The organism is Methylobacterium sp. Leaf456, assembly GCF_001425465.1.
Classification (GTDB): domain Bacteria; phylum Pseudomonadota; class Alphaproteobacteria; order Rhizobiales; family Beijerinckiaceae; genus Methylobacterium.
The window spans coordinates 225,040-455,725 of the sequence record NZ_LMQV01000001.1 but is presented as its reverse complement, the minus strand read 5'-3'; the positions used below and the strand labels follow the sequence as shown (position 1 = coordinate 455,725).

184 protein-coding genes, 2 tRNA genes and 2 pseudogenes (1 of these 188 cut by a window edge) are annotated in these 230,686 nt (G+C 70.2%); 107 read left to right on the top strand and 81 right to left on the bottom strand.

Translation table 11 applies throughout. The features are described 5' to 3' along the window. Positions 1–404: 404 nt before the first annotated feature. The 6 genes from ASG52_RS01950 to ASG52_RS01925 all read left to right on the top strand — a co-directional run bounded on the left by ASG52_RS01950 (position 405) and on the right by ASG52_RS01925 (position 5,925). Positions 405–2,060, top strand: coding sequence for a porin (locus tag ASG52_RS01950; protein ID WP_056238244.1), 1,656 nt, complete (start codon positions 405–407; stop codon positions 2,058–2,060). 229 nt (positions 2,061–2,289) lie between these two features. Next, positions 2,290–3,201 (top strand): amino acid ABC transporter substrate-binding protein, encoded by a 912-nt coding sequence (locus tag ASG52_RS01945; RefSeq protein ID WP_056238241.1) that lies wholly within the window; start codon positions 2,290–2,292, stop codon positions 3,199–3,201. 25 nt (positions 3,202–3,226) lie between these two features. Beyond that, complete coding sequence (locus tag ASG52_RS01940) at positions 3,227–3,949, top strand: amino acid ABC transporter permease (protein ID WP_056238239.1); 723 nt, start codon at positions 3,227–3,229, stop codon at positions 3,947–3,949. After that, positions 3,950–4,642 carry an amino acid ABC transporter permease gene (locus ASG52_RS01935; RefSeq protein ID WP_056238236.1) on the top strand — a complete coding sequence of 231 codons (693 nt, stop codon included), beginning with the start codon at positions 3,950–3,952 and terminating at the stop codon, positions 4,640–4,642. 146 nt (positions 4,643–4,788) lie between these two features. Next, positions 4,789–5,517: an amino acid ABC transporter ATP-binding protein gene (locus ASG52_RS01930; protein WP_056238403.1), complete on the top strand. Its 729-nt coding sequence runs from the start codon at positions 4,789–4,791 to the stop codon at positions 5,515–5,517. Between the two features lie 177 nt (positions 5,518–5,694). After that, positions 5,695–5,925, top strand: a complete 231-nt coding sequence (locus tag ASG52_RS01925; RefSeq protein WP_056238232.1) for a DUF6894 family protein — start codon at positions 5,695–5,697, stop codon at positions 5,923–5,925. A 496-nt stretch (positions 5,926–6,421) separates the two neighbouring features. On the opposite strand, the gene ASG52_RS01920 is transcribed toward ASG52_RS01925, so the two are convergent. Then, entirely contained in the window at positions 6,422–7,066 is a 645-nt protein-coding gene (locus ASG52_RS01920) for a TetR/AcrR family transcriptional regulator (RefSeq protein WP_082552295.1), read from the bottom strand. 171 nt (positions 7,067–7,237) lie between these two features. On the opposite strand from ASG52_RS01920, the gene ASG52_RS01915 reads away from it, so the two are divergent. The 10 genes from ASG52_RS01915 to ASG52_RS01870 all read left to right on the top strand — a co-directional run bounded on the left by ASG52_RS01915 (position 7,238) and on the right by ASG52_RS01870 (position 22,269). Continuing rightward, positions 7,238–8,398, top strand: coding sequence for an efflux RND transporter periplasmic adaptor subunit (locus tag ASG52_RS01915; protein WP_082552302.1), 1,161 nt, complete (start codon positions 7,238–7,240; stop codon positions 8,396–8,398). Positions 8,399–8,595: 197 nt separating this feature from the next. Continuing rightward, positions 8,596–9,660 (top strand): efflux RND transporter periplasmic adaptor subunit, encoded by a 1,065-nt coding sequence (locus ASG52_RS01910; RefSeq protein WP_056238399.1) that lies wholly within the window; start codon positions 8,596–8,598, stop codon positions 9,658–9,660. Positions 9,661–9,682: 22 nt separating this feature from the next. Continuing rightward, positions 9,683–12,739 (top strand): efflux RND transporter permease subunit, encoded by a 3,057-nt coding sequence (locus tag ASG52_RS01905; RefSeq protein ID WP_056238229.1) that lies wholly within the window; start codon positions 9,683–9,685, stop codon positions 12,737–12,739. A gap of 340 nt (positions 12,740–13,079) precedes the next feature. Beyond that, complete coding sequence (locus ASG52_RS01900) at positions 13,080–13,403, top strand: rhodanese-like domain-containing protein (protein ID WP_056238228.1); 324 nt, start codon at positions 13,080–13,082, stop codon at positions 13,401–13,403. A gap of 133 nt (positions 13,404–13,536) precedes the next feature. Continuing rightward, positions 13,537–14,676, top strand: a complete 1,140-nt coding sequence (locus ASG52_RS01895; protein ID WP_502691014.1) for an efflux RND transporter periplasmic adaptor subunit — start codon at positions 13,537–13,539, stop codon at positions 14,674–14,676. Positions 14,677–14,830: 154 nt separating this feature from the next. Continuing rightward, positions 14,831–18,025, top strand: coding sequence for an efflux RND transporter permease subunit (locus tag ASG52_RS01890; RefSeq protein ID WP_056238223.1), 3,195 nt, complete (start codon positions 14,831–14,833; stop codon positions 18,023–18,025). Between the two features lie 80 nt (positions 18,026–18,105). After that, a complete protein-coding gene (locus tag ASG52_RS01885; RefSeq protein WP_056238219.1) occupies positions 18,106–18,981 on the top strand; it encodes an MBL fold metallo-hydrolase in 876 nt (291 codons plus the stop codon). Between the two features lie 504 nt (positions 18,982–19,485). Further along, a complete protein-coding gene (locus ASG52_RS01880; RefSeq protein ID WP_056238216.1) occupies positions 19,486–20,946 on the top strand; it encodes a methyl-accepting chemotaxis protein in 1,461 nt (486 codons plus the stop codon). Between the two features lie 401 nt (positions 20,947–21,347). Beyond that, positions 21,348–21,533 carry a hypothetical protein gene (locus tag ASG52_RS01875; protein ID WP_056238213.1) on the top strand — a complete coding sequence of 62 codons (186 nt, stop codon included), beginning with the start codon at positions 21,348–21,350 and terminating at the stop codon, positions 21,531–21,533. A gap of 88 nt (positions 21,534–21,621) precedes the next feature. Beyond that, positions 21,622–22,269 carry a DedA family protein gene (locus ASG52_RS01870; RefSeq protein ID WP_056238210.1) on the top strand — a complete coding sequence of 216 codons (648 nt, stop codon included), beginning with the start codon at positions 21,622–21,624 and terminating at the stop codon, positions 22,267–22,269. A 224-nt stretch (positions 22,270–22,493) separates the two neighbouring features. On the opposite strand, the gene ASG52_RS01865 is transcribed toward ASG52_RS01870, so the two are convergent. The 6 genes from ASG52_RS01865 to ASG52_RS01845 form a co-directional block, all read right to left on the bottom strand. Continuing rightward, positions 22,494–25,316, bottom strand: a complete 2,823-nt coding sequence (locus tag ASG52_RS01865) for a bifunctional transaldolase/phosoglucose isomerase (RefSeq protein WP_056238206.1) — start codon at positions 25,314–25,316, stop codon at positions 22,494–22,496. Between the two features lie 277 nt (positions 25,317–25,593). Next, positions 25,594–26,313 (bottom strand): tRNA (guanine(46)-N(7))-methyltransferase TrmB, encoded by a 720-nt coding sequence (gene trmB / locus ASG52_RS01860; RefSeq protein ID WP_056238201.1) that lies wholly within the window; start codon positions 26,311–26,313, stop codon positions 25,594–25,596. A gap of 13 nt (positions 26,314–26,326) precedes the next feature. Further along, positions 26,327–27,502 carry a methionine adenosyltransferase gene (metK, locus tag ASG52_RS01855; RefSeq protein WP_056238199.1) on the bottom strand — a complete coding sequence of 392 codons (1,176 nt, stop codon included), beginning with the start codon at positions 27,500–27,502 and terminating at the stop codon, positions 26,327–26,329. Positions 27,503–27,737: 235 nt separating this feature from the next. Further along, complete coding sequence (locus ASG52_RS01850) at positions 27,738–28,145, bottom strand: helix-turn-helix domain-containing protein (RefSeq protein WP_056238197.1); 408 nt, start codon at positions 28,143–28,145, stop codon at positions 27,738–27,740. Between the two features lie 88 nt (positions 28,146–28,233). Then, entirely contained in the window at positions 28,234–28,497 is a 264-nt protein-coding gene (locus ASG52_RS25835; RefSeq protein ID WP_156383749.1) for a hypothetical protein, read from the bottom strand. 90 nt (positions 28,498–28,587) lie between these two features. After that, positions 28,588–28,664: transfer RNA gene (locus ASG52_RS01845), tRNA-Arg, on the bottom strand. 147 nt (positions 28,665–28,811) lie between these two features. On the opposite strand from ASG52_RS01845, the gene ASG52_RS01840 reads away from it, so the two are divergent. Both ASG52_RS01840 and ASG52_RS01835 read left to right on the top strand, forming a co-directional pair. Further along, the gene (locus ASG52_RS01840) at positions 28,812–30,101 is read left to right on the top strand and encodes an MFS transporter (RefSeq protein WP_056238194.1); all 1,290 of its coding nucleotides are present in this window, start codon (positions 28,812–28,814) and stop codon (positions 30,099–30,101) included. 156 nt (positions 30,102–30,257) lie between these two features. After that, entirely contained in the window at positions 30,258–30,683 is a 426-nt protein-coding gene (locus ASG52_RS01835) for an organic hydroperoxide resistance protein (protein WP_056238192.1), read from the top strand. Positions 30,684–30,750: 67 nt separating this feature from the next. Here ASG52_RS01835 and ASG52_RS01830 read toward each other — a convergent pair whose 3' ends face one another. After that, positions 30,751–31,314 carry a CoA-binding protein gene (locus tag ASG52_RS01830; RefSeq protein ID WP_056238189.1) on the bottom strand — a complete coding sequence of 188 codons (564 nt, stop codon included), beginning with the start codon at positions 31,312–31,314 and terminating at the stop codon, positions 30,751–30,753. Between the two features lie 42 nt (positions 31,315–31,356). Between ASG52_RS01830 and ASG52_RS01825 the strand changes: the two genes are divergently transcribed. Continuing rightward, positions 31,357–31,800: a PaaI family thioesterase gene (locus tag ASG52_RS01825; protein WP_056238187.1), complete on the top strand. Its 444-nt coding sequence runs from the start codon at positions 31,357–31,359 to the stop codon at positions 31,798–31,800. Position 31,801: 1 nt separating this feature from the next. On the opposite strand, the gene ASG52_RS01820 is transcribed toward ASG52_RS01825, so the two are convergent. Then, positions 31,802–33,115, bottom strand: a complete 1,314-nt coding sequence (locus ASG52_RS01820) for an MFS transporter (protein ID WP_056238184.1) — start codon at positions 33,113–33,115, stop codon at positions 31,802–31,804. Positions 33,116–33,359: 244 nt separating this feature from the next. Here ASG52_RS01820 and ASG52_RS01815 point away from each other — a divergent pair, with 244 nt between their 5' ends. Next, the gene (locus ASG52_RS01815) at positions 33,360–34,880 is read left to right on the top strand and encodes a sensor domain-containing diguanylate cyclase (protein WP_056238181.1); all 1,521 of its coding nucleotides are present in this window, start codon (positions 33,360–33,362) and stop codon (positions 34,878–34,880) included. A gap of 17 nt (positions 34,881–34,897) precedes the next feature. Here the strand turns inward: ASG52_RS01815 and ASG52_RS01810 are convergent, their stop codons facing one another. Further along, complete coding sequence (locus tag ASG52_RS01810) at positions 34,898–35,254, bottom strand: CsbD family protein (protein WP_056238179.1); 357 nt, start codon at positions 35,252–35,254, stop codon at positions 34,898–34,900. A gap of 239 nt (positions 35,255–35,493) precedes the next feature. On the opposite strand from ASG52_RS01810, the gene ASG52_RS01805 reads away from it, so the two are divergent. From ASG52_RS01805 to bchI, 11 genes are all read left to right on the top strand, one after another. Continuing rightward, on the top strand, positions 35,494–35,868 hold the full coding sequence (locus ASG52_RS01805) for a ComEA family DNA-binding protein (RefSeq protein WP_056238178.1): 375 nt from the start codon (positions 35,494–35,496) through the stop codon (positions 35,866–35,868). Between the two features lie 85 nt (positions 35,869–35,953). Further along, positions 35,954–36,580, top strand: a complete 627-nt coding sequence (locus tag ASG52_RS01800; RefSeq protein WP_056238175.1) for a ribonuclease D — start codon at positions 35,954–35,956, stop codon at positions 36,578–36,580. A 207-nt stretch (positions 36,581–36,787) separates the two neighbouring features. Then, positions 36,788–37,522, top strand: a complete 735-nt coding sequence (lptC, locus tag ASG52_RS01795; RefSeq protein ID WP_056238172.1) for an LPS export ABC transporter periplasmic protein LptC — start codon at positions 36,788–36,790, stop codon at positions 37,520–37,522. Next, the gene (locus tag ASG52_RS01790; protein ID WP_056238169.1) at positions 37,519–38,241 is read left to right on the top strand and encodes an LptA/OstA family protein; all 723 of its coding nucleotides are present in this window, start codon (positions 37,519–37,521) and stop codon (positions 38,239–38,241) included. The genes lptC and ASG52_RS01790 overlap by 4 nt, the downstream gene beginning before the upstream one ends. Before the next feature lie 16 nt (positions 38,242–38,257). Then, on the top strand, positions 38,258–39,124 hold the full coding sequence (lptB, locus tag ASG52_RS01785) for an LPS export ABC transporter ATP-binding protein (protein ID WP_056238397.1): 867 nt from the start codon (positions 38,258–38,260) through the stop codon (positions 39,122–39,124). 123 nt (positions 39,125–39,247) lie between these two features. Then, entirely contained in the window at positions 39,248–39,535 is a 288-nt protein-coding gene (locus ASG52_RS01780; RefSeq protein WP_056238165.1) for a GIY-YIG nuclease family protein, read from the top strand. 418 nt (positions 39,536–39,953) lie between these two features. Beyond that, on the top strand, positions 39,954–41,495 hold the full coding sequence (rpoN, locus tag ASG52_RS01775) for an RNA polymerase factor sigma-54 (RefSeq protein WP_082552293.1): 1,542 nt from the start codon (positions 39,954–39,956) through the stop codon (positions 41,493–41,495). A gap of 238 nt (positions 41,496–41,733) precedes the next feature. Continuing rightward, positions 41,734–42,342 carry a ribosome hibernation-promoting factor, HPF/YfiA family gene (gene hpf / locus ASG52_RS01770; RefSeq protein WP_056238160.1) on the top strand — a complete coding sequence of 203 codons (609 nt, stop codon included), beginning with the start codon at positions 41,734–41,736 and terminating at the stop codon, positions 42,340–42,342. 116 nt (positions 42,343–42,458) lie between these two features. Further along, positions 42,459–42,926 carry a PTS IIA-like nitrogen regulatory protein PtsN gene (gene ptsN / locus ASG52_RS01765; protein ID WP_056238158.1) on the top strand — a complete coding sequence of 156 codons (468 nt, stop codon included), beginning with the start codon at positions 42,459–42,461 and terminating at the stop codon, positions 42,924–42,926. A gap of 1 nt (position 42,927) precedes the next feature. Continuing rightward, entirely contained in the window at positions 42,928–43,257 is a 330-nt protein-coding gene (locus ASG52_RS01760) for a hypothetical protein (protein ID WP_056238155.1), read from the top strand. A 135-nt stretch (positions 43,258–43,392) separates the two neighbouring features. Further along, positions 43,393–44,403 (top strand): magnesium chelatase ATPase subunit I, encoded by a 1,011-nt coding sequence (gene bchI / locus ASG52_RS01755; RefSeq protein WP_056238154.1) that lies wholly within the window; start codon positions 43,393–43,395, stop codon positions 44,401–44,403. A 115-nt stretch (positions 44,404–44,518) separates the two neighbouring features. On the opposite strand, the gene ASG52_RS01750 is transcribed toward bchI, so the two are convergent. The 4 genes from ASG52_RS01750 to ASG52_RS01735 all read right to left on the bottom strand — a co-directional run bounded on the left by ASG52_RS01750 (position 44,519) and on the right by ASG52_RS01735 (position 47,614). Continuing rightward, positions 44,519–45,157, bottom strand: coding sequence for a 2,3-bisphosphoglycerate-dependent phosphoglycerate mutase (locus tag ASG52_RS01750; RefSeq protein ID WP_056238151.1), 639 nt, complete (start codon positions 45,155–45,157; stop codon positions 44,519–44,521). Between the two features lie 146 nt (positions 45,158–45,303). After that, positions 45,304–46,101, bottom strand: a complete 798-nt coding sequence (gene dapB / locus ASG52_RS01745) for a 4-hydroxy-tetrahydrodipicolinate reductase (protein WP_056238148.1) — start codon at positions 46,099–46,101, stop codon at positions 45,304–45,306. 61 nt (positions 46,102–46,162) lie between these two features. Then, positions 46,163–46,870 (bottom strand): MarC family protein, encoded by a 708-nt coding sequence (locus tag ASG52_RS01740; protein ID WP_056238146.1) that lies wholly within the window; start codon positions 46,868–46,870, stop codon positions 46,163–46,165. 9 nt (positions 46,871–46,879) lie between these two features. Continuing rightward, a complete protein-coding gene (locus ASG52_RS01735; protein WP_056238143.1) occupies positions 46,880–47,614 on the bottom strand; it encodes a class I SAM-dependent methyltransferase in 735 nt (244 codons plus the stop codon). Between the two features lie 253 nt (positions 47,615–47,867). Between ASG52_RS01735 and gloB the strand changes: the two genes are divergently transcribed. The 5 genes from gloB (at position 47,868) to ASG52_RS01710 (ending at position 53,576) form a co-directional block, all read left to right on the top strand. Then, entirely contained in the window at positions 47,868–48,647 is a 780-nt protein-coding gene (gene gloB / locus ASG52_RS01730; RefSeq protein ID WP_056238140.1) for a hydroxyacylglutathione hydrolase, read from the top strand. Between the two features lie 143 nt (positions 48,648–48,790). After that, positions 48,791–48,943, top strand: a complete 153-nt coding sequence (locus ASG52_RS01725; RefSeq protein ID WP_056238137.1) for a hypothetical protein — start codon at positions 48,791–48,793, stop codon at positions 48,941–48,943. Next, positions 48,940–49,911 (top strand): site-specific tyrosine recombinase XerD, encoded by a 972-nt coding sequence (locus ASG52_RS01720; RefSeq protein ID WP_056238135.1) that lies wholly within the window; start codon positions 48,940–48,942, stop codon positions 49,909–49,911. The genes ASG52_RS01725 and ASG52_RS01720 overlap by 4 nt, the downstream gene beginning before the upstream one ends. Before the next feature lie 103 nt (positions 49,912–50,014). Then, positions 50,015–51,175 carry a GGDEF domain-containing protein gene (locus ASG52_RS01715; RefSeq protein WP_056238133.1) on the top strand — a complete coding sequence of 387 codons (1,161 nt, stop codon included), beginning with the start codon at positions 50,015–50,017 and terminating at the stop codon, positions 51,173–51,175. Positions 51,176–51,323: 148 nt separating this feature from the next. Continuing rightward, a complete protein-coding gene (locus tag ASG52_RS01710; protein WP_156383748.1) occupies positions 51,324–53,576 on the top strand; it encodes a glycoside hydrolase family 3 N-terminal domain-containing protein in 2,253 nt (750 codons plus the stop codon). Between the two features lie 4 nt (positions 53,577–53,580). On the opposite strand, the gene ASG52_RS01705 is transcribed toward ASG52_RS01710, so the two are convergent. From ASG52_RS01705 to ASG52_RS01695, 3 genes are all read right to left on the bottom strand, one after another. Beyond that, positions 53,581–54,783, bottom strand: coding sequence for an ABC transporter permease (locus ASG52_RS01705; protein WP_056238128.1), 1,203 nt, complete (start codon positions 54,781–54,783; stop codon positions 53,581–53,583). A 36-nt stretch (positions 54,784–54,819) separates the two neighbouring features. Continuing rightward, the gene (locus tag ASG52_RS01700; RefSeq protein ID WP_056238394.1) at positions 54,820–55,224 is read right to left on the bottom strand and encodes a DUF4112 domain-containing protein; all 405 of its coding nucleotides are present in this window, start codon (positions 55,222–55,224) and stop codon (positions 54,820–54,822) included. Positions 55,225–55,383: 159 nt separating this feature from the next. Then, positions 55,384–56,544, bottom strand: a complete 1,161-nt coding sequence (locus tag ASG52_RS01695; protein WP_056238392.1) for an aminotransferase — start codon at positions 56,542–56,544, stop codon at positions 55,384–55,386. A 423-nt stretch (positions 56,545–56,967) separates the two neighbouring features. On the opposite strand from ASG52_RS01695, the gene ASG52_RS27760 reads away from it, so the two are divergent. From ASG52_RS27760 to hflX, 11 genes and pseudogenes are all read left to right on the top strand, one after another. Then, a complete protein-coding gene (locus ASG52_RS27760) occupies positions 56,968–57,141 on the top strand; it encodes a hypothetical protein (RefSeq protein ID WP_200945550.1) in 174 nt (57 codons plus the stop codon). 195 nt (positions 57,142–57,336) lie between these two features. Continuing rightward, complete coding sequence (locus ASG52_RS01690; RefSeq protein ID WP_056238127.1) at positions 57,337–58,752, top strand: MdtA/MuxA family multidrug efflux RND transporter periplasmic adaptor subunit; 1,416 nt, start codon at positions 57,337–57,339, stop codon at positions 58,750–58,752. 25 nt (positions 58,753–58,777) lie between these two features. Continuing rightward, positions 58,778–59,023: pseudogene (locus ASG52_RS28730) on the top strand (hypothetical protein); the annotation flags it as partial. A 60-nt stretch (positions 59,024–59,083) separates the two neighbouring features. Beyond that, on the top strand, positions 59,084–62,224 hold the full coding sequence (locus tag ASG52_RS01685; protein ID WP_056238122.1) for an MdtB/MuxB family multidrug efflux RND transporter permease subunit: 3,141 nt from the start codon (positions 59,084–59,086) through the stop codon (positions 62,222–62,224). 331 nt (positions 62,225–62,555) lie between these two features. Continuing rightward, a complete protein-coding gene (locus ASG52_RS01680; protein WP_056238119.1) occupies positions 62,556–65,876 on the top strand; it encodes an efflux RND transporter permease subunit in 3,321 nt (1,106 codons plus the stop codon). A 182-nt stretch (positions 65,877–66,058) separates the two neighbouring features. After that, positions 66,059–67,534, top strand: a complete 1,476-nt coding sequence (locus ASG52_RS01675; protein WP_056238389.1) for an efflux transporter outer membrane subunit — start codon at positions 66,059–66,061, stop codon at positions 67,532–67,534. Between the two features lie 78 nt (positions 67,535–67,612). After that, positions 67,613–69,112, top strand: coding sequence for a glucose-6-phosphate dehydrogenase (gene zwf, locus ASG52_RS01670; protein ID WP_056238114.1), 1,500 nt, complete (start codon positions 67,613–67,615; stop codon positions 69,110–69,112). 243 nt (positions 69,113–69,355) lie between these two features. Further along, positions 69,356–71,725 carry a sensor histidine kinase NtrY-like gene (locus tag ASG52_RS01665; RefSeq protein WP_056238112.1) on the top strand — a complete coding sequence of 790 codons (2,370 nt, stop codon included), beginning with the start codon at positions 69,356–69,358 and terminating at the stop codon, positions 71,723–71,725. Beyond that, complete coding sequence (gene ntrX, locus ASG52_RS01660; protein WP_056238111.1) at positions 71,722–73,092, top strand: nitrogen assimilation response regulator NtrX; 1,371 nt, start codon at positions 71,722–71,724, stop codon at positions 73,090–73,092. The genes ASG52_RS01665 and ntrX overlap by 4 nt, the downstream gene beginning before the upstream one ends. Positions 73,093–73,290: 198 nt before the next feature. After that, complete coding sequence (hfq, locus tag ASG52_RS01655) at positions 73,291–73,545, top strand: RNA chaperone Hfq (RefSeq protein WP_003600267.1); 255 nt, start codon at positions 73,291–73,293, stop codon at positions 73,543–73,545. A gap of 274 nt (positions 73,546–73,819) precedes the next feature. After that, the gene (gene hflX / locus ASG52_RS01650; protein ID WP_056238108.1) at positions 73,820–75,220 is read left to right on the top strand and encodes a GTPase HflX; all 1,401 of its coding nucleotides are present in this window, start codon (positions 73,820–73,822) and stop codon (positions 75,218–75,220) included. Between the two features lie 103 nt (positions 75,221–75,323). Here the strand turns inward: hflX and ASG52_RS01645 are convergent, their stop codons facing one another. From ASG52_RS01645 to ASG52_RS01635, 3 genes are all read right to left on the bottom strand, one after another. Continuing rightward, positions 75,324–76,886 (bottom strand): SulP family inorganic anion transporter, encoded by a 1,563-nt coding sequence (locus tag ASG52_RS01645; protein WP_056238104.1) that lies wholly within the window; start codon positions 76,884–76,886, stop codon positions 75,324–75,326. An 11-nt stretch (positions 76,887–76,897) separates the two neighbouring features. Next, the gene (locus ASG52_RS01640) at positions 76,898–77,602 is read right to left on the bottom strand and encodes a carbonic anhydrase (RefSeq protein ID WP_056238101.1); all 705 of its coding nucleotides are present in this window, start codon (positions 77,600–77,602) and stop codon (positions 76,898–76,900) included. Positions 77,603–77,932: 330 nt separating this feature from the next. After that, entirely contained in the window at positions 77,933–78,247 is a 315-nt protein-coding gene (locus ASG52_RS01635) for a hypothetical protein (protein WP_056238100.1), read from the bottom strand. A gap of 333 nt (positions 78,248–78,580) precedes the next feature. Between ASG52_RS01635 and ASG52_RS01630 the strand changes: the two genes are divergently transcribed. Further along, positions 78,581–78,658, top strand: a tRNA-Pro gene (locus ASG52_RS01630). Between the two features lie 180 nt (positions 78,659–78,838). Here the strand turns inward: ASG52_RS01630 and ASG52_RS01625 are convergent. The 6 genes from ASG52_RS01625 to fabZ form a co-directional block, all read right to left on the bottom strand. Continuing rightward, positions 78,839–80,527 carry a hypothetical protein gene (locus ASG52_RS01625; protein ID WP_056238097.1) on the bottom strand — a complete coding sequence of 563 codons (1,689 nt, stop codon included), beginning with the start codon at positions 80,525–80,527 and terminating at the stop codon, positions 78,839–78,841. 176 nt (positions 80,528–80,703) lie between these two features. Then, on the bottom strand, positions 80,704–81,174 hold the full coding sequence (locus ASG52_RS01620; protein WP_056238094.1) for a YaiI/YqxD family protein: 471 nt from the start codon (positions 81,172–81,174) through the stop codon (positions 80,704–80,706). Continuing rightward, complete coding sequence (gene lpxB, locus ASG52_RS01615; RefSeq protein WP_056238092.1) at positions 81,171–82,334, bottom strand: lipid-A-disaccharide synthase; 1,164 nt, start codon at positions 82,332–82,334, stop codon at positions 81,171–81,173. The genes ASG52_RS01620 and lpxB overlap by 4 nt, the downstream gene beginning before the upstream one ends. Then, positions 82,331–83,179 (bottom strand): LpxI family protein, encoded by an 849-nt coding sequence (locus tag ASG52_RS01610; RefSeq protein ID WP_056238090.1) that lies wholly within the window; start codon positions 83,177–83,179, stop codon positions 82,331–82,333. Before ASG52_RS01610 ends, lpxB begins: the two co-directional genes overlap by 4 nt. Positions 83,180–83,181: 2 nt before the next feature. Then, a complete protein-coding gene (gene lpxA / locus ASG52_RS01605) occupies positions 83,182–83,988 on the bottom strand; it encodes an acyl-ACP--UDP-N-acetylglucosamine O-acyltransferase (protein ID WP_056238086.1) in 807 nt (268 codons plus the stop codon). 5 nt (positions 83,989–83,993) lie between these two features. Beyond that, entirely contained in the window at positions 83,994–84,467 is a 474-nt protein-coding gene (gene fabZ, locus ASG52_RS01600) for a 3-hydroxyacyl-ACP dehydratase FabZ (RefSeq protein WP_056238082.1), read from the bottom strand. Positions 84,468–84,876: 409 nt separating this feature from the next. Here fabZ and ASG52_RS01595 point away from each other — a divergent pair, with 409 nt between their 5' ends. After that, on the top strand, positions 84,877–86,031 hold the full coding sequence (locus ASG52_RS01595; protein ID WP_056238072.1) for a hypothetical protein: 1,155 nt from the start codon (positions 84,877–84,879) through the stop codon (positions 86,029–86,031). A gap of 323 nt (positions 86,032–86,354) precedes the next feature. Here ASG52_RS01595 and speG read toward each other — a convergent pair whose 3' ends face one another. The 3 genes from speG to zigA form a co-directional block, all read right to left on the bottom strand. Continuing rightward, complete coding sequence (speG, locus tag ASG52_RS01590) at positions 86,355–86,903, bottom strand: spermidine N1-acetyltransferase (RefSeq protein ID WP_056238068.1); 549 nt, start codon at positions 86,901–86,903, stop codon at positions 86,355–86,357. Positions 86,904–86,983: 80 nt separating this feature from the next. Then, positions 86,984–87,277, bottom strand: coding sequence for a hypothetical protein (locus ASG52_RS01585; RefSeq protein WP_056238386.1), 294 nt, complete (start codon positions 87,275–87,277; stop codon positions 86,984–86,986). Next, entirely contained in the window at positions 87,277–88,491 is a 1,215-nt protein-coding gene (zigA, locus tag ASG52_RS01580) for a zinc metallochaperone GTPase ZigA (RefSeq protein ID WP_056238067.1), read from the bottom strand. Before zigA ends, ASG52_RS01585 begins: the two co-directional genes overlap by 1 nt. A 214-nt stretch (positions 88,492–88,705) precedes the next feature. Here zigA and ASG52_RS01575 point away from each other — a divergent pair, with 214 nt between their 5' ends. The 8 genes from ASG52_RS01575 (at position 88,706) to ASG52_RS01540 (ending at position 108,686) form a co-directional block, all read left to right on the top strand. After that, complete coding sequence (locus tag ASG52_RS01575) at positions 88,706–89,332, top strand: TetR/AcrR family transcriptional regulator (RefSeq protein WP_056238065.1); 627 nt, start codon at positions 88,706–88,708, stop codon at positions 89,330–89,332. Between the two features lie 87 nt (positions 89,333–89,419). Then, a complete protein-coding gene (locus ASG52_RS01570) occupies positions 89,420–89,899 on the top strand; it encodes a DUF2852 domain-containing protein (protein ID WP_056238059.1) in 480 nt (159 codons plus the stop codon). 243 nt (positions 89,900–90,142) lie between these two features. Further along, complete coding sequence (gene treZ / locus ASG52_RS01565) at positions 90,143–91,948, top strand: malto-oligosyltrehalose trehalohydrolase (RefSeq protein ID WP_056238057.1); 1,806 nt, start codon at positions 90,143–90,145, stop codon at positions 91,946–91,948. An 11-nt stretch (positions 91,949–91,959) separates the two neighbouring features. Then, complete coding sequence (locus ASG52_RS01560) at positions 91,960–96,867, top strand: malto-oligosyltrehalose synthase (protein WP_502691010.1); 4,908 nt, start codon at positions 91,960–91,962, stop codon at positions 96,865–96,867. A 59-nt stretch (positions 96,868–96,926) separates the two neighbouring features. After that, positions 96,927–100,304: a maltotransferase domain-containing protein gene (locus ASG52_RS01555; protein WP_056238048.1), complete on the top strand. Its 3,378-nt coding sequence runs from the start codon at positions 96,927–96,929 to the stop codon at positions 100,302–100,304. A gap of 134 nt (positions 100,305–100,438) precedes the next feature. Continuing rightward, positions 100,439–103,705 (top strand): maltose alpha-D-glucosyltransferase, encoded by a 3,267-nt coding sequence (gene treS, locus ASG52_RS01550; protein ID WP_056238044.1) that lies wholly within the window; start codon positions 100,439–100,441, stop codon positions 103,703–103,705. Between the two features lie 138 nt (positions 103,706–103,843). After that, positions 103,844–106,201 (top strand): 1,4-alpha-glucan branching protein GlgB, encoded by a 2,358-nt coding sequence (gene glgB, locus ASG52_RS01545; protein WP_056238042.1) that lies wholly within the window; start codon positions 103,844–103,846, stop codon positions 106,199–106,201. Between the two features lie 322 nt (positions 106,202–106,523). Further along, on the top strand, positions 106,524–108,686 hold the full coding sequence (locus tag ASG52_RS01540) for a molybdopterin-containing oxidoreductase family protein (protein WP_056238041.1): 2,163 nt from the start codon (positions 106,524–106,526) through the stop codon (positions 108,684–108,686). Between the two features lie 167 nt (positions 108,687–108,853). Here the strand turns inward: ASG52_RS01540 and ASG52_RS01535 are convergent, their stop codons facing one another. Then, positions 108,854–111,175 carry a Tex family protein gene (locus ASG52_RS01535; protein ID WP_056238039.1) on the bottom strand — a complete coding sequence of 774 codons (2,322 nt, stop codon included), beginning with the start codon at positions 111,173–111,175 and terminating at the stop codon, positions 108,854–108,856. A 73-nt stretch (positions 111,176–111,248) separates the two neighbouring features. Next, complete coding sequence (locus ASG52_RS01530; protein ID WP_056238036.1) at positions 111,249–111,986, bottom strand: hypothetical protein; 738 nt, start codon at positions 111,984–111,986, stop codon at positions 111,249–111,251. A gap of 237 nt (positions 111,987–112,223) precedes the next feature. On the opposite strand from ASG52_RS01530, the gene ASG52_RS01525 reads away from it, so the two are divergent. From ASG52_RS01525 to ASG52_RS01510, 4 genes are read left to right on the top strand one after another with little or no spacing between them, the layout of a single operon-like run. Beyond that, on the top strand, positions 112,224–112,439 hold the full coding sequence (locus tag ASG52_RS01525; protein WP_286158906.1) for a hypothetical protein: 216 nt from the start codon (positions 112,224–112,226) through the stop codon (positions 112,437–112,439). Then, entirely contained in the window at positions 112,436–113,044 is a 609-nt protein-coding gene (locus tag ASG52_RS01520; RefSeq protein WP_056238030.1) for a TetR/AcrR family transcriptional regulator, read from the top strand. Before ASG52_RS01525 ends, ASG52_RS01520 begins: the two co-directional genes overlap by 4 nt. Beyond that, on the top strand, positions 113,041–114,264 hold the full coding sequence (locus ASG52_RS01515) for an efflux RND transporter periplasmic adaptor subunit (protein WP_056238028.1): 1,224 nt from the start codon (positions 113,041–113,043) through the stop codon (positions 114,262–114,264). Before ASG52_RS01520 ends, ASG52_RS01515 begins: the two co-directional genes overlap by 4 nt. A gap of 43 nt (positions 114,265–114,307) precedes the next feature. Then, positions 114,308–117,406 carry an efflux RND transporter permease subunit gene (locus ASG52_RS01510; protein ID WP_056238024.1) on the top strand — a complete coding sequence of 1,033 codons (3,099 nt, stop codon included), beginning with the start codon at positions 114,308–114,310 and terminating at the stop codon, positions 117,404–117,406. A 98-nt stretch (positions 117,407–117,504) separates the two neighbouring features. Here ASG52_RS01510 and ASG52_RS01505 read toward each other — a convergent pair. From ASG52_RS01505 to ASG52_RS01495, 3 genes and pseudogenes are all read right to left on the bottom strand, one after another. After that, positions 117,505–118,408, bottom strand: a pseudogene (locus ASG52_RS01505) (sigma-70 family RNA polymerase sigma factor). After that, positions 118,395–118,859: a carboxymuconolactone decarboxylase family protein gene (locus ASG52_RS01500; RefSeq protein WP_056238022.1), complete on the bottom strand. Its 465-nt coding sequence runs from the start codon at positions 118,857–118,859 to the stop codon at positions 118,395–118,397. Before ASG52_RS01500 ends, ASG52_RS01505 begins: the two are co-directional and overlap by 14 nt. Positions 118,860–118,887: 28 nt before the next feature. After that, positions 118,888–119,325 (bottom strand): cupin domain-containing protein, encoded by a 438-nt coding sequence (locus ASG52_RS01495; protein ID WP_082552290.1) that lies wholly within the window; start codon positions 119,323–119,325, stop codon positions 118,888–118,890. Positions 119,326–119,502: 177 nt separating this feature from the next. Between ASG52_RS01495 and ASG52_RS01490 the strand changes: the two genes are divergently transcribed. Further along, positions 119,503–121,230: an adenylate/guanylate cyclase domain-containing protein gene (locus ASG52_RS01490; protein ID WP_056238012.1), complete on the top strand. Its 1,728-nt coding sequence runs from the start codon at positions 119,503–119,505 to the stop codon at positions 121,228–121,230. 292 nt (positions 121,231–121,522) lie between these two features. On the opposite strand, the gene ASG52_RS01485 is transcribed toward ASG52_RS01490, so the two are convergent. After that, positions 121,523–122,692, bottom strand: coding sequence for an L-dopachrome tautomerase-related protein (locus ASG52_RS01485; protein WP_056238008.1), 1,170 nt, complete (start codon positions 122,690–122,692; stop codon positions 121,523–121,525). Positions 122,693–122,766: 74 nt separating this feature from the next. Beyond that, positions 122,767–123,858 carry a catalase family protein gene (locus tag ASG52_RS01480; protein WP_056238005.1) on the bottom strand — a complete coding sequence of 364 codons (1,092 nt, stop codon included), beginning with the start codon at positions 123,856–123,858 and terminating at the stop codon, positions 122,767–122,769. A gap of 174 nt (positions 123,859–124,032) precedes the next feature. Between ASG52_RS01480 and ASG52_RS01475 the strand changes: the two genes are divergently transcribed. After that, a complete protein-coding gene (locus ASG52_RS01475; RefSeq protein WP_056238003.1) occupies positions 124,033–124,275 on the top strand; it encodes a hypothetical protein in 243 nt (80 codons plus the stop codon). A gap of 131 nt (positions 124,276–124,406) precedes the next feature. Here ASG52_RS01475 and ASG52_RS01470 read toward each other — a convergent pair whose 3' ends face one another. After that, positions 124,407–126,539, bottom strand: coding sequence for a sodium-translocating pyrophosphatase (locus ASG52_RS01470; protein ID WP_056238001.1), 2,133 nt, complete (start codon positions 126,537–126,539; stop codon positions 124,407–124,409). A 359-nt stretch (positions 126,540–126,898) separates the two neighbouring features. On the opposite strand from ASG52_RS01470, the gene ybeY reads away from it, so the two are divergent. The 4 genes from ybeY to ASG52_RS01450 all read left to right on the top strand — a co-directional run bounded on the left by ybeY (position 126,899) and on the right by ASG52_RS01450 (position 131,193). After that, positions 126,899–127,384: an rRNA maturation RNase YbeY gene (gene ybeY / locus ASG52_RS01465; protein ID WP_056238380.1), complete on the top strand. Its 486-nt coding sequence runs from the start codon at positions 126,899–126,901 to the stop codon at positions 127,382–127,384. 45 nt (positions 127,385–127,429) lie between these two features. Continuing rightward, entirely contained in the window at positions 127,430–128,578 is a 1,149-nt protein-coding gene (locus tag ASG52_RS01460; RefSeq protein ID WP_056237998.1) for a hemolysin family protein, read from the top strand. Positions 128,579–128,600: 22 nt separating this feature from the next. Next, positions 128,601–130,289: an apolipoprotein N-acyltransferase gene (gene lnt / locus ASG52_RS01455; RefSeq protein WP_056237996.1), complete on the top strand. Its 1,689-nt coding sequence runs from the start codon at positions 128,601–128,603 to the stop codon at positions 130,287–130,289. 172 nt (positions 130,290–130,461) lie between these two features. Then, a complete protein-coding gene (locus ASG52_RS01450; protein WP_056237992.1) occupies positions 130,462–131,193 on the top strand; it encodes a BA14K family protein in 732 nt (243 codons plus the stop codon). A 137-nt stretch (positions 131,194–131,330) separates the two neighbouring features. Here ASG52_RS01450 and ASG52_RS01445 read toward each other — a convergent pair whose 3' ends face one another. After that, a complete protein-coding gene (locus tag ASG52_RS01445) occupies positions 131,331–132,920 on the bottom strand; it encodes a catalase (RefSeq protein WP_056237990.1) in 1,590 nt (529 codons plus the stop codon). 145 nt (positions 132,921–133,065) lie between these two features. Between ASG52_RS01445 and ASG52_RS01440 the strand changes: the two genes are divergently transcribed. After that, a complete protein-coding gene (locus tag ASG52_RS01440; protein ID WP_056237987.1) occupies positions 133,066–134,016 on the top strand; it encodes a LysR substrate-binding domain-containing protein in 951 nt (316 codons plus the stop codon). A 9-nt stretch (positions 134,017–134,025) separates the two neighbouring features. On the opposite strand, the gene ASG52_RS01435 is transcribed toward ASG52_RS01440, so the two are convergent. Continuing rightward, positions 134,026–134,910 (bottom strand): LysR family transcriptional regulator, encoded by an 885-nt coding sequence (locus tag ASG52_RS01435; RefSeq protein ID WP_056237984.1) that lies wholly within the window; start codon positions 134,908–134,910, stop codon positions 134,026–134,028. 91 nt (positions 134,911–135,001) lie between these two features. Here ASG52_RS01435 and ASG52_RS01430 point away from each other — a divergent pair, with 91 nt between their 5' ends. The 3 genes from ASG52_RS01430 to ASG52_RS01420 all read left to right on the top strand — a co-directional run bounded on the left by ASG52_RS01430 (position 135,002) and on the right by ASG52_RS01420 (position 136,921). After that, positions 135,002–135,445, top strand: a complete 444-nt coding sequence (locus ASG52_RS01430; RefSeq protein WP_056237980.1) for a PACE efflux transporter — start codon at positions 135,002–135,004, stop codon at positions 135,443–135,445. 73 nt (positions 135,446–135,518) lie between these two features. Then, positions 135,519–136,580 carry an AbrB family transcriptional regulator gene (locus tag ASG52_RS01425; protein WP_056237978.1) on the top strand — a complete coding sequence of 354 codons (1,062 nt, stop codon included), beginning with the start codon at positions 135,519–135,521 and terminating at the stop codon, positions 136,578–136,580. Continuing rightward, a complete protein-coding gene (locus ASG52_RS01420; RefSeq protein WP_056237974.1) occupies positions 136,577–136,921 on the top strand; it encodes a diacylglycerol kinase in 345 nt (114 codons plus the stop codon). Before ASG52_RS01425 ends, ASG52_RS01420 begins: the two co-directional genes overlap by 4 nt. 7 nt (positions 136,922–136,928) lie before the next feature. Here the strand turns inward: ASG52_RS01420 and ASG52_RS01415 are convergent, their stop codons facing one another. Both ASG52_RS01415 and murI read right to left on the bottom strand, forming a co-directional pair. Next, entirely contained in the window at positions 136,929–137,699 is a 771-nt protein-coding gene (locus ASG52_RS01415; RefSeq protein WP_056237970.1) for a DUF6065 family protein, read from the bottom strand. Between the two features lie 80 nt (positions 137,700–137,779). Further along, positions 137,780–138,661 carry a glutamate racemase gene (murI, locus tag ASG52_RS01410; RefSeq protein WP_056238377.1) on the bottom strand — a complete coding sequence of 294 codons (882 nt, stop codon included), beginning with the start codon at positions 138,659–138,661 and terminating at the stop codon, positions 137,780–137,782. Between the two features lie 203 nt (positions 138,662–138,864). Here murI and egtB point away from each other — a divergent pair, with 203 nt between their 5' ends. The 3 genes from egtB to ASG52_RS01395 all read left to right on the top strand — a co-directional run bounded on the left by egtB (position 138,865) and on the right by ASG52_RS01395 (position 141,737). Further along, positions 138,865–140,127: an ergothioneine biosynthesis protein EgtB gene (egtB, locus tag ASG52_RS01405; RefSeq protein ID WP_056237967.1), complete on the top strand. Its 1,263-nt coding sequence runs from the start codon at positions 138,865–138,867 to the stop codon at positions 140,125–140,127. Between the two features lie 50 nt (positions 140,128–140,177). Continuing rightward, a complete protein-coding gene (gene egtD, locus ASG52_RS01400; RefSeq protein ID WP_056237965.1) occupies positions 140,178–141,152 on the top strand; it encodes an L-histidine N(alpha)-methyltransferase in 975 nt (324 codons plus the stop codon). Between the two features lie 156 nt (positions 141,153–141,308). After that, entirely contained in the window at positions 141,309–141,737 is a 429-nt protein-coding gene (locus ASG52_RS01395; RefSeq protein ID WP_056237961.1) for a DUF992 domain-containing protein, read from the top strand. A gap of 141 nt (positions 141,738–141,878) precedes the next feature. Here the strand turns inward: ASG52_RS01395 and ASG52_RS01390 are convergent, their stop codons facing one another. After that, a complete protein-coding gene (locus ASG52_RS01390; RefSeq protein ID WP_056237958.1) occupies positions 141,879–142,319 on the bottom strand; it encodes a DUF779 domain-containing protein in 441 nt (146 codons plus the stop codon). A 237-nt stretch (positions 142,320–142,556) separates the two neighbouring features. On the opposite strand from ASG52_RS01390, the gene ASG52_RS01385 reads away from it, so the two are divergent. The 3 genes from ASG52_RS01385 to ASG52_RS01375 all read left to right on the top strand — a co-directional run bounded on the left by ASG52_RS01385 (position 142,557) and on the right by ASG52_RS01375 (position 147,765). Continuing rightward, entirely contained in the window at positions 142,557–145,241 is a 2,685-nt protein-coding gene (locus tag ASG52_RS01385) for a nitrate reductase (protein WP_056237952.1), read from the top strand. Positions 145,242–145,457: 216 nt separating this feature from the next. Beyond that, positions 145,458–146,915 (top strand): siroheme synthase CysG, encoded by a 1,458-nt coding sequence (gene cysG / locus ASG52_RS01380; protein WP_056238374.1) that lies wholly within the window; start codon positions 145,458–145,460, stop codon positions 146,913–146,915. 256 nt (positions 146,916–147,171) lie between these two features. Continuing rightward, positions 147,172–147,765, top strand: coding sequence for an SCO family protein (locus ASG52_RS01375; RefSeq protein ID WP_056237950.1), 594 nt, complete (start codon positions 147,172–147,174; stop codon positions 147,763–147,765). Here ASG52_RS01375 and ASG52_RS01370 read toward each other — a convergent pair. After that, positions 147,716–149,545 carry a glycosyltransferase gene (locus ASG52_RS01370; RefSeq protein WP_286158905.1) on the bottom strand — a complete coding sequence of 610 codons (1,830 nt, stop codon included), beginning with the start codon at positions 149,543–149,545 and terminating at the stop codon, positions 147,716–147,718. The two genes, ASG52_RS01375 and ASG52_RS01370, sit on opposite strands and share 50 nt — an antisense overlap. 171 nt (positions 149,546–149,716) lie before the next feature. On the opposite strand from ASG52_RS01370, the gene ASG52_RS01365 reads away from it, so the two are divergent. Then, a complete protein-coding gene (locus tag ASG52_RS01365) occupies positions 149,717–150,559 on the top strand; it encodes a transporter substrate-binding domain-containing protein (protein ID WP_502691013.1) in 843 nt (280 codons plus the stop codon). Positions 150,560–150,719: 160 nt separating this feature from the next. On the opposite strand, the gene cobT is transcribed toward ASG52_RS01365, so the two are convergent. From cobT to ASG52_RS01345, 4 genes are all read right to left on the bottom strand, one after another. Continuing rightward, positions 150,720–152,630 (bottom strand): cobaltochelatase subunit CobT, encoded by a 1,911-nt coding sequence (cobT, locus tag ASG52_RS01360; RefSeq protein ID WP_056237944.1) that lies wholly within the window; start codon positions 152,628–152,630, stop codon positions 150,720–150,722. A 5-nt stretch (positions 152,631–152,635) separates the two neighbouring features. Further along, positions 152,636–153,133: a DUF29 domain-containing protein gene (locus ASG52_RS01355; RefSeq protein ID WP_056238368.1), complete on the bottom strand. Its 498-nt coding sequence runs from the start codon at positions 153,131–153,133 to the stop codon at positions 152,636–152,638. A gap of 17 nt (positions 153,134–153,150) precedes the next feature. After that, positions 153,151–154,134: a cobaltochelatase subunit CobS gene (gene cobS / locus ASG52_RS01350; protein WP_056237942.1), complete on the bottom strand. Its 984-nt coding sequence runs from the start codon at positions 154,132–154,134 to the stop codon at positions 153,151–153,153. Between the two features lie 251 nt (positions 154,135–154,385). Then, positions 154,386–155,093 carry a J domain-containing protein gene (locus ASG52_RS01345; RefSeq protein WP_056237939.1) on the bottom strand — a complete coding sequence of 236 codons (708 nt, stop codon included), beginning with the start codon at positions 155,091–155,093 and terminating at the stop codon, positions 154,386–154,388. A gap of 140 nt (positions 155,094–155,233) precedes the next feature. Here ASG52_RS01345 and ASG52_RS01340 point away from each other — a divergent pair, with 140 nt between their 5' ends. After that, positions 155,234–155,512, top strand: coding sequence for a BolA family protein (locus tag ASG52_RS01340; protein WP_056237937.1), 279 nt, complete (start codon positions 155,234–155,236; stop codon positions 155,510–155,512). A gap of 23 nt (positions 155,513–155,535) precedes the next feature. Beyond that, complete coding sequence (gene arfB / locus ASG52_RS01335) at positions 155,536–155,961, top strand: alternative ribosome rescue aminoacyl-tRNA hydrolase ArfB (RefSeq protein WP_056237936.1); 426 nt, start codon at positions 155,536–155,538, stop codon at positions 155,959–155,961. 4 nt (positions 155,962–155,965) lie between these two features. Here the strand turns inward: arfB and ASG52_RS01330 are convergent, their stop codons facing one another. Together ASG52_RS01330 and ASG52_RS01325 are read right to left on the bottom strand one after the other, a co-directional pair. Then, entirely contained in the window at positions 155,966–156,724 is a 759-nt protein-coding gene (locus ASG52_RS01330) for a YoaK family protein (RefSeq protein WP_056237933.1), read from the bottom strand. A gap of 88 nt (positions 156,725–156,812) precedes the next feature. Further along, positions 156,813–157,775 (bottom strand): class I SAM-dependent DNA methyltransferase, encoded by a 963-nt coding sequence (locus ASG52_RS01325; protein ID WP_056237931.1) that lies wholly within the window; start codon positions 157,773–157,775, stop codon positions 156,813–156,815. A 48-nt stretch (positions 157,776–157,823) separates the two neighbouring features. Here ASG52_RS01325 and ASG52_RS01320 point away from each other — a divergent pair, with 48 nt between their 5' ends. From ASG52_RS01320 to ASG52_RS01310, 3 genes are read left to right on the top strand one after another with little or no spacing between them, the layout of a single operon-like run. Then, positions 157,824–158,882 (top strand): ligase-associated DNA damage response exonuclease, encoded by a 1,059-nt coding sequence (locus ASG52_RS01320; RefSeq protein ID WP_056237928.1) that lies wholly within the window; start codon positions 157,824–157,826, stop codon positions 158,880–158,882. Further along, a complete protein-coding gene (locus ASG52_RS01315; RefSeq protein WP_056237925.1) occupies positions 158,879–160,774 on the top strand; it encodes a cisplatin damage response ATP-dependent DNA ligase in 1,896 nt (631 codons plus the stop codon). Before ASG52_RS01320 ends, ASG52_RS01315 begins: the two co-directional genes overlap by 4 nt. Next, positions 160,771–161,241 carry a secondary thiamine-phosphate synthase enzyme YjbQ gene (locus ASG52_RS01310; RefSeq protein ID WP_056237922.1) on the top strand — a complete coding sequence of 157 codons (471 nt, stop codon included), beginning with the start codon at positions 160,771–160,773 and terminating at the stop codon, positions 161,239–161,241. Before ASG52_RS01315 ends, ASG52_RS01310 begins: the two co-directional genes overlap by 4 nt. An 11-nt stretch (positions 161,242–161,252) precedes the next feature. Here ASG52_RS01310 and ASG52_RS25815 read toward each other — a convergent pair whose 3' ends face one another. From ASG52_RS25815 to ASG52_RS01290, 5 genes are all read right to left on the bottom strand, one after another. Continuing rightward, positions 161,253–161,417, bottom strand: a complete 165-nt coding sequence (locus tag ASG52_RS25815; RefSeq protein WP_082552287.1) for a YqaE/Pmp3 family membrane protein — start codon at positions 161,415–161,417, stop codon at positions 161,253–161,255. Positions 161,418–161,536: 119 nt separating this feature from the next. Then, on the bottom strand, positions 161,537–163,741 hold the full coding sequence (locus tag ASG52_RS01305; RefSeq protein ID WP_056237917.1) for a 3-hydroxyacyl-CoA dehydrogenase NAD-binding domain-containing protein: 2,205 nt from the start codon (positions 163,739–163,741) through the stop codon (positions 161,537–161,539). Between the two features lie 88 nt (positions 163,742–163,829). After that, on the bottom strand, positions 163,830–164,315 hold the full coding sequence (locus tag ASG52_RS01300) for a hypothetical protein (protein WP_056237916.1): 486 nt from the start codon (positions 164,313–164,315) through the stop codon (positions 163,830–163,832). Between the two features lie 198 nt (positions 164,316–164,513). Then, entirely contained in the window at positions 164,514–165,722 is a 1,209-nt protein-coding gene (locus ASG52_RS01295) for an acetyl-CoA C-acetyltransferase (protein ID WP_056237914.1), read from the bottom strand. Between the two features lie 188 nt (positions 165,723–165,910). Then, positions 165,911–167,701 carry an acyl-CoA dehydrogenase C-terminal domain-containing protein gene (locus ASG52_RS01290; RefSeq protein WP_056237913.1) on the bottom strand — a complete coding sequence of 597 codons (1,791 nt, stop codon included), beginning with the start codon at positions 167,699–167,701 and terminating at the stop codon, positions 165,911–165,913. A gap of 306 nt (positions 167,702–168,007) precedes the next feature. Between ASG52_RS01290 and ASG52_RS01285 the strand changes: the two genes are divergently transcribed. Beyond that, the gene (locus ASG52_RS01285) at positions 168,008–171,334 is read left to right on the top strand and encodes an SEL1-like repeat protein (RefSeq protein ID WP_056237910.1); all 3,327 of its coding nucleotides are present in this window, start codon (positions 168,008–168,010) and stop codon (positions 171,332–171,334) included. A 246-nt stretch (positions 171,335–171,580) separates the two neighbouring features. Here ASG52_RS01285 and ASG52_RS01280 read toward each other — a convergent pair whose 3' ends face one another. Continuing rightward, positions 171,581–172,525, bottom strand: coding sequence for an alginate O-acetyltransferase AlgX-related protein (locus ASG52_RS01280; protein ID WP_056237909.1), 945 nt, complete (start codon positions 172,523–172,525; stop codon positions 171,581–171,583). 116 nt (positions 172,526–172,641) lie between these two features. Here ASG52_RS01280 and ASG52_RS01275 point away from each other — a divergent pair, with 116 nt between their 5' ends. From ASG52_RS01275 to ASG52_RS01265, 3 genes are read left to right on the top strand one after another with little or no spacing between them, the layout of a single operon-like run. Further along, entirely contained in the window at positions 172,642–173,160 is a 519-nt protein-coding gene (locus ASG52_RS01275) for a 2'-5' RNA ligase family protein (protein ID WP_056237906.1), read from the top strand. Next, positions 173,157–173,999 (top strand): phosphatase PAP2 family protein, encoded by an 843-nt coding sequence (locus ASG52_RS01270; RefSeq protein WP_056237903.1) that lies wholly within the window; start codon positions 173,157–173,159, stop codon positions 173,997–173,999. Before ASG52_RS01275 ends, ASG52_RS01270 begins: the two co-directional genes overlap by 4 nt. Before the next feature lie 35 nt (positions 174,000–174,034). Continuing rightward, positions 174,035–175,363: a Gfo/Idh/MocA family protein gene (locus tag ASG52_RS01265; protein WP_056237901.1), complete on the top strand. Its 1,329-nt coding sequence runs from the start codon at positions 174,035–174,037 to the stop codon at positions 175,361–175,363. 193 nt (positions 175,364–175,556) lie between these two features. Here ASG52_RS01265 and ASG52_RS27755 read toward each other — a convergent pair whose 3' ends face one another. The 12 genes from ASG52_RS27755 to ASG52_RS01215 all read right to left on the bottom strand — a co-directional run bounded on the left by ASG52_RS27755 (position 175,557) and on the right by ASG52_RS01215 (position 184,493). Then, on the bottom strand, positions 175,557–175,703 hold the full coding sequence (locus ASG52_RS27755) for a hypothetical protein (RefSeq protein WP_200945549.1): 147 nt from the start codon (positions 175,701–175,703) through the stop codon (positions 175,557–175,559). A 121-nt stretch (positions 175,704–175,824) separates the two neighbouring features. Next, positions 175,825–177,120: a M16 family metallopeptidase gene (locus tag ASG52_RS01260; RefSeq protein ID WP_056237898.1), complete on the bottom strand. Its 1,296-nt coding sequence runs from the start codon at positions 177,118–177,120 to the stop codon at positions 175,825–175,827. Between the two features lie 6 nt (positions 177,121–177,126). Then, positions 177,127–178,536, bottom strand: coding sequence for a threonine synthase (gene thrC, locus ASG52_RS01255; RefSeq protein WP_056237894.1), 1,410 nt, complete (start codon positions 178,534–178,536; stop codon positions 177,127–177,129). A 235-nt stretch (positions 178,537–178,771) separates the two neighbouring features. Next, positions 178,772–180,535, bottom strand: a complete 1,764-nt coding sequence (locus tag ASG52_RS01250; RefSeq protein WP_056237893.1) for an ATP-binding protein — start codon at positions 180,533–180,535, stop codon at positions 178,772–178,774. Further along, entirely contained in the window at positions 180,525–180,875 is a 351-nt protein-coding gene (locus ASG52_RS01245; protein ID WP_056237890.1) for a circadian clock KaiB family protein, read from the bottom strand. The genes ASG52_RS01250 and ASG52_RS01245 overlap by 11 nt, the downstream gene beginning before the upstream one ends. Beyond that, positions 180,872–181,240 carry a circadian clock KaiB family protein gene (locus ASG52_RS01240; protein ID WP_056237886.1) on the bottom strand — a complete coding sequence of 123 codons (369 nt, stop codon included), beginning with the start codon at positions 181,238–181,240 and terminating at the stop codon, positions 180,872–180,874. The genes ASG52_RS01245 and ASG52_RS01240 overlap by 4 nt, the downstream gene beginning before the upstream one ends. After that, complete coding sequence (kaiC, locus tag ASG52_RS01235; protein ID WP_056237882.1) at positions 181,237–182,937, bottom strand: circadian clock protein KaiC; 1,701 nt, start codon at positions 182,935–182,937, stop codon at positions 181,237–181,239. Before kaiC ends, ASG52_RS01240 begins: the two co-directional genes overlap by 4 nt. 169 nt (positions 182,938–183,106) lie before the next feature. Next, complete coding sequence (locus tag ASG52_RS01230) at positions 183,107–183,325, bottom strand: hypothetical protein (RefSeq protein WP_056237880.1); 219 nt, start codon at positions 183,323–183,325, stop codon at positions 183,107–183,109. A 4-nt stretch (positions 183,326–183,329) separates the two neighbouring features. Continuing rightward, positions 183,330–183,557: a hypothetical protein gene (locus ASG52_RS01225; RefSeq protein WP_156383745.1), complete on the bottom strand. Its 228-nt coding sequence runs from the start codon at positions 183,555–183,557 to the stop codon at positions 183,330–183,332. A 140-nt stretch (positions 183,558–183,697) separates the two neighbouring features. Next, on the bottom strand, positions 183,698–183,820 hold the full coding sequence (locus ASG52_RS28115; protein WP_286158904.1) for a hypothetical protein: 123 nt from the start codon (positions 183,818–183,820) through the stop codon (positions 183,698–183,700). Positions 183,821–183,887: 67 nt separating this feature from the next. After that, positions 183,888–184,244 carry an MmcQ/YjbR family DNA-binding protein gene (locus tag ASG52_RS01220; protein ID WP_056237873.1) on the bottom strand — a complete coding sequence of 119 codons (357 nt, stop codon included), beginning with the start codon at positions 184,242–184,244 and terminating at the stop codon, positions 183,888–183,890. 6 nt (positions 184,245–184,250) lie between these two features. Beyond that, the gene (locus tag ASG52_RS01215) at positions 184,251–184,493 is read right to left on the bottom strand and encodes a hypothetical protein (RefSeq protein ID WP_056237870.1); all 243 of its coding nucleotides are present in this window, start codon (positions 184,491–184,493) and stop codon (positions 184,251–184,253) included. A 197-nt stretch (positions 184,494–184,690) separates the two neighbouring features. On the opposite strand from ASG52_RS01215, the gene ASG52_RS01210 reads away from it, so the two are divergent. Continuing rightward, entirely contained in the window at positions 184,691–184,900 is a 210-nt protein-coding gene (locus ASG52_RS01210; protein WP_056237867.1) for a hypothetical protein, read from the top strand. A gap of 7 nt (positions 184,901–184,907) precedes the next feature. Here the strand turns inward: ASG52_RS01210 and ASG52_RS01205 are convergent, their stop codons facing one another. From ASG52_RS01205 to ASG52_RS01200, 3 genes are all read right to left on the bottom strand, one after another. Then, positions 184,908–187,895: an AMP-binding protein gene (locus ASG52_RS01205; RefSeq protein ID WP_056237865.1), complete on the bottom strand. Its 2,988-nt coding sequence runs from the start codon at positions 187,893–187,895 to the stop codon at positions 184,908–184,910. A gap of 263 nt (positions 187,896–188,158) precedes the next feature. Beyond that, complete coding sequence (locus tag ASG52_RS26810) at positions 188,159–188,317, bottom strand: hypothetical protein (protein WP_156383744.1); 159 nt, start codon at positions 188,315–188,317, stop codon at positions 188,159–188,161. 181 nt (positions 188,318–188,498) lie between these two features. Then, positions 188,499–189,176 (bottom strand): thermonuclease family protein, encoded by a 678-nt coding sequence (locus ASG52_RS01200; RefSeq protein ID WP_056237862.1) that lies wholly within the window; start codon positions 189,174–189,176, stop codon positions 188,499–188,501. A gap of 162 nt (positions 189,177–189,338) precedes the next feature. Here ASG52_RS01200 and ASG52_RS01195 point away from each other — a divergent pair, with 162 nt between their 5' ends. The 10 genes from ASG52_RS01195 to ASG52_RS01155 all read left to right on the top strand — a co-directional run bounded on the left by ASG52_RS01195 (position 189,339) and on the right by ASG52_RS01155 (position 200,687). Beyond that, positions 189,339–189,638, top strand: coding sequence for a PepSY domain-containing protein (locus ASG52_RS01195; protein WP_056237861.1), 300 nt, complete (start codon positions 189,339–189,341; stop codon positions 189,636–189,638). A 159-nt stretch (positions 189,639–189,797) separates the two neighbouring features. Then, positions 189,798–190,469: a response regulator transcription factor gene (locus ASG52_RS01190; protein WP_056237859.1), complete on the top strand. Its 672-nt coding sequence runs from the start codon at positions 189,798–189,800 to the stop codon at positions 190,467–190,469. After that, positions 190,466–191,812 (top strand): ATP-binding protein, encoded by a 1,347-nt coding sequence (locus ASG52_RS01185; RefSeq protein ID WP_056237856.1) that lies wholly within the window; start codon positions 190,466–190,468, stop codon positions 191,810–191,812. Before ASG52_RS01190 ends, ASG52_RS01185 begins: the two co-directional genes overlap by 4 nt. A 210-nt stretch (positions 191,813–192,022) precedes the next feature. After that, a complete protein-coding gene (locus ASG52_RS27750; protein WP_200945548.1) occupies positions 192,023–192,169 on the top strand; it encodes a hypothetical protein in 147 nt (48 codons plus the stop codon). 104 nt (positions 192,170–192,273) lie between these two features. Continuing rightward, on the top strand, positions 192,274–192,654 hold the full coding sequence (locus ASG52_RS01180) for a hypothetical protein (protein WP_056237853.1): 381 nt from the start codon (positions 192,274–192,276) through the stop codon (positions 192,652–192,654). A gap of 279 nt (positions 192,655–192,933) precedes the next feature. Continuing rightward, entirely contained in the window at positions 192,934–193,305 is a 372-nt protein-coding gene (locus ASG52_RS01175) for a hypothetical protein (RefSeq protein WP_056237846.1), read from the top strand. A gap of 42 nt (positions 193,306–193,347) precedes the next feature. After that, positions 193,348–194,754: a PepSY-associated TM helix domain-containing protein gene (locus ASG52_RS01170; RefSeq protein WP_056237844.1), complete on the top strand. Its 1,407-nt coding sequence runs from the start codon at positions 193,348–193,350 to the stop codon at positions 194,752–194,754. An 86-nt stretch (positions 194,755–194,840) separates the two neighbouring features. Beyond that, positions 194,841–197,108, top strand: a complete 2,268-nt coding sequence (locus tag ASG52_RS01165; RefSeq protein ID WP_056238364.1) for a TonB-dependent receptor family protein — start codon at positions 194,841–194,843, stop codon at positions 197,106–197,108. A gap of 86 nt (positions 197,109–197,194) precedes the next feature. Then, on the top strand, positions 197,195–199,021 hold the full coding sequence (locus ASG52_RS01160) for a tetratricopeptide repeat-containing sulfotransferase family protein (RefSeq protein ID WP_056237841.1): 1,827 nt from the start codon (positions 197,195–197,197) through the stop codon (positions 199,019–199,021). A gap of 478 nt (positions 199,022–199,499) precedes the next feature. After that, positions 199,500–200,687: a Hint domain-containing protein gene (locus ASG52_RS01155; RefSeq protein ID WP_502691012.1), complete on the top strand. Its 1,188-nt coding sequence runs from the start codon at positions 199,500–199,502 to the stop codon at positions 200,685–200,687. A 71-nt stretch (positions 200,688–200,758) separates the two neighbouring features. Here the strand turns inward: ASG52_RS01155 and ASG52_RS01150 are convergent, their stop codons facing one another. From ASG52_RS01150 to ASG52_RS01135, 4 genes are all read right to left on the bottom strand, one after another. After that, entirely contained in the window at positions 200,759–201,364 is a 606-nt protein-coding gene (locus ASG52_RS01150; RefSeq protein ID WP_502691009.1) for an ABC-type transport auxiliary lipoprotein family protein, read from the bottom strand. Positions 201,365–201,485: 121 nt separating this feature from the next. Next, entirely contained in the window at positions 201,486–202,568 is a 1,083-nt protein-coding gene (locus tag ASG52_RS01145) for an MlaD family protein (protein ID WP_056237834.1), read from the bottom strand. Positions 202,569–202,750: 182 nt separating this feature from the next. After that, the gene (locus ASG52_RS01140) at positions 202,751–203,602 is read right to left on the bottom strand and encodes an ABC transporter ATP-binding protein (protein WP_502691008.1); all 852 of its coding nucleotides are present in this window, start codon (positions 203,600–203,602) and stop codon (positions 202,751–202,753) included. 18 nt (positions 203,603–203,620) lie between these two features. Further along, a complete protein-coding gene (locus ASG52_RS01135; RefSeq protein WP_056237831.1) occupies positions 203,621–204,763 on the bottom strand; it encodes an ABC transporter permease in 1,143 nt (380 codons plus the stop codon). Positions 204,764–204,974: 211 nt separating this feature from the next. Between ASG52_RS01135 and ASG52_RS01130 the strand changes: the two genes are divergently transcribed. From ASG52_RS01130 to ASG52_RS26805, 3 genes are all read left to right on the top strand, one after another. Next, the gene (locus tag ASG52_RS01130) at positions 204,975–206,150 is read left to right on the top strand and encodes an efflux RND transporter periplasmic adaptor subunit (RefSeq protein ID WP_082552284.1); all 1,176 of its coding nucleotides are present in this window, start codon (positions 204,975–204,977) and stop codon (positions 206,148–206,150) included. 37 nt (positions 206,151–206,187) lie between these two features. Continuing rightward, entirely contained in the window at positions 206,188–209,331 is a 3,144-nt protein-coding gene (locus tag ASG52_RS01125; RefSeq protein ID WP_056237828.1) for an efflux RND transporter permease subunit, read from the top strand. Positions 209,332–209,671: 340 nt separating this feature from the next. Then, complete coding sequence (locus ASG52_RS26805) at positions 209,672–210,031, top strand: hypothetical protein (RefSeq protein WP_156383743.1); 360 nt, start codon at positions 209,672–209,674, stop codon at positions 210,029–210,031. A 352-nt stretch (positions 210,032–210,383) separates the two neighbouring features. Here the strand turns inward: ASG52_RS26805 and ASG52_RS01120 are convergent, their stop codons facing one another. Then, positions 210,384–211,562, bottom strand: coding sequence for an MFS transporter (locus ASG52_RS01120; protein WP_056237825.1), 1,179 nt, complete (start codon positions 211,560–211,562; stop codon positions 210,384–210,386). Between the two features lie 150 nt (positions 211,563–211,712). Between ASG52_RS01120 and ASG52_RS01115 the strand changes: the two genes are divergently transcribed. Together ASG52_RS01115 and ASG52_RS01110 are read left to right on the top strand one after the other, a co-directional pair. Next, on the top strand, positions 211,713–212,975 hold the full coding sequence (locus tag ASG52_RS01115; protein WP_056237823.1) for a hypothetical protein: 1,263 nt from the start codon (positions 211,713–211,715) through the stop codon (positions 212,973–212,975). Positions 212,976–213,309: 334 nt separating this feature from the next. Then, positions 213,310–213,750, top strand: a complete 441-nt coding sequence (locus ASG52_RS01110) for a DUF1489 family protein (RefSeq protein WP_056237820.1) — start codon at positions 213,310–213,312, stop codon at positions 213,748–213,750. Positions 213,751–213,977: 227 nt separating this feature from the next. On the opposite strand, the gene ASG52_RS01105 is transcribed toward ASG52_RS01110, so the two are convergent. Further along, positions 213,978–222,227, bottom strand: coding sequence for an apolipoprotein A-IV repeat region-like domain-containing protein (locus tag ASG52_RS01105; protein WP_056237819.1), 8,250 nt, complete (start codon positions 222,225–222,227; stop codon positions 213,978–213,980). A 343-nt stretch (positions 222,228–222,570) separates the two neighbouring features. On the opposite strand from ASG52_RS01105, the gene ASG52_RS01100 reads away from it, so the two are divergent. Next, on the top strand, positions 222,571–222,912 hold the full coding sequence (locus ASG52_RS01100; RefSeq protein ID WP_056237816.1) for an Hpt domain-containing protein: 342 nt from the start codon (positions 222,571–222,573) through the stop codon (positions 222,910–222,912). 129 nt (positions 222,913–223,041) lie between these two features. Continuing rightward, positions 223,042–223,362, top strand: a complete 321-nt coding sequence (locus ASG52_RS01095; protein WP_056237814.1) for a 2Fe-2S iron-sulfur cluster-binding protein — start codon at positions 223,042–223,044, stop codon at positions 223,360–223,362. 127 nt (positions 223,363–223,489) lie between these two features. Here the strand turns inward: ASG52_RS01095 and ASG52_RS01090 are convergent, their stop codons facing one another. After that, positions 223,490–224,665, bottom strand: a complete 1,176-nt coding sequence (locus tag ASG52_RS01090; RefSeq protein WP_056237811.1) for a vWA domain-containing protein — start codon at positions 224,663–224,665, stop codon at positions 223,490–223,492. Positions 224,666–224,847: 182 nt separating this feature from the next. Here ASG52_RS01090 and ASG52_RS01085 point away from each other — a divergent pair, with 182 nt between their 5' ends. Both ASG52_RS01085 and ASG52_RS01080 read left to right on the top strand, forming a co-directional pair. Further along, positions 224,848–225,267, top strand: coding sequence for a hypothetical protein (locus tag ASG52_RS01085; protein WP_056238359.1), 420 nt, complete (start codon positions 224,848–224,850; stop codon positions 225,265–225,267). A 336-nt stretch (positions 225,268–225,603) separates the two neighbouring features. Further along, positions 225,604–226,128 carry a Ros/MucR family transcriptional regulator gene (locus ASG52_RS01080; protein ID WP_056237806.1) on the top strand — a complete coding sequence of 175 codons (525 nt, stop codon included), beginning with the start codon at positions 225,604–225,606 and terminating at the stop codon, positions 226,126–226,128. Between the two features lie 161 nt (positions 226,129–226,289). Here ASG52_RS01080 and ASG52_RS26800 read toward each other — a convergent pair whose 3' ends face one another. From ASG52_RS26800 to ASG52_RS01060, 4 genes are all read right to left on the bottom strand, one after another. Beyond that, on the bottom strand, positions 226,290–227,840 hold the full coding sequence (locus ASG52_RS26800) for a calcium-binding protein (RefSeq protein ID WP_156383742.1): 1,551 nt from the start codon (positions 227,838–227,840) through the stop codon (positions 226,290–226,292). Positions 227,841–228,058: 218 nt separating this feature from the next. Continuing rightward, the gene (locus ASG52_RS01070; RefSeq protein ID WP_056237801.1) at positions 228,059–228,793 is read right to left on the bottom strand and encodes a sigma-70 family RNA polymerase sigma factor; all 735 of its coding nucleotides are present in this window, start codon (positions 228,791–228,793) and stop codon (positions 228,059–228,061) included. A gap of 297 nt (positions 228,794–229,090) precedes the next feature. Next, a complete protein-coding gene (locus ASG52_RS01065; protein ID WP_056237800.1) occupies positions 229,091–229,864 on the bottom strand; it encodes a class II glutamine amidotransferase in 774 nt (257 codons plus the stop codon). A gap of 105 nt (positions 229,865–229,969) precedes the next feature. Beyond that, on the bottom strand, positions 229,970–230,686 hold the 3' portion of the coding sequence (locus ASG52_RS01060) for a hypothetical protein (protein WP_056237796.1). Its footprint extends 447 nt past the window's final position; 717 of the gene's 1,164 nt are visible here — the last part of the coding sequence; the start codon falls outside the window, past its right edge — the gene reads right to left on this strand; the stop codon is at positions 229,970–229,972.

Genomic DNA, 230,686 nt, shown 5'->3' with positions numbered 1-230,686 from the left:
CAAGGCTCCTCAGGGTGGTCCGTCGATCTTAGCTCAGGCGCCCCAACGCCCGATGGCCCGGATGCCAACAAGGCGACGGATCGGCTTCATCGAACCGCAACGGATCGGGCACGGCCGGGCGCTGCGCCACATCCCCGCGCGGAGCGGGGAAAGCACAACGCCGGCAAAAAGATCACACTCCGGGATGCACGCCTGTGGACCGCAAGATCAGACTTGTCTTCGCCGATCCGCCCGGCCACGCTTCGTCTATCGAACGACCGTCAAGTCCTGCATCAGCATCGATCAACTTGCACCGTCGCTGTGCAAGTCGAGCCCCGGAGCGCCGCGCGAGACGGCGGTCAGGGCAGCGATCCTGCGCGGGCGCGCTCGGGGCGGCGATGCGCCGGACTCGGCTGGGGGCAGGCATGGACCGACTCGCGAAAACACTCCTCTCGGGTACGGCGCTCCTCGTCGTCGTCGCTCCCGCGGCGCGAGCCGCCGACCTGCCGGTGAAGCGGGCGGTACCGATCGAGTACGTCCGAGTCTGCTCCGCCTCCGGGGCGGGCTTCTTCTACATCCCCGGCACCGACACCTGCCTGCGGGTCTCGGGCCGCGCCCGGTTCGAGGCCGGCTACATCCCGGTCAACAACCGCTACAACTCGTCCGGCGACCTGTCGCAGTATCGCGGGCTGATGCGCATGAACTTCGATGCGCGCACCCAGACCGGCTACGGCACGCTGCGGGCCTTCCTGCGGGTCGAGGCGGCGAGCCGCACCGGGGTGTTCATGACCTCGGGCACGCAGCAGCGCATCGCCAACGCCTTCCCGGCGGTGGGCCAGGACCAGCTCGGGCGGGTGCAGAACTTCATCGTCGCCGAGAAGGCCTTCGTGCAGTTCGCCGGGCTGACGGCAGGCCGCGCCTCGTCGTTCTTCGATTTCTACGCCCACGATTACGAGCTGATCAGCTCGACCGCGGGCTCGAACGTCGCCTCCACCAACCTGCTCGCCTACACCCAGAAGTTCGGCGAGAACTGGTCCGCGACCCTGTCGATGGAGGACCCGAACTTCCGCAAGAACCCGTTCTACGCCGCCTCGTTCGGCGCCCCGGCATCGGGGCCGGGCCAAGCCGGCGTCAACAACGTGTTCAACACGGCGCCGAGCCCGGTCATCCTCGGCACCAACGCCGACGGCACCGCTAACACCGTGGCCTTCCTCGACACGGTGCAGCGCTCGCGCATGCCCGATTTCGTCGGCGCGCTGCGCTACGACGCGCCCTGGGGCTCGGCGCAGCTCTCGGCGGCGGTCAAGGACGTGAACATCGGCGGCTTCATCGCCAACTCGGCGGTCTCGACCCTGACGCCCGTGCCGGGCTCCGCCACCGGGCCGGTGACGGCGGGCACCGCCGCCGCCCTGCTCGCCGCCCGCGGCCTCAACTCCGGCGCGCAGACCGAGTACGGCTGGGCGGTGCAGGGCGGGCTCAAGCTCAACCTGCCCTGGATCGCCCCCGGTGACGGGCTCTACCTGCAGGGCGCCTACGGCGAGGGTGCGCTGATCTATACCGGCTTCTCGATCTTCACCGGCACCTATGCGAGCCAGCTCGGGCCGGTGCAGGGCGCGCCCTTCGTCCATGCGCTGGCCGACGCGGTGGTGAACCCGCTGACCGGCCGGATCGCCCTGTCGCAGAGCTTCACGGCCTCGGCCTCCTACCTGCATTACTGGGCGCCCGAATGGCGCTCGGCCTTCTTTGGCAGCTACGGCGAGGTCAGCTTTCCGCGTGGCACCCGCGAGGCCTTCAGCCGCGTCAGCGGCATCATCGGCGCCTCCGCCCCGGCGCCCGGCGCCGCCTTCGGGTTCAGCCCGATCCTACGCGACAACTATCAGATCGTCGCCGGCACCAGCCTGATCTGGTCGCCGGTCAAGGACCTCGATATCGGCATCGAGGGCACCTACATCGGCACCGGTCCGCTCAGCGGTCGCATCACCGATCAGACGCGACCCGTCACCGTGGGCGGCCTGCCGGCCTACGCCGAGAAGCGCTACGACACGACGCAGATCCGCATGCGGGTGCAGCGGGATTTCTGATCTTCTTTTCGGGGTGATCGCGGAGGGCCGAGCGCATCCCCCCGCACGGCGGGGCGAGGGGATGCGCGGGACCCTCGCGATCGAACGAAAGTGTGTGACGGGCTTACACGGCACGAGCCTTGCCATGACAATGAAGCCGGTCGGCGGATGACAAGTGTCGCGCCTGGCTTCACTATGGCCTCATCCGGCCGCCATTGGCCGTCCGCGACAATAAAAAAAGGTCCGCCGCATGCGCCTGAGAGATGCGTTCCTCCTCGCCGCCATCGCCGCCCTGGCGTCGGGCGCGCCCGCGCGCGGCGAGGAGCTGACCGGGACGCTCAAGAAGGTGAAGGAGACCGGCGCCATCACCATCGGCACCCGCGATTCCTCGGTGCCGTTCTCCTATCTCGACGGCAGCCAGAAGCCGGTGGGCTACGCCTTCGACATCTGCCTCAAGGTCGCCGACGCGGTCAAAGCCCACCTCAAGCTCGACAAGATGGAGGTGAAGCTCAATCCCGTGACCTCGGCCACGCGCATCCCGCTGATCGCCAACGGCACGATCGACCTCGAATGCGGCTCGACCACCAACAACGCCGACCGGCAACGCCAAGCCGCCTTCACCAACACCCACTTCCTCACCGCGACCCGGTTCGTCGCCAAGAAGGACAAGGGCCTCGACAAGACCGACGATCTGAAGGGCCGCACCGTGGTCTCGACCTCGGGCACCACCAACATCCGCCAGATCAACGAGATCAACACCGCCCGATCCCTCGGCATGAAGATCCTGCCGGCCAAGGACCACGCCGAGGCGTTCCTGATGGTCGAGACCGGCCGCGCCGACGCCTTCGTGATGGACGACGTGCTGCTCGCCTCGCTGGTGGCCGGCTCGAAGACGCCCGACGCCTACACGATTTCCTCTGAAGCCCAGTCGAAGCCGGAGCCCTACGGCATCATGCTGCGTAAGGACGATGCGCCGTTCAAGGCGGTGGTCGATGCCGCGACCGCCGCGCTCTACAAGAGCCCGGAGGGCAAGGCGCTCTATGAGAAGTGGTTCACGCAAGCCATCCCGCCGCGGGGCATCAACCTGAAGCTCCCGATGAGCGAGGCGATGCAGAAGGCGCTCGCCAACCCGAGCGACAGCCCGGACCCGGCCGCCTATTGAGGCGCCGGGCGGGGGCAAGGCTGCGATGAACTACAACTGGAACTGGGGCATCTTCCTCGAGCCCTCGCCGGAGGGCGTCGGCACCTACGCCGACATGCTGCTCTCGGGGCTGTCGTGGACGGTCGCCACGGCGCTCTGCTCGTGGGTGATCGCGTTCAGCCTCGGCTCGGTGATCGGGGTGCTGCGCACGCTGCCCTCCAAGGCCGCGAATGCGGTCGGCACGGCCTATGTCGAGCTGTTCCGCAACGTGCCGCTGCTCGTGCAGATGTTCCTGTGGTACTTCGTGCTGCCGGAAGTGCTGCCGACCGAGATCGGCACGGCAGTGAAGCAGTTGCCCGACGCGCCGTTCTACACGGCGGTGCTGTGCCTCGGCTTCTTCACCGCCTCGCGGGTGGCCGAGCAGGTGCGGGCGGGCATCCAGTCGCTGCCGCGGGGGCAGGCGATGGCCGGCACGGCCCTGGGCTTCACCACGGCCCAGACCTACCGCCACGTGCTGCTGCCCAACGCCTACCGCATCATCCTGCCGCCGCTGACCTCCGAATTCCTGAACAACCTCAAGAACACCTCGGTCGCCCTCACCATCGGCCTGTTGGAGCTGACGGCGCGGGCCCGCTCGATGCAGGAATTCTCGTTCCAGGTGTTCGAGGCCTTCACCGCGGCGACGATTCTCTACGTCCTGATCAACCTCGTGGTGATCGCGGGCGCCACCCTGTTGGAGCGGTACGTCGCCGTGCCGGGGGGGCGCTAGATGTTTGCCAATTTCGACGTCTCGGTCATCGCCTCCTCGCTGCCCTACTTGTTCGGGCAGGGCATGGTATTCACGCTGACGCTGACGGCGCTGGCGGCGAGCGGCGGCATCGTCTTCGGCACAGCGCTGGCGATGATGCGGCTGTCGGGCATCCCCGGCGTGACGCATGCCGCCAAGATCTACGTCGAGACCATGCGCTCGCTGCCGCTGGTGCTCGTCATCTTCTGGTTCTACTTCCTCGTCCCGTATATCGGCGCCTGGGCGACGGGCTCGGCGACCCCGATCCAGGTTGGCGCGTTCGCCTCGGCGCTCGTCACCTTCACCCTGTTCGAGGCGGCCTATTTCGCCGAGATCATGCGGGCCGGCATCCAGTCGATCCCCAAGGGACAGACCGCGGCGGCCTCGGCGCTCGGCATGAGCTACGCCCAGACCATGCGGCTCGTGGTGCTGCCGCAGGCGCTACGCAACATGCTGCCGCTGCTCCTGACCCAGACCATCGTGCTGTTCCAGGACACCTCGCTCGTCTACGTCCTGTCGCTGACCGACTTCATGGGCGCGGCCTCGAAAGTCGCCCAGCGCGACGGGCGCCTCGTCGAGATGTACCTGTTCGCGGCACTCGTCTACTTCGCGGTCTGCTTCACCGCCTCGTGGCTGGTGCGGCGGCTGCAGACCCGCGTCGCCATCATCCGCTGAGGTTTTGTGAGCCGATGACCTCGACCCCGATGCCCGCGCCCGCCGCCGCAACGCCGACCGCCCCCACGAGCGAGGCCCCCGCGGATGCGGGCCTGCGCGCCGGCCCGCTCGTCACGCCCCCGCCCGCCACCGCCACGGCCGGGCCGATGATCGCCATCGAGGCGGTCTCGAAGTGGTACGGCGAGTTCAAGGTGCTGACCGACTGCACCACCCGCGTCGCCCGCGGCGAGGTGGTGGTGGTGTGCGGCCCCTCGGGCTCGGGCAAGTCGACGCTGATCAAGTGCGTCAACGCGCTGGAGCCGTTCCAGGAGGGCCAGATCACGGTGGACGGCACCCGCGTGAAGGACCGGGGCACCAACCTGCCCAAGCTCCGCGCGCGCGTCGGCATGGTTTTTCAGCATTTCGAGCTGTTTCCGCATCTCTCCATCACCGACAACCTCACCATCGCTCAGCGCAAGGTTCTGGGACGCCCCGGCGAGGACGCGCGCAAGCGCGGCCTCGATCTGTTGGAGCGCGTCGGACTCTCGGCGCATGCGAAAAAATATCCGGGCCAGCTCTCGGGCGGGCAGCAGCAGCGGGTGGCGATCGCCCGCGCACTCGCGATGAACCCGGTGGTGATGCTGTTCGACGAGCCGACCTCGGCGCTCGATCCCGAGATGGTCGGCGAGGTGCTCGACGTGATGGTGGGCCTCGCCCGCGACGGCATGACCATGATGGTCGTGACCCACGAGATGGGCTTCGCCCGCAAGGTCGCCGACCGGGTGATCTTCATGGATCGCGGCGAGATCGTCGAGGACGCCACCAAGGAGGCCTTTTTCGGCCAGCCCCGCAGCGAGCGGGCTCAGCAATTTTTGTCGAAAATCCTCGCGCATTAGCGTGGGGTTTCCCTGCCCGGCCCCTGCCAAGCATGATCATAATTGTATACGTCATTTTGGACGCAGCGTCCGAAACCGTACAAATTCGCGGGCGTTGTCTTTGTGTTGCCTCCACTCGGCTGCGTTCGTCGGTGCGCCCCCCCGAGGCGGGATTTTATCAAGAAGTTATTCCTCCCGATGCCACGCTATTTCTTCGACATCCACGACGGCGCCGACCTCCGGGACGAGGTCGGCCGCGAGATCGGCGACCCGCTCGCGCTCAGGCGCGAGGCTCTGCGCGTGATGACCACCCTGATGGCCGCCGAGGCCGAGGACAGCCAGGACTGCACCCTGGTGCTCACCGTACGCAACGAGACCGACGACGGCGTCATGAAAATCCGCCTCGTCTGCCAGATCGACGACCGTTGAGGCGCACCCGCAAAAATTGCATCGTCGCGGGATAATCTTACAACATCGAATTCCTTGATGTGATTTTCGTAGCGAAAACATCGTGACGGTTATCGACTTGAGGTTGATGCCGGTATCGTCGAGGGCGCTCAAGGCCGTTTTTGCCGTAGGGCCGGCTTCGGCTCGTAAGCGGGGACGGTCCGCTCCCGTGTAGGAGGCTCCTGGCGGCCGAGTTCGACGAGAACCATGTCGAGCAGGACGCGTAGTCGGTAGAAATCCGTCTCGGGAAGGCGCCCGCGAGCCTCGTTACAGAGCCGGGCCAGTTCGGCCAGGGCTTCGGCATCCAGTGGAGGCATCGTCATATCCCGCGCAGTCGACGGTCCATACCCGCAGAAGTATGCGGCGCCAGGCCCGTTTCGTTCCGTCTCTCCCCTAAAACCTGTAATCGATTCCGAAGGCTTCCGCGGCCTCGTTCGACCGGGGCTTTTACGCCCGAGACCCTGGAGCGGTTCCGCCGTCATCCCGCATCTCCGGTGGGCGCCTCCTCTCCCGGGCGCCGGGCCGGCCCCGAAGCGCCTGCGGCCTGCCCCAAAGCGCCTGCGGCCTGCCCCAAAGCGCCTGCGGCCCGCTCCAGCGCGCCGAACAGCGCCTCGGCCTGCGCCCCGCCGATATCGTGGAAGCCCAGCGTCCGGCCCATGATCAGGCCGAGGATGGCGAAGAACAACATCGGCCCCGCGCCGGGTGGGTCGGCGCTCTCCAGCCGCTCCAGCCGCTCGGCGACGAAGGCGCGGTAGCCGGCCAAGGCCTCCGGGTTCTCGGCCGCCGCGATCAGCAGCGCGCGGGAAAAGTCGTCGTCCTCGCAATAGGCCTCGCGCAGATGCGCCACCATGGCGAGCGCGAGCCCCGCGGGCCCCGGTTGGGAGCCTGCCTCGCAGGCCGAGATGCCCTCGCGCAGTTCCGTCAGCTTGCGGGCGACGAGCGCCAGGATCAGCGCGTCCTTCGAGGCGTAGTGGTGCAGCACGCCGCCCTTGCTCAGACCCGCCTGCGCCGCCACCGCGTCGATGGTGAGCGCCCGCCCGCCGCCCCGGCGCAAAACCGCGCCGGCGGCGTCGAGGATCGTCTGCGCCCGGTCGTCGCGCCGGCTGCGCGTCCTCTCCGTCATCGCTCCCTCGTTCGCATTCGCGAAAAACCGTCCGGCAGGAACCGCCCGACAAGAAACCGTCTGGACGGTCGGTAAGATAGACGATAAGTCTGCGCCGCGATAGCGCCCATCCCGTCCGTCGTCCGCGACGGCGAGCCCGGCGCCCGGAAAGCTCAGGCCGCGATGTCCCGCATGGCTTCCCTCTCGGTATCCCGCCCGTCGGCGCGTCTCCCACGCGCCCTCCTGCTCCTGGCCCTCGCGCTGGCGCCGACTTCCGTCCGCGCCGCGGGGGAGGTGCGAGGGGAGGCGCGAGGGGATGCGGCGGTGCTCGACGATCCGACCGTGGTGCTGGTGCGCGTCGTCCAGGCACACAAGAGCCTGGTGGCAAGCGACGTGGTGCTGACCGGCGACATCCAGGCCCAGGCCCAGACCAACGTCGCCTTTCGCACCAACGGCAAGGTGGCCGAGCGCCGGGTCGAGGTCGGCGACCATGTCGCCGCCGATCAAGTGCTCGCGGTGCTGGAGCCGCTGGTGCAGCGGGCCAACCTCGACAACGCCCGCGCCGCGCTCGTCTCGGCGGAGGCGCAGTTGACTCAGGCCAAGGTCACCTTCGAGCGCCAGAAGCAGCTTCTGGCCGGCGGCTACACCACGCGCCCGACCTACGACAACGCCGAGCAGCAACTGCGCACCAGTCAGGCCGCGGTCGATTCGGCAAAGGCGGCATTGGGCACCTCGGAGGAGCAGCTCAGCTACACCGAGCTGCGGGCCGGCGTGTCCGGCATCGTCTTGAGCCGCACCTTCGAGGTGGGGCAGGTGGTGCAGGCCGGCCAATCCGTGATGGTGCTGGCCCAGGACGGCCCGCGCGACGCGGTGTTCAACGTCTACGAGGCGCTCACCGCCAACCCGCCCGAGGCCAAGGCGATCCAGATCATCCTCCAGTCGGACCCGTCGGTGACGGCGGTCGGCCGCGTGCGCGAGATCTCGCCGACCGTCGATCCGCAGAGCGGCACGGTGCGGGTCAAGATGGGCCTCGATTCGACGCCGCCGGCGATGACGCTCGGCGCCGTGGTGATCGGGCGCGGGCGCTTCGGCGGGCGCGAGGCCGTGGTGCTGCCCTGGTCGGCCCTCTACCGCTTCGACAACCGGCCGGCGGTGTGGATCTACGATCCTTCTGCCGGGACGGTCTCGGTGCGCGGCGTCGAGATCGACCGGTACGGCGGCACCGACATCGTGCTCAAGGGCGGCGTGCAGCCGGGCGAGTCGGTGGTGGTCGCCGGCATCCAGTTCCTGCGTCCGGGCCAGCGCGTCGCGGTGGCGCCGCGTTCGGCCGCCGCGGGGGAGGGCGGACGATGACGCTTGTGCCGATCTCCGCGACATCGTCGCCCCAAACCATCCCCCTCATCCTGAGCTGCGGAGCGCAGCGGAGCCTCGAAGGAGGGCTCCAGGGGTCGCGCGCTCCGCTGGAGCCCTCCTTCGAGGCCCGCTCGCGCGGGCACCTCAGGATGAGGGCGTGGGTGGGAGGCGGAGTGCAGCGCTTCGCCCTGCTCGCGATGCTGCCGCTCACGCTGGCCGCCTGCCAACCCTCCCAGGAAGAGCCCGGCCCGCCCCCGGTCCGCCCGGTCCTGACCACGCGCGCCGAGCCCACCGAGAGAGTGATCTTCGGCCCCTTCGCCGGCACGGTGGAGCCACGCTATCAATCGCAGCTCGGCTTCCAGATCGGCGGCCGGGTGGTGGCGCGCGACGTCACCGTCGGCGACGTGGTGAAGAAGGATCAGCGGCTCGCGGCTTTGGACCCCATCGTCTCGCGCTTCGACCTGACCCGCGCCGAGGCCGAACTCGCCGACGCACGGGCGCAATCCGAGAACGCCGCCGCCACCGAGGCCCGCACCCGGCGGCTGATGGATGGCGGCAACGTCACCCAGGCCCAGCTCGACGCGGCGGTGGCCCGGCGCGACACCGCCCAGGCGCGTCTGGCGCAAGCCGGCGCGAGCCTGCAGAAGGCGCGCGACCAGATCGGCTACACCGAGCTGCATGCCGACTTCGACGGCGTCGTCACCCAGCGCCTCGCCGAGATCGGTCAGGTGGTCAGCCCGGGGCAGGGGATCGTGACGCTGGCGCGCCCCGAGACCCGCGAGGCGGTGGTGGACATCCCCGAAACGCTCGTCGGGGCGATGCCGCAGGACGGCGTGTTCACGGTCTCGCTCCAGAGCGCGCCGGAGATCACGGCGCGCGGCCGGGTGCGCGAGGTCGCGCCGTTCGCCGACACCGGCACCCGCACGCGCCGCATCCGCATGACGCTGGAGAATCCCGGCCCGGCCTTCCGGCTGGGGGCCACCATCACGGTCTCGCTGGTGCGCCCGACCCCGCGCCGCTTCCTCCTGCCGGCAACCGCGCTCTTGGAGGCCGACGGCCGCCGCTCGGTCTGGATCGTCTCGGACGCGGGCGAGGGCCGGCAGCAGGTGACGCGCCGCGACGTGACGCTCAGTGCCGAGCCCGACGGCGGGCCCCGCATCGCGGTCGGCGGCGGGGTGCAGCCGGGCGAGCGGGTCGTGGTGGCCGGCATCCATTCCCTGAGCGACGGGCAGCCCGTGCGCCTGCCCGACGAACCGCGCTGATCAGCGGAAGAAGGCTTTTCCCGTGAAGGACTTCAACCTCTCCGACTGGGCGCTCTCGCACCGCTCGCTCGTCTGGTTCCTGATGCTGGTCAGCTTGGCGGCCGGCGCGATGGCCTATTCGCGGCTCGGCCGCGAGGAGGACCCGCCGTTCGCGATCAAGACCATGGTGGTGCAGGCGACCTGGCCCGGCGCCACCATCAAGGACACGCTCGATCAGGTCACCGACCGGATCGAGAAGGAATTGCAGCAAATCAGCGTGCTCGATTACGTCCGCAGCTACACGACGCCCGGTCAATCGACCGTGTTCGTGCAGTTCCGCGACACGACGAGCAAGAACGAGATTCAGCCCGCCTTCTATCAGGTGCGAAAGCGCCTCGGCGACATCCAGCACACCTTCCCGCAAGGGGTGCAGGGGCCGAGCTTCAACGACGAGTTCGGCGACGTCTACGGCAACGTCTACGCCTTCACCGCCGACGGCCTGACCCACCGGCAACTGCGCGACTACGTCGAGGGCGTGCGCACCGAAATCCTGAAGGTCCCCAACATCGGCAAGACCCTGCTGATGGGCGTGCAGGGCGAGACCATCGACCTCGATTTTTCCACCCGCAAGCTCGCGGGCTACGGCATCGACATCCAGGCGCTGATCAAGGCGCTGCAATCGCAGAACGCAGTCGCGGCCTCCGGCGTGGTCCAGGCCGGACCGGAGCGCGTCTCCCTGCGGGTGAGCGGCCAGTTCACCTCGGAGGAATCGCTGCGCGACGTGAACCTGCGCTTCAACGACCGCTTCTTTCGGCTGGCCGACGTCGCCGACATCTCCCGCGGCTACGAGGACCCGCCTGCCGCGATGTTCCGCGTCGACGGCAAGCCCGCCATCGGCCTCGCCATCGCCATGCGGCCCAACGCCAACCTGCTGAAGTTCGGCGAGGACCTGAAGGCGCGCATGCACGTGATCGAGGGCAAGCTGCCCATCGGCGTCGGCATCCATCTCGTCTCGGACCAGCCCAAGATCGTCGAGGAGGCGGTGGGCGGCTTCACCAAGGCGCTGGTCGAGGCGGTGGTGATCGTGCTCCTCGTCAGCTTCGTCAGCCTCGGCCTGCGCGCCGGCCTCGTGGTGGCGATCTCGATCCCGCTCGTGCTCGCCATCGTCTTCGTGGTGATGCAGGTGATGGGTGTCACGCTCCAGCGCATCTCGCTCGGCGCGCTCATCATCGCGCTCGGCCTGCTCGTGGACGACGCGATGATCACCGTCGAGATGATGGTGGCGCGGTTGGAGCTCGGCGACAACCTCAAGAAGGCCGCGACCTTCGCCTACACCTCCACCGCCTTCCCGATGCTGACCGGCACGCTGGTGACCGTGGCGGGCTTCCTGCCGATCGGCTTCAACGGCTCGTCGGCCGGTGAATACACCTACTCGCTCTTCGTCGTGATCGCGGCCTCGCTGCTCGTCTCCTGGGTGGTGGCGGTGCTGTTCGCGCCGCTGCTCGGCGTGACGATCCTGCCCAAGGCCATGAAGCACCATGCCGAGAAGCAGGGCCTGTTCACCCGCATCTTCATGGCCGTCTTGCGCGTCGCGATGCGGCTGCGCTGGATCACGGTGGTGCTGTGCGTCGCCCTGATGGGGCTCGCCATCGTCGGCATGGGCCACGTGCAGCAGCAGTTCTTCCCGTCCTCCGACCGCTCGGAAATCCTCGTCGATCTGACCCTGCCGCAGAACGCCACCATCCGCGAGACCAAGGCGCAGCTCGACCGGTTCGAGGAACACCTTAAGGGCGATCCCGACATCGACCGCTGGTCGTCCTACGTTGGCCAGGGCGCGGTGCGCTTCTACCTGCCCCTCGACCAGCAGCTCGCCAACGCGTTCTACGGCCAGATCGTGATCGTGACGAAATCGCTGGAAATCCGCGACCGGGTGATCACGAAACTGCAGAAGATCGGCCGGCGCGACTTCGTCGGCACCGACGTGCTGGTGCAGCCCCTAAACCTCGGCCCCCCGGTCGGGCGCCCGATCCAGTATCGGCTCTCCGGCCCGGACATCCAGGAGGTGCGCCGCCTCTCGCTCAAGCTCGCCGACGTGGTGGCGACCGACACGCGCGTGGCCGTGCCGACCTTCGACTGGAACGAGCCCGGCAAGGTGCTGCGCGTCGAGATCCTTCAGGACAAGGCGCGCCAGCTCGGCGTCACCAGCCAGGACATCGCCGGCATCCTCAACGCCGTCGTCGGCGGTCAGGCGATCACGCAGGTGCGCGATTCGATCTACCTCGTGAACGTGGTCGGCCGGGCGCGCGCCATCGAGCGTAGCTCCCTCGATACGCTCCAGAGCCTTCAGGTCACGCTCTCGAACGGCTCGGTGGTGCCGATCCTGGCCTTCGCCAAGATCGACTACGACCTGGAGCAGCCCATCGTCTGGCGCCGCGACCGGGTGCCGACGGTGACGGTGCGGGCCACCATCAACGACGCGACCCAGCCGCCGACCATCGTGGCCGCGCTCCAGCCCGCCATCGATGCCTACGTCAAGGCGCTGCCCGAGGGCTACACGCTGGCCACCGGCGGCGCCGTCGAGGAGGCCGGCAAGGGGCAGGGGCCGATCGCGGCGGTCGTGCCGGTGATGCTGCTCGCCATGGCGCTCTTTTTGATGATCCAGCTCCAGAGCTTCCAGAAGCTTTTTCTGGTGTTCTCGGTGGCGCCGCTCGGGTTGATCGGCGTGGTACCGGCCCTGCTGCTGTTCGACAAGCCGATGGGGTTCGTGGCGATCCTCGGCATCCTCGCGCTCATCGGCATCATCGTGCGCAACGCCGTGATCCTGGTGAGCCAGATCGAGGAATGCGAGGCGGACGGCATGGCGCCCTGGGACGCCGTGGTCGAGGCCACGCGCCACCGCATGCGCCCGATCCTGCTGACGGCGGCCGCCGCCAGCCTCGGCCTGATCCCGATCGCCCGCGAGGTGTTCTGGGGGCCGATGGCCTACGCGATGATCGGCGGCATCCTGGCCGCGACGGGGCTGACGCTGCTGTTCCTGCCCGCCCTCTATGTCGGCTGGTACCGGATCAAAGCACCGCCGCGGGGTACGGCGAAGGGCTGATATCGCTATCGCAGGCTGTGTCCCTTGTGGTGGTGTAGCTGAGGGGTGGTCATCGGCGGTTGCCGGGTAGGGTCGGGTTGCGACAACCAACCTCGAACCCGAGAGACCTCCGATGACCGATGAGATGATGGCCCTGCGCGGGCTGATGGTTCTGCAAAGGGTCGGAAGCAGTCCCTCGTATGGTCAAGCTGACTGCGTTTCGACCCTGAGCCCACGGCGGGGGCGGCGATTGCCAGGTGGCCGAAATCGGCCTTAGAAGTCACGGTGTCCATCCGGCATCGCGATCGTCGGCTCGCTCGAAGCCGTCGCGGTGCCTCCTCTCCAAGAAAGTCTCGCCACGATGCAGGTGATCGATCTCGACCGAGACACGGTCAAGCGGGGCCTTGCGGACGGCACGCTGCTGCTCATCGACGTGCGGGAGGACTATGAGTTCGACCGCGGCCACATCCCGGGCTCGGTCTCGTTCCCGCTCTCGACCTTCGATCCGCAGGCGCTGAAGGCGCTGGTCGAGGCGGATGGGCGGCGGCCGGTGTTTTCCTGCGCATCCGGCGTGCGCTCGGTCAACGCGCTCGCCGCCGCGCAAGGCGCGGGGCTCGACATCACCGAGCATTACAAGGGCGCGTTCAAGGACTGGTACGGCGCGGGCGAGCCGATCGAGACCTAAGGGGCCCGCGGGGTGCGAGGCGTTTGGCCGCCGGAAACCTACGGTTCTGAACGAATTGTGAAGGCCATGTGCGCGAGCGCACGCCCGATCCTGCTCTGCCCGGATTAGGCCGCGCCATGCAGGGAACCGAATGATGCGCAGCCTCCGGCCTCTTTTCCTCGCCTCGCCGCTGATCGCCGCCCTGTTCGGGGCGGGCCCAGCGCTCGCGCAGGCCCCCGGCGCGCCGCCGCCCGGCGTGACCGTGGCCAAGCCCGTGGTGAAGGAGATCGTCGAGCAGGACCAGTATACCGGCCGCTTCGACCCGATCGAGTATGTCGAGGTGCGCGCCCGCGTGACCGGCTACCTCGACAAGATCCTGTTTCAGGACGGCGCCAACGTGAAGAAGGGCGAGACGCTCTTCCTCATCGACCGCCGGCCCTACAAGGCGGCCCTGGAGCAGGCCCAGGCCGCACTCACCTCGGCCAAGGCGCGCCTCTCCTTCACCCAGACCGATCTGGAGCGCGCGCAGGTGCTCGCGAAGGGCGGCAACATCTCCGAGCAGGTCACCGACCAGCGCCGCCAGGCCTCGCAGACCGCGCAGGCCGACGTGGACAGCGCGGAAGCGGCGCTGCGCAACGCCCAGCTCAACTTCGACTTCACGGAAGTGAAATCGCCGGTGAACGGGCGCATCAGCCAGCGCCTCGTCACCGAGGGCAACATCGTCATCACCGACCAGACGATGCTGACCACGATCGTCTCGCTCGATCCGATCTATTTCGGCTACACCGTCGATGAGAAGTCGTTCCTGAAGTACCAGGGCACGCTCGGCATCGGCATGGGCGTGACCCAGCGCGGCAAGGGCGCGCCGATCAAGATCGCGCTCGCCGGCGAGGAGAAGCCGACCCGCAAGGGCACGCTCGACTTCGTGGACAACCGCGTCGACAACCAGACCGGCACGGTGCTGCTGCGCGCCACCGTCGAGAACCCGGACGGCTTCATCAAGCCGGGCCTGTTCGGCATCGTCTCGATGCCGGCGACCAAGCCCTATCAGGGCGTCCTGATTCCCGACGAGGCGGTCTCGGCCAACCAGGACAAGCGCATCGTCTACGTGCTCGGCGAGGGCGACAAGGTCGCGGCCAAGACCGTGAAGCTCGGGCCGATGGTCGACGGCTACCGCGTGGTCGCCGAAGGCCTGAAGGGCGACGAGCTGGTCGTCGTCAACGGCGTGGCCAAGGTCCGCCCCGGCGCCCAGGTCAAGCCCGAGACGACCGAGCTTCCGCCGACCAAGAAGTAACGGCCGCAACCGTCTCGGGGGCGAGGGGCGCGGTCGCATTAAAGAGATTTTCGAGCGCGGGCGCTTCCGGAGCAATCTGAGGTGCCGGCCTGAACGCAGACGGCAAGCCGCACGGGTGGCGTCCCACGCGTCACGGCGGCGAGAGGTTTGAACGATGCGTTTCGCCCACTTCTTCGTCGACCGGCCGATCTTCGCCTCGGTGACGTCGATCATCTTCCTGATCATCGGCTTCGTCGCCTACGAGAAGCTGCCGGTCTCGCAATATCCGGAGATCGTGCCGCCGACCGTGACGGTGCGCGCGAGCTTCCCCGGCGCCAACGCCGAGACGGTGGCGGCCACCATCGCGACGCCGCTCGAGCAGGAGATCAACGGCGTCGACAACATGCTCTACATGACGTCGCTGTCGACCAACGACGGCGCGATGCTGCTGACCGTCACGTTCAAGGTCGGCACCAACCTCGATATCGCCAACGTGCTGGTGCAGAACCGCCTCTCGGTCGCCCAGCCGCGCCTGCCGCCGGACGTGCGCAACCTCGGCGTCATCGTGCGCAAGGCCTCGCCCGACCTGATGCTGGTCGTGCACCTGCTCTCCCCGAACAAGACCTACGACCAGAACTATCTGGCCAACTACATCTACCTCAACATCCGTGACGAGATGCTGCGCCTTGAGGGCGTCGGCGACATCACGATCTTCGGCGGCAACGAGTATGCCGAGCGGATCTGGATCGATCCGCAGAAGATGGCCGCCTACGGCCTGACCACGACCGACATCACCACCGCGCTGCAAGAGCAGAACGTGCAGGTCGCCGCCGGCCAGCTCAACGGCCCGCCCGCGGCACCCGGTGCCGCCTTCCAGCTCGTGGTGCAGTCGCAGGGCCGCTTCCAGTCGCCGGAGGAGTTCGCCGACGTCATCGTGAAGGCGAACCAGGGCCGGCTGGTGCGCGTGCGCGACGTCGCCCGCGTCGAGATGGGCCAGAAGGACTACACGACGAACTCCTTCCTCAACGCCACGCCCGCGGTCGGCATCGGCGCGTTCCAGCGTCCCGGCACCAACGCGCTCGACGCCGCCGCCACGGTGAAGGCGACGATGGAGCAGCTGAAGACGAAATTCCCGCCGGACGTCGAGTACCGCATCGCCTACAACCCGACCGAGTTCATCGAGGAATCGATCCACGAGGTCTACAAGACCCTGTTCGAGGCCGTGCTCCTCGTCGTCATCGTGGTGCTGGTGTTCCTCCAGAGCTGGCGCACGGCGCTGATCCCGGTGATCGCGATCCCCGTGTCGCTGGTCGGCACCTTCGCGGTGATGTCGGCGCTCGGCTTCTCGCTCAACAACCTGACCCTGTTCGGGCTGGTGCTCGCCATCGGCATCGTCGTCGACGACGCCATCGTCGTGGTGGAGAACGTCGAGCGCAACATGGCCGAGGGCCTGTCGCCGGGCGAGGCCGCCCACAAGACCATGGACGAGGTGGGCTCGGCGGTCATCGCCATCGCGCTGGTGCTGGCCGCGGTGTTCATCCCGACCGCCTTCATCCCCGGCATCTCGGGCCAGTTCTACAAGCAGTTCGCGCTCACCATCGCGGCCTCGACCATCATCTCGGCCTTCAACTCGCTCACCCTCTCGCCCGCGCTCTGCAAGATCCTGCTGAAGCCGCACCACGAGCACAAAAAGCCGAAGTTCTTCCTCACCCGCTTCGTCAACTGGCTCGCCGACCTGTTCAACCGCGGGTTCGACAAGCTGTCGAACGGCTACGGCCACACCGTCCGCTTCCTCACCGGCACGGCCGTCGGCACCATCGCGATGCTGATCCTCTACGCGGGCGTCATCGCGGGCACGCTGCATCTGGCGCGCACCACGCCCACGGGCTTCATCCCGGATCAGGACCAGGGCTATCTCATCGGCGTCGTGCAGTTGCCCGCGGGCGCCTCGCTCGACCGCACGACGGCGGTGGTGAACCGCGCCGCCGAGATCGCCCGCGGGGTCGATGGCGTCACCAACACCGTCATCATCGCCGGCTTCGACGGCGCGACCTTCACCAACACCACCAACGCGGCGGTGATGTTCCTGACGCTGAAGGGCGCCAAGGAGCGGGCCGCGCAGGGGCGCAGTGCCGCGGTCATCACCGGCGACGTGCTGAAGGCCACCGCGGGCATCCAGGAGGCGCGCGTCATCGTCATCCCGCCCCCGCCGGTGCGCGGCCTCGGTCAGGGCGGCGGCTTCAAGATGCAGATCGAGAGCCGCCAATCCTCGGAGATCGGCCCGCTGCTGGCGGCCGTCGGCGAGGTGCTGGGGCAGGCCAACCAGAGCAAGGAGGTGCAGCGGGTCTTCACGACCTTCGCCAACGACACGCCGCAGCTCTACCTCGACATCGACCGCACGGTGGCCCGGATGCTCAACGTGCCGCTCGCCAACGTCTTCTCGACGGTGCAGGCGGCGCTCGGCGGCACGTATGTGAACGACTTCAACACCTTGGGCCGCATCTATCAGGTGCGCGTGCAGGGCGACGCGGTCTACCGCATGTCCAAGCGCGACATCGAGCAGCTCAAGGTCCGCTCGTCCACCGGCGCGCTGGTGCCGATGGGCACGCTCGCCACGATCCGCGAGATCAGCGGCCCGCAGATCGTCCAGCGGTTCAACCTCTACTACTCGGTGCCGGTGCAGGGCGTGGCGCAGGCCGGCATCTCCACCGGTCAGGCGCTCGACGCGATGGAGGCGATCGCCCAGAAGGCGCTGCCCGAGGGCTACGCCTACGACTGGACCGAGATCGCCTACCAGCAGAAGGCGGCGGGCGACACGGCCATCTACGTCTTCGCGCTCGGCGTGCTGCTCGTCTTCCTCGTGCTCGCGGCACAGTACGAGTCGTGGGCCCTGCCGCTCGCGATCCTGCTGGTGGTGCCGACCGGCGTGCTCTCCGCCCTGTTCGGGGTGCAGCTCAGGGGGCAGGACAACAACATCCTGACCCAGATCGGCCTGATCGTGCTCATCGGCCTGGCGGCCAAGAACGCGATCCTGATCGTCGAGTTCGCCAACGACATCGAGGAGAGCGAGCACAAGGGCCCGGTGGACGCCGCGGTCCAGGCCTGCCGCTTGCGGCTTCGCCCGATCCTGATGACGGCCTTCGCCTTCATCCTCGGCGTGCTGCCGCTCGTGATCGCCACCGGCCCCGGCGCCGAGATGCGTCAGGCGCTCGGCACCGCGGTGTTCTTCGGCATGATCGGCGCGACCTTCTTCGGCCTGTTCCTCACCCCGGTCTTCTACGTCGTGATCCGCAGGATCGTGATCTGGATCGGGAAGAAGCGCGGCAAGGGAACCGAGTCCGAGCCGCACGGCGCAGCCGCCCACGGCTGACCATTTGCCCCGCAGGGGATGCGAACGCGGCCGGAAGCCCTAGCTTCCGGCCGTTGTCATTTGTCGCGACAGGATCGCCCGTGCCCGGTTACCTGCCCTTCGCGGGCGCCCTGAAGCTTCCCGCCTACACCTGCGACAATTGCGGGTTCTGGCAGCGCCATTTCGCGGCCCCGCCCTCCTGCCCGATGTGCCTCGACGCCCGCCACGTCGTGCCGCAGGACGGCTGGCGCTTCCGCTCGGAGCGGGAGGCGCAGGACGCCTTCCCCTGCCACTGGCAGGAGCTGGAGCCGGGCGTCTGGCGCTTCTGGAACGAGCCGGTCTCGGGCATCGGCCCGAGCGCCTACCTCGTCCAGACGGAGCACGGGAACATGGGCTTCGAGGGCTGCCCGGTCTTCAGCGAGGCCGCGCTCGACCAGATCGCGCGGCTCGGCGGGATGCAGGTGCTCTCGTCCTCGCACCCGCATGCCTACGGCGCGCTGGTGCAGCTCCAGGACCGGTTCGACCCGGAGCTGTGCCTGCCGGCCGCCGACTTCACGTGGAGCGCCGCGCTTCAGGTCTCCTGGCCCTACGACGATTTTCTGGAACCCTTGCCGGGTTTGGAACTGCACCGGACGGCGGGCCATTTCGACGGCCACGCGGTGCTGTTCGACCGCAAGCGCAAGATCTGCTTCTGCGGCGATGCCCTGAAGTTCGAACTCGACCCGAACGATTTCCGGCGGGCGACGACGATCTCGGCGCACAAGGCCTTCGTGCGCGGCGTGCCGCTCACCGTGAACGAGCTGCGCCATTACCGCGACGTGTTCGAGCGGCTCGACTTCACCCAGACCTGGACCCCGTTCGAGCCGGCGGCCAATGTCGGCCGCACCGAGGTGCTGGCGCTGATCGACGCGATGCTCGGCACCCGGCCCCATGCCGCCCCGGTGCCGCTCGACCAGTTGCCCATCGCCAAGCGTTGAGAGCTCGTTTGACGGGCCCATCCCACCCAATTCCTCATCCTGAGGTGCCGCGTCTGCGGCCTCGAAGGAGGGCTCCAGCGGATCGCCGAGACTTCTTGGGCCCTCCTTCGAGGCTCCGCTTCGCGGAGCCCATCAGGATGAGGGTGAGGATGGGATCGATCGCAGAATCGAACCGTTCCCGGCCTGAGCCGCATGGACATCGTATCGACTTGCGCATTCGGACTAGGCCATCCGGCCAAAGAGCGTCCGGCCCTCTGCATTCCGCCACTCAGTCAATTCCTTCAGAGACTTGGCCGAGCGCACTTTCGAAAACATCAAATGCTAATTTTACCCGATTCTCCCGGCACTTAATTGCCTCTTAACCCGCATGATCAAACATTCGTGAGGAGGCGGCGAACACGTGACTGACCCCGAAAGCAGCGTCAGTGGCTTCGGCGCCCCATGATCGACAGGTGATCCTCGACGCGACGACGTGCGGGGCTCGCCGCTGCAGGGGCTGAGCGGATGTTCCGGAAACCGACCTACAACGAGGCGCAGGCGAGGCTCGACGCGCTCGACCGATCACTCGCCACCATCGAGTTCGCCATGGACGGCACCGTCTTGAACGCGAACCGCAACTTCCTCGCCGTGGTCGGCTATTCGCTCGAGGAGATCAAGGGCAAGCATCACCGCACGTTCTGCGACCCCGATTACGTCGCGGGCGCCGAGTACGATGCCTTCTGGGCGAAGCTCCGGAACGGCGAATACGCCTCGGGCGAGTTCGCCCGCCGCGACAAGGCCGGCCGGCGCGTCTGGCTGGAGGCGACCTACAACCCGGTCCTCGGCGCCACGGGCAAGCCGGAGCGGGTGGTGAAGTTCGCCGCCGACATCACCACCAAGAAGAACGAGACCAGCCGGCTGATGACGATGATCGACGGCATGCCCGTCGCCGTCATGACCGCCGACCCGAAAGACGACTTCAAGATCAACTACCTCAACAAGACTTCGCAGACGACGCTCGGCTCGATCGAGCAGCACCTGCCGATCAAGGTCGCGCAGATGCTGGGCTCGTCCTTCGACGTGTTCCACAAGAACCCCCACCACCAGCGCACCATGCTGGCGGATGCGAGCCGCCTGCCGCACCGGACCAAGATCAAGGTCGGGCCCGAAACGCTGGATCTGCGCGTCTCGGCGATCAACGGACCGGACGGGCGCTATGTCGGGCCGATGCTGACCTGGGCGGTGGTGACCGCCGAGGTGCAGATGGCCGCGGAAGTGAAGCGCGTCGTCGAGGCCGTCGGCACGGCGGTGGGCGAGATGCAACGCTCCGCCGAGGGCCTGACCCGCTCGGCGGAGGAGGCGCGCCATCGCGCCTCGTCGGTCGCCGCCGGCTCCGAGCAGATGACCGCCTCGATCCAGGAGATTTCCGGCCAGGTCGGCAGCGTCTCCGAGCGCGCCAAGCGCATCGCCACCCAGGCCGAGGCCACCGACACCACCGTCCGGTTGCTCGCCGAGAGCGCTCGCAAGGTCGATGCGGTGGTCGCGATGATCAAGTCGATCGCCGACCAGACCAACCTTCTGGCGTTGAACGCCACCATCGAGGCGGCGCGTGCTGGCGCCGCCGGCCGGGGCTTCGCCGTGGTCGCCACCGAGGTGAAGGCGCTGGCCGAGCAGACCGCGCGGGCGACCGGCGAGATCGGGGGCCAGATCGCGGCGATCCAGAGCGCGACCGGCGAGGCGGTCGAGGCCATCGGCGGCATCACCGCGGCGGTCTCGGAACTCTCCAACCTTACGGTCGCCATGGCGAGCGCGGTCGAGGAGCAGGCGGCCTCGACCCACGAGATGTCGGGCAACATCGGCGGCGTGTCGGCCGCGGCCAACGCCACCGGCGAGTTCGCCGAGTCGGTGCGCGGCATCGCCGACAACCTCGCCGGCCATTCGGTCAGCCTCGGCGGCAGCGTCGAGCGCTTCCTCAAGGCGAACTGAGAGTCTGTCGGATCCGGCGATCCGATCAAATCCCCTCATCCTGAGATGCCGCGAAGCGGCTTCGAAGGAGAGCTCCGGTGTATCGCGCGATCCGCTGGAGCCCTCCTTCGAAGCTCCGCATCTCAGGATGAGGGTGAGGATGGGAGGAGTCGCAGAATCGACCGATCATGAAGAGCCACGTCGAACCGGCTCTGAGCCGAGAACCGATCAGGGCGAGCGCCGCCGGCGATGGCCCGAACCGCGTGCCCGGCGGCACGCGATTCGACCACGTGGTGCAACCGACGGCCCGGTCGCGACTTGATGTCTCGGAAGCGCCCCGCGCGTCCGCCTATTGAGCCGGCGGCGGGGCACCATTCGCGACATCCTTCCCCCCACGCTGCGGGACCGGCACCCGTCACGCCATGATCGACACCGTCAACCTCCTGCCGCCCGGCTTCGGCCCCAGGGCGAACCCTCTGCTCTTCGGCGTGTCCGAGGGGCTGATGCATCTGTTCCCGCTGCCGACCGCCGATCATCCGGCCGTCGTCGCGAGCGAGCCGTCCGTCGAGCCGGCACCGGCACCGGCGCCCCTGGCCGCGGAGGCCTGACGGTCGCGGGCGCCGAAGAAGTGTGCGCCCTGTTGCGGCCACGTTCATCACAACAGTGCCGCGTACGAATCGCGGAGAGTTTTCATCCATGTCCTTCCTGCAAGGGCTGCCGATCGGCGACCTGATCGCGCATTACGGCTACCTCGCCGTCTTCGTCATCATCACCCTGGAAAGCGCGGGCCTGCCCCTGCCGGGGGAGACGATCCTGCTGACCGCTGCGATCTATGCCGGCAGCACCGGCGGCCTGAACATCGTCCTTGTGGTGGGCGCCGCCGCCGCCGCGGCGATCCTCGGCGACAACCTCGGCTACTGGGTCGGGCGCCGCTGGGGCATGCCGCTGCTGCTCCGCTACGGCCATCTCATCGCCCTCGACCACGGGCGGCTGAAGCTCGGACAGTACCTGTTCCGCGAGCACGGCGGGAAGATCGTGTTCTTCGGTCGCTTCACCGCGATGCTGCGCGCCTACGCCGCCGTGCTGGCCGGCGTGAACAAGCTCGATGCCCGCCGCTTCTTCATCTTCAACGGGCTGGGCGGCGTCGCCTGGGCCTCGATCATGGGCTTCGGCGCCTATTGGTGCGGCCGCTCCATCGAGCACATCATCGGCCCGATCGGGCTGGGCCTGCTCGCCTTCGTGGTCTTCGGTGGCCTCGCGCTCTGGCTCTTCATGAAGCGCCACGAGGAGCGCCTGCTGATCAAGGCCGAGGCGGCGATTCCGGGACCGCTCACCACGCACTGAGTGGTGCACCAACATGAAAAAGGGCGGTGCACTGCACCGCCCTTTTTTCGTTTCACCCCCCGCCGTCATTCCGGGGCGCCGAAGGCGAACCCGGAATCCACGACTGGGCGCGACGGTGTGAGTCGCCGCGCATCACGGGTGGATTCCGGGTTCCGCTGCGCGGCCCCGGAATGACGGCGGTCGAGGATGCGAATCCCCATTCCCCCGAGAGAAGCCGAGCCGGCCTACGCCACCGCGCCCTTGATCGCCGCCGCGACGCGCTTGACGCCGCTTGCGACGTCGCCGCCCTTGAGGTGGATGCGCAGCGCCCGGCGCTTGCGCTCGGACAGCACCGCGAAATCGCCCCGCGCCTGCGCCGCGATCACCGTCTTGAACCCGAGCTTGCGGCCGGGAATCGCGAGGTCGGCCGACGGGTCGGCGGTGATCTGGAGGAACACGCCGGAGGCCGGCCCGCCCTTGTAGGCCTGCCCCGTCGAGTGGAGGAAGCGCGGGCCGAACTCCAGGCAGGTCGCCACCTGCCAGGCGTCGCGCACGGCGAGCCGCGCCTCCTGCAACGCCGCGTGATGCGCCGCGTTGCGCTCGACATAGGCCAGCACGGCGACGTAGTCGCCGGCCTTCACCCGGCCGAGATGGGCCGCGACAAGCGCCTCGAAGCCCTCGCCCTGGCGCAAAGCCTCGGCGTTGGCGGCGTCCGCATAGAGGGCGACGGTATCGTCCTCGAAGATCGGCGTCTCGACGGGGAGCGCGCCGGTCTCCTCGGCGCTGGCAAAGAGCTTCTTGGTCTCGACCTTGCTGGCCTCCACGTCCGGCTGGTCGAACGGGTTGATGCCGAGCACCGCACCCGCGACCGCCGTCGCGATCTCGAAGCGGAAGAACTCCTGCGGCAGTTGCTCGACCTTTTCGAGGTCGATGCGCACCACCGGCTGGGCCTCGCTCTCCAGGATCTTCACCGCCTCGTCCTGGCGCGCATCGGCGCGGCTCGTCAGGCGCAGGTACACGAACAGCCGATCCTCGCCGTAGACCGCCGGCACGCCCACCGGTTCGCCCTCGACCGGGATGATGCCGTGGCCTTCCTTGCCGGTCGATTCGGCGATGAGCTGCTCGGCCCAGGTGCCGAAGGTGTCGAGGCCAGGCGAGGCGATGAAGGTGATCTTGTCGCGCCCGAACTCCTTGGCCGCAACGCCCATCGCCGCGCCGAGCCGCACGCCGGGATTGGCCGCCGGCGGCACCGCCGGCCCGCAGGAGCGCACCATCATCCGCGCCGCGTCAAGGAACTCGCGGATTTCGACGCCCGCCGCCGCCGCCGGCACGAGCCCGAAGGCGGACAGCACCGAGTAGCGCCCGCCGATCTGCGGCACGCCCAGGAAGATCTTGCGGAAGTTGTCGTCCTTCGCCGCCTTCTCCATCGCCGAGCCCGGATCGGTCACCGCGACGAAGTGGCGGCCGGCCCTGTCGGCGCCGACGACCTCCTTCATCCGGCCGAGGAAGTAGTCGCGAAACACGTTCGGCTCCAGCGTCGAGCCCGACTTCGAGGCGACGATGAAGAGGGTCTTTTCGAGGTTCACCGCGGCCTCGACGGCGCGCACCTCGTCCGGGTCGGTTGAGTCGAGGATGCGGAGCTTCGGAAAGCCCTCGCGATGGCCGTAGGTGGCCGCAATCACCTCCGGCCCGAGACTGGAGCCGCCCATGCCGAGCACCACGACGTCGGTGAAGCCCTCCGAGCGAACCTCGTCCGCAAAACCTTCGTAGAGATCGACGCGCTCCAGCTCGTCCTCGACGATGCGCAGCCAACCGAGCCACTTCGCCTCGTCGCGGCCGGACCAGACGGTGGCGTCGTGCGCCCACAGGCGACGGATCGCGCCGCTCGCGCGCCAGGACTCGATCGCCTTGTCGGTCGCGCTCTGCAGCGCGTCGCCGAGCTTGCACGACTGCGCATTGAGGCGATGGTCGAGCAGAGCCGCGCGCTTGCCCGCGACCGCGCCGAGCAGCGCGTCGGCGGCATCGACGAAGAGCCCGACGCCCTCGTCCACGAGCTGGCGGCCCACCGCCTCGATGTCGATGCCGGCCTGTGCCAGCCGATCCATCACGGCTTGCGCCCCCTCGACGTCCTCTTCCAGCGAGGCCCGCACCGTCCCGTGGTCGCGGAAGGCGTCCATGGTCGCGGGCGGCATGGTGTTGACGGTGTTCCTGCCGATCAGTTCCTCGACATAGAGCACGTCGGAATAGGCCTTGTTCTTGGTCCCCGTGGAGGCCCAGAGCAGCCGCTGCGCCTTCGCGCCCTTCGCCTCCAGCGCCTCCCACTTGGCGCCGGAGAAGACGCGCTTGTAGCGTTGATAGGCGAGCTTGGCGTTGGCCACCGCGACCTTGCCCTTCAGCTCCTCGTAGCCGCCGACCTCGTCGAGCTTCTTGTCCACCAGCGTGTCGATGCGGCTGATGAAGAAGCTCGCGACCGATGCAACCTTCGACACGTCGCCGCCCTTGGCGCCGAATTCGGTCAGCCCGTCGATGAAGGCGTGGGCGACGGCTTCGTAGACGTCCTGCGAGAACAGCAGGGTGACGTTGACCGAGATGCCCTCGGACGTGAGCTGGCGGATCGCCGGAATGCCAGCGGGGGTGGCCGGCACCTTCACCATCAGGTTGTCGCGCCCCACCGCCTTGTGCAGGCGGCGGGCCTCCGTCAGCGTCTCCTCAGTGTCGAGCGCCAGATACGGCGAGACTTCGAGGCTCACGTAGCCGTCGGCGCCGTCGCTGGTGTCGTAGACCCGGCGCAGCACGTCGGCGGCGGCCTGGATGTCGACGATGGCGAGCCCCTCGTAGAGGTCGATCACGCGGGCGTCGGACTGGTCGAGCGCGGCCTTGAGGCTGTCGTCGTACTCGTTCGAGTGGCCGATCGCCTTCTCGAAGATCGACGGGTTGGAGGTGACGCCGCGCAGGTCGTCGCGCTCGACCAGCGCCTGCAACTCACCCTTCGCGACGAAGCCGCGGGCCACGAAATCGAGCCAGACCGCCTGCTCGTGCTCGGTGAAGAGGGCGTTCAGCGCGTTCATCTCGGTCGTCCTCGCGTGTTTTGTCCCGCACCCCGTAAATAGGGCGGCCTCGCCCGCGCAACGCCCCCTTCCGGGCGCGCAGGAGCATCCGGCGCAGCGCAGGTCCAAGCGTGACGGTGATGGTGCCCGGAGGGCGCTTCGGCAAGACGGTCAGCGAGGCTTTGTTGGATGAGCCTACGTTCAGAACCCATTTGGCCAACTTTTCCCACCCATCCCCCTCATCCTGAGGCGCGCAGAACGCATCGCGCAGACCTCAAGCAGGTCCGTCAAACGATTGTCAGACGCGCTCGAAGGTCAGGTAGCTCGGCAGCCGACCGGCGGCCAGCGCCTTGGCCTCGTAGCGGGTGCCGGGCCAGCCGGGGAACGGCGTGCGCCAGTCGTCGGCGGTCTGCGCCGTCCAGTGCAAGGACGGGCAGCGGGCGGCCCGCACCAGGGTCCAGCCGGCATAGTCGTCGATGTCGGAGGCAAACCGAAAATGACCGCCGGGGCGCAGCACGCGGGCGATCTCAGCGAGCGAGGCGTCCGACACGAAGCGGCGCTTGCGCTGGCGGCGCTTCGGCCACGGATCGGGATAGAGCAGGTAGACTCGCGTCAGGCAGGCGTCGGGCAGCGCGGCGAGGAGGGCGGTGGCGTCCTCGTCCCAGACGCGGACGTTGCGCAAAGCCCCGTCGTCCACCGCACGCAGCAGCTTGACCACGCCGTTGACGAAGGGCTCGCAGCCGATGATGCCGGTCCGCGGATGCGCCGCGGCCTGGGCGGCGAGATGCTCGCCGCCGCCGAAGCCGATCTCCAGCCACACCTCGTCCACCGGAACGGGAAACAGGACAGGGGGATCGAGGGTGTCGCCGCGCTCGGGCAGCGCGACGCGTAAATCGGGGAGCAGCGATTCCAGCCGCTGTTCCTGGCCCGGCCGCAGCCGTTTGCCCTTGCGACGCCCGTAGAAGGCGCGCTCGTCGCTCCCGCCCGCCTCGGGAGGGATGGTCTCATCCCTCCCCATGGCGGTTCGGGCCTTAGAACGCCGACTTCAGCCGGTCGGCGAGATCGATCTTCTCCCAGGAGAAGCCGCCATCGGCATCGGGCTCGCGGCCGAAATGGCCGTAGGCCGAGGTGCGGGCGTAGATCGGCTTGTTGAGCTGGAGCGCCGTGCGGATGCCGCGGGGCGACAGGTCGAGGGCGTCCATCAACACGCTCTCGAGCCGGGCCTCGTCGACGGTGCCGGTGCCGTGCAGATCGACGTAGATCGACAGCGGCTTGGCCACGCCGATGGCGTAGGAGAGTTGGATCGTAGCGCGGCGGGCCAGCCCCGCGGCGACGACGTTCTTGGCGAGGTAGCGGGCCGCGTAGGCCGCCGAGCGATCGACCTTGGTCGGGTCCTTGCCCGAGAAGGCGCCGCCGCCGTGGGGCGCCGCGCCGCCGTAGGTGTCGACGATGATCTTGCGGCCGGTGAGGCCGGCATCGCCGTCGGGGCCGCCGATCACGAACTTGCCGGTCGGGTTGACGTGCCACACCGTCTTCTCGGTGATCCAATCCTGCGGCAGGGCCGCGCGGATATAGGGCTCGACGATGGCGCGCACGTCGGCCGAGTCGAGCGACTCGTCGAGGTGTTGGGTCGAGAGCACGATCTGGGTCGCCTCGACCGGGCGGCCGTCGGCGTAGCGCACGGTCACCTGGCTCTTGGCATCGGGGCCGAGCTTGGCGGCATCGCCCTGCTTGCCCTTGCGGGCGTCGGCGAGGTCCTTGAGGATCTTGTGGGCGTAGTAGATCGGGGCCGGCATCAGGGCCGGGGTCTCGTCCGACGCGTAGCCGAACATGATGCCCTGGTCGCCCGCGCCCTCGTCCTTGTTGCCCGCAGCGTCCACGCCCTGGGCGATGTCGGCGGACTGCGCGTGCAGGCGGATGTCGATCTGGTTGTTCTTCCAGTGGAAGCCGGACTGCTCGTAGCCGATGTCCTTCACGGCCTCGCGGGTCAGCTCCTCCAGGTCCTTGAAGGTCACAGAATCGGGGCCGCGCACCTCGCCGCCGATCACGATGTAGTTCGTGGTGGTCAGCGTCTCGACGCCGAGGCGGGCCTCGGGCATCGCGGCGAGGTAGGCATCGACCACGGTGTCCGAGATGCGGTCGCTCACCTTGTCGGGGTGGCCCTCGGACACGGATTCGCTGGTGAACAGGAAGTCTGAGCGCGGCATCGGATGAGAACCCCCGAGCGTCGGGCACGCGCCTTCGCGGCGTCGCTTGACCCGTCATAACGGAACCCGGCTTGTCGCACCGCCGAAAGGGACGGTCAAGGCGGAATGGCGAACGCGTCCGTTATAACGAACGACAGGCGGAGGAATGGTCTCCGCCGGCCTGTCGCTTCGGGCCCCGCGCCTCGCAAGGACGGGGAGGGGTCTTCGGAGGCCGAGTGACCGCCCAAGGGCCGCGTCAGTTCTTCAATTCGCGGCCGAACGCCTCGATCGCGGCAGAAAGATCCCGCCGTTGCGCGTCGCTAAAGCTCTCGCTGATCTGGCGGGCGAAGGCGCGGGCGAGGTCCGACCACGGCTCGGCGGCGAGCGGCTGCTGCGGGGTGTCGGCGAAACCCCGCTCGGTCGCCGCGTCCGGGTGCGGGATGCCGTCGAGGAACTCGGAGACCGGGGTGCCGGTCATCCGGCTGAGGATGGCGAGGTGGATCGCGCTGATCCGGTTGACGCCCTTTTCGTATTTCTGGAGCTGGGCCGCCGACATGCCGAAGCTGTCGGCGACATTGCGCTGGGTCAAGCGCGAGCGCTTGCGCTGCTCGGCGATGCGCTGCCCGAGGATGACATCGCGCTCGTCGGTCTTCTGCCCCGCCATCTGGTCCCGCACGGCTCCGCTTGCACGATCTGGTTCGACCGAATCGGCCGAACGCGCAAGCCTCGCCGGCCGGGACCCACAGAAAATCTCATTTGTTACAAAGTCGGGAGGTTCTGCCCGAAGACATGTCGGCTGGCAATACGTCTCCGGCGGCGGGCTCCTCGTCGCGCGGCGACGGCTCGTAGCCGCACCAGACGCAGGTGCCGAGCGCGGCCATCCGCTCGCCGTTGCGCTGCGAGCAGAGCGGGCACACCAGAAGCGTGAGCCGTCCGGACGCGCGCAGGCCGAGGCCGCGCCCAAGGAAGGTGACGGGGCGGGACGGTGATGTGAGCGTGGCCGTATCGTCGTCCATTCCGGTCCCTACCCGGCGACGCGATACGGTGCCGGATCGGAGGACCAACCGCCGAGCCTGCAACCGGTTGCACCGGGGGAGGGCGGCCGATGGCGTCCCCGGGAGGAATCGAACCTCCGACCCCAGGTTTAGGAAACCTGTGCTCTGTCCGGCTGAGCTACGGAGACGTGGCGAAACACCTACCATCGTTGCGGGGCAGCGCCAACCCGATCGGCGGGCGCGCATTGCCTTGCGCGCGCCGCTCCCGCAAAGCCGGGGCGCCTGAATGTAGACTTCGAGCCGAGAAACCTTGGAGCCGAGAAGCCTTGGAGCCGATGACCGCCGCTTCGACTGCCCCTTCGCCCCCGCCGTCCGCCCGGCGCATCCTGATCGCGAGCTTCGTCGGCACCGCGATCGAGTTCTACGACTTCTACATCTACGCCACCGCCGCCGCGCTGGTGATCGGGCCGATCTTCTTTCCCGCCGGTCAGCCCGGCGTGCAGACGCTCCAGGCGTTCGCCACCTTCGCCATCGCCTTCGTGGCGCGCCCCGTGGGGGCGGCGGCGTTCGGGCATTTCGGTGATCGCGTCGGGCGGAAAGTCACGCTGGTGGCCTCGCTGATGATCATGGGCGTCTCGACCGTGCTGATCGGCTGCCTGCCGGGCTACGCCGCCATCGGCTGGTGGGCGCCGGCGCTGCTCTGCCTGCTCCGCTTCGGCCAGGGCCTCGGCTTCGGCGGGGAATGGGGCGGGGCCGCCCTGCTCGCCGTCGAGAACGCGCCGCCGGGGCGGCGGGCGCTGTACGGCATGTTCCCGCAACTCGGCGCGCCGGTGGGCTTCATCGCGGCCAACTTCCTGTTCCTGGGTCTCAGCGTCGGGCTCAGCCAGGAGGCGTTCGAATCCTGGGGCTGGCGCCTGCCGTTCCTCGCCTCGGCGGCGCTCGTCGCCGTCGGGCTCTACGTGCGCCTCAAGCTCACCGAGACCCCGGCCTTCCGCGCCGCGCTCGCCGAGGCGCCGCCGGAGCGCGTGCCGCTCGCCACGATCTTCACCGAGCACCTGCGCCCGACCCTGCTCGGCACCTTCGCCATGGCGGCGGCCTATGCGGTGTTCTACCTCGCCACCGTGTTCGCGCTGAGCTACGGCACCGCGACGCTCGGCTACCCGCGAAAGACGTTCCTGCTGCTCGAATGCGTGGCGGCCCTGTTCATGGTGCTGGCGATCCCGCTCTCAGGGATCGCCGCCGACCGGTTCGGGCGGAAGCCCGTGATGCTGTCGGGCCTCGCCTTCACCGGCCTCGTCGGCTTGACCGTCGGGCCGCTGCTCGGGGGCGGGGGCGGCCTCATACCGGTGCTGGCCTATCTCTGCCTGTCGCTGCTGGCGATGGGCTGGATCTTCGGGCCGCTCGGCGCGCTCCTGCCCGAGCTGTTTCCGACCCGCGTGCGCTACACCGGCGCTTCGGTCAGCTACAACCTCGCCGGCATCCTCGCGGCCTCCGGCGCGCCCTTCGCCGCGCAGTGGCTGACCGGCTGGGGCGGCGTCGGCTGGGTCGGGCTCTACCTCACGGGCGCCGCCGCGATCAGCCTCGTCGCCGTCGCGCTGATGCCGGAGACCGGACGCAGGGCGTGACCCTGGCGGCGGCAAGGCCGGGATCGGGCGGGGCGACATGCAGGAGGCGCATATCTCTCCGAGACATCTAGATTGCGCGCAATCCGGCTGTCGTCTATCTCCATCGCAAGCCGAACGGATCGGCCTTCCCGACCCTTCGAGACGCGAGGACAGACCATGACCGTCGATGTGAAGTACCGCACCACCGCCTCCGCCACCGGCGGCCGCGACGGCTCCGCCCGCACCGAGGAGGGCAATTTCGAGGTCAAGCTCTCGACCCCGAAGGAGCTCGGCGGCGCGGGCGGCTCCGGCGCCAACCCCGAGCAGCTCTTCGCCGCGGGTTATTCCGCCTGCTTCATCGGCGCCCTCAAGGTCGCGGGCGGCCAGCTCAAGCTGAAGGTCCCGGCCGAGACCCAGGTCACCGCCACCGTCGGCATCGGCCCGCGCTCGGAAGGCGGCTTCGGCATCACCGCCGACCTCACGGTCGATCTCCCCGGCCTCGACCGCGCCGACGCCCAGCGCCTCGTCGATGCGGCGCACCAGATCTGCCCGTATTCCAACGCCACGCGCGGGAATGTGGATGTCGGGCTGACGCTGGCCTGATCGTCTTTGCAAACCTCTCGAGAGCGCCTCCGGCTTCGGCCTGGGGCGTTTTCGTTGGCTCGGGCCGCTACGGCGTATCGATCGTCCGCTTCTGCACCCCGCCCTTGGCCATCACCGGCTTCCGGGCCGAGATGATCCGCGAGTTCACCCCGGTCCAGCCGATCTCGCCCGACAGCCTTCCGTACTCGATCTTCGGGCAGCGGTTCATGATGACGGCGACCCCCGCGGCCTCCGCGCGGGCGGCGGCCGCGTCGTCGCGCACGCCGAGCTGCATCCAGATGACTTTGGGCGGCGTCGGCAGCGCGAGCGCCTCATCGACCAGCGGTCCGGCGGCGGCGGAATTGCGAAAGATTTCGACCATGTCGACCGGGCCGGGGAGGTCGGCGAGTCCAGCCACCACCGGACGGCCGAGCAGGGTCTGACCCGCGAGACCGGGATTGACCGGAGTCACCGCGTAGCCGCGCTCGGACAGGTATTTGAACACGATGTAGCTCGGGCGCGCGGGATTGGCCGAAGCGCCGACGAGTGCAATCGAGTGGGTCGCTTTGAGTATCTCACGAATCCGCGCGTCCGCGTAGCGGTCGTGCCGCGTCGAGAGACCGTCCGGGGCGCCGTCGAGGGTCGGGATCATGGGCCCTTGTCGGCCAAGCCGGGCCGTGCTGCAAGGCGGAGCATGAGCACCCAAGACACATCGCTCGCCATGACGTTGGAAGAGACGATCGCCTTCCTCGACCGCGACTTCCCTCAGATGAACGCGGGCGAGCGCGCCTACCATCTGGAGGCGGTCGGCCCGCTCTCGGCACGAATGCGGCTCGATGGCGACGAACGCCATCTGCGCCCCGGCGGCACCGTCTCGGGTCCCGCCATGATGGCGCTGGCCGATTACGCGCTCTACGCCGCGATCCTGGCCAATATCGGTCCTGTGGGCCTCACGGTGACAACCAGCCTGTCGTTCAACTTCCTGCGCAAACCCGGCCCCGGCGCGCTGTTCGCCGAGTGCCGCCTGCTCAAGCTCGGACGCCGCCTCGCGGTCGGCGAGGTGGCGCTCCGCAGCGCGGGCAGCGAGCACATCGTCTGCCACGCCACCGGCACCTACTCGATCCCGCCCGAGCGCTGACCTACTCCGCGGGCACGACCTTGGGCGGGACGACCGGACCGTTCGCGCTGCCCTGCTTCGGCTCGTAGCCGTAGGTCTCGGGCATGAACAGCAGGTAGACGGCAAAGCCCGCCGCCGCGACCGCGGCCAGCACGAGGAAGGCCGCGGAATAGCCCGCGCCGACGATGATGACGCCGGCCAGCGTCGCGCTGAACGAGGCGCCGAGCCCCTGCGCGGTCGCGACCGCGCCCTGCGCGACGTTGAAGCGCCCGGTGCCGCGGGTCAGGTCGGCCACCACGATCGGAAAAAGCGCGCCGAAGATGCCCGCGCCGATGCCGTCGAGGCACTGCACCGCCACCAGCCAGAACGGGCTGTCCGAGACCGTGTAGAGCACGCCGCGCAGGGCCAGAAAGCCGAAGGCCGCCAGGAAGATGGGCTTGCGGCCGAACTGGTCGGCCTTGCGCCCGACCATCACGGCGATCGGCACCATGACGAGCTGGGCCGCGACGATGCAGATCGCGATGAGCGAGGTCGCGTAATCCTTGCCGACCACCTTGGTCAGGAGCTGGCCGACGGAGGGCAGCATCGCCGCGTTGGCGAGGTGGAAGGCGGCGCACAGCCCGGCGAACAGCATCAGGTGCCGGTTGCGCAGGAGCAGGCCGAGGCCCGACGGCTGCTCGCCGCCCTGGTCCTCGGCATGGTCGAGGCCGCGGGCGAGGTCGTCGTCGATGTCACGCGCCGGCACCATCAGCATCGCGCCGATCGAGGCGGCGGCCAGGATGCCCATCAGCCAGAACACGACGATCGGCCCGAACAGGTAGGCGAGCCCGCCCGCCAGCATCGCCGAGACGGCGTTGCCGGCGTGGTTGAAGCCCTCGTTGCGGCCGATCTGCTTGGCGAAATACTTGGGCCCGACGATACCGAGGGTGATGCCGGCGAGCGCGGGCGGAAAGATCGCCCCGGCGATGGCGGAGACCGACTGCGTCGCCGCCACGAGCGCGAAGTTCGAGATCCACGGCAGGACGAGGCAGCTCAGCGTCACCGCCACCGCGGCGGCGATGACGATGGCGCGCTTGTTGCGGCTGCGGTCGATCAGGGCGCCGGCCGGCGTCTGGGCGATGAGGCCGGCGATGCCCGCGATGGTCATGACGAGGCCGATGGTCGCCTCGTTCCAGCCCTGCTCGGGCCCGCGCACCGCCAGCAGGTAGATCGCCAGATAGGGCCCGAGCCCGTCGCGCACGTCGGCGAGCGTGAAGTTGAGCGCGTCGAGGCCGCGCAGGGCCGCGCGCGCAGGGGTGCGCTCCGGGGTGGCGGAGGATCGCGGATCGGGCACCATCGGCGGTCTCGGGGTGGGAGAGGAGGGGGCCGGACGGCGCCGGTTGTCGCTGCGCCGCGCTAAACCGCACCGGGGCGGAGGGTTCCGCGCCGGGCCGCCCCGTCATCCCGCGGCGACCTTCACATTCTCGTGTCCGCGCCGGGACACGCGAGGGATGTGGTGTCACGCCATCATTCGCCGGCGAAAGGGGTTCTTAAGCCGTCCGTGGGCGAATGCGGATCACGAAACGAGGGGCAATACCCCGATGATCCGCCCGCCGAGCCTCGCGCCAAGGCTCCGCTCCGCCCGAACCTGGATCGTGCTGGGCGTGCTCGCGCCGCTCGGCATGCTGGCCCTGTCCGCCTCGATGCTGCTCGACATGCGGCGCGACGCCTGGGAGCGGGCGGAGCAGACGTCCCAGAACCTGCTGCAGGTGATCGAGCGCGACATCGCCCGCAATTTCGAGCTGATCGACCTGTCGCTGCGCGCCGTGATCGACAACATGAAGGCGAGCGGCCTGAACGAGACGAGCCCGCACCTGCGCCAGCTCATCCTGTTCGACCGGGCCGGGACCACGCGGGACATGGGCGCGCTCATCGTCCTCGACGAGAACGGCGACAACGTCATCGACGTGAGCGGCCTGCCCGCGCGCCGGATCAACAACGCGGACCGGGACTACTTCAAGGCTCACCGGGAGCGGGCCGACCTCGGCCTTCAGATCAGCCCGCCGCTGACCTCGCGCGTGCTGGGCGTGCCGGTGATCGTGCTGAGCCGCCGGATCGACAAGCCGGACGGCTCCTTCGGCGGCGTGGTGCTCGGCAGCCTCAAGCTGTCCTACTTCAGCGGTCTGTTCGAGCGCGTGTCTGTCGGCGAGGACGGCGGGATCAACCTCTACCTGCGCGACGGCACCCGCCTGATGCGCCATCCCCTGCGGGAGGGCGACGTCGGCTCCAGCATCGCTGGGCGGTCGAACCTCGCGAAATATCTGGTCGCCCGCACGGGCAGCTTCACCGGCCGCTCGGGCCGCGACGGGATCGAGCGCGTCTACAGCTTCACCCAGGTCGGCGACCTGCCGCTGATCCTCAACGTCGCGGCCTCGGTGCGGGAGATCGAGGCGGAGTGGCGCGACAAGGCGCTCGTCGTCGGACTCGCGGTGCTGACGCTGTGCGGGCTCGCCATCGCGCTGTCGCTGCTGTTCGGGCGCGAACTGCGCCGCAGCGGTGCGATGCAGGCCGAACTCGAGCGGTTGTCGCGGACCGACGGACTCACGGGGCTGGCCAACCGCCGCCGCTACGACGAGATGCTGGCCCTGCGCTGGGCCGAGGCGCGGCGCTCCGGCGCGCCGCTGGCGCTGCTCGTGGTCGACGTCGATCACTTCAAGCGCTGGAACGACCGCTGCGGCCACAGCGTCGGCGACGTCCTGCTGCGGGGGCTGGGATGCCGGCCGGCAGACGCCGTGCGGCGGCCGGGCGACCTCGTCTGCCGGATCGGCGGCGAGGAATTCGCGATCCTCCTGCCCGGCACCGACGCGGCCGGTGCCGCCCGCATCGCCGCCGGGCTGCATGCGGCCGTCGCCGGCCTCGCCATCCCCGAGGCCGGGATCGAGGCGGGCACCGTGACGGTGAGCATGGGCCTCGCCCTCGGGGCCCAGGACGCCTCGGACACCGCCGACGCCCTCTACCGCCGAGCCGACGCGGCGCTCTACGCGGCCAAGGCCGGCGGCCGGAACCAGACCCGCAGCGCGCCCCGACCGGCGCCGGAGGCGCTGCGGCTCGTCGAGGCGTGACGCCCCAACGAGGGCCCTCAATCGCGCCGGGCGGCGACCAGCAGGCCGAGGCCGAAGCCGACGAGACCGGCCACCACCAGCGAGACGTGCGGCCACTCGGCCGAGCGGTCGTGGCCCTCGCGCACGGCGTGGCGCCCGCGCTCGTAGGCGTCCTCGGCGTAGTCCTGAGCCTCGTCCACGTAATCGTGCGCCCGGTCGGCGGCGTGACGGACGGCGTCCTTGGCCTGCCCGTAGAGGTTCTCCGCGGTGCCTTGGGCCTCGCGCAGCCGGCCTTCCGCCGAGTCGCGGTGCGAGCCGGTCAGGTCGCCGACCGCGCCCTGAATCCGGCCGCCGAGGTCGCGCGCGGCGCCGGTGATCCTGTCGGTGTCGACCATGTCGTTCTCCTGTCTCTGAGACGAAGTATCTTGGGGCCGGGCGGCGTCTCGTCGATCCGCACATCCGGCGGCGGTGCCTGAACGACCCGCATCCGGCCCGGTTCCGATCGAGCCGTGACAAAGCCCTCGCCGTCCCCGTTCAAGGACGGTTCAACCGGCCGGGCCTAACCGTGGCGTTGCCGGCGCGACGCCGGCAGTCATCCGCCGGCCCCGCCGGGGCCGGATGTCGGGAGATCGACATGCGCGCGTCCCGTATCGCCACCCTCGCCACTGCCTTCGTCCTGCTCGCCGCCCCGGCGCTCGCGCAGAGCCCGAGCCCCGCCGCTCCCACGGCGCCGAAGCCCCCGACCGCGGCGCCCGCGAGCCCGCCGACGGCGCCGACGAAGCCCGAGGCTGCCAAGCCGGAAGCGCCCGCCGACAAGACGGCTCTGGTCGACATCAATTCCGCCTCGGCGCAGGAACTGAGCCAGCTCAAGGGCATCGGCGAGGCGCGCTCGGCCGCCATCGTCAAGGGCCGCCCGTATCGGGGCAAGGACGACCTCGTGCACAAGAAGATCATCCCCGAGGCGGTCTACGCCGACATCAAGGACAAGATCATCGCCAAGCAAAAGTGAGCCGACACGGCGCGCTTGCGCTTTCGAGGAGGCTGCGGGGGTGTTACGCGCCCTCGCAGCCTCTTTTCCCACCAAGCCGCAGCCGATGTCCGCCCACAACCAGAGAATCCGCCTGCACCGCGGCGACCTGCCGGCCGATTTCGCGCCCGGCCCGGCCATCGCCATCGACACAGAGACGCTCGGGCTCAACCCCCACCGCGACCGGCTCTGCGTGGTGCAGATCTCCCGCGGCGACGGCACCGCCGACGTGGTGCAGGTGCGCCCGGGCGATCCGGCCGAGCGGCTGAAGCAGGTGCTCGGCGACGCGAGCGTGCTGAAGATCTTCCACTTCGCCCGGTTCGACCTCGCGGTGCTGTTCCAGGCCTTCGGGGTGATGCCGGGGCCGGTCTACTGCACCAAGATCGCCTCGCGGCTCGCCCGCACCTACACCGACCGCCACGGGCTGAAGGACGTCGTGCGCGAATGCGTCGGCGTCGATCTGTCGAAGCAGCAGCAATCCTCCGACTGGGGCGCCGAGAGCTTGAGCCAGGCGCAGATCGACTACGCGGCCTCCGACGTGCTGCATCTCCACGCCGCCCGCGAGCGGCTCGACGCGATGCTGGCCCGCGAGGGCCGCACCGATCTGGCGCAATCCTGCTTCGCCTTCCTGCCGACGCGGGCCCGACTCGACCTCGCCGGCTGGCCCGAGACCGACATCTTTGCGCATTCCTGAAGCGGCCGACGTGATGCGGTCGTGCAACGGGCGCGGTCGGACTGCGTAAGGAAAGGGATTCCGGGCGGTTTCGCACGCGTGTCGGTGCGGGGGCGCACGCGGGCGGCGTTGATCATTTCTTCCAATCGAGGCCATAACTTCGCCATTGCGGCGGGCCATCCGGCCGGCCCTGGCGCGACCGCACGCGCCGACCCTCTCGGGAACGCGATGCAGGTGGCCGACACCCTTCGGACGGACACGGGCGCCGACGTGCTGAGCGCGCGCCGCCGCAAGGCGCATGGCCGCGCGCGCCGCCACAGCGCCCAGGTGCGCACGCTCCGCCGCATCATCCCGGCTGCCGCCGGCCTCGCCGTGCTGGGGCTCGCCGGCTTCGTGCTCTGGGGGCCTCTCTCGTCGGCGCTGCCCGCGGTCGAGTTCGGGCCGATCTCGGTCTCCGGCACCAAGGTCACGATGGAGAGCCCGCGGCTCTCCGGCTTCCGCAAGGGCGAGCGCGGCTACGAAATCACGGCCACCGCCGCGCAGCAGGACGTGCGCAAGCCCAGCATCATCGAACTGCAGGCGATGAAGGGCCACGTCGCCACCGACGACAAGGGCGGGCGCGCCTATCTCCAGGCGCAGGGCGGCGTGTTCGATTCGAGCAAGGATTCGCTCAACCTCGAGAACGACATCCGCCTCTGGACCGACAAGGGCGAGGAAATCCGCCTCTCGATCGCCACCGTCGATTTCAAGGCCGGCAGCGTCCATTCCACCAAGCCCGTCACCGTCACGGTGCCCTCGGGCTCGATCAACGCCGACAGCCTCGACGTGATCGAGAACGGCCGGGTGATCTCCTTCGTCGGCCGGGTCCAGGCGGTGTTCCACGGCGAGGACGCCAAGGACGGGGGCAAGGCGCCCGAGCGCATCCGCACCTCCGCCGCCGAGGCGCTGGAGACGGCCCGATGAGCCGCCCCGTCACGCGGGCGCTCGTCGCCGCCCTGGCACTTGCGCTCACCGCTCCCGGAGCGGGCGCCGTGGCGCAGGCGCCGGCTGCGCCCAAGGATGCGAAGCCCGCCCCGCTCGGCACCGTCGGCGGCGGCAAGGGGCCGATCAAGATCGACGCCGACCGGCTCGACGTGTTCGACAAGGAGAGCAAGGCGGTCTTCGCCGGCAACGTCGTCGCCGTGCAGAGCGACAGCACGATCCGCTGCTCGACGCTGACCGTCCACTACAAGCGCGACCGCGACAAGGACCCCGGCAAAGCCGCCGAAGTGGAAGCGGAAAAACCCAAGGACGCGAATGCGCTGGCCGGCAACGGCATCCGCAAGGTCGAGTGCGCCGGCCCCGTGACGGTCTCGCAGAAGGATCAGGTCGCCACGGGCGACAACGCGGTGTTCGACCAGGAAGCCAAGCGCATCATCCTCACCGGCAACGTCGTGCTCAGCCAGTGCCAGAACGTCACCCGCGGCTCGCGCCTCGTCTACGACATGGCGACCGGCCGGGCAAACATGGACCCGGTGGCGGGCGGGCGCGTCTCGGCGATGTTCGTGCCGGGGCAGGGGGGCGACGCGCAAGGAAAATCGGGGGCTGCCGGACCGAAGGGCTGCGCCCAGCCGGCGGTGGCGGGCAAGCCTGCCAAGGCCGCGGACAAGCCCGCCCCGAAGACGCGGGCGCAGGCGAACTGACGTGACGGGCGCCGCGATGCCGGTGGCGGCTCCGCTGCGCGCGGGCGCCGACGCGAAGCCGACCGGGCGGCCCCGCACCGGCGGCCTGTTCGGCCGCATCTTCGGCCGCGGCCGGTCCGCGCCCCGTTCCGAGGCCGGCCAGCCGGCGGGCGAGGGCGGGCAGGGCGTCCTCTACGTGCAGGGCCTGCGCAAGAGCTACGGCGCCCGCACCGTCGTCCACGAAGCCGGGCTCACGGTCCGCAACGGCGAGGCGGTGGGGCTGCTCGGCCCCAACGGCGCGGGCAAGACCACGATCTTCTACATGATCACCGGCCTCGTCCCGGCCGACCGCGGCTTCATCAGCCTCGACGGGATGGAGATCACCCATCTGCCGATGTACCAGCGCGCGCGGCTGGGCATCGGCTACCTGCCCCAGGAAGCCTCGATCTTCCGTGGCCTCACCGTCGAGGACAACATCCGCGCGGTGCTCGAAGTCGCCGAGCCCGACCGCAAGGCCCGCGAGCGCAAGCTCGAATCGCTGCTCGAAGAGTTCGACATCGCGCGGCTTCGCAAGTCGCCCTCCATCGCGCTGTCGGGCGGCGAGCGCCGCCGCTGCGAGATCGCTCGCGCCTTGGCCTCCTCGCCGACCTTCATGCTCCTCGACGAGCCCTTCGCCGGTATCGATCCGATCGCGGTCGGCGACATCCAGGACTTGGTGAAGCATCTCAAGCAGCGCGGCATCGGCGTGCTCATCACCGACCACAACGTCCGCGAGACGCTGGGGCTGATCGACCGCGCCTACATCGCCCATTCCGGCCGCATCCTCACCGAGGGTACGCCCGAACAGATCGTGGCCAATGAGGATGCGCGGCGGTTGTACCTGGGCGAGGATTTTCGCCTCTAGGCGGATTAGGTTCGGCCTCGACACCTGCCAAGACGGCTCAGGAGACCCGCGCCGTCATTGCGAGGCGGAGCCGAAGCAATCCAGAGCGCGACGCGGCAAGATCGAGCGAGCGGGCGCAATCGGATGCGGCAACCGGCCGTCTACATCATGGCCAGCGGCCGGAACGGGACGCTCTACACCGGCGTCACGGCGAACCTCTCCCGGCGCGTCCACGAGCACCGCGAAGGCCTGCTTCCAGGCTTCACGACGCGCTACCGCTGCAAACACCTCGTCTGGTACGAGATGCACGCGACGATGCTCGACGCCATCGCGCGCGAAAAGCAGACCAAGGCCGGCTCGCGCGACGCGAAGAGGGTGATGATCGAGGCGTTCAATCCCGACTGGCGCGATCTATACGACGATCTGGCTTGATTCTGTGGAGCACGCGCCCTGTCCGGCACCGTCGCGCTCTGGATTGCTTCGGCTCCGCCTCGCAATGACGGCGTGGGCCTTCTGAGACGGCAACGAGACGTCGGGCGGCACACCTGATCATTGGACTCCGCGAGCCCGCTAACCCTCTCTCAACCAGTCCCCGCACTCACCGGCTCGCGCGCAACACTTTGTTGGCGCCGCCCGGGCCTCACTGCGTCGGCGTGTCGGCGAAGGCCCGCGCCTGTGGCGCCCGTGCCGCTGCGGTGGGTTTTCCCGCGGGAGCGAGCCAATCACGCTTTGACGGGCACGCAGGGAGGGGCTAGACCTAACCAATGAAGGAGCAAGAATTGTGCCGAAACCGGCGCGGTCCCCGTACGGATCGTGATTTCTCAACGCTGCTCGGGGGTTAGGCGTCGCCATGAGTCTGCTGCAACGGCTGGAAATGCGCCAGGGCCAAGCCCTGGTGATGACCCCGCAGCTCCTGCAGGCGATCAAGCTGCTGCAACTCTCGCAGCTCGATCTCGCAGCCTATGTCGATGCCGAGCTGGAGCGCAATCCGCTGCTGGAGCGCGTCGAGGGCGAGGCCGCGCCGGAGCGGGAGGCGCCGGAGCCCGCAACTGAGCCCGGCGGCGAATACGACGGCGGCGAGGCCCCCGAGCCCGAGTCGTGGCTCAGCCAGGACATGACGTCGAGCCGCAGCGAGATGGAGAGCGCGCTCGACACCCGCCTCGACAACGTCTTCGCCGACGAGAACCCGGCCCCGCGCGAGCAGGCCGGTGGCGATATGCTCTCGCTGACGCCCGCGCCCTACGGCAACACCGGCGGCAGCTTCGACGGCGAGGCCCCCGATTTCGAGGCGAGCCTCACCGCCGAGACCAGCTTGCGCGAGCATCTGGCCGCGCAGCTCGACCTCGCCACCGCGTCCCCCTTCGACCGGCTGATCGGCAGCTTCCTGATCGATGCCGTGGACGAGGCGGGGTATCTGCGCGAGTCGATCGACGACGTCTCCGAGCGGCTCGGCGCCCGGCTCGACGACGTGGCCCGCGTGCTCAAGCTCGTCCAGACCTTCGACCCGCCGGGCGTGGCCGCCCGCGACCTCGCCGAATGCCTCGCGATCCAGCTGCGCGAGCAGGACCGGTTCGATCCGGCGATGGAGGCCCTGGTTTCGCGCCTCGACCTCGTGGCCAAGCGCGATTTTCCCGCCCTGAGGAAGCTCTGCGGCGTCGACGACGAGGATCTGGTCGAGATGCTGGCGGAGATCCGCCGGCTCGATCCCAAGCCCGGCCGCGCCTTCGGCGCGCAAGCCGTCGAGGTGCTGATCCCCGACGTGTTCGTGCGCGCCGCCCCCGATGGCTCGTGGCTCGTCGAGCTGAACGGCGAGGCGCTGCCCCGCGTGCTGGTCAACCAGACCTACTACGCTCGCGTCTCCAAGGGCGCGGTGGCAGATGGCGACAAGGCGTTCCTGTCCGAGTGCCTGCAGACGGCCAACTGGCTCACCCGCAGCCTGGAGCAGCGGGCGCGCACCATCCTCAAGGTCGCCACCGAGATCGTGCGCCAGCAGGACGCGTTCTTCCTGCACGGCGTCGCGCACCTGCGCCCGCTCAACCTCAAGACGGTCGCCGAGGCGATCGGCATGCACGAATCGACCGTCTCGCGGGTCACCTCCAACAAGTCGATCGGCACCAGCCGCGGCACGCTGGAGATGAAATACTTCTTCACCGCCGCGATCCCCGGCGCGGCCGGCACCGCCGCCCATTCCTCGGAGGCCGTGCGCCACCGCATCAAGCAGCTCGTCGATGCGGAGGCCGCCGACGTGCTCTCCGACGACGCCCTGGTGCAGCGCCTGCGCGACGAGGGCGTCGACATCGCCCGCCGCACCGTGGCGAAGTACCGGGAGTCGCTGCGGATTCCCTCCTCGATCGAGCGCCGCCGCACCCGGATGGCGCACGCCGGGCGGTGACGGGCAGCGAGCCCGAGGGAGGCGCTCGGATCGCGCGGCAGCGCCGTATGGCCGGACGCGAAGAGCGCCCCGCGGAGCGGCCTCGGCCGGCGCCGAGGCGTCCAGTGGAACGATAGCTTAAGGCCGCGGCCGCGGCCGCCGGCGCCCGAGGCCAAGCGAGAGACCACCTTGTCTTTTCGTTGACTTGCCGGGGCCCCCTTTCTAACTCTCGATGCCTCGGAGGAGATCGGAGACATCGATGGCAGGTTTGCGGGTCACGGGGCATGGCCTCGACCTCGGGACGGCTCTGCGGGGCCGGGTCGAGGACCGGATGGCGGCGACGCTCGCGAAATACCTCGACCCGCACATGAGCAGCACCTGCACCGGCCACGTCACGCTCCGGCGCGACGGCACGGCCTACCGCACGGACTGCGTGCTCCATCTCACCACCGGCCTGACGCTGGAGGCCTCGGGCAACGCCCACGATGTCCATGCGAGCTTCGATCAGACCGCGGACCGGCTGGAGAAGCGCCTGCGCCGCTACAAGCACAAGCTCAAGGACCACGGCGCCGCGAGCCAGAACGGCGCCGCGATCGAGGCGGCCTACGCCGTCCTCGCCGCGCCGGGCGACGACGGGGACGAGGATGTGGACGAGGAGCCCACCGAGGCCGGCGAGCACCCGCCGGTCGTCGCCGAGAGCACCCGGACCTTGCGCCGCCAGTCGGTCAGCGAGGCCGTCACGGCGCTCGACCTCACCGGCGCCCCCGTCGTCGTCTTCGTTCACGCTGGCACGGGACGCATCAACGTCGTATACCGGCGCAGCGATGGCGCGATCGGGTGGGTCGATCCTCCGGACGAGCGCGCCTGAGGTATACCCCTTTCGGGGCGTGCTTTCCCGAGGGCCGGGCCTTCGACCGGCCTGGGCGCCTCGCACACGAGTGCGGGATCGATGGATGGATTCCGCCCACGAGGCGTTTTGGTTTCATGCCGATCCTGGATTTCCTGAGTCAGGACGCCGTCGTCCCGTCCCTGCGCGCGCGCGACAAGAAGCACGCGCTCCAAGAACTCGCCGCCCACTCGGCCCGGCACCTGCCGGACCTGTCCGAGCGCGACATCTTCGAGACGCTGCTCCAGCGCGAGCGTCTCGGCTCCACCGGCATCGGCGACGGGGTGGCGATCCCGCACGGCAAGCTGGCGCGGCTGGGCAAGCTGTTCGGCCTCGTCGCCCGGCTGGAGAAGCCGGTGGATTTCGATGCGCTGGACGGCCAGCCGATCGACGTCGCCTTCCTGCTGCTCGCCCCCGAGGGCGCGGGAGCCGACCATCTCAAGGCGCTGGCCCAGGTCGCCCGCGTGCTGCGTGAGCCCGGCATGCTGGAGCGTATCCGCACCGCCCGCGACGCCACCGCGCTCTACGCGCTGCTCGCCCACGGTCCCACGACCCAGGCCGCCTGACATGATCGCGACGACCCGCACGGGATTGGCCGGCCTCATCCTGGCCGCGAGCCTCACGCCCGCCCTCGCGCAGGGCGACGCGACCTGCGCCCGTGACGTGCTCGTGGCCAATTCGATGCAGCGCCAAGCCATCGACCAGTTGGAGAGTTCGGGCGACGACGACGCGAGCCGCTGCCGCGTCTGGCGCCGCCACGTCGACACCATGCGCCGCATCGCGGGCGTCTACGGCCGCTGCCTGTCGGGGCCGGAGCGGGCCGAGCGGCTCAGCCAAGTCCAGGGCTCGGAAAAGGAGTTCGGCGGTCTGCTGCGCACACGCTGCAAGGGCTTGTGAGCCTCGGGCCGGATTGCCCGCCAACGCTCAAGCTCGGCTGGCCCCGCCTGCGGAATCGTGCATGATCACTTGGCCCCGCCGACCGTCCGTGACACCGGACCCCTGATCGGCGTCAGACACGGAAACCCCCGCCCGGTGCCTGCCTTCCCCTTCACCGCCATCGTCGCCCAGGAGGAGATGAAGCGGGCCCTGCTGATCGCGGCGGTCGATCCGACGGTCGGCGGCGTGCTGGTCTTCGGCGACCGCGGCACCGGCAAATCCACGGCGATCCGGGCGCTCGCCGCCCTGCTGCCGAAGATACGCGCGGTCGCCGGCTGCCCCTATTCCTGCTCGCCCGATTCTCCGGCCGCCGATTGCCCACATTGTTCGCAAGGCAGAGGCAAGACGCACACGATCCCGGTGCCGGTGGTCGATCTGCCGCTCGGCGCCACCGAGGACCGGGTGGTCGGCGCGCTCGATCTGGAGCGGGCGCTGACGCGAGGCGAGAAGGCGTTCGAGCCGGGCCTGCTGGCGCGGGCCAACCGCGGCTTCCTCTACATCGACGAGGTCAACCTCTTGGAGGACCACCTCGTCGACCTGCTGCTCGACGTGGCGGCGTCGGGCGTCAACACCGTGGAGCGGGAGGGCCTGTCCCTGCGCCATCCGGCCCGCTTCGTCCTCGTCGGCAGCGGCAACCCGGAGGAGGGCGAGCTGCGCCCGCAGCTCCTCGACCGGTTCGGCCTCGCCTGCGAAGTCGGCACGCCGACGGAGATCGCGACCCGGATCGAGGTGGTGCGCCGCCGCGACGCGTTCGAGCGCGACGCGGAAGGTTTTTGCGCCGCGCATGCCAAGACCGAGAAGGCGCTGCAGAAGCGCATCGTCGCCGCCCGCGAACGGCTCGGCACGGTCAGCGTGCCGGACGCGGTGCTGGAGGCGGCGGCGAAACTCTGCCTGGCGCTCGGCACCGACGGCCTGCGCGGCGAACTCACGTTGATGCGCACCGCCCGCGCGCTGGCGGCCCTCGACGGCGCCGAGACCGTCGACATCGCGCATCTGAGGCAGGTCGCGCCGAGCGCCCTGCGCCACCGCCTGCGCCGCAACCCGCTGGACGAGTCCGGCTCGACCGCCCGCGTCGCGAGGGCGATCACCGAGGTGCTCCCCGAATAACGGGATCCCAAAGGGATCATCCCTTTGGCTGGGTTTGGGGCGGAGCCCCATGAAGGGCTCCGCCGGCCGGGCTCCGCCCGGACCCGCGAAGGGCTTGCCCTTCGAACCCTTTACTTCAGTCGGCGGCGTCGATGTCCTTGTCGAGGATCAGCTTCGACTCGACCGTGGTGTCGGCCTTGAGCTGGTAGACCAGCGGGATGCCGGTGGCGATCTCCAGGCTGGCGATGGTCTTGGTGGTCATGCCATCGAGCACCATCACCAGCGCGCGCAGCGAGTTGCCGTGGGCGGCCACCAGCACCCGCTCGCCGCCCATCACGCGCGGCAGGATGTGCTGGATGTAGTAGGGCAGCACGCGGGCGGCGGTGTCCTTCAGGCTCTCGCCGCCGGGGGGCGGCACGTCGTAGGAGCGGCGCCACTCGTGGACCTGGGCGTCGCCCCAGCGCTCGCGGGCATCGTCCTTGTTGAGGCCGGCCAGATCGCCGTAATCGCGCTCGTTCAGAGCCTCGGACCGGATTGTCTCCAGGCCGGATTGTCCCATGGATTCAAGGATCAGCGCGCAGGTGTTCTGAGCCCGCTTGAGGTTCGAGGTGAAGGCCACGTCGAACTGAGAGCCCTGCGCCTTGAGCCAGCGCCCGGCGGTGCGGGCCTCCTCGACGCCGAGTTCGGTCAGATCCGGGTCGCGCCAGCCCGTGAACAGCTTCTTGAGGTTCCATTCGCTCTGGCCGTGGCGAGCGAGGACGAGCATGCGCTCCATGGGAGATCCATCATCTTGGAAGACCGGGCAGGCCCGTTGCGGCGCTGCTTAGCAGAGCCCATGCCGACGCCCAAGCTCGGGCGGCCTCGCCGAAAAGACGAGCCGCTACGGATGTCCTTCACTGTCAGGCGCTTGGAGCGCTTCGCTCACAGCCCCAGCACGTCGTCCATGCCGTAAAGGCCCGGCGGCTTGTCGAAGGCCCATTGCGCGGCCTTGAGGGCGCCGCGGGCGAAGATCGCCCGGTCCTCGGCGTGGTGCGAGAGGGTGATGCGCTCGGAGGGGCCGGCGAAGATCACGCTGTGATCGCCGACGACCGAACCGCCGCGCAGGGTCGCGAAGCCGATGTCGCCGGGCCGGCGCGCGCCGGTATGGCCGTCGCGGGTCGAGACGCGGGTGTCGGCGAGCGCCACGTTCCGGCCCTCCGCCGCCGCCTCGCCGAGCAGCAGGGCGGTGCCCGAAGGGGCATCGACCTTCATGCGGTGGTGCATCTCCAGCACCTCGATGTCGAACTCCTCGCCCAAGGTGGCCGCGACCTTACGCACGAGGCCGGCCAGCAGGTTGACGCCGAGCGACATGTTGCCCGAGCGCACGAGGCGGGCGTGGAAGCTCGCCGCCTTCAGCCGCTCCAGGTCGTCCTCGGAGAAGCCGGTGGTGCCGATGACGTGGACGATGCGGGCTTGCGCCGCGAGTTCGGCAAACGCCAGCGTCGCAGCCGGCGCGGTGAAGTCGAGCACCCCGTCGGCGGCGACGAACAGCGGCAGCGGATCGTCGGTGACGGGCACGCCGAGTTCGCCGACGCCCGCCAGCAGCCCGGCATCCCGGCCGATCACGGACGAGCCAGCCCGCTCGACGGCGCCGTGCAGGGTGCAGCCCTCGGCCTCGGCCACCGCGCGGATCAGCATCCGCCCCATGCGCCCCTCGGCGCCCACGACTACGAGCTTCATGCTTGTCCCACGCTCCGAGCGGCCGTTTCGTGCGGGTGCTTCTACCGCAATTGCGCGGAGTTCAAGCCTTATGGGCGGCGGCGATCAGCGGCCCGAGCACGTCCGCGATGCCGTTCACGGTGATCTGGGTGCCGACGCAGAGCAGCAGGAAGGCCGAGAGGCGCCCGAGCACGCGGGCCCGCACCGGGCCGATCAGGGTGACGACGCGGTCGGCGGAGCCGTAGGCGAGGCGGATCATGCCGGCGATGGCGAGCGCGGCGAGCGAGGCGCCGATATAGAAGCCGATCCGGTCCGGCCCCTCCGCCGGGCGGTTGGAACCCAGCGCGATCGCCACCGCGATGGTGCCCGGCCCGGTGGTGAAGGGCAGGGTGAGGGGAAAGAACGCGACCTCGGCCAGCCCCTCGCCGCGGACGGTCTCGCCCGATTCCGAACCCGCCTCGGCCTGCTTGCGGGCCTCGCGCGCCTCGGGCGCCGAGAGCAGCGTCCAGGCCGAGGCCGCGACGACGAGGCCCCCCGCGATACGGAGCGCGGCGAGCGAGACGCCGAAGAAGTTGAGGATCGGCGCGCCGGCCCAGAGCGCGGCGAGCATGATGAGGGCGGCATAGAAGCCGATGCGGCGCGACAGCTCCATGCGGTCGGCATGGGATCGCTCGGCGGTGACCTGCGCGAAGATCAGCGCCGAGCCGACCGGGTTCACGATCGAGAACAGGCCCGACAGGGCGAGCAGGAAGCTGGTGAGGGCGGCCTCAAAGCCGGTGAACGGGATCATGGCGGGGCCTTAACCCGGCTGCCCCACGGGGACCAGTACGCGCGCCGGGACGCGGGTCTCGAGCCGGCGCACCTGCCGCACGGTGACCGGCCGGTAGAGCTGCTTGGTGGCATCGACCACGTGGAGCCCGGCGAAGGGGAGGACCAGCCCGGTGCCGATCCGCTCCCAGGCGCCCGCGGTGCCGAGCCAGAACCGGCTGCGGATCGGCGGCATGTAGAGCGCCTCGGCCCAGCCCTCCGGCGAGAACAGGGTCTGGCGCATCAGCCGGCCGAGCTGCGAGCGGCTGTAGGGCTGGCCGTGGCCGAAGGGGGTCGTGTCGCGCCGCGCCCACACGCCGGTGCGGTTGGGGACGACGAGGATCAGCCGCCCCCCCGGCGTCAGCACCCGCCACACCTCGGAGAGCAGTTCGCTCGGGCTCTCGACCGCTTCGAGGCCGTGGACGAGGATCACCCGGTCCACCGCGGCCTCGGGGAGCGGCAGCATGGTCGGGTCGGCGAGCGCCGTCACCGAGCGCCCGCTGGAGGGCCAGTTCACCACGCCCTGCGTCGCCGGCATGAAGGCGAGCGTGCGCTCGGCGATGACGTGGACCGGCCCGAGATAGGGGGTGACGTAGCCGAGCCCGAGCACCCGCAGGCCGGAGACCGAGCCGAGAAAGCCGTGGATCGAGCGGGCGACGACGCGGTGCGTCACGGCGCCGAGCGGGCTGGCGTAGAAGGCGCGCAGGTCCGTGACGTCGAGGCGCATCGGGTGGGGTGCCGGCACGGCCGATCCTTCGCGGGACTCGTCGAGAGGCGCAGCTCTCGTCCGGCATCAATGGGGATCGCGGCCGCGTCCGGCAAGCGGGGCGCGGCCAAGGATGTGGACGGCGGAAAGCCGGCGCCCCCGCCGTAAGGTGAATGGAACCGGACACGGGAACCGGCCCGGCCCGCAACCGGTTCCCCAGCCACGCCGGCCGAGCTTGTGCCGCCGGGCCTCACGACGCGACGGGAGTTCTCCGATGCCGAACGCCGCCCCCGAGATCCGGGCCTTCCTGTGCCGGAGCGACAATATCGGCGTGCTGATCCGCGACCCCGAGACCGGCGCCTGCGCCGCCATCGACGTGCCGGAGGCCGCCCCCGTGCTGGCCGCCCTCGACGCCGAGGGCTGGCGGCTCACCGACATCCTCGTCACCCACCGCCACGCCGACCATATCGAGGGCATCGCCGAGGTGGTGGAGCGCACCGGCGCCCGCGTCACCGCGCCGGTGAAGGCGGGCTCGGCCGTGCCGGGCGCCGCCCGCACCGTGAGCGAGGGCGACCGCGTGTCGGTCGGCGGGCTGGAGGCCGCGGTGTGGGAGACGCCGGGACACTGCGCCGACCACGTCACCTACCATTTCGCGGATGCCCGCGTGGTCTTCTCCGGCGACACCCTGTTCACGCTGGGCTGCGGCCGGGTGATGGAGGCCGATCCCGTCACGCTGTGGCGCTCGCTCGAACGCTTCCTGCCGCTGCCCGACGACACCAGGGTCTATAGCGGGCACGATTACGTGCTCTCGAACGCCCGCTTCGCGCTCGCCGCCGACCCCGACAACGCCGCGCTCAAGGCCCGCATGGCGGAAGCCGAGCGGTTGTCGCAGGAAGGCGGCTTCCTGATCCCCTCCACCATCGGCGACGAGAAGGCGACGAACCCGTTCCTGCGGGCCGGTGAGCCGGCTCTGGCGCGGGCGGTCGATCTGCCCGAGGGCAGCGACCCGGCCGCGGTGTTCACCGCGCTGCGGGCCTGGAAGAATCGGTTCTGAGCCGCAACGCCCTCTGCGCATTTGCCTCGACCTGTGCTCTGCCGGTCCTTGCCTTCGCCGCCGCCCCGTGGGAATCGGGGCGGGCGGTCCCGCATTGCAACACGGCCGCTCGTCCGCGTAGCCTTGCCGAGAGGCCGGTTCCCTTGCCAACCCTGTTCCGCTTCCTCGCCACGATCGCGATCCTCGCGGGGCTGGTCTTTGCCGGGATGTTCGCGCTCGCGACCTTCGTCCAGCCGACCCCGCGCGAGATGATCGTGAACATCCCGAACCAGAAGCTCCAGCCGGGCAACCGATGAGCGCGGCCGCGGACGCGGCGCGGGAAAATTTTTCGCAAGACTACCTCGACATGCTCGCCGCCGAGCGGGGGGCGGCGGCCAACACGCTCGCGGCCTACCGGCGCGATCTCGACGATTATCTCGGCTACCTGAGCCAGCAGGGGCTCGACCCGATCGAGATCGAGGCCGAGATCATCCGCGCCTACATCGCCGAACTGGAGCCGCGCGGGCTGAAGGCCTCGTCGGCGGCCCGCCGCCTGTCCTGCATCCGCGGCTTCCACCGCTTCCTCTACGCCGAAGGCTTCGCCGAGGGCGACCCGACCGCGCCGGTCGCCTCGCCGCGCCGGGCCAAGGGCCTGCCCAAGGTCCTGTCGGTGGCGGACGTCGATCGCCTGCTCGGCGTAGCCCGCGAACGAGCCGAGGCCGCCACCGACAACCGGGCGGAGGCGCGGGCGGCGACGCGGATGCTGTGCCTGCTCGAACTGCTCTACGCCACCGGCCTGCGCGTCTCCGAGCTGATCGCCCTGCCGCACTCGGCCGCCGCGAGCCGCGAGCGCTACCTCGTGGTCAAGGGCAAGGGCGGGCGCGAGCGGCTGGTGCCGCTGACCGAGCTGGCCCGCGCCGCGATGGCGGCCCACGCGGCGCTCCTGCCCCCGGACGGCCCCTGGCTGTTTCCCGCCGACAGCGAGAGCGGCCACCTCACGCGCCAAGCCTTCGCCCGCGACCTGAAGACGGTGGCGGGTGCGGCGGGCCTGCGGGCCGACCGGGTCAGCCCGCACGTGCTGCGCCACGCCTTCGCCAGCCACCTGCTGCAGAACGGCGCCGACCTGCGCATCGTGCAGGAGCTGCTCGGCCACGCCGACATCGCCACGACGCAGATCTACACCCACGTCCTCGACGAGCGGTTGAAGGGCATGGTGCGCGACCTGCACCCGCTCAACGACGAGCCGGAGCACGAAACCACAATTCAGCCGGGTAGAGTGCGTTGAAAATCGCGAGGATGTGGGCTGGATAAGAAACCTTCGGAACTGATAGGGTAACCAGGGGTCGAAGCGGCCCGCGCCGCCTCCGCAGCACCGATCAAGGGCAACGATGCGCCTCGATGTGCCGACCCTCTTCCTGACGACGGTCGCCGTCACCTTCATGGTGGGGGTGCTGTTCCTGTTGTCGTGGAGCCAGACCCGGCGGGAGCGGGCGCTCGCGATCTGGGGCATCGCCCACTTGGTCGGCAGCGGCGCCTCCTGCCTGCTGGGCCTGCGCGGCGCGATCCCCGATTGGGTCTCGATCGGCCTCGGCAATGCCGTGATGATCGGCGCCTACGGCCTGATCTGGAGCGGCGTGCGCGCGTTCGAGGGCCGCCGCACCTATCTCGGCTGGGCGGTCGCGGGCGGCCTCGTCTGGATCGCGGCCTGCCTCGTCCCGGCCTTCTACGCATCCGTGGCGGCCCGCATCATCCTCGCCTCCACGACCGCCGGCCTCTACTGCGCGCTGGGCGCGTGGACGATCTGGCAAGGCCGCAGCGAGCCGCTGATCTCGCGCTATCCGGCCCTCGTCCTGCTCGGCACCTACGCCGCGGTCTATTGGGTTCGCATCCCGCTCGCGATGCTGTTCCCGCCGCCGACCCTCGCGCCGCTCTCCGATTCGCCCTGGCTCGCCGTGCTCTGCTTCGTCGGGACGCTCTACTCGGTCGCCATCGCCTTCGTGCTGATGGCGCTGACCAAGGAACGGGCCGAGCGCGAGCAGCGGCAGGCCGCCGAGACCGACGCGCTCACCGGTATCGCCAACCGCCGCGCCTTCGTCGTCCGGGCCAAGGCCTGCCTCGCGGCCCGGCCCGCCGCCCTGCTCCTGCTCGACCTCGACCACTTCAAGGCGATCAACGACCGCTACGGCCACAGCATCGGCGACGCGGTGCTCACCGCCTTCTGCCACGCCGCCGCGCCGATGCTGCCGCGCAGCGCCGTGTTCGGGCGCCTCGGCGGCGAGGAATTCGCCTGCCTGCTGCCGGAGACCGGCCCCGGGCTCGCCGCCCGCTTCGCCGAGAGCGTGCGCGATTCCGTCAGCCGCATCGCGCATCCCGATTATCCCGACCTGCGCGTCGGCGTCAGCATCGGCATCGCCGTGGGCGAGGCCGGCAGCGATCTCGACGACCTGCTGCGCCGGGCCGACGGCGCGCTCTACGGGGCCAAGCACAACGGCCGCGATCAGGTGAAGGTCGAGGCGACGCCCGCCCCCAAGGCGGTACTGGCGGCCTGAAACGGCTTTCGACCCTCCACCGGAAACGATCAACATCGCCGCGCTTCTTCACGGCATCCTGATGAGGACGCGACCGACCCGCATGGTCGAGCCGTAAAGCCATGCTTATGATCGCCTCCGCAAAAAGGAGGGGATGGGGATGCGGGGGATGATGGCGAGGTGGGCCGGCCACGCGGCGGCCTGGCTCTCTCTCGGCGCGGTTCACGCCCAGCCGATCCCTGCCCAGACCGCCGCCGCCATCGAGGCGCCGTCCGCCGAGGCCCGGATCGAGGCCCTGCTCGCCCGGATGACCCTGGAGGAGAAGGCCGGCCAGCTCAACCTGATCTCGAACGAGCCGCTGAACGATCCCGGCGCGATCCGCCGCGGCGAGGTCGGGGCGGTGATCAACTTCAGCAATGCGTGGCTCGCCGCGGAAGCCGACGGCGCCGCCCGCGCCTCGCGGCTCGGCATCCCGCTCTTGGTCGGGCTCGACATCGTCCACGGCTACCGCACGATCTTCCCGCTGCCTTTGGCGCTGGCGGCGAGCTTCGATGCGAGCCTCGTGCGCCGGGCCGCCGCCGCGATGGCACGGGAATCCTTCGCCGCCGGCATCAACTGGACCTTCGCCCCGATGGCCGACGTGGCGCGGGATCTCCGCTGGGGCCGCGTGGTCGAGGGGCTGGGCGAAGACCCGTGGCTGACCGGGCGGCTCACCGCCGCGCAGGTCGAGGGGTTCCGCGACGGCGGGCTCGCCAGCACGCTCAAGCACTTCGCGGGCTACGGCGCCGTGCTCGGCGGGCGCGACTACGACGCGACCTATGTGGCGCCGACCGAACTCCACGACCTCCACCTGCCGCCCTTCCGCGCCGGCATCCGGGCGGGCGCGGATTCGGTGATGACGGCGCTCACTGCCCTCAACGGCGTGCCGACGACGGCGGATGCCGGGCTGATGACCGGCATCCTGCGCCGCCAACTGGGGTTCACCGGCCTCGTCGTCGCCGACTGGCAGGCGGTGGCGAGCCTCGTGAAGCACGGCGTCGCCCGCGACGGGGCGGAGGCGACCCGCAAGGCCATAACTGCCGGCGTCGACATGGACATGACGAGCGGGCTCTACGTCCGCCACCTGCCGGACGAGGTGCGGGCCGGCCGCATCCCGGAAGCCGCGGTCGACGCGGCGGTGCGGCGGGTGCTGCGGCTCAAGTTCGGGCTCGGCCTGTTCGAGCGGCCGCTGATCGACCCGGCCGGGGCGGAGAGCCGCCTGCTCCTGCCCGAGACGCGGCGCATCGCCCGCGAGGCCGCCCGCGCCAGCCTCGTCCTGCTCCAGAACCGCGAGGACGTGCTGCCGATCGACCCGAGCCGCGTGCGCCGCATCGCGCTCGTCGGCCCTTTCGCCGACGCCGCCTGGGATCAGGTCGGCCCGCACGAGGGCAACGGCCAGCCGCACGACGCGGTCACGATCCTCACCGGCCTGCGCGAGCGAGCGGCGGCGTCCGGCGTCGAGGTGGTCTTTTCCGAGGGCTGCCCGCGGGTCTGCACCGACCGCGCGGGCTTTGCCGCGGCGGTCGAGGCGGCCCGCGGGGCCGACCTCGTCGTGGCAGTGATGGGCGAGCCGCGCGACCGCTCGGGCGAGGGGTCTTCGACCGCCACTCTGAACTGGCCGGGGCTCCAGCACGATCTGCTCGCAGCGGTGGCGGATACCGGCAAGCCGGTGGCGCTAGTGGTGTTCGGCGGCCGCCCGACCGAGTTGGGCGCGGCCCCGGCGCAGGCGCACGCCATGCTGATGGCCTGGATTCCCGGCACCGAAGGCGGTCCGGCCATCGCCGAGACCCTGTTCGGCGACGTCAGTCCTTCAGGCAAGCTGCCGGTGTCGTGGCCGCGCACGGTCGGGCAGATGCCGCTGACCTACGACGCCCTGCCCGGCGGACGCCCGCACATCCCGAACAGCCGCTGGACCATGGGCTACGCCGACGCATCGCCGCTGCCGCTCTTCCCGTTCGGCCACGGCCTGTCCTACACCCGCTTCGCCTACGGCGAGCCGGAGGTGCTGACGCCCAGAGTGGGCGTCGGCGACCGCTACGAGGCGGTCCTGGAGGTGCGCGCGCCCGTCACCAACATCGGCCCGCGGCCGGGGCGGGCGGTGGCGCAGCTCTATCTCGGCCAGCCGGTGGCGACCCGCAGCCGCCCCAAGCGCCTGCTGAAGGGCGCGGTGCTCCTCGATCTCGCCTCCGGCGAGACCGGAACCGCGACCTTCCGCATCCCGGCGCGGGAGCTGGGCTACCACGAGCCGGACGGGACGCTGGTGGTCGAAGCGGGCGAGTACCGCGTCGGCGTCGGCGGCGATTCCGCCGGGCCGCGAATGGTCAGCTTCACCGTCGAGACCGGCTGGCGCGGCCCGCCCGGCGGGGATCAGGCACAGCGCTGACCGCTCACCCGAACGTCTTCCTCGGATCGAACGCGTCGCGCACCGCCTCGCCCGCGAACACCAGCAGACTCAGCATCGCCGCCACCACGAAGAAGCCGGTGAGTCCGAGCCAGGGGGCGTTGATGTTGTCCTTGCCCTGGGCCAGCAGCTCGCCGAGGGACGGCGAACCGGGGGGCAGGCCGAAGCCGAGGAAGTCGAGCGAGGTCAGGGTGGTGATCGAGCCGTTGAGGATGAACGGCAGGAAGGTCAGCGTCGCCACCATGGCGTTGGGCAGGAGGTGGCGCGTCATGATGCGGATGTTGGAGAGGCCGAGCGCACGAGCCGCCCGCACGTATTCGAAGTTTCTCGCCCGCAGGAATTCGGCACGCACGACGCCGACCAGAGCGGTCCAGGCGAACAGGGTGAGGATCGCCAGCAGCGTGAAGAAGCTCGGCACCAAAAAGGCCGACATGATGATGATGAGGTAGAGCGTCGGGATGGCAGACCAGATCTCGATCACGCGCTGGAAGATCAGGTCGGTCCAGCCGCCGAAATAGCCCTGCACCGCGCCCGCGATCACGCCGACCACCGAGGACAGGCCGGCGAGCACGAGGCCGAACAGCACCGAGATGCGGAAGCCGTAGATCACGCGGGCGAGCACGTCGCGCGAGGCGTTGTCGGTGCCGAGCCAGTGCTGTTCGATGTCGCGGCAGCCGAGTTCGCGCCCCTCGGCCTTGACGCCGGCTCGCTCGGCGACCGGGCGGCACTGTTCGTCCGTCAGCATCCAGGTCGGCGGGGAGGGCGACGGCGTCGGCAGATCGCTCATGAAGGTGTTGTAGGAATAGGGAATCGGCGGCCACAGCACCCAGCCGTTCGCCTCGATCTCCTGCCGCGTCTCAGGGGCGCGGTAATCGGTCTGGGCCAGGAAGCCGCCGAACTTTTCGTCGGGGTAATCGACGAGGACGGGAAACAGCCACTCGCCCTTGTACTGCATCACGATCGGGCGGTCGTTGGCGATGAATTCCGCAAACAGGCTCGTCACGAACAGCAGCGCGAACAGCAAAGCCGACCAAGTGCCGCGGCGGTTGGCGCGGAAGTTGGCCAGCCGCCGCCGGTTCAGCGGCGACAGGCCGCGGCGCGGCGCGGTCGGAAGCGGGAGCCTCTGCGGCGCGTTGCCCGGCGCGGTGACAGGCACCGCGTCAGACTCGGGTCGCAGGACTTCGTTCATCGGCTCACCCTTTCTGAAGGGCGGCCGATGCCCGGCTCAGTCGAGCCGGACGGCTTGGCCCTCGATCTCGCTCGGGCGCAAACCGCCCTTGCGCTCCAGATGGCGGCGCAGCAGGGCGACGTTGCGGCGGTTCGCCTTGAAGGCGGCGTCGAGCAGGTCGCCGGCCAGCGGCACCGTGCCGATGGCACCGTCCAACGCGACGTTCGCCATCATGCGCCAGACGAGCCAGCGCGGCGCGCCGAGCCGTCTCGCCTCGTAGACGATGTAGGACGCGATCGCCATGCCGGCGATGTCGCCGACGATCGGCACGAGGCCGATCACCGCGTCGAGGCCGACCCGGCGGTTGAGACCCGGCACGACGAAGGCCGAGTCCATCAGGTGGGCCAGTTGCTCCAGGCGCAGGAGGCTGGCCTCAGGGCTGGCGTCGGTGAGGCGGCGCATCTGCGCCGTGCCGGCGGTCTCGCGGAAGACGCCGTCGGGCTTGTGGAAGGCGCCGGTGGGCTCGCGGAAGGCCATGGGAGAGGTATCGACTCGCGTGGTCATGACGCAGGATGTGGCCTCGGCCATTCCGTTCGACAAGAACCGAACCGGCGCGATCGTTCAGACCGCGTGCGGCATCCCCGCAAGCCGCTCCAGCGCCGCATCCAGCGTCGCGTCGGTCTTGGCGAAGCACAGGCGCACGAGGTTGCGCACGGCGCCCTCGGCGTAGAAGGCGCTGATCGGGATCGCGGCGACGCCGTGCTCGCGCACCATCCGCTCGCAGAAGGCCCGGTCGCCCTCCGGGCCGTCGCCGATGTCGATCGAGAGGAAGTAGGTGCCCGCGCTCGGCAGCGCGGTGAAGCCGAGCCGCGTCAGCCCCGCGGCCAGCCGATCACGGGAGCGACTGAACCCGGCGCGCATGGCCTCGAAGTAGGCGTCGTCCTTGGCCAGCCCGTAGGCCACCCCCTCCTGGAGGTTCGGCGGCGTCGTGAAGGTGAGGAACTGGTGTGCCCGCGACAGGCCACGCATCAGCGGCTCGGGGGCCATCACGAAGCCGATCTTCCAGCCGGTGAGCGAAAAGATCTTGCCCGCCGAGCCGATCTTCACCGTGCGCTCGCGCATCCCCGGCAGCCGCATCAGCGGGACGTGGCGGCGACCGTCGAACACGAGGTGCTCCCAAACCTCGTCGCAGACCGCGACCGCGTCGAAGCGGCAGCAGAATTTTGCCAGCAGCGCGAGGTCGGACTCCGAGAAGACCGTCGCGCTCGGGTTGAGCGGGTTGTTGAGGACGACGACGCGGGTACGCTCGGTGAACGCCTCCGCCAGAGCGGCTTCATCCAGTCCGAAATGCGGGGGCTTGAGGGTGACGAAGCGTGGCACGCCGCCGGCCTGGCGCACCAGCGGCAGGTAGGCGTCGTACATCGGCTCGAACAGCACGACCTCGTCGCCCGGCCGCACCAGGGCGAGCAAAGCCCCGGCCAGCGCCTCGGTGGCGCCCGAGGTCACCATCACCTCGCGCTCGGGGTCGAGGTCGAGCCCCTGATGGTGCCGGTAATGCGCCGCGATCGCGCTGCGCAGCGAGGGCAGGCCCATCATCGACGGGTACTGGTTGCTGACCGTGTCGAGCGCCTTCGCGGCGGCGGCGCGCACGTCGTCCGGCCCCTGGCCATCGGGAAAGCCCTGGCCGAGATTGATCGCGCCGAGCGTCCGGGCGAGCCCCGACATCGTCTCGAAGACGGTCTCGGGCAGGTCGGCGAAGACGGGGTTGAAGCGCGGGATCATGCCCTGCGTCTTGGCAGAATCGGGCGGCGCCTCCAAGCGGGACGCGCCCAAGCACAGTTGTGGTCCGACGACTTGCACGCGCTGGATCGAGTTGTTTCGAAAACAAGGGTCGGCCCGGTAAAATCTTGAGGTGGTCCGGCATCCGGCAGTTGGTCGCGTGCGTTCACGCACACGACCTAGTCCAGTCGGCGTCAAAACCAGCCGGAAGCGCCAATTCGAGGACTGACGAATGTTGACGATCGTCAGCCGTGAAGTCATGTTGGGTCCACGGTCGGACCGGCCGCCGCACCCGAGGAACTTCGCCCCCTCGTTTCTTGGGTGTGGCCGGCCGGTCCGGTCGCTTGAAGAGGCCGCCGCTCGACACGGCGGCCTTTTTCGTGCCCGCTTCCCAGAGGATCCGAATTGTTTCCCGGGGACGGACCCATGCGCCCTGTCATCTGCCTGCTGCTCGCCCTCGGCGCCGGTCTCGCGGGCCTGTCGCTGCGGGTGCTCGTGCCCGTGACGCCAGTGGACGACGGCTTCCGGGAGGTGGTGCGACTCTATCCCCCCAAGGACAAGGCGCCGGCCAGCAACATGCCGGAAACGTCGGCGCCCTAGAGACACCGCATTGCCCACCTTAGGGTGGACGGTCTCGTTGCCGTAAAATCCCGGGGGATGCGGCATCCGGGGGGATGCGGCAACCCGTTGCTGCGGTCCGCAAGGAGATCGCCGCTATGTTGTATCGGGCAGCCAAGTCCGCGTGATCATGGCCGCGCGATAAAAAAGAACCCCGCTCGCCGACGAGTCTTGAGGATGAACGAGAGTTCGCCGATCCGCACGGACACGGCCCGCCAGTACCGGGAAGCCCCGGACCGGGAGGCGCCCACGGCTGCCCCGGTGCGCAAGCGCCGTCGCTTTGGCCGCTGGATGCTCGTGCTCCTGGCGCTCGGCGGCGCGGGCGCCGTCGCCCACCGCAGCTACGAGGCCCGCAAGCAGCCCGCCGAGCAGCAGGCGGCGGGCAACCCCGCCGCGCCCGGTCGTCCGGGTCGCCCGGCGGACATGAAGCAGGCGGTCGGCGTGGCGCCGATCGTGACCGGCGACATGCCGGTTGTGCTCCAGGGCCTCGGCACGGTGACGCCGCTCGCGACCGTGACCGTGCGCTCGCAGATCAGCGGCTACCTCACCAAGATCGGCTACCGCGAGGGCCAGACCGTGAAGGAGGGCGACTTCCTCGCCCAGATCGACCCGCGCCCCTACGAGGCCCTACTCGCCCAGTACCAGGGCCAGCTCGCCCGCGATCAGGCGCTGCTGCAGAACTCGAAGCTCGACCTCCAGCGCTACCAGACGCTGAACCGGCAGGATTCGATTTCGAAGCAGAACGTCGACACCCAAGCCGCCCTGGTGAAGCAGAACGAGGGCACGGTCGCGGCCGACCAGGCGCTGGTCGATCAGCAGCGCCTCAACCTCACCTATGCCCGCCTCGTCTCGCCGGTGGAGGGCCGGGTCGGCCTGCGGCAGGTCGATCTCGGCAACTACGTCACCGCCGGCTCGACCAACATCGTGGTCGTGACCCAGCTCCACCCGATCTCGGTGGTGTTCACCCTGCCCGAGGACGACGTGGCCCGCGTGATGCGCCGCCTGCGCCAGGGCGCCAAGCTGACGGTGCGGGCCTACGACCGCGGCGACCAGCACGAGATCGCGACGGGGAAGCTCGACACGGTCGACAACCAGATCGACGTGACCACCGGCACGGTAAAGCTGCGCGCCCTGTTCGACAATGCCGACGACGAGCTGTTTCCCAACCAGTTCGTCAATGCCCGGCTCACGGTTGAAACCATCGAGAACGCGCCGCTGGTGCCCAACGCCGCGATCCTGCGCGGCACGCCCGGCACCTACGTCTACCTGATGGACGGCGACGAGAAGGTCACGGTCCGCAAGATCCAGACCGGCGAGACCGACGGCACCCGCACCGTCGTCACCGCCGGGCTCGCCCCCGGCGACCGGGTCGTCACCGACGGCACCGACCGCCTGCGCGAGGGCGCGCCGGTGCGCGTCGTCGGCCATACGGCCGGGCAGGGCGCCGCGCCGGCCTCGGGCGCGCCGGGCGGGACCGCGGGTTCGGCGGCGCCGGGGGCTCCGGCGACGCCTGCGGCGGACACCGCCCCAAGCGCGACCGGCGCGAAAGACGGCGCCGGCGAGCACCGGGGCCGCAGGCGGCCGCAGCAGTGAGCGCGACTCTAGAGAGGCTCCCCGCTCTCCCCGCACGCGGGGAGAGGGTCGCGACGACCACGGAACTCGGGTTTACCCGAGTTCCGCTCCCAAGCGCCCAAGTCGGGCAGGCCCGACTTGGGATGTCGGCGCGACGAGCGGTAGCGCGGGTGAGGGGGCTTGTCGGAATGAGACACCTGCGGGGCCGCCCCCTCACCGTCGCCTGCCGGCTTGCTCTGCCGACGACGAGGTCGGCAGAGCCCTCTCCCCGCGTGCGGGGAGAGGGGATGCGCGCGAAGGTCTGCGTTCCGAAATCGATCGCTGACCTTCGGCAGGGAAGTCGGAGCGGACCATGAACCCCTCCCGCCTCTTCATCCTGCGCCCGGTCGCCACCACGCTGATGATGCTGGCGATCCTGATCGTCGGCGCGGTGTCCTACCTGAACCTGCCGGTCTCGGCGCTGCCCGCCGTCGATTACCCGACGATCCAGGTGCAGACGTTCTATCCCGGCGCCAGCCCCGAGGTGATGACCTCGGCGGTGACCGCGCCGCTGGAGCGGCAGTTCGGCCAGATGGCCAACCTCAACCAGATGTCCTCGCAGAGTTCGGCGGGGGCGTCGGTCGTCACGCTCCAGTTCAACCTCGACATCCCGCTCGACATCGCCGAGCAGTCGGTCCAGGCGGCGATCAACGCGGCGGGCAACCTGCTGCCGTCCGACCTCCCGGCGCCGCCGATCTACGCCAAGGTCAACCCGGCCGACGCACCGGTGCTGACGCTGGCGCTGACCTCCGCGACGATCCCACTGACGCAAGTTCGGGATCTGGCGGAAACGCGATTGGCCCAAAAAATCAGTCAGGTGGCGGGCGTCGGCCTCGTCAGCATGGGCGGCGGGCAGCGGCCGGCGGTGCGGGTACGGTTCAACGCGCGGGCGCTCGCGGCCTACGGCCTCAACATCGACGACCTACGCACAACAATAGCCAACCTCAACGTCAACACGCCCAAGGGCAACATCGACGGGCCGACCCAGTCCTACGCCATCAACGCCAACGATCAGGTCCGCGACCCGTCGGTCTACGCCAACTCGATCATCGCCTACCGCAACGGCGCCCCGGTCCACCTCACCGATGTCGCCGACGTGGTCGATGCGCCCGAAAACACGCGGCTGGGCGCCTGGGCCGACCGCACGCCCGCGGTCATCCTCAACATCCAGCGCCAGCCCGGCGCCAACGTCATCGACACGGTCGACCGCATCAAGCGGCTGCTGCCGCAGCTCCAGGCGACGATGCCGGCCGCCGTCGCGGTCGCGGTGCTGACCGACCGCACGGTGACGATCCGCGCCTCGGTCCACGACGTGCAGTTCGAGCTGATGCTCGCCATCGGCCTCGTCGTGATGGTCATCTTCCTGTTCCTGCGCAGCTTTTCCGCGACGCTGATCCCGAGCCTCTCCGTCCCTCTGTCGCTGATCGGGGCACTGGCCGCGATGGACCTTTGGGGCTTCTCGCTCGACAACCTCTCGCTGATGGCGCTGACCATCGCCACCGGCTTCGTCGTGGACGACGCCATCGTGGTCATCGAGAACATCGCCCGCCACGTCGAGGAGGGCGACGACCCGTTCGAGGCGGCGCTCAAGGGTTCGCGCGAGATCGGCTTCACCATCATCTCGCTCACCGTCTCGCTGATCGCGGTGCTGATCCCGCTCCTGTTCATGGCCGACGTGGTGGGCCGGCTGTTTCGCGAGTTCGCCATCACGCTGTCCGCCACCATCGTGATCTCGGCCGTCGTCTCGTTGACGCTCGTGCCGATGATGTGCGCGCGCCTGCTCAAGCCCGTCGCCCACGGCGCCGACGGCCCGGTCGCCCGCCGCGAAGGCTTTTTGGCCCGCTTCGGCCGGCGGCTGAACGACGGCGTCATCGCCGCCTACGGCCGGGCGCTGCGGGTGGTGCTGGCCCATCAGGGGCTGACGCTGCTGGTCACCCTCGGCACCGTGGCGCTCACCGCCTACCTGCTCGTCGTCATCCCCAAGGGCTTCTTCCCGGTGCAGGACACCGGGGTGATCCAGGGCATCTCCCAGGCCGACCAGAGCGTGTCCTACGAGGCCATGGCCGAGCGCCAGCAGGCTTTGGCCGACGTGGTGCTCCAAGACCCGGACGTGGCGAGCCTGTCCTCGTTCATCGGCGTCGATGGCCAGAACGTCACGCTCAATTCCGGCCGCTTCCTCATCAACCTGAAGCCGAAGGAGCAGCGGGCCTCCGACGCCAGCGCCATCATCCGCCGCCTCACCCTCGCCACCGCCAACGTGCCGGGCGTGCGGCTCTACATGCAGCCGGTGCAGGATCTGACGATCGACACCGCGGTCTCGGCGACGCAATATCAGGTCATCCTCGAGAGCCCGAACCTCTCTGATTTCGAGACCTGGGTGCCGCGCTACGTCGAGGCGCTGCGGCGCTCACCGCTCCTCGCCGACGTCACCAGCGACTACCAGGGCAACGGGTTGGCGGCCTACGTCACCATCGACCGGCCGACGGCGGGCCGCTACGGCATCACGCCCGCGACCATCGACAACGTGCTCTACGACGCCTTCGGCCAGCGCATCGTCTCGACCATCTTCACCCAGTCGAACCAGTACCGCGTCATTCTGGAAGCCGACCCCGCGCTTCACACCTCGCTCGAGTCGCTGAACACCCTCTACCTGCCGTCCTCGACCGCACCCTCGGGCCAGGTGCCGCTCTCGGCGGTGGCGAAGGTGGAGGAGCGGCGCGCGCCGCTGCTGATCGGCCATCTCGGCCAGTTCCCGGCGACCACCGTCTCGTTCAACCTCGCGCCGGGCGTGGCGCTGGGGCAGGCGGTGGAAGCACTGGAGACGGCGAAACAGGAGATCAAGCTGCCGGCGAGCTTCAACGTGGTGCCGCAGGGCTCGGTCTTCGCCTTCGAGACCGCGCTCTCGAACGAACTTTTTCTCGTCTGCGCCGCGATCGTCACCGTCTACATCGTGCTCGGCGTGCTCTACGAAAGCTTCATCCACCCCATCACCATCCTCTCGACCCTGCCGTCCGCTGGCATCGGCGCGCTGCTCGGGCTGATGTGGTTCGGGCTCTCCCTCGACATCATTGCCATCATCGGCATCGTGCTCCTCATCGGCATCGTGAAGAAGAACGCGATCATGATGATCGACTTCGCGCTCCAGGCCGAGCGCGAGGAGGGCAAGGCGCCCCGCGACGCGATCTACGAGGCCTGCCTGCTGCGCTTCCGCCCGATCCTGATGACGACGCTCGCCGCCCTGTTCGCGGCGGTGCCGATGATTCTGGGAAGCGGCGTCGGCTCCGAGCTGCGCCAGCCGCTCGGCATCGTCATCGCCGGCGGGCTGATCGTCAGTCAGGTGCTGACGCTGTTCACGACGCCGGTGATCTATCTGGCGTTCGACCGGCTGGAGCGGCGGATCACCGGACGGCGCGAAGGCGGACACCGCCTGGCGCCGGGCGAGGCGGCGCCGTGAGACGGATCGCGCAACCGATGCCGCGCATCCCCTCTCCCCGCACGCGGGGAGAGGGCTCCGGCGACCTTGTCGTCGTCGGAGCGAGGCGGCAGCCGAAGGTGAGGGGGCTTCGACGGAGGAGCCTCTACCGGAAGCGCCCCCTCACCGCCGCTTCGGCTGCGCCTGCGCTTCCCACAGGCACAACAAGGTGCCTGTGGGCCTCTCCCCGCGTGCGGGGAGAGGGGGGAGCCATCGGCTCGCGCACGCTCCGCCCGGCACCGTCGCTCCCCTCTCCCGACTCCCTTTGGGGGCCACCCTCCCTCGCAGAGGGGGGAGGGCTTGGCGGGTCGCCATGAACCTCTCCGAACCGTTCATCCGCCGCCCGGTGGCGACCACGCTGCTGACCGTCGGCTTGCTGCTCGCGGGCCTGTTCGCCTATGTCCGGCTGCCCGTCGCGCCGCTGCCGCAGGTCGATTTCCCCGTCATCCTCGTCCAGGCGCAGATGGCCGGCGCCTCACCTGAGACCATGGCGACAACCGTGGCCGCGCCGCTGGAGCGGCGGCTCGGCGTCATCGCCGACGTCAACGAGATGACCTCGACGAGTTCGCAAGGTACGGTGCGGATCATCCTGCTGTTCGGCCTCAACCGCGACATCGACGGGGCCGCCCGCGACGTGCAGGCGGCGATCAACGCGGCACGCGCCGACCTGCCGACCTCGCTGCGCACCAACCCGACCTACCGCAAGTTCAACCCGGCCGACGCGCCGATCCTGATCCTGGGGCTCACCTCCGACACGCTGACGCCGGGCCAGCTCTACGATTCGGCCGCCACCGTCGTGCAGCAGCGCATGAGCCAGATCGAGGGGGTCGGCAACGTCGATATCGGCGGTTCCTCGCTGCCGGCCGTCAGGGTCGAGCTCGATCCGACCGCCCTGTTCCACTACGGCATCGGCCTGGAGGGCATCCGCGCGGGGCTCGCCTCCGCCAACGCTAATTCGCCGAAAGGCGACATCGTCGCGGGAGAGCGCCGCTACCAACTCTACGCCAACGACCAGGGCCGGCAGGCGTCGGATTACCGCGACATCGTCGTGGCCTATCGCAACGGCGCCGCGGTGCGGCTGTCCGATGTCGGCGAGGTGGTCGATTCGGTCGAGGACAAGCGCAATCTCGGCCTCGTCGACGGCAAGCCGGGCGTGATCCTGTTCATCTACAAGCAGCCCGGCTCGAACGTCGTCGACACGGTGGAGCGGGTGCGCGCGGCGATCCCGCAGGTGAAGGCGGCGCTGCCGGGCGACATCGACCTGAACATCTCCGGCGACCGCAGCCTGACCATCCGCGCCTCGCTCGCCACGACGGAAGAGACGCTGATCATCGCGATCCTGCTCGTGGTGTTCGTGACCTTCGTGTTCCTGCGCTCGTGGCGGGCGGTGCTGATCCCGGCGGTCGCCGTGCCGATCTCCATCGTCGGCACCTTCGCGGCGATGTGGATGCTCGACTACTCCCTCGACATCCTCTCGCTGATGGCGCTCATCATCGCCACCGGCTTCGTCGTGGACGACGCCATCGTCGTGCTGGAGAACATCCAGCGCCACATCGAGATGGGCAAGCCGCGGGTCGAGGCGGCGCTCGTCGGCGCCCGCGAGGTCGGCTTCACCGTCGTGTCGATGAGCCTGTCGCTCATCGCCGTGTTCCTGCCGATCCTGCTGATGGGCGGCATCGTCGGGCGGCTGTTTCAGGAATTCGCCGTCACCCTGTCGATGGCGATCCTCGTCTCGCTGGTGCTGTCGCTCACCACCACGCCGATGATGTGCGCGCTGCTGCTGCGGCCGGAAGCGGAAGCGCACAAGGGCAAGCGCCCGAACCTTCTCATACGCATTCTGGAAGGCGGGTTCGACGCGCTGCTGCGCGGCTACGAGCGCACGCTCCGCATCGCGCTGCATCACCGCCGCATCACCGCGCTCAGCGTGTTCGCGGCGATCGGGCTGACCGTCTACGGCTACGTCATCGTGCCCAAGGGCTTCTTCCCCGATCAGGACACCGGCCAGCTCATGGGCGGCATCCAGGCCGACCAGCGCATCTCGTTCCAGGCGATGAAGCAGAAGCTCGAACAGGCGAGCGCCATCGTCCAGGCCGATCCGGCGGTGGAGAGCATCGTCGGATTCACAGGCGGGCGCGGCACCAACTCGGCCAACGTGTTCGTCGGCCTCAAGCCGCTGGGCACGCGCGAGCCGATCGAGAAGGTGATGGCGCGGCTGCGCCCCAAACTCGCCCAGGTGCCGGGCGCCCGGCTCTACCTGTTTCCGCGCCAGGACCTGAAGATGGGCGGGCGCCAGAGCTTCGCCCAGTTCCAGTACACGCTGCAGGGCGACACCGCGGCCGAACTCTACGCCGCCGCGCCGCAACTCCTCCAGGCGCTCCAGAAGCGCACCGACGTGTTCGCCGACGTGACCTCCGATCAACAGGAGGGCGGGCTGGAAAGCCGCCTCGTCATCGACAGGCCGACCGCCTTCCGCTACGGCATCACCCCCGACCAGATCGACAACACCCTCTACGACGCCTTCGGCCAGCGTCAGGTCTCGACGATCTACAACCCCCTCAACCAGTACCACGTGGTGATGGAGATCGCGCCGCGATACCAGCAGAATCCGGAGGTCTTGAAGACGATCTACGTCTCGACCACCGGGGGCAAGGCACGCGGCTCGGCCACGACCAACGCGGTCGCCGGCACCGTCGCAGGCCCGACCACGCAGGACGCCGCGAACGTCCAGGCCTCCACCACATCCGGCTCGACCCCGGATGCGACCAGCGTCGCGGCGGATTCCGCCCGCAACGCCGCGGGCAACGCCATCGCGGCGAGCAAGGGTGGTGCCTCGTCGAGCGCGCCGGTGTCGAGCGCCAAGGAGACGATGGTGCCGCTCTCGGCCTTCGCCCGGTTCGAGACCGGCAGCGCGCCGGTGCAGGTCGCCCACCAGGGCCTGTTCGTGGCGACCACGATCTCGTTCAACCTCGTGCCGGGCAAGAGCCTGGGCGACGCCACCGCCGTCATCGACAAGACGATGGCGGAGCTGCAACTGCCGCAGACGATCCACGGCGAGTTCGCGGGCACGGCCAAGAGCTTCCAGGAATCCTCATCCCGCCAGCCGCTGCTGATCCTGGCGGCGCTGCTCGCCGTCTACGCGGTGCTCGGTATCCTGTACGAGAGCTACGTCCACCCGCTGACGATCCTCTCGACGCTGCCGTCCGCCGGCATCGGTGCCATCGTCGCGCTGCTGACGACGGGGACCGAATTCACCATCATCGCGCTGATCGCGGTCTTCCTGCTCATCGGCATCGTCAAGAAGAACGCGATCCTGATGATCGACTTCGCCCTCGACGCCGAGCGCACCCGCGGCCTGCCGCCGGGCGAGGCGATCTTCGAGGCCTGCGTCCTGCGGTTCCGCCCGATCATGATGACGACGATGGCCGCCTTGCTCGGCGCCGCGCCGCTCATCATCGCGGGCGGCGAGGGGGCGGAGCTGCGCCGCCCGCTCGGCATCGCCATCGTCGGCGGCCTGATCGTCAGCCAGATCCTGACCCTCTACACGACCCCGGTCGTCTATCTGTATCTCGACCGTCTCCGGCTCTGGGCGAAGCGCCGCCGCCGGGGCGGGACGGCGGCGATGCCGGCCGAGTGATGGATTTTTGGAACGTGACCGGCAACGCGCAAAAAAACCCTCCCCCCTCTGCGGGGGAGGGTGCCTGCGGAGCAGGCGGGAGAGGGGGCGACGCTTCCGGCACCGTCGCTCCCCTCACCCGACCCGCTTCGCGGGCCACCCTCTCCCGCAGAGGGGAGAGGGTTTTTGCGCGCGCGCGTTTTCTGGGCGTCATCGCCCTCGGTCTCAGCACCTCCGGCTGCCTCGTCGGCCCCGACTACACCCGCCCGTCCGTCGAAACCCCGCTCGGCTTCAAGCAAGGCGGGATGCGCGAGGACAGCATCGCCACCATCCAATCCAAGAAAGGCTGGCGCGTCGCCCGCCCAAGCGACGCGTCCGAGCGCGGCGACTGGTGGCGGGTGTTCAACGACCCCACCCTCGACCGCCTCATCCGCGCGATCGACGTCGACAACCAGAACCTGCGCGCCCAGGTCGCCCTCTACGACCAGTCCCGCGCCCTCGTCGCGCAGGCGCGCGCCGCTTTGTTCCCGACGGTGATCGGCGCGCCGAGCATCACCCGCTCGCGCACGCTCGGCACCGAGCGCACCACCGTCTCGCTCCAGGCGCAGGCTGCTTGGGAGCTGGACCTGTTCGGCGGCATCCGTCGCCAGATCGAGAGCGATGTGGCCGCCGCCCAAGCCTCGGCCGCCGACCTCGCCCTGGTGCGCCTCAGCCTGCAGGCGGAGCTCGCCACCTCCTACCTGCAGATGCGCTACTACGATGCGCTGAAGCGCGTGCTCCAGGAGAACGTCGAGGGCTTCAAGAAGAGCCTCGCCATCGCCGAGAACCAGTACAACGCGGGCGTGGCGGCCCGCTCCGACGTCATCACGGCGCAGACGCAAGTTCAGACCACGCAGGCGAGCCTGATCGCGGTCGATCTCCAGCGCGCCACCTTCGAGCACGCGGTAGCGATCCTGACCGGGCGCCCGCCCTCGGAGCTGAATCTGCCGTTCGCGCCGCTGCCGGTGCGCCCGCCCGGCGTGCCGGTCGGCATCCCCTCCGACCTGCTGGAGCGGCGGCCCGACATCGCCCAGGCCGAGCGGCTGGTGCAGTCGCAGAGCGAGCAGATCGGCGTCGCGGTCTCGGCCTTCTATCCGACCGTGACGCTCTCGGCGTCCGGCGGCTTCTCGGGGCTCGCCAGCAACGGCGTGTTCTCGGCGGCCAACCGCGTCTGGGCGATCTCGGCGGCCGGCGAGCAGGTGTTCTTCGACGGCGGCGCGCGGGCCGCCGTGCTGCAATCGACCCGCGCGGCCTACGAGGCCGCGGTGGCGAGCTACCGCCAGACGGTGCTCACGGCCTTCGGCGAGATCGAGAATGGCCTCGCCGGCGTGCGCATCCTCGCCCAGCAGCAGGCCAAGCAGGACGAGGCGGTGGCTTCCGCCCGCCGCGCCGTCGAGATCACGCTGAACGAGTACCGGGCCGGCACGCAGAACTTCACCACCGTGGTGACCGCCCAGGCGCTCCAGATCAACAACGAGATCACCGCGCTGCAGATCCGGCTCAACCGCTTCACCACGGCGGTGTCCCTGATCCGCGCGCTCGGCGGCGGCTGGGACGCCCGCTCCCTGCCGACCGGCGAGGAGCTGAAGGGCCCGCGCCTGCCGATCGACCGGGGCCAAGCCGTGCGCACCGAGGAGTAGCGGGGGAAGCGGGGCAGCAATGCCGGAACACGGCCCCGCGGGGGCTGTTGTCGAGGCATTTCCTACCGGAGCCGCCCCATGGCCGACGCAACTGACAAAGAAAAACCCGTCAGCCCCCCGGCACCGCCCTGCACCCTGGTGATCTTCGGCGCGGGCGGCGACCTGACCAAGCGCCTGCTGATGCCAGCGCTCTACAACCTCGCGGGCGGCAGCCTGCTGGACCCGAACTTCTCGGTCCTCGGCGTCGATCACAACCCGCTCACCGACGAGGGCTGGCGCCAGGACCTCACCGACACGATGGCGTCGTTCACAGGGGACCCGTCCGCCGAGTTCCACCCCGACAGGATCGACGAAAAGACCTGGGGCTTCGTGCGCGACCGCCTGCACGTGATGCAAGGCGATTTTGCCGATGACGCGACCTACCGGGCGCTCGCTGAGCGCGTCACCGGCAACGTGGTGTTCTACCTCGCGGTCGCCGCCCGCTTCTTCGGCCCGGTGGTCCAGGGGCTCGGCAAGGCCGGCCTGCTGAAACAGGCGGACGGCGCCTTCCGCCGCGTCGTCATCGAAAAGCCGTTCGGCTCCGACCTCGAATCGGCGAAAGCCCTGAACGCAAAAATTCTGGCGCAGGGCGACGAGAGCCAGTTCTACCGAATCGACCACTTTCTCGGGAAGGAGACCGTCCAGAGCATCATGGCGATCCGCTTCGCCAACGGCATGCTGGAGCCGGTCTGGCGGCGCGAGCATGTCAGCCACGTCGAGATCACCGCGTCCGAGACCATCGGCGTCGAGGCGAGAGGCGGCTTCTACGAGCCGACCGGCGCCTTGCGCGACATGGTGCCGAACCACCTGTTCCAGCTCCTCGCCGTGGTGGCGATGGAGCCGCCGAACTCCTTCGCGGCGGAAGCCGTGCGCGACGAGAAAGCCAAGCTCGTCGAGGCGGTGCGCCCGATCCGGCCCGAGGACGCGGTGCGCGGCCAGTACGGGGCGGGCCGGGTCGATGGCCGCGACGTGCAGGCCTATCGCGACGAGCCGGACGTGGCGAAGGACTCGCGCACCGAAACCTACGTCGCCCTCAAGCTCGGAATCGAGAACTGGCGCTGGGCCGGCGTGCCGTTCTACCTGCGCACCGGCAAGCGGATGGCCCGGCACCACACCGAGATCGCGGTGCATTTCCGGCCCCCGCCCTTCCGGATGTTCGCCGACACGCCCGTGAAGGATCTGGCCCCCAACGTCATGCGCCTGCGCATCAGCCCCGATCCCGGTGCCGTCAGCACCCTGAACGTGAAGCGGCCGGGGCCACAGATGCACATCGCCCCGGTCGAGAACGGCTTTCGCTACAGCGACTTCTTCGCGACTTCGCCGACGGTCGGCTACGAGACCCTGATCTACGACTGCATGATGGGCGACACGACGCTGTTCCAGCGGGCCGACAACATCGAGGCGGGCTGGGCCGCGGTCGAGCCGCTGCTGAAGGCGTGGAAGGACGCGCCGGTCGCTTCCTACGCCGCCGGAAGCGCCGGCCCGAAGGAGGCCGACGCGTTGCTCGCCCGCGACGGGCATGAGTGGTTGACGCTGTAGGCGTTTTTCCGACCGACGCATCCCACCCACCCCCCTCATCCTGAGGTGCAGAGCGAAGCGGAGCCTCGAAGGAGGGCTCCGGGGATCGCTGAGCGAGCTGGAGCCCTCCTTCGAGGCCGCTTCGCGGCACCTCAGGATGAGGGGGTTGGGTGGGAAACAGGTGGCGCGCGGACGCGGCTGAAAGCCCCCTCGCACCCCCGACTTGTATTAATTTCGCCACACTGTCGTGGCCCTGCATCAGCGATGCCGTTCCTGTCGCGACGCAACCGAGAGACGCCGTCCGACGCCCCGTCCGCGGAGAGCGGCGTGGTCGCGCCGCAGCCCTTCACCGCGCCGCCGCGGGGGCCCGGCTGGATCGGCGCCGCCGTCGTGGTCGTCGCGCTGATCTCGGCGAGCGTCACTTTCCTGATCCTGGCGGGCCTCATCAAGGTCACGCCGTCGCAGAACACCGGCATCACCCTGCTGGCGATCAACGTCGCGCTGGTGCTCTGCCTCGTCTTCGTCATCGCCTGGGAATCGCGCGTCTTCCTGCACGCGCGGCGGGCGCATGCGACGGTGGCGCGGCTGCACACGCGCATCGTCGGCTTGTTCAGCCTGATCGCGATCCTGCCGACGATCCTGCTCGCCATCGTGGCGACCGTGACGCTGGACCGCGGCCTCTCGCTCGGCTTCACCGACCGGGTGCGCGACGTGGTGCTGAAATCCGTGCAGATCGCCGACGCGCATCTGGAGAACCAGTGCCAGTCGCTGGCCCGCGAGATCCGCATCCTCACCGACGACCTGACCCGCGCGCGGCCCCAGTTCGACGTGAACCGCGAGTGGTTCGAGTCGTTCATGACCACCCGCGCCCAGGCGCTCGGCCTGCCGATCGCCAAGATCATGCGCGGGCCCAACGACATCGTGGCGCGGGCCAACATCGACGTCCTCAAGCAGACCCGGCTGCCCTCGGCCGCCGCCTTCGAGGACGCGGCCAAATCCAGCGACCCGATCTGCCTGCTGCCGAACGAGGGACGGGTCTTCGCAGCACTCCTGCGAATGCCGGCCTACGACAACGCCGTGCTCCTGGTGCAGCGCGAGGTCAGCCAGCTCGCCATCGACTTCCCCGGCGTCTCCCGCGCGGCGGCGGCCGAGTACCTCGCCTTCGACGACCTGCGCTACTCGATCCAAGTCACCTTCGCCTCGGTCTTCGTGCTGATCGCGCTGATCACCCTGCTCTCGGCGGTGTGGTTCGGGCTCAACTTCGCCAACCGGTTCGTGGCGCCGATCCGCCGCCTCATCAACGCCGCCGACGAGGTGGCCGCCGGCAATTTTTACGCGCGCGTTCCCGCCCGAAAGTCGGATGGGGATCTCGCGCATCTGGGCGAGAGCTTCAACACGATGACGCAGGAGCTGCGCCGCCAGCACGACGGCCTGCGGGCGGCCAGCGACCTAATCGACCGCCGCCGCCGCTTCACCGAGGCCGTGCTCTCGGGCGTGTCGCCGGGCGTGCTCGGCGTCGATGCGGGCGGACTCATCACCATCGCCAACCCGAGCGCGGAGAAGACCTTGGGATTCACCGCCGCGGAACTCGTCGGCCGCCCGCTGACCGAGGCGGTGCCGGAAATCGCCGCTCTCTTTCCCGAGGCCGAGGGGCGCCAGCGCGCGCTTCAGCAGCAGATCCAACTGGTTCGGGGCGGGCGCGAGCGCACCATCGCGGTGCGGGTCACGAGCGAGCAGGCGCAAGGGGAAGCCCGCGGCTACGTGGTGACGCTCGACGACATCACCGACCTCGTCACGGCGCAGCGCACCTCGGCCTGGGCCGACGTGGCGCGGCGCATCGCCCACGAGATCAAGAACCCGCTCACCCCGATCCAGCTCTCGGCCGAGCGCATCCGGCGCAAGTACGGCAAGGTCATCGTCGCCGACAAGGAGGTGTTTGAGCAGTGCACCGCCACGATCGTGCGCCAGGTCGATGAGATCAAGCGCATGGTGGACGAGTTCTCCTCCTTCGCCCGGATGCCCAAGCCGGCCATCACGCAGCAGGACCTCGCCGAGATCGGCCGGCAGAACCTGTTCATGCTGCGCATGGCGCATCCCGAGATCGATTTCCCGTTCGCCACAGAGGGCGAGGACGAGCGCAGGCGCGTGGTCGCGGCCTTCGACGTGCGGCTGTTCTCCCAGGCGCTGACCAACATCCTCAAGAACGCCGTCGAGGCGGTGCAGGCCGTGCCCGAGGACGTGCTGAGCGCGGACGGAGGCAAGGGCCGCGTGAGCCTCAAGCTCACCGTCGAGGGCGCCTTCGTGACCATCGACGTCACCGACAACGGAAAAGGCTTTCCGGCGGAGGGGCGCCAGCGGCTGCTCGAACCCTATATGACGACCCGCGAGGGCGGGACCGGCCTCGGGCTGGCGATCGTGTCGAAGGTGCTCGAAGAGCATGGCGGCGGGATCGAGCTCAACGACAACCCGGAGGGGCGCGGCGGACAGGTCCGCATGCGGCTGCCCCGGGAGGTCGGCGAGGGCGCCGGATCGGAACGGGACCGCCCGGCGGGCGCGCCGCGAGACGGGACGACGATGGACAAGAACAGGGAGGGCGCCATGGAAGCGCGACGCGTCGCGGAGATGCAGCCATGAGCGCCGACATCCTGATCGTCGACGACGAGGCCGACATTCGCGACCTCGTGGCCGGCATCCTCGACGACGAGGGCCACCGCACCCGCACCGCCGCGGGCTCCGACGAGGCGCTCGCCGCGATCGAGTCGCGCCGGCCCCACCTCGTCTTCCTCGACATCTGGCTCCAGGGCTCGCGCCTCGACGGGCTGCAGGTGCTCGACCTGATCAAGACCGGCCATCCCGACCTGCCGGTGGTGATGATCTCGGGCCACGGCAACATCGAGACCGCGGTCGCGGCCATCAAATCCGGCGCCTACGACTTCATCGAGAAGCCGTTCAAGGCCGACCGGCTGATCCTTGTCGCCGAACGCGCGCTAGAGGCCTCGCGCCTCAAGCGCGAGGTGCGCGACCTCAAGGTCCGCTCGGGGCAGGCAAGCCGCATCGTCGGCGGCTCGGTCGCCGTCAACCAGTTGCGCCAGACCATCGAGCGCGTGGCGCCGACCAACGCCCGCGTGATGATCTCGGGCGCGCCCGGCGCCGGCAAGGAGCTGTCGGCGCGCACGCTGCACGCGGCGTCGGCCCGCGCCAGCGGTCCCTTCGTCGTCATCAACGCGGCCACCATCACGCCCGAGACGATGGAAGCCGAGCTGTTCGGCGTCGAGGCGGGGGAGGGCCGGGTGCGCCGCGTCGGCGCGCTGGAGGAGGCGCATGGCGGCTCCCTCTACATCGACGAAGTCGCCGACATGCCGAAGGAGACGCAGAGCCGCATCCTGCGCGTCCTCGTCGATCAGAATTTTCAGCGCGTCGGCGGCACGGCTCGCGTCCATGTGGACGTGCGCATCATTTCCTCATCCTCCCGCGATCTCCCGGAAGAGATCGCGGGCGGGCGCTTCCGCGAGGACCTTTTTCACCGCCTCTCGGTGGTGCCGATCCGCATCCCCTCGCTCGCCGAGCGGCGCGAGGACGTGCCGGAACTCATCACCTTCTTCATGGAGCAGATCTCGGCCGCGACCGGCCTGCCGCGGCGGCGCATCGCCGAGGACGCGATGGCGGTTCTCCAGTCGCACGACTGGCCCGGCAACATCCGCCAGTTGCGCAACAACGTCGAACGGCTGATGATCCTGACCCAGTCGGACCCGGAGCAGGAGGTCACCTCCGAGATGCTGCCGACCGAGATCGGCGCCCTGGTGCCGACGACGCCGACGGGCGCGGGCGGCGAGAAGCTGATGAGCCTCGCGCTCCGCGAAGCGCGGGAGATCTTCGAGCGGGAATATCTCGTGGCGCAGATCGCCCGGTTCTCCGGCAACATCTCGCGCACCGCCGAGTTCATCGGCATGGAGCGCTCGGCGCTCCACCGGAAGCTGAAGTCCCTCGGCATCGGCCCGTAAGCCGGATCGACCGCCTACAGGATGGGTACGGCGTCACGCGAGCGCGAGGAAACGCTTGCGTCCGGAGAAGCTTCGCCCTGTAATATGCGCGGCTTGGGAAAGCGGTCTTCGACGGCGCCGGAGGTTTGACGCCTCGCACCGCCGAGACGAGGGAACGCGTCCTTCCGCGATGCCGGTGGCGAAACAAGGATAAGAAAAATGGCGGGCGAGCGCGCTCAGAACCTCCAAGACACGTTCCTCAACCATGTCCGCAAGAACAAGATTCCGCTGACGATCTTCCTCGTCAACGGCGTCAAACTCCAGGGCGTGGTGACGTGGTTCGACAACTTCTGTGTGCTGCTGCGCCGGGACGGGCACTCGCAGCTCGTCTACAAGCACGCGATCTCGACGATCATGCCTGGCCACCCCGTGCAGCTGTTCGAGCCGGACGAGACCGCGCCCGAGAAGGCGTGAGGACCGCGCTTCGCGGATGATGCGAGGTTGAACGTTTGGGCCTGACGACGATGATTTGATCGCATGAGTTGGAGCCGCCCGCAGATGCGCGCGTCGTCCGCAGAGTTCGGGGCGAGAGACTTTCGCCGTGCTCTCGAACGTCGCGCGCCGAAAGGCGTGCTCGCCGGGCAGGGAAAGGCGTCGATCCGCGACGCCTCCCGGCCCCATAGCTCATTGCGTCCCATCGAACACGGAGCCGGCTTCGCTGTCGCGAGTTGACCGGCGAGAGGCCCGAATGACAGAACTTCAGACGCCCGGCGAAGCGCGGCTCCAGCAGCAGGCCGCCCCCGAGGGCGAGATCGCCGCCTCGACCCGCACGCTGGTGGTCGGGCCCTATCTCACGCGCGCGGGCCAGCGCCTTGCGCCGGGCCAGCCGGAGAACATCCGCTCCGACGACGCGCGGCTCGACGAGGCGGTGGGTCTGGCCGCCGCGATCGAGCTCGACGTCGCGCAGGCGATCGGCGTGCATGTCCAGCGCCCGCGGCCCTCGACCTATCTCGGCAAGGGCCGAGTCGAGGAGATGGCGGGTCTCGTCAAGGCGGACGAGATCGGCCTCGTGGTGATGGATTGCGCTCTGTCGCCGGTGCAGCAGCGCAACCTCGAGAAGGCCTGGGGCACCAAGGTCATCGACCGCACCGGCCTGATCCTCGAAATCTTTGGACGGCGCGCCTCGACCCGTGAGGGCACGCTCCAAGTGGAGCATGCCCATCTGGCCTACCAAAAATCCCGGCTCGTGCGCTCGTGGACCCACTTGGAGCGGCAGCGCGGCGGCTTCGGCTTCCTCGGCGGCCCCGGCGAGACGCAGATCGAGGCCGACCGCCGGATGATCCAGGAGCGGATGACCAAGATCGAGCGCGACCTCGACGCGGTGACCCGCACCCGCGGCCTGCACCGCAAGAGCCGGGCGCGGGTGCCGTACCCGATCATCGCGCTGGTCGGCTACACGAACGCGGGCAAGTCGACGCTGTTCAACGCGCTGACGAAGGCCGAGGTCAAGGCGCAGGACATGCTGTTCGCGACGCTCGATCCGACGGCGCGGGCCACCAAGCTGCCGCACGGCGAGACGGTGATCCTGTCCGACACGGTGGGCTTCATCTCGGACCTGCCGACCTCGCTGATCGCCGCGTTCCGGGCGACGCTGGAGGACGTGATCGAGGCGGACATCCTGCTGCACGTGCGCGACGTCTCGCACGGCGACACCCAGGCCCAGGCCGAGGACGTGGAGCAGGTCTTGCGCGAGCTCGGGATCGAGGCGGATGCCGAGCGGATCGTCGAGGTGTGGAACAAGGCCGACCTGCTGGACGAGGGCGAGCGCACCCGGCTCCTCAACCTCGCGGCCGCCCATCGCGGCGCGGGGCCGGCGCCGATCCTCGTCTCGGCGCTCACGGGTGAGGGCCTGCCGGCCCTTTCCGAGCGGATCGAGGGGCAGGTGGCCCGCGCCCGCTCGACCTTCGCGCTGACGCTGCCGCCGGAGGACGGGGCGGCGCTGAACTGGCTCTACGAGAACGCCGAGGTGCTGGACCGGCAGGCGGAGGACAGCGGCGAGATCGCGCTGACGATCCGCATCGCCCCGGAAAAGGAACCGAGGTTCCTCAACCGCTTCGAAGCAGCTCGGAAAGTTGCCTCCCCGCAGTAATGGGTTCCCGAAGGGCAAGCCCTTCGGCGGGTCGTCAGGGCAGCGCCCTGACACGAAGAAGCCCGGTGCCGCTTGAGCGGCACCGGGCTTCTTCATTTCCGACTCAGTCCTTGGGCGCCGCGTGCGCCGCCATGGCGAGGCTGTTGCGCAACCCGCCGTCGCCGCCGACCACCTCGACGCGGGCGCCGGCCTTGGCACGCCGGGTCGCCCATTCCTGGATCATCTCCAGGCAGGTGTGATCGACGTGGTGGAGGTCCTGGGCGGCCAGCCGCACGGGGGTGCCCTCGGGGGTGCGCTCCAGGGCCTCGTTGAGGTGGGGCAGTTGGAGGAAGGTGGCCGAGCCCGAGAGGCGCAACTCCGGCACCGCCTGGAGCGTCCCGCCCTGCACCGTCTGTGCAGCGCCGCCCTCGATCCTGAGCCGCCCCTTGAGGAGGTGCGGCACCACCTGAACGAGGCTGAGGGCCAGCCCGATCAGCACGCCGGTGAGCAGGTCGGTGGCGACGACCATCACCAGGGTGACGAGCCAGATCGCGGCGGTGGCCAGCCCGTAGCGCTGGAGCAGGTGTTGGGCATGGGCCGGGCTGACGAGGCGCCAGCCGGTGACCACGAGGATGCCGGCGAGCGCGGCGGTCGGCACCAGCTTGAGCACCATCGGCAGGACGAGCAGGAAGGCGAGGATCCAGCTTCCGTGCAGGATGGTGGAGGCGCGGGTGGCGGCGCCCGCCTGAACGTTGGCCGAGGAGCGGACGATGACGCCGGTCATCGGCAGGCCGCCGGCCAGCCCGCAGAGCACGTTGCCGACGCCCTGGGCCCCGAGTTCGCGGTTGTACTGGGTGCGCGGGCCGTCGTGCATGCGGTCGACGGCGGCGGCGGAGAGCAAGCTCTCGGCGCTGGCGACGACGGCGAGCGTGATCGCCATGACGATCATGGCCGGCTCGGTGAGGCGGCTCCAATCGCCCGCACCCGGCAGGGCCACGGCCGAGAGGATGTTTTCGGGGACTTCGACACGCTTGACCGCGAGATTGCCGATGACCGCCACCAGCGTGCCCGAGACGACGCCGACGAGGGCGCCGGGCAGGAGCTTGAGCCGGCTAGGCCGCACCTTCTCCCAACCGATCATCGTCGCGATGGTGGCGAGGCCGACGACGATGGCGCCGAAGCGGTTGCCCTCGCCGGAGACGAAGTTGAAGAAGGCCGCCGGGATGGCCACGAGGTTGTCGAGGCCACTGGCCTTCGGGAGCGCATCGGTCAACACGTGGATCTGCGCCAGCACGATCAGCACGCCGATGCCGGCGAGCATGCCGTGGACCACGGCCGGCGAGATCGCCCGGAACCAGCCGCCGACCCGCAGCGCCCCGGCCAGCAGCTGGATCGCGCCCGCCGCGACGAGGACCGGCCCCAGCGCGTCGATGCCGTGGGTGCGCACGAACTCGAACACGATGACGGCCAGCCCCGCGGCCGGACCGCTGACCTGAAGCGGGGCGCCGGCGAGGAAGCCGACGACGAGGCCGCCGATCACGCCGGTGATGAGGCCGCGCTCGGCCGGCACGCCGGAGGCGATGGCGATGCCCATGCAGAGCGGCATCGCCACGAGGAAGACCACGAAGGAGGCGGGCAGGTCCCGCGCGAGGGTCGGCGGCAGAAGCCGCGAGAGGGAGGCGCGCATGGCCGTGCTCCTCATTCCGCCGCGACGGCGACGCGCGCCATCTCGGGCGCGGCGATGCGCTGGGCCGTCCGATGGGCGACCGGCATGTCGCCGGCTTGATCGATCGGCACGAACCGACCGGCCTCGCCGCAATAGGCCAGCACCTGGCCGCTCTCGATCTCGAAGAACCAGCCGTGCAGGCGCAGCTCACCCTTGGCGAGCCCGGCCGCGACGCTCGGATGGGTGCGCAGGTTGCTGAGCTGGACGACGACATTCTCCAGCGCCAGCGCCCGGTGATGGTCCTTCGGATCCATCTTGGCGGGGTAGGCCTCGCAGACGATCTGGCTCGCCGCATGGCTGTGGCGCAGCCACGCCGCGACGTTCGGCATGGCGGCGAGCGCCTCGGGCATCATCAGCCCCTTCATGGCGCCGCAATCGGAATGCCCGCAGACGACGATGTCGCGCACGCCGAGCGCCACCACCGCGTATTCGATCGCCGAGGAGACGCCGCCGTTCTGCTGGCTGAAGGGCGGGACGATGTTGCCGGCGTTGCGGCAGACGAACAGGTCGCCGGGGCCGGACTGGGTGATGTGTTCGGGCGAGACGCGGGAATCGGCGCAGGCGATGATCAGCGCCTGCGGATGCTGCCCGTCGCGGACCAGTTGCTGATACATCTGCTGCTGCCCCGGAAAGATACTTCCGCGGAAATTGGAGATGCCTTGAATGATATCGTCCACGCCGATCCTCGTTCTTCGAGACCGCTTGCACGTACAGTGCATTGCAGCGACTGAGATATTGGGGGCGGCAGGTCGGTTTTTGTCCCGCCGCAGGCGGTTTCGACTTTTGCAGACGGAGGCTAGCCCTGTTCCGACTTCGAATGACAGGGTGCGGATAGCCTCGGGGCGTTCACGAGACCGTGTGGCCGGGGCACGTTTTGTGCGGTGCGATCATCCCGAATAGGCGACAGCGCGCCACCGGGATGGCCCGGGACGGTCAGGCCCGAGAGGGCCGGCGCGGCGAGGCGGGAAGGCGGCGCGGCCCTTCGGCCGCGCCGCCTGGAATTCGCGTCAGCGCACGGCGCGGCGCTTCTTCGGCACGCTGCCGGTCGTCGCCCAGTTCGGATCGACGTCGCCGCGGCGGATCGCCGAGCGGACGGGGCCGCCCTTCACGCCGGCATTCTCGCTCAGCATGGGCGCGCCGAGGATCTGGCCGGTGCCCGCCCGCTGCGAGTGGAGCGAGCGGGGGTCGTGGTAGGGGTCGTCCTGGTAGCTGCTCATGAAGCCGCCACCGGCCGCCTGACGGCTGCCGCTGCCGGACTCCGCCTGAGCCGCCAGCGGCAGGCCGACCATCGCCAGAACACTGAAAGCAACGATACCCTTCATGACACGCCCTTCCTCGATAATCCCTGAGACTTGAACTTTTTTGTTCGGTTTTCTTTGACGAATCGAGGCTATTACTTCGGGTTTTGTTTTGAAAGTGCGAATTGTCACGCAATTATATTTAAAAAATAATCCGCCGCTGCGCGACCGCCGGGTGCGCGCCGTCACGACGCAGGCCGGGTGGCGCCCGTGTCGCGGGATGCATTCAGAGGGCGGTGCCGGAAACATCGGATGGGGGAGGGGCGTGCATTCCCGCGACCGATGCGATCGATGGCCCCGAAAAGGGGTTGCGCGGGCGAAGGGGGAAAGCTAAGAGCGCCGAGCCCTCTGGGGCGTCGGAGTGTAGCGCAGCCCGGTTAGCGCACTAGTCTGGGGGACTAGGGGTCGTGGGTTCGAATCCCGCCACTCCGACCATTTTTTCTCTGCGATGACAGCGACATAGGCCCGATCTGACCGGCGGCAGCCTATCAACGTAGGGAGAACGACCGGCGCACAGCCGGCTCAGCGCTCCCGCGCTTTTGTCGGCGGCACAGTTCAGCAAGCCTCTTCGTATCCCCATGCGCCGCAGCTGCGGCCATCACGCCGCTGACCGCCTCACGGGGGGGCACCGTCCTGCACGGTCGGGCGCGTGGCCCGGAACGCGCCGAGCCCGACCACGGCGGTGCCGCCGAAGATGCGATAGGGCGAGGCTCCCGAGATTCCGGAGCAGTCGATGCCTTGCACCACGATGCCTATGGCGTTGGGATTGTCCGCAAAGCAACTCTTCTCGCCCGCAGTGCCGCTGCCTCGGACGGTGTAGTCCGCGAGGTGAGAGTCCGAGCCGTTCTCGTCGCCGTTGGAGGCGTAGAGCGCCCCGCCGTTGCCGGTGAGCGTGCCCATCATGGCGGTGCTGGCGACATCGGGCTGGGACTTGTCGAGCGTGTAGGTACCGACGCCGCCCGTACCGGTGCCGCCGGTTTGGATCGTGCTCGCGACGACGCCTGGGCCGGTGACGCTCTGTCCGCGCTGCACCTTGCCGCTCGTGACGCTCGTGACCGTCAGGGTGCTGCCCGAGATCGAGCCCGTGAAGGCCGAGTCCTCGATCGCGCCGGTGTTGAAGCGCTCGCAGGTGCCGCCCCGGACGATGGTGCGCCCGCCGGAATAGGACAGGCACGCGCTGGAGACGTTGGACACCCGCGAGTCGGCGATCAGCGTGTTCGCGCCATGGAACTCCAGCCCGGTGTCGTAGAGGCTGTCGCCGCCCGCATCGGACGGGCCGTCGTGGACGAAATCGCCGATGCTGGTGTGGTAGGTCGCCTGCTTCGAGGTGTTCATGCCCGGCCCGGAGCAGAACGGCCCGATCTCGTTGCTGCGGGTCGTGTGCATCGGCGAGTCGATGCTCATGTTGGTGTTGACGAGGCGGTTGTTCTCGATCGTCCAGCCGTAGGTCGAGGTGAGGTGGATCGGCCCGGCCGGCACGGTGCTCGGCACGGCCTTGTTGAGGATGTAGGAGCCGCCCTGGCCCGTGCCGGTGGCGAGAGCGGTGACGTAGAGATCGCGCGGCAGGGACGGGCCGCCCACGACGGCCTGCCCGACCTTGATGGCGTAGGGCGGCTTCGTCGGGTCGGGCGGGTCCGCCACGGTCAGGGTGTTGCCCGAGATCGGGGCGGTCCGAAACGACGACAGCGCGTAGCTGCCGCCGATAAAGATGCCGGTGTTCGAGAGCCAGTCGGCGACGCAGTCGCGCGGCTGGATGCGGTTGCTGCGGAGCACGCCGTTGGTCGAGCCTACGACGTGAACGTGAAACCACCGGTCGCCCGTCGTCCCGACGATCGCGACGTTCTCGATCCGGGCGCGGGTGTTGTTGGTGATGTAGAAGGCGCTGCACACGCCGCCCGTGTTCGCGCAGGTGGCGCCGTTCCAGTCGATGGTCAGGTCGCGGGCGCCGAAGTCCGCTCGCCCGGCGCCCCAGGCGAACAGGTTGACGGCGCAGCTCGTGCCCGTGAACTTGATCCGGGTCCGGCCCGTGCCGGCACCGACCAGGGTGGTGTTGGAGCGGAAGTAATGATCCGTCGGACACTCGCCGACCTCGTACTGCCCCGGCGGCAGGAACACGGTCGGCGAAGTCGGATCGGCGCGGATCGCGGCGAAAGCGGCGGTCGCGTCGATGCCGGGACTGCCGCCGGCTCCGTACTGGGAGAACGGCACCGTCCCGCCACCCAACGACGGCGGCGCCTGCGCCAGGGCGAGCGAGAGCGCCGCGAGGAAGGCCACGGCGAGAAGAGGGATGGCGCGCCGGATCATCCGCAAGCTCCCACGAGGTTCGTGTACGACGAGTGGACCACCCGCGTGTCGAGGTCCGGGATTCCGAAGGGATTATCCCTTCAGCGGGGCGCGGGGCGGCGCCCCGATCCCCTTCGACCAGGGCTCTGCCCTGGACCCGCGAAAGGACTCGTCCTTTCGAAACCTCGATTTTCGCTTCAGCTTCGCTCGCGGCGTAGGCGCACGATGGCGCGGTCGAGGGCGCCGAGGAAAGCGGAGCGGTCGCTCTTGGAGAACGGCTTGGGGCCGCCGGTGATGGCGCCGGCCTCGCGCAGCTCCTGCATCAGGTTGCGGGTGGCGAGCGCCATGCCCACGGACGCGTCGGTGAAAGCCTTGCCGGTCGGGCTCAGCGCCATCGCGCCGGCCTTCACGCAGCGGCTCGCCAGGGGCACGTCCGCGGTGATGACGACCGCGCCGGGGCTCGCCCGCTCGGCGATCCAGTCGTCGGCGGCGTCGAATGTGTCGCCGACGACCACGCGCTCGATCCAGGGCTCGCGCGGCAGGTTGAAGAAGCTGTTCGAGACGACGAAGACGTGCAGCCCGTAGCGCGCCGCCACGCGAAAGACCTCGTCCTTGACCGGGCAGGCGTCGGCATCGACGTAGATGCGGATCGGGTCGGGCGTGCTCATGCCGTGCGCCTCGCCGAGAGGACGATGCGGGCTGCGGCCCGGCTTGGCTCCTCGTCTCCAGTAAGCCGCATCATGCCGTCGATGCGGCTCAGAGCGTCGAGTTGGGTCCGTCGGGCCGGGCCGCCGGCCATCAGCGGGGCCAGGGTGTCGGCGAGGCGCTCGGGCGTGCAATCGGCCTGCACGAATTCCGGCATGGCATTCTCGGACAGGATCAGGTTCGGCAGGACGATGGTCGGCACTTGGATCAGGCGCCGGGCGATCACCTCCTCGACCCGCGAGACCTTGTAGGCCACCACCATCGGCACGCCCGACAGCGCGAGTTCGAGGGTGACGGTGCCCGACGCCGCGAGCGCCGCCCGCGCCCGCCGGAAGGTCGCGTGCTTGGCGGCCTCCCCGTGGACGATGCGGGGATGCCGATCCCAGGCGACCGCGAGGCGCTCGATCAGCGCCTTGTGGCGGCTCACCGCCGGCAGTTCGACCTCGAACGGGCCGACGCGCTTGGTCAGTTCCGCGATCGCCCGGCCGAAGACCGGCATCAGCCGCTCGATCTCGGAGCGGCGCGAGCCCGGCAGCACGGCGAGCACCGGCGGACGACCCTCGCGGATCGCCTGCTCCTCAGGCGAAGGGCGCAGTTCCGCCAGACGCTCGATCAGGGGGTGGCCGACGTAAGAGCAGGGCGGGCCGCCGAGACGGCGATGCGCCTCCGGCTCGAACGGGAGCAGGGCGAGCACATGGTCAATGAACGGCACCATGCCCTTGGCCCGCCACGGCCGCCACGCCCAGACGCTCGGCGAGACGTAATCGACGATCGGCAGGCCGGGCAGGCGCCTGCGCACACGGGTCGCGACCGCGTGGGTGAAGCCGGGGCTGTCGATGATGACGAGCACGTCGGGACCGGCCGCCACCACGTCGTCCACGGTCTCGCGGATGCGCCGCAGCAGGGTGCGGGCGCGAGCCAGGACGGGCAGGTAGCCCATCACCGCCACGTCATCGATGGGGAAGAGCGACGAAAAACCCTCCGCCGCCATGGCCTCGCCGCCGACGCCGCCGAGGGTCAGCGGCTGGGGCGAGAGGGCGCGGAGCGCCCGGATCAGCTTGGCGCCGAGCTGGTCGCCGGAATCCTCGCCCGCCACCAGCCAGATCTTTTGGTGGTGGCTCACGGCGCGACCTCCAGGCCGACGAGGAACAGGCCTGCGGCATCGGCTGCCGCGACGGTCTGATCGACATCGATCACCAGGGTATACCCCGCGCCGATGGCGATGCCGGCACAGCCCGCGGCGGCCGCGCGGTGGATCGTGCGCGGGCCGATCGCCGGCAGGTCGATGCGCAGATCCTGGCCGAGCTTGGGCAGCTTCACCAGCACCGTGCCCTTCGGCGCGCTGCCGTAGCCGAACGGCTTGCGGCCCAGCGCCCGGGCGCGGATCAGCATCCGGTCGGTGCCCTCCGGCCCCTCGACCGCGATCACGCGCTCGGCGGCGACCACCGCGGCCTGTCCGACATCGAAGGGGCTCAGCGCGCCGAGCATGGCGCGGCCGGTGGCGATCGACAGGTCCGCATCCTTGTCCGGGGCGTGGCGGCCGTGGCGGCCGGGCCGCCCGAGCAGGTCGGGGGCGACCTCGTGGACCCCGAGCACCCGGTGGCCGTTCTCTTCGAGCAGCGCCAGGACGGCGCGCAGCAGCCGGTCGTCGCCGCCGGCCAGCCCCCGCAGGATGTCGCGGTTCCTCACCGCGTGGGCGGCGTTGAGGAGCGCCGCCGGGCTCGGGCGGGCGACGCCGCCCGCCGGGACCACGGCGTCCGGCGCCCACTCCTTGAGGATGCGCAGGGTGCCGGGGATGTCGAGGAGATCGACGGTCGCGTCGGCACGCGCCCGCATCGCCCGCTCGGTGAAGCCGCGCACGGCCAGCACCCGGAACGGCCGGCCCGCCCGCTCCAGCGAGGCGGCGACGAGTTCGGGAAGGCGGCCCGCCCCGGCCACCAGCGCGAGCGGCCGGGCAGCCCCCTGCATGATCAGACGGCCGCAGCGACGGGGCGCGGGGTGCAGATCGAGCGCTTGCCGCCCTCGCGGATGAAGGACAGGATTTCGTGGATTGCCGGATGGGTGTCGAACTCGGCGGCCACGTCCTCGACCCGCTCCATCAGCGTTCCCTCCTGCGCGAAGAGCAGGCGGTAGGCGCGGCGGAGCGCATGGATGTCCTCGCGGGAAAAACCGCGGCGCTGCAGGCCGATGATGTTGAGGCCCGAGAGATAGGCGCGGTTGCCGAGCACCATGCCGTAGGGGATGCAGTCGTTCTCCAGCCCCGAAAGGCCACCGACGAAGGCGTGGTCGCCGACGCGGGCGAACTGGATCACCGCCGCGCCGCCGCCCAGGATCGCGTAGTTGCCCACCGTGCAATGGCCGGCGAGCATGACGTTGTTGGAAAAGATCACGTGGTCGCCGACGCGGCAATCGTGGCCGACATGGCTGTTGGCCAGGAACGCGCAGTGGTTGCCGACGGCGGTTTCCAGCCCGCCGCCCGCGGTGCCGGGGTTCATGGTCACGCCCTCGCGGATCAGGCAATCGGAGCCGACCGTGAGTGTCGAGGGCTCGCCGCGATACTTCAGGTCCTGCGGCGGGTGGCCGATCGAGGCGAAGGGGTAGATCTTGGTCCGCGCCCCGACCGTGGTGCGACCGGCGACCACCACGTGACTGATGAGTTCGCAGCCGTCACCAAGGACGACCTCGGGGCCGACATGGCAGAACGGGCCGATCCGCACGCCCTCGCCGAGGCGGGCGCCGTCCTCGATCACGCTGCTCTCGTGGATACCGTCGCGCAAAGGGGTCACTCCGTCACCAGCATGGCGCCGATCTCGGCCTCCGCGACGAGGGTGCCGTCGACGCGGGCCTCGCCGCGGAACCACCACATCGTCTTGCGCTGCTTCATCTTGGTCATGTGCAGCCGCACCTGGTCGCCGGGGACGACGGGCTTGCGGAACTTGCACTTGTCGATGGTCATGAAGAAGACCTGCTTGGTCTTCAGCTCCGCCGCCCGGTCGCCGATGACGTGGCGGCAGCAGATCGCGCCCGCGGTCTGGGCCATGGCCTCGATCAGCAGCACGCCGGGGAAGACCGGCATGCCGGGGAAGTGCCCGGTGAACTGCGGCTCGTTGGCGGTGACGTTCTTGATGCCGATGCAGCGCTCGTCGCGGTCGATCTCGATGATCTTGTCGATCATCAGGAACGGGTAGCGGTGGGGCAGCAATTCCAGAACCTTCTGGATATCGGCCGATCCCAGCTCCCGCGGCTCTTCGCTCATCGGTCCCAACGCTCCCCGCTCGACGCATGCGGCGCGGCTTATGCCGTCCCGCTCCGGTGACCCTGTCCGGCTGAATGCGGCCTCATCGGCAGAAAATCGGGCGGATGCAAGACGTTTGGGGCAATTGCGCAGAGCGGACGGCCGTGGGGGCCGTCGCGGCGCCCCATCGCGACCGGGAGAGAACGGCCGCGGCCCTCCACTCCGACGTCTGCATTCGCCGGAACGGTTTTCCCGCCCGGATAGTTTTGACGCTTCGCCCGAAGGCGTGGAGCGCTTATGGCCAAGCTCTATTCAGTGCCTTCGTCGATCAAGATGCACGAAAATCATCTTCGATCGCCAATTTTTTCAGCGAACCGTTTCGACATTTGCCGCGTTTCTGGACGCATTACGAATTCTGGAGGTTACGCCGATGAGAACGGTTGCACTTGGTCTTGCCGCCCTACTGATGAGCACCTCGGTCTACGCTCAAGGCGCGGCCGGTGCCGGCGCGGAACGCGGCGGCGTGCAGGCCGGAGCCGAACGGGGCGCGTCCTCGGGCGGCATGCAGTCCCGCGGCGGCGGCGATATGGGCGGTGAGCGCGGCGGCGCCGGCATGAAGGCCGACCGGGGCGCCATGAAGGGCGACAAGGGCGATATGGCCGGCCGTGAGACGGGCGGTCGCGGCGGCGATATGGACAAGGCCGAGGGCAAGGGATCCAAGGGCGAAGCGAAGGGCGATATGGCCCGTGGCGAGGGCCGCGGCGAGCGCGGCATGGACGGGCGCGCCGGCCGCGACCGCGACACCGCCGAGCGGGGTGAGCGGATGCGCGGCGACCGCAGCGAGCGTTCGAGCTTCCGCGACGGCGACCGCACCCGTGTCAGCAGCCGCACCGACGTGCGCTCGACCACCGTCGACGGCGGCTACCGTCGCGAGGGCCGGTTCGTGTTCATCGGCGGCCAGCGGGTGGTCTACGGCTCGCCCGAGTATCGCCGCCTGATCGTCACCGAGCGCACCACCTCGGGCCCGCGCCGCTACGTGACGATCCGCGGCCAGCGGGTGATCTACGGTTCGCCGGAGTATCGCCGTCTGGTCAGCGTCGGTGGCGAGAGCCGCCGCTACGTCACCATCCGCGGCCAGCGCGTGATCTACGGTTCGCCCGAGTACCGCCGCCTCTCCACCACGGTCTCGACCACCGAGCGCCGCGGCGGCGCGGTCGGCGTCGGCTTCAGCGAGAGCCGCTCCAGCCGCACGGACGTGCGCAACGCCAGCCGCACCGAGACCCGCGATTCGCAGCGCAACGAGATGCGCGGCGATCAGGCCCGCACCAAGGGCACGAACGACCGGGGCATGAACGACAAGGACATGCGCGCCGGCAAGGATGGTAAGGGCATGGAGCGTGACGGCATGCGCAATGCCGGCATGCGCGGCGGCGAGGGCGGCGACAATGTCCGCAACACCTCCGACAAGGGCGGCGCCGACCGCGGTTCGATGGGCGGCGGCAACATGCGCGGCGGCGAGGCCGGCGGCATGAAGGGCGGCGCTTCGGGCGGCATGGAGTCCGGCCGCGGCGCCGGCGGCCGGTAAGGCTCGCCTTTGGAGCCGCGCCCTTGAAGGGGCGCGGTTTCGGTCGCTCCGAGAAGAATCCGGCTCTCACCCGATGCGGGTGGGGGCCGGTTTCGTTTTCGGCGCCGATACAACGGCGTCCGGTTGACCGCCCCGTTTCCACCCCACGCCGTTGTTGCGAGGCGGAGCCGAAGCAATCCGGTGCTCCGCACCATACGGGAAGGGCACACACGGAGACGTGTCGTCGGCGCGGTCTCGCCCTCGCTGGAAAGGTCGCGCCCTGGATTGCGTCGGCTGCGCCTCGCAAGGACGGGGAGGGTGGCCGAAGCCATCGGCGCAAGAAATCAGGTCTTCAGCACCGGCTCGGTCACTTCGCCCGCGCCGCGCTCAGCGAGATAATCCGGCTGGAACAGGCACATCCTGACAGCGTCACGGTAGCGGCCATTCACGAAAAACTCGTCCCGGAGGATGCCCTCGGGCCGGAAGCCGCAGCTCTCGTAGATGCCCGCGGCGCGCTTGTTGTCCTTGTCCACATGCAGATACAGCTTGTGGATGTTGAGCACCTTGAACGCGTAGTCGATGGCGATGCGGGTGGCGCGCTTGGCGTAGCCCTTGCCCTGATGGTCGGGGTGGATCGCGATCTGGAATTCGCAGCGGCGGTGCAGGTGGTTGATCTCGACGAGCTCGACCATGCCGGCGGGCTCGCTCCGCTCGGTGGCGATGATGAAGCGCCGTTCGGTCTGGTTGTGAATGTTGCGCTCGTAGAGCTGCGCCAGCTCGGCGAAGGACTCGTAGGCCTCCTCGAACCAGTAGCGCATGATGCTGTCGTTGTTGTTGAGCTGATGCACGAAGAGGAGGTCCTCGCGCTCCAGCGGTCTCAGCTTGATGCTCATGACGGTCTCGGGCCGGGGCTGTGGATTTATCCCTAGGCCTACTCCCACGACCGTCACGACGGAATGATGAAAGCCGGCTCTCAAACGCCGCGCAGGGCCGCCTCCTCCACCGCGAGCGCCGCGCCGTCGGCGTCCGTCACCGCGTCGAGCCCGCAGGGGAGGCGGAGCGCCCGCGTCGGCTCGCCCGCGCGCATCACCAGCACCACCGTCTCGGCACCGGGGCAGGCGGGATCGTGGCAGACGATCTCGTTGACCGAGAGCGCGTCGTCCTCGGTCAGCCCGAGCGCCAGGGCGATCAGCGCCTTGGCGCGTGCCGCGCTCTGCGCCAGGGCCGCGGAGCGGGCGCGCCAGTCGCGGAGGGTGATGAAGCCCATCAGGCCGCCGCCCGGCGCCATTCCGGGAATGGATCGGGCAGGTGGCGGTAAGCCTCCGGCTCGAAACGCGCTTCCTCCGCGCCGACGAGGCAGGCGTCGAGGGCGGCTTGAATCGCCGCCCGGTCCATATCGCGGCCGATGAAGACGAGTTCCTGCCGCCGGTCGCCCCAGGTCTCGCTCCAGACCGCGTGCAGCCGCTCGCGGAACACTTCTTCCTCGGGCCAGCGGCGGCGTGGCACCGCCGCCCACCAGAAGCCCATGGCGCCGACATGCGCCACCGCGCCGGCCAGCGAGAACTCGCCGACCCAGTCGGGTCGGGTGGCGAGCCAGAAATGGCCCTTGGCGCGAATGAGCCCCGGCCACGTCGCGTTCACGAAGGCCTGAAATTTCTGAGGGTCGAACGGCCGGCGCGCCCGGTAGACGAAGGATCTGACCCCGTATTCCTCGGTCTCCGGCACGTGCGCGTGGGCGCCGTAGAGTTCTTTGAACCAGAGCGGGTGCTCCTGCGCCTTCGCCTCGTCGAACAGGCCGGTCTCGAGGATCTTTTCCGACGGCACGCGCCCGTGCGAGGCCTCGACGATGCGGGCGTCGGCATTCAAGCCTCGCACCACCGAACGGACGAGGTCGAGCTGTTCGGCGCTCACGTCGCCGGCCTTGTTGATCACCACCACGTCGGCGAACTCGATCTGCTCCACCAGCAGATCGACCAGGGTGCGGGTGTCCTCGGCGCCGGCGGTCTCGCCGCGATCCTTCAGGAATTCGTTGGAGCCGTAATCCTTCAGGAGGTTCACGGCATCGACCACGGTGACCATCGTGTCGAGCCGGGCGACGTCGGCAAGCGCGTGGCCGGCCTCGTCGCGGAACGAGAAGGTGGAGGCGACGGGCAGCGGCTCGGCGATGCCGGTGCCCTCGATCAGGAGGTAGTCGAACCGGCGCTCAGTCGCGAGGCGGCGCACCTCGGCGAGGAGGTCGTCGCGCAGTGTGCAACAGATGCAGCCGTTGGTCATCTCCACCAGCCGCTCGTCGGTGCGGGAGAGATCGGCCCCCCCGGCCCGCAACAGGTCGGCGTCGATGTTCACCTCGCTCATGTCGTTGACGATCACCGCGACGCGGCGGCCCTCGCGATTGTTGAGCACGTGGTTGAGCACCGTCGTCTTGCCTGCGCCAAGGAAGCCGGACAGCACGGTGACGGGGAGGCGGGAGTCGGTCGGCATCAAGGCTCCTTAGATTTGTAACTTTATAACGTTGCATTTCCGGCTCCCGTCAAGCCTCGCTCGTGGAAGAAGGCGGGGCATGCGGCGCAAAGCGGTCGACTCGTCGCACGACTCGCGAGAAAAGGCGCTTTCGCGTGACCGCGCCGAACCCGGGGGCCGGCTCGCGCGTCACCGATGAGCGGCATGATTGGCCGCCGGAGCGAGGAGTTGAGGGGTGCGACCCTGGCGCGAGGGACCGGGCGACCGGCGCAACTATCACCACGGCAACCTCAAGGAGGCGCTGATCGAGGCCGCGCGCCGCTTCATCGCCGAGCGCGGCATAGGCGGCTTCACCCTGGTCGATGCGGCCCGCCTCGTCGGCGTGACGCCCGCCGCCCTCTACCGCCATTTCCGCGGGCGTGAGGCCTTGCTCGAAGAGGTCGCCGGACGCGGCTTTTCCGACCTCGCCGAGAGGCTGGCGCGGGCGCTGACCGGCCGCGGCACGCCGCTGGAGCGCTTCACCCGCATGGGCGAGGCCTATCTCGCCTTCGCCGAGGAAGAGCCCGGCTACTATGCTGCGATCTTCGAGGTGCGAGGGGCCGCCGCCCCGGCGCCTGCGCCCGACCGACCCAACCCGTTCGACCTGTTGGTGGAGGCGCTGAACGCGACCTTCCCCGAGGGCTTCAACGGCGTCGATCCGCGCTTCCTGGCGCTCGAAGTCTGGGCGCTGTCGCACGGCATCGCCACGCTCTCGGCCTCCGGCCAACTTCCGAAGAGCGGGCCGGACAAGTACGAACTCTTACGCGCCGGCGTGCTGGCCCTCGTCCACGGAGCCGGCGAAAGGTCGAAACCGGCGCCCTGAACGTCTTCTCCGTGTCACGCCCTTGAAACCGCCTCGGCGGCTCCGCATGTGAATGTTGTTCACATTCACACCCCGGAGCCCTCAGCCGTGAACACGTCCTCTACCTCTCCCTGGTCCTGCGGCGCGTCGCGCAGCGGTCCCTTCCCGAAGCGCTCGATCGAGATCGGCGCCATCGTCGTGAGCTTCATCTACGTCTGGCCCGTCGCGGTCGCCTACGTGGCCTGGAAGATCGCCGGCTATCCGGCGCTCGACCAGATGCGCGAATTCGCCCGCTCCGGCTCTTGGAGTTTCGGCAGCACCAACGGCCAGTCGCGCTTCGCCCGCGCTTTTGAAGCCGCCAAAGGCAATGCCGGCTTCGGCCCCGCCGCCAGTGGCAACTGGGCCTTCGAGGAGTATCGCCGGGCCGAGCTGGAGCGCCTGGAGGCCCGCCGCCGGGCGCTTCAGGAAGAGAGCCAGGCCTTCGCCGACTTCGTCGAGGAGCTGAAGCGGGCCAAGGACCGCGAGCAGTTCGACGCCTTCATGGCCAAGCGCCGTTCGGAAGGCGGCGGCCCGACCGTCCAGGCGTAATCCGCCCACGCGGACATCGCGATCGCAGCGAGGGCGTCCCGCCGGCAACGGCGGGGCGCCCTTTTTCCGTTCGGAGGATTTCGCGTGCAGTGCAGCGATTCCTCTGCGGCGCATGGTTGTCGCGGACCGGGACCGCCATAACTCCCGCATCGAGGAACAAGCTGGGGCGCGGCGCCTTGTGAGACCGAGGACACGCCCGCCGGGCTGAACGACCTTTGACCTTCAGCGGAGAGCGGTGGCCTGATGCGGCGCGCCCATACGATGCGGTTCGGCAGCGAAGCAGCCGAGGACGGAGTGCGGTTCGCCCTCTGGGCCCCCACCGCCGACGACGTGACCCTGGTGATCGACGGGACGGATCATCCGATCCCCGAGGCCGGCGAGGGCTGGCGCGTAGTCACCGTGCCCGGCGTCGAGGCCGGCGCCCGCTACGGATTCCGGATCGACGGCGATCTCGTGGTGCCGGACCCCGCCTCCCGCTTCCAGCCGGACGACGTGTCGGGCCTCTCCGAGGTGATCGACCCCGCCGCCTTCGACTGGAGCGACGGCGAATGGAAGGGCCGCCCTTGGGAGGAGGCCGTCGTCTACGAGGTGCATGTCGGCGCGGCCACACCGGAGGGCACCTATGCCGGCCTGGAGAAGCGTCTGGACGACCTGATCGACCTCGGCATCACGGCGATCGAGTTGCTGCCGCTGGCCGACTTCAAGGGCACCCGCAACTGGGGCTACGACGGCGTGCTGCCCTATGCGCCGGACGCCGCCTACGGACGCCCGGAGGAGTTGAAGCGCCTGATCGACAAAGCCCATGCCAAGGGCCTGATGGTGTTGATCGATTGCGTCTACAACCACTTCGGCCCGGCAGGGAATTACCTGCATTCCTACGCCAAGACCTTCTTCACCGAGCGCCACCAGACGCCCTGGGGCGCCGGCATCAACTTCGACGGCAAGGAATCCGGCCGCGTCGTCCGCGACTACTTCATCGAGAACGCGCTCTACTGGCTGGAGGAATACCATTTCGACGGCATCCGCTTCGATGCCGTCCACGCCATCCTCGACGATTCCGAAAAGCATTTCCTGGCCGAGCTGGCCGAGACCATCCGGAAGAATTTCCCCGACCGGCACGTCCACCTGATCCTCGAGAACGAGGCGAACCAAGCCTCCTGGCTGGAGCGCGACGGGTCGGCCCAGCCGATCCTCCACACCGCGCAATGGGCCGACGACCTCCACCACGGCTGGCACGTGCTGCTGACGGGCGAGGAGGCCGGCTACTACGCGAGCTTCGCCGACAGGCCGGTCGAGCATCTCGCCCGCAGCCTCGCCGAGGGCTTCGCCTATCAGGGCGAGCCGTTCCCGACGCTCGACAACCACCCACGCGGCGAGCCCTCGGGGCATCTGCCGCCGTCCGCCTTCGTCACCTTCCTCCAGAACCACGATCAGGTCGGCAACCGGGCGCTCGGCGAGCGGCTGAGCCATCTCGCCGACCCAGGCAAGCTGGCGCTGGCGCGGGCCGGACTATTGCTCGCGCCGCAGATCCCGATGCTGTGGATGGGCGAGGAATGGTCGGCCTCCGCGCCGTTCCTGTTCTTCGTCGACTTCGCGCCGGACGAGGAACTGAACAAGGCGGTGCGCGAGGGACGCCGCCGCGAGTTCAAGAGTTTTTCCGCCTTTGCCGACGACACCTCCGTCATTCCCGATCCGACGGAGGAAAAGACCTTTACGGACTCAAAAGTCGACTGGGACGAGGCCGAGCGCGAGCCGCACCGCGCCGTCTGGGCTGACACCCGCAACCTGCTCCAGATCCGCCACCAGAACGTCGTGCCGTTGACCAAGACCGCCTATCGCGGCGCGACGACCGCGCTGCCGGCGCAGGAGGTAATCGACGTGACGTGGCGCTACGAAGGCGGGTCGCTGCGCTTCGTCGCCAATTTCGGGGACGACGACCACGCGGTGGATGTCTCCAACGGTCAGATGATCTGGTCGCAGGGCTATTCGCGCCAGAGCGGCCAGCTCGGCGCCTGGGGCGGCCTGTTTCTCCTCGGTGACGTGAAGTGAGCGGACGCGACGTGACTCTCGAAACCCTCGCTTCCCTCGTCGGCATCGCCGACGGCTTCACCGACGCTTTCGGCCAGCGGGTCGATACCCCGTTGGAGGCCCGCCGCGGGATGCTGGAAGCCCTCGGCTTCCCGGCCGGCGACCAGGCGCAGATCGCCCGCAGCCTGGACGTTGTCGAAGCGGTGCGCGGGGCCATCGCCCCGCCCCTGCTGGCGGCGGAAGCGCGCCGCGGCTTGCGCGTGCCGCTGCGGACACAAGAAACGTCCGGTACCGTGGCATGGCGGCTCGTGGACGAGCACGACCGCGCCCGCGAGGGCCGCGCGGCGCTGACGCCCGGCGCCGACGGCGCCGGCTTCGACCTGCCGCCGCTGACGCCGGGCTATCACCGGCTCACCGTGACCTTCGGTGAAACCAAGGCCAACACCTGGATCGTGTCGGCGCCGCAGCGCTGCTGGCGCCCACGCGCCTATGCCGAGGACGGCGCCCGTGATTGGGGCCTCGCGACCCAACTCTACGGCCTGCGCTCGCCGGACAATCTCGGCATCGGCACCTATACGGATGCCGGCCGCGCCGCCCGCGACGCCGGCCTGCGCGGCGCCTCGTTCCTGGGCCTCAGCCCGGCCCACGCCCTGTTTCCGAGCGACCGCACGAAGATTTCGCCCTACTCGCCGTCCTCGCGGCTATTTCTCGAAACGCTCTACATCGAGCCCGGCGCCCTGCCGGGCTTCGCGGAGAGCCGCGCGGCAAAAATTCTGGAAACCCACCGCGCCCGCATCGAGGCCCTGCGCGACACCGCGCTCGTCGATCACGCCGGCGTCTGGGAGGTGCTGTCCCCGGTCCTCGAGGCCTATTGGGACGACTCCGCGGCCCGTCGCGGCGAGGAGGCCGCCTTCGCGGTCTTCCGCGAGGAGGGCGGCGAGAATCTCGAATCGCACGCGACTTTCGACGCACTGTCCGAGCACTTCCGCCAGCAGGGCGCCCACTGGCTCGGCGACTGGCCAGAAGAATTTCGCCGTGCGGGGACGGAGGCCGTCCGAGCCTTCGCGCGGGAGCACGCCAACCGCATCGGCTACCACGTCTTCCTGCAATACCTCGCCGACAGCCAGCTCAAGGCCTCGTCCGAGATCGCGCTGGAGACCGGCATGCGCCTCGGGCTCTACCGCGATCTCGCCGTCGGCGCGGATCGCGGCGGCTCGGAGATCTGGTCGCACCCCGAGCGCTTCGCCAACGGCGTCTCCATCGGCGCGCCGCCGGACCTCCTCGCCCCCAAGGGCCAGGATTGGGGCCTGCCCGCCTTCGATCCGCTGGAGATGGAGCGCGACGGGCTCAAGGCCTTCCGCGCGCTGGTGAAGGCCAACATGCGCCATGCGGGCGCGATCCGCATCGACCACGCCTTCCAGCTCGCCCGGCTGTTCCTGATCCCGCTCGGAAAGTCGGCGCGCGAGGGCGCCTACGTGGCGATGCCGTTCGAGCCGATGCTGGCGGTGCTGCGGCTGGAGAGCCACCGCGCCAAGTGCCTCGTCATCGCCGAGGATCTCGGCACCGCGCCCGAGGGCTTCTCCGACGCCCTGATGGCGTCCGGCATCCTCAGCTACCGTATCCTGGCCTTCGAGCGGGAGTCCGGCGGCGCCTTCAAGAGCCCGGACGCCTACCCCAAGGACGCGCTCACCGCGATCACCACCCACGACCTGCCGACCTTCGTCGGCTGGTGGCGCGGCGTGGACACCGACACGCGCCAGTCCCTCGGCCTCTACGACGCCGAGCGGGCGGAAGCCGAGCGCACCGAGCGCGTCACAGAGCGCTGGCGCCTCTCCGAGGCACTGGCCTCGCAGCAACTCCTGCCGAGCGCCGAACCGCCGGAGCACGCGCCGCTGGAGGCCGCCGCCCGCTACCTCGCCCGCGCCCCCTCGATCCTGACCGCCGTCCAGTACGAGGACGTGGTCGGCGAACTCTCCCAGGCCAACGTGCCGGGCTCGACCGAGGGCTATCCGAACTGGCGGCGCAAGCTCGACCGGGATCTCGCCGACATCGCCGCCCCCGGCGGACCGCTCGCCAAGCTCGCCTCGGCGCTCTCGGCGGAAGCGCGTGGTCCCCGCTCGGGCGCCGCCCGGCTCAGCTCGGCCCCGCCGCGGGCGACCTACCGGCTGCAATTCCACGAGGGCTTCACCTTCGCAGACGCCGAGAAGATCGTCCCGTACCTCGCAAAGCTCGGCGTCAGCCACGTCTACGCCTCGCCGCTGCAGCGGGCCCGGCCCGGCTCGACCCACGGCTACGACATCGTCGATCACTCGCAGATCAACCCGGAGATCGGCGGCGAGGAGGCTTTTCGGAGTTTCACCGACGCGATGCACGCGCACGGGCTGAAGCTCCTGCTCGACATCGTCCCGAACCACATGGGCGTCGGCGGGGCCGACAATCCGTGGTGGCTCTCGGTGCTCGAATGGGGCGGTCTGTCGCCGGAGGCCAACGCCTACGACATCGACTGGGAGCGGCTCGGCGCCAACGGCAAGCTCGTCATCCCCTTCCTCGGCGAGCGCTACGGCGAGGCCCTGGAGAAGGGGACGCTGGAACTGCGGTTCGACGAGCCGGCGGGCGCCTTCAGCGTCTGGCACTACGAGCACCAGTTCCCGATCTGCCCGCTGCACTACCCGACGATCCTCAACCGGGCGCTGGCCGCTTTGGGCGAGATCGGCGACGACATGTCGGCGGACGTGCTCAAGATCTCCGAGCAGCTGCGCGCCATGGGCGAGGAGACCTCTCCGGAGCGCCGTCGCACGATGCCGGAGGCGGCCGAAGCCCTGAAGCGCGATCTCGCGGCGGCGGTGCGCGCCTCGCCGCAGATCGCGGCGGCGATCGACCGGGCGCTGCATCTCCTGAACGGCAACCGCGACTATCCCGATTCCTTCGGACCGCTGCACCGGCTGCTGGAGCAGCAGAGCTATCGCCTCGCCCATTGGCGGATCGCGTCGAGCGACATCAACTACCGCCGCTTCTTCGACGTGAACTCGCTCGCGGGTCTCCGCGTCGAGCTGTCTGACGTATTCGTCAAGTCGCACGACCTGCTGTTCCGCCTGATCCGCGAGGGCCGCATCGACGGCCTGCGCATCGACCACATCGACGGTTTGGCCGACCCGTTGGGTTACGCCCGCGCGCTCCAGGCCGCGGTCGGCCCCGGCTTCTACATCGTGGTCGAGAAGATCCTCGAACCGGGCGAGAAGCTGCGCGACTGGCCCGTCGCCGGCACCACCGGCTACGACGTGCTGAACCAGCTCGACGGCATCTTGGTCGATCAGGCGCTCAAGCCCCGCATCGAAAAATTCTACCAGTGGGCGACCGAGGTAGACGAGCCCTACGGCTTCCAGTTCCGCGCCGCCAAGGCCGAGATTCTCGAGATCAGCTTCGCCTCGGAACTCGAGGTGATGACAGGCGACCTCAAGCTCATCGCCGACGCCGACCGGCGCACCCGCGACTTCTCCACCAACGCCATCCGCCGCGCCCTGATCGAGATCGTGGCGCGCTTTCCGGTCTACCGCTCGTACCTGCCGGGCGATCTCGACGAGAGCGAGATCGAGGACGAGGACGTCGCGCTGATCGAGGGCGCCGTGCGCAAGGCCAAGCGCTGGAGCGCCCTGCCGGACCGCTCGGTCCACGACTTCGCCGCCGACGCGCTTCTCGGCCGGATCGAGGTCGGCGGCGCCGGACAGCCCGATCCGGGCGTGGTCCTGCGCTACCGTCGCCGGTTCCAGCAGCTCACCGGGCCGGTGATGGCCAAAAGCTTGGAAGACACGCTGTTCTACCGCTTCGTCGAGTTGCTGGCGCTCAACGAGGTCGGCGGCGATCCCGGTGAGTACGGCATCGATCGCGCGCATTTCCACGCGCTCCAGGCCGCGCGGGCCCGCGACTGGCCGAACGCGATGATCACCACGGCCACGCACGACACCAAACGCGGCGAGGATGCCCGCTCGCGCCAGCTCGCCCTCTCCGAGTTGCCAGAGGACTGGGCCCGCGCCTGGGACACGTGGCGGCGCGCCTCCGCCCCGCACATCCGCTCCGTCGAGGGTGAGCCCGCGCCCGACGCCAACGACCAGTGGATGTTCCTGCAAGCCATCCTCGGCGCGTGGCCGCTGGAACTCTTGGAGGGCGACGACGCGGACGAGATCGAGGACTTCCGCAAGCGCCTCGACGCCTATGCCGAGAAGGCGCTGCGCGAAGGCAAGCGCCGGTCGAGTTGGGTCAACGTCGACGAGGCCTACGAGGACGCGGTCCACGCGCTGTTCGCCGAACTGGTCAAGCCGGGCTCGGACTGCCTCGCACGGCTGCGGCCCTTCGCCCGACGGCTGGCCTATCTCGGCATGATCGCGGGTTTGGGGCGCACAGTCCTGAAATGCACGCTGCCGGGCATCCCCGACACCTATCAGGGCACGGAGTTCTGGGACTTCTCGTTCGTCGATCCCGACAACCGCCGTCCGGTCGATTACGAGGCCCGCACCCAGGCTCTCGAACAGGGCAGGGCGCCCGCCGACCTGATGGCCTCCTGGGCCGACGGACGGGTCAAGCAGGCGACGCTGGCCCGCCTCCTGACCGACCGCGCGGCGCGTCCCGCCTTCTACGCCGACGCCGATTACCGGCCGCTGGCGGCGGAAGGGGAACGGGCCGAGCACGTCATCGCCTTCACCCGCTCGGCGGCGACCTCCGGCGAGGACGACCTGATCGTCGCGGTGCCCCGCCTCGTCGCCCGGTCGACGCCCGACGGATCTTGGGACGGCAAGGCCTTCGCCGGGACGACGCTTGCCGTCCCCGAGGGTAGCCGCTGGACCGACGTGATCGGCGGCGAAGGAATCGAGGCGGGCGACGGACGGCTCGATCTCGGTCGGCACTTCGCGACTCTGCCCTATCTGGTGCTGCGACGGGCCGCCTGACGGCCCGTCCCGTCCACTGAACAGCCCCAACACGCCCGAGCGAGAAGACGGAGGCGAGAATGAACGCACCGAACACCGCCGTGACGCCCGCGACGCGGACCGACGCGGGAACCGTGGCGCTGCCCGCCGCCTTCGCTCCCCGCGCCGAGGGACCGCGCATCTACAACCTGTTCCCGCTCCTCGTCGGCACGGTCTCGGCCTGGAGCGCGGAGCTGCCGCGGATCGCCGGGCTCGGCTTCGACTGGATCTATCTCAACCCGTTCCACCAGACCGGCGGCTCGAAGAGCCTCTACGCGGTGGCCGACCTCGACCGGCTCGACGAGCGGTTCCGCGACGGCGACGGGACGCCCGACGACGAGCAGATCGCCCGCTTCTGCAAGGCGGCCGAGGCGCACGGCATCGGCGTGATGAGCGACCTCGTCATCAACCACACCGCCGACAACGCTCGCCTATTTCACGAGCGCCCGGACCTGTTCGTGCGCGATGCCGAGGGCAAGCCGGTGAGCCCGGCGGCGATCGACCCGGACGATCCGTCCAAGCGCACGGTCTGGGGCGACCTGATCGAACTCGACTACCATTCCGAGCACGCGCGCTCGGAGCTGACGCGCATCTTCGACGGCTATATCGCCAAGCTGCAAGGTCTCGGCGTGCGCGGCTTCCGGTGCGACGCCGCCTACAAGGTGCCGCCGGAGGTCTGGCGCGCCCTGATCGAGGCCGCCAAGGGCCGCGAGCCGGAGACCCTGTTCGCCGCCGAGACGCTCGGCTGCACCTTCGAGGAGGCGCAGGCGACGGCGGGCGCGGGCTTCGACTACCTGTTCAACTCCTTCGCGTGGTGGAACCTCAAGGCGCCCTGGGCCCTGGAGCAGTACGAGCGCCTGCGGGTGGTGGCCCCCTCCATAGCCTTCCCCGAGAACCACGACATGGCCCGCCTCGCCGCCGAGATCCCCGGCGGGCCGGAGGCAGTCGCCGCGCGGCTCAAGGCCCGCTACGCGCTCGCTGCCTTCTTCTCGGCCGGCGTGCTGATGCCGATCGGCTACGAGTGGGGCTATCGCCGCTCCCTCCACGTGGTCGAGACCAATCCCGGCGCCCGCGAGCACGAGACCGGCATCGACATCTCCGGCACCATCGCCGCTATCAACGCCCTGAAGGCCGAGGTGCCGGCGGCCAATGTCGAGGGCGCGCAGATGCGCCTCTCGGCCCCCGATGCGCCCTTCGTCGCCCTGTTCCGCACCGACACCGGCCACGCGGCTTCGGCGAATTCGGCGACGCTGGTGCTCTACAATCCGGGCGAGGCGCCCGCGCCCGTCGAGGCCGGCGCGCTGATCGCGCGGACCGGCGGCCTGCTCGGCACATTCCTCGACCGCACGCCCGAGGCCGAGCCCATCGCCTTCCATCCCGGTGCCAGCATCGACCTGGCACCCGGCGAGTGGCGCATCCTCGTGGCCGAGCGCGCCAGGGTCGCTGCCCCTCCGCCCGCCACGACGCCCGACGGCAAGAGCCGCGTCGTCATAGAGGCGGTGAGCCCGGAGATCGATGGCGGTCGCTCGGCGGTCAAGCGCGTCGTCGGCGAGCAGGTGCGGGTCGAGGCCGACATCTTCTCCGACGGCCACGAGATCATCGACGCGGCGATCCTCTCCCGCGTCGTCGGCGAGGCGGCGTGGCGCCGCGACCCGATGGTGTTCGTCGACAACGACCGCTGGGCCGGCCATTTCCCGTTGGAGAAAAACGCCCGCTACGAGTTCACCGTCGAGGCGTGGCGCGACGGCTTCTCGTCCTGGATGCGCGACACGCTGAAGAAGCGCGACGCGGGCGTGGACGTGCGGCTGGAGATGATCGAGGGCGTTGAACTCGTCCAGATCGCCGCCGACTTGGCGGAAAGCCGCGACAAGGAGCGGCTCACCGCCCTGATCGCCGCGCTCGCCGCCGAGCCCGAGGGATCGCCCGCGATCCTCGAAAAGATCCTGGCGCCCGACGCCGCCGCCCTGATCCGCCGCAACGCTGAGCGGGTGAACGCCTCGCGCTATCCGGTGAACGTGCCGGTCATCGCCGACCGGCTCGCGGCGCGGTTCTCCGCTTGGTACGAGATCTTCCCGCGCTCGCAATCGGGCGATCCGAACCGTCACGGCACCTTCAAGGACGTGATCGCGCGCCTGCCGGAAATCCGCGAACTCGGCTTCGACGTGCTCTACTTCACGCCGATCCACCCGATCGGGAAGACCAACCGCAAGGGCAAGAACAACACCCTCAAGGCGTTGGAGGGCGATGTCGGCTCGGTCTACGCGGTCGGCTCGGAGGAGGGCGGCCACGAGGCGGTCCTCCCCGAACTCGGGACGCTGGAGGATTTCCGCCAGCTCGTAGCGGCGAGCCACGCCCACGGCATGGAGGTCGCGATCGACTTCGCGATCCAATGCTCGCCCGATCACCCGTGGATCAAGAACCACCCCGAATGGTTCGAGTGGCGGCCCGACGGCACGCTGAAATTCGCCGAGAACCCGCCGAAGAAGTACGAGGACATCTCCAACGTCACCTTCTACGGCGGCGCGCTACCCTCGCTCTGGATCGAGCTGCGCGACATCGTGCTCGGCTGGTGCGCCCACGGCGCCCGCATCTTCCGGGTCGACAACCCGCACACCAAGCCGATCCCGTTCTGGGAGTGGATGCTGCGCGAGGTGAACGCGGCCTACCCGGACGCGATCTTCCTCGCCGAGGCCTTCACCCGGCCGAAGATGATGAAGAAGCTCGCCAAGGCCGGCTACCAGCAGAGCTACACCTACTTCACGTGGCGCAACACGAAGGCGGAACTCACCGAGTACGCCCTGGAGCTGGCCGGCGAGATGGGCGAATACTACCGCCCCAACTTTTTTGCGAATACGCCGGACATCAACCCCTACTACCTTCAGACCAGCGGCAGGCCCGGCTTCATCGTCCGCGCGACGCTCGCGGCGACCCTGTCCTCGGTCTACGGCATCTACAACGGCTTCGAGATGTGCGAAGCCGCGCCGTATCCCGGCAAGGAAGAGTATCTGGACTCTGAGAAATACGAGCTGAAGGCGTGGGACTACCACCGCCCCGGCAACATCCGCGAGCACATCGTCAAGCTCAACCAAGCCCGGCGCGACAACCCGGCCTTGTGGGATTTCCGGAACATCCACTTCACCGGCGCGACCAACGACAGCATCATCGCCTACGCCAAGATCACGCCCGAGCGGGACAATTGCGTGTTCGTGATGGTCAACCTCGACCCGAAGAACCGCCAGGAATGCACCTACGACGTGCCACTCTGGCTGCTCGGCCTGCCCGACGACGGCGCGGTCGAGGTCGAGGACCTGCTGCTCGGCTACAAGTTCGAGCTCTACGGCAAAAGTCATCGGATCGCGCTCGACCCCGCCGAGCGCTCGGCGATCGTCTGGCGCCTGCGCCCGCGCCGGGTTGTCTGAGCCCGCCGCGCTGTTAGATCGAGCGGAACGCGGCCTCTCCGTCGCGTTCTCGCCAAGAAGCGGGCCCAGCAGGCTCGCAATCCGGCACCCTGGGGGCCGGCCCCGCACTCGAAGTGACGTGAGGCAGCGACGCGATGATCGATCGCAGCGATCCGCAGTGGTACCGTGACGCCATCATCTACCAGATCCACGTCAAGTCGTTCTTCGACTCGACGAACGACGGGATCGGCGACTTCGAGGGCCTGACCCAGAAGCTCGACTATGTCCGCGACCTCGGGGTCACGGCGATCTGGCTGATGCCGTTCTACCCCTCGCCGCTCCGCGACGACGGCTACGACATCGCCGACTATCGCGACGTCAACCCGTCCTACGGGACGATGGAGGATTTCCGGGCCTTCGTCGCGGCAGCGCACGAGCGCGGCCTGCGCGTCATCACGGAGCTCGTCATCAACCACACTTCGGACCAGCACCCCTGGTTCCAGCGCGCCCGCGAGGCGCCGGCCGGCTCGCCCGAGCGCGACTTCTACGTCTGGTCGGACACCGACGAGCCCTACGGCGACACGCGCATCATCTTCCTCGACACCGAGTCCTCGAACTGGACCTGGGACCCGGTCGCCAAGCAGTATTTCTGGCACCGCTTCTACAGCCACCAGCCCGACCTCAACTTCGACAACCCGAAGGTGTTGGAGGCCGTCATCGAGACCATGCGCTACTGGCTCGACATGGGCGTGGACGGGTTGCGCCTCGACGCGATCCCCTACCTGATCGAGCGCGACGGCACGAACTGCGAGAACCTGTCCGAGACCCACGACGTCATCAAGGCGATCCGCGCGGCGCTCGACGAGAGCTATCCCGACCGGATGCTCTTGGCCGAGGCCAACCAGTGGCCGGAGGAGACCGCGCAGTATTTCGGCGACGGCGACGAATGCCACATGGCGTTCCATTTTCCGCTGATGCCGCGGATGTACATGGCGATCGCCCGCGAGGACCGGCACCCGATCACCGACATCATGCGCCAGACCCCGGAAATCCCGGAGGGCTGCCAGTGGGCGATCTTCCTGCGCAACCACGACGAGCTGACGCTCGAGATGGTCACCGCGGAAGAGCGTGATTACCTCTGGTCGTTCTACGCCGCCGAGCGGCGCGCCCGCATCAACCTCGGCATCCGCCGCCGCCTTGCGCCGCTCTTGGAGAACGACCGGCGCAAGATCGAGCTGATGAAGTCGCTCGTCCTGTCGATGCCCGGCACGCCGGTGCTCTATTACGGCGACGAGATCGGCATGGGCGACAACATCTATCTCGGCGACCGCGACGGCGTGCGCACGCCGATGCAATGGTCGCCCGACCGCAACGGCGGCTTCTCCCGCGCCAACCCGCAGCGACTGTTCCTGCCCGCGATCCAGGACCCGATCTATGGCTACGACGCGATCAACGTCGAGGCGCAGATCCAGGCGCAGACTTCGCTGCTGAACTGGACGCGGCGCATGATCGCGATCCGCAACAACTCCGTCGCGTTGGGGCGCGGTGCGATCCAGTTCCTCTACCCGACCAACCGCAAGGTGCTGGCGTGGCTGCGCGAGCACGAGGGCGAGCGCATCCTGTGCGTGGCCAACCTCTCGCGCGCGCCTCAGGCGGTGCAGCTCGACCTGTCGGATCTCCGCGGGGCGATCCCCGTGGAGCTGACTGGCGGCAGCCAGTTCCCGGCGATCGGCGAGCTGCCCTACCTGCTGACGCTGCCGGCCTACGGCTTCTACTGGTTCTCGCTCTCGGCGGCGAACACGGGCGAGATCGGGCCGCAGCCGGCGACGCCCGAATTGTTCACCCTGGTGCTCACCGGCGGGGTCGAAACCCTCATCGAGGGCCGCGAGCGCACCGCCTTCGAGCGCACGGTGGCACCCGCCTTCATCTACTCGCGTCGCTGGTTCGGTGCCAAGGGCTCGCGCATCAAGGCCGTGCAGGTCGATGACAGCGCCATCGTCAAGGACGCTTCCGGCGAGGGCAAGTTCCTGCTGCCGCGGGTCGCCGTCACGCTCGCCAACGGCGAGCGCCAGGACTACTTCGTGCCGCTCGCCGTCGATGAGGGCCGCGAGGACGAGGCCCTGCTCGACCACGCGGTCGCCCGCGTCCGCCGCGGACCGCGCACCGGCCTGCTCTACGAGGCCGCCGCCGCCGCGCCCTTCGCGGTCGCCCTGATCGAGGCGATGCGCGATGGGGTGACGATCCCCTCCGAGCGCGGCCAGATCGTCTTCTCGACCACCTCGGCCTACGATCCGGAGGTGCCGTTCGAGGCCGCCGACGTGCGTCGCCTCTCGGCGGAACAGAGCAACACCTCCATCGCCATAGGCGCCCGGATGATGCTCAAGCTCCTGCGCCGGCTCCAACCCGGCACCCATCCGGAGATCGAGATCGGCCGCTTCCTCACGGAAGAAGCCCATTTCGCCAACACGCCCGCGCTCCTCGGCGTGGTCGAGCACGTCGCCGAGGACGGCACCCGCACGGCATTGGCACTTCTGCAAAAATTCGTGCTCAACCAGGGCGATGCCTGGACGCTGATGCTGGAGGGCCTGCGGCGCGACTTCGACACCGTCGTGCTCGCCCCCGAGAGCGAGGCCCCGACGCCGGAGGAGGCCTTCGCCTCGCACCTGCGCTGGGCGATCCTGCTCGGGCAGCGCACGGCCGAACTGCACAAGGCCTTCGCGACGCCGACCGAGGACGCGGCCTTCGCGGTCGAGCCGTTCACGGAGGACGACCTCAAGGCGCTCGCGGACGATGCCCGCCATCAGGCCACCCGCGCCTTCCGCGGTCTCGACGCGATCACCGCGTGGTCGCCGGGCTCGGCCGCCGAGGCGCTGGCGTCGCGCCGTGGCGAGGTCGAGGCGCTGATCGCTTCGCTCGCCTCCGGTCCGCTGCGGGGCGCCACCAAGACCCGCATCCACGGCGACTACCATCTCGGTCAGGTGCTGGCGTCCGAGGGCGATCTCATCATCGTCGATTTCGAGGGCGAGCCCTCGCGGCCGGTCGAGCAGCGCCGGGCGAAGTCGACGCCGCTGCGGGACGTCGCCGGCATGCTGCGCTCCTTCGCCTACGGTGCCGAGACCGTTGTGCGCGAGATCGCCGCCCGCTTCGGCGACAGCGAGGAGCGGGCTCGCAACGCGTCGATCGCGTGGCGCGGCATGATCGATGCAGCCTTCCTCGACGGCTATGCCCAGACGGTCGCCGGCAGCCCGGCGGCGGTGGAGGATGCGGAGACGCAAGGCAGGCTGCTGCGCCTGAGCCTGCTGGCGAAGGCGCTCTACGAGGTCGATTACGAGGTCAACAACCGGCCGGACTGGATCGAAATCCCGGCACGGGGGGTTCTCAACATGCTGGACGAGGCCAAGCGCGACCGCGCATCGGCCTGATTCTTTATTCCGCGCGCGGGTCGAGAGTGCCCGCGCCGGTCCGGCTCATGAGAATGAACGAAGCGACGATCGGGACGGAGCGCGAAGCGCCCCGGCTCGTTGTCGTATCGAAACGAGCGCATCGGAAGAGGTGACTGGATGACGGCTCTGGACGACAAGGCTACGCCCTCGAACGAGGGCCGCGCGGCCGCCGACGTCCCGAACAGGTCAGGCTCGGTCGAGGCGGCCAAGACGCCCCGGCCCGCGGATTCGCTGGCGGGCAGCGCGTCCGCGCCGCGCGCCGGTCAGCCCGTGGCCCAATCGCGGAACACCCATCTCGATCCCGACGCCATCGCCGCCGTGATGGCCGCCGACCACGGCGACCCCTTCGGCGTGCTCGGGCCGCATCAGGTCGCCCCCGGCGCTTGGGAGGTCCGCGCCATCCTGCCCGAGGCCAAGGCTGCCCGCTTGCTGACGGGCGGCCAGAACACTCCTTTCGAGCGTGTGCACCCGGACGGGCTGTATGTCGCGAGCGTCAAGGGCGAGGGCCGCCCGCTCTACGAGATCGAGATCGATCTGTGGGACGGCTCGACGGTCCGCCGCCACGACCCCTACGGCTTCGGCCCCTCGCTGGAGCAGCACGAGATCGACGGGCTGCGCCAGGTCGGCAGCAACCTCGTCTACCGCGTCCTCGGCGCCCATGCCGGCACGCTCGACGGCATCGACGGCTACCGCTTCGCCGTCTGGGCGCCCAACGCCCGCCGCGTCAGCGTCGTCGGCGATTTCAACGAGTGGGACGGGCGCCGCCATCCGATGCGCCTGTGGCGCAGCGGCGGCGTGTGGGAGCTGTTCGTCCCCGGCCTCGTTGCCGGCCAGAACTACAAGTTCGAGATCCGCGGCCCCAACGGCGCCTTGCAGCCGCTCAAGGCCGACCCGCTCGCCTTCCGGGCGCAACACCCGCCGCAGACGGCGTCCGTCCTGCACGGACTCGGCGAGCCGGCGTGGCAGGACAAGGCCTGGATGGAGGCTCGCGGCAAGGGCGACCCGCGCCACGCCGCGATGTCGGTCTACGAGGTCCATCTCGGCTCGTGGGCCCGCGTGCCCGGCGAGGGCAACCGCTACCTCACCTACAAGGAGCTGTCCGAGCGCCTGATCCCCTACGTCAAGGAACTCGGCTTCACCCATATCGAGCTGCTGCCGATCACCGAGTATCCGTTCGACGGCTCCTGGGGCTATCAGCCGGTCTCGCTGTTCGCGCCGACCAGCCGCTTCGGCACGCCGGAAGACTTCTGCGCCTTCGTCGATGCCGCGCATGAAGCCGGCATCGGCATCCTGCTCGACTGGGTACCGGGCCACTTCCCCCTTGACGCCCACGGCTTCGGCCTGTTCGACGGCACGCACCTCTACGAGCATGCCGACCCGCGCCAGGGCTTCCATCAGGATTGGGGCACCTACATCTACAATTTCGGCCGCGAGGAGGTCTCGGCCTTCCTCGCCGCCAACGCCCGGTTCTGGCTGGAGCACTATCATCTCGACGGCCTGCGCGTGGATGCGGTGGCCTCGATGCTCTACCTCGATTACTCGCGCCGCGCGGGCGAGTGGATCCCGAACCAGTACGGCGGCAACGAGAACCTCGACGCCATCAACTTCCTGCGCAAGACCAACGAGGCGACCTACAGCCACGCGCCCGGCACCATCACGGTGGCGGAAGAATCCACCTCATGGCCCGGCGTCTCGCACCCGACCTATACGGGCGGCCTCGGCTTCGGCTTCAAGTGGAACATGGGGTGGATGCACGACACCCTGAAGTTCATGTCCGAGGACCCGATCCATCGGCGCTACCACCACCACAACCTGACCTTCGGGCTGCTCTACGCCTTCTCGGAAAATTTCGTGCTGCCGCTCTCCCACGACGAGGTCGTGCACGGGAAGGGCTCGCTGCTTGGCAAGATGCCCGGCGACCGCTGGCAGAAATTCGCGAACCTGCGCGCCTATTTCGGCTTCATGTGGGGGCACCCCGGCAAGAAGCTGCTCTTCATGGGCGGTGAGTTCGGCCAGGAGCGCGAGTGGAACCACAACCAGTCGCTCGACTGGCACCTGCTGGAGGATGGGCTCCACGGCGGCGTGAAGGACCTGATCCGCGACCTCAACCACGTCTACACGGCGACGCCCGCGCTCTACGCCCGCGATGTCGAGCCCGGCGGCTTCCAATGGCTGGTGGCCGACGATTCCGACAACTCGGTCATCGCCTGGGCCCGCAAGGGCAAGACCGAGGGCGAGGTCGTCATCGTGGTCTCGAACTTCACCCCCGTGCCCCGCGAGGGCTACCGCGTCGGCGTGCCGGTGGGCGGCTTCTACCGCGAGGCGATCAACTCCGACGCCGAGCGCTACGGCGGCTCCAACGTCGGCAATATGGGCGGCGTCCAGACCGAGGCGGAGGCGAGCCACGGCCAGCCCCACTCCCTGCGCCTGACCCTGCCGCCGCTGGCGACGCTCATCCTTGTCCGCGAGGGCTGAGCTGCATTCCCCTCTCCCCGCACGCGGGGAGAGGGCCGCGACGACCTCGTTGTCGTCGCGGCAAGCGGTAGCGAGGGTGAGGGGGACTCGACGGAAGAGTCTCGTCCTGAATCGCCCCCTCACCTCCGGCTGCCGCCTCGCTTCGATGACGACAAGGTCATCGAAGCCCTCTCCCCGCACAGCGGGGCGAGGGGATGCGCATTGCACGATCGTGCTACCGTCGCCACTTCAGTTTTGATTTATTCTTAGGATGAGGCATGCTGCCTCCAGCCATCGAAGCCCGGCCCATCGAACGAGGCCCCGGTTCGACCGCGGAGGAACCATGAACGAGATCGTCAAGCCGGACTCCCTGATCGTCGCCGAGGCCGAGAGCCTGACGGAAACGTTCTTCGGCGGTTGCCCGCACGATTGCCCCGACACCTGCTCGATGCTGTTCGACGTCAAGGACGGCCAGCTTCAGGGCGTGCGCGGCAACCCGGATCATCCGATGACCCGCGGCGGCCTCTGCGTGAAGCTGAAGGATTACGAGAAGCGCCACTACCATCCCGACCGGCTGCTCTACCCGATGAAGCGGGTCGGCCCGAAGGGCTCGAAGGAGTTCGAGCGCATCACCTGGGACGAGGCGCTGGACACCATCGTGTCGCGCTGGAAGGGCATCATCGACCAGTACGGCCCGCAAGCCATCGCGCCCTACAGCTATCTCGGCAACCAGGGCCTCGTGCACGGGCTGAACGGCGGCGACGCGTTCTTCAACCGCATGGGCGCGACCGTCACCGAGCGCACCTTCTGCGGCGAGGGCTCCTGCACCGCATGGCTCCTCACGGTCGGCCCGACCGCGGGTCTCGACCCGGACAGCTACATCCACTCGAAGTACATCGTCATCTGGGCCTGCAACTCGGTCAGCACCAACCTGCACCACTGGGCCATCGTGAAGGACGCGCAGAAGAAGGGCGCCAAGGTCGTCGTGATCGACACCTACGCCTCGCGCACCGCCAAGGCCGCCGACTGGCACATTGCGCCCAAGCCCGGCACCGACGGCGCGCTCGCCATGGCGCTGATCAATTCGATCATCGAGCAGGGCCTCGTTGATCAGGACTACGTCGACAACTACACCGTCGGCTTCCCCGAGTTGAAGGAGCGCGCCGCCACCCGCACGCCCGAATGGGCCGCCGAGATCACCGGCGTCTCCGCTGACGACATCCGCAAGCTCGCCCGCGAGATGGCGACCGAGCAGCCGGTGGGCATCCGCATCGGCGTGGCGCTGGAGCGCCATTACGGCGGCGGCCAGACCATCCGGGCGGTCGCCTGCATCCCGGCGCTCACCGGCGCGTGGCGCCATGTCGGCGGCGGCATCACCCAGTTCGGCGTCTGGGAGCACCCCTACAAGTTCGACGTCATCTGCCGCCCGGACCTGATCCCGGAGGGCACCCGCGTCGTCTCGAACCTGCAGATCGGCCGGGCGCTGACCGGCGAGATGCAGCTCGACCCGCCGATCATGTCCATGATGTGCTGGAACTCGAACCCGGTGACGCAGGCGCCCGAGACCGACAAGATCGTCGAGGGGCTGATGCGCGAGGACCTGTTCATGGTCTCGGCCGAGCACTTCATCTCCGACACCGCCTCCTACGCCGACATCCTGCTGCCGGCGACCATGGGCGCGGAGATGGAGGACATGATCCTGTCCTGGGGCCACCTCTACCTCACCTACAACACCAAATGCGCCGAGGCGCCCGGCGAGGCGATCCCGAACAACGAAATCTTTCGCCAGCTCGCCGCCCGGCTCGGGTTCGAGGAAGAGAACTTCAAGTGGACCGATTCGGAGTGCCTGGAGCACTACGTCGATTGGAGCGCGCCGGCCTGCGAGGGCATCGATCTGGCCTACATGCGCGAGCACGGCTTCGCCCGCCTGAAAGTGGGCACGCCCGACGACCGCGCGCCGCATAAGGAGGGCAACTTCCCGACGCCGACCGGCAAGTGCATGCTGAAGGTCGAGGGCGCCACGAACTTCGTCGCCCCCCCGTTCCGGCAGATGTACGAGGGCTTCCAGCCCGGCGAGGCGCTCGACCCGCTGCCCGATTACCTCGGCCCGCGCGAGTCGCACACGAACGATCCGGAGCTCGCCAAGCGCTTCCCGCTCAACATCGTCTCGCCGAAAAGCCACTACTTCCTGAACTCCTGCTACGCGAACATGGAGGACAAGCAGAAGGGCCAGGGCGAGCAGTTCGTGATGATCAACCAGGCCGACGCCGATGCCCGCGGCATCCGCAACGGCGACCGGGTTCAGGTCGGCAACGACCGCGGCGCCTTCAAGGGCGTGGCGCGCATCACCGACGACGTGAACGCCGGCATCGTGGTGGCGACGCTGGGCTACTGGCGCCAGCTCAACGAGGGCACGGTCAACAGCATCTCGTCGGGCGCGTTCACCGACATGGGCCACGCGCCGTCGTTCTCGGACAATCTGGTCGAGGTCTCGCGCTCGAACTGATGGGCGGTCTCTAGAGCATCGTCCCGAAAGGTGGTTTCCGCTTTCGGAAAAAGACGATGCGGTACAAGGATATAGAACGTCGTCCTGGATCCGATATCCAGGATGACGTTCTAGCGAGACGCTGCCGCGCATCCCCTCTCCCCGCACAGCAGGGAGAGGAGGGCGCCTTACCGCCCCGGCGGCTGCCCCTTTGCCCGGCGGAATGCGTCGGCCAGAGCCCCACCGCGCTCCGGCTGCGGCGCCGGCCGCAGCGGTGCCTGCACCGGCCGCGGGCCCACACTCCGCGGCGCGACCGCCATCCCGTCCACCGGATCGTCCAGCCGCATCGACAAGCCGATGCGCTTGCGCGGCACGTCCACCGACAGCACCAGCACCCGCACCACGTCGCCCGCCTTCACCACCTCGGACGGCGCGGCGATGCGGCGGCGCGCCATCGCCGAAATATGGACCAGGCCGTCCTGATGGACGCCGACATCGACGAAGGCGCCGAAGGCCGCGACGTTGGTGACGACGCCCTCCAGCTGCATCCCCGGCTTGAGGTCGGAAATCTTTTCGACGCCCTCCTGAAAGCTCGCGGTCTTGAAGGCGGGGCGCGGATCGCGGCCGGGCTTTTCCAGCTCACTGATGATGTCGCGCACCGTCGGCAGGCCGAAGCGCTCGTCGGCGAAGCGCTCGGGTGAGAGGGAACCGAGCACGGCCGCGTTGCCGATCAGCACGGTGATGTCGCTCTTGGTCGCTTCGAGAATGCGCCGCACCACCGGATAGGCCTCGGGGTGGACGCCGGAGCGGTCGAGCGGGTCGGTGCCGTCGGGGATGCGCAGGAAGCCCGCCGCCAGCTCGAAGGTCTTGGGCCCGAGCCCCGGCACCTTCTTCAGCGCTGCGCGGGTGCGGAACGGGCCATTGCCGTCGCGGTGGGCCACGATCTTGGCCGCCACCGATTCGCCGAGGCCGGACACCTGCGCCAGAAGCGGCACGGACGCCGTGTTCACATCGACGCCCACCGCATTCACCGCGTCCTCCACCACGCCGTCGAGGGAGCGCGACAGCTTCTGCTCGCCGATATCGTGCTGGTACTGGCCGACGCCGATGGATTTCGGGTCGATCTTCACCAGCTCGGCCAGCGGGTCCTGAAGGCGCCGGGCGATCGAGACGGCGCCGCGATGCGACACGTCGAGATCGGGCAGTTCCTTCGAGGCGATGGCGGAGGCCGAGTAGACCGAGGCGCCGGCCTCCGAGACCATCACCTTGGCCATCGTCAGATCGGGGTTGGCGGCGAGAATCTCGGCGGCCAGCCGGTCGGTCTCGCGCGAGGCGGTGCCGTTGCCGACCGCGATCAGCTCGACGCCGTGGCGGCGGCAGAGCTTTCCGAGGGAAGCCACCGCCTCGTTCCAGCGTCGCTGCGGCTCGTGCGGATAGGTGGTCTCGACGGCGAGCACCTTGCCGGTGGCGTCCACCACCGCCGCCTTCACGCCGTTGCGATAGCCCGGATCGAGCCCGAGGGTGGCGCGGCCTCCGGCGGGAGCGGCGAGCAACAGATCCTTGAGGTTGCCGGCAAACACCTTCACGGCGGCGTCCTCGGCCCGCTCGAACAGGCGGGTGCGCAGATCGGCCTTGATGCCGGTGCGGATCTTGGTGCGCCACGCGACCCGCACCGTTTCCAGCAGCCACGCATCGGCCGGGCGCCCGCGGGTCGAGACGGCGTGGCGACGGCACACCGCCAGCTCGAACGGGCCGGGGAGGCCCGACGGCGAATCCTCGCCCTCCGCCGCGAGCCCGACCTCCAAGACCTCCTCGGCCTCGCCGCGAAACAGCGCCAGCACCCGGTGCGACGGCATCTTGTCGAGGCGCTCGCGCCAGTCGAAGTAATCGGCGAACTTCTGGCCGGTCGCCTCCTTGCCCTTGCGCACGCGCGAGACTGCCTCGCCGGTCCTCCAAAAATCCTCGCGCAGGCGCCCGATCAGGTCGGCATCCTCGGCGAACCGCTCGATCAGGAGGGCGCGGGCCCCCTCCAGCGCGGCTTCAGCGGACTCGATCCCCTTCTCGGCCGCGACATAGGCCTGCGCCGCCCGCTCCGGGCTCGTCTCCGGCTTGGCGAGCAGCATCTCGGCCAGTGGCGCCAAGCCGGCCTCGCGGGCGGTCTGCGCCTTGGAGCGGCGCTTGGGGCGGAACGGCAGATAGATGTCCTCCAGCCGCGCCTTGGTCTCGGCGCCCGCGATCGCCGCCGCCAACTCCGGCGTCAGCTTGCCCTGCGCCCGGATGCTCTCGGTGATGGCCGAGCGGCGCTCGGCGAGGTCGCGCAGGTAGCCGAGGCGCTCGGACAGCGTGCGCAGCTGCGCGTCGTCGAGCGAGCCCGTCGCCTCCTTGCGGTAGCGGGCGACGAAGGGGACCGTGTAGCCGCCGTCGAGCAGCTCGACCGCCGCCGCGACCTGCCCCTCACGGACGCCGAGTTCCTCGGCGATGAGCCCGTTCACGCTCTTCGTCACGGCCATCCAGAGATCTCCATCGCGGCGGCAGGGGGCACGGGGATAAAGCGGCGGCGGTGAGACGCAAGGCGAGAGTTCGTCAGGGCAGGTCGTCGTCCGGCGCGGCGATCAACGCTTCCCGGCGCAGGGCGGCGCGTTCGTCCGCCTCCTCGCGGCATTTCAAAAGATGGCCGGCGCGGTTGACCACCTGAAGGTTCGGCGCGCCCCAATAGCTCAGCAGGAACGGCCAGGGCAGGTCGCGCTCCTCGCGCCAGACCCGGTAGAGCGGCAGGCGGTGATCGACCTCCGAGCCGCGCAGCAGGCGCTTGCCCGAGACGGCGCAGCGGTGGCGCTGGCGCGCCTTCAGGTCCTTGAGGTGATCGCTCGGCGAGCACCAGAACTCCCAGGCGATGACACAGGCGGCGTGCCAACCGGCCCGCTTGCTCGGGGCGCCGTCGCCCGCCAGATCGCGGTGCCAGCCGAAGCGGAAGACCGGCCCGCCGCAGACGCGGCAGGCGCCGAGGCCGGGAGCGTGGGCATCCTCGCGATAGGGCGCGGGCGGCACCCGGAAGCTTGCGGGCCGGCCCTCGCCGCGCCCCACCTGCCACGTCCAGCCCTCCGGCGCGCCGGTGCGGGCGGCGAGCGCGCGGGCGAGGCGGTCGGCCCGCAGCACGTGATGGCGCCAGTAGCTCGCCACCGCCCGGCTCGGCGTCGGTGGGATCAGCGGCCGGGTCAGCGCATGGTGCAGGACATGCGCGGGAAAGCCCGGCCGCAGGGATTTTTCCAGCCGAGCCCGGGCCGCCGCGTTGCGGCTCTCGCGCCATTCCGATGTCGCCATGGCAGCGGCCTAACCCGGCGTGGTGGGCCCGCGAAAGGGGAGGGCGGCTCCATGCCCGGTGGTCGCCTCCCACCGTCGCATCGGGGCCACAGGCCGGCCGGATCGTGCCCCTCCGCACGCGTGGCCCAGGCGATGAGAATGAACGTTCATTGACATGAGAATGAACGTTCACTATCAAATTCCGCAGCGCAGGAGGTTCCCGTGAGTGTCTCTCTCGATCGTCGTTGGGAAGGGTCCGTGGTTCGCCCGAGCCGGCTCCAGCTCCGGCTCCTGCGCATCACCCAAGAGATCTGCACACCGGCCAACCTCGCCCTCTGCCTCGTCGTGGCCCTGGCGTGGCTCGCACTGGTCGGCTGGACCGGGGCGGGCCAGACGGGCTGGCAGGCGCGGCTCTGCGCCGAGCTGGACCTCCAGCCGCACGCCTGCGCTCTGCTGCCCGGAGCCTCCTCGTGAGCGCGGGCGCCGTCGTCGCGGCCCGGATCGAACCGACCTCCGCGCAGGCCGCGCGGCAGGCGCACATCCTCGACGCGGCCGAAGCCTGCTTCGTGCGCAACGGCTTCCATCGCACGACGATGCAGGACCTCGCCCGCGAGGCGGCGATGAGCCCCGGCAACATCTACCGATACTTCGATTCCAAGGAGGCGGTCGTCCTCGGGCTCGCCGAGCGCGATCGCGAGCGCGGCGCCGTGCTGGTCGAGGCGCTGGAGCGGGCCGGCGACCGGCACGCCGTGCTCACCGGCATCCTCGCCGCCTACTTCTCCGAGATGACCCGCGGCGCGGCGATCCTGCGCCTCGACCTCTGGGGGGAGGCGACCCGCAACCCGGCCATCGGCGCGATGGTCGAGCGCGGCGACGCGGAGGGCCGCACGTGGCTCGTCGAAACCTTTTCGGCCATCGCCCCGGCTTGCGACGCCGCCGGCCTGTTCGAGGCGGTCGCCCCCCTGATGAAGGGCCTCATCGTCAGCCGCGCGCTGATCCCCGATTACGAGGCCGGTCCGGCGATCAGGCAGTTGCTCGCCCTGATCGATGCGGGCCTCACCGAAAAGGCCGCCCGATGAGCGCCGCCCGCCGTCTGTTCCTCTTCGCCGCCGCAGGGCTCGCCATCGCGGCGGCTCCGGCCGCTCGCGCCGAGACCGCGCCGGCCGTGACGCCCCGCGCCCCCGCCGTCAGCGTGGTCGAGGCCGCGCGCCGCGAGATCGTCGAGAGCGTCGTCGTCACCGGCACGCTGGTGCCCCGCGACGAAATTCTGGTCTCGCCGGAGATCGACGGCTATCGCATCGTCGAGCTTCTGGTGGAGGAGGGCGCCCGCGTCGCCAAGGGTCAGGTGCTGGCCCGCCTCAACCGCGACCTGATCGACCGCCAGCTCGCCCAGCAGGCGGCCCTCGTCGAGAAGGCCACCGCCGCCGTGCCGCAGGCGCAAGCGAGCATCGAGCAGGCCGAGGCCGCCGAGACGGAAGCGCGCCTCTCCTTCGAGCGGGCCAAGTCGCTGATGCAGACCGGCAACGCCACGGCTGTCGTCATGGAGAGCCGCACCGCCGCACTTCGACAGGCCGAAGGTAAGCTGACCTTCGCCCGCAACGGCCTCTCGATCGCCAAGGCCGATCTGGCCCAGGCCCAGGCCGTAAAGGCCGAACTCGAATTGCGGCTCGCCCGCACCGAGATCCGCGCCCCGGAGGCCGGCATCGTCAGCCGCCGCACGGCGCGGGTCGGGATGTCCGCATCGTCGGCCGCCGAGCCGCTGTTCCGCCTGATCGCGCGGGGCGAGATCGAGCTGGAGGGCGAGGTCATCGAGACCAAGCTCCCGCTGCTCCGCGAGGGCGCGCCCGCCTTCATCGAGATCGGCGAGGGCGAGCGCGTGTCGGGCTCCGTTCGCGTGGTCTATCCGGAGGTCGACCGGGCAAGCCGGCTCGGCAAGGTGCGCGTGCGGCTCGATGCCGACCCGCGGCTGCGCATCGGCACCTTCGTGCGCGGCGCGGTCGAACTCGCCCGCACCCGCGGCGTCACCGTGCCCCAGGCCTCGGTCCTCTACGGCGGGGGCAAGCGCAGCTCCGTCCTCGTCGTCGCGGACGACAAGGTGGAGTCGCGCGAGGTCCGCACCGGCCTGTCAGACGACGACGACATCGAGATTCGCACCGGGCTGAACGACGGCGAGCGCGTCGTCGCCCGCGCCGGCAGTTTTTTGCGGGATGGGGACAAGGTCCGTCCGGTCTCCGTCGCGGCACGGGCTCCGGCGGTCGCCGCAGCCCCCTCGCCGCAAGCCACCGCGGACGCGCGCTGACGCGCGTCGGCCTCATTCCGAAATTGCTTGAGCGGGCCGCCCGATGCGCCTGAACGTCTCGGCTTACGCGATCCGCAACCCGATCGCGCCCCTGGTCCTGTTCCTCGTGCTGATCGTGCTCGGCCTCGTCAGCTTCCGGGGCTTGGCCGTCACCCGCATGCCGAACGTCGACGTGCCGATCGTCTCGGTCACGATCACGCAAGGGGGAGCGGCGCCCTCCGAGTTGCAGACGCAGGTCACGAAGTGGGTCGAGGACTCGATCGCGGGCGTGCGCGGGGTCAAGCACATCACCTCGGCGATCACGGAGGGCTCGTCCGTCACCACGGTCGAGTTCCGGCTCGAAGTGAACACCGACCGCGCCGTCAACGACGTGAAGGATGCGATCTCGAAGATCCGCATCAACCTGCCCCGCACCATCGACGAGCCGGTGATCCAGCGCGTCGAGATCACCGGCCTGCCGATCCTGATCTACGGCGTCACCGCCCCCGCCATGACGCCCGCCGAACTGTCGTGGTTCGTCGAGGACAAGGTCGCGCGCACGCTCCAGGGCGTGAAGGGCGTCGGCGGCGTCGAGCGCGTCGGCGGCGTGGCGCGCGAAATCCGCATCACGCCCCAGCCCGACCGGCTCTTGGCGCTCGGCATCACCGCGGCCGAGGTCAACCGGCAGGTGCGCGCCACCTCCGTCGACATGGCGGGCGGGCGCGGCGAGATCGGCGGGCGCGAGCAGTCGATCCGCACATTGGCCGCCGCGCGCACCATCCGCGACCTGAAGGCCACCACCATCGTCCTGCCCGGCGGGCGCAAGGTTCGTCTCGACGACCTCGCCACGGTGGAAGACGGCATCGAGGAGCCGCGCACCTTCGCCCGCTTCAACGGCGCGCCGGTCGTCGCCTTCTCGGTCTCCCGCGGCTCGGGTGCCAGCGACGCGGAAGTCGCCAAGGGCGTCGAGCAGAAGATCGCGGAATTCCGCGAGGGCTATCCCGACATCCGCTTCGAGACCATCGATTCCTCGGTGGCGGCGACCATCGGCAGCTACGATTCGGCGATGCACACCCTGATCGAGGGCGCATTGCTCGCCGTCCTCGTGGTGTTCCTGTTCCTGCGCGACTGGCGCGCCACGCTGATCGCGGCGATCGCGCTCCCGCTCTCGGTCTTCCCGACCTTCTGGGCGATGGACGCGCTCGGCTTCACCCTCAACGGCATCAGCCTGCTCGCCATCACGCTGGTGACCGGCATCCTGGTCGACGACGCCATCGTCGAGATCGAGAACATCGTCCGCCACATGCGGCTGGGCAAATCGGCCTACCGCGCCGCCCTGGAAGGCGCCGACGAGATCGGGCTCGCCGTCATCGCCATCACGGCGACGCTGATCGCGGTGTTCGCCCCCGTGTCCTTCATGCCGGGCATCGCCGGCCGCTACTTCATCCAGTTCGGCCTGACCATCGCGGTGTCGGTGTTCATGTCGCTGTTGGTGGCCCGCCTCATCACGCCGCTCCTGGCCGCCTATTTCCTGCGCGACCACGGCCATGCGGAGGAGCGGGAAGGGCCGGTGATGCGCGCCTACGGCCGGCTCGTCGGCTGGTCGGTGCGCCACAAGTGGATCACGCTGTTCGTCGGGCTCGCGCTCTTCGTCGGCTCGCTGGCCTCCACCAAGCTGCTGCCCTCCGGCTTCGTGCCGAAGCAGGACAACGCCCGCACCCTGTTCATGATCGAGCTGGCGCCGGGCGCGCGCCTGCCCGACACCATCGCGGTGGCCGACCGGGTGGTGGAACGCATCCGCGCGCTTCCCGAGGTGGTCTCGGTCTTCGTGGACGGCGGGCGCCAAGCGGGCGGCAAGAAGGAGACGCGGCTTGCCACCCTCATCGTCAACCTGACGCCGAAGAACCAGCGGGCCAAGCGCCAATGGACCATCGAGTCGGAAGTCGCGGCGCTGCTGGCCGACGAACCCGATATCCGCTCGTGGACGCTCCGCGACAGCGGCCAGCGCGATCTGGCCCTTGTCGTCGGCGGTCCGGACGTGGCGGTGGTGAGCGAGGTCGCAGGCCGTCTCCAGCGCGACATGGCGGCGATCCCGCACCTCGTCTCGGTGATGTCCACGGCACCGCTCAACCGCACCGAGGTGCGTATCCGCCCGAAAGCCGGTGCCGCGGCCGATCTCGGCGTCTCGACCGACACCATCGCCGAGACGGTCCGCGTCGGCACCATCGGCGACATCGGCTTGAATCTGGCGAAGTTCAACGCCGCCGACCGGCAGGTGCCGATCCGGGTGCAGCTGCCCGAGAGCGCCCGCGGCGCGGTGGCGCGGCTGGAGAACCTCAAGGTTCCGGCCAAGAACGGCACCGCCGTGCCGCTCGCAGCCGTCGCCGACATCGAACTCGACCAGGGTCCCGGCGCCATCGAGCGCTACGACCGCGTCGTGCGCGTGGCGGTGGAAGCCAACATGGAGGGTTCCGACGCTTTGGGCTCACTCATCGAGCAAGCGTTGAACACGCCGACCGCCAAAAACCTGCCTATGGGCGTCACGATCCGCCAGACCGGCGACGCCGAGATCATGCAGGAGGTGTTTTCCGGCTTCCTCCTGGCGATGGGCGCCGGGATCATGATGGTCTACGCCGTCCTCGTGCTGCTGTTCGGCAACTTTTTGCAGCCGCTCACGATCCTGTTCTCGCTGCCGCTCTCCATCGGCGGCGCCATCCTCGGCCTGCTGATATTCAAGATGCCGATCTCGATGCCGGTCGTCATCGGCATCCTGATGCTGATGGGGCTGGTGACGAAGAACGCCATCATGCTGGTGGACTTCGCCGTCGAGGAGATGCGCGCGGGCGTGGACCGCGTCACGGCCATCGTGGATGCCGGCCGCAAGCGGGCGCGCCCCATCGTCATGACCACCATCGCTATGGCGGCCGGCATGGTGCCCTCGGCGATGGCCTTCGGCGTCGGCGGCGAGTTCCGCGCGCCGATGGCGGTGGCGGTGATCGCCGGGCTGATCGTCTCGACGCTGCTGTCCCTCGTCTTCGTGCCGGCGGTGTTCCTGCTGATGGACAGTTTGGGGAGTTGGCTCGGGCGCGTCCTCGGCCGCTTCGTCGGCCCGCGGGACGAGGCCGAGCTACCACCCCCTCATCACGCCGCGGGCGTCCATTAGGACGACGCGGCCCACAGGATCGCGCGGCGCTCACGCTCCGCGCGGTGCATCGGTCGGCCCGCGCATCGCCCCCTCGCGCGGGTCGGCCGGTCGTCGTGTCAGGCAGCCCCGCCCTCGTCCGCTCCGGCCGGCCCCATCGCGCCGGCCACATGCCCGAGCTTGTCCGGGTTGCGGATGACGTAGATGCCGGCGATCCGTCCGTCCTCGATCGCCAGGGCCGTCACCTGCAGCACGCCGCCGCGCTCGCGGTTGACGAAGCCCGGCAGGCCATCGACCCGCACGGCGCGCAGGAACGTCGCCGGCTCTGCCGCGTACTTGCGGGCAAGCCCCGCGAACGAGCGCAGGACGCGCTCGATCCCGAGAATCGGGTTGAGGAAGGCGATGACCTTGCCGCCGCCGTCCGAGCGCATCTCGACATCGCGGGTCAGAAGGCTCCGCAGGGTCGCGACGTCGCCGCTGCGCGAGGCGGCGAAGAAGGCCCGGGCGATCCGCTCGCCCTCTTCGGGCGGCACGGGATAGCGCGGGCGCTCGGTCCGGACATGGCGGCGCGCGCGCGGCGAGCTGGCGCACGGCCGGAGCTTCGCGGCCCAACGTATCGGCCACCTCGTCGAGGGGCACGCCGAACACGTCGTGCAGCAGGAACGCCGCCCGCTCCAGCGGCGACAGGCGCTCCAGCGCCAGCATCAGCGTCAGGGTGAGGTCGTCGCCGTCGGGCTCCGGCTCGGCGCCCTCCACCAGCGGCTCGGGCAGCCACGCGCCGACATAGGTCTCCCGCCGGGCGCGGGCCGACTTCATAGCGTCGAGGCAGAGCCGCGCGACGACCCGCGACAGGAAGGCCGCCGGCACCCGGACGCTCGCCTGATCGGCCTCGCGCCAGCGCAGCCACGCGGTCTGGACGACGTCCTCGGCCTCGGCGAAGGAGCCGAGCATCCGGTAGGCGAGCCGCAGCAGCCGCGGACGCTCGGCCTCGAACGGATCGACCCGCGCGTCAGGCCGCGACACCGGAGGATTCTTCCTCGTGGACGCCGCGCAGGCCGACCTGCAACCGGTTCCAAAGGTTGATGGCCCCGATCTGGAGCGTGAGTTGCACCTGCTCGGCCTCCGTGAACTGCGCCTTCAGGGCATCGTAGTCGGCATCCGGTGCCCCCGTCTCGGGCAGCCGCGTCAGCGCCTCGGTCCAGGCGAGCGCGGCCCGCTCCCGCTCGCTGTAGAGGCGCGACTCGCGCCAAGCGTTGAGCAGGTGGAGCCGCATCTCGCCCTCGCCTTGCTTGCGCGCGTCGGTCACGTGCAGGGCGATGCAGTAGGCGCAGCCATTGATCTGCGAGGCGCGCAGCTTCACCAGTTCGAGCAGGCCGTGCTCCAGGCCGCCCGCCCGGAGGCTGGCCTCGACGCCCATCATCGCCTTGATGGCGGCGGGCCCGTGCGCGTAGGGGTTGCCGATCCGAGGGGTCATCTTTCTCTCCTGTCGAGGTTGGGGTCGGTCACCGGATCGGCGTCGTCAGCACGGTCTCGGCGGTGTCGAGGACGAAGACGGCGAGCAGGCGCGCCGGCTCGGTCGCGCTCGCGTTGGCGCTGACGCCGTGGTGGTCGCCGGGCTTCTCGGAAAAGCTCTCACCTGCCCGGTAGACGCGCTCCGGCCCGTCGTTGACCCGGCTGCGGATCGCCCCTTCCAGCACCGTCGCGTAGATGAAGGCGCTCGGCGCGTGGGTGTGGGCCGGCGTGGCGCCGCCCGGCCCGTAGGTCACCGTCACGGCCCGCAAACTCTTGCCCGGTACGTTCGGCAGGGGCTGATCGAACACCATGGCCACCGTCGCGTCCTCGGCCTGCGCGATGCCGGGCTGTCCTGCCAGGAGGAGCAACGCCGTACCGGCCAGCCTCCATCCGCCCGCTCCGATGCCGTTCGAGCCAACACGTCGCATGCCGTTCCCCGTTGTCCGCCCGGACCGTCGATCCGGCTTCGATCGACATGACGAGGTCGGCCGCCGCGGTGTGACATCGCCGCGAAGATTTTTTGGTGCGCGGATGCGAGCCGTCTCATCGGGCGCGCGGACGCGCTATGAGGGCGCGACGGGTGCCGGTGCGGGGAGCGTTTCGAGGTGGGGCAGGCGGCGCAGGCGACGGGCGGGCGCCCCTGGACGCGGGCGCGCCCGACCCTGCGGCAAGTGACCCTGAGGCATGTGCGCCTCGCCAGCGGCCTCGTGCTGTTCGCCTACGTGCTGAGCCACCTGCTCTGCCACGCGCTCGGCAACGTCTCGCTCGGCGCGCTCCATGCCGGGCTGACCGTGAAGGTCGCGCTGTGGCGCAACCCGGTCGCCCTGGTCCTGCTCTACGGCGCGCTCGCCGCCCATCTCGCGCTCGGCCTGCACGCCCTCTACGAGCGCCGGCTGTTTCGGCTGCGGCCGGGCGAGACGGCGCAGCTCCTGCTCGGGCTCGCGGTGCCGCTGCTGCTCCTCGACCACGTCGTCGGCACCCGCATCGCCCAGAGCGCCGAGGGGCTGGCGCGGGGCTATCCGCAGGTGCTCTGGGCGTTCTGGGTCGCGAGCCCGGCGGGCAGCGGCGTGTCGCTGACGCTCGGGCTGCTGGCCGCGTGGCTGCACGGCTGCCTCGGCCTGCATTTCTGGCTGCGGCTGAAGCCGGCCTACCCGCGCCTCGCCCCCTGGCTGCTGGCGGGCGCCGTGCTGGTGCCGGTGCTGGCGCTGCTCGGCACCGTGCAGGGCGGACGCGCCGTGGCGCTCGCCGCCGCCGACCCGGCGTGGCGCGAGCGGGCGTTCGATGTCCGGCGCGTCGGCGACGCGGCCCAGATCGAGCGGCTCGGGGCCATCCGCCGCGGTCTGTTCGGGAGCTATGCAGGCGCGCTCGTCCTCGTGCTGCTGGCGCGGGGCCTGCGCACGCTGATGGAGGTCCGCGGCGGCCTCGTGCGGATCGGCTATCCCGACGGGCGCGTGGTGCGGGTGCCGCGCGGCGCCAGCGTGCTGGAGGCGAGCCGCCGGGGCCGCATTCCGCACGCCAGCATCTGCGGCGGGCGCGGGCGCTGCTCGACCTGCCGCATCCGCGTCGTCGATGGCGAGCGCGGGCGCTTCCTGCCGGCGCCCGAGCGCACCGAGCGCCTCGTGCTGGAGCGCATCGGCGCGAGCCCCGGCATCCGGCTCGCCTGCCAGCTCCGGCCCGACCGCGACCTGACCGTGGCGCCGCTGTTCACGCCCCACGCCCGCGGCGCGATGGCGGGTGTGTCCGAGCGGGCCGGGACCGGCGAGGAGCGCTTCGTCGTGGTTCTGTTCGCGGATCTCCGCGGCTCGACGCGGCTGGCCGAGGAGCGGCTGGCCTACGACACGGTCTTCGTCATCAACCGCTTCCTCGGCGCCGTCGGCCACGCGGTGCGGGCGCAGGGCGGCAGCGTCAACCGCCATCTCGGCGACGGGCTGATGGCCCTGTTCGGCCTCGACGGCGACCGGACCAAGGCCGCCCGCGCGGCCTTGGCCGCCGTCGAGGTCATCGCGGAGGAAGTCGAGCAGTTGAACCGCATGCTCGCCGCCGACCTCGGCGAGCGCCTGCGCTATGGGCTGGGCCTGCATGCCGGCACCGCCATCGTCGGCGAACTCGGCGACGAGGCCGACGCCCGCTTCACCGCGCTCGGCGACACGGTGAACGTCGCGGCACGCTTGGAAGCGCTGACCAAGCCGATGAGGCAGGTCGCCATCGTCTCCGAGGCGGTCTACCGGGCCGCCGGGATCGAACCAGGGGAACTGACCGAGCTGACACTGACCGGCCGGGCACAGCCGCTGCGGGCGCGGCTGATCGGGGCGGGCGAGGCGGCGGTCAGATAAGATCGTACCCCAAACTCGATCATGTTCGGCTGGCCAACCCGGCGCCGCTTGATCCCCCCTCGCCCCGCCATGCGGGGAGAGGGCCGCGACGACCTCGTCGGCGGCGCGGCGAGGCGGCAGCCGGGGGTGAGGGGGCGGTTCCGGAGGAGCCTCTCGCGTGGAGGTCCCCCTCACCGCCGCTCCGGCTTCGCCTGCGCTTCCTGTCGGGACGACAAGGTCCCTACAGGCCTCTCCCCGCGTGCGGGGAGAGGGGGAATGCAGCTGCACTCAAAGCGATCAACAATAGTGTCGCTCAGCGCGTAGGCCCGGTCGAGCCGGTGGCGTCGGCACCCGGCTTGATCGCCCACAGCTCCGTCGGCAGGCTCACCGGGGCGCCGGGCTTGTAGTCGGCCGAGTCCTGGATGTGCGAGGTCGTGACGTAAAGCGTGCCGTCCGGCCCCTCGCTCAGCGTGTCGGGCCAGCGCAGCTGCGGATCCTTCACCAGCGTGGTCAGCGGTGCGTCCGCCTTTGACAGGTCGCGCACCTTCACCGAATCGTCCTGCGGCGAGGTGACGATCATCCGCCCGTCGCGCCGCGTGATGAGGAGGCCGTCGGCGACGCCATTCTCGCCGACCCTGGCCACCTTGCCCGACAGGCTCTTGTCCGAGAGCGTCTCGGGCACGAGCGAGGAGGCGGCCCAGCCGGTGAGCGCGTCGGTCGGCAGGCTGTAGAGCGTACGCCCCTTGATCGCCTGCCAGTAGAGCGTCTTGCCGTCGGGCGAGAGCGCGATGCCGTCGGCGGCGAAGCTCACGCCGCGCCCGTCGGGCCGGCGCAGGGGCTTTCCGTCATAGGCCACGGTCACCGACTTGTCCGGCATGGTCGAGGGATCGCCCGCAAGCAGCCGCTTGGCCGAACCGCCGTCGAGATCCACCACGATCAGGGCACCCTCCGCGCCGGAATCGGTGAGGTAGGCGGTCTTGCCGTCGGGCGAGATGCGCACGTCGTTGAGATAGGAGCCCTGGAGCGCCACGCTCGCGTCGAACGGGATGGTCTTGATCACCGTGTTGGTCTTCAGATCGATGCCGACGAGCTTCGGGCCGTCCTTGATGACCTGGGCCATGGCGGGCGCGGCCGCATCGACCACCCAGAGCCGGTCCTGGGCGTCGGCCACCACGCTTTGCACGCAGACGAAATGGTCCTTGGGCGAGAGTTCGTCGGCCTTGGCATTACGCCAGGAATTCCAGCCCTCGTCGGGATAGGGGACGGGCTTGCCGTCCTTCAATTCGGCCACCGAGACCGGCGCGTCCTCGCTCCAACGCGGGAAGTTGACGAACAGGCGCCCGTCGCGGGAGGCGGTGATGCCGGTCACCTGATGCGCGAAGCCCGCGACCTTGGTGAGTTGCGCCGCCCCCTGCGCCAGGGCGGGCGGGGCCGCGCTGCCCGCGAGCAGCAGCGCGGCGAGCGCGAGGGATTTATGGGTCATGCCGAAAAGCCTTGGCGAAGAAGATGTCCTCCCCGGAACCGGCGTCTCCCCGGCCAAGCTCCCTCACGAAACCGTCAGGCGGGCACCTGATCGATCGAGCCCGGCTCCGCTTCCGCCACGCGGTTGCGCTCGTGGCGGAAGCGGGAGAGGGCCTGATAGGTCCTGAGCCGCGCCCGCATCAGAGAGCCCAGCGGCCGGTGCGCCGCGAGGCTGTGGGCCGGGCGGAACGACAGCACGTCGTCGGCATATCGTTTCCGGGCTTCGCTGAGGGCGTCCTGCTTGGGCAGGACGAGCCGGGCGACGGTGCGGTAGGGACTCCGATCCTCGTCCCAGCGCGTCGAGGCGTCCTCGACCGGCATCGCGTTCAGATCAAGGCAGAGCTGCACCCGGATGTCGAACACCGCGTCGTGGCCGTCGAGATAGCTCTGCACCGCGTGGCGGAACACGTCCGGATCGGCACCGGTATCCAGCATCTCCTCCCTTAGGGCAGTCTGCGCCACGGAAGCCGGGAAAGCCGCGATCTTGGCGACGAACGCGCCGTAGCGGAGCGCGGCTTGCGAGTAATAGGGCTCGGCCAGCGGGTGATGCGGCGCGTGGCCGAAGAAGTCGAGCAACGGCGAACTCTCGCCCTTGACCGCCTTCACCACGCTGTCGAGGGCTCGCGCGGTCTGCGAGACGGCGGCCTTCACGGCTTCCGGCGCCTTCGTACCGGCCTCCAATTGCTTCATGCTGCCCAGAAAACTCTTGGCATCGGGGTTGGGGAAGACCGGGCCGGTGGCGAGCACGAAGTCCTGGGTCGGCGCATCGTGGCCGTCGAGCTTCTCCCCCTCGACGCCGAGCACCTTGATCGCCATGCCGCGATGGGTCGAGACGCGGTCCTTCAGCAGCTCCCCGGCCCCTTGGGCGAAGCGCACGACGACCGGCAGCGTGCGGCCTTCCGCAAACAGCCCCTGGCGCAGCTCGGGGGCCAAGTCGGGAAGGATGTGCAATTCGCCGACCGCCACGCCGCTCACCTTGGCGTGCGAGGCGCGCACCGCGTGGCCGTAGCGTTCGGCGGTGATCTCGCTCTCGTGGGTCATCGAGGCGATGATCTTGTCGATGGTCTCGGCCTCGTCGGGGGCGGGCGTCTCGATGCCGTCGTGGTAGCGGATCGGGCTGGAATCCATGGCGCGTCCTTCCGGTCTTCGGGTCATTCCGGCGAACCGTGTGGCGCAAGGGGAGTTCGATCACATACCCGTTCCCGGTCACGTCGCTTCTCGCGTGCGGGAAGCGGGAGGATTCGGAACGGTTGAGGTTCCCCCGTCGTTGAGAGCGCAGTTTTCATGCCCTTGGAGGACGCTATGCGGAACACTCTTCTCGCCGCCGCCGCCCTGACGCTGGCCGGCCTCACCGGCGCCAGCGCCCAGACCACCGTGATCGAGCGCGACGCGCCGGACCGGGTCGTGGTCGACCGCCCCGCCTCCACCTCCTCGACCACGGTCGAGCGCCGCGACAGCAGCAGCACCGGCTGCTCCAGCAAGACGGTGACGAAGGAGAACGATGTCGGAGACCGCAAGACGGTCACCAAGGAATCCTGCGACTGATTTTTTGGGGACTTTCAGGGTTCCGAACAAAAGAACCCGCCGCGGTCCCCCGCGGCGGGTTCTTTCGTTTTAGCCCCGTCATTGCCAAGCCGAAGACGAGGCGGTCCACCGGGGACCGCCTCGCATCGTCGTCAGGCGTGGGCCAGGATCGCCAGCAGCAGCAGGGCGATGATGTTGGTGATCTTGATCGCCGGGTTCACCGCAGGGCCGGCGGTGTCCTTGTAGGGGTCGCCGACGGTGTCGCCGGTCACCGCGGCCTTGTGGGCCTCGGAGCCCTTGCCGCCGTGATGGCCGTCCTCGATGTACTTCTTGGCGTTGTCCCAGGCGCCGCCGCCCGAGGTCATCGAGATCGCGACGTAGAGGCCTGTGAGGATCACGCCGAGCAGCGAGGCGCCCACCGTGGCGAAGGCCTGCCCCTTGCCCGCGATCGCCTGGATCACGAAGAACAGCACCACCGGCATCAGCACCGGCAGCAGCGAGGGGAGGATCATCTCCTTGATCGCCGCCCGCGTCAGCATGTCGACCGCCCGGCCGTAATCGGGCCGGTCGGTGCCCTGCATGATGCCGGGCTTCTCGCGGAACTGGCGGCGGACTTCCTCCACCACCGCGCCGGCGGCGCGGCCCACCGCCGTCATCGCCATGCCGGCGAACAGGAACGGGATCAGGCCGCCGAGCAGCAGGCCGACCACGACGTAGGGGTTGGAGAGCGAGAAATCGACGGTGACGCCCTGGAAGAAGCGGTACTGCGTCGGGCTCGCGTTGGCGATGAAGTAGTTCAGGTCCGAGGTGTAGGCGGCAAACAGCACCAGCGCGCCGAGGCCCGCCGAGCCGATGGCGTAGCCCTTGGTGACGGCTTTCGTGGTGTTGCCGACCGCATCCAGCGCGTCGGTCGCCTTGCGCACGTCGGAGGGCAGACCGGCCATCTCGGCGATGCCGCCCGCGTTGTCGGTGACGGGACCGAAGGCGTCGAGCGCGACGATGAAGCCCGCGAGCGCCAGCATGGCGGTGACCGCGATGGCGATGCCGAACAGGCCGGCGAGCGCGTAGGTGGCGATGATGCCCGCCACGATGACGATCGCGGGAAGCGCGGTCGATTCGAGCGAGATCGCGAGCCCCTGGATCACGTTGGTGCCGTGGCCGGTGACCGAGGATTCGGCGATCGACTTCACCGGGCGGAAGTTGGTGCCGGTGTAGTACTCGGTGATGACGACGATCAGCGCCGTGATGACGAGGCCGAGCACCGCGCAACCGAACAGGCCACCCGAGGAGAAGGTCGTTCCGGTGTTCGTCGTGAAGGTGGTCGAGAAGGCGCCGAACAGGGCGAAGTTCACCGCGGCGATGGCCCCGACCGAGAGCACGCCGGCCGCGATCAGGCCCTTGTAGAGCGCGCCCATGATCGACTGGTTGGCGCCGAGCTTGACCGCGTAGCTGCCGGCGATCGAGGTGACGATGCAGGCCGCGCCGATGGCGAGCGGGTAGATCATCATGGTTTCGAGCACGGCGTCGTTGCCGGCGAAGAAGATCGCGGCGAGCACCATGGTGGCGACCACCGTGACCGCGTAGGTCTCGAACAGGTCGGCGGCCATGCCGGCGCAGTCGCCGACGTTGTCGCCGACGTTGTCCGCGATGGTGGCCGGGTTGCGCGGATCGTCCTCCGGAATGCCGGCCTCGACCTTGCCGACGAGGTCGCCGCCGACATCCGCGCCCTTGGTGAAGATGCCGCCGCCCAGACGCGCGAAGATCGAGATCAGCGAGGCGCCGAAGCCGAGCGCGACCAGCGCGTCGATGACCTCACGGCTGCCCGGCGCCAGCCCCGCGCCGCGGGTGAGATAGAGGTAGTAGAGCGCCACACCGAGGAGCGCGAGGCCCGCCACCAGCATGCCGGTGACCGCGCCCGACTTGAACGCCACGTCGAGCCCGCCGCCGAGCGACTGCGTCGCGGCCTGCGCCGTGCGGACGTTGGCGCGCACCGACACGTTCATGCCGATGAAGCCCGCCGCGCCCGAGAGCACCGCGCCGATCAGGAAGCCGATGGCGACCTTGATCCCGAGGAAATAGGCGAGGAGCGCGAACAGCAGAATGCCGACGACGCCGATCGTCAGGTACTGGCGCTTGAGATAGGCCTGTGCGCCCTCGGCGATGGCGCCTGCGATCTCCTGCATGCGCTGCGTTCCCGCGTCCCGTCGCATCACGTCGCGGATGGTCACGACACCGTAGGCGACGGCACAGAGCCCGCCCACGATGATCAGCAAGAGTGCGGTCATTCGTGCGTCCTTGGATTTTGATTGTGGTTTTCCGAGCTTGGCCGGGATGGCCACGGGACGTGCTGCTCGGGTCTTTGGGCGCCCTCCCTGAAAGAGCGGAACTTGATTGCCAAACTTCAGCGTGGAGCGCAAACGCCCGGCGCGATCGAAACCCGTTTCGGCGGCGAAGTTGAACGATCATTGCAGAATTTTACTTTGTGCAGCGCAGTCATTGCGGCGCACAAAGGCGCCTTATCTTATGAAATGAGAAGAATTCAAACCTAACGCATCGGTGCCGGAGGCAGGCTCCGGTGGGCGGTCGCGCACGGGCGGTGGCGATGCTAGACGGGGCGCCCGACCCGCAAGCCGAGCCGCCCTCCGTGAGCCAAGCCGAGATCGACGTCGCCGTCGAGGATTCCCGCTGGGAAGAGGCCATTCCCGACCTCGAAGCCTTCGCGATCCGCGCCGTCGAGGCCGGGCTCGCCATCGCCCCCGATTCGCCGACCGGGCCGGTCGAAGTCAGCGTGCTGCTCACCGACGACGCGTCCGTGCGGGTGCTGAACCGCACATGGCGGGGCAAGGACAAGGCGACCAACGTCCTCTCCTTCCCGGCGCCCGCGCAACCCTCCCATCCCGGCGCGCCGCGCCCACTCGGCGACGTCGTCCTTGCGTATGAGACGCTCGTGCGCGAGACTGGCGAGCAGTCGAAGCCGCTGGCGCATCATCTCGCCCATCTCCTGGTCCATGGCACTCTTCACCTCCTCGGACAGGACCACGAGACCGGCGAGGCGGAAGCCGAGGCCATGGAGGCGCTCGAAGTCGCCGCCCTTCGCACCCTCGACATCCCCGACCCCTACGAGGGTTGAATCGCGGCCGCTCCGGCCGTCCCGATCCCTCCGATCCAGAGACCGATGACCAACGACCGAAGTCGCGGCGCGGCCCTTGCCGCGCCGACCGCCGACGCCGAACCGCCCCGCGAGGCGTGGTACGACCGTCTGCTAAGCGTCTTCCACCTGCGCCAGCGCGATTCGCTGCGCGCCGGCATCGAGGAGGCGCTGGCCGAGCCCGATACCGGCGAGGACGCGTTCTCGCCCCTCGAACGGGCCATGCTCAAGAACGTGCTGGGCCTGCACAAGGTGCGGGTCGACGACGTGATGCTGCCCCGCGCCGACATCGTCGCGGTCGCCGTCGAGACCACGCTGAGCGACCTGCTCAAGCTGTTCCGCACCGCCGGCCACTCGCGCCTGCCGGTCTACGGCGAGACGCTCGACGATCCCCGCGGCATGGTCCACATCCGCGACTTCGTCGAATACCTCGCCGCCAAGGCCGAGGCCGCCCCGCGCCGGGCCTCGCCGCAGGCCGCCGCGCATGCCACGGCCGGCGCGCCGGACGCGGCCGCCGAGGCCAAGCCCGCCCCGCGCCCGCGGCGCCAGCCCACCGCGCGGGCGCTGCGCGGACTCGATCTCGGCAAGGTCGATCTCTCGGCGACGCTCGCCTCCACCCGTATCCAGCGTCCGGTGCTGTTCGTGCCGCCCTCCATGCCGGCGATCGACCTGCTGGTGCGAATGCAGGCGACGCGCACCCACATGGCGCTCGTCATCGACGAGTACGGCGGCACCGACGGGCTGATCTCGATCGAGGACCTGATCGAGATGGTGGTCGGCGACATCGAGGACGAGCACGACGTGGCCGAGGGCCATCTCGTCCACCGGATGGAGGGCGAGGCGGAGGCCTTCGTGGCGGATGCCCGCGCCGGCCTCGCGGAAGTCGCCGAGACCACCGGGGTCGATCTCGTCGCGGCCGTCGGCGAGATGGCCGAGGAGATCGACACGATCGGCGGCCTCATCGTCACGCTCGCCGGCCGCGTGCCGTCCCGCGGCGAGGTGATCGCCGGCCCCGGCGACATCGAGTTCGAGGTGCTCGACGCCGATCCCCGCCGGGTGAAGCGGATCAAGCTCCAGCGCGCGCCGGCCAAGATCGGCACCGTCGTGCCGCTCGCCCTGCCGCCGCCGCGCAATCCGGTGACGGACGGGCCCCAGGCCGCCGAATCCGGCCATTGATCGAAAACGAGCCGAGCCGGTCATGAGAGCGAGTTCCGCCCGCGTGGCCGGCGATGGCGCACGCCCGGGTGCGGCGCAGGCCGGGCTGGTCGATACGTTGGCCCACCGCGTCATTCTGAGCCACGGCTGGGGCCGGTTCGCGCTGGCCTTCGGGGCGGGCGCGCTCGGAGCGGCGGCGATGCCGCCCCTCGGGCTGTTTCCGGCACTGGCCGTCTCCCTCACCGTCGCGGTCTGGCTGATCGATGGAGCGACCGTCGGCGGCTCGCTTCGGCGCACGCTGCTCGCCAGCGCCGGGATCGGCTGGGCCTGGGGCTTCGGCTACTTCACCGCCGGCCTGTGGTGGCTCGGCGCCGCCTTCCTCGTCGAGGCGGACCAGTTCGCCTGGGCGATGCCGCTCGGCGTGCTCGGCCTGCCCGCCGTGCTCGCATTGTTCTTCGCCGTGGGATTTGCCGCCGCGCGGCTCGTGTGGTCGTGCGGGCCCGCGCGGATCACCGCGCTCGCATTCGGGCTCGCCGGTGCCGAGTGGCTGCGCGGGCACCTGTTCACGGGGTTTCCCTGGAATACGCTGGGCATGGCGCTCGGCTCCAACCTGTGGACGATGCAGGCGGCCTCCGTGATCGGGCTCTACGGCCTGACTCTACTGGCGATCCTCATCGCCGCCGCGCCTGCGACGCTCGCCACCGGGACCACCGCGCGCGGACGTTATGCGCCCTCGCTCATCGCGCTCGTCGCCCTGGCGGGGCTTGCCGGCTACGGCGCCCTGCGGCTGCCGGCCTCGCCCGATCCGACGGTGGCGGGCGTGCGCCTGCGGCTGATCCAGCCCAACGTGCCGCAGGACGCGCGCTTTCGCGCCGACATCCGCGACGAGATCGTCGGCAAGTACCTGGAGATGAGCGACCGGGCGCTCTCGCCGGAGCGCACCGGCATCGCCGACGTCACCCACCTAATCTGGCCGGAATCGGCCTTTCCTTTTCTGATCCAGCGCGATCCGCAGGCGCTCGGGCGCATCGGCGCGGCGCTCCCCGAGGGCAAGCAGCTCGTCACCGGCGCGGCGCGGGGACGCGAGCCGCTGACCCGCGAGAACGCGGTGTTCCACAATTCCATCCTGACCATCGGCCCCGGCGGGCGGATCGGCGAGGTCTACGACAAGGTCCATCTCGTGCCCTTCGGCGAGTACCTGCCGGGGCCGCTCGACGCGATCCTCCGGGCGGTGGGCCTGCGCCAGTTCGTGGCGGTGCCGGGCGGCTTCACGCCGGGCCACCGCGAGGGCCAGCGCATCCTCTCGGTGCCGGGGCTGCCGCCGGTGGCGGCGACGATCTGCTACGAGGCGATCTTTCCCGGCGCGATCCTGCCGCCCGCTTCGGGGGACGCCGCGCCCGCGGTGCCGGGGCTGATCCTGAACCTCACCAACGACGCGTGGTTCGGCGACACGCCGGGCCCGCGCCAGCACTTCGCCCAGGCGCGGCTCAGGGCGGTGGAGGAGGGGCTGCCGCTGGTGCGCGACGCCAACTCGGGCATCTCGGCAGTGGTGGACGGCCACGGCCGCATCCTCGCGAGCCTGCCGCTCGGCACCGAGGGCGTGCTGGATTCGGCCCTGCCCCAGCGGCTGCCGGGCCGCACCCTCTACGCGAGCCTCGGCGATCTGCCCTTCGCCCTGATGTGGCTCGCCGCATTGTTGACGGCGCTCGGCGGGCGTTTCCGCCGCGCCTGACGATCCCCTCCGGCAATTGCGGCAGCGCCGGATTTAATCCCAACACTTATCCATCGACTGAGACACTAAGCCGTTGGAGCCCAACGCGCTCTCGGGCGTTTCAACCGTCAATAGGAGGCGCGGCCGGTCACGGGACCGCACCACGCGGCCTCCGGTAACGGGAATCACAGCGATGAATCGCATTCTCATGGCCTCGGCGGCCCTGGTCGGCGCGTTGGCCTTCGTGCCGGCGAGCGCGGATGCACAGGGTCGTGCAGGCATCGGCCTCGGCGGTGCCGGCGCCCTCGGAATCGGCGGCGGTGGCGGTGGTGGCGGCTTCAGCGGTGGTGGTGGCGGCTTCAGCGGTGGCGGTGGCGGCTTCAGCGGCGGCGGCGGCCGGATTGGCGGCGGCGGCGCGATCGGCGGCGGCGGCTTCCAGGGCAATCAGGGCTTCGCGCGCAACGTCGGCGGGCCGGGCCGTGTCGGCATCGGCCTCGGCCAGGGCGGCGCGCTGGGCATTCCCGGCAACGGCATCGGCGCGGGTCGCGGCTACGGAGCCGGATACGGCGTCGGCGGCCGGCCCGGATACGGCACCGGCTACGGCTACAACCGCCCCGGTTACGGCTACGGCTATGGCCGCGGCTGGAACCGCGGTCGCGGCTACGGCGGCGTGGGTCTCGGCCTCGGTCTCGGCCTCGCGACGGGCGCCGCCCTCGGCTACGGCGCCGGTTACGGCTATCCGGGCTACGGCTACGGCGGCTACTACGATAACGGCTACGCCCCGGCCGGTTATTACGGCACCGAGACGGTGGTCGAGGCCGCGCCTGAGCGCGACGACGAATACTGCGCCCGCCGCTTCAAGACCTACGACCCGGCGAGCGGCACCTATGTCGGCAAGGGCGGCGTCCGCCGTTCCTGCCCGTAACGGGTAAGACAGGAGGCCGGCCCAAGCCGGTCTCCGCAAACCGAAAACCCCGCCCGACCGTGAGGTCGGGCGGGGTTTTCTTTTGGTCGTCACGTCCCTCGGGCGGCCTGCCGCCCGAGGGAAACTCCCAAAGGGACTTACTCGGCGGCGACCCTATGGGCCTGCGAGCCGTCGGTATAGGTCTCGGCCTGCAAGCGCTTGCCCGGCGCGGCGCGACCCGGCAGCGGCGGCAGGGCCTTTGCCTTCTCCAGATCGATCCCGGCGCCTTCCGCGACGCGGCGGCCGTAATCCTCGTCGGCGTGCCAGAAGTGCCAGACCATCCGAAGCTGGATGGCTTCCGGGCACTGCTTCATGTCGCCCACGAGGTTGGCAATCAGGTCGTCGCGCTCCCAATCCTGGAACGAGCGGTAGCGCACGCCGGCCTGGGTGTAGTCGTCCTCGGTGCGCGAGGTCTGGTAGCGACCCAGACGCCCCTCGACCGGCTGGTGATAGTCCTTCGCGGGCTTGGGCGCCTCACGCAGACCCTCTGCGAGCGTCGAGGGCTCGTAGTTGATGTGCTTGTTCGGGCCGGTGCCGTCCACCGCATAGGCCATCTGGCCGTCGCGCTGGTTTGAGTAGACCTTCACGCCGGGCTGCGGCGCGTTGATCGGCAGCTGAAGGTAGTTGGCGCCGACGCGGTAGCGCTGCGTGTCCGAGTAGGACAGCGTGCGCCCCTGGAGCATCTTGTCGTCGGAGAAATCGACGCCGTCGACCAGAACGCCGGTGCCGAACGCCGACTGCTCGACCTCAGCGAAGAAGTTGTCCGGAACGCGGTCGAGCACCATCCGGCCGACGGGCAGGAGGGGGAAGTCCTCGACCGGCCACAGCTTGGTGTCGTCGAGCGGATCGAACGACAGGTGGTCGTTCGGGCCGTCCGGCATGATCTGCACGCAGAACTCCCACTCGGGGAAGTTGCCCGCCTTGATGTTGTCGTAGAGGTCGCGCGTGGCGTGGCCGACATCCTTGGCCTGGATCTCGGAGGCCTGGGCCGAGGTCAGGTTGCGCACGCCGAGCTTGGGCTCGAAGTGGAACTTGCACAGCACGGCCTCGCCCTGGTCGTTGACGAGCTTGTAGGTGTTGACGCCCGAGCCTTCCATCTCGCGGTAGTTGGCCGGGATGCCCCAGGGCGACTTCAGGTGCGTCACCATGTGGATCGACTCGGGGTGCTGCGCCACGAAGTCGAAGAAGCGCCACGCCTCCTGGCGGTTCGTCACCGGGTCCGGCTTGAACGCGTGGATCATGTCGGGGAACTTGATCGCGTCGCGGATGAAGAAGACCTTGAGGTTGTTGCCCACGAGGTCCCAGTTGCCCTCGACGGTCTTGAACTTCACCGCGAAGCCGCGCGGGTCACGCTCGGTCTCAGGGCTCTCCTTGGCACCGGCGACGGTGGAGAAGCGCACGAAAACCGGGGTCTTCACGCCGGTCTCGTTCAGCACGCGGGCGCGGGTGTAGGTGGAAGCCGGCTCGTTGCCGATCTTGCCGTAGGCCTCGAAATAGCCATGCGCCCCGGCGCCGCGGGCGTGGACCACGCGCTCGGGAATCCGCTCGCGGTCGAAATGGGTGATCTTCTCGATGAACTGGTAGTTTTCGAGGGTCGCCGGGCCCCGCTCGCCGACCGTGCGCGTGCTCTGGTTGTCGCGGACCGGATGGCCCTGGCGGGTCGTCAGAATCGGGCGGTTCTCGCTCATGCGGTACTCTCTCCTCGGGTGGAACGGGGTGGCGGCCGACCCCGCGGGGTCGGCGAAAGCCTGGAACCGTTCTGGGTTGGCGGTATGACCTGCGAATGACCCATTGGCAAATGCATCGTCACAAAGACCGTGATAGATGCAGCCTATGAATCTCTCCGGCCTCTCGCTCCGTGACCTCGAATACGTCGTGGCTTTGGCCGACGAGGGCCATTTCGGCCGCGCGGCCGAGCGCTGCAACGTCAGCCAGCCGACGCTCTCGGTGCAGGTGCGCAAACTGGAGAACACGCTGGGGCTGGCCTTGTTCGAAAGGTCCAACCGCGGCGTGCTCCTGACCCTGGGAGGGCAGGCCATCGTGCGGCAGGCCCGCGTGGTCCTGGCCGAGGCGCAGCGCCTGCTGGCACTCGCCGTCGAGGGCCGCGGCTCGCCGCTGACCGGGCGGCTCGTGCTCGCGGCGATTCAGACGCTCGGGCCCTACTATTTCCCGCTGATCCTGCGGCTCCTGCGCCAGGAATTCCCGCTGCTGACGCTGGCGCTCTCCGAGGCCCGCACCGCCGAGATCCTCGACGGCTTGCGCGACGGGCGCGTCGATGCGGCGCTCCTCTCGCTGCCGGTGGCGGCATCGGGGCTGACGCTGTCGCCGCTCTTCGTCGAGCCGTTTCGCCTCACCTGCCCGGCCGACCACCCGCTGGCGCATGGCGCGCCGCCGCGGGCCGATACGGTCGGCGGGCCGGACCTGCTGCTCCTCGACGAGGGCAATTGCCTGCGCGACCAGACCATCGCGGCCTGCGGCGCGCCGCGGGCCGTCGGGCGCCACGCCACCAGCCTGGAGACCCTGCGCTCGATGGTGGCGGCGGGCGCGGGCTACACCCTGATCCCGGCGCTCGCCGTCCCCGCCGGCCCCGACCCGAGCGGGCTCACCGTCACCCGCACGTTCGAGGGGGAGGGGCCCGGCCGCACGGTGGCGCTGGCATGGCGCTCCAGCGATCCGCGGGCGGCGGGGCTCGCCTCGCTCGCCGCGTTCTTTCGGATGCACGCGCCGGCGAGCACGCGGGCGTTTCGGGAGGGGGAGGAATTGGCGGGCAGCGCGCTCGCTTGAAGCCGCCCGTCACCCCCCGATCCGCTCCGCCGCGAAGCGCTCGCGCAGCCACGCGGCGGCGGGGCCGCAAGGGCGCTGCTTGTGCCAGACCAGTTCCAGCGCGATCGGCCAGTCGCCTTGGTCGAATTGGAGGTCGGGGGTGACGAGGTACGGCGCGGTCAGCGAGGCGGCGATGACGTGGTCGGTGACGAAGGCCCAGCCGATGCCGTGCTTGACCATCTCCAGGATCACCCAGTGGCTCTCGACCCACCACACCTCGGCGGCGACCCGCAGGCGGCGCTTTTCCGGGCCGTCGCTGCGGGCGGCGACGAGAATCTGGCGGTAGCGCTTCAGTTCCTCCCACTCCACCCGCGCCTTGGCGAGCGGATGGTCGCGCCCGCAGACGAGCTTGAGCGGCACCCAGCCGATGGTCTGGAAGCCGAGTTCGGTCGGCAGCACCTCCTGGCGCCACATCACCCCGAGGTCGGCCGCCCCCGACTGCACCATGCGGCTGACGTCCTCCATCAGCGGGAACAGCAGTTCGAGTTCCACGAAGGGGAAGTGCCGGGCGAAGTCGGCGAACAGGGCGCCCAGCGCGTGCTCGGGATAGAGTTCGTCGATGGCCACCACCAGCCGGCTCTCGACCCGCCGCTCCAGGCTGCGCGCCACGCCGATCAGGTGCTCGCGCCGGTCGAGCACCACACGGGCCTCGGACAGGAGCCGCTCCCCCGCCGCGGTGAGCACCGGGTTGCGCCCGGCCCGGCTGAACAGGTCGAGCCCGAGATCGGCCTCCAAGTTGGCCACCTGCGTGCTGACCGCTGACTGCGCCTTGCGCAAGATGCGCGCGGCGCCGGAAAAGGAGCCGGCTTCGGCCGCCGCGACGAAGGCCTGGAGCTGGTCGAGCGAGACCGCCATCCATCTGTCTTTCCGATACGTCCTAACTTGCTGATCGGAGTATCGCAGATAGAACGCCCCGGACAAATTCTCCCGATCCGAGGGCCAGACCATGCGCAGCACGCGCGACCGACTCCGCCACGCCATCCTGTTCGAGCTGTTGGGGCTGGCGCTCATCATCCCGCTCGGCAGCCTGCTGTTCGGCCTGCACGGCTCCGACATGGGCGTGATCGGCGTCGGCAGCGCGCTGGCCGCGACAGTCTGGAACTACGTCTACAATCTCGGCTTCGACCGGGCGATGCAGCGCCTCGTCGGCCACACGCGCAAAAGCCTGGGGCTGCGGGTCGGGCACGCCCTGCTGTTCGAGGCGGGGCTGCTGGTGATCCTGCTGCCGCCGATCGCGTGGTATCTCGGGATCAGCCTGCGCCAGGCCTTCGTGATGGATCTGGCGATCGCGGCCTTCTACGTTGCCTACGCCTTCACCTTCAATCTCGCCTACGACCGGGTGTTTCCGCTGAAGAACTGGGGCGACGCCGCGGCGCAGCCGGCCCGCTGAGGGCGGTCCGGGCGCTTCGTGACAGGGGAGGCGAACCGGTGTAGCGCCGGGCTCGTCTCTTCCGCCGCCGTACATCCCCCCCTTGATCGACAGACCGCAACTTCTCGGCTGGGCGGCGCTCGTCGCGGCCTCCGGCCTGCTCGGCTTAGGCCTGAGCCTTGCCGGCTTTCCCGCCGCCTTCCTGCTCGGGCCGATGCTGGTCGCGATCGGGTTCGGCGTGCGCGGCGCGCCGATCCGGGTGCCGCGGCTCGGGTTCCTGGCGGCGCAGGCGATCGTCGGCTGCCTCGTCGCCCATTCGGCCACCGGCGAGATCGCCAGGACGCTGCACGACGACGGCCTCGTCATCCTCGCCGTCGTCCTCGTGACGGTGGCGGTCGCGGCCGGCGTCGGCGTCGTGCTCACCCGCTTCCAGGTGCTGCCGGGCACCACCGCCGCCTGGGGCTCGTCGCCGGGCGGGGCCGCCGCCATGGTGGCGATGGCGGAGGATCACGGCTCGGACGCGAGGCTCGTCGCCTTCATGCAATACGTGCGCGTCGCGATCGTCGTCGTCTCCGCCTCGGTCGCCGCGCGGCTCCTGGCGGATGGGGCGGCGCTCGATGCCGCCACCGACCGAGCGTCGCCCGCGCCGCTCTCGGTCGCCGCGACGCTGGCCATCGCCGGGGTAGGGGCGAGCGTCGCGACGTGGCTGCGCCTGCCCTCGGCGGCGCTGATCGGGCCGATGCTGCTCGGCGCCGGGCTCCACGCCGCGGGGCTCGCCGACCTCGCCTTGCCCGAGCCGCTGCTGGCGGCCGCCTATGCCGGCATCGGCTGGTATGTCGGCCTGCGCTTCACTCGGCAAACCGTGCGCACGGTGCTGCACGCGCTGCCGAGCGTGCTCGCGGCGACGCTGGCGATGGTCCTGATCTGCGCGCTCTGGGCCTGGGGCCTGACCGGGTGGCTCGCCATCGACTACCTCACTGCCTTCCTCGCCACGAGTCCCGGCGGGCTCGATTCGGTGGCGATCATCGCGGTCGGCTCGAAGGTGGACGTGCCGTTCGTGCTCGCCGTGCAGACGCTGCGGCTGTTCGTGGTGCTGCTGACCGGGCCGATCCTCGCCCGCTGGATCGCCCGCGCGGCGCCGGAGGAGGGCAGATGACGGCGCTCTGGCTCGCCTTCCTGAATTCCTGGCGCGGGATCGTCCACGGCGCCCGCACCGAGCGGGCGATCCGGCTGGAGCTGGTGCTGCTGGCGCTCGGCGTGCCCGTCGCGCTGGTGCTCGGCGGCTCGCTCTGGGTCCGGGTTGCGCTCTTGGCGAGCCTGCTGCTGATGCTCGGCGCCGAGTTCCTGAACACGGCCATCGAGAAGCTGTGCGACCACCTCCATCCGGGCCGGCACGCCCGCATCGGCATCGTCAAGGACCTTGCCTCCGCCGGTGCGTTCCTGACGCAGGCGATTGCCGCCCTGGTCTGGGCGGCGGCCGTCATCGACCGGTTCTGAACCCGTCTCAACGCGGCGCCTTCAGCCTGCGCTTGGTTAGGTGGGATTCCGGCGCGCGCGTGCCGTCTTGCATCGCGCCGCGGACGTAGTGCAGCGGCCAGGGCAGCTTCTCGCCGGGCTTGGTCTCGTTGAACGCCGCCTTGACCGCCACACGATCCGCCTGCCACGCCTCGTATTGCGCCTTGAGTTCGGGGTCGTCGTCGAGCGGGCGGATCGTCGGCTGGATCGCATCGAGCAGCAGATGCGGGATCGGGACGACGAAGCCGATCGGATCGCCCTTGGCGAAGGTGACGCTTCCGGGCCGGGTGAAGCGCCAGTTCATGGTCGCGGTGAAGGGCAGCCAGTCCGACTCGATGAGGCCTTCCAGCGGATGGAGGCCGTCCGGGCAGACGTTCGGCGGGCCGCGCAGCCACGTGCCCCATCCGGGATCGGTGCGGAACAGCAGGCCGATCCGGAACGTGAGCGTGCCCTGCCCGAAATCCGGCGCCACGATCCGGCTCAGGTGGGGAAAATCGTCCAGCCCCCGCACGGTGAGGCCGTCCCGGCGGGGCGTGCCGTCCCAGGTCGCCTCGAAGGTGCAGGGCGAGAGGATGTCCCAGCCCGAGGCGTTGGCCACGACCATCGGCAGGCAGCGCTTGGCATAGCCTTGCGGCGTCGCCTCCATCCAGTCGCGCCCCGCGCGCCCGGGGACGATGTCGAGGGCATGCTCGGACACCCGGTAGATGTCGAACCGGGGGGCGCGGGCCGGGCCGCCGCTCGGATCGGCTGCGGAATCCATGGGTCTGCTCGCGGGCGTGTCGGGCTTCTGAACGCCGCCCTTCGCAGCAAAGCGCGGCGGAAGGAAGGGCGCCGTAGACCTCAATCCGCCGCCAGCGGCATCGCCTCGACGGTTGTCTCGGCCAAGCCCCGCCCGGTCAGCGCGCGGGCGAGCGCCGGGTTGAGCCCGGTGCCGCCGGTGAAGACCGCGAGCCCCTCCGACGCTTCCGCCGGACCGGCCTCGCCGAGCAGCTGCACCACCCGGCGGGCGATGGCCGGGGCCGGGTCGATCCACGTCACCGGCCAGGGAGCGAGGCGCTCGAAGCGGGCGAGCAGCAGCGGATAATGGGTGCAGGACAGGCACACCACGTCGGTACGCCGCCCGTCCTCGCGCTCGTCGAAGCAGGGGGCGATCTCGGCGAGGATGGCGGCGTCCGGGACCGGCGCGCCGGCCATCTCTGCCTCGGCGTAGCGAGCGAGGTTGACCGAGCCGACGAGGCTCACCGCGCAGGTGGCGGCATAATTCTTGACGAGGTCGCGGGTATAGGCGCGGGCCACCGTGCCGGGGGTGGCCAGCAGCGACACCAGCCCCGAGCGGGTGAGCGCGGCGGCCGGCTTGATCGGCGGCACCACGCCGACGAAGGGCGTGACGAAGCGCTGGCGCAGCGCGGGCAGCACCACCGTCGAGGCGGTGTTGCAGGCGATCACCACGAGATCGGGGCTATGGAGCGCGATCAGCCGCTCCATCACGGCGAGCACGCGGGCGACGAGCTGCGGCTCGGAGAGGCGCCCATAGGGAAAGGCCGCGTCGTCGGCGGCGTAGACGTAGGCCGCATCGGGTCGGGCGCGGCGCACCTGCTCCAGCACGGTGAGCCCGCCGAGACCGGAATCGAACACGAGGATCACCGGCTGAGGCTGGCGCGCGCCGCGCAGCCCGGGAAGTGTCGCGAGATTGGTCGCCCCTGCCATCAGATCGATCCGCATGACCGTCACCCGGGCCCGCTCGCGGCGAATGGGAAGCGGTAGTCTCCGGGCGCGACGGTTAAGGACATCTCTCTGCGGCTGCAAAAAGGCTGCGCTTCTCCCTCCTCAGAGTAGGGTGCGACGAACGGACAGCCACGCTGGCGCGTTGCCCTGTAGCAAACGACATCTATCTGCGTCGTCCAACGGGGAAGGAGATTTTCCGCATGGCCGCCAGCGCAGCACTTCCTCACTCCGGGCCGCAAGGGCCTGCGTTCCCGCCGCCGCCGCTCGACGCCCGCCCCGCGGACCGCGACGCCTGGATCGCCGCCTTCCGCACCGTGCGCGACGAGACCGAGCGGCGCGCCGCCCCGCTCTCGCCGGAGGACCAGCAGATCCAGTCGATGGAGGATGCGAGCCCGACCAAGTGGCACCGCGCCCACACGACATGGTTCTACGAGCAGTTCCTGCTGGCCGAGCACCTGCCCGGCTACCGCGCTTACGACGAGCGCCTGCACTACCTGTTCAATTCCTACTACGTGCAGGCTGGGCCCCGGCAGCCACGCTTCCTGCGCGGCATGATCACGAGGCCGACGGTGGAAGAGACCGCGGGCTACCGGGCGCACGTCGATCGCGCCGTCACCGTGATGCTGCGCGAGGCCTCCGACGAGGCGCTCGAAAAAATCCTGCCGGTGCTGGAGATCGGGCTTTATCATGAGCAGCAGCATCAGGAATTGATGCACACCGACATCCTGCACGCCTTCACGCAGAATCCGCTCGATCCGACCGTGGACGGGGCCTGGGCAACGCCCAAACCGCGGGCATCTTCGGGCACATCTGCCCTGGAAAAGGGCATTGCCCGGATCGGCCACGACGGCACCGGCTTCGCCTTCGACAACGAGAGCCCGCGCCACGAGACGCTGATCCTCGGCGGCACGATCGACCGCAATCTCGTCACCAACCGCGACTGGCTCGGCTTCATCGAGGACGGCGGCTACGGGCGGCCCGAACTCTGGCTCAACGACGGCTGGCTCTGCGTGCAACGGGAGGGCTGGGAGGCGCCGGGCTACTGGCGCCGCGAGCCCGAGGGCTGGTCGATCATGACGCTCGCCGGGCGCAAACCCGTCGATCCGGACGAGGCGGTGCGCCATGTCAGCTACTTCGAGGCCGACGCCTATGCCCGCTGGGCCGGGCGCGACCTGCCGACGGAGGCCGAGTGGGAGGTCGCCGCGCGCGAGGGCCTGATCGACGACGCCTTCGGCCTCGTCTGGCAATGGACGCGGAGCGCCTACGGCCCCTATCCGGGCTACCGCCCGGTCTCCGGCGCGCTCGGCGAGTACAACGGCAAGTTCATGTCGGGGCAGTACGTGCTGCGGGGCTCCTCGGTGGCGACATCCGAGGGCCATGCGCGGATCGGCTACCGCAACTTCTTCTACCCCCATCAGCGTTGGCAGTTCACGGGCCTGAGGCTCGCGGACGCGCTCGCCTGACGCTCGGGCCTTTCCCTTCCGCCCTCACGCCGCTCAGACGGAGAGTCACCGTGACGATCGATCCCCGCTTGAGCGCCGACGCTCCGGCGTCGCCGCTTCCCGAGAACGGCCTTTTCCTGACCGACGTATGGGCCGGGCTGGGCGCGGCCCGAAAAACCCTCCCGGCCAAGTACTTCTACGATGCCGCCGGCTCCGCTCTGTTCGAGCAGATCACGGTCCTGCCGGAATACTACCCGACCCGCACGGAACTGCGCATCCTCGACGAGCGCGGCCCCGAGATCGCGGCGCATCTGCCGGAAGGGGCGGCGCTCGTCGAGTTCGGCAGCGGCTCCACGGTGAAGCTGCGGCGCCTGCTGCGCCACCTGCCCGGTCTGTCGGCCTACGTGCCGGTCGATGTTTCCGCCGAGTTTCTGCACGAGCAGGCCGAGGTGCTGCGGGCCGACTTCCCCGATCTCCCCATCGAGCCGGTGGCCGCCGACTTCACCCGGCCCTTCGCCCTGCCGCCGCGCCTGTCCGGCCGGCCGCTCGCCGGCTTCTTCCCCGGTTCGACCATCGGCAATTTCGAGCCGGCGGAAGCCGCCCGGCTCCTCGACGGCTTCGGCCGCATCCTGGGGGAGGGGGCAACGCTCATCGTTGGCGTCGATCTGGTGAAGGACCGCGACGTGCTGGAGGCCGCCTACGACGACGCGGCCGGCGTCACCGCGGCGTTCAACCTCAACCTGCTGCACCGGATCAACCGCGAACTCCACGGCGACATCGATCTCGACAGCTTCCATCACCGCGCCGTGTTCAACGAAGCGGAATCGCGCATCGAGATGCATCTCGTCAGCCGCGTGGCGCAGACGATCCACGTCGCAGGCCGCGCCTTCGCCTTTGCCGAGGGCGAATCGATCCACACCGAGAACAGCTGCAAGTATACGATTGCCAGCTTCCGGGCGCTCGCCACGCGGGCCGGCTGGTCGGTGCTGGAGGCCTGGACCGATGCCGACGGGCTGTTCTCGGTCCACGCCCTGCGCCGCAGTTAAGGTTCGTTACGTCGCCGTCGGGGCGACGTAACAATCGGGGCGCACGACGGCATCGGCCGGCAACGAACCGGGATCATGGTTAACGGCAACGCTTCCTCGGGAAGCGGGCGGCTTCTCAAGGCCGTCGATCCGAACCCCCGATCCCGGACCCGTCCCATGCGCTCGATCCTCGTCGCCCTCCTCGTCGGCACCGCCGCCGCCACCCTCGCCTACGCCCACGGCGTCGAGACCCATGCCGCGGGCGGCACCGTCGGCACCCTGACCTGCCGCACCAACCCCGATCTCGGCCTGGTCCTGGGTCTGAACCGCGGTGCGTCCTGCCATCTCGCCACCGCCGACGGGCAGCGCCAGAGCTATGCTGCGCTCCTGCCGCCCAGCGCCGACGGGGAGGGCGCCCGTACCCTGACCTGGCACGTCCGCACCGCCGACGGCCGCCCCCGCCCCGGCCTCCTCGACGGGAGCTTCACCCTTGAGGGCGGACTGCTGCGCGGCGCACGCGCTGACCTCGCCCCGATCGACGCCGCGGGCGAGACCGGCCTGCGGCTGGCGGCGGACGATGCGCGGGTGACGGTGGGCGCGCGCTGAGGTTTTTTGCGATCCGGTTCTCCCACCCCACCCTCCTCCTGAAGTGCCCGCGAAGCGGGCCTCGAAGGAGGGCTCCGCTGCGCTCCGGCACATCAGGATGAGGGCGCGAGTGGGATCAATGCTCTTTGTGCGTCACGCCCGTCAGAGCTGGCACGCCCCCGCCAGCGCCTCGTTCTCGGCCTGCGAAAACAACCGCGAGCGGATGTGGAACCGCTTCTCGCGCCCGTTCTCCAGGGAGAACATGCCGCCGCGGCCGGGCACCACGTCGAGAATGATGTGAGTGTGCTTCCAGACGCCGAACTGCGAGCGCGAGATGAAGAAATCCGCGCCCCCGACCTGACCGAGATGCACGTCGCCGTCGCCGGTGATGAAGTCACCCACCGCGTAGCACATCGGCGAGGAGCCGTCGCAACAGCCGCCCGACTGGTGGAACATCACCGGGCCGTGCTCGGATTTCAGCTCCGCGATCAGTTCCAGCGCGGCGGGCGTCGCCGTCACGCGCAGCGGCGTGCCCGCGTTGTCGGCCTGCTCGGCGGTGACCGGATCGACCGCCTCGGCCGGATGGGGCGCCTGCTCGCTCATGGTCGCGTCTCCCTCTGATGTCTCTTTCGTTATTTGAGGCCGGCCCGTGGAATGTCCACGAATCCGGTGTTGGAGACGAGACTAGCAGGGCGGCCGGGGCTGCGACATTCGCCCTTGGGCGCAAGCCGCCGACAGCCGGCGTTGCGTTGGCCCGCCCCTTCGCGAAAACTCCGCGCATGGCGCCCGGCCCGATCCTTGCTCGGCGGAGGCCTGAGAAGAATCCGCAGAGGATCCGCCATGACCCAACCGTCTCCCGCTCTCGCCGCGCCCGCGGTGAAGACGACCTGCCCCTATTGCGGGGTGGGCTGCGGCGTGCTGGCCACGCCGGACGGGCAGGGCGGCGTCGCCATCGCGGGCGATCCCGAGCATCCGGCGAATTTCGGGCGGCTCTGCTCCAAGGGCTCGGCGCTGGGCGAAACCGTCGATCTGCAGGACCGGCTGCTCAAGCCCATGGTGGACGGGCAGGCCTCCTCCTGGGAAGGCGCACTCGGCGCGGTCGCAGGCAGTCTGAAAAAAATCGCCGATCGGCACGGGCCGGATTCGATCGCCTTCTACCTCTCGGGGCAGCTCCTCACGGAGGATTATTACGTCGCCAACAAGCTCGCGAAGGGGTTTCTGGGCACGCCCCACGTCGACACCAATTCGCGGCTGTGCATGTCGTCGGCGGTGGCGGCCCACCGCCGCGCCTTCGGCTCCGACACGGTGCCGGGCTGCTACGAGGATCTCGACGAGGCCGACCTGATCGTGCTGGTCGGCTCCAACGCCGCGTGGTGCCACCCGATCCTTTTTCGCCGGATGATCGATGCGCGCAACCAACGCGGCACCAGGATCGTCACGGTCGATCCCCGCCGCACCCAGACCGGCGAGGAAGCCGACCTGCATCTCGGGATCGCGCCCGGCACCGACACCGCCCTGTTCTCGGGCCTCCTCGTCCATCTCGCGGATCAGGGCAAGCTCGACTCTCGCTTCATCGCCGAGCACACCGCCGGCTTCGACGGCGCCCTGGAGCGCGCCCGCCAGATCGCGCCGGACGCCGCTGCCACGGCGCGGGCGACGGGTCTCGCGGAAGCCGACGTCCACGCCTTCTTCGACCTCTTCGAAAAGACCCAGAAGGTGGTCACCGGCTTCAGCCAGGGGGTGAACCAGTCGGCGCAGGGCACCGACAAGGGCAACGCCATCATCAACTGCCACCTCGCCACCGGGCGGATCGGCCGGCCCGGCATGGGCCCGCTCTCGCTGACGGGCCAGCCCAACGCCATGGGCGGGCGCGAGGTCGGCGGTCTGGCCAACATGCTGGCCGCCCACATGCATTTCGGCCCCGAGGAGGTGGACCGCGTCCGCCGCTTCTGGAAGGCGCCCAACATCATCACCGGCGAGGGGATGAAGGCGGTGGCGCTGTTCGAGGCGATCGAGCGGGGCAAGATCAAGGCGCTCTGGGTGATGGGCACCAACCCGCTGGTCTCGATGCCCCGGGCCGACCGCATCCGCGCGGCCATTGCCGGGCTCGACCTCTACGTCGTGTCGGAAGCCATCGCGACCAGCGACAGCGCCCGCGCCAAGGGCAAGAAAACCGTGCTGCTGCCGGCGCTCGCCTGGGGCGAGAAGGACGGCACGGTGACGAACTCCGAGCGGCGCATCTCGCGCCAGCGCGCGTTCCTCAAGGCGCCGGGCGAGGCGCGGGCCGATTGGGCGATCATGGGCGACGTCGCCCGCCGCCTCGGTTACGGCGACAGCTTCGCCTACCGCTCCGCCGCCGACATCTTCCGCGAGCACGCCGCGCTCTCGGCCTTCGAGAACGACGGCAGCCGCGACTTCGATATCGGGGGGCTGGCCGACATCACGGAGCGCGCCTACGACGCACATCTGCCCCAGCAATGGCCGCTGCCGAAGCGCGGGACGGACGGAAAAGGCCGCGCCCGGCTCTTCGCCGACGGCCGCTTCTTCACCTTCGACCGGCGCGCCCGCTTCGTCGCGGTGCAGCCCCCGGCGCTTGCGCAGGCCGCTACCCCTGAGCGCCCGCTGGTGCTCAACACCGGCCGCGTGCGCGACCACTGGCACACCATGACCCGCACCGGCAAAAGCCAGCGGCTCTCCGGCCACCGCGCCGTGCCCTTCGTCGAGGTCCATCCCGACGACGCGACCCGCTTCGGCCTCAAGGACGGCGGCTTCGCCCGCGTTTCGACGGAAGCCGGCCAGGCCACCCTGGAAGTGACGGTGACGGACGGCGTGCGGCCGGGCTCGGTCTTCGTGCCGATGCACTGGAGCGACATGACCGCCTCCGACGGCCGCGCCGCCGCGCTCGCCCGCGGGATCCCCGATCCTGTCTCCGGCCAGCCCGAGTTGAAGGCGACGCCGGCCGCCATCGAACCGGTTGCCTACCGCTCCCGCGGCTATCTCCTCACCCGCGCGCCGCTGGGCCCGCCCCCCGGCTGGTGGTGGGCGCGAGCCACCGTCTCCGGCGGCTCCGGCCTGCTGTTCGCGACGCAGGAAGGCTCGCGCGAGATGGCGCTGGCGATCCGCGGGCTGTTTCCGGGGCAGGAGCTGGCCGAATACGTCGACCACGCCCGCGGGCTCTACCGCTGCGCCGTCTACACCGAGGGCAAGCTCGTCGCGGCGCTCTCGGTGGCGCCGGGCGACCGGCGGCCCGATTGGGAACTCGCCAAGCAGGTGTTTGCGCAACCCGATCTCGACGCTGTGGACCGGCGAACCTTGCTGTCCGGTCGGGCGGCCGGGGCATCGGCCGGCCCGGTGGTCTGCGCCTGCCACGGCGTTGGGCTCGACGTCATCAATGCGGCCATCGCGGGGGGCGCCGGCTCGGTCGAGGCGGTGGGGGCTTGCTGCAAGGCGGGGACGAATTGCGGCTCGTGCATCCCAGAGATCCGCAAGCTCCTGCCCGGAGCGCTTGCGCGCAGTGCCGCCTGAGCGCACACTTTTTTACTGCGCTGTCCCACTCCCGCCCTCATCCTGAGGTGCTGGAGCGAAGCGGAAGCCTCGACGGAGGCCTCCAGGGATCAGGCGCTTTCTGGAGCCCTCCTTCGAGGCCGCTGACGCGGCACCTCAGGATGAGGGCGGAGGATGGGACGAGGGGCCGATCCCGCCCTCGATCCCGGATCGGTCACGGACAAGCTTCGTTTCGTCATGAGCACACCCCGCCAACCCCGCGAAACCCGCGCCGGCCTCGAACCGCTGGCGGTGCTGCCGGTCTTCGTGCCGCTCCAGGACAAGCGGGCCGTGCTCGCCGGCTCCAATGCGGGCGCGCCATGGAAGGTGAAGCTGCTCGCCGCCGCGGGCGCCCGCGTCGATGTCTACGCCGAGGAGCCGAGCGAGGAATTGCGCGGCGTGCCCGCCGAGATCGCCGCCGGCTCGGTGACCCTGCACGAGCGGCGCTGGACGCCCGACGACCTGCAAGGCGCCGCCTTCGCCATCGGCGCGATGGAGGACGAGGACGATTGCATCGCCTTCGTTGCGGAAGCCCGCCGGGCCGGCGCCATCGTCAACGCGGTGGACCGGCCGCATCTGTGCGACGTGAAGTTCGGCGCCATCGTCAACCGCTCGCCGCTCGTCGTCGGCATCTCGACCGAGGGCGCCGCCCCGGTCTTCGGCCAGACCGTGCGGGCGCGCATCGAGGCGATGCTGCCACGCGGCTTCAAGCATTGGGTCGGGGCAGCCCGCGACTGGCGCGAGACCGTCTCGGCCCGCTTCCACGGTTTTGCGGAGCGCCGCGGCTTCTGGGAGCGGTTCACCGACCGCGCCTTCGCCGAGCCGGACCGCACCCCGACACTAGAAGACCTCGACGAGTTGATGGGGCAGGCCGAGGCGCTGCCCATGGGGGGGGCCGTCACGCTGGTCGGCGCCGGGCCGGGCGATGCCGAACTCCTGACCCTCAAGGCGCTCCGGGCTTTGCGCAATGCCGACGTGATCCTCTACGACGACCTCGTCGCCCCCGAGATTCTGGACTACGCCCGCCGCGAGGCCCGCACGATGCTGGTCGGCAAGACCGGGCACGGGCCCTCCTGCCGCCAGGACGACATCAACGCCCTGATGGTCTCGCTCGCCAAGACCGGCAAGCAGGTGGTGCGGCTCAAATCCGGCGACCCGCTGGTGTTCGGCAGGGCCGGCGAGGAGATCGAGGCCTGCCGGCTCGCCGGCATTCCCTGCACCGTGGTGCCCGGCGTCTCGGCGGCGCAGGGAGCGGCGGCCGCGCTCGGCGTCTCGCTCACCCACCGCGACGCGGCGCGGCGCCTGCAATTCGTCACCGGCCACGACCGCCGCGGCGCGCTGCCGGACGACCTGAACTGGGGAGCGCTGGCGGATCGCAGCGTCACCACCGTGGTCTACATGCCCAAGCGCACGCTGGGCGCGCTGTTGGAACGGGCGGTGGCGGAGGGCCTCGCGCCGACGACGCCGGCCCTCGTCGTCTTCAACGCCACCCGCCCGAGCCAGCAGACCGTCGCCGGCACCGCCGCCGACTTGGCGCAGCGGGTCGAGGCCTCGGGCTTCGAGGGCCCGGCGATCCTGATGATCGGCGAGGCGCTGGGCCGCCGCGAGGCCGGGACCGCGCTGCCGGGGCCGGAATTGCAGGCGGCGGCCTCCTGAGACGGCCGCTTCGACCGGCCTCTCCCATCCCATCCCCTCATCCTGAGGTGCCGCGCAAGCGGCCTCGATAGGAGGCCTCCAGAAGTCACGCGATCCCTGGAGCCCTCCTTCGAGGCCGCTTGCGCGGGCACCTCAGGATGAGGGTGTGGCTGGGAAGAGCGGCGTTGCGCCGCCACGGCGCGCAAGGGGGTTGCAGCATCGGGTCAGGCCGTGATGGATGCGGCCTTCCGCGTCGCACGCCCAAAGCGAAAACCCCATGCCCCCGTCCCGTCGCGTCCTCCTGCCCATCGCCGCCTTCGTGGCGGGCCTCGTCGCGCTCTCGGCCGCCGCCGTGATCACCCTGGTGCCGCAGGCCCGTCAGGGGGTCGCCGCGAGCGGGATCGGCGGGCCGTTCACCCTGGTGAATCAGGACGGGAAGACCGTGACCGAGCGCGACTTCGCCGGCACGCCCTATCTCGCCTTCTTCGGCTTCACCCATTGCCCCGACATCTGCCCGACGACGCTGCAGCAGATTTCGGACGTGCTCGCCGCGATGGGGCCGAAGGCGGATCGCCTGAAGGTCGCCTTCGTCACCGTCGATCCCGAGCGCGACCGGCCGGAGACGCTGAAGACCTATCTGGCGAGCTTCGATCCGCGCATCGTCGGCCTCACCGGCAGCCCCGAGCAGGTGGCGGCGGCGGTGAAGACCTTCCGGGCCTACGCCAAGAAGGTGCCGGGGCAGGGCGACGACTACACCATGGAGCACACCGCGCTGGTCTACCTGATGGATGCGCAAAACGGCTTCGTCGGCGCCGTCGCCCTCAACCGGCCGCCGAAGGAGACGGCCGCGGAATTGAGCAAGCGGCTGTGACCCCTCGCCCGAGGGCGCCGGAGCGCGAGGTCCGCGACAGGCCGTGCTCGGTCTTGTTCCAGCGGTGGGGATGGCGGGCGAGTTCGATCACCGCGAGCCACGCGGCGGCGCTGACCAGCCCGAAGTAGAGCGGCAGCAGCGGCACGAACCACATCAGGTCGCGCCAACCGCGGCGGTGGCAGCCGACGAAGCCCGGGATCAGGATCGCGGCAAGACCTCCCAAAAAAATCGTCCAGGCGCCGGCATAGGTCGCATGCGCCAGCAGGCCGGCTTCCGGGCCGGGTGCGCCGAGGATGAGTTCGGCGAGCCCCGGCCCCATCATGAACGGGTAGAACAGGGCCGAGGCGACGGTGCCGGGCAGGAGCGCCAGGGCGCACAGGCTCTCGACCGGCCCGAGCCGGCGCCACGTCGCCAGCGGATCGCGCCCGTGGGTGAAGCTCGTCTGCAGGAAGCCCTTCATCCAACGGGTGCGCTGACGCAGCCATGCCTTGAGGTGCTTGGGGGCCTCCTCGTAGGTCGCGCTCGGCAGGTCGCCGACATGGTAGCCGGCGATCGCCAGCCGCATGCCGAGGTCGGCATCCTCGGTGACGTTCCAGGCGTCCCAGCCGTGGAGTTCGCGCAGCACGCAGGTGCGGAAATGGGTAGAGGTGCCGCCGAGCGGCGTCGGCACCCGCCACGCGGCGAGCGCCGGTCCCAGCACCTCGAACAGGGCCGCGTACTCGATGGCGAAGAGGCGCGGCAGCAGCCCGTCGCCGGGGTTGTCGATGACGAGATGGCCTTGGAGGCAGGCGGTCGAGGCCGGCGCGCGGGCAAACAAGGTAGCGGCGCGGCGGAGCTGATCCGGCTCGATCACGTCCTCGGCGTCGTAGACCACGAGGTGGTCGCCGCGGGCCAGCGGCAGGGCGGCGTTGAGCGCCCGCGGCTTGGTGCGGGGTTGGCCGTCCGGCACCACCACGACCTCGAACCGGGCCGGCAGCGGCGCCGCGCGGAAGGCCGCCAGCGTCTCGGTGTCGTCGGCCTCCAGCAGGAACTTGATGTCGAGCTTGGCCGCCGGATAGTCGACCCGGCCGAGCGCCCGCACGAGCCGGGGCACCACCGCGGCCTCGCGGTAGAGCGCGACCAGCACCGTGTAGGTCGGCAGCGCCTCGTCCGGCAGGAGATCGGACGTCGGCTCGGAAGCGCCACCCGCGATCCCCACGGAGGCGAGGCGGACGGTCAGCAACGCGAGCATCCCGGCCTGGATCAGCACCAGCAAAACGAGGCTCGTCAGCGTCGGTAGCCGCGTCAGCAGCACGATGAGCGCGAGCACGAGGCCGGCGAGCGTCAGGTCGAGGGTCTGAGGGCCTGGCCGGCACGACCATTCGGGCCGATGCCGGGCGAGCCCGTCGGAGGCGTCCGCCGCGATTTTTTGGCCGACCTGCCCGAACACCGCCTCGCGCAGCCGTGTCGGCGTAGTGATGGCGGGCAAGTGCTCCAGGCGTGAGGCCGCCTCGATCAGCCGGGCGATAGCCGTACCGCGCGGCGCCGCGACGATTCTTTTGGCGTGATCGGGGGCGAGGGGTGCGGCCCCCGCGGTGAGCACCTGCGGGTAGCGCAAGTTGGCGTCGAGCCAGATCGGGCCGTCGAGGAAGTCGGTGCCGAGATGGCGGGCGAGCGCGCGATAGAAATCGTCCTCGGCGATCCGGCCCTCGTTGAGCAGCACCGTCGCGGCGTCGCTCCCGAGCTTTTGCCCGAGCGCGGCGGCGCGATACAGCTCGGCCGGCGGGAGGATACCCGCCAAAAAAGAAATCTCGGTCGGCAGCGGGACCGATCGTGCGAAGTGGAACAGGGCGGCGGCTCCCTGCGGGCCCGCGCCGTGCTAGGGAGAGGCATGGGCCGAGACCTCTCTACGCACGTGTATCGCTCCGCCGCCGCAACCCGCGCGTCAAGGCACGGCCTGGGGTTGAAAACCATTGCGTTAACGTGCGTTAATCTTTTGCTCGCGAGCGTTGCGCTGGCGCAACAGCCTGCGCCCGCGGCGGCGCCCTCTGTCACCATCCCGAATTTCTGGAATCCCCGCGCCCGCGGCGAACGGGTGGACGCGCCGCAGACCGGCCGGGCGGTGCGGTTCATGACCGACGACGAATTTCCGCCGCTCCATTTCGCGGGTCCGGACGGCACGCCGACGGGCTTCGCGGTGGAGCTGTCGCGGGCGGTGTGCGAGCGCCTCGCGATCCCCTGCACGGTCCAGGCCCGCCGCTTCGACACCCTGCTCGACGCGCTCAACGACAAGCAGGGCGACGTGGTCGCCGCCGCGGTGCCACTGACGCCGGCCCTGCGCGCCCGCTTTCTGGCGACGCGTCCGTATTTCCGCTGGCCGGCGCGCTTCGCCGTTCGCAACGGCGGCAGCTTGCCCGTCCCCTCCGCGTCCGCTCTCACAGACCGCACCATCGGCGCAGTCGAGGGCAGCGCGCACGAGGCCTATCTCAAGGCTTTCTTCCCGAAGGCGGTCCGAAAAACGTTTCCCGATCTCGCCACCGTGGAGGGCGCGCTCAAGCGCGGCGAGGTGGAATACGTCTTCGCCGACGGGCTCAACCTCGCCCTCTGGTTCAACGGCCAGGATTCGGAGAGCTGCTGTGCCTTTACCGGCGGCGCCTATCTGGAGAACCGCTATTTCGGCGAGGGCATCGGCCTCGTGACCCGGACCGACGACACGGCCCTGTCGCGGGCGCTCGACGACGCGCTCCAGCGCGTGTGGGACGACGGGAAATACGCGGAGCTGTATCTGCGTTTCTTTCCGGTGAGCCCGTTCTGAGCGCCGCTTCGTCCCATCCATCCCCCTCATCCTGAGGTGGCGACGCGAAGCGGCGCCCTCGAAGGAGGGCTCCAGAGATCGCGCGATACGCTGGAGCCCTCCTTCGAGGCTGCTTCGCAGCACCTCAGGATGAGGGGGTTTGGTGGGATAAGAGGGGGCTTCAGCGCCCCCCGGCGGCCCGGCGCGGTGCCGGTGCCATGCGCCCGCCGCCGGCATCCTCTTCAAAAAGCTCGGCCAGCTTCTCGGTCATCGCGCCGCCCAACTCCTCGGCGTCGATAATCGTCACCGCGCGGCGGTAGTAGCGCGTCACGTCGTGGCCGATGCCGATGGCCAGCAATTCGACGGGCGAGCGCGTCTCGATCTCCTCGATCATGTAGCGCAGGTGGCGCTCCAGATAGTTGCCGGGGTTGACCGAGAGGGTCGAGTCGTCGACCGGGGCGCCATCGGAGATCACCATCAGGATGCGGCGTTGCTCGGGGCGGGCGAGCAGGCGCTTGTGAGCCCAGTCGAGCGCCTCGCCGTCGATGTTCTCCTTCAGAAGCCCCTCGCGCATCATCAGCCCGAGGTTCTTTCTCGCGCGGCGCCAGGGGGCGTCGGCCGACTTGTAGACGATGTGGCGCAGGTCGTTGAGGCGGCCGGGATTGCCCGGCTTGCCGCCGGCCAGCCACGCCTCGCGGCTCTGGCCGCCCTTCCAGGCGCGGGTGGTGAAGCCGAGGATCTCGACCTTGACGCCGCAGCGCTCCAGCGTGCGGGCGAGGATGTCGGCGCAGGTCGCCGCTACCGTGATCGGGCGCCCACGCATCGAGCCGGAATTGTCCAGCAGCAGCGTGACGACGGTGTCGCGGAAATTGGTGTCCTTCTCGCGCTTGAACGAGAGCGGCTGGAACGGATCGGTGACGACGCGGACGAGGCGCGCCGGATCGAGCTGGCCCTCTTCGAGGTCGAACTCCCAAGCGCGGCTCTGCTGCGCCAGCAGGCGGCGCTGGAGGCGGTTGGCGAGGCGCCCGACGACGCCCTGGAGATGGGCGAGCTGCTTGTCGAGATAGCTGCGCAGGCGCGTCAGCTCCTCGGCGTCGCACAGTTCCTCGGCCTCGATCACCTCGTCGAAGCGCGGGTTGTAGACGCGGTAATCCGGACCGGTGCGCTCGTTGCCGCGGTTGGTCGGCGGGCGCCAGGATTCGGACGCCTCCTCCGATTCCGCGTCCTCGGCTTCCTCGGGCATCTCGCCCGAGGGCGCGTCGGCGGATTCGGTGGCGCCTTCCTCCAGCTCGTCGGCGGCCTCGTCGGTCACCTCGATCTCGGCGCGGTCGCCTTGGGACTTCTCCTCGGCCTCGCCCTCGCTCGGGGTCTGCTCGTCGTCCTGGGACTGGTTCTCGTCCTCGTCGGTCTCGTCGTCCTGATCGAGGGGCGTCTCGTCGGCCATGTCGAGGGAGGAGAGGAGGTCACGCACCGAGCGGGCGAAGCCGCGCTGGTTCTCGATCGCGCCGATCAACCCGTCGAGGTTCTTGCCCGCCCGCGCTTCGATGTGCTCGCGCCACAGCTCGACGATCCGGACGGCGGCCGGGGGCGGGACCTGACCGGTCAGGCGCTCGCGTACCATCAGGGCGACCGCATCCTCCATCGGCGCGTCGGCCCGGTCGGTGATGTTCTCGTACTTGCCGCCGCGGTGGTAGCGGTCCTCCAGCATCGCCGTGATGTTCGAGGCCACGCCCGCGAGGCGCCGCGAGCCGATCGCCTCAACGCGGGCCTGCTCGACGGCGTCGTAGACGGCGCGCGCCGCCGCATTCTCCGGGGCGAGGCGGCGGTGGACGCTCGTATCGTGGCAGCCCAGCCGCAGCGCCATCGAATCGGAATGACCGCGCAGGATCGCGGCGTCCTCGGCGGTGAGGCGCCGGGTCGGCTCGGGCAGGCGCGCCTTGTCGCCGATCAGCGCCGGGCGGTCGCTGGCATAGGTGACCTCGATCTCCGGCCGCTTGGCGATGGCGCGCAGGCACCCGGCCACCGAGCGCTTCAGCGGCTCGGCCCCGGGCTCCTTGCGCTCGCCGGACTTGTTGCGGTTGGTTAGGGCCATGCGATCTACTTCTTCACGGAGTCGAGATCGAACGGGCGTTCCCGGATCTCGTCCCAGGCATAGGGGCAGGCGGCGGGGAACTCGTCCGGCGGCAGATGCGTCTCGTCGGCGGCCCAGTCCCGCGCGTCGGGATAGATATCGGCCAGGGCCTCATCGAGCCGCGGCTTGAGGCCGGGGCTCTCGCGCAGGAGCCGGTCGAGACGCCGCCGCTGTTCGCGGATCGAGTAGATCCAACTCGCCGTGCGGTGCTCGGACTGCTGATCCCACTTGAGCATGTGCATCACGATCACACGCAACGCGCTGCAGAGCTTGGAGAACTCGTGCCGGGACAAATCCTCCAGCTCCTCGGCGACGAGATCGACGTCGATCTCGGCGAAGCGGCGGGCGCGCAGCAGGGCGACCTGCTCCCGCGCCCAGGTGTAGAGGTCGTCCTCGTAGCGCGTGCGACCCCGCCCGGAGGCGATGCCCGTCTCCGGCGGATCGCTGGGGACCGGATGCGCCACGGGCTCCTCCATGCCGATCAGCTCAGGGCGACGTTCAAGGCGCTCTCGGGCAGCTCCTTGCCGAAAGCGCGCTGGTAGAACTCGGCCACCAGCGGGCGCTCCAGCTCGTCGCACTTGTTCAGGAACGTCACCCGGAAGGCGAACCCGATATCGCGAAAAATGTCGGCGTTCTCGGCCCAGGTGATGACCGTGCGCGGGCTCATCACGGTGGAGAGGTCGCCGTTCATGAAGGCGTTGCGGGTCAGGTCGGCCACGCGCACCATGCGGTTGACCGTGTCGCGGCCGGCATCGCTCCGGTAATGCGTCGCCTTCGAGAGCACGATGTCGACCTCGCGGTCGTGCGGCAGGTAGTTCAGCGTGGTGACGATCGACCAGCGGTCCATCTGGCCCTGGTTGATCTGCTGGGTGCCGTGATAGAGGCCGGAGGTGTCGCCCAGCCCCACCGTGTTGGCGGTGGCGAACAGGCGGAAGCCCGGATGCGGGCGGATGACGCGCTTCTGGTCGAGCAGGGTCAAGCGGCCCGACAGCTCCAGCACGCGCTGGATCACGAACATCACGTCCGGGCGGCCGGCATCGTACTCGTCGAACACCAGCGCGACGTTGTTCTGCAGCGCCCAGGGCAGGATGCCGTCCTGGAAGGCGGTGACCTGCTTGCCGTCACGCAGGACGATCGCGTCCTTGCCGACGAGGTCGATGCGCGAGACGTGGCTGTCGAGGTTGATCCGGATGCAGGGCCAGTTCAGCCGCGCCGCGACCTGCTCGATATGCGTCGACTTGCCGGTGCCGTGATAGCCGGTGACCATGACGCGGCGGTTGCGCGCGAAGCCCGCCAGGATCGACAGCGTGGTCTCGCGGTCGAAGATGTAGTCGGGGTCGAGGTCCGGCACGTGCTCCTCGGCCTCGGAAAAGGCCGGGACCTTGAGGTCGAGGTCGATGCCGAACGCCTCGCGGACGGAGACCTCACGGTCGGGCAGGGAAGCGGGCGTTTCGTCGGACAGCATACGGGACCTCATCGGTGCGGCCGGCGGGAGCATCGGGCCCGGCGCGGTCGCGCTTTGCATCGTCTCGGGATCGTTAACTCGACTGGCCTTGAGGGCCGTCATCCTTAATCGCCGGCCCTCGGCATCGCCAAGGGGGAACAGCGAGGGTACGGCGTGAAGGGGCTTCAAGGCGCGATATAGAACCCCCACGCGGAATGTCCGCCCTCACCGCGACGATGGAGACCGGCGCCGCGTGCATCCTTCGTGCCGGCTCAGCACATTCCTGCAGCACGAAGCACGTCGTGGGCGCGGATGATGTCGCGCAGGCGCTCCTCGAACGAGCGGTCGCCGCCGTTCGCGTCGGGGTGGAAGCGCTTCACCAGGGTCTTGTACTGCGCCTTGATCGCCGCGGTGTCGGCGGTGTCGTCGAGGCCCATCACGTCGAGCGCCTTGGTCACGGCGGCCGAGTGGCGCGGGCGCTGCGGCTCCGGGGCCGCCTGCCGCCGGCCCGAGGCGCCGAGGCCGTTGGCGCGCAGGACGCCGAGCGGGTCGGCATAGGCCCAGTCGCGCTCGGTCTCCGGCTTGTCGGCCTTGGGATTGGCGCCGGCCTTGTCGGCACCGGCCCCCGCGGCGTTCACCCCCATCGACCAAGTCGGGCGATGGCCGACCATCGCGTCCTTCTGGAAGGCCTCGACCGCGGCGTCGTTCATGCCGTCGAAATAGTTGTAGGTGGCGTTGTAGACGCGCACGTGGTCGATGCAGAAGCGGTAATACTGCCCCTCCTGCTTGCGCCCTTTGGGCGCGCGGTAGAGGCCCGCGCCGGTGCAGCCCGGCGCCTCACAGGTGGCCTCGGCGGTCGTGCTCGCGCTCGCCTTCGCGCCCGCCCGGCCCCCCTTCGGACTCGCCTTGGAGCCCTCCTTGGGATCGTCGCAGGTCGGCTTGATGCGGATGCTGTCGAACAGGGGCGAATTGAGATCCATGACGGGTCGATTATGAGGGGCGGACGCACCGACGGACAAGGCCGTCGGGCCTGATGACGCATGCATCGATGCGGGCTTGACGCCCGCGCGGCGCGAAACGGCGCTCGACGGAGCGCGACACACCGAAGGGACGTTCGAAAATGGCCGAGACCCTGAGGGACTGGATCGCCGAGCGGCTCGCCGCCGAACTCGCGCCCGCGCATCTGGAGGTGATCGACGAATCGCACCTCCATGCGGGCCATTCCGGCGCGCGGCCGGGCGGGGAGACGCATTTCCGGCTGGATGTCGTCGCGGCGGCGTTCGACGGCAAGAGCCGGATCGAGCGCCACAGGCTGGTGAATTCTTTGCTGGACGAGGCGTTCAAACGGGGCCTGCACGCGCTCGCGGTGCGGGCCCGCACGCCCACGGAAGCGGGCTGAGACGAACCGAGGGGGAGGGCGCCGTGGCGCTCGTCTGCACGCCGCAGATCGCAATCGACGAATCGGAGATCGAGGAGAGCTTCGTGCGCGCCTCCGGTCCCGGCGGGCAGAACGTCAACAAGCTCTCCACCGCGGTGCAGTTGCGCTTCGACGTGCGCCGCTCGCGCAGCCTGCCCGACGCGGTGGCGGTGCGCCTGATGCGGCTCGCCGGGCGGCGGCTGACCGGCGAGGGCGTGCTCGTTATCAACGCGCAGCGCTTCCGCACCCAGGAGCGCAACCGGGCCGACGCCCGCGAGCGCCTCGCCGCCTTGGTGGCCGAGGCCGCGGTGCCGCCCACGCCCCGGCGGCCGACCCGGCCGACGCTCGCCTCGAAGAAGCGCCGGCTCGAATCGAAGAGCCACCGCGGCAGCATCAAGCGGCTGCGCGGTGGCCCGGGTGACGACGGATGACCGATCAGCGCGCGGCGGGCGCCGTCGCGGTCGGCTCGGCCTCCGGATGGGCGTCGGGCTGGGGCGCGGCGACGCCCGAGACGTAGGGCGTATCCTTGAGGATGATCGTCAGGACCAGGGACAGGAGCGCCAGGGCCGCGGCGAAGCCCGCCGGGAACAGGAAGGCCTTTTCGCCGAACCAGTGATGCAGAAAGCCGCCGAGCACCGCGCCGGTGCTGAGCGCGCCCCAGAGCGGCGCCTGGATCCAGAACGAGGGCGCCGGCTTGTGCAGCAGGATGTTGGCCACGCCCGCGCCGAAGCGCACCACCGTGCCGGTGACGTAGGTGAGCGCGAGGCTGCGGCCCGCGTCGTCCTGCAGGGTCGCGTTCTGGATGCCGAGGGCCAGCACGATCGGGTAGGCGTGGAGCGGGAAGGCGTCGCTGCCGAAGGGGACGTAGAGGCCGATGCCGAACAGCACCGCCTGGATGATCAGCAGCACCGAGAGCCGCCAGCGGCCCGACCACGCGGCGATCAGCGTGCCGAGGAAGGCGCCGAAACAGAAGATCGCGATGACGCTGGCGAAGCGCGTCGTGCCGTTCCAGTCGTAGCTGGAGACGGCAGCGCCGAAGCGGGTGGTGTTGCCGCTCATGAACGACATGAACAGCTGCGAGAACTCAAGGAAGCCGATGGAATCGGCGGTGCCCGCCAGCCCGGCCAGCGCCAGGGCGAAGGGGACTCGCGTCACCGGGCTCGCCGGAAATGCCTTGTTCGTCTCGTCGGCCATCGTTCACCCTGGATTGCTGCTTCGCAGCACAACGGAACCGAAGCCGTCTCGTTGCACGCGCGCGATCAGGATGAGCGATCCGTCACGTTCAAGCTTTTTTGCAAGGTCGTTGCAGGATGAGAATGCGGCCTGGAACGTTTATTTTTTTCTGCCGCCTGATCCCTGCCTGCTGCAACGCAACAACGGCGAGGCCGGCGGCCTCCGCGCCGTCGTCGAGATGCGCGTCGCCGTGGGCGTAGCGCCCGTCGTCCCCGAGCACGATGCCCTCTCCCGCCTCCGGCGACTGCACGGTGAGGATTGCGAGCCCGCCCGGCGCGAGGACGTGGGCGATGCCACGGAGCGCGGGCGCGAGGTCGCCGAGATAGATGAACACGTCGGCCGCCGTCACGAGGTCGGCCGAGTCCGACGGCTCGGCGGCGAGGAAGGCGACGAGGTCGGCCTCTGCGAGACGGGCATAGAGCCCGGTCCGGCAGGCCTGCGCCAGCATCGCGGGCGACAGGTCGCAGCCGGCGAGGACTCCGACCCGGCCCGCCAGCGCCCGGCCCATCAGGCCGGTGCCGCAGCCGAGATCGAGCGCGTGGGGGAAGTGGCGCGGTGCGTCGGGGAGGGCCAAGGATAGGGCATCCAGGGCCTCCACCATCATCTGCGGGCCGCGATAGCCGAGTTCGTCCACGAGATGACGCTCGAAGCGCAGCGCGTAGCCCTCGAACAGGGCCCGGACATAAGCCGGCCCGATCGCGGTGGCGGCCTCGACGGCGCCCAGCCCCGCGAGATGCAGGCGGCTGCCGAGCACGTCGTCGGGATCGAGCGCCAACGCGCGTCCGAACGCCTCCAACGCGGCCGCCCGCTCGGCCTCGGCACCACTCATGGCGAACGTGGCCGCGCGGGCGCGCCCAAGAAGCACCCAGGCGGGGGCATAATCGGAAGACATCTCCAGCGCCTGCTCCGCCATCTCGGCGGCGCCCGCCGCATGCCCTTCCGCGAGGCAGGCCTCGGCATAGGCGTAGCGCCGGTCGGCGAGGAGATTTCCGGAAGAGCGCTGATGCGACATCGGGGCTTGGGCTGAGGATGGACGAACCGGCGCCCTATATCCCGGCCGATGCCGCAGCGCGCCTCCGATCTCCTCACCCTGACGCGGGAAGGGCTCTATTGCCCGCTCGGGCGCTTCCACGTCGATCCGACGCGGCCCGTGGAGCGGGCGCTGATCACCCACGGCCACGCCGACCACGCGCGGGCCGGCCACGGCTCGGTGCTGGCGACCGACCAGACCCTGCGCATCATGGCGACCCGCTACGGCGAGGATTTTTGTGAGCGGCGCGAGGAAGCGAAGCTCGGCGAGCGCATGCGCATCGGCGACGTGACGGTGTTCTTCGCCCCCGCAGGCCACGTGCTCGGCTCGGCGCAGATCGCCATCGAGGGGGAGGGCGGGCGGATCGTCGTCTCGGGCGACTACAAGCGCGCGCCCGACCCGACCTGCCTGCCGTTCGAGGTGGTGCCCTGCGACGTGTTCATCACCGAGGCCACCTTCGGCCTGCCGGTGTTCCGCCATCCCGACACGCGCGACGAAGTCCGAAAGCTCCTCGACTCCGTGAAGCTCTTCCCCGAGCGCGCCCACATCGTCGGCGCCTACGCGCTCGGCAAGGCGCAACGGGTGATGGCGCTGCTGCGCGAAGAGGGCTGGGACCGCCCGATCCATCTGCACGGCGCGATGGAGCGGCTGACCGCCCTCTACAAGGACGAGGGCATTCCCCTCGGCGACACCCCGAAGGTGGTCGCTGCCGAGCGCAAGGATTTGCACGGCGCGATCGTGCTGTGCCCGCCCTCCTCGATCCAGGATGTGTGGTCGCGCAAATTCCCCGATCCGGTCACCGCCTTCGCCTCGGGCTGGATGCGGGTTCGCGCGCGTGCGCGCCAAAAGGGCGTCGAGCTGCCGCTCGTCATCTCCGACCATTCCGACTGGCCCGATCTCTGCCGCACGATTCTCGATACGGGGGCCGAGGAGGTGTGGGTCACCCACGGGCAGGAGGATGCGCTGGTACATTGGTGCGGCACCCGAGGGCTTCGCGCCAAGCCGCTGCATCTGCTGGGTTACGGCGACGACGGCGAGGCCGAGCCCGATCCCGCCGCCAGCCCCGCTTTGGAGGAGGCCTCGTCGTGAACGACTTCGCCGCTCTCCTCGATCGCCTCGCCTACGAGCCGCGCCGCAACGCCAAGCTCCGGCTGCTGCAGGATTTCTTTGCCGGTACGCCCGACCCGGAGCGGGGATGGGCGCTCGCCGCCATGACCGGCGGGCTGACGTTCCGCGAGGCCAAGCCCGCACTGATCCGGGGGCTGGTGGAGGAGCGGGTCGATCCGGTGCTGTTTTCGCTGTCGCACAATTACGTGGGCGATCTGGCGGAGACGACGGCGCTGATCTGGCCGGGGCCGGAGGAGGCCCCCCCCTCTCCCCGCACGCGGGGAGAGGGGGGGGCCCCCCTTGTTGGGGGCGAGACGAGCGGTAGCGGGGGTGAGGGGGCGTCTACAATTGAGACTCCATCGGACAAGCCCCCTCACCCCCGGCTGCCGCCTCGCTTCGGCGACGACAAGGTCGTCGAAGCCCTCTCCCCGCGTGCGGGGAGAGGGGATGCACCGGGGCTCGGCCACAACAATCCGCCCCCGCACGTCCCCACCCTCGCCGAGGTGGTCGAGACGCTGGCCACCACGCCCAAACGCGCATTGCCAAACCATCTCGCCGGCTGGCTCGATGCCCTCGACGAGACCGGCCGCTGGGCCCTGCTCAAACTCGTCACCGGCAACCTGCGCGTGGGCGTTTCGGCGCGGCTGGCCAAGACCGCGGTCGGCGCGCTCGGCGGGCACGAGGCGGATGCGGTCGAGCAGGTCTGGCACGGGTTGAAGCCGCCCTACGCGGCGCTGTTCGCCTGGGTCGAGGGACGGGCCGAGCAGCCCGAAAACCTGAACCCGGCCCCGTTCCGCCCGCCGATGCTGTCGCACCCGATCGAGGAGGAGGCCGACCTCGACAAGCTCGACCCGGAAGCCTTTTCCGCCGAGTGGAAGTGGGACGGCATCCGCGTCCAGCTCGCGGGCGGGCGCGACACCCACGGGCAGCAGGTGCGAAAAGTCTATTCGCGCACCGGCGAGGACATCACCGAAGCCTTCCCCGACCTCGCCGAGGCGATCACGTTCGAGGGGGCCATCGACGGCGAGTTGCTGATCCTGCGGGAGCACCGCGTGCAGAGCTTCAACGTGCTGCAGCAGCGCCTCAACCGGAAAGCGGTGACGCCGAAACTCCTCGAAGACTTCCCCGCCCATGTCCGAGCCTACGACCTGCTGGCGGCGGACGGCGAGGACCTGCGCACGCTCCCCTTCTCGGAGCGCCGCGCGCGGCTCGAAGCCCTGGTGACGCATCTCGACCACGCCCGGATCGACCTCTCGCCGGTCGTGCCCTTCGCGGCCTGGCCGGAGCTGGCCGCCGCGCGGGCCGACCCGGCCTCGGTCGGAGCCGGCGCGGATGCCGACGCCATCGAGGGCGTGATGCTCAAGCGCCGCGACAGTGCCTACCTGCCGGGCCGGCCCAAGGGCCCCTGGTGGAAGTGGAAGCGCGCGCCGCACATCGTCGATGCCGTGATGATGTACGCCCAGCGCGGCCACGGGAAGCGCTCGTCGTTCTACTCGGACTACACCTTCGGCTGCTGGCGCGACGGGGAGGCGGGCGAGGAGCTGGTGCCGGTCGGCAAGGCCTATCACGGCTTCACCGATGCCGAGCTGCAAAAGCTCGACCGCTACGTCCGCAACAACACGACCAAGCGCTTCGGCCCGGTGCGCGAGGTGACCCACGGGCACGAGGCCGGGCTGGTGCTGGAGATCGCCTTCGAGGGCGTACAGCGCTCGACCCGGCACAAGTCGGGCGTCGCCATGCGCTTCCCCCGCGTCAGCCGCATCCGCTGGGACAAGCCGGCGGCCGAAGCCGACCGGATCGACGTGCTGGAACGCATCCTGGCCCGCGGCGAGCGCGAGATCGCTCCGGGCGCGACGATGGAGAGATCGGAATGAGGCAATCGGGCCGGATCGGGCCGCTCCAGGGTTTTCAGGCCGGCGAGGCGACCCGCCACGCGAGCGCGACGATGGCCGTCGCGACACCAGGGCAGGGGTTCACGGATATCACCGAGGCGGTCGCCGCCTTCGTACGCGAGAGCGGCATCCGGCATGGCGTGGTCAGCGTGTTCTGCCGCCACACCTCGGCGTCGCTGACGATCCAGGAGAACGCCGACCCGGACGTGCGCACCGACCTGATGACGGCGCTCGACGGGCTCGCGCCGCGGCACGGCCACTACGTCCACGGGATGGAGGGGCCGGACGACATGCCGGCCCATATCCGCACCATGCTGACCGATTCGGGCCTCACCGTGCCCCTGCGCGACGGGCGCCTCGCGCTCGGCACGTGGCAGGGGATTTATCTGATCGAGCACCGCGACCGGGGACACCGGCGCGAGATCGTGCTGTCGGCGGCGGGCAGCTGACTTTGGCCTGATCAGCGGTCGCGCAGCAGCAGGTAGAGGGCGTGCAGCGAGCCGGGGATGTAGAACAGCAGGCAGAGCAGGATGTTGAAGAGGAACTGCAATCCGAAGCCGTTCGTCATCAGCACCGAGATCGGCGGCAGGAAGAACGCGATCAGGATTTTGATCAGGGTCGACAAGGGTTCAGCTCCAAGCGCTGTGTGCGGCTCGGGCCAAGAACGAAAGCGGAGCGGTCGGGTTCCATTGCGTTGCACCAAACCCTCCCCCCACTGAGGGAGGAGGGTTCCGATGGCGGGCCCTACGCCGCCCGCTTCAACGCGTCGTAGAACCGCCCACCGTTGCCGGCCATCGCCAGAAGGTTGTCCGGCGGGGTGAAGCGGGGGCCGTGCTTGGACTCCAGCGCGCGGGCCAGTTCCACGAAGGCGGCGGCCCCCATGAAGTCGATGTAGGACAGCGCGCCGCCGGTGAACGGGGCGAAGCCGAAGCCGAGGATCGAGCCGACATCCGCCTCGCGCGGATCGGTGATGACGCCCTCCTGCACCGTGCGGGCGGCCTGCAGCGCCTGCACCACGAGGAAGCGGTGCTTCAGCTCATCGACATCGATCGAATCCGGGTCGAGCCGGTTCGGCTGAAGTTCGAAAAGGCCGGGCCAGAGCTTCTTCTGGCCGCCCTCGGGGTAGTCGTAGAAGCCGCGCTTGTTCTTGCGCCCGAGCCGACCGCGATTCTCCACCATCTCGACGAGCAACCGCTTCTGGTCCGGGTCGATCGCGGCGGAGCCCAGTTGCGCCTCGGTGGCCTTCAGGATCTTCAGGCCGAGATCGAGGGCGACCTCGTCGTTGAGCGAGAGGGGGCCGACCGGCATGCCGGCCATGCGGCCCGCATTCTCGATCATGGCGGGCGGCACGCCCTCCATCAGCATCTTGTGGCCCTCCTGCACGTAGGCCAGCACGCAGCGGTTGGCGAAGAAGCCGCGGGCATCGTTGACGACGATGCCAGTTTTCTTGATCGCCCGCACGTAATCGAGCGCGGTCGCCACCGCGCGGTCGCCGGTCTGCGTGCCGCGGATCACCTCGACCAAGAGCATCTTCTCCACGGGGGAGAAGAAGTGGATGCCCACAAAACTCTCGGGGCGTCGGGAGACCTTGGCCAGCCCCGAGATCGGCAGGGTCGAGGTGTTGGAGGCGAAGATCGCGTGCTCGGGGAGCGCCGCCTCGACCTTGCCGATCACCTCGGCCTTCACCGCGGGGTCCTCGAACACCGCCTCGACCACGAGGTCGCAGTCGCCGAGCGCCGCGTAGTCGGGCGTGGCGGTGATGCGGGCCAAGAGCGCGTCGCGGTCGGCGGTCTTGGCCTTGCCGCGGTTGATCTGGCCGGTGATGAGCTTGTGGCAATGCGCCTTGCCGGCATCCGCCGCCGCCTGGTCGCAGTCGATCAGCACGACCTCCATGCCGGCCTGAGCGGTGACGTAGGCGATGCCCGCCCCCATGAAGCCCGCGCCGACGACGCCGACCTTGCCGATCTTCGAGGGCTCCACGTCCTTCGGGCGGCGGGCGCCCTTGTTGATCTCGCCCATGGAGATGAACAGGGTGCGGATCATCGCCTGCGCCTCCTTGGTGCGCAGGATGTGGGCGAAGTAGCGGCTCTCGACCCGCAAGCCGAGATCCATCGGCAGCTGCAGGCCCTCGTAGACCGAGGCGAGGATCGCTTTTGCCGCGGGGTAGTTGTCGTGGGTCTCCCGGCGGTAGATCGCGTTGGCCGGCGGCCAGATCATCATGCCGGCGGGCGAGTAGACCTTTCCGGACGGCGCCTTGAACTTCGGCACGTCCCAGGGGGCCACCGCCGAGCCGCCGTCCCTGATCCAGGCCTTGGCCCGCTCGACGATCTCGGCCGCCGGGGCGACCGCGTGGGCGAGCCCCATGTTCTTGGCCATCAGCGCACGCAGTTGCTCGCCCTTGAACAGCATCTGCAGCGCGTCGCCGGTCTGCATCAGGCGGGCGACGCGCTGGGTGCCGCCGCCGCCGGGAAACAGCCCGACCTTGATCTCGGGGAGTCCCACGCGGGTCTTGTCGTCGTCGGCGAGCACCCGGTGATGGCAGGCCAGCGCCAGCTCGAACGCGCCGCCGAGGCACAGGCCCTGCACGGCCGCCGCGAACGGCTTGCCGCAGGTCTCGAGCTTGCGGAATACGAGGCTGAGGCGGCGCGATTCCTCGAAGAAGTGGCGCATGGCCGCCTCTTCGCCCGCCGACGCCTTGAGGCGCTCGTACTCGGCGCCGAGGCCTTGCAGCATGGTGAGGTCGGCCCCGCCCGAGAAGTTGGGCTTGCCCGAGGTGATCACGCAGCCCTTGATGCCCGCGTCGGCGACGACGGCGTCGACGATCCCCTCCAACTCGTCCATCACCGCCATGGTGATGACGTTCATCGAGCGGCCCGGCATGTCCCAGGTCGCGAGCCCGATGCCGTCGGCATCGACCTCGAAGCGGAAGTTCTTTGCGGGTTCGCTCATCGCTCTTCCTCGGGCCTCTCGTCGGGCCGGCGGGGGCAAGCCGCCCGCACGGGCTTCGGGCGCCGGCTCCCCGGCGCCCCCATCGGTCTTACTTGGCCGGGATCGGCATGCCGCCCGGCGCGCCGCCCTTCTGGTCGCTGGCAGCGGCCAGCGTCAGCATGTTGAGGAGCCGCGTCACCACCGCCTGCGACAGCAGGTTCACCTCCGACTTCGGGTCGGCGTTGACGGTCTGGAACTTCTGGTAGGTCGGGTCCTCGTAGATCGTCTCGAGGCGCTTCAGCTCGTCGAGGCTGAACTTGTCCGCGTACTGCTTCGACAGGCCGTCGAGTAGCTCGCCGCGCTGCTTGTCGAACTCGGCCCGGGCCTCCTTGCGCACGGTCTCGGCGCGCTCCTCGGGCATGGTCGAGACGGTTTTTTCCAGCGCGCCGCCGAAGCCGGTGTCGAGGTTCTTCAGCACCGTCTTCTCGGTCAGGGTCTTGGCGACCGCGAGCTTGTCGGAAGCCTCGTCGGCGCGGGCGCCGAGCGGCAGCGCGAGGGCGGCGGCGAGGCTCAGGGCGGCGATCTTGGTCTTCATCGTGGCGTGTCTCCCGTGTCGGCTTTGGCCCGCGCCCAGCGAAGAAAGGGCGCGGCGTGGGAGGCCCTTAGCAGCGTTTGCGCGGGGAGGGCAGGGCGGCGCGGCGCCGCCCGCCCGAGCGTGCCTCGCGAAACGCCCGTCGCACGGTGCAGCCCAAGGAGACCGCGACGGACGATCGGGCGTTTCGTGAGAGACACATCAGACCCGCTCGATGATCGTGGCGGTGCCCATGCCGGCACCGATGCAGAGCGTCACCAGGGCGCGCTCCCGGCCGGTGCGCTCCAACTCGTCGAGCACGGTGCCGAGGATCATCGCGCCGGTGGCACCGAGCGGATGGCCCATGGCGATGGCGCCGCCGTTGACGTTCACCCGCGCCGGATCGAGGTCGAAGGCCTGGAGGTAGCGCAGCACCACCGAGGCGAAGGCCTCGTTGATCTCGAACAGGTCGATGTCGGACAGGTCCATGCCGGCCCGCGCCAGCACCTTCCGGGTCACGTCGACGGGGCCGGTCAGCATCAGCGCCGGATCGGAGCCGATGTTGGCGAACGCCCGGATGCGGGCGCGGGGCTTCAGCCCTGCGGCGTCGCCGGCCTCGCGCGAGCCGATCAGCACGGCCGCCGCGCCATCCACGATGCCCGAGGAGTTGCCCGCGTGGTGGACGTGATCGACCGCCTCGACGTCGGGGTGGGCATCGACCGCCACCGCGTCGAAGCCGCCCATCTGGCCCATCTGGACGAAGGAGGGCTTGAGCTGGCCGAGGGACTGCATGTCGGTGGAAGGCCGCATGTGCTCGTCGCGGTCGAGCAGCGTGATGCCGTTGATGTCGCGCACCGGCACGACCGAGTTCTTGAACAGCCCCTCGGCCCAGGATTTCGCCGAGCGCTTCTGCGACTCGACGGCGTAGGCGTCGCAGGCGTCGCGGGAAAAACCGTACTTGGTGGCGATGAGGTCGGCGGAGATGCCCTGAGGCATGAAGAACGACTTCACCGCGATCGCCGGATCGACCGGCCACGCCCCGCCCGAGGCACCGATGCCGATGCGGCTCATCGATTCGACGCCGCCGCCCACCGTCATGTCGTGCTGGCCGGCCATCACTTGCGCCGCGGCGAAGTTGATGGCGTCGAGGCCGGAGGCGCAGAAGCGGTTGATCTGCACGCCCGGCACGTGGGTGCCGTAATCGGCCACCAGCGCGGCGGCACGGGCGATGTCGCCGCCGGCCTCGCCCACGGGATCGACGCAGCCGAGGATCACGTCGTCGACGCGCGCCGTGTCGAGGCCGTTGCGGTCCTTGAGGGCGCGCAACGCCGTCTCGGCCAAGCGGAGCGCCGTCACCTCGTGCAGCGACCCGTCCGGCTTGCCGCGTCCGCGCGGGGTGCGGACGTGATCGTAGATGTAGGCCTCGGGCATGTGCGCTTCCTCGTGTCCGTCATCGCCACGGCTTTTCCCTCCCTCCTCTGCGGGCGAGGGTGGCCCTCGCGTGAGCGAGGGGCGGGAGAGGGGAGCGCCGCTTCCGGATGGTGCGGAGCCGACCCCTCTCCCGCCCGCTCCGCGGGCACCCTCCCCCGCAGAGGGGGGAGGGTTCTGTGCGGTAGCGTTTAAAACGCCTCCGCCGACAGCGCCATGGTCGTCTCCGACCCGGCCTTGATCCGCGCGAGCCGCAACGCCGTTTCCGGCAAGGTCCGCTCCATGAAGAAGCGGCCGAGCACCAGCTTGGCGTCCATCCGCTCCGCGTCGCGCCCCTCCGCCTTGGCGGCGAGCGCCGCCTTGGCGATCTTGCCCCACATGTAGCCGAGGACGACATTGCCGAGGAGATGCATCAGGTCGGTGGCGCCCGCGCCCGCGTTGTCGGGCTTCGAGAACGCGTTCTGCATCAGCCACATCACCGCGGCCTGGAGGTCGTTCAGCGCGGGCTGGAGCGGCGCGACGAAGGGCTTCATCGCCTCGTCCTCGCCGTGATCCTTGATGAAGGTCTGGACCTCGGTGAGGAAGGCCATCATCGCCCGGCCGCCGTCCTTCGGCAGCTTGCGGCCGATCAGGTCCATCGCCTGGATGCCGTTGGCGCCCTCGTAGATCATGGCGATGCGGGCATCACGCACGAACTGCGACATGCCCCATTCCTCGATATAGCCGTGGCCGCCGAACATCTGCTGGGCCTCGACCGCGTTGGCGAAGCCCCGGTCGGTCAGCACGCCCTTCACCACCGGGGTCATCAGCCCGAGGAGGTCGTCGGCGAGTTGGCGCTCGGCGGCGTCCTGCGAACGGTGGGCGATGTCGGACTGGAGCGCCGTCCACAGCACGAGGGCGCGGGCCGCCTCGTTGAAGGCGCGGATCTGCATCAGGGTGCGGCGCACGTCCGGATGGACGATGATCGGGTCGGCGGCCTTGGCGGGCTCCTTGGCGCCGCTGAGCGCGCGGCCCTGGAGGCGCTCGCGGGCATAGGTCACGGCGTTCTGGTAGGCGGCCTCGGACTGGCCGAGCCCCTGGACGCCCACCGCGAGGCGCGCCTCGTTCATCATCACGAACATGGCGTTCAGCCCGCGGTTCGCCTCGCCGACGAGCCAGCCCTTGGCGCCGTCGTAGTTCATCACGCAGGTGGAATTGCCGTGGATGCCCATCTTGTGCTCGATCGAGCCGCAGGCGACGCCGTTGCGCTCGCCCAAGCTACCGTCCTCGTTCACCAGAAACTTCGGCACGACGAACAGCGAGATGCCCTTGGTGCCGGCGGGCGCGCCCTCGATCCGGGCGATGACGAGATGGACGATGTTCTCCGCCAGGTCGTGCTCGCCCGCCGAGATGAAGATCTTGGTGCCCGACAGGCTGTAGGAGCCGTCGGGGTTCGGCACCGCCTTGGTCTTGAGGAGGCCGAGATCGGTGCCGCAATGCGGCTCGGTGAGGTTCATGGTGCCGGTCCAGGCCCCCTCGACCATCCTCGGCAGGTAGGTCCGCTTCTGCTCGTCCGAGGCGTGGACGAGGAGCGCGGCGATCGCGCCTTGCGTCAGACCGGGATACATGCCGAGCGCGAGGTTCGAGCCGGAGATGAACTCCTGCATCGCCGTGCTGACCACGTGCGGCAGGCCCTGGCCGCCGAATTCCTCGGGCACCGACAGGCCCATCCAGCCGCCCGCAGCGTAGGCATCGTACGCTTCCTTGAAGCCCTTGGGGGTCGCGACGCTGCCGTCGGCGTGGCGGGTGCAGCCCTCGCGGTCGCCCGAGAGGTTGAGGGGCGCGAACACCTCCGAGGTGAGCTTGCCGCCCTCGGCCAGCACCGCCCGCAGCACGTCCGACGAGGCGTCGGCAAAGCCCGGCAGGTTGTCGTAGCGGTGGAGGGCGAGAACGTCTTCGAGGAGGAACAGCGTGTCCTCGACCGGGGCCCGATAGCTCGGCATCGCGTCAGCCTCCCGCAAGAATTTTTGGCGGGCCGCAGGCTGGGCTCCGCCGATAGTTCATATGTAAACTATCGGCGGAGCCGCGCAAGGGCCGGCCGCACGCGGCCGGGTTTCAAACACAGGTCGATGAAGCGGGGCGGGCGGCGGTTCGGCGGCGATTCCTCAGTGCATCACCGGGTCTTAACCGGCCATTTACCAAGATTGTTAAAGGTCTCCTCAACCGTTCCGATCCTCGCCCCCTCCCTCGCCGGAGGGGGCAGCGCCCGGCCGGGCCCCCGGACGCTGCCGACACCGGATCTCCGTGCGATGAGCAAGACCGCCCCGATCAGCATCGACAGCTTCGACCCGGAGGTGCTCGCGGCCGCCCGCGAGGTCGCCAAACGGGCCGGCGTCCCGCTGGAATCGTGGATCGAATCCGTGACCGGCCCGGCTCAAGTGACGAGCCGCGACAAGCCGTCCGAGTCCGCGCCGGAGGCCGCCGCCCCGGTGCAGGTCGAAGCGAAACCCCAGGAATCGAAGCCTCAAGAAGCGCCTTCGGCCCCGGTCGATGCCTCGCTCGCCGCGATGATGCGGCGGCTCGACGCCCTCGACCGTTCGCTCAACGAGGAGCGCGAGGCCTCGCGCGATGCCGCCGCGCGCATGATCGGCGAGATCGAATCGCGGCTCGCCGCCAAGCTCCAGCCCGCCGCCGCGCCTGCCGAGGCGGCAGAGGAGGGCCTGACCGGGCGGCTCGCCGAGATCGAGCGCCGCATGGGCGAGATGGCGGGCCAGCTCTCCACGCCGCGCCCGCTCGGGCGCCGCGGAAAGCCGCTCGCCAGCGAGATGCGCGACGCGGTGGCCGAAGTGCGCCGCCGCCAGCGCGAGCTGGAGGAGGGCGGCGAGGGCCGCCCCGCCGCGATCGCGGACGCGCCCCAGCCCGCCGCCCTGCCGTCCCCGGCCATCGCCGAGTTGCAGCAGGAGACGACGCGGCTACGCGATTCGCTCGGGGGGCTCGCCACCGGCCGCGACGTCGGCGCGCTGGAGCAGGCGATGCGGGCGCTCCTCACCGACATGCAGCGGGCGCGCGAGCCCGGCGACTTCGCCGCCATCGCCGCGCCGATCGAGCTGATGCGGGTGCAGGTCGATCGGCTGGCCGAGGACGTCGCCGCCAACGTCCACGCCCGCGTCGCGGGCGAGGTCGAGCGGTTGGCCGGCAAGGTCGATGGGGCGATCTCCGGCGCCGCGCCGAGCTTCGCCGACCAGAGCGCGCTCGATACCGTCTTCGGCGAACTCGACGAGATTCGCCGCCTCATCGCCGCGCTCGCCGGCCCCGAGCGCATCCAGAGCCTCGCGCAGGGCGTGCAGGCGATCAGTGCGCAGATCGCCCAGCTCCAGCGCGGCAGCGAGTCCGAGGTCGCGGCCCTGAAGCCGCTGCTGGAAGAGATCCGCAGCGAGCTGAAGAGCCCGGAGGAGTCGCGGATGCTGCTCGGCCGGTTCGAGGCGCTGGCCGACCGCATGGACCGCGCCGCCGAGAACCCGGCCTCCAACCCCGTCGGCGATCTGATCGGCCGCCTGGAGACGCTCGGCGAGAACCTGCGCCGGCAGCCTGCCGCGCCGAAGGATTTTTCGTCGCTCCAGGACATGCTGGAGACGCTCGCCGAAAAGGTCGATCGGGTGAACACCGACGGCCGCGGCCTCGACGCTTTGGAGCAGCACGTCGTCGCGCTGGCCCAACGCCTCGACGCGCCGAAGGCCGCCGACCCGGCCCTCGGCCGCCTGGAGCGGACCATGGGCGAACTGGTGGCCCAAGTTTCTGCACTGAAAGACGTGCCCGCCCTCAAGGACGGCGCGCCGGCCAAGGCCGGGCCCGACCTCGAAGCCGCCCTGGAGCGCGCGACGCGCGCGGCGGTCAAGGATGCCCTGGCCGGAGCTGCGCCGGACGCGGCCTCGAACGCGGCGCTCGGCCTGCTGCGGGCGGACCTCGCCGAGATGCGGGCCCATCAGCGCGCCTCCGACCAGCGTCTCCACGCCACGATGGAGGGCGTGCAGACGCTGCTGTCGCGCCTGAGCGATCAGCTCGACCGGGCGCCTACTGCGACCATGACCTCGGCGAGCGCGATGGCCGCTGCGGCACCGGCGCGTGCCGGCATCGCCATGGAACTGCCGCTGGCCGAGACCGTCGCCGAGAAGGCGCCGCGGGAGCGCGCCTCGCAGGAACGGCCCGCCGCGCCGAAGGCCGCGTCGCCCAAGCCGACGGCGCCCGCCCCGGCCGCCCGGACGCGCCCCGCCGCCCGGCCCGAGGATGCGCTCGACGCCGTGATCCTCGGCGCCGACGAGTTGCTGGAGCCCGGCGCCGGTCGTCCGGCTCCGGGGCGCCCGGCCGCCACCGAGGCGCCGACGCCGGTGGGCTCCGACATCAAGACCAGCTTCATCGCCGCCGCGCGCCGCGCCGCCCAGGCCGCGCAGGCGGAGGCCGAGAGCGAGCCGCCGCTCGCCACCCGCCTGCGCGAGCGGATGGGCGGGGGCGCCCGCGCCGCCGCGCAACCCACCGAGGCCGTGGAGGGCGGCCCGTCGCGGGGGCGCGGTGCCGTCGAGAAGCGCCGCCGCACGCTGCTGCTCGGCCTCGCCGCGGTGGTGCTGGCGCTCGGCGCCTACCAGGCGTTCCAGGCCAGCGGCAGCGGCCCGGCCCCCGAGGAGGCCGCCGCCCCCAGCAACAACGCCGTCGCCGCCGCGCCGGAGGCCGCCAAGGCGCCGGAAGCCAAAATCACCGAGACCAAGCCCGCCGCACCGAACGCCGAGCCGGGCAAGCTGCCGTCGCAGGCCGCCGTGCCCGCCGACCCGACCACGACCCAGTCCCTCGCCGAACCGGCCCCGCGCGCCGCCCGGCCCGCCGGTCCGCCGCAGGTCGCGTCCATGGCCGGGCTCGCCCCGGACCTCGCCGGGGTGCCGCCGACGCTCGCCGGGCTGAAGCAATCGGCCCTCGACGGCGACGGCGCCGCGATCTGGGAACTCGCCGCCCGCGAGGCGGAAGGGCGCGGCGTGCCGCGCGACCTCGGGGTCGCGGCCAAGCTCTACGAGCGGCTCGCCAGCGCCGGCTACGCCCCGGCCCAGTTCAAGCTCGGCAACGCCTACGAGAAGGGCGCGGGCGTGACCCGCGACATCGGCCAGGCCAAGAGCTGGTACGGCCGGGCGGCCGACATGGGCAACACCCGCGCGATGCACAACCTCGCGGTGCTGCACGCCGAGAACCCGGCGGCCAACGGCCGGCCCGACTTCGCCACGGCGGCGGTCGCCTTCCGCCGCGCCGCCGAGCACGGCGTGCGCGACAGCCAGTACAATCTCGCGGTGCTCTACGCCCGCGGCCTCGGCGTGAGCCAGGATCTCGTCCAGTCCTATCTCTGGTTCTCGACCGCCGCCGCCCAGGGCGACGAGGAAGCCGGTCGCAAGCGCGACGAGGTCGCCGGCAAGCTGGCGCCCCCCGACCTCGCCCGCGCCCGCGAGATCGTGGCGGGCTTCAAGCCCAAGCCCGTCGACGCGTCCGCCAACGAGGCCCCCGCCGCGAAGATGCAGGCCGCCGCGCCCACCTCCCTCATCGGTGCGCCCTCGCCGAGCCTGCCGAACCCGAATGCTTTTCAGAAGCGAGCGGGGGTTTAGGGAACGCAGCGGTCACAGCGCATCCCCTCGCCCCGCTCTGCGGGGAGAGGGTCGCGACGACCTTGTCGTCGGCGCGACAAGGCGGAAGCCGGGGGTGAGGGGGCGGTTCAGGAGGAGATACTTCCGGCGGGTCCCCCTAACCGCCGCTTCGCTTCCTGTAGGGACGACAAGGTCCCTACAGGCCTCTCCCCGCGTGCGGGGAGAGGGGGAATGCGGCTTCACCCGAGCGGGCCAACCGACAACCGCTCACACCACCGGCGCCGCCTCCGCCCGGCGCGCCGGCTTCTCCATCTCCGGCCGCTCGAAGGCCGTGAGGTCGAAGCGGTCGTCCGGCAGGCGGGCGAGGAAGCGTTCAGCCATCTCGACCATCAGGATGTCGGGCCGCACCCGCTCGATGGTGCGCCAGTCCAGGCTCGACGACCAGACGACGTGCAGTTCGCGGAACGACTCGGCGAGGAGGCCGGTCAGGAAGATTGGCGCGTAATGCGCGTAGGAATCGCCGAACAGCACCACGGTCCGCGGGTCGGCCTGCGGCGAGGAATTCTTGTAGATCACGTGGGCGCCGACATGCAGGTCGCCGGCCCGGCCCGCCGCCTCGTAGGACTCGACCAGGGGGCTGGCATAGGCACGGGACGCGTCGCGCAGCACGGCCCAGTTTGTCACCGTCTCGCGGGGCCGGTCGGGCAGCTTGTCGCCGAGGTCCCACAACCCTTCGGTCTCGAAGCGGGGGCGCTCGGCGATGTCGGGCGGGGGCACGGCGCCGCAGGCCCGCATCAGGGCGCGGTAGCCGATCAGGCAGCCGTCGTAGGTCCAGTGGGAATCGGTGCGCCGGTAGAGCGGCACGGCGCCGTCGCGGGCGGCGCGCAGGGGGGCGACGAGATCGACGAAGCCACCGAGCCGGTCGAGCCGGCGGGCGAGGCGGCGGGCCGGCGACAGGCGCGGGTCGTAGGCGAGGTCGAGGGTGCGGTCGTCGTAGACCGAGAGCTTTTCCGGCACGATGGTGTGGAGCGTGCGGATGCCGAGCCGGCCGGCGCGGGCGGTACGCGCCTCGATCAGCCGCGCCCAGCGCCGCAGATGCCACCAACGGCCCAGCGTGCGGCGATACTGGTCGAGCACGCCGTTGGTGCCCCCGATCAGGAACAGCCATCCCTCGCGCCCCCGGTGGACGAGCTCTCGGTTCCTGCGGGCCATGGCCGCTGTCTAATCGCCGCGCTCGCCCCTGAACAGCGTAAGCGAGCCACAGGTACCGGCTGGAACCGCAACGCTCCCGCGCCACATCTCCCCGGCGCACACGCCGAGGACAAACATTGCCCGAGCCCGACCCGCTGATCCTGACGCTGCAGATGGACGACGTCGCCTTCGCCGCGTTCGACGGCCTGCGGCGCCGCCACTTTCCGGAAAAGCTCAACCACATCCCGGCCCACGCCACGCTGTTCCACCACCTGCCCGGCGACGCGCCGGACGCGGTGGTCGAGACCGTGACGGCGCTCGCTAGCGCCGAGCATCCGCCGGAGGTCGCGGTGACGGGCGTGCGCTTCACCGGCCGCGGCGTCGCGTTCAACCTCGATTCCGAGCCGCTCGCGGCCTTCCGCGCCCGCGTGGCGGGGGCGTTCCGCGACGCGTTGACGGCGCAGGACCGGCAGGGCTGGCGCCCGCACGTGACGGTGCAGAACAAGGTCAAGCCGGAGACGGCCCGCGCCCTGCACGCCAGCCTCGCGCAGGACTTTTCGCCCTCGCGCTTCCGCGCGCCGGGCGTGGTGCTGTGGCGCTATCTCGGCGGACCCTGGGAGCGGCTCGCCACGATCCCCTTCGGAGGCGCGGCATGACCCGGTCCCCCTCTCGCCTGCCCGATTTCGCCCGCAGCGGCGGCAGCACCCTATGGCGCCACTCCACCGCCTTCTGGCTGCGACTCCATCTCAACGAGGTCGGGCCGCTGGTCTCGCTGCTCGCCGTCAGCACGCTCGGCTACGCCTTCTTCGCGCTCGCCTACGAGGTCGGCGAGGGCTCGACCGCCGCGCTCGACCGCAAGATCCTGCTCGGCTTGCGCAACCCCGCCGACCTGTCCGACCCGATCGGCCCCGCCTGGCTGGAGGAGGCGATGCGCGACATCACCGGCTGGGGCAGCGTGGTGACGATCGTGTTCCTCACCGCCGCCGCCGTTATCTACCTCGCTTTGTCGGGCCGCAAGAGGATCGCGGTGTTCGTGGTGGCCGCCATCGGCGGCGGCGAGGCGGTCTCGACCGTCCTCAAGCTGTTCTACCACCGGCCCCGGCCCGACCTCGTGCCGCACGGCATGGAGGTGTTCACGGCGAGCTTCCCGTCCGGCCATGCGATGATGTCGGCCATCGCCTACCTGACGCTGGCGACGCTGTTGGCCCGCGTCGAGCGGCGGGTCTACGTCAAGGCGCTGCTGCTGGCGCTCGGCATCGTCATGACGATCTGCGTCGGCATCAGCCGGGTCTATCTCGGCGTGCACTGGCCGAGCGACGTGGTCGCCGGCTGGTGCGTCGGCGCCGCCTGGGCGGCGCTCTGCTGGTTCGTGGCGCTCCAGCTCCAGCGGCGCGGCGAGGTCGAGGACCCCGACCCCACCCCCGCGACCACGGGCATGAAGATCACCGCGGGGATGAGCCAAGGGACGGATATGGGAACCGCCTCGCCCGATTGAGGCGTTCCGCCTTCGTCCACTCCAAGGCGAGGCTCATGAACGACGATAAGCGCAAGACTCCGCAAATGTCCCGGCGCATCCTCCTGGCGGCGGGGAGTGCCGGCCTCACCGGCGCGGCGCTCAGCCTCGCGACGCGGGCGAGTGCGCAAGGGTCGGCGCCGCCCGGCCCCGCGGTGCCGGCCGATACCGGGGCGGTGCAGGGCGAGCGGATCGTCTTTCCGAACTGGCGCGATGCCGGCGACGCCCCGCCCCCGCCGCCGCCCGCGCCGATGCCGCCGGGGGAGCGCGTCGGCTTCGTCATCGTCGGCCTCGGGCGCCTGAGCCTGGAAGAGATTCTGCCGGCCTTCGGCGAGGCGAAGAAGGCGCGGCCCGTGGCGCTGATGTCGGGCTCGCCCGAGAAGGCGAAGCTGACGGCGCGCCAATACGGCATCCCCGAGGAGGCGGTCTATGCCTACGATCAGTGGGACCGGCTGAAGGCGAATCCTGCGGTCAAGGCGGTCTACATTGTCACCCCGAACGGCCTGCACCGCGACCACGTGCTGGCGGCGGCGGGCGCCGGCAAGCACGTGCTGTGCGAGAAGCCGATGGCCAACACGTCGGCCGAGGCGCGGGCCATGATCGACGCCTGCCGGCAGGCGGGGGTCAAGCTGATGATCGCCTATCGCTGCCAGTACGAGCCGTTCAACCGCGAGGTCGTGCGGCTTGCCCGCTCGGGCGAGTTCGGCCGGGTGAAGATGGTCGAGGCGTTCAACGGCCAGACCACGGCGCTCCCCGAGCAATGGCGCCTGCGCCGGGCGCTCGCGGGCGGCGGGGCGCTGCCGGATATCGGCCTCTACTGCCTCAACGGCGTGCGCGCGCTGCTCGGCGAGGAGCCGGTCTCGGTCCAGGCGCAAGTCTCGACGCCGGAGAACGACCCGCGCTTCAAGGAGGTCGAGGAGAGCGTCGCCTTCACCCTCCGCTTCCCCTCGGGCGTGATCGCGCAATGCGGCACCAGCTACGGCGTCCACGAGAGCCGGGAATTGCGGGTGCACACCGCCAACGGCAGCCTCGCGCTGCACAACGCCTTCGCCTATCGCGGCCAGCGCCTGACCATCGCCCACCGCGAGGGCAGCCACGTGCAGCGCGACGAGCCGGTGCTGACCCACAAGAACCAGTTCGCGCTCGAACTCGACCACATGGCCGAGTGCATCCTGAAGGACCGCGCCCCCCGCACGCCGGGCGAGGAGGGCTTGCAGGACATGATCCTGATGGAGGCGATCTACGAGGCGGCCCGCACCGGCGCGCCGGTCAAGGTCGGCCCGCTCGCCGGGACGAAGGAGGGCCCGGACGCGACGCGTGGGCCGGCGTTGGAGGAGGGGAAGTAGAGGACACGAGTCAGGGACGGACACGTCCCGTTCCAAAACACCGCCGTCATTCCGGGGCGCCGTAGGCGAACCCGGAATCCACGACTGGCCGCGACGCCTTCAACAGCAGCGCGTCACGGGTGGATCCCGGGTTCCGCTGCGCGGCCCCGGGATGATGGAGATGGTGAGATGCGAGCGGAGACACCCCCTCAGCCTACTCCCCCCAGCGGACGAACAGCCCGATGGCGACGATCGCCAGGATGGCGAGGAGCCACGCCTCGCCGACCGTCAGCGCGTAGGCGACCAGCCCGAAGAAGCCGATCGTGATGCCGAGCATGGTCGCGACGGCGACAGGGTTCATGAGGCTCGCTTCGCTGACGCTTTTCCCCGCCGAGCATGGCCGGCCCGGCGGGGATTGCGCCATAACCTAGGGCGAGACCGCCCGCCACCGCGGAATCTTCCCGCACACGTTGTCGTGCGTGTCAGGCGCCGCGCAGCGCCCCGGCGACCCGCGCCAGCGGCAGCAGGCCTTTGAGCGGGCCGATGGCGGCCAGCGTCGGCGCGCCCGCGAGCAGGGTGCGGGCGGCGGCGCGGGTGTCCTCGACGGTGACGGCGTCGACCTTGGCGATCAGCTCCTGCGGCGGGATCACCCGGCCCCAGGCGAGCAATTGCCGGGCGTTGCGCTCGATGCGCCCGCCGGGCGTCTCCAGCGCCGAGAGCAGCGAGACCTTGAGCTGCGCCTTGGCGCGGGCCAATTCCGCCTCGTCGAGTTCCTCGGCCGCCGTGCGGGTGGTCGCGAGGGTGACGTCCATGAGTTCGGGCAGGTCGGCGCCCGAGGTGCCGGCGCCGATGCCGAACAGGCCGCAATCGGCGAAGGGCCAGTGGAAGGCCTGGATCTCGTAGGCCAGCCCGCGGGTCTCGCGCACCTCGTGCCAGAGCCGCGAGGTCAGCCCGCCGCCGAGGATCTGCGAGAACAGGTGCAGGGCGTAGTAGCCGTCGTCGCGGAAGGACAGGCCGGGCAGGCCGAGGACGAGGTTGGCCTGTTCCAGGCGCTTCTGCATCCGCCGCTCGCCGCCGCCATAGACGCCCTCGACCACGGGCGGGGCCTCGACGGCTTTGAGCCCGCCGAAATGCCGCTGGGCGGCGTCCACGATCTCAGCGTGCTCCACCGCGCCGGCGGCGGCCAGCACCATGCGGCCGGGCACGTATTCGCGGGCGATGTAGGCCTCGATTGCCTTGCGGTCGAAGCTGTTGATCGTCTCCGGTCGGCCCAGGATCGGGCGGCCGATGGGCTGGCCGGGAAACGCCGTCTCGATGAAGGCGTCGTAGACCACGTCGTCGGGGGTGTCCTCGATCGCGGCATACTCTTGGAGGATCACGCCCTTCTCGCGGGCGAGTTCGCCCGCGTCGAACACCGAATGGGTCAGGATGTCGCCGAGCACGTCGAGGGCCACGCGGGCGTCCTCGCCGAGCACGCGGGCGGTGTAGCTGGTGGATTCGGTGCTGGTGGCGGCGTTGATCTCGCCGCCGACATTCTCGATCTCCTCGGCGATCGCACGGGCCGAGCGCGTCGTCGTGCCCTTGAACGCCATGTGCTCGATGAGGTGGCTAAGCCCGTGCTCGTCCGCCCGCTCATGGCGCGAGCCGGCCCCGACCCAGACCCCGAGCGTCGCGGTGGCCACGCCCGGAATCGTCTCGCTCGCCACCGTGAACCCGTTGTCGAGCCGGGTGACGGTGAGGCCGGGGGAGGCGCCGAAGGTCGAGAAATGCTGGTTCATGGAACCTCAACCCCGCGTGATGCGGGCGTGTTCGGTGATGTAGCGCTCGATTTGCCCCTGATCGTTGCCGAGGCGGGCCATCGTCTCGGGCCGGTCCATCAGGTCGGCGAGATGCGACGGCAGGGCCGGGCGCCCGGCCCCGGTCGCCTGCGAGACCGCATCGGGGAACTTGGCCGGATGCGCGGTAGCGAGCGCGACGACGGGCGTGTGCGCGTCCTTCTCCAGCAGTCGCCGGGCGGCGCGCACGCCGATGGCGCTGTGGGGATCGAGCACCATGCCGGTGCGGCGGAAGGAGCCGGCGATCTCGTCGGCCACCTCGGTCTCGGGCACGGCGGTGGCGTCGAACTCAGCCCGCACCGTCGCCAGAACCTCCGGGCTCAGCGAAAAACCGCCGGACTGCTTGAGGCCCTCCATCAGGCGCCCGAGCGAGGAGGCGTCGCGCCCCAGCGCCTCGAACAGCAGCCGCTCGAAGTTCGAGGAAATCTGGATGTCCATCGACGGTGAGGTGGTCGGCTGCACGCCGCGCGGCTCGTACGACCCGTGTTCGAGGGTGCGGGCCAGGATGTCGTTGGCGTTGGTGCCGATCATCAGCCGCTCGATCGGCAAGCCCATCTTCTTGGCGACCCAACCGGCGAGGATGTCGCCGAAATTGCCGGTCGGCACCGCGAACGACACGTTCCGGTGTGGGGCGCCCAGCGCCACCGCGGCGGTGAAGTAGTAGACGGTCTGGGCCGCCACCCGCGCCCAGTTGATCGAGTTGACGCCGGACAGCTTCACGGCATCCGCGAAGTCGGCGTGCTGGAACATCGCCTTCACGAGGTTCTGGCAATCGTCGAAATTGCCGTCGATGGCGAGCGCGTGGACGTTGGGCGCGTTGACGCTCGTCATCTGCTTGCGCTGCACCTCCGACACGCGCCCGTGCGGGAAGAGAATGAACACGTCGACCTGATCGAGGCCCTTGAACGCCTCCACCGCCGCCGAGCCGGTATCGCCCGAGGTCGCGCCGACGATGGTGGCGCGCGCGCCCTTCTTCCGGAGCACGTAATCCATCAGCCGCCCGAGCAGCTGCATCGCCACGTCCTTGAAGGCGAGCGTGGGGCCGTGGAAAAGTTCGAGCAGAAAAAGGTTGTCGTCGAGCTGGGCCAGCGGGCAGATCGCCGGATGGCGGAAGCCCGAATAGGCCAGCTCGATCATCGCATCGAGTTCGCGGTCGGGAATCTCGCCGTCGATCAGCGGGCGCAGGACGCGCTTGGCGACCTCGGCGTAGCGCTGCCCTGCAAACCCCACGATCTCGTCGCGGGAAATCTGCGGCCAGCTCTGCGGCACGTAGAGGCCGCCGTCGCGGGCGAGGCCGGCGAGCAGGGCATCGGAAAAGCTCAAGGGCGCGGCGGCGCCGCGGGTCGAGACGTGCAGCAAGGGGGCCTCCGGGAAGGCGGCCCCTTTACACCCTTCGGGCGGCCGTGTCGAAGCGGAGGAGGGATGTGTCGGAGAGCGGCCTCGCCCCCACTTTCCGCCGTCATTCCGGGGCCGCGGAGCGGAACCCGGAATCCACCCGTGTTGCGCCTGCCTCACACGACGTCATGCCCAGTCGTGGATTCCGGGTTCGCCTATCGGCGCCCCGGAATGACGGTGGAGGGCAGGGCAGGCCGGCTCACCCCCGCCGCATCCCCTTCCGCCGCGCGGCCCGCCGCAGAATCCGCGACAGATCCTCGACCGAGTACGGCTTGTGCAGCAGCGGGAAGCCGTGGTGGCCGTCTTCCGCCAGCACGTGGCTGTAGCCCGAGGAGAGCACCACCGGCATGTCCGGGCGACGCGCCTGGATCGCGCGGGCGAGATCGACGCCGTTCATGCCCGGCATCACCACGTCGGTGAAGACCACGTCGAAGCGCTCCGGCGTGCGCTCCAGTTCGGCCAGCGCCTGATCCGCGTCCATGGCCCAGACGGTGCCGTAGCCGAGTTCGGCCAAGGCTTGCGTGGCGAAGGCGCCGACCTCGCGGTTGTCCTCGACCACGAGGACGCAGGTGCCGTGGCCCGGCGCCAGCGGCTCGGGCTCGTCCGCCGGCTCGGTGGGGGTGGGAGCGATGCCGGCGCGGGGCAGGAACAGGGTGAAGGTGGTGCCCCGGCCCACATCGCTCTCGACGGCGATGTCGCCGCCGGATTGCTTGGCGAAGCCGAACACCTGGGAGAGCCCGAGGCCGGTGCCCTGGCCGACGCCCTTGGTGGTGAAGAACGGCTCGAAGATGCGGTTGATGTCCGCGGGCGCGATGCCGGAGCCGGTGTCGCCGATCGACACCGCCACGAAGTCGCCGACCACCTCCGGGTGGGTGCGCAAGGGCGGGATGCGGTCGGCGTGGCCGACGCGGATCGTCAGCGTGCCCTCGCCGTCCATGGCGTCGCGGGCGTTGACCACCATGTTGACGAGCGCCGTGTCGAACTGGCTCGGATCGGCCTCGACGAGACAGGCATAGGGCGCGCCGGCCGCGTCGAAGCAGGGGTCGATCTGGGTCGTGACCTTGATGCGCGCGCCCGTCAGCGTGCCGACCATGTCGGCCACCGCCGCGACGCCGCGGCCGGCATCGAACACTTCGGGCTTAAGCGCCTGACGCCGGGCGAAGGCGAGCAGCTGGCCGGTGAGCTTGGCGGCGCGGGCCACCGTGTCGGAGATCGCCTCGACGTAGCGGCGGCGGCGCTCCTCGGGCAGATCCGGGCGCTTGAGGAGGTCGGTCGAGGACTTGATGACGGTGAGCAGGTTGTTGAAGTCGTGGGCGACGCCGCCGGTGAGCTGGCCAACCGCCTCCATCTTCTGCGACTGGCGCAGGGCCTCCTCGATCCGCTCGCGCTCGGCCACCTCGGCGCGCAGGCGCCCGTTGGCCTCGGCGAGTTCGCGCAGGCGCACCCGCTCGGCGGTGAGGTCGGTGAGCACGCCGCAGAGCAGCGCACTGTCGCCGCCGCTCTCCAGGCGGCTGAGGGAGAGGTAGCCGGGGCGCTCGGCGGCCTCGTCGTCCCCGCCGCGCAGGCGCAGCTCGCCGCGGGTGGGCGCGGAGGCCGCCTCCTGCTGCAGCCGCGCGAGGGAAGCGGCCTCGCCCTCGGCGACGAAGCGGGCCAGCGGCTGGCCGGTGAGCCGCTCCTGCGGCACGCCGAGCATCTCGGCGAAGCGCCGGTTGCCGTAGAGCACCGTGCCGTCCGGCCCGAGAGTGAAGGCGCCCTCCTGGATCTGCTCGATCAGCACGCGGTAGGGCCGGTCGGCGTTCTCGAGGGTGTAGACCAGCCGCTCGCCGGACGGCCCCTCGACCACGACGGCGTCGAAATCGCCCTGGCGGATCGCCGTGAGGGTATCCTCGGCCTCTTCCAGCCGCGCCTCCAGTTCGCGGATGCGCGCTTGAGGATCGGCCTGCGGGTCGGGATCATGCGACATCGCCGCCTCCGGTGCCCTGCTGCTGTTGCTGCTGGGCGGCCTGGGGCGGGCTCGCCCCTCCGGCGTCGAGGCCGAGGGTGGCCAGCACGCGGCGCGCGTCGGTGAGGTCGCCCGCCACGCGCCGGACGGGCAGGGGGCTCAGACGCAGCAGGGTCGGCGCCGCCACGACGCCGTCCTCCGCCGCGAGACCGGGCTGCTGGTAGAGATCGACGATCTCGAGGTCGCACGCCTCGGCGAGCGCTCCCTCGCACAGGCGGCGGACGTGGTCGATGGTGCGGGCCGAGCGCGGCGAGGGGCCGGCGACGTAGAGGCGCAGGCGGATGCGGTCGGGTGCGTTCACGGGCGATCGGCCTCCGGCGGCCCCTTGGCCGGCGGGGCGCGGTCGAGGTCGGGCCGGATGTCGAGGCCGACCAGCACCTTCTCGGTGTTGGATAGGTCGCCGATGATGCGCTTCAACGGCGCGGGCAGGCGGCGCACCAGGGTCGGGATCGCCAGGATCTGGTCGCCCGCCGCGAGCTGCGGGTTCTGCATCAGGTCGATCACCTCGATCTCGTAGCGGCCGGCGAGATGCTCCTCGCAGAAGCGCCTGAGGTTCGCCATGGCGGCGAGCGACTTCGCCGTCTGCCCGGCCACGTAGAGGCGCAGGCGGTAGCGGCCGTCGTCGGGCAAGTCGGACTGGGTCAAGTCGATTTCTGTCTCGCTCATCGTTCGCCTCCCCGGCGGACGGCGAGGACGCGCCGCTCGCTCAACAACGCCGCCTCACGCCGTTCGTCCTCGTCGAGCAGGATCGCCTCCTCCTCGGCCACCGCCTCGAGATCCGCGCGCAGCTCCTCGATCTGCCGATCCAGGGAGCGGCGGCGGCGCTCGGCCTCGCGCTGGCGGCGGCGGTTCTCCTGGCGGCGGCGCAGATCCTGCGCCGCTTCCTCCGCCTCCTGCACCGCCCGCGCCGTCCCGGTCAGGACGCCGGCCGGACCGACATAGGCATCGACGAGGCTGAGGCCGCTTCCCGACATCATGAACTCGCGCACCTGATTCGAGTGGCTCATGCCGCGCGCCTTGATGACGTAGAGGGTGCGCGAGCGCTCGCCGTTGGCCTCGACGTTGAGGAGCTTGATCCAGGCATCCATCAGCGAGGACAGGCCGATATCGCCGTCGCGGCCGAGGCCGCCGTCCTCGCGCAGGCTGGTGAACAGGGCGGTGATGCCCCGGCCCTTGAGCAGGTCGGCCATGCGCAAAACAGTCGCCTGCAACTCGGCATCGGGCCCGCGCAGGGCCGAGAGCGGATCGACCACCACGAGGTCGGGGGCGAACCGGTCGATGTCGCGCTGCATCCGGGCGAGGTGCATCTCCAGCCCGTAGAGGCTCGGGCGGGCCGCCTCGTAGCGCAGCAGGCCGGCCTCGACGTGGCGGGCGAGATCGACGCCGATGGAGCGGGCGTTGCGGGCGATCTGCTCGCCGCTCTCCTCGAACACGAAGGCGAGGCAGCGCTCACCCCGGGCGCAGGCGGCATCGACGATGCTGGCGCAGACCATGGTCTTGCCGGTGCCGGACTCGCCCGAGACGAGGATGCCCGAGCCGCGGTAGAAGCCGCCCGCCCCGAGCATGGCGTCGAGGCCGTCGATGCCGGTGGGGAGCACGCCCTCGGAGACCGGATAGTCGAGGTCGGCCGAGGTCACGGGGAGGACGCTGATGCCCTCGGCGTCGATCAGGAACGGATACTCGTTGGTGCCGTGGGGCGAGCCGCGGTACTTCACCACCCGCAGGCGCCGCGTCGTGATCTGATCCTCGACCCGGTTGTCGAGCAGCACCACGCAGTCGGAGACGTATTCCTCCAGCCCCTGGCGGGTGAGCTGGCCGGTCCCGCGCTCGCCGGTGATGATGGCGGTGAGGCCGCGATCCTTGATCCAGCCGAACAGGCGGCGCAGTTCGGCGCGCAGCACCGCCTCGTCGGAGAAGCCCGAGAACAGGGTCTCGATCGTGTCGAGGACGATGCGCTTGGCGCCGATCGAGTCGACGGCGAAGCCGAGACGAATGAACAGGCCTTCGAGGTCGTAGTCGCCGGTCTCCTCGATCTCGGAGCGCTCGACCCGGACGTGATCGATGGCGATCTTCCCCTTGGCGATCAGGCCGTCGAGATCGTAGCCGAGCGAGGCGACGTTGGCGACGAGGTCCTCGGCCCGCTCCTCGAAGCTCATGAACACACCGGGCTCGCCGTAGCGCGTCGCGCCGTTGACCAGGAAGGTGGTGGCGAACAGCGTCTTGCCGCAACCCGCGGAGCCGCAGACCAGAGAGGGCCGGCCCGCGGGCAGGCCGCCGAAGGTGACGGCGTCGAAGCCCTCGATGCCGGTGGCGGCCTTCGGCAGGGCCGGCGGGGCATCGGGCTGGGCCTGAGGCTCGTTCATCGCTGGGCCTCGGCCAGGGTGCGGTCGATGTCGCCGCCGGGCGGCGGACGCTTCCGCCGCAGCAGGCTTCTCGACGGAAGTCGGAACCGCGGCTCGTACGTCACGGGCGCTCCGATTGGCAAGGCGGAGTGCCTACGCAGCTCCGGACCCTTCGGCAAAAGGCGAAGCGCTACAGGCTGATCTCGGGCCCGTGCCGGTCGCCGTCGTCCGGCACCGGGCCGGACTCGCCCTGCCAGGGCAGGCTCTGCCAGGGCGGCTGGCCGGCACGGGCCTCGTAGACGTCGAGGGTCAGGGTCGCCTCGCCGCCCTCCGCATCCGCGACGCGGACATGGCTCGGGCGGGGTTGCTTCGGGGGGACGAGGTAGAGGCCCTTGAACGAGGTCGCCATTGCCTCAGACCCCGTTCTCGGACGGCTCGCCCTGGGACGAGCGGCAGAGATAGGCCGGCTTGGTGCGCAGGTGGCCCTTGAGCCGCAGGTACTCGGCGACGATCTCGCAGATCGCCTTGTCGCGGGGCAGGCGCTCGACCGCGCAATGCTCGTCCAAGGCGGCCACCACCTCCGGCGGGAAGGTGAGGATGCCGGCGAGTTTCGGCGTGTCGTCCGTATCCGGTTGATCCAAAGCCCGGTCCTTCCCGCTCACATCCCGCGGTTGCCGGAGAAGCGCCCCGTGTCCCGGCTCCGGGATGCTTCTCCAAGCTTCTGTGCCGCATCGGCTTTTCCGAAGGCCGGTCTCCACCTGTCGGGCCGATGCCCAAGCCGTCAGCTCGGCTGTTCCTCGACCTGCTCCAGGTCTTCCTCCGGCAGCGGCTCGGCGGGGGAGGGCGGCGGGTCGCGGTCCTTCTCGTGGTCGTCGCCGGGTTTGGGGCTGTCCGATCGCGTCACCGGGGTCTCCTTCCAGATTTGTCGGGATCAAGCCGGCATCCACCGCCGCGGTTCCGTCGGGTTCGGCTCACGGATCGAGCGCCAGCGCCGCGGTGCGCGCGACCAAGGCAGGGGGCGCGGTGGCGCGCCAAGCCGCCAGCAGCCCGGCGCGCAGGACGTTTTCCTCGACGCCGAAAAGATCGAGGCTGGTCCAGCCGCGCTCGCCCCAGTTGCCGGGGACGGGGGCGCAGGCGTCGGGCTCGGCCTCGACCGCGGCGGCCTGCGCCTCCGGGGTCAGGCGCAGCACGACGCGCTCCTCTTCGGTCCAGAGGGTGGCGAAGATGCGCCCGCCGACCCGGAAATCGGGATGGCCCTGATGCGCGCCCTCGACCACGTCCGGCAGCATCAGGGCGAGCGCCCGCACGTCCTCGGGCAGGCAGGACATGGAGAATTACTCCGCCCGCGCCGCAGGCGCCTGCCACGCGACGCCCGCGTGCTCGCGCACGTCGCCGGAGCGGGAGCCGGTGTCGGCGTCGCTGACCCACTCGCCGGGCTCGGTCACCTCCAGCACCTCGTCCTCGGGATAGGCGGCCTCGACGAACAACCGGGCCTCGCCCTCGGCCGCCGCCCGCACCGTGATCAGGGGACGCTCGCCCCCGGCCCCGCGCACCCTGGCGATGAACAGCTTCGACATGACGGCTCCTGCTTCTCTTTTCCGGACTCGCGCCGTCAACGCGCGGGCCGGGCCGATGGTGCGGCCCGCGCGTAGCCGTCTTCGAGAAGCCGGCCATGCTCATCGCGCGACAGGCCTATGCCGTCCGGGCGAGTCGCCTTGGCGGTGCGATCCGTTAAGGAGCGTGCACTCCCTTCGCCCACAACCGAATCGCTTCCATGCCCCAAGGTGCCGTCACCTTCCTGGGCCGCGGCCTCGCCTACGTGCGCGGCCAGCGGATCGTGCTGACGATCTGTCCGGTCTGCTCCCAGCGCAACGACCCGAAGGCGGCCGAGCGGGGCCATTGCCTGTGGTGCGCCTACGAGCCCACCCCCGCCGACGTCCGCGCCGCGACCGCCGACGGCAAGCTCAACGGCAAGGCCGCCTGAACCCGTCTCAAGGCGCGACCGTCACCGCCTGCCGGAACGCGGGCGCCGCGCAGAGCGGGGCCCAAGTCCAGCCCTCGTCGGCGATGTCGATGACGAGATCGTAGGCGCCCGGTGCCTCGGGGGCGGTGACGGGCAGGCTCAAATGGGTCTCCGTCCCGGCGGGCAGCGGCAGCGGCAGGTCGATGCCGCGCGCCACGGCGGCGACCTCGCGGTCCCCACCGACCCAGACGCTGCGCAGCGACAGGCCGAACGCCGCCTTGTCCCAGGCGAAGGGGCCGGCATTGCGCAGCCGCACCGCCAGGGTGCGGCTCTCGCCGGGGCCCAGCCGCGCGGGCGGATCGGCCACCGCGAGGTCCGCCCGGTAGGCGTCGCGCACCGGCACCAGCGGCGGCTCGGCGAGCGCGCGGGCCATGGCCTCGGTGAGGGTGTCGGCGAGCGCCCCGACATTCTCGTCGCGGAAGAACTGGGCGTGCGCGCCGGGAATCTCGGCCCGGCGGTAGTCCCGATACAGGCGCCGCCACAGCCGCTCGGGATCGCGGTAGCGGTGGTCGGGATGGCGGGCGAGGCTGTCGCGGCCGTAGAGGTGGAGCACCCGCCCGCCATAGGGCTGCGGCGCGAACCCCCATTCCATCAGCACCAGCAGCGGCACGTGCCGCCCCCGCCGCAGCAGGTGCTGCGCGACCGGCAGCGCGATCAGCGCGCCCTGGCAATTGCCGCCGAGGAAGACCGGCCCCGCGGGACAGGTCTCGACGATCTCGTGGACGTAGCGCAGGGCAAGGCGCTGAATCTCGTCCTCGTGGTACCGGATGACGCCGCTGCCCGAGCGCAGGCCGTAGAGCGGCTGATCCGGCCCGAGATGGCGGGCGAGTTGGCGGAACTCGGCGTCGACCTGGAACACCCAGAACAGCGGCGGGCGGCGCCCCGCGACGTTGAGGCCCGCCACCAGCCGGTCGCGGGTCGGGCGGGTGCCGGCCCAGGTCTCCATCAGGCTGAGTTGACGGCTGCGCAGGTCGTCCGGCAGCGGCCAGGGCAGGGGATGTGCAGCCGTGGGCGCGACCGGAAGCGCGGGCGCCGCGCCGATCTCGGACACCAGCCGCACCAGGGTCGCGAGCGTCGGATCGGCGAAGAACGCCTCCGGGGCGATCCAGCCGCCGTAAGCCTCGCCGATGCGGGTGGCGAGCGCCAGCGCGCGTAAGGAATCGCCGCCGAGATCGAAGAAGTTCGCTTGAGCATCGAGGGGCCCCTCGATCGCCAGCACCGCGCGCCAGATCGCCGGGATGCCCTGCTCCGCGGGCGGCGCCGTTTCGGCCGTGTCCGGGCGCGTCGTCCGGTGGCGCAGCACGGTGCCGACGCGGCCCGCCGCGATGTCGGCGGCGAGCGCGCGGCGGCGGATCTTGCCGGCCCCCGTGAGGGGGATCGCGCCGGGCTCCACGGCGACGACCCGCCCCGGCGCGAGGCCGAAGCGGCGGCCGACGAGGCGGGCGGCCTCGGCGGCGAGCGCCTCCAGGCGGGCGGGCTCGGCCTCGGCGGCGAGCACGACGACGAGGCGCTCGCTCTCCTCGCCGGGCCAGTGGACGGCGCAGGCATGGGCCCGCACCGCGAGGTCGAGCCCCGCCTGGAGCGCGGCGTCGATCTCGGCCAGCGACAGCTTGCGGCCGTTGGTGATGAGGACGTCCTTGGCGCGGCCGTGCAGCGTCAGGCACCTGGCGGCCATGATGCCGAGATCGCCGGTGCGGTACCAGCCGTCGGCGGTGAAGGCCGCCCGCGTCGCATCCGGCTCGCCCCAATAGCCGGAGAACAGGGTCTGCGGGCACAGGGCCTCGACCTCGCCGAGTTCCCCCTCGGGCAGGATCGCGCCCGCGGGATCGACGACGCGCAAGTCCACCCCGGGGGCGGGCGGCCCGAGATCGGCCGGGTCGGCATCGGCGCAAGCCGGGCCCAGGCCCTGCTCGGCCCCCGCCATCAGGGCACCGGTCTCGGTGGTGCCGTAGCCGGCGGAGAGGGGGGCATGCGGAGCGCCGTTGCGGGCGAACAGCGCGCGCAGGCGCCGCATCACCGCCGGCACCACGGGCTCGGCGCCGAACCCCATCGCCTGGAGCGCGCCGAGATCCCAGCGGCGCTCCGGGGCCCCCTCGACCGCCTTCAGCAGGTAGGCGGCGAGCGAACTCGTCATCAGCCCGTGGGTGACCCCCAGGGTCTCGATCGCGTCGAGCACCCGCAGCGGCCGGGTCGCGAAGTCGGCGAGATCGACATGGACGACCTCGCGGTTGAGATGGAACGCGACGGCGATGCCGCTGATGCCGTCGATGGGCAGGCTCGACAGGTAGACCACCGGAACCGGCGATTTCGGCCGGGCCTGATGGAAGCGGTTGAGGATCGTCTCCTGGCTCAAGGCGACGAGCTTGAGCTGCCCGGTCGAGCCCGAGGTGGCGACGAGGCAGCACGGCTCGGCGCAGGGCCGCTCCTCCTTGAAGGGAGCCTCGGCCTCGCAGGCATCGAGCCGCAGGAGGGTCGTGCCGGAGGGCAGCGCGCCGCTCGCCGGCGCAACTGCAGCCCAGTCGGTGAAGCCGTCGTCGTGGAGGATGACCGGCGCGTCGAGACGGGCCAGGGCCGCGCGCAGGGGGGCGTCGTCGCGGCCGAGTTCGCGCGATCCGGCCTGCCCGGTCAGCGGTACCAGCGTGGCGCCCACCCGCAGACCGGCCCAGAATGCGGGGACGAAATCGAGGACGTCGCGCACCAGCAGGACGACCGGGCGGCCCGGCCCGGCCCCGACCGCGGCGAGGCCGGTCGCGAGGCGGGCGGAGCGGTCCCACAGCGCCCCGTGCGTCCGCGACGGAAAAGGCCCGGCGGCGGACATCGACCAGATGCGTCGCTCGGGCCGGCTCGCGAGCTGCGCGACGATGACGCCGAGCAGGGTCGGCGGCAGCGCCGGATCCCGGGTCAGCGCCCCGCCGCGGGCGAGCGCGCGCGGAGGGGTTTCGTCACGATGGTCCATGATCTCGGAACCGCCTGCTGCGAAGCGCCCGACCCTTACAGGGTCCGGCCGCGGGCTGCGAGGCGCGCGATCTGACCGCCGACCTCAGAGGCGGACGACGGCGACCTTCGGGATCGGCGGAAGCTCGGAGGCGGCGTCGAGGATCGGCGAAGGCGGCAGCGGGCCCTCGCCGCCGAGCGTTTCCATCTGGCAGCGGATGTTCATATCGTTCTCCTGATCGAGAGGGGGGAGTCGGCGCGCCGCGGGCGGCGCAGCCGGACGCCTCAGAGGCGGACGACGACGACCTTCGGGATCGGCGGCAGCGAGGACATCGGCGAGCGGACGCCACCCGGAATGCCGGGGCCTTCGCCGTTGATCGTCTCCGGCTGGAGGCGGGTGACGCCTTCGCCGTTGATCGCTTCCATCTGGACGCGCGTGGTCATGATCGCTCTCCTGAATGCGGAAGCGGCGAGCATCGGAGCGGACGCTGGCGAAATCAACCTTTTGCTTGCGACGTGCGGCCGAATCCGAGCCAATGTCGCCCGAGGGACACACCCTGAGCGGAATCGGGCCGGGGCTCGACACAATCCTTGCGGGCATCGGCGGGCCGGGATCGATCCGGCCTCACAGCCCGGCGGTCGCGGTCCGTGCGCCCTTCGTCGGCAGGTCGAACACGCCGGCCCACAGACCGCGGCGGCGGCCCCAGGCGCGCGCGTCCTGCGCCGCGTAGTCGGCCGAGACGCCCCGGTCGGCCACCGCGTAGCCGTTCTCGACGAGCCAGGCGGCGAGGTCGCCGTCGCCGAGGCGGCAGCGGGCGTAGGGAGCCCCGTCCTCCGCGGCGCCTCGCGCCTCGCAGGCGATCGACGCGTCACCGATCCGGGCAGCGAGCGCCTCGGCCGCGACGCGCCCGCACGGATAGCCGCGCTCCTGCGCGTCGAAGCAGGTCTGGTCGAAGGTCGGCGTCGCGATGCCGTGGAGCCGCACCCGCTGCCCACCGATGGCAAGCGTGCCGCCGTCGATCACCGTGGCCGGGCCGGCGAGGGAAACGTCCGGCGTGACGAGGGGGGCGGCGAGGGGCGCGGGAAGAGCGAGAGCGGCGATCCGGGTCGCGGTCTCGCCCGCCTGGGCCGGCCGGACCGGGGCGCCGAGCATGAGCGCGGCGAGCGGCAGGGCCAGCACCACCGGGGGGCGCCAGGGGCGGCGGCGCGGCGCGGGGGCGGTCGGCTTGGTGACGGCCGGGCTGGCGATGGCGCCCACGAGGCAGGCGGCGTAGATGAGGGCGATCGTGGCGGTGAGGGACATCGGATGGCTCTTTCGCGAGAGGGGTTGCGGGCGGCTCGGCCGAGGCCGGCGCTCCGTCTGTGCCGCCTTCTCGCAGACGGGCTCCTGCGCCGGCCTGACGCCGCCCGTCAGCCTCGCGTCAGCGGGATTCGGGCATCCCTCCCCGGTCCCGGACATCCCTCCATGCCGCGCCCGCTCCGCCTCCTCCTGATCGCCCTGCTGCTCGCAAACACGCCGGCCCACGCCGACAGCGATGGCGAGCGGGCGCGGGCCGCCCTGGAGCGGGGCGAGATCCGCCCCCTCGACGCCGTGCTCGCCGCCGCCAAGACCGCCGTGCCGGGCGACGTGGTCGCGGTCGATCTCAAGCGCGACGACGGGCGCTGGTTCTACAAGCTGCGCATCCTCTCCGCGGACGGGCGCCGCCGCGACGTGAAGATCGACGCCGGCTCCCTCAAGGTCATCGACGATGACGACGACGATTGAGCCCGACGGGCTTGCGCCGAGCGATCATTCCGCATTCCGGGCGCGAAGAGCGCCCCGCGCAGTGGGCCTCGGCTTTGCCGAGGCGTCTAACGGAGCGAGAAACCAAAGCCGCGGACGCGGCTGCCGGCGTTTGAGGCAAAACAAGAAAAGAACCCACCCATGCGCATCCTGATCGTCGAGGACGAGCCGCGCATCGCCGCGGACCTGCGGGCGGGGCTGGAGCGGGCCGGCTACGTCGCCGAGAGCGTCGGCGACGGCGAGGCGGCGTGGTTCAAGGCCGGGACCGAGACCTACGACGCGATGGTGCTCGATCTCGGCCTGCCGCGGCTCGACGGGCTCGGCGTGCTGCGCCGCCTGCGCAGGGCCGGGGTGCGGCTCCCCGTCCTGATCCTCACCGCCCGCGACGGCTGGCGCGAGCGGGTCGAGGGGATCGACGCGGGCGCCGACGACTATCTCCAGAAGCCGTTCCGGATGGAGGAGTTGGTGGCGCGGCTGCGGGCGATCCTGCGCCGCACCGCGGGCCACGCCTCGCCGGTGCTGCGGGCGGGTGCGGTCGAACTCGACACCCGCACCCGCGCGGTCTCGATCGAGGGCCGCGAGATCGACCTGACGGCGCTGGAATACCGCCTGCTCGCCTTCCTGATGCACCGCCAGGGGCAGGTGGTGCCCGCGGGCGAACTCCTGGACCATCTCCACGGCAGCGACAGCGACCGCGAGGCCAACGCGCTGGAAGCCCTGCTGACGCGCCTGCGGCGCAAGCTCGGGCCCGGCGTGGTCGAGACCCGCCGCGGCCACGGCTACCTCGTGCCCGCCGACCCGGAGAGCAGGTGAAGCGCGACTCCCTGCGGCTGCGCCTCGGACTCGCCGCCGCCGCCTTGATCGCCATCGCCCTGGCGCTGGCCGGGATCGGGCTCACCGTGATCCTCGACCGGGTGCTCGACGCCCGCACGGCGGACGGGCTCGACCGGGTCGCCAAGCTCATCGCGGGCCAAGTCGCGCTCGGGCGCAACGGGGCGCTCAGCCTGCCGCAGGAGCCGCCGGACCCGCGCTTTGCCACGCCCTATGGCGGGCTCTACTGGCAGATCGAGGGGGGCGGGCAGACCCTGCGCTCGCGTTCGCTCTGGGACCGCGGCCTCGGCACCGTGCCCGACACGACGGTGGAGCCGGCGGTGGGCGACCTCGACGGGCCGGACGGCAGCCGACTGATCGCGGTGACGCGCCGCGTGACGATTCCGGCCCGCGGCGAGACGGTGGCGCTCGCCGTCACCGTGTCCGAGGACCGCCGCGATCTGGCGCAGAGCCGCGCGACCTTCCTGCGCCTGCTCGTGCCCTCGCTGGTCGCGCTGTTCGCGGCGCTGACGCTCGCCATGGCGCTGTTCGTACGTCGCGCCCTGGCCCCGTTCCGGGTGCTCCGGGCCGATCTCGCTGCGGTCCATTCCGGCGCGCGCCCGCGTCTGCCGGAAAAATTCCCGGAGGAGGTGCGCCCGCTGGTGGCCGACCTCAACCGCCTGCTCGACGCGCAGGAGCGCGACCTGGAGCGCGCCCGCCGCCAAGCCGCCGACATGGCCCATGGCCTGAAAACCCCGCTCGCCGTGCTCGACGCGCTCGCCCGCCGCACCGAAGGCGCCGACCCCGCCCTCTCGGAAGAGATCGCCGAGCAGGCCCGCGCCATGGCCCGCCAGGTCGAGCGTACGCTCGCCCGCGCGCGGGCGGCCTCGGGGGGGCTCAGGCGGCGCGTCTCCCCTGCCGCCCCGGTGGCGGAGCGGATCATCGGCGCCCTCAAGCGCCTGCCCGACGGCGAGGCCCTGCGCTGGGAGATCGCGCTGCCCGAAACCCTCGCCTTCCCCGGCGACGAGGGCGACCTCACCGAGATCCTGGGCAACCTCTTGGACAACGCCCGCAAATGGGCCCACCGCCGCATCCGCGTCTCGGGCGGAGAGGGTGGACACCTCACGGTCGAGGACGACGGCCCCGGCATGAGCGCGGCGGCGATCGCCGGCATCGCCCGCGGTCGCCGCTGGGACGAGACCCGCCCCGGCACCGGCTTCGGCATCGCCATCGCCCGCGACCTCGCGGAGACCGCAGGCGCCGGGCTGCGGCTCGATCGCTCCGAGTTGGGGGGCCTGCGGGTGACGCTGCATTGGCCGGCGGGCTCTACCAGCCTGTCCGGGTGATCACGCCGACAAGCGCGCATCCCCTCGCCCCGCCGTGCGGGGAGAGGGGATGCGGCTCGCAGCCTCGCGAGTCACCGCCGGCCATAACAATTCATTCACCATTCCCGCCGCCGACCGCCTCACTCCACCGATGTAAGTGCGCCAGCGCATGCGAAGAACGCAGAGCTCGAGCCTATACCGCACCGCAACAAGCGTGAGGGTTCTGAGGCCATGGCCTCCAAGGTTCTGTTGGTGTTGACCGTGCTCGTGCTCCTGATCGACGGCCACGCGCCGCGCATGCGCGAAATCCGCAATCCGGACGCCGAGGGCGGCGGGCGCCCGGGCCTCGCCCTCAAGCGCGCCGACCGCGCGGCGTGAGGCAAAACGTCCGGCGGGCGAGAGACTTCTTAGAGAATCTTCACAAACCGCGGGAAAGGCGGCACGTTCTCCCCCAAGCGGATCGATCCGCGGGGAGGACACGGATGTCGGCACGCGGATCACTCGCCCTCGCCCTGGGCCTGATGGCGCCGCTCGCGGCTCAAGCGCAGGACGGCTCGCTCGCCGCGACCACCCTAGGGCAGGTGATGAAGGCCCGCGCGACCCTGCAGGCCGATTGCGGCTTCGACATCCTGAAGGAGAGCCCGCTCGGCGACCTCTCCTGCAAGTCCGGCACCCGCACCGCGGTCGATGCCTGGGACGCCGCGCTGACCGAGGCCGGACTTCCCGCGGCCGAGCGTGCCGGCACCGCCGAGCGCCTCGGCCTCGTCCCCGGCCCCGAGGACGAGCCGGCGGGCCTCTGGCGCGCCGACCCGAAGGACGTCGCCCGGCTGATCGCCAACCTGAGCCTGAAGGCCGGCGGCTGAGGCCGGACAGCGTCGGTCAGGCTCCTCGGCCGTCATTCCCGGGCTCGCCAAAGGCGAGACCCCGGAATCCACGACTGGCCGCGACGCCCACCTCAGCGGCGCATCACGGGTGGATTCCTGGTTCCGCTGCGCGGCCTCGGAATGACGGGAAAGGTGTGGCGCGGTAAAGTGTTGCGCCGCGACCCTCATCCGATCCCGAAACCTCGGCGCGGCGCGATTGCCCCGCAAACCCTGCCTGGGCGCGTTGACCGTTTGCCGCGGCGTCTTTTAAGTGCCGCGATGCGCCAGCGCCCGCCACGCTTCGTGACCGGCCGCGCGATCATTGGGGTGATCGCGCTCTACGCGCTCGTGCTCCAGGCCTTCCTCACCGCGCTCGCGCCGATCGCACCCGCGATGGCCGGCGACATCCTCTGCGCCGAGCACGGGATCGGGACGGGCTCGCCCGACGACGGGGGCCCCGCCTGCCGCCATCACGCCTGCTGCGTCCAGGCGCAGGCGCCCCAGCTCGGCCTGCCGCCGACGCCCGTCGCCGCCGTGGCCGCCGACTGGCCGCCCGCCGCCGCCCCCCTGCCATGGCCGCCCTCGGAAGCGGCGCGCGCCCGCGCCCCGCCCGATCCGGCCGTCGGCCCGCGAGGTCCCCCCGCCGCCTGAGCGATCCGTTTTCCGATCCCTCAGACCTCGGCTCTCCGTCCCATGTCCGTTCCGTTCCAGGGCTCCGCCCCGGCCGCCGCGCGTGATCGCGTGCGCGTGCCGCTGCGCGAGACCGTCTACCGCGCCGTCTGGCGCTGGCACTTCTATGCCGGGCTGATCTGCCTGCCGTTCCTGATCCTGCTGGCAGTTACCGGCGCGCTCTACCTGTTCAAGTCGGAGATCGACGCCACCGCGTTCGCCCACCGCACCGTCGTGGCGCCCGTCGGCACCCCGCTCGGGCCGGACCGCCTCGTCTACAACGCCATGCAGGCGGTGCCGGATGGCGTGCCGCTCTCCTATACCGAGCCCGCCGGTCCGACCGCCTCGGCGCTCGTGACCATGACGATCGGGGCGGAGAAGACGCTCGTCTTCCTCGATCCGTATCGCGGCCACGTCCTCGACGCGCTGCCGGCCGCGCAGGAGTTCTCCATCGTGGTGCGGCGGCTGCACAGCCTCACCCTGTTCGGCTCGGCCGCGAACCTCGTCGTCGAGATCGTGGCGGGCTTCGCCGTCATCCTCGTGATCACCGGCACCTATCTGTGGTGGCCGCGTGGGCAAGGGGGCAAGGGGGGCGGCGGCGTGGTGCGCTTGCGCGAGACGCCGCGGCGCCGGGTGTGGTGGCGCGACCTCCACGCCGTCACCGGGTTTTTGGCGGGCGGCGGCCTGCTGTTCCTCGCGCTCACCGGCCTGCCGTGGTCGGGCTGGTGGGGGCAGGAGTTGCGGGCGTGGTCGAACGCCGCCGGCCTCGGCCAGCCGCGCCAGCTCTGGGCCGACAAGCCGGTCTCCGCGGTGCCGATGCGCGCCGTCTTGAGCGAGCCCGGCTGGACGATGCAGGACGCGCCTGTGCCCCGCTCGCAGCCGCGTGCGGCGCCCGCCATCGGCCTCGACCGGGCGGCGGACATCGTGCGCGACATGGGCATGCCCGCGGGCTTCGAACTCGCCCTGCCGCTCGGCGAGGCCGGCGTCTACGCCGCCGCCGCCTATCCCCGCGACGTGACGGCCCAGCGCATGGTCTCCCTCGACCAGTATACCGGCCAGCCCCTGGTCGATGTGCGGTTCTCGCAGATCGGCCCGGTGGGGCAGGCGATCCAGCTCGGCATCGGCCTGCACAAGGGCGAATTCTTCGGGCGCGCGAACCAGCTCGCCATGCTGGCCTTCTGCCTCGCCACGATCCTGCTCTCGGTCACCGCGGGGGTGATGTGGTGGAAGCGCCGCCCCGCGGGCCGGCTCGGCGTGCCGCCGCTGCCGCGCGACGGCCGAGTGATGGCGGGCGTGACCGGGCTCGTGCTCGGCCTCGGCGCGCTGTTTCCGCTCACGGGGCTCGCGATCCTCGCCCTGATCGGCCTCGACCTCGGCGCCCGCGCGTGGCTGCGCCCCCGCGCCCTGCGCCCGGCCGCGCACGCCTCCTGATCCGGCCGGGCCCCTCGATCCCGCCGACACGCCATCCGCGGCCGCCTCCGGCGCCGCTTCCCTTTTCCGTTTCCGACGAGCCCGTCATGCCCGCCCCCTTGCGCCGCGCCGCCCTCTGTCTGCTTGCCGCACAGCCATTTGCCGCCCAAGCCGCGCCCGAAGCCGTGACCCTCGAAGAGATTTCCGTGGCCGGCGAAGGCCGGGGCAACGGCCAGGGCGCACTCTCTCAACCAGCAAAAAAGTTCGGGGTGGCGGCGGCGCCCGGTGCGGCGGCGCTGCCGATCGAGCGGCCGGTCGGGCAGATCGTCACCGCGGTCGGGCGCGAGGCCATCGCCAACCGGCCCGCCACCAGCATCGGCTCGGTGCTGCTCGACAGCCCCGGCGTCACCGTGCGCCAGGGCAACGGCGGGCGCGACGTCGTTATCTCGATCCGCGGCAACAACGCCCGCTCCACCGGCGTGACCCGCAACATGGTGGTGCTGGAGGACGGTTTTCCGGTGACGCAGGCCGACGGCGCCTCGCGCTTCGACCTCGTCGATCCCCGCGCCTATTCCCGTATCGACGTGTTTCGGGGGCCGCAATCGGCCCTGTTCGGCAACTATGCCACCGGCGGCGCGCTGGCCTTCCGCACCCGCACCGGCCGCGAGATCGATGGGTACGAGGTCGGCGTGGATGCCGGCAGCTTCGGCTACCTGAGCAACTATTTCACCGTCGGCGGGGCCAGCGGCCCGTTCGAGGTCAGCCTGTTCGCCAGCGACGTGCGCGGCAACGGCTACCAGCAGCACGCGTCCTACGACACGCAGACCGTCAACCTGCTGGCGAGCTACACGCCGACGCCCGACAACCGCTTCACCCTCAAGGTCATCAACAACGAGATCGACGCCAACATCCCCGGCCGCTCCTCGCTGACCGATTTTTATCTCAACCCGTATCAGCGCCGCTGCGATACGGCGGACACCGCCGCGCTCGGCTGCGCCAAGTTCACCCTCGGCGGCATTCCGGCCACCGCCGCGCAGGCGGGCTTCCGCCGCAACGACCGCCGCACCATCGTGGCGGGGCGCTGGGAGCACGACATCGACGCGCAGACGACGTGGCGGGTGCAGGTCGGCTTCGACGAGCGTAACTACAACCAGCCGTTCTACACCTCGTCCGGCCGCGGCAGCCTGCCCTCCTACAACCTGCTCACCGACCTCACCCGCCGCGGCGAATTTTTGGGACTTCCGGCCGTCGGCTACGTGGCGCTGTCCTACAGCGCCGTCGACGTCACCGCCTCGACCTTCAACCTCACGGCGCTGGGCGGCGCCCGGCTCGGCTCGCTCGTCGCGCTGCAGGACGCGGTGCAATCGAACCTCGGCGGTCGGGCGCGGCTGGAACTCGAACTCTCGCCCGAATGGAAGGCCGTCACCGGCCTCTCGGTGGAGAACTCGACCATCACCGGGCGCAACCGCACCTTCGCGCCCGACGGGACCGAGACGCTGCCGCGTGCCATCGCCGACCGCCGCTTCCTCAACGTCGCGCCCGAACTCGCGCTCGTCTATCAGCCGGACCCGACCTGGGCCCTGCGCGGCCGGGTCGCCACCGGCTACGCCACGCCCTCGTTCTCGTCGCTGTTCATCACGCCGCTGGGCGTTCCCGGCAACAACACCGGCCTGAAGACGCAGGAGAATCTCGGTTTCGACCTCGGGGCCGACTGGCTCGCGGTCGAGGGGCTGAAGCTCAGCCTCACCGGCTTCTACGAGTTCTTCCGCAACGAGTTCGTCTCGCAAGTGCCCCTGACAGGAGGCCCCAACTACACGTTCAACGCACCGGCCTCCGAGCATCGCGGCATCGAACTGGCCGCGACCTACGCCTTCGCGCCGGGCTGGAACGGCGTGCTCGCCTACACCTTCGACGATCAGGTCTACACCGATTACGTCGAGCAGCTGAGAGGGACCGCGGGCAGCATTCAGGCTCTGAACCGGGCCGGCAACCGCATCCCCGGCGTGCCCGACCACCAGCTCCTCGCCCGCGTCGGCTACGACGTGCCGGCGGGTCCGCTGGCCGGGCTCGGCGGCTTCGCGGAGGTGGTGGCGCAGGGCGGTTACTTCGCCGACAACGCCAACCTGCTGAAGATTCCGGGCTACGCGATCGTCAACCTCAACCTCCACTATTCGGCGCTGTTGCCGGACGGCTACGCCAAGCGGATCGATCTCTACGGCGAGGTCCGCAACGTGTTGGACACGGTCTATGTCGCCTCCGCCAACCCGGTCGCCAACGCCCTCACCGACACGGTCGCGACAATTGCCCAGCGGCCGAACTCGATCTACGCGGGCGCGCCGCGCACCTTCGTGGCCGGCATGAAGCTGTCGTTCTGACGGCGCCTGCCGGACGGGACTTTGACCGGACGCGCGAACCGCCTAGACCGTCCCAGCCTGCAACCTTCCGCGGATCGGACCGGCCGATGGATCACCCCGCCTGCGACTGCGGCAGCGGACTCTCGGCGGCCCGCTGCTGTGCCTACGCACCCGAGGCCGAGGGCGCGCCGCCGCCCGACCCGGCGCTGGCGGACGAGGGGCAGGCGGCGGCGCAGGCCCTGCGCGGCGGCGACCGGGCGGGGGCCGAGCGCATCGGCCTGTCCGTGCTGGAGCGGGCGCCGCTCCAGCCCGAGGCGCTGGCGGTTCTGGGCGAGATCCGGTTCAGCCAGGGCAACACGAAAGCGGCGGCGGCCCTGCTGGAGCGGCTAGCCGCGGTCGAGCCCGGCAATTTCTGGCCGGTCAACAAGCTCGCCCTGCTCGAACTCGGGCGCGGCGACATCGAGGCCGCCGAGCGCCATGCCCGCCAGGGCGTGCGCCTCGCACCCGCCAACCCCCAGGCCCACAACCTGATGGGCATGGCGATGACCGAGGCGCATCGCCCGGCGCTCGGCGAGTACCATTGCCGCCGCGCGCTTGCTCTGTCCGGGCGGCGCATCCCGCTGGTGCTGTCGAACCTCGCCACCTGCCTGAAGAACCAGGGCAAGGTGGAGGAGGCCCGCGCCCTCTACCGGGAGGCCGACGGGCTGGAGCCCGACAACCGCCACACCCTGCTGGCCTGGGCGCAGCTGGAGGAGGCCGACCGCAAGCTCGACGACGCGGAAAGCCTGCTCGACCGGCTGGAACGGCTCGGGCCCCCGAGCCCGCAGATGCTGCTGCTACGGGCGGCGATCCTGGGTCGGCGCAAGCAGGCCGAGGCGGCGGTGGCGCTGCTCGACCGCGCCGCGCAAGGGCGGTCGCTGCGCCCGGTCGAGCGGCTGGAGCGCGGGCGCCAGCTCGACCGGCTCGGCCGCTACGACGAGGCCTGGCCCGAATTCGCGACGGCCAAGCAGCGGATGCGCGAGCTGTCGGGCCACGGCTACCTGCGGGACGAGGCGGTCGGGATGGCCGAGGCGCTCAAGGCGTTCTTCACCCGCGAACATCTCGACCTGCTGCCGCGGGCGGGCGTGCGCACCGACGTGCCGCAGCCGGTCTTCATCCTCGGCTTCCCGCGCTCGGGCACGACGCTGTTGGAGCAGACGCTGACCGCGAGCCCGCTGGTCGCGGCGGGCGACGAGCTGACCCTGGTCCACGAGATCGCCGGATCGGCGCCGCGCCTGCTCGCCAGCCCCTGGGAGTATCCCGGCGCGCTCACTGAGCTCTGGATGGGCGACCGCCGCGAGGGCCTCGACACCTTGCGCGACCACTATCTCCAGCGGGTGCGCCAGCTCGGCGTGCTGCGCGAGGGCGCGCCCCTGTTCACCGACAAGATGCCGCTGAACGAGGTCCATCTCGGGCTGATCGGGCTGATGTTTCCGGGTGCCCCCCTGCTGCACCTGATCCGCCACCCCCTCGACATCATGGTCTCGGCGATGTCGAACGTGTTCACCCACGGCGCCCATTGCGGCTCGGCCCTGGAGACGGCCGCCGAGCACCTCGTGCTCTCGGCCGACCTCGTGGCGCATTACCGCTCCGTCATGGACCTGAACTACCGCACCGTGCGCTACGAGGACATGATCGACGACCAGGAGGCGACGGTGCGGAGCGTGTTCGACTTCGTCGGCCTGCCCTTCGACCCGGGCGTGCTCAACCACGAGGCCAACCCGCGCTACGCCCGCACCGCGAGCTACGCCCAGGTGACGGAAAAGCTCTACGACCGCTCGCGCTACCGCTACCGACACTACCGCCGCCAGTTGGAACCGGCCGTGCCGATCCTGGCGCCGCTGATCGAGCGGCTGGGCTACACGGTCGAGGACGGGTTCGATCCGCAGGCCTAGAGCATCGTCCTGGATATCGGATCCAGGACGATGCTCTATATCCTTGTGCCGCATCGTCTTTTTCCGAAAGCCGGAAACCACCTTTCGGGACGATGCTCTAACCGGTCCGGCGCGTCGCAACGGCGGCGCCGGCCCCGAACTGGAGTTTCGGTTGTGTCCCGTTCGTCATAGCGGGCAATGCAGGCCGATCGTATGAGTGTGAACATGCGATGGGCCCTTGGTGTACAAGCGGCCAGGACCTCGACCCCTTCTTCGACATGGCAAGACTTTCATGGCCGGGCCGACACAAACATTCACTCAAAGATTTAAACTCATCGATGGCGCCGGCTATTACGATGCGACGTCGGCAGGAAACGGCTCCAATACCATTTCCGATAGCGCAGATCAGGCAAGCCCTTCGGAAAACACCGGTCGACTCGGAGATATCACAAACGACCAATTCGTCGTAACGAATTCGAACTCCCAATCGCCGGTAACGGTGACCTATTTCGGCCGCACGTCAAGAGGCATTGTTACTCAGATAGGATCGAATAAGTATCTCTACACAAACAATGATTATGGCGGAGGCGCTCCGATTTTGGATACGAGGGACGGGTCCTTTACCCGCGCCGATCCATCGGACACCGCTTCTCAATGGACGATTACTTGCTTCGCTTCGGGAACGCTGATCCGAACCGATCGCGGCGAGATCGCCGTCGAGAGCTTGACGATCGGCGACGAGGTGATCACCGCCTCGGGTGAAATCCGGCCCATCCGCTGGATCGGCCATCGCAGCATGCCCTGTCTCGGACACGCTGAACGTCTGCCCGTGCGCATCGCCGCGCACGCTTTCGGTGCGGGCCGCCCGGCCCGCGACCTGTTCGTCTCCCCCGCCCACGCCATCGCCGTCGATGTTCTCGGCGAGGTGCTGATCCCGGCCTGCCGCCTCATCAACGGCACCACGATCACCCAAGTGGACGTCGAAGAGGTCACATACTGGCACGTCGAGCTCGACAGCCACGACGTCCTGCTTGCCGAGGGGCTTCCGACGGAAAGCTATCTCGATTGCGGCAACCGCCGCTTCTTCGCCAACGCCGATCTCACCGACCTCGCCGCGACGCCCGACGCCCGGCCGGAGAGCGGGCTGGCGTTCTGCCGCCCGTTCCACGAGGCGGGCGCGCTGGTCGATCTGGTCCGCGCCCGGCTCGGGGAGCGCGCCGAGACGCTCGGTTGGTGCAAGCGCGACGACACCTTCGCCGGGTTGCATATTCTCGCCGACGGCGAGACCATCCGCCCGGACGTGGCGGGGCTCACCGCCCGCTTCGTCCTGCCGGCCGGGGCCTGCGACGTGCGCCTCGTGTCGGAGACGAGCGTGCCGGCCCATGTCGTGCCGGGCTCGACCGACGCGCGCCGCCTCGGCCTGCCGCTCGCCGGGCTGACGATCGACGACGGCCTGACCGGCGCCCGCACGGTCGCCCTCGACGACCCGTGCCTGGATGATGGCTTCCACGCGTTCGACGGCGGCGTTCGCTGGACCGACGGCGCGGCACGGCTCCCGGCCGAGTTGTGGGACGGCTGCCGCGGCGCGACGTTCCTGCGCCTCACCCTTGCGGCGCCCGCGCTGCCGCGCTGGGTCGCGCCGCAGGCCGGCAACGAGATGCGGAACGAGGGCCGGCGGAACGCCTGACGCGCCTCACGACGGACGAGGAAATCGCAGGCCCGGACGCATGTCCGGGCCTGCGGCGTTTCGGGCGGTCCCTACCGCCCGGCGTTCACCCAGCGCACCAGATCGCCGAGCACTTGGCTCAGCGCGGCGTCGAGGCCGGTGGCGGCGGTCTGGGCGTCGACCTTGGGCACAGGGACGCGGGCGGTGAAGACGCGGGCGTTGACGACCCGGCCGGTGCCCTCGGCGATCAGCTTGGCGGAGAGGTCCACCACCGCCTCGCCCGAGCCGGAATCGATGTCGAACTCGCGGATCTCGCTGACCAGCAGATACTCGGACGGGATCTTGTCACCGGGGCGCGAGACCGAGCGCAGGCGGCCGGTGTTCTCCAGGCTCTGGATGATCCGGGTCTGGATCAGCCGCGGCAGACGGTCGGCCCACTGGCCGCCGCCGAGGAAGGACAGGGAGCCGCCGCGCTCGCGCACGATGATGCGGTCGGCCTCCATCGGCTGCAAGCCCACAGGCTCCGACACCACCAGGGAGCGCGCGGCGCCCGTCGTCCGCGGCTGGCCGGGGAGGGCGGCGAGGTCGAAGGTGAGCGGCGTCGCGCCGCCGCCGCAGCCGGCGAGGGCGGCCAGCAGCGCGAGACCGGCGGCGGCACGCGCCGCGCGGCCGGAAGAGGCGGGAAGGAAAACTCGCATCATGCGCTCGGGCACCGTCCGTCGCTGGGGCAGGGGGCGGAAGGCCACCCTACCACGCCCAGCTTACGGCAACGCTCGAACGGGGCAGTGCGCCCCGGCACATCGGGTGCGCGGGACCACGTCAGCGGGCACCGTTGTATTCCGGCAACGTCGGCTTGCCGCCGAAGATCACCTGCGAGGGGTCGCGCTCCAGGCTGCGCGCCGCGCGGCTCAGGGTGTTGAGGGTGCGCTGGCCGTCGGTCGCCAGGGCCTCGACCTCGCGGCGGCTCGACCCCGACAGGCGGTTGAAGCTCGTCGAGATGTTGGCGGTACGCTTGTCGAGGTTCTCCGACAGCGTGCGGAAGGCGATGCCGGCCTCGCGCACCGAGACCGCCGCCTTCTGGATCTCGGAGAAGGTGCCCGCGCCCTGCTGGCCCGAGGCCGAGCCGAGGAAGCCCTCGGCCCCCTTCAGCACGCCGTCGATGCGGTCGGCCGAGGCGCTGAGCTTGGCCGCCAACGCACGGGCATCGTGCAGGCCGGCCTCGATGTCGGGGCCGGACTTGGCGAGCGCGGTCGAGAAGGTGTCGGCGTTCTCGATCACCCGGTTGAGGCGCTGCCCGTCCACCGCCTTGACGAGACCGGTGATGGAGGGGCCGGCCTCGGCGAGTGTCTTGGAGAAGGACTCGACGTTGGCGAGCGTGCGGGTGATCGCGCCCTCGTTGCCGGCCACCACCTTGTCGAGGCGCTGGAGCACGTCGTCGGCGCGCTGCGCGATCTGCTTGGCGGCGGCCATCATGTCCTGGATGTCGCTCGAATCGGCGAAGATCGTCGGCATCTGGTCGCCGGAGCCGGGCTTGAGCGGGGGCGCGTCGGCGCTGCCGCCGGACAGCGAGATCTGCGAGACGCCGGTCAGCATCGCGGAATCGAGCCGTGCGCGGGTGTCGGCGCGCAAGGGCGTCGAGGGATCGACCTGCACCACGGCCACGACCCGGCGCGGGTCCTGCGGCAGCAGGCGCACGTCGAGCGCCTCGCCGACCTTGATGCCGTTGAACGACACCGTCGAGCCCTTGGCCAGGCCCCCGACCGAGCCGGAGAAGACGATGCGCAGCGCCTGGCTCGCCTGCCCCCGCGATCCGCCCTGGAGCCAGAACACGAAGCCGAAGGCGGCCAGCACGACGCCGATGGTGAAGGCGCCGATCAGGACGTAGTTCGCGCGGGTCTCCATCGGACTAGCTCTCTCCCCGATCCGGAGGGGTCAGGCGGTGCGCCACCGCACTTCGACGTCCTAGGTGCGCTGCCCCCGACCTGTGGTCGAGAGCAGCGCGTCCGGCGGACGACCGCCGCCCCGCAGTCGCGGGGGCGATCGGCGATGCCCGGGCATCGCCGATCGGAAGGAGCGAACTGGTCTTACGCATGGGCGTAGGCCGGTGCTGGTGCCGGCGCAGTGGGCGCCAGCGCGCGGGCGCGCTTGCCGTGGAAGTAGGAGCGCAGCCACGGATGGTCGTGGTCCAGCATCTCCCGGATCGTCCCTTCCGCGATGATCTTGCCGTCGCCCAAAGCCGCGATGCGGTCGCAGGCGGTGTAGAGGCTGTCGAGGTCGTGCGTCACCATGAAGACGGTGAGCCCGAGCGTGCGCTTCAGGGTCGAGACGAGGTCGTCGAACTCGCCCGCGCCGATCGGGTCGAGGCCCGAGGTCGGCTCGTCGAGGAACAGGATCTCGGGGTCGAGCGCCAGCGAGCGGGCGAGCGCGGCGCGCTTGATCATGCCGCCGGACAGCTCCGAGGGGTACTTGTCGGCGGCGTCGGGCTTGAGGCCGACCATCTCGATCTTGAGCCGGGCGAACTCGTCGAGCAGCCGCTCGGAGAGCTTGAGATGCTCGCGCATCGGCATCTGGATGTTCTGCTTGACGGTGAGCCCCGAGAACAGCGCGCCCTGCTGGAACAGCACGCCCCAGCGCTGCTCGAGCTGGCGGCGCCGGGTGAGCGTGATCGCGTCCACGTCCTCGCCGAAGATCTCGATGGTGCCGGAGCGCTTCGGGACCAAGCCGAGGATGGTGCGGGTCAGCACCGACTTGCCCTGCCCCGAAGGCCCGACGAACCCCAAGATCTCGCCGCGGCGGATGTCGAGGTCGAGCCCCTTCATCACGGCGCGCTCGCCGAAGGTCACGACGAGGTCACGCACGCGGATGATCGCATCCACTTCGGGCTGCGCCGCCTGCACCTCGGACTGCGCCGCTTGAGGGAAGTGAGGGTCTGCCAACTCGTCCGCTCGCGCGTGTCAAAAGTTGATCGCGGCGAAGAAGACCGCGAAGAGGCCATCCAGCACGATCACCATGAAGATTGACTTGACGACTGAGGCGGTGACGTGGCGGCCGAGCGATTCCGCCGAGCCCTCGACCGCGAACCCCTCGATCGTCGCGATGATGCCGATGGTGAGCGCCATGAACGGCGCCTTGATCAGCCCCACGGCGAAATGGTGGAACGACACCGCCGCCTGGAGCCGGGCGAGGAACCCGTCGATGGTGAGCCCGCCATAGAGCGCCGCCGTGAACCCGCCGCCGGCCAGAGCCGCGAGCGAGCCGAGGAAGGACAGGATCGGCAGGCCGATCACCAGCGCGAGGATGCGCGGCAGGATCAGGATCTCGATCGGGTCGAGGCCCATGACGCGCAGGGCATCGACCTCCTCGCGCATCCGCATCGAGCCGATCTCGGCGGTGAACGCCGAGCCGGAGCGGCCCGCCACCATGATCGAGGTGAGCAGGACGCCGAGTTCGCGCAGGATCAGCAGGCCGATCAGGTTCACGACGAAGCTCTGCGCGCCGAAGCGCTGGAGCTGGAAGATGCCCTGCTGGGCGACGATGCCGCCGACGAGGAACGAGATCAGCACGATGATCGGCACGCCGCGGAAGGCGACCTGTTCGAGCTGGTTGACGAGCGCCGCCGTGCGGAACGTCTTGGGCCGCCGCGCGACGCGGCCCGCCGCCGCGACCACCTCGCCAAGGAAGGCGATGCCGGCCAGCACCTCGGCCCCGCCGCGGGCGACGCGGCGGCCGAGCCCGTCGAGCATCCGGACCGCCGGGTTGCGGGTGTCCGGCGCCTTCGGCTCGGCCTCGCGCAGGCCCATCTCGCCGAGCAGGATGCGGTGCTCGGGCCGCGCGCCGGCATAGGCGAGGCGCGAGCCCGCCCCCTCGATCTCGGCGCGGGTCCGCTCCAGCACCCAGGCGCCGAGCGTGTCGAGGCGCCGGACGCCGCTGAGATCGATCACCACCGCCTGCCCGCGGCCGTGGGCGGCGATGTCGGCCGCCGCCCGCTCCACCGCCGGGCCCTGGTCGGCGGTCCAGCGCCCGCGCAGGGTCACGCGCGCGCCGTCGAGGTCGGCGCCCGCGGCGTCGAGCGTACCGGAGCCGTTCTCGATCCGCACGGATCACTCCCGCTGGCGTCCCTGCGGGACGGGTCGGACTACGTATGCGCTGCCTATACCGCATCGCCACAGGCGAGACCAAACGGGCAAGGATTCGTTGACTTTTGTTAACCCTTGGTGCCTCTGCACGCCGCCGTCCGGGAGGCCCCCCGCTCCCGAGCGTCCGGCACGAGCCGAGCGCGGCGGATCGTGTGTCGGGATCGAGGTTGAGATGTCGGTTTTCGGCCATGCTCCTGCCGTGCGCTCGGCGCGCGGGACGCTCCTCCTCGCCCTGCTCCTCGCCTCACCGGGTCTCGCCGCGGAGACGAAGGGCGCGCCCCCCGCGGTCGGCACCCTCACGGTCTCGGCGCAGGAAGTGACCGAGTCTGAGAAATACATCGGCCGCATCCAGGCGGTGTCGCGCTATTCGGCGGTCGCCCGCGTCACCTCGTTCCTCGATCAGGTAGTCTTCAAGGAAGGCCAGGACGTCCGCAAGGGCGACGTGCTCTACCGGCTGGAGACGGCGCCGTTCGAGGCCGACCTCGCGGCCAAGAAGGGGGCGCTCGCCAACATCCAGGCACAGCTCAAGCTCGCCGACCTCAACCTCGCCCGCTCGACTTCGCTGATGCGCAGCCCGGCCGGGCTCCAGCAGAAGGTCGATGAGGACCAGTCGCAGGAAGGCTCGCTGCAGGGGCAGCTCCAGGGCGCGCAGGCCGACCTGAAGACCGCGCAGATCAACCTGAGCTACACGACGATCTCCTCGCCGATCGACGGCAAGATCGGCCGCACCGCGATCACCGCGGGCAACCTCGTCTCGTCGGACACCGGCGTGCTGACGACGGTGGTCAGCCAGGACCCGATGTACCTGCTGTTCACGATCCCGACCCGCACGGTGATCGATCTGCGCCACCGCCTCGCCGCGGTCGGCGGCCTCGACTCCTTGAAGCTCCGCATCGTCCTGCCCGACGGGCGGACCTACGGGGAGACCGGCCACGTCGATTTCACCGACAACACCGTCTCCGCCTCCACCGACAGTTTTTCGATCCGCGGGGTGTTCGCCAACCCGGCCCGCGGCGAGAACAAGGCCGGGCACGCGGTGCGCGAACTCATCGACGGCGAGTTCGTGACGGTGATCGTCGAGAACCCCGAGCCGGTGCGCCTCGTGACGATCCCGCGCGCGGCGGTGCTCACCGACCAGCGCGGCGACTACGTCTACGTCGTCGGCGGCGACGGCAAGGCCGAGCGCCGCAACGTCGGGCTCGGTCAGCCGGTCGGCAGCCGCACCACGGTGACGTCGGGCCTCAAGGACGGCGAGACCATCGTGACCGACAACCTCCAGCGCGTGCGTGCCGGAGAGCCGGTGGCGGCCTCCCCGGCGCCGGGCGCCCCGCAGGAGGCGAACCGGTGAGCCGCGCGGCTCAACGGACCCAGAGGCGGAGCCCGCGATGATCTCCTCGATCTTCATCGACCGCCCGCGGCTCGCCGTGGTGGCGGCCATCGTCGTGACGCTGGCCGGCCTCCTGGCGATGTCCCAGATTCCGGTCGCCCAGTTCCCGCAGATCGTGCCGCCGGAGGTGCAGGTCAGCGCGACCTATCCGGGCGCCTCGGCGGAGGTGGTCGAGGCCGCCATCGCCCAGCCGCTGGAGGCCGCGGTCATCGGCGTCGACAAGATGATCTACATGAAGTCGATGAGCGGCAACGACGGCAGCTACAGCCTGACCGTGTCGTTCAAGCTCGGCAGCGACCCGGACATCGACACCGTCAACGTCAACAACCGCGTCCAGACGGCGCTCGCCCAACTGCCGCAGGAGGTGCGGCAGGAGGGCGTCACGGTGCAGAAGCAGGCCACCGCGATCCTGCAATACCTGATGCTCTACAGCGAGGACGGCAGCCAGGACCCGCTGTTCCTGACGAACTACGCCACCATCAGCGTGCTCGACGAACTGAGCCGCACGCCCGGCGTGGGCCAAGCGTCGCTGTTCGTGAACCAGCAATACTCGATGCGGATCTGGTTCGACGTCGATCGCCTCAACAACCTGAAGATGGCGCCGTCCGAGATCGTCAACGCCGTCAACGCGCAGAACGTGCAGGCCGCCGCCGGCCGGGTCGGGGCGCGCCCGGTCGGCAACGACCAGCAGTTCCAGTTCAACGTCCAGACCAAGGGCCGGCTCTCGACCGTGGAGGAGTTCGGCAACATCGTCGTGCGCGCCGACCCCGACGGCTCGGTGCTGCGGGTCAAGGACGTGGCCCGCGTCGAGATGGGCGCGCAGAATCTCGACGCCATCGCCCGGCTCAACGGCAAGCCCGCGGTCGCCATCGCGATCCAACTCGCGCCGGGCGCCAACGCGGTCCAGACCGCGGACGCGGTGGAGGCCACGCTGAAGCGGGTGAGCAAGCGCTTCCCGCCGGGGGTCAAGTCGAAGGTCGTCTACGACGCCACCACCTTCGTCGATCAGACCATCCACGAGGTGCTGCTGACCATCGCCGAGGCGTTCCTGCTCGTGGTGCTGGTCGTCTACCTGTTCCTCGGCAGCCTGCGGGCCGCGCTGATCCCGGCGCTCGCCGTCCCGGTCAGCCTGATCGGCACCTTCGCGGTGCTGCTGGCCTTGGGCTACTCCGCCAACACCATCTCGCTGCTCGCGATGGTGCTCGCCATCGGCATCGTCGTCGACGACGCCATCGTCGTGGTCGAGAACGTCGAGCGCGTGATGGAGGAGCGGCCCGAATTATCGGTCGCCGACGCCACCAAGCTCGCCATGCGCGAGGTCACCGGGCCGATCCTCGCCATCACCCTGGTGCTGCTCTCGGTGTTCGTGCCGCTCGCTGCCATCCCCGGCCTGTCCGGCGTGCTGTTTCGTCAATGCGCCGTCACCATCGGGGCCAGCATGGTGATCTCGGCGCTGGTGGCCCTCACCCTGTCGCCCGCGCTCTGCGCCGTGCTCCTGCGCCGCGGCGGCCACGCCCGCGGGCTCGCCGGCCTGACGCAAAGGGCGGTCGAGCGGACGCGGGCCCGCTATTCGGCGACGGTGGCCCGGCTCGTGCGGGTCAGCCTCGTCGGGCTCGTGCTGGTCGCGGCCTGCGGCGGCGGCATCTATGCGCTCGCGGCGCTGACGCCGAGCGGGTTCCTGCCCTCGGAAGATCAGGGCGCCTTCTTCGTCACGGTCCAACTGCCCGACGGCGCCTCGGTGGCGCGCACCGCCGAGACCGTGACGGCGCTGGAGAAGCAGATCCTGGCGATGCCGCAGGTGGCCGACACCTACTCGGTCATCGGCTATTCCTACCTCGACACGGTGAATGCCCCGAACATGGCGTTCATGCTGGTCCACCTGAAGCCGTTCTCGGAGCGGACCAGGCCGGAGGATTCGGCGCAAGCGCTGATCGCCCGGATCGGCCGAGACGCGCAGTCGATCCGCAGCGGCGAGGTGATCGCCTTCAACATGCCGCCGATCATCGGCCTCTCGACCAGCGGCGGCTTCGAATACGCGCTGGAGGCGATCGAGGGCCAGAGCCCGGACGAACTGGGCAGCGTCGCGCAAGGCCTGATGGCCGCCGCCAACGCCGATCCGCGGCTCGCGGACGTGTTCACCACCTACACCGCCGCCAACCCGTCGCTGTTCCTCGACATCGACCGCGACAAGGCCGCGGTGCTCGGCGTCAACCTCGGCGACGTGTTCGACACGCTCCAGGCGACGTTCGGCGGCACCTACATCAACAACTTCGACGTCTTCGGCCGCACGTGGCAGGTCAACATCGAGGCCGAGGCGGGCGACCGCGACAAGGTCTCGGACCTGTGGCAGGTCTACGTGAAGAACGCCAAGGGCGACGAGGTGCCGCTCCGCTCCTTCGCCTCCGCCCGCTTCGTCGGCGGTCCGCAGGTGCTGACGCGCACCAACAACTACCGCTCGATCCCGATCGAAGGCAGCCCCGCCGCGCGGGTCTCCTCGGGCACGGCGCTGAAGGCGATGGCGGCGGTCTCGGACGCGACCCTGCCCGACGGCTACGGCTTCGAGTGGACCGGCACCGCCTATCAGGAGACCAAGGCGCAGGGGCAGACCGGGCTGGTGCTCGGCCTGTCGCTGGTCTTCGCCTACCTGTTCCTCGTTGGGCTCTACGAAAGCTGGATGATCCCGGTGCCCGTGCTGCTCTCCGTCAGCGTCGGCGTGCTGGGCGCGCTCGGCGGCATCCTGGTCGCCGGGCTCTCGCTCGATCTCTACGCTCAGGTCGGGCTCGTGGTGCTGGTGGCGCTGGCGGCCAAGAACGGCATCCTCATCGTCGAGTTCGCCCGCAAGCAGCGCGCGGACGGCCATTCGATCCGCGAGGCGGCGGTGGCCGGCGCCTCGGTGCGCTTCCGCGCCGTGGCGATGACCTCGATCGCCTTCATCCTCGGCCTCGTCCCCCTCGTCTTCGCCGAGGGCGCCGCCGAGATCAGCCGCCGCGCCATCGGCACCCCGATCTTCGCCGGCATGATCGCGGCCACGACCGTCGGGCTGTTCCTGATCCCGATGCTCTACGTCGTCTTCCAGAGCCTCGCCGAGCGCGGGTTCGGGCGGCGGAGTGCCGCCGCCGAGCCGCCGCGCGCGGCCGGGTAGGCGGCCCGAGCGGTCCTGCGGTGATCGCCCGGCGGCGGAGACCGCCGAGAACGCGGAGGAATGGGGATGGTCCCCGACCTCGACAGCCGGCACCCATCCACCTGAAGTTGATACAACTTTCGATACTCCCAGACTCGAGACCGTTGTTGTCGCGTGTCGGGAGAAACTGCCTCCTACCCGAACAATGAAAGGTTGTGATTCCCTCCCATCTGTAAATTCATCTAGAGTATATTTTATCCTCAAAAAATCTCCATAGGTCAATTTCAAGTTGATTTTTACCACTCCCACGTGCATTCATGTGGGACAGCGAAGCGATTCGCTGTCTTCATGGGAGAAAACGATGGCAAACCATCCGGAATTCGATCCGCAATCGATCGATCAGGCACTGGAAGCGGCGCGTCGGCATGCACAAGACAGGATGCCGAAAGCAACCAACAATCAAACGCCTCTGGACGACGGTTCGCTGAAGGTTGCGGCCCAGTGTATCAGCGTCACCGTCCAGAATGGGCAGGTGTGCCTCAACCTTCCACTCGGCATCGGAAGCGTCTGCCTTCCGGTTCCGTCATGGATTCCCAACGGCACCGCCGCTCAGGCCTGCATCGACATCTGCACGAAATGGGGCATCCCGTGCGGGGTCGAGGTGACGGTTTCCGTGGCGGGTCAGCGCATCGTTCAGAAGAACTTCGGCTGTAGCTGCTGACCGTTCGAGCGGCGGCGCCAGCAAGGCGCGCCGCCCCGCGCATCGGCGAGCGCGTCGTCCTCGATCCCGGATTCGGGACGGTGCGCTCGATCTGTCCGCGTCGGCCTCATCACATGAGCTGGTGCTCACTCTTCCCCCGGCCCGCAGAAAAGCCTTCCCGCATCCCGGAACAAAGCCGGACACCGCGATCTTCCCGCATCGAAGACGGAGGGACGATCCATGCTCAAAGGTGGCCTGCTCTGGTTGATCGGCATTCCGCTGCCGATCATTCTGCTGCTGTGGTTCTTCGGCGTCTTCCACTGATCGGGCGGGCGCCGCAGGATCACCTTTGCGGATACGGTCGGCCCGTCGCTCAGGCGCGGGCCGTCCTGCTGGCAAGCGCGACGAGGCAGAGCCCGCTCACCGCCAGCGGCGCCATCATCAAAAAGGTCGCGCCGCTGCCGAGCGCGCCGTAGACCGCCCCGCAGGCGAGCGTCGCCAGCGCCGAGACCAGGGCGGTCGAGGCCCCGACCGTGCCTTGCGCCCGGCCCCGCGCCCCGTCGGGGGCGAAGGCCGAGACCGCGTTCATCGCGCCCAGATGCGTCGCCCCGAAGGTGAGGGCGTGCAGCATCTGCAGCGGCACGAGCAGGGCGAGATTCCCTTCCGCGAAACTCAGGCCCACAGCCCGCAAAGCCGCGGCGATGCCGCCGAGCGCCAGCAGGCGGAACGGTCTGCGCCAGCGCGCGGGCAGCCGAGCGAGCCCGGCGAACAGCGCGATCTCGGCGGCGACGCCGATGGCCCAGAGCGCGCCGATCCACGGCGCCGAGACGCCGTGCGCGGCCCAGCTCAAACTGCCGAAGGCGTAGATCGCCGCGTGGCTCGCCTGGATCAGCGCCGCCGCGCCGATGGTGAGCCACAGCCTCCGCGGCAGGCGAGGGGGCGGGCCCGCCACCGCGGCCCGCGGCTCGCGCGGGGCGGCGCGCTCGCCCGTCGCGAGCGCCACGGTCGCGGCGATGAGCGCGAGGCCGGTGAGCAGCAGCGGCACCGCCACCTGCCCGCCGAGCGCCCCGAGCAGGGCCCCGCCCGCGAGGTTGGCGAGCAGGAAGGCGACCGAACCGAACATCCGGATGCGGGCGTAGTCGATTTTTTTGGGGGCGCGTCGGGCGGCGGCGAGCGTCAGGTAGTCGATGCTCGGCACGAGCGGCGCCTGCGCGGCGGCGTTGAGGACGACGAGCAGTCCGAGCAAAGTCACGGCCCATCCCGCCGCCGCCGGCATCAGGGCGTAGGTGAGAGCCAACATCAGGCTGCCCACCGCCAGCAGCGTGCGCGGGGCGACGCCGCGGTCGATCAGGCCGGTGAGCGGGCGCGTCGCCACGATCTTGGTGGCGATGGGGAGTGCCAGCAGCAGGCCGATCACCCCCGGATCGAGCCCGAGCGCGCCGAGCCAGACCGGCATGAACGGCATCGCCACGCCGATCTCGACGAAGACGACCGCGTAGAGCAGGCCGAGCCGAAGAGGATCGGGTTCGGTCGCGGGGGAGGGTGAGGACAAGGGCCGCCGGTCCCGTCGTGATGCGCGTCCGAGGGGGAGGGCAGGGGTTAGCGTAAGCAGCCGTTAAACGACACCTGTCAAGGTCATGCCTGTCCGTCAAACGTCGCGGGCCTGCGGCTGTCGCGGGCGCCCGTGTCCTTGCGGGGTGTGATGTCGAGTTCGCGTTCCCTGACGCCCCATGATGCGTCGCAGTACGACCTGATCGAGGCTGCCGTCCGGGAGACCGAGCGCGGCCGCTGGTTTCTGGAGGAGTACGCGCGGCGCAACCGCAACGCCGACACCGACGTGCTGCTCGGGGCGATCCACCGGCTCGAATCGGCGGTGACGGGCGAGCGGGGCGGCGGCGAGGATGTGGTCCGCTTCCGCGGCGACCTAATGGACATGGCCGACGCCATCGCCCGCACCCGGGCGGAGGTGGCCGCGCTCACCGCCCCCGACCACGGCGAGAGCCGCCTGACGGTGGCCTCGGAAGCGCTCGATTCCATCGTGCGCGCCACCGAGCGGGCGACCTCGGACATTCTCGGCGCGGCGGAAGCCGTGCAGGAGGCTGCATGGACGCTGCGCGAGACCGGCGCCGACGGCGCGCTCTGCGACGACCTCGACCGCCACGCCACGGGAATCTACACCGCCTGCTCGTTCCAGGATCTGACGGCGCAGCGCACGAGCCGCATCGTGCATACGCTGCGCTACCTGGAAGACCGGATCGCCTCGATGATCGGCATCTGGGGACCGGAGGAGGGCGTGCCGGACCTCGATGCCGAGGCCCGCATCCGCCGCGACACCGCCGCGACCCTCAACGCCGCCCTCGACCAGACCGACGTCGATCGCTTCCTCGACATGGAAAGCCCGGCGGCCCCCGTGGCGCCGACGCGCCCGCCGCTCTCGGCGGTGGCGCTGCACGACGATCTGGCCTTCGTGCCCGCCGACTCGTTCGACGGGGAGGGGGAGGGCGCCGCGCCGGAGATGGCCGTGGCTCCGGCGGACATCGCGGCCGATCTTGCCGCCGACTTTGCCGCCGAGGCGGTGGCCGACATCGACACCGAGGCCCTGGCCCAGGTGGCTGTTGCGGAAAACGCCGTCGCCGAACCGCAGACGCCCGAGCCCGCCCCGGATGCGGCCGAAGCCGCCGCCGATCGCGCGGTGGCCGCCCTGGCCGAAGCGCTGCTGGCGCAGGACGTCGAAGAGGACGAACCGACCGAGGACGCGATCACCGCGGACGAAGCCGTGGCGGAGGCCGCCCTCGGCGACCTGTTCGACCCGCCCGCCGACACCGCTCAGCCGGCCGCCGAGGCGGCGCCCACCGCCGCCGAAAAAGCCTCCGCGCCGGCCCCGGCGGAAGTGGACGACCTCGCCGCCGCCTTCCTCGACCTCGACGAACTCAGCATCGAGGAGAAGATCGCGCTGTTCGCGTGAGGGCAGGGGCCTGTGACGGCCCTGCACCGGCACGGTCAGAGATGGTGTTCATTCACGATACGCCGTCATTCCGGGGCCGCGCAGCGGAACCCGGAATCCACCCGTAATGCGGGATACACGGCTTGAAGCGAGCCGTCGCGGCCAGTCGTGGATTCCGGGTTCGCCTACGGCGCCCCGGAATGACGGCCGTGGATTGCCGGGGCAGGGCGCTGGCCTGCCCCAACCTGCGTCGGAAACCCCACCGCGACGCGGATGACGGTTCCCGGATGCGCCGCGGCGGGGTAAGCGCACGGGCGCCCTGCCCGCCTTTCCTCATCCCGTCACCGACCCGGCCATGGCCCTGCATCTCCTGAAGCTGTGCGTCGGCCCCGCCTCGATCGGGGAATTGGAGGCGCGGATCGCCGGGCACCGCGAGGTGGCCCTGAGCGTCGGCGCCGACCCGCGCCCGTCCCACGTCACCCGCATGGTGCCGAAGCGCGCCGCGTCCATCGCCGGGCAGGGCTCGATCTACTGGGTGATGAAGGGCGCGCTGAGCTGCCGCCAGCCGATCCTGGCGATCGAGCCGTTCACCGGCACCGACGGCATCGACCGCTGCCGCCTCGTCCTCGATCCCGCGGTGACGCCGGTCGCCCCCCGCCCCTGCCGCCCGTTCCAGGGCTGGCGCTACCTGGAACCCGCCGACGCCCCGCCCGACCTCGATCGCCTGAGCGCGGGCGACATCGCCGAGATGCCGGAGAGCCTGCGGCGGGAATTGGTGGCGCTCGGGTTGATCTGAGCGCCGCCGACCGGCGCGTCTCCCACCCATCCCCCTCATCCTGAGGTGCCCGCGTCAGCGGGCCTCGAAGGAGGGCTCCAGCTCGCGCGCGATCCCTGGAGCCCTCCTTCGAGGCTCCGCTTCGCTCCGCACCTCAGGATGAGGGGGGGGTTGTGGGAGCACTGTGATCCGAAACGAAGAAGGGGGCCGCGAGGCCCCCTTCCCATCGTCTCGACGGCGCCCTCGCCTCACATCTCGTCGAACCGGCCGCTGGCATGCGCCAGCATGGTGTAGACCTTGCCGGTCTCGGAGGTGAGGTAGGCGTCGGCGCGGCGGGTGTCGCGGTCGTTCTTGGTGACCTCGCCGAGCAGGCGCTCGAACTCGCCGACGTAGCGGTCCACCGTGCGGCGGAAGTCGGCGTCGGCGCGGTAGCGGCGCTGGATCTGCTCGAAGGTCTGGCGACCCTGCGCCGTGTAGAGGCGACCGTCGAACAGGTCGGACTCGCCGCGGCGGTAGCGCTGCCAGAACTCGACCGAGGCCTGATGATCGACCATCCGGGCGATGTCGGTCGAGATCGCGTCGAGCGAGACCCGCTCCGCCGGGGCCTCGGGCACGGGCGTGGCGGCCTGGGCCGGAGCGGGAGCCGGGGCGGCGCCCTCCTCGTCGTCGATCGAGGCGCGGGTCAGCAGGTCGGACAGCCAGCCGCGGTTGTCGCGGGTGCCGGGCTTGCCCTGAACCGGCGCCTGCGCGGCGGGCCGCGCGGGCGTCGGGGCCGGGGCCGCCTGCGGACGAGCCGGGGCCTGCGCGGCGGGGGTGCGAACCGGCTGCGGGGCAGGGGCCTGCGGGGCGGCGGCACGCCCCTGCGCCGCGGCGCGGGGTTGGGCGACATCGACGGAGCGGTTCGAGCGGGCCACCAGGGCGGAAAGCTCGTTGAGCGCGTCGATCTGCTCGGCCACGACGCGGCGCATCTCGCTCGTCGCGTCCTGGGTCTCGCGGGGGAGTTCGAGCACGCCGCGCTGGAGGTCGGCGCGGGTGGCGTCGAGCTCGCGACGGATCTCGGCGGCCATCTCGCTCATCCGCACGACCGAGGCGCCGAAGCTGTCGGAGGCGGCCGAGAAGCTCTCCATCATCCGGGCGGAGGCCGATTCGATCGCCTCGCGCACGGCGCCCGCGGTGCGGGTGCTCTCCTCGCCGGCGCCCGTGCGCAGACGCTCGAAGTCGCCCGCCACCGCCGCGCCCGCGGTCTTGGCCGCCTGGGACAGGCTGTCGCCGAGTTCCTTTGCGCGGGTTTCGGCGGTGCGCAGCGTCTCCTCGACCACGCCGCCGAAGCGGCCGGTGCGGGCCTCGATGTCGCGGGTGCGCTCCTCGATACGGGCGAGCGCCGCCTCGACCGCGGCTTGGCGGGCCGCAAGGCTCTCGGCGAGGCGCGCCTCGACCGCTTCCAGTTCCGAGGCCGCGCCGGCGAGCGCCGAGACCTGGGCGCCGGTGCGCTCGGCGAGCGCCGTGCCGCGGGCCTCAAAGGTCTCGGCGAGGGAGGCCGCCTGCTGCAGCGCCCCCTGCGAGACTTCGCGGAGCGCCACGACCTGGGCCGAGACCCGCTCGGCACCGCGGCCGGTCTCCGCGGCGATCCGGTCGAGGGCCGACTGGATCTGCTCGACGCGGGCGCCGAGGCCCTGCTCGACCGCCCCGAGGTTCTGGCTCGCGCCGTCCACGAGGTCCTTGAGGCCGGCATTGGCGCGCTCGATCCGGGCGACGACGGCGCCCGCACCCTCGCGCACCCGCTCGTCGGCCTCGGCGAGCGCGGCGACGGAGGAGGCCGCGCCCTGGTCCAGCGCCGCGCGGAGCGCATCGGCCGACTGGTGCGTCAGCATGGTCAATGCCTCGGTGCGCTCGCGCAGGGTCTCGGCAAGCGGGGCGCCCTTCTCGGCGATGAGCCGATCCAGCGCCTCCTCGCGCTCGGCGAGGGCGGCGGCGAGCGCGGCGGCCGGGCCGTCGATCAGGCGGGTCAGCGCCGCGTTGCGCTGGTCCAGCACCGTGCCCAAAGCCTCGGCATGGGCCTGCGCCAAGGCGGCGTGGCGCTTGGCACGCTCGTCGAGCGCCGCGACCATGCGGCCGGTGCCGGTCTCGACCAGCGCGGCGAAGGCCTGATGCCGCTCGGTGAGATCGGCGGTGAGGCTCGCCTGACGCTCGGCGCGCTCGTCCAACGTCGCGGCGAGGCGGGCGGTACCATCCGCGACCAAGGCGGTGAAGGCGTCACGGCTCCGCGTGAGGGCGGCGTCGAGAGCCGCCTGACGCTGGGCGCGCTCGTCCAGAGCCGCGACCATGCGCCCGGTCCCGGTCTCGATCAGTGCCGCGAAGGCCTGCTCGCGCTCTGTGAGGGCGGCGTCGAGACCCGCATGGCGCTCGGCGCGCTCGTCGAGCGCCGCGGCGATCCGGGCGGTGCCGGCCTCGATCGCGGTGGCCTGACGCTGCGCGCGCTCGTCCAGAACCGAGACCATCCGGCCGGCCCCGCTCTCCACCACGGAGGCCAGGGCCTGCTGACGCTCGGTGAGCGCCGTGTCGAGTCCGGCCTTGCGCTCGTCGAGCGCTGCGGCGATCCGGCCGGCAGCATCCTCGACCAGGGCGGCCAGCGCCTGCTGGCGCTCGGTGAGCGTGGCGCCGAGGCCGGCGAGGCGCTCGTCCAGCGCCGAGGCGATGCGGCCGGCGCCGCTCTCCATCAGGGCGGCGAAGGCGTCGTGGCGCTCGCGCAGGCCGGCCTCGATCGCGGTCTGCTGCTTGGCGCGCTCGTCCAAAGTCGCGACCATCCGGGCGGTGCCGCCGTCCACCATGGCGGCGTAGGCGTCCTGGCGCTCGTCGAAGGCTTCGGCCAGGGCGTCGGCGCGGGTCGCCACCACGGTGGCGAAGGCGCGCAGCCGCGCGTCGATGCGGGCGGTGAAGGCGGCGCTGCGCTCGTCCACCGAGCGGCCGAGCAGGTCGGCCTGTCCGGCGACGAGCTGGGCGAAGGCGGCGGAGCGGCCCTCGACCACGCCGTCGAGGCTCTTCATGCGCTCGTCGAAGATCGCGATCATCGCTTTCGCCTGGGCGTCGAGGCGGCCGGTCAGCGCCGTCGAGCGGTCGTCCACCAGGGTGTCGAGGGTGGCGTGGATCTCGTCGAACAGGGCGCGCAGCTCCTGCGCCCGCGTATCGACGGTGCGGGCGATCTGGAGGCCGCGGCCGTCCACGAGGTCGCCCAGCACGCCGAGGCGCTGGTCGAACAGCGCGGCGATGCCCTGCGTGCGGGCGTCGACCTCGCCCGCGGCGCGGGTCAGGCCGCCCTCCAGCGTGGTGACGAGGGCGTTGGCACGCTCGGCCAGGGTGTCGTGCAGCGGCAGGATGCGGCCCTGCATGTCGGCGTCGAGGCGGCCGGCGTGGCCGTCGAGCAGCGCCCGGATCTCGTTGGTGCGGCTGTCGAGCAGATCCTGGACCGTGCGGGCGCGCTCGTCGAGCGTCTGGCGGAAGGCGGCGAGCCCGGTGTCGAGGCCGCCGCGCAGGCCGGCTTCGCCGCCTTCGACGAGGCCGCGCAGTTCGGTGGTGCGGCTGTCGAGCAGCGAGCGGATCTCGCCCGCGCGGCCGTCGAGCACGTCCTGCACCTCGCGGGTGCGCTCGTCGAGGGCTTGGCGCAGGGTGGCGAGCGCGGCATCGAAGCCGCCGCGGATGCCGGATTCGCTGCCTTCCACGAGGTCGCGCAGCGTCAGGGTGCGGCTGTCGAGCAGGGAGCGGATGTCGCCCGAGCGGCCGTCGAGAATGTCGCGAACCTCGCGGGTGCGCTCGTCGAGCGTACCGGCAAGGCCGGTCAGGCCCGTTTCGAAGGTCGAGCGCAGGCCCGCCTCCCCGCCCTCGACGAGGCCGCGCAGCTCGGTGGTGCGGCTGTCGAGCAGCGCGCGGATTTCACCCGTGCGACCGTCGAGGACGTCCTGCACCGCGTGGGCGCGCTCGTCCAGCGTCGCCCGCAGGCCGGTGAGACCCTGGTCGAACCGGCCGCGCACGGCCTCGGCGCCGTCGGTCATGAGGCCGCGCAGCTCCTCGCCGCGCCCGTCGAGGAGCGCACGAATCTCGTCGCGATGGGCATCGAGCGCGGCGCGCAGGCGCCCGCCGCCGTCACCGAGCAGGCCGTCGGTCTGGGCGACGAGGTCGCGCAGACCGGCGAGCAGAGTCGTGCCGCGCCGGTCGAGCAACTCGCCGAGCGAGGTGCCGCCCTGGTCGAGCGCCGAGCCGATCTCGGCGAGGCGCTGGCCGAGGCCATCCGCGACGGCGCGGCCGCGGCTTTCGAGGTCGTCGGCGACCGAGCCGCCGCGCTCGTCGAACAGCCGGGACAGGCTCTCGGCGCGCTCGTCGAACAGGCGCTCGATCGCCGCGATCTGGCCGGTCAGCGCGTCGCTGGCGCCGCCGCTGCGGGTCTCCATCAGGCCGACCAGCTCGCGGATGCGGCGGGTCAGCGCCTCGTCCACCTCGCGGGTGCGGGTCTCGATCAGGCGCACGGCCTCCAGGGCCTGGACGCCGAAATTCTCGTCGAGCTGGCGGGTGCGCTCGTCGAGGGTGGCCGACAGCGTGCCGAGGCGGGCGAGCACGCCGGTGTCGAGGCGGCCGGCGCCCTCGTCGAGGCGGCGCACGACGTCGCCCGCGGCGCGGTCGAGGTTCTGCGCGAGGTCGGCGACGCGGCGGTCGAGGGCGTCGCCCAGCGAGCGGTCGCCCTCCGACAGGGTGCGGGCGATCTCGACGGTGCGCAGCACCAAAGCCTCGTTGAGGGCGGTGGCCCGCGCGCCGAGGCGGTCATCGACCTGACCCGCGAGCGAGGCGAAGGTCTCGCCGATCTCGGCGGTCCGGCGGGCGGAGCTGGCCTCGATCTCGGCGATGCGGGCCGCGACCGTCTCGGCGACGGAGTGCTCGCGGTCGGTCAACGCCGTCACCAGCGACTGGCCCTGTACCGTGATCGCGTGGTCGATCCGCGACAGGCGGCCATCGACCGCCTCGCCGAGCGCACGGGCGCCGCCGTCGATCCGCTCGGCGAGGATGTCGCCGCGGGCGATGATGTCGTGGAGAGCGGCCAGCCGATTGCCGAGCACGTCTTCCACGGCCTTGGCGCGGCCCTCGGCGGTCTCGGCGAAGGCGGCGTGGCTGCGGTTGAGCGCGTCGCCGACGCGGGCGGCATGCTCGGTGATGGCGAGCACGATCTCGCGGCCGGCCCCCTCCAGCTTGGCGCGGGCGTCGTCCGAATGCGTGCCGATGAGGCCGACGGCGCCGCGACCGTGGTCACTGAGCGCCCCTTCCAGCTCGCCGAGGCGGGCCGAGAGGTCGGCCCCGACGCCTTGCGCCGTGCGGGCCATCTCGCCGGAGACGGACTCGCCGCGGGCCGCGACTTCCTCACCGATACGGGTCAGGGCCTCGCGGAGCGCCAGCAGCGCGGTCTCGGTGCGGCCGGTCACGTCGCCGCCGACCTGATCGGCGGTGCGGGCCAGCGCGGCGGTGGCCTCCTGGCTGCGGGCCGACAGTTCATCGCCGAGGTGGGCAATGGTCTCGCGCAGGGTGCGGAGCGAATCCTCGGTCCGGCCGCCGACCTCGCTGCCGGCCTGCTCGGCGGTGCGGGCGAGGGCAGTGGTGGCCTCGTTGCTCCGCGCCGTCAGTTCCTCACCGAGGCGGGCGATGGCCTCGCGGAGCGTTTGGAGCGAGCCCTCGGCGCGGTGGCCGATCTCGGCCCCGACCTGCTCGGCGGCGCGGACGAGCGCGCCGCTCGCCGCGTCGCCACGGGCGGCGATCTCGGCCGAAACCCGGTCGAGGAGATCGCGCAGTTCCTGGGCCGCGCGCTCGGCGCGGTCACCGAAGGCGCCGCCGGCCTGGGTCGCCGTGAGGGCGAGCGTGCCGGTGGCCTCGGCGCCGCGGGCGGCGATCTCCTGGGTCACCTGATGCAGCAGGCCGCGCAGCTCGTCGGCCGCGCGCTCGGTGCGGGCCGCGATCTCGCCACCGGCCTGACCGGCCACGAGGGAGAGCGAGCCGGTGGCCTCCTGGCTGCGGACGGACAGCTCGTCGCCGGCCCGGTGCAGGGCGTCGCGCAGGGTCTGGAGCGATTGATCGGTGCGGCTGGCGATCTCGCCGCCGGCATGGCCCGCGGCGAGCGCGAGCGCGCCGGTCGCCTCGGTGCTGCGAGCGGAGAGCTCGTCGGAGACGCGGGCGAGCGCGTCGCGCAGGGACTGGACGGCGGCGTCAGTACGGGCGGAGAGCTCGGAGCCGACGCCGTCGGCGGCGCCGCGGAAGCCCGCGACCACGTCGGTGGAGTGGGCGGCGACCGATCCGGCGGCCTCGTCGGCGGCGCGGCGCAGAGCCTCGCCGGCCTCGCTAAGGCGGGCGACCATCTCGTCGGCGCGGGCGCGGGCGGCGCCCGCGGTCTCGTCGGAGGCGCGGGCGATCCGCTCGGCGGACTCGACTGAGCCGGCTGCGAGCAGCGCGGCGGCGGCGGCGGCGGCCTCGCGCAGGCGGTTCTCGACCTCGCCGACGCTGGCGGTCAGCGCCAGAGCGGTCTCCTCCGCCCCGCGGCGGATGGCTTCGCCCGCGCCGCCGGAGCGGGCGGTGAAGTCGGCGCCGAGGCGCTCGACGCTCTCGCGCAGGGTGGCGGCGGTGCGGTCCGCGCTCGCCACGAAGCCCTGGCCCAGGCCGGCCAGGGCCTGCTCGACCTGGGCGACGGCCTCGGACGCGCGCCCGCTCATCAGACCGGCGACGCGCTCGGCCGTGCCGTCGAGGCCGGAGGCGAGGGCGGTGCCGCGCACCGCAATGGTCTCGTCGAGGCGGTCGGCGACGGCCTCGATCCGGCCGGCGAGTTCGCCGCCGCGGCCGTCCACGCCCTCGGCGGCCTTCGCCGCCGCGGCGACGAGTTCGTCGCGCACCCGCTCGGCGCGGGCGGAGAAATCCTGGGCGACGCTGCCGGCGGCGATGGCCAGCGCGGCCTGGGCGTCGCGGCCGCGGCTGTCGATCAGCTCCGACACGCCGGTGCCGGCGGTCTCGATCTCGGCGCGGAGCACCGCGCCGCGGGCGGAAATGTCCTCGGCGATGCCGGTGCCGGTGGCGGCGAATTGCTGGCGCAGGCCCTCGCCGGTCTCGGCGAAGCGGGCCGTGATGGTGCCGCCGGTCTCGGCGAAGCGGTCGGTCAGCTCGGTGCCGCGGGAGAGGAAGGTCTCCTCCAGGCCCTTGGCCGAGCGCTCGAAGGTCTCGCGCACGGCGCCGCCTTGTTGGTCGAGCGCCGCGATCAGGGTCGTGCCGGTTTGGGCCAGGGATTGCGCCACCGCGCCGGCATTGTCGGCCAGCGTGCGGGTGAGCGCGCCGCCGGTGCGCTCGAAGGCCTGGGTGACCTCGTCGGCGCGCTGCTGCAGCGTGGCGGTGAGGTCGGTGCCGATCGTCTCCAGGCTGCCGCGCACGCCCGCGCTGGTCGCCTCGATCTGGCGCACGAGGTCGTCGCCGCGGGTCGAGACGTTGCCGACCACCCGGTCGCCGACCTCGATCAGCGCCGTGGTGATGGCACCGCTGCGGGAATCGAGCGCGCCGGTGACGCGCTCGCCCGCGCCGGTGATCGCCGCGACGATGCGCTCGGCCGCGCCGTCGAGTTCGGAGGACAGGTTCTCATGGGAGCCGGCGATGGCGCCACGCACCCGGTCGGCGTTGGCCACGATCGACTCGCGCTGCGCGATCAGCTCGTCGACGAGCGTCCGGATGCGGATCTCGTTGTCCGAATAGGCCCGCTCCAGGGTCGAAATCTCGCCGCGCACCAGGGTTTCGAGTTCGCCGGCCCGCGCCAGCGCCCGCTCGACGCCGTCGCCGACGGCGGCGACCTCGCGGCGCACGGTCTGCGACATGGTCAGCACGGCATCCGTCGAGAAGCTCTCGGGCTCGGCGAGGCGGATGGCGACCTCGCCGACCGCGCGGGCGACGAGGCGCATCTCGTGGGCGCGCACCGCCAGCATCGCGGTGATGAGGAACAGCACGATCGGACCGGCGATGGCGGTGGCCACCACCGCGGCCTGGAGGGCGGTGAGCCCGGTGATGAAGGCCTTCAGGTCGCCGCCGGACTGGTTCCAGGCGAGCGCGACGAGGCCGTTGAGCCACAGGAACGAGGCGATGCCGGCGAACACGTAGGGCTTGCGCGACGGGCGCACCCGAAGCGTCTGCTGCAGGATGCCGATGTTCTGACGGTCGTCGTTGGCGACCAGCGAGCGGTCGGGCGGCAGAAGGCCGCCCTCGCGGCGGGAGCGGCGCTCGGGCGGCAGATCGCCGACGTTGTCGAGGTCGAGGTTGGGCATGCGCCGCCCGTTGGCCTCGGCCAGCGGATCGGAGAGGGGATCGTTGTCGCCGACATCGGGCAGGCGCGGCTCGACGCGGGCGGCGTCGCCCGCGGCCGGGATGTCCAGATTCAAAGCCTGCTCGATCGCGGAGAGGGCAGCCTCCGCCGGATCTTTCAGCTTCTTGTCGGTGGCCATGCAAAACGCCTCGTTACGCATCGCCGTCCGGCCGCGAGACACCCGGAGGCGATCTCAGCAGCGAAGACGGATTTACCCGTTTGACCGGGGCACCTTAGTCCTGCGGGTCGCGCCTCGGATAGGCGAACCCGGCGGAGCCCCCATAAAACCTTAACGGAATGGTTACCAAGCCGGGGCCTGGCAGGGGGTGTCCGCTTCGAACTCTGACGCGCCGCGGGTTAAACCGGTACGCCCCGCGGGGGCCTGCGCTGTGGATAGGCACGAGCCGCCCACAGGGGATAGGCCGCAGGGTGAAGAGACCCGCCCGACAAGACCGTGACGAGACGGCGCGAGACAACATCATATGAGTGAGCTTCCCCTGATCGACCGCGCGCACCTGACCGCGCAGACCTTCGGCGACGGCGACCTCGCCGACGAGGTGCTGGGCCTGTTCGTCGAGCAGGGCCGCCGGCTGACGCCGCTGATCGCCGCGGTAGACCGGCCGGCCGCGGAGCGGGCCGACTTCGCCCACACCCTGAAGGGCGCGGCGCTCGGCGTCGGCGCCGCGCGGGTGGCCGCCGTCAGCGCCGCGGTCGAGGCCGACCTTCGCGCGGGCGAGGCGGCGCCCGATCTCCCGGCACTGGAGGCCGCGGTCTCGGCCACGCTGGCGCATATCGAAGAAGACGGCGCCGGCCCCGGCACCTGAAGCCGCCGGGCGCGTTTCACGCGGGCCCGCGCGTCGATCTCTCGGCTTGCATTCTGGCGCAGCGGCCCTCAAGCAATCGCCATCCGTCGGAACGCGCGCGGCGCGCGAAAGACGCCCCTGGAGCTAGGCATGCCCAAGATCACCTTCGTCGATCACGCCGGTACGGCCCGCACGATCGACGGCGAGGTCGGTTCGACCGTGATGGAGACGGCGATCCGCAACAACGTGCCCGGCATCGACGCCGAGTGCGGCGGGGCCTGCGCCTGCGCCACCTGCCACGTCTACGTCGACGCGGAATGGGCCGAGAAGGTCGGCCCGGCCGAGCCGATGGAGCAGGACATGCTCGACTTCGCCTCCGACGTGCGCGCCACCTCGCGCCTCTCCTGCCAGATCCGCGTGAGCCCCGAACTCGACGGCCTCAAGGTCACGACCCCGGCCCGCCAAGGGTAAGCGACTTCGTAAGAGGTTTCGAAAGGACCAGTCCTTTCGCGGGTCCGGGGCAGAGCCCTGGTTTGTAGGGAAACCGGGGCTCTGCCCCGGTGCCCCGCCAAAGGACTCGTCCTTTGGGAACCTCGACTTAGCGCAGGAGCGACCGCATCGCTCCGTCGAGGCCTTCCAGCGTCAGCGGGAACATGCGGTCGGACATCAGGCGTCGCATCATGCCGATCGATTGGGTGTAGGCCCAGCTCTCCGGCGGCACGGGGTTGAGCCAGACCGCCTTGGCGAAGTGGTCGAGCACGCGCTGCATCCAGACCGCGCCCGCCTCCTCGTTCCAGTGCTCGACCGAGCCGCCCGGATGGGTGATCTCGTAAGGGCTCATGGAGGCGTCGCCCACGAACACCACGCGATAGTCCGAGGAATAGGTGCGGATCACGTCGAAGAGCGGGATGCGTTCCTCGTGGCGGCGCCGGTTCTGCGTCCACACCGCCTCGTAGGGGCAGTTGTGGAAGTAGAAGTGGGCGAAGTGCTTGAACTCGGAGCGGGCGGCGGAAAACAGCTCCTCGGCCAGCTCCACGTGCCAGTCCATCGAGCCGCCGACATCGAGGAACAGCAGCACCTTCACGGCGTTGCGCCGCTCCGGCCGCAGCTTCACGTCGATGAAGCCCTGGCGGGCGCTCTCGCGGATCGTGCCGTCGAGGTCGAGTTCGTCCGCCGCCCCCGTGCGGGCGAAGCGGCGCAGGCGACGCAACGCCACCCGCATGGAGCGGGTGCCGAGTTCGCGGGTGTCGTCGAGGTCCTTGAACTCGCGCTTGTCCCACACCTTCACCGCGCGGAAGTTGCGGTTGCCGTCCTGGCCGATGCGGATGCCCTCCGGATTGTAGCCGTAGGCGCCGAAGGGGGAGGTGCCCCCGGTGCCGATCCATTTCGAGCCGCCCTGATGGCGCTCCCGCTGCTCGGCGAGGCGCTGCTTCAGGGTCTCGAACAGCTTGTCCCAGCCGAGCGCCTTCAGCTCGGCCTTCTCCGCGTCGGTGAGGTACTTTTCCGCGAGCTTGCGCAGCCATTCCTCGGGGATCGCCGCGGGCTCCACCGCCTCGCCCAAGGTCTCCAGCCCCTTGAACACCGTGGCGAAAACGCGGTCGAACCGGTCGAGATGGGCCTCGTCCTTCACCAGCACGGTGCGGGCGAGGAAGTAGAATTCCTCGACGCGCTTCTCGGGCAGGTCCCGCTCCATCGCCTGGAGCAGGGTGAGGTATTCGCGCAAGCTGACCGGGACGCGGGCCTCGCGCAGGCTCGTGAAGAAGGAGAGCAGCATCGGGGCAGAACGCCCGAGGCGGGCCTGCGGGTCAAGCCGGAAGCCTCCTGTGGAGGACGGCGGATTCCGGTGGATATCGGCCCTGCGCGTCTTCGCGCGCGGCACACAACCGTCATCCGCCTCATTGAAGCTGCGTCGGATCATGCGGTGCGCGTCCGTGACTTGACGACAGGATGAAGGCGATGCCCGTGGTCTTGCGCTCCCTGAGCGACTTCAAAAAGTTCCTGCGCAAGCCCGGGGCGACGCTCCGCATCGTCCAGAACACCTTCGTCGAGCGGCAGGACGCGGCCTCGCGGGAGGCCTACCGCCGCAAGGGCTTGTACGAGCCGCGGACGGTGCGGGCGCTGTCGAAGCGCGCGGCGGTGTTCGACGTGGCCGGCCACGACGCCACGGTGTGGCTCTACTGGGACCGCGGCACGCGCCACTGGCGCTTCTCCGGCGACACCGTGACGGTGCCGCTCCACGCCGCCTTGGGTCCGCCGGACGCCGTGGTCTACCGCTGCAGCCTGCCCGAGCCGGAGCCGAAGCATCGCCCGTCATCGCGCCCCGCGCCGCGCCCAGCCCCGAGCGGACCGACGGTGCAGACCTCGTTCGGCTTCTGATCCGACTGCTACGGCCCCGCAGCTTACGAATATCGACAATCCTCCGCACGAGCCGCGCTTCGACCGGTTCTCGTGGACCTGAGCGCGTCACGCCTCTGTGAAGCCCCCGAATCAACCGGTCAGCCACCCCGTCTCGACCGGGCCTCAGCTTGCCCAGATCACCATGAACGGCGCGAAAGGAGCCGTGCGGAGGGCCAGATCGCTCGAATGACGGCGCTGCACCACACGATTTCTCGATTTTGGTAGTCACTTCCTGGGAAAACCCCCTGAAACCCACTTGAACTATGCGGCAATCCTTATACTTCGAAGATCGTGGGGCAAATTAGGAATTGCAGCATGTCGGAAGCCAGTCAGGTGTCTCAGCTCGATCGTGTCGAACTCGCCGCGGATCTCGTCTCGGCCTATGTCTCGAACAACTCTCTCCCGTCGGCCGAGCTTCCGGCCCTGATCACGCAGGTGCATGCCGCCCTGACCAGCCTGTCGGCGCCGCAGGCCCCGCAGGAAGAAGAAATCGAGAAGGCCTCGTCCGCCCAGATCAAGAAGTCGATCACGCCGGACGCGCTGATCTCCTTCATCGACGGCAAGCCGTACAAGACGCTCAAGCGCCACCTAACCACGCACGGCCTCGACATCGAGGGCTACCGCCGCCGCTACGGCCTGCCGGCCGATTACCCGACGGTCTCGGCGAACTACTCGGCGGCCCGCTCGGCGCTCGCCAAGGATCTCGGCCTCGGCCAGCAGCGCCGCAAGCCCGCGCCCAAGACCGCTGCTGCCGACGAAGCCGTCTCCGAGACGCCCGTCCCGCGCAAGGCCGCGGGCGAGGGCCGCAAGACCGGCGGTCGCCGCAAGGCCGCGGCCTGACGCGCCGCCAGAGGCTCCCGCCCGCTGGTCTCCGCTTCGGATGCCGTAGCGCGGCGGGAATCTCGTGAGGGACGAAGGCACCGTCCGCGGCTCGGCGGGCAGACGACGCCGGATTTGGGCGCGCGGGCGTGAAGTCCCTGCGCGCTTCGCGAGATTGTCCTCTACGACGCGAAGACGAAGAAATCGGCGGCCGCGATCGCGGCCTTGTTGTCGAGGATGGCGAACTGTACCGCCGCCTTCGATCCGCTGCCGTCGGCGTCGTAGAAAAGGGCGCCCATCGCCTTGTCGTAGAGGATGCGGTCGTCGGCATCGACCTTGGCATCCACCGCGCTCAGATCCTTGAAGGCGGAGGACGCGAGTGCTCCGCCAGAGAGCGCGGTGAAGATGGCCTTGGACAACTGGATCGTGTCGTCGGCAGCCGAGTAGTCTGTGATCCGATCGACGTTCCCCGTGCCGAGCGCCGTCGAGAACACGAAGGTGTCCGCCACCTTGCCACTGCCGCCGGTCAGCGTGTCGTTGCCGCCCCGGCCGTCGATGACGTTGCTCGACGCATTGCCCGCGATGATTTGGCCGAGCGCGTTGCCGGTCAGATCGACGGCCCCTACGAGCGTATCGGCCTTGAACCGCTCGATCGACTGGCCGGCCGTGAGTTCGTAGGAGACGGTCGCGATCACCGTGTCGGTGCCGCCGCCCGAGACTTCGATCACGCGGTCGTCCTTGTTCTGGACGACGTAGCTGTCGTTGCCAGCAAGCCCCTTCAGAACGTTGACGCCGAGGTTGCCGGTCAGCGTGTTCGCTTCCTCGTCGCCGGTCGCGTCGAGGGCGAGACCGCCGAGCAGGGTGGCGTTCTCGATGCTGAAGTATTTCGCGAGGTCGAGCGAGACCGTCGCGGCCTTGATCGTGTCGGAGCCTTGACCGGCGCGCTCGCGGATCGCGAGCGGCGTACCGTCGACGATGTAGATGTCGTTGCCGGTGCCGCCTGTGACGATGCCGTCGACGCGGCCGCCGCGGTTGTCGAACGTGTCGTCTCCGCCGGACAGAAACACATCCCCGATGATATGGCCGCCACGGTTGTCGCAGACGTCTGCCGTATCGGACAATTGCACGTCACCGTTGATCGTACCTGCGTTTTTTACGACGTTCTCTCCCACCGATTTGAGACCACAGGTGATATTCCCTTCGATTTTTCCGGTATTTTTTATAATCGCCGTCCCGAACTTATCACCTGGGCTCGATGAAGTTACGAAAATTTCGCCGATACAAGTCCCGTAATTATTTATAATGAAACTAAAGCCGTTGACATAACCCCAAATCTGGCCGCTCATGGAGCCGGAATTATTGATAGCTCCACCATTTGAAAACTGAGCAGAGTAGCCTCCGTTGATATGACCACTGTTGTTTAGCGTGCCGAATGGCCCGGTGAATTTGACGGCGACAATATCGCTGGAAATCTCTCCTCCTGTCGAATTGTTGAGATAGCAGTTGGCTCCGTTGAACAGGACTCCGTCGCTCGCCTGCTGCGCGATCACGTGGCCGTAATTATAAAGCCGCGCGAATCTCAGAAGACCGCCATTGACAGCAGCACTGTCGGAACCGCTGGACGCCAGAAAAACGACCACGTCCTGCTTGATGATGATCGATTCGGGAGAAGAGTTGTATTTTACAGCATGTTCTTTGTTGGTTGCGTAGACATCTTCGCTGATAACGGCCATGGGTCATCCCCGCAATTCGGAACAGCCGGACGGCCGCACGTACGATTCGCGACGATATCGAATGACGAACCTCGGCGCCATACATGAGACGTGTATACGCGGCGGCTCACAGGAGTCCGAAGTTCCCGAAGCCTGGATAGAATCGATGCAGGACTTGCCGGTCCGGTACGATTCCGGCGCGACATCGGTTGGGCGGAACGGACGTCTGGAGCGCCGCTTCAGGCGTCCGGCATCGCCGACTGGATGAGCCGGTCGGAGGACAGATCCTCCTCGTCGTAGCCGAGCAACTCGGCCAGGCGCCCGCGGGCGCGGCTGACGCGGCTCTTCACCGTGCCGACCTTGCAGCCCATGATGGTGGCGGCCTCCTCGTAGGAGACGCCCTCGGCGCCGACCAGCACCAGCGCCTCGCGCTGGTCCGGCGGCAGCTTGGCGAGCGCGGTCTGGAGGTCTTCCACGTCGAGCCGGTCGCCCTGGTGCGGGGCGGTGGCGAGGCGGGCGGCGTAGGAGCCGTCCTGATCCTCGACCTCGCGCACGCGCTTGCGGTGGTCCGAGTAGAAGATGTTGCGCAGGATCGTGAAGAGCCATGCGTTGAGGTTGGTGCCCGGCTGGAACCGGGCGCGGTGCTGCCAGCCCTTCAGCAGGGTGTCCTGCACGAGGTCGTCGGAGCGGGCCGGGTTCGAGGTCAGCGACAGGGCGAACGCGCGCAAGCTCGGCACCGCGGCGAGCAGGCCGTTGCGGAACTCCGGATCGACCCGCTCGCCCTGCGCCTTGAGGGCGGCTTCGAGCTTGCCGATCAGGTCGGAGAAGCGGGTCGGCGTGTCCTCGCCCGCGCCCAGCGTCTCGTAGACGGTGCGCAGGTGGTCGCCGAGATGCGTGCGGATGGAATCGGAGAGCTTGGGCCGGCCGTCGGTCATCGCGGGGCGATCCAGGGTGGCGTCGGTGTCGTTGTGCATCGGGCTCTGGCGATCACTGAAACGGCGAGAGTCTCGGGCGGCGGTCGCAGGTCCGAGCGTGGCTTAACATAGTTGTAGCGCATCGGACGCTCCGGCGCACCCTGCAGTGGCCGAATACGGCCGCGCTTGCGCAGTCTGGGGCGTGGAAGCCACACCCTTTCAAAAGATGGTCCCGGGGAAGCAGGGCGAGGATGCGGCAAATCGGACGAGGCGCGGCCCGCCAGGGTCGTGACGGCGCGAAGTGCAGTGGAGGCGGCCGGCGACATCTCCGGCCAACCTCTCCGGCGATGTGGCGCGTCAGCCGCCAATGACCCGCACGTCGCCGTCGGTGAGCACCAGGGTGTCGCCGCGCGACAGCTCGGTCCAGGTCTCGTCGCGGGTGAGCGCACGGGTGGCGATCACGGTGACGATGTCGGTCTGCGTGGTCTCCTGGGCGAAGTCGACCCGCCAATCCTCGTCGATCAGGGTCGCGGTGCCGAACGGCGCGCGGCGGGTGAGGTAGCACAGGCGCTTGCCGCAATGGGCGTAGAGGGTGCGGCTGTCGGACAGGAGCATGTTGAACACGCCGAGTTCCGACAGGTCGCGGGCGAGCCCGGCGATCACGGATTCGAGCCGGGCCGGGCGCGGCGCCTTGGGGAAGCGCGCCTGCAACTGCGACAGCATCCAGCAGAAGGCGTATTCGCTGTCGGTGGTGCCGATCGGCTCGAAGCCGCCCAGCGGCAGCCGTTTCACCCCCTTGAGTTGGCCGTTATGGGCGAAGGTCCAGCGCCTTCCCCACAATTCGCGGGAGAACGGGTGGGTGTTCTCCAGGCTGACGCGGCCGCGGTTGGCCTTGCGCACGTGGGCGACGACGATGCGGCTCTTGATCGGATAGCGGCGCAGGAGCTTGGCGAGTTCCGAGCGGGCGCTCGGCTCGGGATCGTGGAACGCGCGGCAGCCGCGGCCCTCGTAGAAGGTGATGCCCCAGCCGTCGGCGTGGGGGCCGGTCTCCCCGCCGCGCTTCGCGAGCGCCGCGAACGAGAAGCGGATGTCGGTCGGCACGTTCGCGCTCATTCCGAGCAGTTCGCACATGGGTCGCGGGTCGTCTTTTCGGTGTCGCGCGGGGAATGCCTGACGGGAGGGCGAGTGTAGAGCGCCGGAAGCGGAAAGGGAGAGTTTTCCCGCGAGAAAAGCCGCTCAACGCCGCTCGGAGAAGCGCCGGGCGGCCTCGCGGCCGGGCCAGGCGGGGGTGACGGCGAGCCCCGGAAACAGGCGCCGCAGCGGCGGCGTCAGCCCCATCGCGAGCCCGGCGACGCCCGCCAGCGCCAGCAGATCGGTCATGCCGATGCGGAATTTGCCGGCGAAGGACGGCGTGACGAACCACGCCATCTCGGCCAGATGCGCCGCCACGACGAAGGCCGCGACGAACCGGGTGCGGTTCTCGCCCGGCCGCAGGGTGAGCGCGGCGGCGAGCGCCACGAGGAGGCCGGAGACGAGCATGAGGGCGCGGCCCGCCGAGCCGCCGCGGACGCCGTACCACGACGCCGCCGCGGGATCGGATCCCAGCATCAGGAACTGCACCGCATGCAGGCCCGCCGAGACGAGAAGCAGCACGGCGAGCGGCGTCATCCGGTCATGGCGGCGACGGGCCGGGCCGATGTCGGGCGGGGCGATCAGAACCGCGGCGGCCAGCGCGAGGCTCGACCACGCCGCCATGGCGAGCAGGCCGAAGGCGGCGGCGTGGAAGCGCCCGTCCACCGCCATGACGAGGTCGTCGGCGGCCAGCGTGCCCACCACGGTGTGGAGGCCGAGCCCGAGCACCGCCCGCCCGTCGTCGATCCGCCCGGCCTTGCCCCAGGGCTCCCCGCCGCGCCGGGCGAACAGCAGCGCCAGCCCGATCCAGAGGGCGAAGTA

Excerpts from the sequence above, each read along its gene's own strand:
- ASG52_RS01950 (WP_056238244.1), top strand. The coding sequence starts at position 405 with ATGGACCGACTCGCGAAAACACTCCTCTCGGGTACGGCGCTCCTCGTC.
- ASG52_RS01945 (WP_056238241.1), top strand. The coding sequence starts at position 2,290 with ATGCGCCTGAGAGATGCGTTCCTCCTCGCCGCCATCGCCGCCCTGGCG.
- ASG52_RS01940 (WP_056238239.1), top strand. The coding sequence starts at position 3,227 with ATGAACTACAACTGGAACTGGGGCATCTTCCTCGAGCCCTCGCCGGAG.
- ASG52_RS01935 (WP_056238236.1), top strand. The coding sequence starts at position 3,950 with ATGTTTGCCAATTTCGACGTCTCGGTCATCGCCTCCTCGCTGCCCTAC.
- ASG52_RS01930 (WP_056238403.1), top strand. The coding sequence starts at position 4,789 with ATGATCGCCATCGAGGCGGTCTCGAAGTGGTACGGCGAGTTCAAGGTG.
- ASG52_RS01925 (WP_056238232.1), top strand. The coding sequence starts at position 5,695 with ATGCCACGCTATTTCTTCGACATCCACGACGGCGCCGACCTCCGGGAC.
- ASG52_RS01920 (WP_082552295.1), bottom strand. The coding sequence starts at position 7,066 with ATGACGGAGAGGACGCGCAGCCGGCGCGACGACCGGGCGCAGACGATC.
- ASG52_RS01915 (WP_082552302.1), top strand. The coding sequence starts at position 7,238 with ATGGCTTCCCTCTCGGTATCCCGCCCGTCGGCGCGTCTCCCACGCGCC.
- ASG52_RS01910 (WP_056238399.1), top strand. The coding sequence starts at position 8,596 with ATGCTGCCGCTCACGCTGGCCGCCTGCCAACCCTCCCAGGAAGAGCCC.
- ASG52_RS01900 (WP_056238228.1), top strand. The coding sequence starts at position 13,080 with ATGCAGGTGATCGATCTCGACCGAGACACGGTCAAGCGGGGCCTTGCG.
- ASG52_RS01895 (WP_502691014.1), top strand. The coding sequence starts at position 13,537 with ATGCGCAGCCTCCGGCCTCTTTTCCTCGCCTCGCCGCTGATCGCCGCC.
- ASG52_RS01890 (WP_056238223.1), top strand. The coding sequence starts at position 14,831 with ATGCGTTTCGCCCACTTCTTCGTCGACCGGCCGATCTTCGCCTCGGTG.
- ASG52_RS01880 (WP_056238216.1), top strand. The coding sequence starts at position 19,486 with ATGTTCCGGAAACCGACCTACAACGAGGCGCAGGCGAGGCTCGACGCG.
- ASG52_RS01875 (WP_056238213.1), top strand. The coding sequence starts at position 21,348 with ATGATCGACACCGTCAACCTCCTGCCGCCCGGCTTCGGCCCCAGGGCG.
- ASG52_RS01870 (WP_056238210.1), top strand. The coding sequence starts at position 21,622 with ATGTCCTTCCTGCAAGGGCTGCCGATCGGCGACCTGATCGCGCATTAC.
- ASG52_RS01865 (WP_056238206.1), bottom strand. The coding sequence starts at position 25,316 with ATGAACGCGCTGAACGCCCTCTTCACCGAGCACGAGCAGGCGGTCTGG.
- trmB (WP_056238201.1), bottom strand. The coding sequence starts at position 26,313 with ATGGGGAGGGATGAGACCATCCCTCCCGAGGCGGGCGGGAGCGACGAG.
- metK (WP_056238199.1), bottom strand. The coding sequence starts at position 27,502 with ATGCCGCGCTCAGACTTCCTGTTCACCAGCGAATCCGTGTCCGAGGGC.
- ASG52_RS01850 (WP_056238197.1), bottom strand. The coding sequence starts at position 28,145 with ATGGCGGGGCAGAAGACCGACGAGCGCGATGTCATCCTCGGGCAGCGC.
- ASG52_RS25835 (WP_156383749.1), bottom strand. The coding sequence starts at position 28,497 with ATGGACGACGATACGGCCACGCTCACATCACCGTCCCGCCCCGTCACC.
- ASG52_RS01840 (WP_056238194.1), top strand. The coding sequence starts at position 28,812 with ATGACCGCCGCTTCGACTGCCCCTTCGCCCCCGCCGTCCGCCCGGCGC.
- ASG52_RS01835 (WP_056238192.1), top strand. The coding sequence starts at position 30,258 with ATGACCGTCGATGTGAAGTACCGCACCACCGCCTCCGCCACCGGCGGC.
- ASG52_RS01830 (WP_056238189.1), bottom strand. The coding sequence starts at position 31,314 with ATGATCCCGACCCTCGACGGCGCCCCGGACGGTCTCTCGACGCGGCAC.
- ASG52_RS01825 (WP_056238187.1), top strand. The coding sequence starts at position 31,357 with ATGAGCACCCAAGACACATCGCTCGCCATGACGTTGGAAGAGACGATC.
- ASG52_RS01820 (WP_056238184.1), bottom strand. The coding sequence starts at position 33,115 with ATGGTGCCCGATCCGCGATCCTCCGCCACCCCGGAGCGCACCCCTGCG.
- ASG52_RS01815 (WP_056238181.1), top strand. The coding sequence starts at position 33,360 with ATGATCCGCCCGCCGAGCCTCGCGCCAAGGCTCCGCTCCGCCCGAACC.
- ASG52_RS01810 (WP_056238179.1), bottom strand. The coding sequence starts at position 35,254 with ATGGTCGACACCGACAGGATCACCGGCGCCGCGCGCGACCTCGGCGGC.
- ASG52_RS01805 (WP_056238178.1), top strand. The coding sequence starts at position 35,494 with ATGCGCGCGTCCCGTATCGCCACCCTCGCCACTGCCTTCGTCCTGCTC.
- ASG52_RS01800 (WP_056238175.1), top strand. The coding sequence starts at position 35,954 with ATGTCCGCCCACAACCAGAGAATCCGCCTGCACCGCGGCGACCTGCCG.
- lptC (WP_056238172.1), top strand. The coding sequence starts at position 36,788 with ATGCAGGTGGCCGACACCCTTCGGACGGACACGGGCGCCGACGTGCTG.
- ASG52_RS01790 (WP_056238169.1), top strand. The coding sequence starts at position 37,519 with ATGAGCCGCCCCGTCACGCGGGCGCTCGTCGCCGCCCTGGCACTTGCG.
- lptB (WP_056238397.1), top strand. The coding sequence starts at position 38,258 with ATGCCGGTGGCGGCTCCGCTGCGCGCGGGCGCCGACGCGAAGCCGACC.
- ASG52_RS01780 (WP_056238165.1), top strand. The coding sequence starts at position 39,248 with ATGCGGCAACCGGCCGTCTACATCATGGCCAGCGGCCGGAACGGGACG.
- rpoN (WP_082552293.1), top strand. The coding sequence starts at position 39,954 with ATGAGTCTGCTGCAACGGCTGGAAATGCGCCAGGGCCAAGCCCTGGTG.
- hpf (WP_056238160.1), top strand. The coding sequence starts at position 41,734 with ATGGCAGGTTTGCGGGTCACGGGGCATGGCCTCGACCTCGGGACGGCT.
- ptsN (WP_056238158.1), top strand. The coding sequence starts at position 42,459 with ATGCCGATCCTGGATTTCCTGAGTCAGGACGCCGTCGTCCCGTCCCTG.
- ASG52_RS01760 (WP_056238155.1), top strand. The coding sequence starts at position 42,928 with ATGATCGCGACGACCCGCACGGGATTGGCCGGCCTCATCCTGGCCGCG.
- ASG52_RS01750 (WP_056238151.1), bottom strand. The coding sequence starts at position 45,157 with ATGGAGCGCATGCTCGTCCTCGCTCGCCACGGCCAGAGCGAATGGAAC.
- dapB (WP_056238148.1), bottom strand. The coding sequence starts at position 46,101 with ATGAAGCTCGTAGTCGTGGGCGCCGAGGGGCGCATGGGGCGGATGCTG.
- ASG52_RS01740 (WP_056238146.1), bottom strand. The coding sequence starts at position 46,870 with ATGATCCCGTTCACCGGCTTTGAGGCCGCCCTCACCAGCTTCCTGCTC.
- ASG52_RS01735 (WP_056238143.1), bottom strand. The coding sequence starts at position 47,614 with ATGCGCCTCGACGTCACGGACCTGCGCGCCTTCTACGCCAGCCCGCTC.
- gloB (WP_056238140.1), top strand. The coding sequence starts at position 47,868 with ATGCCGAACGCCGCCCCCGAGATCCGGGCCTTCCTGTGCCGGAGCGAC.
- ASG52_RS01720 (WP_056238135.1), top strand. The coding sequence starts at position 48,940 with ATGAGCGCGGCCGCGGACGCGGCGCGGGAAAATTTTTCGCAAGACTAC.
- ASG52_RS01715 (WP_056238133.1), top strand. The coding sequence starts at position 50,015 with ATGCGCCTCGATGTGCCGACCCTCTTCCTGACGACGGTCGCCGTCACC.
- ASG52_RS01710 (WP_156383748.1), top strand. The coding sequence starts at position 51,324 with ATGATGGCGAGGTGGGCCGGCCACGCGGCGGCCTGGCTCTCTCTCGGC.
- ASG52_RS01705 (WP_056238128.1), bottom strand. The coding sequence starts at position 54,783 with ATGAACGAAGTCCTGCGACCCGAGTCTGACGCGGTGCCTGTCACCGCG.
- ASG52_RS01700 (WP_056238394.1), bottom strand. The coding sequence starts at position 55,224 with ATGCGCCGCCTCACCGACGCCAGCCCTGAGGCCAGCCTCCTGCGCCTG.
- ASG52_RS01695 (WP_056238392.1), bottom strand. The coding sequence starts at position 56,544 with ATGATCCCGCGCTTCAACCCCGTCTTCGCCGACCTGCCCGAGACCGTC.
- ASG52_RS27760 (WP_200945550.1), top strand. The coding sequence starts at position 56,968 with ATGCGCCCTGTCATCTGCCTGCTGCTCGCCCTCGGCGCCGGTCTCGCG.
- ASG52_RS01690 (WP_056238127.1), top strand. The coding sequence starts at position 57,337 with ATGAACGAGAGTTCGCCGATCCGCACGGACACGGCCCGCCAGTACCGG.
- ASG52_RS01685 (WP_056238122.1), top strand. The coding sequence starts at position 59,084 with ATGAACCCCTCCCGCCTCTTCATCCTGCGCCCGGTCGCCACCACGCTG.
- ASG52_RS01680 (WP_056238119.1), top strand. The coding sequence starts at position 62,556 with ATGAACCTCTCCGAACCGTTCATCCGCCGCCCGGTGGCGACCACGCTG.
- zwf (WP_056238114.1), top strand. The coding sequence starts at position 67,613 with ATGGCCGACGCAACTGACAAAGAAAAACCCGTCAGCCCCCCGGCACCG.
- ASG52_RS01665 (WP_056238112.1), top strand. The coding sequence starts at position 69,356 with ATGCCGTTCCTGTCGCGACGCAACCGAGAGACGCCGTCCGACGCCCCG.
- ntrX (WP_056238111.1), top strand. The coding sequence starts at position 71,722 with ATGAGCGCCGACATCCTGATCGTCGACGACGAGGCCGACATTCGCGAC.
- hfq (WP_003600267.1), top strand. The coding sequence starts at position 73,291 with ATGGCGGGCGAGCGCGCTCAGAACCTCCAAGACACGTTCCTCAACCAT.
- hflX (WP_056238108.1), top strand. The coding sequence starts at position 73,820 with ATGACAGAACTTCAGACGCCCGGCGAAGCGCGGCTCCAGCAGCAGGCC.
- ASG52_RS01645 (WP_056238104.1), bottom strand. The coding sequence starts at position 76,886 with ATGCGCGCCTCCCTCTCGCGGCTTCTGCCGCCGACCCTCGCGCGGGAC.
- ASG52_RS01635 (WP_056238100.1), bottom strand. The coding sequence starts at position 78,247 with ATGAAGGGTATCGTTGCTTTCAGTGTTCTGGCGATGGTCGGCCTGCCG.
- ASG52_RS01625 (WP_056238097.1), bottom strand. The coding sequence starts at position 80,527 with ATGATCCGGCGCGCCATCCCTCTTCTCGCCGTGGCCTTCCTCGCGGCG.
- ASG52_RS01620 (WP_056238094.1), bottom strand. The coding sequence starts at position 81,174 with ATGAGCACGCCCGACCCGATCCGCATCTACGTCGATGCCGACGCCTGC.
- ASG52_RS01610 (WP_056238090.1), bottom strand. The coding sequence starts at position 83,179 with ATGCAGGGGGCTGCCCGGCCGCTCGCGCTGGTGGCCGGGGCGGGCCGC.
- fabZ (WP_056238082.1), bottom strand. The coding sequence starts at position 84,467 with ATGAGCGAAGAGCCGCGGGAGCTGGGATCGGCCGATATCCAGAAGGTT.
- ASG52_RS01595 (WP_056238072.1), top strand. The coding sequence starts at position 84,877 with ATGAGAACGGTTGCACTTGGTCTTGCCGCCCTACTGATGAGCACCTCG.
- speG (WP_056238068.1), bottom strand. The coding sequence starts at position 86,903 with ATGAGCATCAAGCTGAGACCGCTGGAGCGCGAGGACCTCCTCTTCGTG.
- ASG52_RS01585 (WP_056238386.1), bottom strand. The coding sequence starts at position 87,277 with ATGGGCTTCATCACCCTCCGCGACTGGCGCGCCCGCTCCGCGGCCCTG.
- zigA (WP_056238067.1), bottom strand. The coding sequence starts at position 88,491 with ATGCCGACCGACTCCCGCCTCCCCGTCACCGTGCTGTCCGGCTTCCTT.
- treZ (WP_056238057.1), top strand. The coding sequence starts at position 90,143 with ATGCGGCGCGCCCATACGATGCGGTTCGGCAGCGAAGCAGCCGAGGAC.
- ASG52_RS01555 (WP_056238048.1), top strand. The coding sequence starts at position 96,927 with ATGAACGCACCGAACACCGCCGTGACGCCCGCGACGCGGACCGACGCG.
- treS (WP_056238044.1), top strand. The coding sequence starts at position 100,439 with ATGATCGATCGCAGCGATCCGCAGTGGTACCGTGACGCCATCATCTAC.
- glgB (WP_056238042.1), top strand. The coding sequence starts at position 103,844 with ATGACGGCTCTGGACGACAAGGCTACGCCCTCGAACGAGGGCCGCGCG.
- ASG52_RS01540 (WP_056238041.1), top strand. The coding sequence starts at position 106,524 with ATGAACGAGATCGTCAAGCCGGACTCCCTGATCGTCGCCGAGGCCGAG.
- ASG52_RS01535 (WP_056238039.1), bottom strand. The coding sequence starts at position 111,175 with ATGGCCGTGACGAAGAGCGTGAACGGGCTCATCGCCGAGGAACTCGGC.
- ASG52_RS01530 (WP_056238036.1), bottom strand. The coding sequence starts at position 111,986 with ATGGCGACATCGGAATGGCGCGAGAGCCGCAACGCGGCGGCCCGGGCT.
- ASG52_RS01515 (WP_056238028.1), top strand. The coding sequence starts at position 113,041 with ATGAGCGCCGCCCGCCGTCTGTTCCTCTTCGCCGCCGCAGGGCTCGCC.
- ASG52_RS01510 (WP_056238024.1), top strand. The coding sequence starts at position 114,308 with ATGCGCCTGAACGTCTCGGCTTACGCGATCCGCAACCCGATCGCGCCC.
- ASG52_RS01500 (WP_056238022.1), bottom strand. The coding sequence starts at position 118,859 with ATGACCCCTCGGATCGGCAACCCCTACGCGCACGGGCCCGCCGCCATC.
- ASG52_RS01495 (WP_082552290.1), bottom strand. The coding sequence starts at position 119,325 with ATGCGACGTGTTGGCTCGAACGGCATCGGAGCGGGCGGATGGAGGCTG.
- ASG52_RS01485 (WP_056238008.1), bottom strand. The coding sequence starts at position 122,692 with ATGACCCATAAATCCCTCGCGCTCGCCGCGCTGCTGCTCGCGGGCAGC.
- ASG52_RS01480 (WP_056238005.1), bottom strand. The coding sequence starts at position 123,858 with ATGGATTCCAGCCCGATCCGCTACCACGACGGCATCGAGACGCCCGCC.
- ASG52_RS01475 (WP_056238003.1), top strand. The coding sequence starts at position 124,033 with ATGCGGAACACTCTTCTCGCCGCCGCCGCCCTGACGCTGGCCGGCCTC.
- ASG52_RS01470 (WP_056238001.1), bottom strand. The coding sequence starts at position 126,539 with ATGACCGCACTCTTGCTGATCATCGTGGGCGGGCTCTGTGCCGTCGCC.
- ASG52_RS01460 (WP_056237998.1), top strand. The coding sequence starts at position 127,430 with ATGACCAACGACCGAAGTCGCGGCGCGGCCCTTGCCGCGCCGACCGCC.
- lnt (WP_056237996.1), top strand. The coding sequence starts at position 128,601 with ATGAGAGCGAGTTCCGCCCGCGTGGCCGGCGATGGCGCACGCCCGGGT.
- ASG52_RS01450 (WP_056237992.1), top strand. The coding sequence starts at position 130,462 with ATGAATCGCATTCTCATGGCCTCGGCGGCCCTGGTCGGCGCGTTGGCC.
- ASG52_RS01445 (WP_056237990.1), bottom strand. The coding sequence starts at position 132,920 with ATGAGCGAGAACCGCCCGATTCTGACGACCCGCCAGGGCCATCCGGTC.
- ASG52_RS01440 (WP_056237987.1), top strand. The coding sequence starts at position 133,066 with ATGAATCTCTCCGGCCTCTCGCTCCGTGACCTCGAATACGTCGTGGCT.
- ASG52_RS01435 (WP_056237984.1), bottom strand. The coding sequence starts at position 134,910 with ATGGCGGTCTCGCTCGACCAGCTCCAGGCCTTCGTCGCGGCGGCCGAA.
- ASG52_RS01430 (WP_056237980.1), top strand. The coding sequence starts at position 135,002 with ATGCGCAGCACGCGCGACCGACTCCGCCACGCCATCCTGTTCGAGCTG.
- ASG52_RS01420 (WP_056237974.1), top strand. The coding sequence starts at position 136,577 with ATGACGGCGCTCTGGCTCGCCTTCCTGAATTCCTGGCGCGGGATCGTC.
- ASG52_RS01415 (WP_056237970.1), bottom strand. The coding sequence starts at position 137,699 with ATGGATTCCGCAGCCGATCCGAGCGGCGGCCCGGCCCGCGCCCCCCGG.
- murI (WP_056238377.1), bottom strand. The coding sequence starts at position 138,661 with ATGCGGATCGATCTGATGGCAGGGGCGACCAATCTCGCGACACTTCCC.
- egtB (WP_056237967.1), top strand. The coding sequence starts at position 138,865 with ATGGCCGCCAGCGCAGCACTTCCTCACTCCGGGCCGCAAGGGCCTGCG.
- ASG52_RS01395 (WP_056237961.1), top strand. The coding sequence starts at position 141,309 with ATGCGCTCGATCCTCGTCGCCCTCCTCGTCGGCACCGCCGCCGCCACC.
- ASG52_RS01390 (WP_056237958.1), bottom strand. The coding sequence starts at position 142,319 with ATGAGCGAGCAGGCGCCCCATCCGGCCGAGGCGGTCGATCCGGTCACC.
- ASG52_RS01385 (WP_056237952.1), top strand. The coding sequence starts at position 142,557 with ATGACCCAACCGTCTCCCGCTCTCGCCGCGCCCGCGGTGAAGACGACC.
- cysG (WP_056238374.1), top strand. The coding sequence starts at position 145,458 with ATGAGCACACCCCGCCAACCCCGCGAAACCCGCGCCGGCCTCGAACCG.
- ASG52_RS01375 (WP_056237950.1), top strand. The coding sequence starts at position 147,172 with ATGCCCCCGTCCCGTCGCGTCCTCCTGCCCATCGCCGCCTTCGTGGCG.
- cobT (WP_056237944.1), bottom strand. The coding sequence starts at position 152,630 with ATGGCCCTAACCAACCGCAACAAGTCCGGCGAGCGCAAGGAGCCCGGG.
- cobS (WP_056237942.1), bottom strand. The coding sequence starts at position 154,134 with ATGCTGTCCGACGAAACGCCCGCTTCCCTGCCCGACCGTGAGGTCTCC.
- ASG52_RS01345 (WP_056237939.1), bottom strand. The coding sequence starts at position 155,093 with ATGGATCTCAATTCGCCCCTGTTCGACAGCATCCGCATCAAGCCGACC.
- ASG52_RS01340 (WP_056237937.1), top strand. The coding sequence starts at position 155,234 with ATGGCCGAGACCCTGAGGGACTGGATCGCCGAGCGGCTCGCCGCCGAA.
- ASG52_RS01330 (WP_056237933.1), bottom strand. The coding sequence starts at position 156,724 with ATGGCCGACGAGACGAACAAGGCATTTCCGGCGAGCCCGGTGACGCGA.
- ASG52_RS01325 (WP_056237931.1), bottom strand. The coding sequence starts at position 157,775 with ATGTCGCATCAGCGCTCTTCCGGAAATCTCCTCGCCGACCGGCGCTAC.
- ASG52_RS01320 (WP_056237928.1), top strand. The coding sequence starts at position 157,824 with ATGCCGCAGCGCGCCTCCGATCTCCTCACCCTGACGCGGGAAGGGCTC.
- ASG52_RS01310 (WP_056237922.1), top strand. The coding sequence starts at position 160,771 with ATGAGGCAATCGGGCCGGATCGGGCCGCTCCAGGGTTTTCAGGCCGGC.
- ASG52_RS01305 (WP_056237917.1), bottom strand. The coding sequence starts at position 163,741 with ATGAGCGAACCCGCAAAGAACTTCCGCTTCGAGGTCGATGCCGACGGC.
- ASG52_RS01300 (WP_056237916.1), bottom strand. The coding sequence starts at position 164,315 with ATGAAGACCAAGATCGCCGCCCTGAGCCTCGCCGCCGCCCTCGCGCTG.
- ASG52_RS01295 (WP_056237914.1), bottom strand. The coding sequence starts at position 165,722 with ATGCCCGAGGCCTACATCTACGATCACGTCCGCACCCCGCGCGGACGC.
- ASG52_RS01290 (WP_056237913.1), bottom strand. The coding sequence starts at position 167,701 with ATGCCGAGCTATCGGGCCCCGGTCGAGGACACGCTGTTCCTCCTCGAA.
- ASG52_RS01285 (WP_056237910.1), top strand. The coding sequence starts at position 168,008 with ATGAGCAAGACCGCCCCGATCAGCATCGACAGCTTCGACCCGGAGGTG.
- ASG52_RS01280 (WP_056237909.1), bottom strand. The coding sequence starts at position 172,525 with ATGGCCCGCAGGAACCGAGAGCTCGTCCACCGGGGGCGCGAGGGATGG.
- ASG52_RS01270 (WP_056237903.1), top strand. The coding sequence starts at position 173,157 with ATGACCCGGTCCCCCTCTCGCCTGCCCGATTTCGCCCGCAGCGGCGGC.
- ASG52_RS01265 (WP_056237901.1), top strand. The coding sequence starts at position 174,035 with ATGAACGACGATAAGCGCAAGACTCCGCAAATGTCCCGGCGCATCCTC.
- ASG52_RS27755 (WP_200945549.1), bottom strand. The coding sequence starts at position 175,703 with ATGAACCCTGTCGCCGTCGCGACCATGCTCGGCATCACGATCGGCTTC.
- ASG52_RS01260 (WP_056237898.1), bottom strand. The coding sequence starts at position 177,120 with ATGAACCAGCATTTCTCGACCTTCGGCGCCTCCCCCGGCCTCACCGTC.
- ASG52_RS01250 (WP_056237893.1), bottom strand. The coding sequence starts at position 180,535 with ATGTCGCATGATCCCGACCCGCAGGCCGATCCTCAAGCGCGCATCCGC.
- ASG52_RS01240 (WP_056237886.1), bottom strand. The coding sequence starts at position 181,240 with ATGAGCGAGACAGAAATCGACTTGACCCAGTCCGACTTGCCCGACGAC.
- kaiC (WP_056237882.1), bottom strand. The coding sequence starts at position 182,937 with ATGAACGAGCCTCAGGCCCAGCCCGATGCCCCGCCGGCCCTGCCGAAG.
- ASG52_RS01230 (WP_056237880.1), bottom strand. The coding sequence starts at position 183,325 with ATGGCGACCTCGTTCAAGGGCCTCTACCTCGTCCCCCCGAAGCAACCC.
- ASG52_RS01220 (WP_056237873.1), bottom strand. The coding sequence starts at position 184,244 with ATGTCCTGCCTGCCCGAGGACGTGCGGGCGCTCGCCCTGATGCTGCCG.
- ASG52_RS01215 (WP_056237870.1), bottom strand. The coding sequence starts at position 184,493 with ATGTCGAAGCTGTTCATCGCCAGGGTGCGCGGGGCCGGGGGCGAGCGT.
- ASG52_RS01210 (WP_056237867.1), top strand. The coding sequence starts at position 184,691 with ATGCCCCAAGGTGCCGTCACCTTCCTGGGCCGCGGCCTCGCCTACGTG.
- ASG52_RS01205 (WP_056237865.1), bottom strand. The coding sequence starts at position 187,895 with ATGGACCATCGTGACGAAACCCCTCCGCGCGCGCTCGCCCGCGGCGGG.
- ASG52_RS26810 (WP_156383744.1), bottom strand. The coding sequence starts at position 188,317 with ATGACCACGCGCGTCCAGATGGAAGCGATCAACGGCGAAGGCGTCACC.
- ASG52_RS01200 (WP_056237862.1), bottom strand. The coding sequence starts at position 189,176 with ATGTCCCTCACCGCCACGATCGCCCTCATCTACGCCGCCTGCCTCGTG.
- ASG52_RS01195 (WP_056237861.1), top strand. The coding sequence starts at position 189,339 with ATGCCGCGCCCGCTCCGCCTCCTCCTGATCGCCCTGCTGCTCGCAAAC.
- ASG52_RS01190 (WP_056237859.1), top strand. The coding sequence starts at position 189,798 with ATGCGCATCCTGATCGTCGAGGACGAGCCGCGCATCGCCGCGGACCTG.
- ASG52_RS27750 (WP_200945548.1), top strand. The coding sequence starts at position 192,023 with ATGGCCTCCAAGGTTCTGTTGGTGTTGACCGTGCTCGTGCTCCTGATC.
- ASG52_RS01180 (WP_056237853.1), top strand. The coding sequence starts at position 192,274 with ATGTCGGCACGCGGATCACTCGCCCTCGCCCTGGGCCTGATGGCGCCG.
- ASG52_RS01175 (WP_056237846.1), top strand. The coding sequence starts at position 192,934 with ATGCGCCAGCGCCCGCCACGCTTCGTGACCGGCCGCGCGATCATTGGG.
- ASG52_RS01170 (WP_056237844.1), top strand. The coding sequence starts at position 193,348 with ATGTCCGTTCCGTTCCAGGGCTCCGCCCCGGCCGCCGCGCGTGATCGC.
- ASG52_RS01165 (WP_056238364.1), top strand. The coding sequence starts at position 194,841 with ATGCCCGCCCCCTTGCGCCGCGCCGCCCTCTGTCTGCTTGCCGCACAG.
- ASG52_RS01160 (WP_056237841.1), top strand. The coding sequence starts at position 197,195 with ATGGATCACCCCGCCTGCGACTGCGGCAGCGGACTCTCGGCGGCCCGC.
- ASG52_RS01150 (WP_502691009.1), bottom strand. The coding sequence starts at position 201,364 with ATGCGAGTTTTCCTTCCCGCCTCTTCCGGCCGCGCGGCGCGTGCCGCC.
- ASG52_RS01145 (WP_056237834.1), bottom strand. The coding sequence starts at position 202,568 with ATGGAGACCCGCGCGAACTACGTCCTGATCGGCGCCTTCACCATCGGC.
- ASG52_RS01130 (WP_082552284.1), top strand. The coding sequence starts at position 204,975 with ATGTCGGTTTTCGGCCATGCTCCTGCCGTGCGCTCGGCGCGCGGGACG.
- ASG52_RS01125 (WP_056237828.1), top strand. The coding sequence starts at position 206,188 with ATGATCTCCTCGATCTTCATCGACCGCCCGCGGCTCGCCGTGGTGGCG.
- ASG52_RS26805 (WP_156383743.1), top strand. The coding sequence starts at position 209,672 with ATGGCAAACCATCCGGAATTCGATCCGCAATCGATCGATCAGGCACTG.
- ASG52_RS01115 (WP_056237823.1), top strand. The coding sequence starts at position 211,713 with ATGTCGAGTTCGCGTTCCCTGACGCCCCATGATGCGTCGCAGTACGAC.
- ASG52_RS01110 (WP_056237820.1), top strand. The coding sequence starts at position 213,310 with ATGGCCCTGCATCTCCTGAAGCTGTGCGTCGGCCCCGCCTCGATCGGG.
- ASG52_RS01105 (WP_056237819.1), bottom strand. The coding sequence starts at position 222,227 with ATGGCCACCGACAAGAAGCTGAAAGATCCGGCGGAGGCTGCCCTCTCC.
- ASG52_RS01100 (WP_056237816.1), top strand. The coding sequence starts at position 222,571 with ATGAGTGAGCTTCCCCTGATCGACCGCGCGCACCTGACCGCGCAGACC.
- ASG52_RS01095 (WP_056237814.1), top strand. The coding sequence starts at position 223,042 with ATGCCCAAGATCACCTTCGTCGATCACGCCGGTACGGCCCGCACGATC.
- ASG52_RS01090 (WP_056237811.1), bottom strand. The coding sequence starts at position 224,665 with ATGCTGCTCTCCTTCTTCACGAGCCTGCGCGAGGCCCGCGTCCCGGTC.
- ASG52_RS01085 (WP_056238359.1), top strand. The coding sequence starts at position 224,848 with ATGCCCGTGGTCTTGCGCTCCCTGAGCGACTTCAAAAAGTTCCTGCGC.
- ASG52_RS01080 (WP_056237806.1), top strand. The coding sequence starts at position 225,604 with ATGTCGGAAGCCAGTCAGGTGTCTCAGCTCGATCGTGTCGAACTCGCC.
- ASG52_RS26800 (WP_156383742.1), bottom strand. The coding sequence starts at position 227,840 with ATGGCCGTTATCAGCGAAGATGTCTACGCAACCAACAAAGAACATGCT.
- ASG52_RS01070 (WP_056237801.1), bottom strand. The coding sequence starts at position 228,793 with ATGCACAACGACACCGACGCCACCCTGGATCGCCCCGCGATGACCGAC.
- ASG52_RS01065 (WP_056237800.1), bottom strand. The coding sequence starts at position 229,864 with ATGTGCGAACTGCTCGGAATGAGCGCGAACGTGCCGACCGACATCCGC.